Origin of the sequence: Francisella adeliensis (genome assembly GCF_003290445.1) — a bacterium.
GTDB lineage: Bacteria > Pseudomonadota > Gammaproteobacteria > Francisellales > Francisellaceae > Francisella > Francisella adeliensis.
Window position 1 is genome coordinate 1,153,427 of sequence record NZ_CP021781.1, and the last position, 230,686, is coordinate 1,384,112.

The following is a 230,686-nucleotide window of genomic DNA, read 5'->3' on the forward strand; positions in this document are numbered from 1 at the left end:
CATCCTTATCTTTATATCGCTTAGCGAACTCATAATAACAACAAGGAATAGTCTCCTTACCATCTACAAAATCAACTTCAACGGATCCTGACATAGTACTTGATTGCTCAAGCAAATCAGTTGGAGAACCTTTAATCTCTCCACCTGAAACATTTAAACTTACATTATTCTCTTTGAGAAAGTCATTAACGGCTACAACACTATCAAAATTCTTTAGCTCATTAATAAATACAGTAAAGTGATTAGCTCTAAACCCAAAAGCATAAAACCAAGCAGCGTACTCTGACTCTTCGAGTAATTTTTTATAAGTTGCGTAGCTTATATTTGACCAACTAGTACCTGATGTTAGAAGCTTTTCTTTATTTTCTAAAAGTGCTTTAGGTATTGAATCAACGCAGGATTTCATAGTTTCTTGGAGGAATAGACTAAACTCTTCTATTAGTAACTGACTTATAAAAATTTTGGGTTTTGATTTATCATTATGCTCTAAATGTATAGCTTTTAACTTCTTAACATCAAAATCATAATCATTACAAACTACATAACCAAACCCAATAAAAGCCTCAGCAAGCTTATAAATATCTACTTTTGCGTTATTAACCGTTCGTAGTGCTATATGATCATTAACTGGTGTTTCACCTAATGATTCAAATAATTTATTTATCTTACCAACATGAGAGTTTGTATCAACATATTGTTGCCATAATTTATCTAAAAGATTATCACTCATACTAACCCTCCAAATTAAACTTAATTCCCTGTGCTAATGGTAAATCATCACCATAATTGATTGTACTAGTTTGTCTACGCATATAAGCTTTCCAAGCATCTGAACCAGCTTCTCGTCCTCCACCAGTACTTTTCTCACCACCAAATGCTCCACCAATTTCAGCACCTGATGTACCAATATTTACATTAGCAATACCGCAATCACTTCCTAAGCTTGAAAGGAATTTCTCAGCATTTTGTAAGTTATCTGTAAATATAGAGCTTGATAAACCATATTCAACAGAGTTATTAATATCAATTGCTTCATCAAGAGTATCAAACGGTAAAATATACAAAATTGGACAGAAATTTTCTTCCTGCATAATTTTCATATCTTTAGTAGCTTCTATAATTGCTGGTTCAACAAAGTACCCTTCTTTTTCAATCCTTTTACCGCCTGTTAAAACTTTACCACCCTGCTCCTTAGCTTGTGCGATTGTTTTTAGATAGTTATTTACAGAACCCTCATCAATAAGTGGTCCCATTAGATTCTCTTGATTTAATGGATCTCCAACAGTTACTTGCTTATAAGCATTTACCATTTTTTCTTTAACAAGAGCATAAATAGAGCTATGTATAAGTAGTCTTCTTAAAGATGTACAGCGTTGTCCAGCTGTACCAACAGCTCCAAACACTGCACCTGGAATTGCAAGTTTAAGATTTGCTGATTCATCTAATATAGTTGCATTATTACCACCCAATTCTAAAATAGATTTCCCAAATCTTTTAGCTACTTGCTGCCCAACTTCTCGACCGACTTTTGTGGAACCTGTAAAAGAAACTAAGTTAACTTTTTCACTATTTACAAGCTCTTTTGATACATCTATATCTTTTGAAATGACTGTATAAAAAACTTCAGGGAAATTATTTTCTTTCACAACTTTATTGCATATATTTTGTACAGCTATAGCGCATAAAGGTGTTTTCTCAGAAGGTTTCCAAACCACTGTATTTCCACATATTACGGCAATAAAAGCATTCCATGACCACACAGCTACTGGGAAATTAAAAGCAGAAACAACTCCAACAACACCTAAAGGATGCCACTGATCGTACATTCTATGACCTTCTCTTTCCGAGTGCATTGTAGCACCATAAAGCATACGCGATTGTCCAACAGCAAAATCTGCCATATCTATCATTTCTTGGACTTCACCATCACCTTCTTGTTTAGATTTCCCCATTTCTAAAGAAACTAAAGTACCTAGTGCATCTTTATTTTTACGTAACTCTTCGCTTATTAAGCGAACTAGTTCTCCTCTTTTAGGTGCTGGAACTGCTTTCCAAGTTTTAGAAACCTCAACAGCTTTTGATATTGCACTCTGCATTTGAGCAACACCTTCGTTCTCTACTTTAGCTAAAATTTGAGCATTTGCCGGGCTTACACTCTCTATAAAATTATCACAATCATTTACAATGGATTTTTCTAAACCTAAGTTTAAATCTTTTAAATTAATCATTTTTAACTTCCCTTAATCTGCTTGAACCAATAAACCTGAATTTTTATAATAATCTCCAAAAGTATTTTCATAAAAACCTTTTAGACTAATAGTTTCTTGATTAATAAAACCTTTTAGATTTCCTTTATTTAAGAACTCATCTATACTTACACATAAACTAGTTGCAGTAGTTAGCTGTAGCGCTGAGAAATGTTTACCATACATTATTTTTGACGGGAACTTTTGTGCGTAATGTCTCTCAGACTTTAGCCCCTTCCTTACGCCACTAACAGATACATAAATTAAAACAATATCTTGGTTTATACGCTCAATAGCATTATCTAAGATTTTTGCAGTTAACTCTAGATCTTCACCAAGTTTCATATCTTGCATTAAGAATTTCATTTTTTCACAGTGACCTGGGTGGCGAATACTTTTATAATTAATATTCTTTACTTTACCTTCATAGGTTTCTATCATCGAACCAATACCACCAGAAGTGTTAAAAGCTTCATAAGTTAGACCGTCTATCTTTATTTCCTCAACATCTGCAAGTGGTGCTATAATTCTTTTTTCACCATCGACAACGCCTTCACAAGGTTTAGCATATTCATTTACTAACCCTTCCGTTGACCATGTTAGACCATATTGTAAAGTATTTGATACGTTTAAAGGTAGTGCACCGACTCTCATTCTTACTGTATCTATCTCTTCAAATTCGCCCATAAGACTATTTGTAACAATACTTATAAACCCTGGAGCTAAACCACACTGTGGCGCAAAAAAACAATCGGCTTTTTTAGCAATACTTTTAATATATTTTGTGGCTTCTATGTCTTCTGTTAAGTCAAAATAATTAAGATTATGTTCTGATGCAATCTCAGCTATCGATTTATTTAAAAAATACGGCAAACAAGAAACTACAGCATCAAACTGGTTCTTTGTTATATATTCTTTAAACTCATTTGAATTAGTAACATCAAGCGAGATGTACTTCAAGTTTGATTCATTTTTATCAAGCTTAGGCTTGTCATTAGGTATAACTTTATCTGATAAATGAACTGTATATTTACCACTATCAACTAGCAATGATGATACTAAAGAGCCTACTCTACCAGCTCCTAATACTAAAATATTCTTCATAACATTTCTTAACATATATAACTGATGTACTATCATTTATAGCACTAAGTTATCTGCTAGTAAATAAAAATCAGAGCCTATTTGTGATAATTCATGAAAACTTCTGAAGATAATTGATTCTTTTAATGCCTATTTAAACAATAAAATAAAAGACCTTTTTAAACTTACCAACCTCTACAACCCAGAGTAAAGTTGTTTTACCCTGTTTAATATCAACTTTTTGTCGAATGTTATTTACCTGTATTGTATATTTGCCACTATCAAGCTGTTGTTCAAACAAATCAACATTTGCAGGCAACAAAAGCCAACTTCTTAAGTCAGCTCGTTTAGGATCTTTATTAGATAAACTAAAATTAAGATGATTCCCAGCTAATCCCCCTAAAGCAAGCTTCTCTACTTGATCATTTTTATACGCTTCTATCATAATATTTTTCGCAATAATTCTTGGGTACTCATCAATTAATGATTTAATTGCAAAAAGAGTGTTATCCATAAGAGTTTCTGTATAAGTATCCACTATGGTTTTTTTACTATCTGTAGTTATAGTGACTTTTTTAGGTTCATAGAAGCTATAGTTTGTAGCGTATACTGGTAAATCAAACTTAGTATCTCCTATATTTCCTAAATCTAGTTTTGCTATAGCTTCTTGACGAGGATTAACTAAGCCTTGCTCATAAAATACAACCACTCTACCCATACCCATTGAGAAAGAAGAATTACCACTATTTATAGCTGAGTTGAACTCATAGATAGTCTGATTTAAGTACTTATTGCCAACAGCATATTGCTCAGCAGTATTTAAATCATTCAGAGAGCTTTTATAATCTTTAGATATAGAAGATTCCAGAATTGCTTTTAGATATAAACCTAAAGGATTTCCATACGCATTAGGTATTCTTTTTGAATAACCAAACATTCTTTTTAAATCTTCAAAATTATTAAGCCCTAGGATATTATCCGTAATATCATTTTTCTCTAAGCTTTTTTTAGATAATTGCTTTATACCTGCAGCAATTAAATCTTGTTGAGTCGTCCAAAGTTGTGCACTTGGAAGCTTATCAAGCTCTGATAAAGCACTTTTTACTTGATTAGTTTTTAAATAATTTAAAGCTTGATAAGTATATAGGTTTGAAATTGCATAATCTGGAATGTTATATGCTGTTTTTATATCATAATAGTTATAGCTTTTTCTATCAAGCACTATTGATTTAGCTTTTTTGATAGATTCTTCTTCTGATTGAGGTACTGTTTTTATGGCATTATCATAAGAAACTATAGACCCTTTAAAGTCTCCATTTAACTGCAGCAACCTTCCTTTTTCTAGTTCATTAAGGTTTTTTAACTGTGCAATGTTAGCAATATTATTATTTTGCCCAATCGCTGTCTTAACTGATGCCTTAGCAACATCAACACGAACTGGAATAAACATATTCGGATAATTATGAGCAGCAAATTCCACTTTTGTTTTATCATTTTTCACAGTACTACAGCTTGCTAAAACTATAGTACTAGATAGGATTATAAACTTATTTATATTCATTTTTTAAAGCACCAATGCCAAGGTTCATAAATAAAACCATATATGTTATCTCTTGGAAAACTCATTACAAAACCAAACTTATAAGCATTTCCAGTGAGCCATTTAAATGCTTGTGTATTTTCAAAATTTTCTGTTAAAACCTCTTGTTCATCACCTGTGGTAAAATCTATAGCACAACCAGTGTGATGCTCACTCTCACCAACTAGAGCATTTACTTTAAAAATCTGTTCTATAGATTGTCCATTTGCTAATTTACGATTGATTATATTTTGCTGATAATCATAGCTCCTAAAACCAGATACAATATGCAAATTAACTTCATCTTTCGAAGCTTGTTCTTTTAGTTTTAACCAAGCTTGATGAGTTTGTTTTTCCAAATATAGATCTCTATCAAAGAAGTCTTTACCAGCATTAACAAGCTCTTGTGCTGATGCTTCTCTATATATAGGTCGTTTTACCATTTTGCATCTATTATGTTTAGTACATTCTTAAGATAATCATCATGAACTTGAGTATCTTTAACTTCAGCCACACGTAGATTTAGCTTACTAACATTGATATCTATTTTATCTTTACTAGCTGTTCTATCAGAGTGTAATAATAAATTAGTTTGTCCACCAGTCATAGCTAGATACACATCCGCTAAAAGCTCACTATCAAGTAGTGCTCCATGAAACTCACGATGATCATTTTTTATAAAATATCTTTTACATAGAGCATCAAGATTATTTTTTTGCATTGGATGTTTTTTTCTAGCAACTGCAAGACTGTCTATAATATTCTCAACATTATCTTCTATAGTTCCGTACTTATTGTTTTTAAGTAGACCAAGTTCCCAGTTTAAAAACGGCACATCGAATGGCGCATTATGAATTATAATTTCAGCATCTTTAAGATACTCTATCATTCTTTCAGCATTTTCTTCAAATATAGGCTTATCTGCCAAAAACTCATTTGTCAGACCATGTACGCGTAAAGCCCCAGGTTCAACCTCATAATTAGGGTTACAATAGAAATGTAGATTATTTCCAGTAAGCTTTCTATCTATAACTTCAACAGCACCAAACTCTATAATTCTATTTCCAATTTTGTAGTCAAAACCAGTAGTCTCTGTATCTAAAAATATTTGTCGTGACATTTAGTAAAACATTTAGATTCTTATAAGGAGATTATAGCAATTACTAACTATAAATATATAGTGTAGTTTAAAGAAAGATAATTTTGTCGCTCATTAAAATGCGTACTTTTTGAAGTGATATTTGTATAATCTAAACCAAGCCAAGAGCCATAAAAAGCATTCCACCTTGCTCCAGCACCATACTGAAACGAGTAGTTTTCAGAATCTTGCCTAATATGAGAGTAATCAACATAAGGTATTAGCCTTTTACCATAAACTGTAGCTGTATAGCTAGTTTGCAGTGACCATGTGGCAATATTTCTACCAGAACCTAAAAAACCGTCATAAATTAAGTTAGCACTTGGCTTTACTGACCCAAAAAATGGCACTCCTGCAATATTGTTAGGGCTAACAGATGATGAATTATTTACACCTCCAACCCCTTTATCTGTAAGCAAAGCTTCCGCCTCAAAGTTTATATCAGATATCGACAAACCATAGTTAACATCAATAGCACCAACATTATTACCATTCTTTGTTTCAAACCCTGACACATTTGAGTACGCTAGGCCAAAAAATTGATAATCCCCAGCATTTTCCATCTCATAAATATATTTACTATTTAATGAAAAACCAAGACCATTACTACTTTGGGCATTTGTTATACCGAAATAACTATCAGGATTAGCATTAAGTAAAACAGCATTAAGATGTAAATCTGCTGTATGGTATGAAATGTTAGCATTACCTCCAGATTGCATGAAATACAGTCTTGTTAGTGTTGGCACATAGTTAGAAACAATATCAAAATTACCATACATTACCGTAGAATTTGCTACATAACCAAAGACTGGAGCTTCCGCTAAATCACCAACGATAAGATATAAAGTACTTGGGAAAAAGTTTAAGCCGTGTTGATGTTCTTGATAAAGAGAAAAACCAACTAAGGCACTCACCCACTTAGACATCGTTGAAGCTACATACCCATCAACATTATAAGAGAAATTTTTATTTTCACCACCCTGAGGGACATGATTAAGCCTTTGATAATCAATAAGACTTGCCCTAGCACCCATATAGATATAATCATCCTCAAGTATCCCTTGCTGACGTGCTTGTAGCATAAACAAAGGATCGCCTGTATCTTCTTGGGTGTTTAGCATTGCATGAGTGAAAGTTTCACTAACTCTAAAACCATTAAAAAATGAGGTTTTAATTGCATTTATATTCAGAGCTTCATTTACTTTATTATCAAATGTTTTTTTAGATAAAGCTCTCTTCTCCGCACCAGTTAAAGCTTCACCCTCTTTTACTGCTAAGTCTTGTATAGCTTGTTTAGAATTACTACCATCTTTTTTATCTTGTATTTCAACCTCATATGAGATTTTAGACGTTATGAAATCTCTATTTGGAAAAACCCTTCTAAATGCATTTGATTCTAGCCTTCTTATGGTTTCTGGAGTATATATAGGTTTTTTTGGTGCTTCTTGACTAGTAGCTTTTTTCACTTGAGGTGTAGTTGCAGTATTTTCATCAGCATATAAACTATTAGTTAATAGTAATGATAATAAAAATGTTTTAAAAACTGCTTTTTTCATCCTCTTAGATCCCATTTACAAATCTTGAGAAATAGAGCCGCTTGAACTAGCTATACTCTTTATTTGAGAATTTGTTAAAGCCTCACCCTCTTTCATTTCTAGATCATCAATTTCTGTGACAATTGACTTTGATACAGGTACTTGCTTTCCATCCTCATTGATAAAGTATGCCACCGCAAAATCAGCATATATAAAAGCAAAAAATATACATACTACACGAAATATCATATTCTTTTTCATAGCGAGGCTTTATCTAAACTTATACTTTTTTAACAAACTGCGACTTTAACTTCATGGCTCCAATGCCATCTACTTTACAGTCAATATCATGATCACCCTCTACGAGTCTTATGCTTTTAACTTTTGTACCAACCTTTATAACAGTTGATGACCCTTTTAGTTTTAAATCTTTTATAACAGTTACACTATCACCATCCTTGAGTAAATTACCATTCGAATCCTTTATAACAAGAGCATCCTCATCAACTTCATTAGGTTGCCACTCATACGCACATTCAGGGCATATAAATAGCTCACCGTCTTGGTAAACAAATTCCGAGTTACATTTAGGGCAGGCAGGTATATTTTGCATAACATTTCTTTATGTAGATTTTGTTACATATTCTAACATAAATATTTTTCTAATATGATTTATATAAAAATACGCAAATAAAGCGCTAGTATATTGTCCTGCTGCTCAAATAAGTCAGCCTTATCTCTTATATGACTATAACTAAAACCAGCCCAAGCGTCTGCAAAAGGATTATACCTAAATCCAGTATCAATTAAAGCCCTGTAATTAGAGCTAGATTGTTGAATCTGTGAATAACTAACATAAGGGATGAATTCATGGTTATACAGATTTGCAGAATAAGAAAATTGTGATGACCACGAATAAACACTTGAACCATTTTGCAAAAAAACATTATTATTAAAATCAGGAAGAATTGATGTGAAAAAACCTTCCCTCAAGTTAAATGAACCTGAAGCATCTGTAGTCTTATCAACACCTTTATCTGTAAATACAAACTCATTTATAAACTGAATTTTTCTTATATTAAGACCAAAGTTAAAGTCTATCACTCCTATATTATCATTATTATTATTCGTAAATCCCGATACATTAGAGTAACCAGTCCCAGCATACCAATAATCACCATCTTGCTCTAACTCATATGTATATTTTAGATTTGTAGACACTCCTAACTTTGTATTACCATTATAAGCATTTGCTACTTTTAAAAATTTATTTTCTGATGATGATAAAAATGCCACATCTGCATGAATGCCACCTCTATTGTATGAAACATTTACATTTCCACCTGACTGCATAAAATAAAATCTAGTGAGTGTAGGGAAGAAGTTAGTTGTCTCGTCAAAACTCCCAAAATTTACAGTAGACAGCGCAGCGTATGTAAATACTGGAAATTGTCTTAAATCGCCTAGTATAAGGTATACAGCACCGGGGTTCACATTCCAATTATCACCATTAGTATAAGCGTTTAGAGATGCATAGACAGTGGTCCAATTACCTAGTGTACTTAAAAAGTAATACTCCATACTGTAATTGTTTATAGAATTTTGCTTACCCCAAATAGGCAAAGATACACCTGTAGCCCCAAAATATAAGTAATCATCTTTTAATGTACCATCTTGACGAGCTAGCAATTCAAAAAGTGGGTCACCTGTTTGTTTTTGTGTATTTAAAACAGCTTCTGAGAGCAACACAGAATTATCAATACCTTTAAATAATGGCGGCTTTGCATTCTTTAAACCACTATATTTAAGTATAGCTTGACCGATATCATATCTATCTTGCGAAGTTGGCGTTTCATTAATCTGTTCCTCAAGAACATCTTCAGCTGACAATTCTGTTTTATCTACTGGTTTTTTGTCACGGTTTGTAACTTCTAAACTTATATCATCATTAGGTTCAGCAAATCCAATACTACAAAAAACAATTGTAGCTAAAAATAATATATTTATATTTCTCATAGGAGATATTTACCCTGATTGATAAACTTTTAACTTTAGATCTTTATGATGGTTTTATGAGCACATTAAGATATATAAATTTTGTATCATATTTTAGCATAAATATTTTTCTAATATGGTTTATATAAAAATACGCAAATAAAGCGCTAGTATATTGTCCTGCTCACTAAACTCATCTGCCTCACCTTTTACATAAGTATAACTAGCACCAGCCCATGCATCAGCAAAGGCATTATACCTAAGTCCACTTTCTAAGATTGTTGCATAGTTTGTACCTGATTGTTGGACTTGAGAATAACTTACATAAGGTATTAGCTCTCTATTATATAATTGCCCAGAATAAGAGAGCTGAGATGACCAAGAGTAAATTTTAGCATCATTAGTCAAAAAACTAGTATTCTCCAAACTAGGAAGTAACGAAACGAAAAAACTCTCTCTTAGATTAAATGTTGCAGACAAATCTGTTTTTTGTGTGACATTCTTATCAGTAAATACAAATTCATTTATAAACCTGAAATTATTTAAACTAATGCCAAAGTTAAAATCTACAACTCCTATATTATCATTATTTTCATTTGTAAAGCCTGATACATTTGAATAACCAGTACCAGCATACCAATAATCTCCATCTTGCTCTAACTCATAGGTGTACATTAAATTCGCTGATACACCTAACTTGTTATTACCTTTATAAGCGTTTGCTACTTGTAAATACTCATTTCCTGATGATGATAAAAAAGCTATACTTGAATGAAAACCACCTTCATTATACGCAATACTTGCATTACCTCCAGACTGCATAAAAAATGTGCGAGTTAGTGTAGGAATAAAGTTTGTTACTTCATCAAAATTACCAAAATCAACAGTTGTTAAACCTACATAGCTAAATACAGGGAATTTTTTTAAATTACCTATCATTACATATGCATCACTAGGATTCACATTCCATTCACCATCTATTGTAAATGTATTTAAAGCAGCATAAACTGTTGTCCAATCACCTAAAGTACTTAAGAAATAATATTCAAGATTATAGTTATTTATTGAATTAGTCTGTTCTGATGAACTAGGAGTCCAAATTGGCAGAAATGCTGCTGTACCTCCCAAATATAAATAGTTATCCTTTAGCAAGCCATTTTGTCTTGATTGCAACTCAAATATTGGACCTTGAGCAGCACCATCTTGGGTGTTTAAAATAGCTTCTGATAATAATACGCTATTATCAACACCATCAAACAAAGGAGGTTTTGCATTTTTTAAGCCACTAAGCCTTAGCATCGCTTGACCGACATCATACTTATCTTGTGAAATCGGGCTTTCTATTATTTGCTCTTCAAATATATCTTCCGCAGGAAGCTCTGTTCTATCTATAGGATTTTTATCAAGTTTTTCTAAAGTTTGTTGTATATTTATATCATCACTAGATTTAGCAAGCCCAAAACTACAAAAAGCAATTATAGTTAATGATAATACAATTATATTTCTCATTGGAGTTTAACTCTAGCCTCAACTATATTTAAGTTTTTAAAATATTTCACTAAAACCTAGTATTGTCCTAGTAATTAAAGCTTATGTCAACATCATTAATCATATATAATTATTCTAAACTTAAAATAAATCCCACTATCCGTGCTATTACCTATTCATAAAGACACAAAACTTCTTATTTTCGATTGCGATGGTACCATCATAAATAACATGTCTGCTCACATAGAGGCATGGGGGAAAGTATTAACAAAACACAGCCTTGACTTACCACTAAGTGATTTATCTCGTTTTAATGGATTACCAAGTGAATATATTTTAGCTCATCTGTATCCTCATAAGAAAGAAAGTTTTGAAACTATCGCTTATGAACTAAAGGAAACCACATATGGCTTACTTCACAAGAGTGAGCCTATACAGCCAGTAGTTGATTTGATAGAGAAATATAAAGGTAAAATCCCTATGGTTGTAATATCAGGGGGCAAAAGAAAAAATGTTTTGCGTAGTTTGGATATATTAAAAATTACAGATTATTTTGCAGAAATAATAACAGCAGATGATAATCACCCAACAAAAAATACCACAGATGCTTTTACACTTTTAGCAAAAAAATATAAAGTAGAACCAAAGCAATGTCATGTATTCGAAGATGGGGTTACTGGACTTATCAATGCTCTTGAGGCCGGTATGACAGTTACAGATGTTAGAAATATAGAGCTTTAATCTTTTAACCTATTTATTCATCAACTTTTTCTTTAAAGGTGAAAGCACGAAAGATATAGCAGCCACCGCTATGATAGCAATACCTATAGTCAAAAACACTCCTGTATAATCATTCAATGATGATACCAAATTTACAGATCCATCCTGGTTTTTACCTACGGCTATAGCTTGAGCAACTAAACCACCAAGTATAGATGCAAATGCTAAAAACACCCACCATACTCCAACCATAAAACCATTAACACGGCCCGGTGCTAATTTAGAGAACATTGATAGTCCAATAGCTGATATAAATAACTCACCAAGAGATTGAAGAGCATAGCTACCAAATAACCAATATGCTGATATAACCCCATTATGAGCTGTAAACTTAGAAACATATAGCACTATAAATGAAAGACCTATAACTAATAACCCCATTGAAAACTTACTATAAACGCTCATGTCAAACTTAGTATTTGTTGAACGAACATAGTACACCGCTAAAAGTGGACTTAAAACAAATATCCAAAATGGGTTTAATGCCTGAAAAGTTTCTGGGGCTATAGCAAACCCAAATATTGAATGATCTGTATTTTTGATAGTAAAAAGGTTTATTGAAGAAGCCATCTGTATATATGAAATCTTGTAAACCATAGCTTCACACATAAGGATAAGTGCTAACATCATTTTATAAAAATATCCATTTTTCTTATATAAGAAAGCGAGATATATGTATATAAATACACAAGAAATAAAGGTTAAAATAACAATCAGCTTAGCTATAAACAAATATGCTAATAATGTTTTAACTAGATAGATCATTGCGATCACACCGATTAGAACCCAAGCCAGATAAGAATAATTCAACTTCTTATTGCCAGCATGAGTTGAAATATGCTTCATAGTAAATGCAAAGCCAACAAATGTTGCTAATGCAAACATCAATGCTACGGCAATTATTATAAAACTTGATGAATAACCATATGCTCTAGCCACTGAAGGTATAATTAAAGTTCCTAGTAAAGAACCTATATTTATAGCCATATAAAACATTGTAAAAGCATTACTTATTTTACCAGAGTCTTCCGGATCGTAGCATTTTGATAGCAAGCTTGTCGGGTTAGATTTAAAAAGCCCTGTTCCCACACATATAAATGATAAGCCCCATAGTGTTGATTCCCTACCCTCAAAAACTAAAAGTAAATAACCACATAAAAGCACTAGCAATCCTAAGACTATAGTTCTTTTAGCCCCTAATATAGAGTCACCAATATATCCACCAATTACGATAAACGCATACACAAGAGCCGCAAAGGCTGCATAAGTTGCAATTGCTTGGCTTTCAGATAACTGAATACTTCCAAGTTGCAAATATACAACTAAGATAGCGATTAAAGATTGATAACCAAAGCGTTCCCATATTTCAAGCATAAATATAGTGTAAAAAGCTTTTGGTTGATTAAAAAGTTTAATCATTGTTTCTCCAAATGGAATATAAAATAATTTAACAAACTATTAATTTAATTTATAACTGATTAAAAAGCAAGCTGCTTCACTATTAACACTAATAAAACTTATTTATTTTAACTATGAAAACTCATCTAATGTCTTTTTTAAACCATGTAGTAACTGAAACATCTAACTCTCAATCAATATAAGTCCTTCATTTGCTATAATATAATCAAAGCCATTCAAGTCATTATTAATCATGAACAAAAAACTTATAGCCACCCTACTATGTGGCCTTTCATTAGCACAATTTGCCCAAGCGGACATTGTAGATACTACAACTTGGAAAGCAAAAGACATCAAAGAAAATTACAAAAACAAATATTTTTGTAATCCTGCAGTAGCTTCTAGCACTTGTAAAATAAACATACAAAATATGAAAAAACTCTCAGGTGTAGATATCGACAACTTCGGTGATAATAGTATAAAAACTGTAACACTAGATAAAGTTGCTTATAAAACCACAAATTCATTCCCCGCTACAGGTGAAGTTATATCTAAAGTTTCTGGACTTGTAATGCTCCCTGATACTGATAAACCTAAAGGTGTGATTTTATATTACCACCCCACTGCTTTTAGTAACTCAAGCGTACCATCAAGTTTCAAAGATAAAAATATAATGACTATGCTCTTTGATACAGTATATGCTAGAGTTTACGCTTTAAATGGTTATATCGTTGTAGCACCTGATTATATTGGTCATGCTGATGACTATAAAAATTCTCACCCATATGTCTTCTACCCTAAACAAACTGTAAATACTGCCGTTGATTTACTAAATGACTCCTCTGATGTTATTAAGAAAAGGTATTCTCTTGATGATAATCAAAAACTAAGCGTATATTCAGTAGGTTATTCCGAGGGAGGAGCATACTCTATATGGATGGCAAAATGCCTAGAGAATAAATCTAACTGCCCACAAGTTAGTAATCTAGACAATCTATATTCTTACAAAGCAGCATCAGGATTATCAGGTGCCTATGATGTATCTGATACTACGCTAAATTTCATCAAAGATAATAACGATGCAAAAGAGTATAAACTTCATAGCAAACTAGTTACATCAATGCTCAAACCTGCTCTACTTGCAAATGCCTTTATGAGCTACTTACATTATAGCAATACTGATAACGCTCTAAGCTCAAAAGATATTGATAATAGCTTCTACAGTATGGATTGTCCATTAGGTACTCAATTTCTATGTAATGTTAATAATAAAAACTTTAACCTCAAAGATTTATTCAATCAAAAAAAAGTATCTGATGCTAAATTAGTTTCTGCCATCTACTATAGTGCTTTATATAGAAAATATCCAAATCAAAAATCTGCAGCCCACTATATGATTCCTAGTGGCAACAACTCAATGTTCGACTTGTTTAATGAAAAAGTATTCTCAAATTCAGAATTACTACAAACAATGAAAGATGCTGATATTGTAAACTTTGGTAAAGATACCAAGACTCCATTGTTTTTATTTAGTCTAAAAGAAGATTCTGTGGTCACAGCTCTAAACTTCGATAAGTTTATGAGTCAAGCAAATAAAAATGTAAGTAGCTATCAACTAGAAAATTCACAAATAACTACTAGTAGTATCAACTGGGTTCCACTTGTAAAATTTGATATGTCTGATGTAGACCATATAAGTGGTGAGATTTATGCTAATATATTCGCTTATAAATATTTTGATGATTTAAATAAAGAGGCTTCGAAAAAATAATGATACAAGCAATCACTGAAAGAACAGGCATTTTAGTAAACGACAATGGTTTAAAGACCCTAGAAAATACAAATGTATTTATCGCCGGGGCTGGTGGTGTTGGCTCTTTTGTAATAGAAGCCTTAGCTAGATCAGGTATTGGCAAACTAACCATAGTAGATATGGATACTGTAGATTCATCAAACATCAACCGTCAATTAGTAGCACTGCATAGTACTGTCGGTAAGCCAAAAGTTGAAGTAATGAAAGCTAGAATACTTGACATAAATCCCGAGTGCCAAGTAAATGCTCTACAAACATTCATAAACCCTGAAAATACTCACGAATTACTAACTGCTGAGAAATATGACTTTATAGTAGATGCGATAGATACTCTAAATGCAAAAGTTAATCTTGTGAAAGTATCGCATGAGTTAGATTTACCTACTATATCAAGTATGGGAGCTGGAGGCAAAACAGATCCAACTCAAATCAAAGTTACAGACCTTTATAAAACCGATGTTTGCCCTCTCGCAAGAGCTATGCGTACACGACTAAAAAAACAAAGAGTCAAAAAAGGTATACAAGTAGTATACTCAACTGAAAAAGGTATTGCTCCTCTTCCACCAGCTGAACCTATCGAAAATCAACAAGGAAGACCAAGAGCAACAAATGGTACCCTTAGCTATATGCCATCATTATTTGGCTTAACTATTGCAGGTATTGTCATAAAATCTTTGGTAAGTAATAACTTTAATAGATAAAAAAATTCTCATATTATTAAGTGTCAATATTTGGGATAACTATTTACTAAAAAAACTCTTAAAAGAATCTCTAGTTTTACTTAGAGAGTCTTTAGTTTGATTTATATTATCACTTGCACCCTTCGTTTTTGATAATTTGTTACTTGTATATTCATCAACTTTATTATTAACATATTGTTTTGCTTCTGTATCATCTTCATAATTACCGGACAGATTTTTAAATTTGTCTATCCTTACTTTAGTTTGGTTTGACATATCGTTAGTTTGCTTTGCTGAGTTCGATACTTTATCCAAGCCATCGCTTACACTATCAAAAAATGCGAATGAAACAGACGGTATTATAATTGTTACTATCAATAAACTTTTAATAAGTTTATTTTTCATAATATATTCCTTTTTTGTTTACTACACAAATTAACATACCAAATTTTTTAATCATTTTACATTATTTCCCATTACTATTCGGGTACTTATATAAAATAAAATCAAAAAATATAATTCTAGATTCCAATCTCATTCTATAGACATCTTATAGCAACTCAATTACTCTATTTATTATATAAAACTATATATTTAGCAAATTTAGCCATATGAATAGTCGCAAAAAAATAATTTATTTAACATCTATAATACTTACTAGTTTAGCTATAACCAGCTGTTCAGAAGAAACTAAAGTAGACAATAAACTCACTGCTTGTGAAATACTGAACGACCATCCAGGCTGGGCAAAATCACTTAAAAAAGCTGAAGATACTTATAAACTTCCTCCAGCTTTTGCTATGGGCGTTATGTATCAAGAGTCTAGATTCAAAAGTAATGCAAAAGCAGTCGGCTCATCGGCTTATGGCTACGCACAAGCTATCAATAGTACTTGGAAGCATTTTCAAGAAGATGTAAAAGCAAATGCAAGACGCGATAATTTTGATGATAGTGTCCAATTTATGGGGTGGTATATGGCTCAACTAGCAAAAAGTGCAAAACTTAAAATGTCTGAAAGTGAGAACTTATATATGGCATACATGCTAGGTGCTACTGGGTTTAAGCGTTATAAAGCAGGAACTTTCAAAAATAAAGCTAAGATTGTAGAAGATAAAAAGTTAGCAAAAAAAGTTAAAAACTTTACTTCGCTTTATAAATCGCAACTTAAAAAATGTAAAATTTAGAAACTAAGGTAAGAGTATGAAACTTAAAAAAATAATTACTATAGCTTTTGGAATTGCAATGATTATTCCTTCTATAGGATTTAGTGAAGACTATAAACAAATGTTAAAGCAAGCCCAAAACCAATATTCTGATCAACAGCCAAGCTCTTCTGAGAACTCACTTATGAGCGAGTATGAACAACAAGATCAACCTCAAAAACAATCAGATCAACAGGCTAACAATGTTTTCAAAAAAGATCAACACCAACAGTATTAATATTACAAATCAAAATCTATAAGCTAAAGTAGTCATTACTTTTGACTGTAATTTCATTACAAGCTTAACAGGTGCAGGAAGCTTTTTTCCGCCAGCTTTTTCGGCTTCTATAGCATGTTCCTCTTCATCGCTGCGCATTTGGGTTAATATAGCTCTTGAGCGATTATCATGCGTAGGTAACTCATCTAAATGGCTATCAAGATGCTTCATTACTTGTTTTTCTGTTTCAACCACAAAACCATAGCTTAAACTATCACTTATTGAACCAGCAGTTGCACCAATACCATATGATGCCCAATACCAAAACGGATTAAGTAAGCTAGGGGCTGCATCTAGCTCTCTTAATCTTTCACCACACCATGACAAATGATCATACTCCTCATCTGCAGCATGATATAAATGTGCTTTTGTTTGAGCTGACTTTGCTACACTTGCTTGCCCTCGATATAAACCTTGAGCACATATTTCGCCAGTATAATCCACACGCATCAAACCTACCACATGTTTTTTCTCGCTACTTGAAAGCTGAGTATCTTTAATCCCTTCGCTTGGGGATTTTCTGTTAGGTATGTGTGTTGCTTTTGTAAATTTTGAATAAGTATTTAATTCTTCTACAACTCGATCTAAAAAAGATAATCTTCTCATTTAATCACCTCTAATTTTAATAAAATGCATATAATGAATTTATTGCTACTACCGCAAATACTAAGTTTAAAACCAAAAACACCCAACCAATTGAGTATCCATCTTTGATAGAAAAACAAGCATATATAGCAAGAAACAAACCACAAATAACCATAGGTTCATTCATACCTAAAGCAATTCCTAAGCATAAGGCAATTAACCCAACAAATGCACACGCATTTGAAAAAAGCAGCTTATTTTTAAAAAAATAGCCTAATGCAAATATTGTTACCAATAATATAAAAGCTATTATAATATAGTTTTGATCAATCTCAAAAAATGTCATCACGGCAGTTATCCAAGCAATACTCTGTGAACCGATAAAAAACACCTCACCCTGAATAACTGCTGAAATAAGCAATATAAATGTTGCCAATAAAATAAAAAGGTTTTTATTATCAATATTGGTTTCTACTAAACCAAACATAAATACTATTAAACCAACTACTCCTAAGCAAAAACCAATATTATTTATATATTTTTTTAGCATAAAATTACTATCTCATATAAAGTTATTACATATTTATTATACTACACTGCCATAAAATATTAATTTAGTAATTTAGTATTTTGATATGTTATAATCAACTCGAATTTATTCATTTCCCGTAGCATATAAAAGGAGTTTTAAAATGGCTAGAAAAAAAATAGTGCTTATTGGTGCTGGTAATATTGGTGGTACTTTAGCTCACTTAGCTTTAATTAAGCAATTAGGTGATGTACTTCTTTTTGATGTCGCAGAAGGCATGCCTCAAGGTAAAGCTTTAGACCTATCTCAAACTTGCCCTATTGAAGGTGTTGATTTTAAAGTTAGAGGTTCAAATGATTATAAAGATCTAGAAAACTCTGATGTAGTTATAGTAACAGCTGGTGTTGCCAGAAAACCAGGTATGTCTCGTGATGATCTTTTAGGAATCAATATCAAAGTAATGCAAGCTGTGGGTGAAGGTATCAAGCATAACTGCCCTAATGCTTTTGTGATTTGTATTACCAACCCTCTAGATATTATGGTTAATATGCTTCAAAAATTCTCTGACATCCCTGACAATAAAATTGTAGGTATGGCTGGAGTTCTTGATTCTGCTAGATTTAGAACTTTCTTAGCTGATGAACTAAACGTATCTGTTCAACAAGTACAAGCTTATGTAATGGGTGGTCATGGCGACACTATGGTACCTCTTACAAAAATGTCAAATATTGCTGGCGTTTCTCTTGAACAACTAGTTAAAGAAGGCCGCATTACTCAAGAAAGATTGGATTCTATAGTAGCTAGAACTAGAAGTGGTGGTGGTGAAATCGTAGCACTACTTAAAACAGGTTCAGCATACTACGCCCCTGCTGCTGCTGGTATTCAAATGGCAGAAAGTTTCTTAAAAGATAAAAAAATGGTTTTACCATGTGCTGCTAAAGTAAAAGCTGGGTCTTATGGCTTAGATGAAGACCTTTTTGTTGGTGTTCCAACTGAAATTTCAGCGAATGGCGTCAGACCTTTAGAAGTTGAAATTTCTGATCTTGAAAGAAAACAACTTCAAGTTTCTATTGATGCTGTAAAAGAGCTAAACATAGCAGCTGCAGAAATTTTATCAAACTAATTTTTCATTAAATTTCTCAATCCACAATTCTTAAATCCTTATATAATCTATATCTTAAAACACAACTTATAAAGTCAAGAAATATATTTGTTTTTTTAGTATTCTATATTCGAAAAAAGTTGATAAAATTCTAATATAGAAAACTGACTATACTAATTTAGTATAGTTTGAATTAAAAACACTCTAATAGGGTTTTATCATGAGTAAAGAAAATTATCTGGGTATCAATATAAATACTTCAAAAGATAGCGAGCTATCACAGCAAGCCCAACAACTACTAACTAACTATTACTGTTTAGAAAATGAGCCAACTCCGCAACATGCTTTTGCTCGGGCTGCTGTTGCTTATAGCTTTGGCGACATGAACCTAGCTCAGCGTATTTATGATGCTGCATCAAACGGCTGGTTTATGTTTGCCTCTCCAGTACTTTCAAATGCTCCTTTACCAGGTGCTAAGGTTAAATCACTACCTATTAGTTGTTTTTTATCTTTTGTTCCAGATTCTTTAGATGGTTTGATTGAGCACTCATCAGAACTTAGATGGTTATCGGTAAAAGGTGGAGGTGTTGGTGGTCATTGGTCAACAGTAAGAGCCGTTTCAGATAAAGCTCCTGGCCCTATTCCATTTATACATACTGTAGATGCAGATATGGTAGCCTACAGACAAGGAAAAACTCGTAAAGGCTCTTATGCCGCTTATATGGATGTATCTCACCCAGATATAATTGAATTCTTAAATATGCGTGTTCCAACTGGCGATGTAAATAGAAAATGTTTAAACCTGCATCATGCTGTGAACCTTACAGATGATTTTATGCAAGCTGTTGCTAATAATGAAGATTGGAAACTTATTGACCCTAATGATAAATCTGCAAGAGACTCTATTAATGCCCGTAAACTATGGGAAATAATCCTGGAAACACGCTACCGTACAGGTGAACCATATTTAAACTTTATTGATACTGCAAATAGAGCTCTTCCTAAATCTCAAAAAGATTTAGGCTTATCAATTAAAGGATCTAACCTGTGTAATGAAATTCATTTAGCTACAGATGAAAATAGAACAGCAGTTTGCTGCCTTTCATCTGTAAATATTGAAAAATATGATGAGTGGAAAGATACTACACTTATCAAAGACTTAATTAGATTTTTGGATAATGTTCTTCAATTCTTTATTGATCATGCTGGTGATGAAATATCTAAAGCAAGATATAGTGCATCGAGAGAAAGAAGTTTAGGGCTTGGAGCTATGGGCTTCCATTCATATCTACAACTTCACAGAGTAGCTATGGAATCTCAAAAAGCTAAAGAAATTAATGAAGAAATTTTTAAACGCATTAAAGATCAAGCGGTAGAAGAAACTTTAGCCTTGGGCAAAGAAAAAGGTGAAGCTCCTGATATGGCTGGAACTGGTCGCAGAAATGCTCATTTACTTGCTATTGCACCAAATGCCAATAGCTCACTTATACTCAACACTTCTCCAAGTATTGAACCTTGGAAAGCAAATGCCTTTACATCTCGTACTAGAGTAGGCTCGCATCTTAACAAAAATAAATACCTTGAACAAGAGTTAGATAAAGTAGAAAGAAATACAGAGGAAGTATGGTCCGAGATCATCACTAATGGTGGCTCTGTGCAAGGATTTGATTTTTTAAGTGATGAAATAAAGTCAGTATTCAAAACAGCAATAGAAATGGATCAAGACTGGTTGGTATATCTTGGTGGCGAGCGTCAAAAATATCTTTGCCAGGGACAATCTTTAAACATATTTTTCCCAGCGGGTGCATCACGTGAGTATTTACACAAAGCTCACTTTAATGCATGGAAATATGGCTGTAAAGGTTTATACTATCTAAGAACAGAAACTTCAAATAGAGCTGAAAATATTTCCAAAAAAGTTGAGAAAGAAAGGCTTGTTGAGTTTTCAGAATTAAAACAATCAGATAATGAGTGTATAGCTTGCGAGGGTTAATATGAAAATTGAAATTTTTACACGAGATGGCTGCCCTTTTTGTGATATGGCAGTTGATATGTTTAAGCAGAATGGTATCGAATTTAAAGAGACTGTCCTAAATGATCCTATCAAAAGGCAAGAGTTTTATGATCAGATGAACCAAGATAAAAGAATTCAATCCAATGTTAGAACTGTACCTCAAATATTTATTGATGATGAGCATATCGGTGGGTTCTCTGATCTAAGTAAAAGATCAAATGAATTTTTTAAATAATTTATAGGCTTAAAAATGGAAGTAAAAATATACACAAAATCAAACTGCCCTTTCTGTGATCTTGCAAAAAGCTGGTTTGGCGCTAATGACATTCCTTTTACTCAGATTTCTTTAGATGATGATGTAAAAAGATTTAAATTTTACGAGCAAGTAAATAGCAATATATTGCTAAGTGAAGAACATGTAAAAACTGTTCCTCAAATATTTGTGGGAGAGGTTCATATTGGTGGTTATGATAATCTCATGGCTCGAGCTGGTGAGGTTATTAATCGAGTTAAAGGCTCATCATTAACTACTGCTTCAAAAACTTATAAACCTTTTTGTTATCCATGGGCTGTTGACCTAACGGTTAAGCATGAAAAAGCTCACTGGATAGAAGATGAAATTGATCTTTCTGAAGATGTTACTGACTGGAAAAATGGCAAAATAACAAAGGTTGAAAAAGAGTATATTACAAATATTTTGCGCCTTTTCACCCAGTCTGATGTAGCTGTTGGGCAAAACTATTATGAACAATTTATTCCTGCTTTTAAAAATAATGAAGTACGCAATATGCTTGGTTCATTTGCTGCTCGTGAAGGTATTCATCAAAGAGCTTACGCCCTTTTGAATGACACTCTTGGACTCCCTGATTCAGAGTATCACGCTTTCTTAGAGTATAAAGCTATGACTGATAAGATCGAATTTATGATGGATGCTGATCCTTCGACTCGTCGAGGCTTAGGGCTATGCTTAGCTAAAACTGTATTTAATGAAGGTGTTGCATTATTTGCATCATTTGCCATGCTTCTTAACTTCCAACGTTTCGGCAAAATGAAAGGTATGGGTAAAGTTGTTGAATGGTCTATTCGTGATGAATCGATGCATGTTGAAGGTAATGCTGCTCTGTTTAGAATTTACTGTCAGGAAAATCCTTATGTAGTTGATAATGAATTTAAGAAAGAAATCTACATGATGGCTACAAAAGCTGTCGAACTTGAAGATATTTTCATTGACTTAGCTTATGAAATGGGGACTATCGAAGGCTTAAAGTCTGAAGAAGTAAAAGAATATATTCGCCATATTACAGATAGAAGACTAAATCAGCTTGGCCTAAATGAAATATATAATATCGAGAAAAACCCTCTAATCTGGTTAGAATGGGTATTAAACGGTGCAGACCATACTAATTTCTTTGAAAATCGTGTTACAGAATACGAAGTTGCTGGCCTCACTGGTAACTGGGATAACGCTTATAACTAAATCTTTAATGTTACATAAGAGTTTTTAACTTTTTTGTAGAAAAATAGTTTGATTTAACAAATCTAAGTTGTAAACTGAAATAGTTAAACTATATAAAATTATTTCCATAACAATCGCAAGGAGAAGCACACAAATGGATGCTCAAAAATATATTGATAAAGTAATTGCTGAAGTTGAAAAGAGAGATGGTCATGAAGTTGAATTCATCCAAGCAGTTAAAGAAGTATTTTCTACTTTAAAACCTGCATTAGAGCAAAATCCAAAATATATTGAAGAAAACATTTTAGCTAGAATGGTTGAGCCTGAAAGAGGTATTTCTTTTAGAGTGCCATGGTTAGATAGAAATGGTGATGTTCAAGTTAATAGAGGTTTTAGATATCAATTTAATGGAGCTATTGGCCCTTTCAAAGGTGGTATTAGATTCCACCCTAGCGTTTACTCTGGAATTATCAAATTTCTAGGTTTTGAACAGGTATTCAAAAATAGCCTAACTACTCTACCTATGGGTGGTGGTAAAGGTGGTGCTGACTTTGATCCTAAGGGCAAAACTGATGCAGAAGTTATGAATTTCTGCCAAAGTTTCATGATGGAACTTCAAAGACATATCGGCCCAGACATTGATGTACCTGCTGGTGATATTGGTGTTGGTGGTAGAGAAATCGGCTACATGTATGGTCAATATCGTCGTGTAAGAGCTTCATTTGAAAATGGTGTATTAACTGGTAAATCTTTAGAATCTGGCGGAAGCTTGATTCGTCCTGAAGCTACTGGTTACGGTGCTGTATTTTTCTTAGATAGTATGCTTAAGCATGATGGTGAATCTATGAAAGGTAAAAGTCTAATAGTTTCAGGTTATGGTAATGTAGCTTGGGGTGTATGTAAAAAAGTTACAGAGCTTGGTGGTAAAGTTGTTACCATCTCTGGTTCTAAAGGTTTTGTACACGATCCAACTGGTATTAATACTGAAGAAAAGATTGATTACCTACTTAAGATTCGTGCTGGTGAAAAAACTATGCAAGATTATGCAAATGAGTTTGGTGCTAGTTGGCATCCAGGTGAAAAACCATGGAATGTAAAAGCTGATATCGCTATGCCATCTGCAACACAAAATGAAATTTGTGAAAAAGAAGCAGAGCAATTAATAGCAAACGGTGTTAAATATGTTGTTGAAGCATCTAACATGCCTGTGACTAATGAAGCTATTACTTTACTACAAGGTAGTGGTATTACACTTGCACCAGGTAAAGCATCTAACGCTGGCGGTGTAGCTTGTTCTGGTTTAGAAATGTCTCAGAACTCTACTAGATTATCTTGGACTGCTGAAGAGGTAGAGTCTAGATTAAGACAAATTATGGAAGATATATTCCAAGCTTGTAATGCTGCTTGTGCTAAATATAACTTAGGTTATAACCTAGTTGCTGGTGCAAACTTAGCCGGCTTTGAAAAGGTTGCTGAAGCAATGATTCAGCAAGGTAAATATTAATATTTAGCATCTAATACAAATAGATCTTTTCAAATAAATTCTATCTATGGTTTTATTTCTGATAAAATCTCTATTCTAAATACTTCTTTATAATTATTATGCAATACATGAATAAAACTTTATCTTACCAACATAGAGTAAGAATGTTTATATTACTTTCTTTTCTCCCTTTAATGGGTATGACGATAGATTTATTTGCTCCATCCTTACCAGGAATAAGCTCATCTTTAAACATATCTCCATCAATAGCCAAGATGGTTATATCACTTTACTTAATTGGATGTGCTTTAGGTAACTTTATAACTGGAATATTAACAGATGCACTTGGACGTAGAAGACTATTGCGTTCTGCGTGTATACTTTTTATTATTGTTAGTCTTGCTCCTACTATATTTCCAAATGAGACAGTTGCATTAGTTTCTCGGTTCACCCAAGGATTTCTTATGGGTTCTATAGCAGTCGTAAATCGTGGAATATTTACAGATATCTTACCAACTGAAAAACTTATGAAACTTGGCCCTACAATGGGTTTCTTATGGGGTATTGGGCCAATACTTGGACCAATTATGGGTGGTTTTTTGCAAGAATTATTTGGTTGGAAATCTGGGTTTTACTTTTTTGCTATTATAGTAGGTTTATTAACTATCCTTGTATTTAAATACGTACCAGAAACAATTGCAAAAAAGTCGAAATTGAGCTCAAAAAAAATTAAAAAAGATATTTTTGAGGTCATAACAAATAAAGAGTTTATAACTTTAAGCGTAGTAATGGGATTAACCTACTCTCTGATTATTAGTTTCAATACTTTAGGTCCTTTTCTTATACAAGATATTATGGGGTACTCTGCATCATATTTTGGTAAACTAGCTATCTTTTTAGGTTTAGCATTTTTACCAGCTCCAATAATTGGGCGTAAATTATTAAACCATTTTTCTTTAGGTAAAATATTTTTCATAGTAATTCACGCATTCTTAATAGTAATATTTTTCTTTTTCACTCTTAGTTTTATGGCTAAAAGTAGTATTACTCTACTTATATTAACAACAATGGTTGTTTATTTTGCTTGTGGCTCAATATACCCAATATCAATGGGGAAAGGTATGTCAATGTTTAAAAATATTTCTGGAACAGCTGCGGCAATTATGTCATTAATAAATATGTCTATAACAAGTTTAACCTCTTTCATTCAAAGCTATTTACATGCACATAATATAATAAATATGATAGCTATTTATCTAATTCTAATGTTAGCTATAATGACACTTTACTGGTATAAACTAAAAGAACTCTAATTACAAAGCTTAAGGTCAAATATGAGTAATATAAATCAAGATGTAATTATAATCGGTGCAGGAGCTGCTGGTCTAATATGTGCTATAGAAGCTGCTAAAAGAAACCGCAAGGTACTTGTACTTGATCACGCAAATAAAGTTGGCAAGAAAATCTTAATGTCTGGTGGTGGACGCTGTAACTTCACCAACTACAATATCGAAAATGAAAAATATCTAACAGATAATCCGCACTTTATAAAATCAGCTATGTCTCGTTATACTCAATGGGATTTTATTGGTATGGTTAGTGACTATGCTATCCCCTATCATGAAAAAACTCTTGGACAACTCTTCTGCGATAACAAGGCAAAAGATATCGTAAATATGCTTCTAGATGAATGCTCTAAATATAGTGCAAAAATCAAATTACATACAACCGTTGATAAACTTTATAAAAAAAATAATTCATTCTTTATTCATTCTCTTAATGATATTTATCAGTGTCAATCTCTAGTAATTGCTACTGGAGGATTATCTATACCTACGATGGGAGCTACAGGATTTGGTTATAAGATAGCAAAGCAATTTGGATTAAAAGTAAATCCTCAAACAGCTGGATTAGTACCTTTTATATTTAATGATAGAGATAATAAAAAATTCTCTAGTTTAAAAGGAATATCTATTTTCTGTAATGTTTCAAATCAGAGAACTAGTTTTAATGAAAATATATTATTCACCCATAAAGGTCTTAGTGGCCCAGCAATATTACAAATTTCATCATATTGGAAGATTGGTGAGTCAATAAACATAAACCTTCTTCCAATGGAAGATATAGAAAAAATCCTTATCTTTAAAAAAAATACAGGGCTAAAAAATACTTTAAAGAACACTCTTTCAGAGTATTTCCCAAAAAACTTTATAATAACTTTTTTTGAAGAAAATTTATGCAATAAACGAATATGTGACCTAAACCAAGAAGATATTTCTGATGTAGGTTTAAAAATACATAACTGGAAGATATACCCTCAAACTACTGAAGGCTATAAAACAGCTGAAGTAACTTTAGGTGGCGTAAGCTGTAATGAGCTTTCATCAAAGACTATGGAAGCAAATAATGAAAAGAATTTATACTTTATTGGTGAGGTAGTTGATGTAACAGGTTGGCTTGGAGGGTATAACTTTCAATGGGCATGGTCATCAGGTTGGGCTGCGGGACAAGTTGTATAAAAATGAAAGCTAAGTTATAATAAGTTAAATAAATTTGCACTTTTATATTTACTCAATGAAAATACCACATCAAAAAGAATTTGCCATTAAAAAAGCTATTATGATAGCTATAGAAAAAGGTGAAAATGTTTCAAAATTAGCATCATATTTTGGAGTTTCAAAAAGCACAATATATAAATACCGTAGATCATTAAGAGATCAAGGTTTCATTATTAAAAATGAAAATGAAGTTTATGTAGTTACTGAAAATAAATTTTCTAAAAAGCCACAAACTCCTAAAACAGCAGAGTTTAACTTTAATAATAATGCTACTCAGACAAAAGTGGTAGAACATTGCGATTCTCCTGCACCAAATGATGATATTTTAGTTAAAAACACTAACTTAGAAGATATAAATAATGAATCTTTGGAAGAAATCCCTACAAGCGATGCTATGGAGCAACGCCTTCAGTCAAAAGTTGAAAAAATGCGTGACACCTATGAAGAAAGCTATGATAAAAAAGGATTGTTTAAAAAACTATTCTCTCGATTTGTTAAAAACTAACTATATTGCTTAAGCTTAGCTTCTAGCTGTGGTTGAGTCATTACACCATTGAGCGTTTCCTTATTTTCGCTATCTTTAAAAATTATCATGGTAGGAATACTTCTTATACCAAATTTAGCAGCTAGATTTTGATTAGAATCAACATCAATTTTTACCACTAAGACATCTTTATAATCTCGTGATAATTGCTCAAGTATAGGCCCAAGCATTTTACAAGGTCCGCACCAGTCTGCATAAAAGTCAACTAATACAGGTTTAGAAGTACTAGCTAACAATTTATCAAAACTTGCTTCATTTGCATTTATTACGTTACTAATTGCCATTTTTACCTCTCTATTAAAGTTACATTTGCATTCATTTTGATATCTTGAGAAATATCCGTTGTTCCCGTACTAGCATTAGCAGTATCATAACTAGCTGTTCTCATTAGCATAACTTTATTATTTTGAGCACTATACGAACTAGTATCGTTATATCTCATTTTCTGAATGATATATTTACTACCTGTTTTCTTGTTAAAATCATTCAAATAGTTTTTTGTATTATTGAAAATATGAATCATTAAGTCTTGTTTTGCTTTTTCAATATCACTAGCTGGAGCATTATAATCTAAAACTTTCACTTCTAATTTTTGACTATATGATTTTTGTTTTTGTAAGGCTGATTGAAGAGTAGTTAATTCAGCCTTAGAAATTCTTGCTTCAAGCTGTACAGTAATATTTAGAGTACCGCTATTATTTGTATTTTGATCAAGGTTTTTAACCTTCCAATCAGCTTTAACTATATCATTAGCTTTTTTTGCGATATCTTTTTCTACAGAATTTTGATCTTTAAGTGTAGTTGTTGCATAACCCGTAACTTGGACTAGTATACTATCACTTTTAATAGTTGTTTGAGCTTGCGTACTATAGCTTATAGTATTAAAGTTTTCTGCACAATCTTGGCTAGCATATGATGCTGAAACAGTAACTACTCCTAATAGTAATGCTGGTAATAATTTTTTCATAAAAAAGTGTTCCTTATCTGTTATCAATATACGCTGACTTACTCTAGCTTAAGCGTAAGGCATTTTAAGCCGCCTCCAGCTTTGCCAAACTCTGATATATCTATGATAATAGGTTCTATATCTAATTTAAATAGTTTTTTTCTTAGTTGATCATTGCAACTATTCATTATTAATTTACCATCAACATAAACACTATTACATAAATGCTTCTTTACTTCGTAAGGTGATAAAATAATATTGTTTGGCAAAACACCAATAATGTCTTGGCTTTCCTGAGCAAACCCATTTAGATAAGATAAACAGCCTCTATTACCTAAAGGGCAAAATAATAAATCAAGATCATAAAAATAAGGATCAACTATTTTTAATGGGACTATTTCTGTATCAATAATTTCAGAAATTTCATCATATGCTTTTAAGTCACTGCGATAACCATACCCACAATACATTTTATCATTATAATATAAAGCATCTCCCTCACCGCTTTGATGATTTTTAAGAGTTTTAACATTATAATTATTTTCAAAAAACCACTTCTGAAACAGATCTTCTTCAGGTTTTCTTTCTGGCGGTGCAAAATTACTACATATAAAGGTATTATTTTCAACTATACCAGCATTAGCTGTAAAAACCATATCTGGAAGGTTTTTATCTTGTTCAATTGTATATACTTCAATACCTAGATTTATGTATGTGTCATATAGCCTTTGCCATTGTTCATAAGCAAGTTTCTTATTAGGCTTATTAGATATATCCATCCATGGATTAATTGCATAAGTTACGTCAAACGCTGTAGGTGGGCACATTAGTACTTTTTTCATATTCAAATATCATCAAACGTTGTTATTAGGAAGTAAATTTACCATATAGCGAAGAGCTAACGAAACATTATTTTGCAGTATTTTATATAAAAAAATAAAATCATTGATAAGCTCAATTCTCCTAAGAAAAATCAAAAGCTTTGTATAGGTAGATTCTATATAGTTTTATTATTAGATGATTACGAATATTTAAAAATATACAAAAAGATTATTTTAAGACTATGCTGCGACTTTTGAATTAGCATCTATGATATTTTGAACTGCATTTTTAGCATTAACAATGTTAGGGCTATAAATATCTTTAGAATTTTCTAAAGCTTTCTCGATCTGACTTTTTATCTCAAAAGCTGGCTGTTTATCATCAAGCTCTTGATATAGGAGAGCGATGATTCCAGCAACATGAGGAGAAGCCATTGAAGTTCCTTGCATGTATCCATATCCATAATTACCAAGCGTAGAGTATATTTTAGCAGTTGACCCATAACGGCTATCACCCCCAGGAGCTCTTACAACTAAGCTATTTACATCCCATTTGAGTATACCATCAGGAGCGTAATATGTAGAATATGGCGCCAAAAGTCCTTCTGGCCCTGTAGATTCAACAACAATTGCATCTATGTTCTTACACCCTGAAGGGATATCATTAAATAAATTTTGGCCATCATTTCCAGCTGCTATAACTACAGCTATACCATTTTTATGTGCTTCTGATATTGCATCATTCCATGCTGGACACAATGTCCCCATATAGTTTTCTTTCCATTCTGACTTACTAACTATGGGGTACCCTGTCCTTGGGTCAATTCTAGACATCCCTAAGCTTAGATTAATTACTTTAACAGGTGCTGTATTATTCGATATATACCTACCATTTCTATCTCTAGCCTTGACATCCGCTCCTGCGACCCATTTAAGTGATTCTAAAATTGCATAGGTATCCCCAGAACCATCATCACCTAACGCTCTTATAGGTAGGATTTTAACCCCATCAACAGGCCCACCGACTCCTTTAACTTTTGGACCGTTTGCAGCGATTGTACCTGCTACATGTGTACCATGAAAACTACCATTATCATAAATATTTTCTGATACTCTAAGTTGCCCATTCTGCATAAAGAAATAGTACTTTTGATGATTACTATCAATCTTATCAGCGATATCGTTAGCTGGCTGATAAGCTAATCCAGAGTCTATAACAGCCACATCTATTTGTTTAGTTTTATTGGAGATTAGATCCCATGCCCCATAAGCATTAATTCCCCCAGTTATATCTTTCGGATCTTCCATGTCCCATTGCTCTCCCCAACGGATAAATTGAGCTTTTGGCTTTTTTATACTAGTTGGTCCATTCGTTATAGCTGAATTATAAGCATGCATTTTTGAATTTTTAGGGATAGCGTACTTTATACTTGAATCTGTATCCATTAATTTTTTAGCTGCCGCATATTCATCATTTTCTTTATTATGTACAATAGTTGATTGAATTTTTGATGATTTTCCTAAACTAGAAGTAGATACACTCGGCTTATAATTATTTACTTTAATTAACTTTGTTCTAGAATCAATGTTATCAATCACCTCATAGTCATAATGATTATTAGTACCTCTAACATTATTAGTAGCTAGTTGCTCTAAAGCTTTATTTTTATTATCTTTATACTTAACTATTAACTCTATATCACTTGCATATACCATAGTAGATAAAGGGATTCCTATCAATAATACTGTTTTCCTTAACATTGCTACCTCCTTTTATTAACTAATGTAAACCATATATTAATTATATGGTTTACATTCATGTAAACACAAGAAAGTATACTTTTATATGTTTTACAGCAAATAAACTTATTAAAAGTGTAAATTAGCTACTGATTAATAGTAAGACTTGTAAGTAAATTAAACTAAAGTTAATTAAAACAATGTTAGATACCTATAATCAAACAAACCCATTTTTTAAGTTTCATTAATGAATGATAGCTATGTAGCACTAATAATATTGCATATTAAACATGAGCTAACATAGCTACTATCATACAAATACTACTTTATTTTCATGAAATAGTAAGATAATACTACTTGATAAAATCACAATGAATTAATCTTTATATTTTCTAGAAAATGAGAATCATGAGAGACAACGATTATAGTCCCTTTGTAGTAATTTAAAGTTTGCTCTAACAATTTAACACTCTCAAGATCTAAGTGATTAGTTGGCTCATCAAGTATCAAGTGTTGAGGTGTAGCTTGAGCGTTTAGATAAATAGCTAAAGCAGTCTGATTTTTTTAACCTCCACTTAAATCTTTGATCTTTCTATTAGCTACTATATTCCTAAATTTATATCTAGCAAAAATAGTATATGCATCTTTAGCACTTAGATTAGAATTTACATTAATTAGATTATCTAGCAGAGAGGTATCTTGATTTAATGTAGTAACTTTTTGATCAATATAAGCAAGTTCTACATGAAGCTTTATCTGTCCTTTAATAACTTTCAAACTTTTATTTATTAGTTTTAATAAAGTACTTTTTCCATGAAATTTTTAAAGAATATGTTATACAGATAATTTATACAATAAATTTGAATAGCATATCAAAAGTAATAAATATAAGGTTAATATATAGTTTTCATCTAGTCTGAGTTCATAAACTAATTAACCGACTAATAAACATAGCACACAAATAAGATAATAAAAATCTAAAAATCACCTTTGAAAACAATATTTTTTTCTTGACTTTGATAATGATACGCATTACCATCATCAATCGATAATGGTAATGCGTATCATTATCGATTGTAATCAACCGTATGGCAATAATACTTATTATTGCTAAATAATTAATAGGAAATATAAATAATTATGAAAAAAATAATGTCAATACTCGCATGTATCTTACTATTATCAGCATGCTCAGATTTAAATTCAAATGAAAAAAATAAACAAGAAATTGCTTGTAGTAATAGTTACTCAGAATGTGTTTCTGCTTGCTCAGCAACAATTACCCATGCTCAAGGAACTTGTAAATGCGTTGATTGGCCAAATGATCCGGGGGTGCTTTATGGAGAATGTAGACAGGGTGCTTACTGTGTACATCAGAAAGGTCCAGATGGTCCTTATACACAGAATGCAATGTTTATACCAGGACCATCTACAATGACACAAGACAGTGAATGTTTACAAAAATGCACACAATCTCTTCATCAATGTAATCCAAAATAGCAATATTTATCTCAATCCTCACTCTAAACAATTTTTAAACTCAGATAAAGGGTAGTTAACATACTATAAAGTTAGTGCCTATGTTTTAGCAGATTAAGTAAAATATAGATATTTATATATAAAATACAACAATCACAGACAAGCTAACCTTCCCTTCCCATTATTTCTCAACTTCTTTTATAGGTTCTATTTCTACCTCTATCAACTAATTATAATAACCTCAATCAAATATTAAATTATTAATAATCTAATGTAGGGGGATTAATATTTTATGCGTCAAAATACCACTAAAAGATACTTTGTTACAATGAAATGGATATTTAATCTTGCCAAAGTAGTTATTACTTTTCAACAATCAATATATCTCTATGCTACTATACACACAGAACACAAAATAGAAGAATCACTATTAAAATTTATTATTTAAGAGCCTATGAAAGAACTATAGAGTAATCCAGTAGTTCTTATAATTTGTTATAAAAATAATACTTTAAACAATAATTTCATCTAAAACCTCGTCTAAAGACTCAATCATACCTTCTATAACTTCATTTTCAAAAGGAAAATTATTAGATGTTAATTGTGCTTTTACAAAACCTTCTAATAACAAATGCTGTGCATCTTGTAATGTTAAGCCTCGAGATTGTAGGTAGAATAAAGCATCTTTATCTAATTCACCAATAGTTGCTCCATGCGTACAGACTACATCATCAGAGTATATTTCAAGTTCTGGTTTTGTATTTATTTCGGCTTTCTTGCTAAGCTGAATATTTTTATTACTTTGATAGGCTTGTATTTGCTCAATACCTTCATTTACAACAGCTTTAGCATTAAACCATGCTTTTGAACTACCATTAGCAACACCTTTAAAATTTACATTACTATATGTATTTGAAGCATTATGATTAACTAAGAAACAAGTATTTGCAGTAGCAGTATTATTTAAAAGGTAAAGTCCACGCACATCAAACCTAGAGTGCTCTTTATTTAGGTTTACAGTAAAATCACTTCTTAAAAGGTTATCTTTATTAAGTAAATTAAAACCATTAAACTCAGCAGATTTATCTAAATTTACAAGATAATTCGCAGTAGTAATTAAGCCAGAGTTATTATCGTTATCAGCACAATTTGTGAAATTAACTTTAGCTGATTCTGCTACATCAACATCTAAGAAAAGATTAATTGCTGACTCTTCTGCTAGATTTACAAAATCAACATCTAAATCTAAACTTGCAAACATTTGCACATTTAACTTTAAAGCTATGTTTGTAAGTTTATTTTTAGCATTTTCAGTATTAATAAATATAAGGCTTAAATGATCTTTAGTATCTTTAGCTATATTTATCTCAAAATTCTTTGATTTTTCAACAGCAAGTTTTGACATTGCTCTATTATCTTCATTAAACTCAAGCTCACTGATATGAGTTAGTTTTTTATTATAGTCGATAGCTAAAACACCATCTAAAATAATAATTACATTCTCCTCAGTATCAAACTTAAAGCCCTGAAGGTAGTCTTTAGCTTGCTCTGATTCTGTTAGAATCTCACTAATACCATTTTTAGAATATATAGTGCTTAAATTAGTATATTTCCAACTTTCTTGTTTAATGCTAGGTAACGCATTTTTATCTATTTGCATGATTAAAACCTTTTAGCCGTTGACCCAAGAATAACCTTTTTCTTCTAGCTCTAAAGCTAGCTCTTTACCACCAGTTTTGACAATCTTACCATCAGCAAGTACATGGACAAAATCAGGTTTGATGTAATCTAAAAGTCTTTGGTAATGTGTAATCACCAAGAAACTTCTTTCCTCTGAACGCATGCTATTTGCACCATGAGATACAACTTGCAAAGCATCGATATCAAGACCAGAATCAGTTTCATCTAGTATCGCTAATTTAGGCTCTAACATCATAAGTTGAAGCATTTCATTACGCTTTTTCTCACCACCTGAGAAGCCTTCGTTTACACCACGAGACATATATTTTTGATCAATTTCAAGAGTTTGCATATTTTTTCTAAGAGTTTTCATAAACGAAATTGCATCAATCTCATCTTCGCCCTTTTGCTTTTTGATACTATTAACAGCAGTTTTCAAAAACTGAACATTACTAACACCTGGTATTTCTATAGGATATTGTAAACTTAAAAATATACCAGCGGCAGCTCTTTCTGAGATACTTAAATCATCTATATGCCTGCCATCAAACAAAATTTCACCTTTAATAACCTCATAACCAGCCTTACCTGCAAGCACATTACTTAGTGTACTTTTACCAGCGCCATTTGGACCCATGATTGCGTGAATTTCACCTTTGTTCATTTTAAGATTTAAGCCTTTAAGAATAGCTTTATCACCAACATTTACATGTAAATCTTTTATTTCTAATAACATTTTTTATACCTTTAAATTTATATACCTAGTTCCTAGTTTTACTCAACAAGATTCCCATTCATATGGGAATGACCAACAAATAAATGATCATCCTCGTGCTTGACACGAAGATCCCCAGCGTATTTCTTAACCTACTGCACCTTCTAAACTTACTTCCATAAGTTTTTGAGCTTCAACTGCAAATTCTAACGGTAACTTTTTAAATACCTCTTTACAAAAACCATTCACAATCATTGCAATCGCATCTTCTTCTGAGATGCCCCTTTGCTTACAGTAAAATAATTGGTCATCTGATATTTTAGATGTAGTAGCTTCATGCTCAATTTGAGAGCTATTGCTTTTATTTTCAATATATGGGTAAGTATGAGCTCCACACTTATGCCCTATCAATAATGAATCACATTGAGAGAAATTACGAGAATTATCAGCATTTGGAGAAATTCTAACTAAACCTCTATAAGCCTGTTGAGCCTTACCTGCAGATATACCTTTTGAAATGATTGTACTTTTAGTGTTTTTACCAAGATGAATCATTTTAGTACCAGTATCTGCTTTCTGAGCATGGCGGGTTAATGCTACAGAGTAAAATTCTCCAACAGAATTATCACCACGCAAAACTACAGATGGATATTTCCAAGTAATTGCAGAACCAGTCTCAACTTGTGTCCATGAAATTTTAGAATTATTGCCTTTGCAGACTCCTCGCTTAGTTACAAAATTATATATACCCCCCTTGCCATCCTTATCACCAGGATACCAGTTTTGCACTGTTGAATACTTAATTTCAGCACCCTTTAAAGCTACCAATTCAACAACTGCTGCATGAAGTTGATTTTCATCACGCATTGGAGCAGTACAACCTTCTAAATAACTTACATAACTATCTTCATCAGCGACTATAAGAGTTCTTTCAAACTGTCCTGTGTTTAAAGCATTTATTCTAAAATAAGTAGAAAGCTCCATTGGACAAGTTACACCTTTTGGTATATACACAAAAGATCCATCTGAAAATACAGCTGAGTTTAATGCTGCAAAAAAGTTATCGCCTTGAGGCACTACAGAACCCAAATATTTCTGCACTAAATCTGGATATTTTTGGATAGCTTCTGAAATCGGACAAAATATAACGCCTGCTTCTGCAAGTTTTTCTTTAAAAGTTGTAACAACTGAAACAGAGTCAAATACAGCATCTACAGCTATGTTTTTCACACCAGCTAAAAATTCCTGCTCATGCAAAGGTATACCAAGCTTATTATATGTATCTAAAATTTCTGGATCAACTTCATCTAAACTCTTAGGATGATCTTTCATCGATTTTGGTGAAGAATAATAACTAATAGCTTGATAATCTACTTTTTGATAGTCTAAATGTGCCCATTCAGGTTCAGTCATTTCAAGCCATTTTTGATAACCCTTTAAACGCCATTCTAACATGAACTCTGGCTCATCTTTCTTGGCAGATATAAACTTAATTACATCTTCACTAAGACCCACATCTATCGTATCTGTTTCGATATCTGTAGAGAAACCATGTTCATAGTCTTGTTCTATAATTCTGTCTAAGTTTTCACTCATTAGTCACTCTCTATTATATTTAGTATCTTTATAAAAATTATATTTGATTATTATTTACAACATCATCGATAGATGTTTCAGACAATATTTCTAAGACCTTTTTATTCATAGCCTTCCAGTAATTATCAACTGTACAAACTTTTACTGCTGCACATTTCTTCTTTCTCAAATCACAACATTCTGTAACTCGTACATTTTCTTCAACAGCTTTAACTATATCTAACACTTTTATAGTCTCAGCATTTTTAACTAGTATATAACCGCCATCAACTCCCCTTTTGGATGTTACTATATTGCGATTTGACAAAAGATTAAGTAGTTTACGAACTGTTGGTAAATTTAACCCAGTTACATCGGAAATCTTCATAGCACTATAAGGCGCTTCTTTATTTTTAGCTATAGTCACCACTACTAGCAATCCATAGTCTAATAATTTACTTATCTTGAGCATATTTTACTCAACTATACCAATTTAGTATCATTTGTAGAATATGATAATATCAAACACTTAGAATGTAAATTAAAATTTGATTATTCATACCACTTCGACTAGTATCACTAAATATAAATACTAAAAGTTTTCGATTATGCGAATAGCTATATTAGGTGCTGGCCAACTCGGCATATATCTTACTCAGCGACTAAGTTTAGAACATCAGGTTACCGTTATTGATTTGGATGAGGAAAAATTAGGGTTTATCTCTTCTGCTTTTGACGTACAAACAATTATTGGTGATGTTACAAAACCGAATATCATGAATGAAGCAAACTTCAAAGATACTGATATGATTATTGCTGTAACATCTAATGATACCACCAATATTGCTGTTTGTGATATGGCATATAAACTTTATAAAACACCTTACAAAGTCGCTAGAATTAGAGAAACTGAATATAATAGGTTCCCTAAATTACTAAACAATATCGACTTAGTTATAAAATCTTTCTTTGAAACAACCAAACAGATAGAACAACTAATATTTCTAGCAGGAGCATACTTTATATCTAGCTTTTTTGATAAAAGAGTTCAAATTGTTGGAGTTGAAGTAGCAAATAGCTCCCCTCTTGTAGGATTTGCAATAAAAGATATCTATCTAGGGCTTGGTGATATTAAAGTTGATATTATATCTGTCTATAGAGGTGATGATCGACTAGATATAGAAAATACAAAAGTTTTAGTTGAGCCCGGAGATAGGGTTATGTATCTTTCTGAAAAGGCTTACTCTTCTCAGATATTATCAATTTTCCAACCAACAAAATCAAATATTAGGAAGATATTTATTGCTGGAATTAACCATGCTAGTATCACACTTGCAAAATCTCTTGAAACAAAAGGCTATATCATAAAAATGATTGATCCAAGTGCAAAAAAATGTGATTTAGCTTTGCAAGAACTTTCAAAATCAACAATTCTTCATTATAACCCTGTAAACAATAATCTTCTAGTTGCCGAAGGCATTGATGAGGCTGATATGTTTTTTGCACTTACAAATGCCGATGAAATAAATATAATGTCATCTATATTAGCAAAAAAGCTAGGTGCAAAAAAAACTATCGCTACCGTCAATAGTTCTGAATACTACTCTATCACAAGAGATATGAACCTAATCGACATCTCATTATCTCCACATAGTTTATCTTATGCGACTATCAAAGCCTTTTTGACTCAAGTTGATATGATTACAATGTATGAAATTGAAGGTTCTGAAGAACACTTAGTAGAATTACGAGTCCACGGTGAAGAAAACATGTCGACGATAATTGGTAAAAAACTCTCAGATGTTAAATTACCGGATGGCATAAAAATCCTTTCTATCATGAAAAATAATGTTCCTATATTTTTTGATGATAATATAACTGTTGAAGATGGTGATCGGTTAATAATCAAGACTGATGATAAAAATGCTCTCAACATTCTTGAAAAACTTTTTCAAGTAATGCCACTTTATATAGCTTAAAATAATTGCCTATTATACTTAGCTTAAGTATCATTGATTATTCAAACAAATAATATTTTTTTAGTAAAATGAATAATTCTTCAAAAAAAGATAAGATAGGTATAGTTCTTTTAGTTCTACTAATGACTGGAGCTATTGATAATATTCGAAACTTACCATCTACAGCAACATCAGGAACATATATATTTTTCTTTTTTGCAGTTGCTATATTATTATTTTTAGCGCCTGTTGCTTTAGTATCTGCAGAGATGACAGCTACATATACCAATAAAGGTGAAGAAGGTGTATATGGCTGGGTTAAAAAAGCTTTTGGCCCTAATGTAGCAATGCTTGCTATATGGTTTCAATGGGTAAATACTTTAATCTGGTTTCCAAGTATCCTAACCTTTTTAGCTGGTACAGTTGCTTATATTTTTAATCCTGACCTTGGGCAAAACATAAAGTTCACGATTATTTTTATAACAGTAACTTTTTGGCTACTAACTATTCTTAATCTTAAAGGTTTAAAAGTATCAGCCGTATTTGCAAGTATTTGTACTTTTTTAGGCATGGTTATACCAATGATCTTAATGGTTATATTTGCAATAATATGGTTAAGTTGTGATCAATGCCATAACCATCTAAACTTCCAAGCAGATAATTTAATTCCTAACTTTCACTCAACAGAATCTTGGATGGGCCTAACAGCAATTATTGCATCATTCCTCGGCTTAGAACTTGCTACTGTTCATATTACAAATGTAAAAAAACCAAAGAAAACTTTCCCTTTAGCTTTATTTATTTCCGTAGTTTTTATAATATTTACAATGGTTTTAGGAGCATTAGCTGTAAGCCTTATATTCCCTCAATCAGAAATTGATGTTGTGCACGGAACAATTAAAACGTTTAAGATATACCTTGAAGATTTAGGTATCCCTATGTTTTTCTACTATGCTTTAGGAATGATGATTATTGTCGGTTCGGTTGGTTCAATGATTAACTGGATGATTTCTCCTGCTAGAGGCTTACTACAAGCGGCAGATGACCATTTTTTACCAAAAATACTTGATAAGAAAAATAGCCATGATGTTCCGAGTGGCATCCTAATCCTTCAAGCTATTATTATGACTATTATTTGCTTACTTTTAGAGTTAGTCCCCTCTGTGCAAGCATACTACTGGCTGCTTACTGCCCTAAGTACTCAAATCTACTCATTAATGTATTTAATGATGTTTATAGCCGCACTAAAGCTTAAATTTACTGATAAGAGAACTCAAGATTCTGATGCATTTAGAATACCTGGTGGTAAAATTGGAATGACTACAATTTCAATTGCAGGTATCTTAGGTACTTGTATCTGTGTGATAGTAGGCTTTATACCACCCGACAATATGTATGATAACCCGTTTGAATTTATTAAAATGCTAGCAATTTGTCTAATCTCTTCTATAATTCCTGTAGTCTTATTTATGATTTATCGTAACGAAAAAGTAAACCATTAAAATGCTCGAATCTGTTTTATTATTTATAAGTCTACTTATTGGATATTTTTTTTGTAAAATTAACGGTTCTTCAAAAAATCTAAAAATCATTAATTCAAGCCTAGAAGCTATAGTTGTATCTATTGTTATATTTATGGGTTATAACTTTAGTATTTTTACTCATACAAACGCTATTATACTAAAGGTTATAGGAGTAGCTACAGCTTACTCTATAGTATTATTTGCTACGAATGTACTAGCGATATGGCTATTATGTAAACATATTGATATCAAAGCCAAATTTATAATTCAAAAAGATCCTAAGCATAAAAATAAAATTCTGACATTAATTATTCAGGCCTCTAAATACATAATGTTTCTAATTTTAGGTTACATAATAGGAGAAATAATAGATATCAATGCTACGCAACAAATTAACAGCATGGTTTATATTTTATTACTTGCCCTACTTTTTATTATTGGAGCACTTTTAAGGCTTGAGAACATAAATATCATCGAAATTTTTAAAAACAAATATGCAATGATGATTGTAATCTTAATTGTGTTAGCATCTAATTTTATCTGGGATAATAATGAATTTTATTACCGGCATTCCCTCTAAACAAAGCATTATGATTAGCTCAGGTTTAGGATGGTACTCACTATCGATGGTACTTAATACTAGTTATTTAGGAGAGTATTATGGCATAGTGACTTTCCTAATAGATTTTATACGAGAACTTGTAGTTCTTATTACAATTCCTTTGCTAAGAAAATATCTATCTGTTGAGCTTGTTGGTTATTCTGCAAATACTGCCATGGATTTCTGCTTACCAGTTATTAGAAATAATTATGGAAATAAAGTCGTACCTTTAGCAATATCGATAGGTTTAATCTTTACGATTATCACGCCGATACTACTAATAATTGAAAATTTTATTTTATAGAAAAATATTTGATAGATTATTTACTACGGAATTTGATACGGCCTTTAGTCAAATCGTAAGGCGTGATCTCTACTACAACTTTATCACCTGTTAATATACGAATGTAGTTTTTTCTCATTTTACCAGAAATATGTGCTGTTACAGTATGCCCATTTTCAAGTTCAACTCTAAACATTGTGTTTGGTAGTGCTTCTAAAACAACACCTTCCATTTCGATACAGTCTTCTTTTGCCATTGTGGCTTATTCTCCGATTTTAATGATTAATTAAATATAGTTAAAACAGATATATTCTAAAGCATTTATCCAAAAACTCAAATTTTTTGAAAAATAACTTTATATAACTAAAAGTCCCGCCCTAATTGTTTGCTATAATTAGCTTTAATATTTATTACATTACTTACATTTTTCGTGGAAAATATCCTTTTTTTAGAAATTTTTGTGTTTGTGGTATCCGTTATCGGTGGCACAATAGGCTCAATGATTGGTCTTGGTGGTGCTATAATAATTACACCAGCTTTAGTTACTTTCACAAATATTCCTATACATTATGCTATCGGTGCATCTTTAGTTGCTACTATTTGTACATCAACAGCAACATCAATAGTTTCATTAAAATCTCACGGTCTTACTAAAGAGAAGTTAGGATTATTTTTAGCTATTGGTACAGCTATTGGTGCTATATTTGGTGCAAACTTAGCTTTGAGAATGTCTGCAAAACCGTTATATATAGTTTTTGGCTCAATTTTACTTGTCGTTTTAATTCTAAGCTTTAGAAAACGCTCAAATGAAGTTAGTACTAAAGTTCATCCGATGGCTGAAAAACTACAATTAAATGATAGTTACACTATAAAAAACAAGTCTTACAATTATAATATCGAACATCCTATTTGGGGCTTTATAAGCATGTTAGGTGCTGGGTTTATTGGTGGTCTATTAGGTATTGGAGCTGGCTTATTTAAAGTTATCGCTATGGATAAAATAATGAAAGTACCTTTTAAAGTCAGTGCTTCAACGAGCAATTTTATAATGGGGATCACAGGTTTTGCAGCTGCAATTATATATTACACATCAAATAGCATAGATCCGACTATCACCGCCTCTGTTGCACTTGGTGCACTTTTAGGAGCGACTATTGGTTCTAAAGTCATGCCTTTACTGAGTCCAAGCGTACTTAGAACGATGTTTTTTATTGTGGTTTTATTAGCAACTATACAAATGATATCTAAGGGCTTCTGATGACTAAAAGCAAACTTTTCTCAATATTGCTAAAATTGAATTTAACAACAGCAGTTATTTTGCTAATAATTGGCCTTATTTGCCACCTTATGTACAGACAAAGCATATTAGCCTCTCAAATACTTAATATTGGTATTTTGTATATTATATTAATGCCAGTTATAAGAGTTTTTATGGAACTTGGTTATTTCACAAAAAAAAGAAATTACATATATATATCAGTATGCATATCTTTAATTATAGTAATTGCAATAAGTATCGTTTGTTAAGATAGTATATCTTTCTCAAAAATGTTAATATCTTGATAATTAAAATTAATAGACTCTAAGAGCTAAAGACTTATAGAATTATGTTTACTAGTTTATCAGACAAATTAAAACTGTCATTTGACAAATTAAAAGGCCAAACTTCTTTAACAGAAGAAAATGTCCAGTCAGCATTAAGAGACATCAGAGTTTCTCTCTTAGAGGCTGATGTTGCTTTACCGGTTGTAAAGAGCTTTATTGCTAACATCAAGGAAAAAGCATTAGGTGAAGAAGTTAAAAAGAGTTTAACTCCTGATCAAACTTTCGTTTCTTTCGTTAAAAAAGAGCTTGAAAAAGCATTAGGTGAAGAAGCTGTACCAATTAATCTAAAGGCTCAGCCACCAGCAGTTATATTGATGGCTGGTCTACAAGGTGCTGGTAAAACAACTTCTACAGCTAAACTTGCAAAGTATCTTAAAGAACAGCATAAGAAAAAAGTAATGGTTGTTTCTGCTGATATTTATCGCCCTGCTGCGATTGATCAGCTTGAAACTCTAGCTAAAAGTGTTGATGTTGAGTTTTACCCTTCAGATATCTCACAGAAACCTGATTATATAGTTACTCAAGCAATCCAAGCTGCTAAGACTAAATTAATGGATGTTGTGATTGTCGATACAGCTGGTCGTTTACACATAGATGAGTCTATGATGGATGAAATTAAACTTATCCATAAAATTGCTAAACCTGTTGAAACATTCTTTACAGTAGACAGTATGACAGGTCAAGATGCCGCGGTTACAGCAAAAGCATTTAATGATGCTCTAGCTCTAACAGGTATAATTTTGACCAAAACTGACGGTGATGCAAGAGGTGGTGCTGCCCTGTCTATTCGTGAAATTACAGGTAAGCCAATTAAGTTCTTAGGTGTTGGCGAAAAAACCGATGCACTTGAACCATTCCACCCAGATAGGGTTGCCTCTAAGATTATTGGTATGGGAGATGTTCTTAGTCTTATAGAAAGCATAGAGCAAAAAACAGAAAAAGAGTCTGCTCAGAAACTTACCAAAAAGTTAAAGAGTGGTAAGAATTTTGACTTAAATGACTTTAAAGCTCAAATTTCACAAATGAAGAATATCGGTGGTGTTGAGTCAATAATGTCTAAATTACCAAATATGCCAGCAAATATGCCAGGTAATATTGGTGATGATATGTTTAAGAAAATTGAAGCATTGATAGATTCAATGACTCCACTAGAAAGAAAAAAACCAGAATTAATAAAACATAGCCGAAAGCAAAGAATTATAAAAGGTTCAGGTACTACTATTCAAGATTTGAATAAATTACTCCAACAACACACTCAAATGAAAAAAATGATGAAATCAGTTGTTGGCAAAAAAGGTGGTATGGCCAATATGATGAAAAGAATGGCTGGCATGCAAGGCATGGGAAATATGGCAAACCTACTAGGTAAAAGATAATTAGACTATAAAGGAATAAACATTAATGATTGGCGATAAAAATTTTGATAAAGTTTCAAATATAAATATAAAAAAGGAAAAAGTATTGATTCCTGCAGAAGTACTAATTCAAGAGACTCCTCTTTTAAAGGGTTCTTTTCAAACTGTTAAAAAATCTCGTACAGAGATAGCTGAAGTTATCCATGGTAAAGATGACAGAGTTGTAGTTGTAGTTGGACCGTGCTCTATTCATGACACTGATGCGGCAATTGAGTATGCTAAAAAACTTAAAGCTCAAGTTAAGAAGTTTGAAAAAGAAATCATTATCGTAATGAGAGTATATTTTGAAAAACCTCGTACTACTGTTGGATGGAAAGGTCTAATTAATGACCCTGATCTTGATGATTCTTTTAATATTAATAAAGGTCTAAGACTAGCTCGTAACTTATTATCAGATCTTACAGATATGGGATTACCATGTGCAACTGAATTTTTAGATGTAATCACCCCTCAATATTTTGCTGAGCTAATTTCATGGGGAGCAATTGGTGCTAGAACTGTTGAAAGCCAAGTTCATAGAGAATTAGCTTCTGGTCTATCAGCATCTATCGGTTTCAAAAATGCTACTAATGGTGATGTTCAAGTTGCTGTAGATGCTATCAAGTCAGCGACATATTCACACCACTTTTTAAGTACAACCAAATCTGGTTCTACGGCTATATTTGAAACTAAAGGAAATCCTAACGGTCATGTGATACTTCGTGGCGGTGCTTCTGGACCTAACTTCAGTAAGGAGCATGTTGATGAATGTATAGCTAAACTTAAAAAATCAGGGATTGACTCAAAGGTTATGATTGACTGTAGCCATGGTAATAGTCAAAAAGATCATACTAAACAAAACTCTGTTTTAGAGAATATTTGTGAACAAATTAAAGTTAGTGATGATATCTTTGGTGTAATGATTGAAAGTAACCTAGTTGCTGGTAATCAAGATATAAATACTAAACCTCTAACATATGGTCAAAGTGTTACAGATAAATGTGTTGATTTTGATGAAACTGTTAAAATGCTAGAAATGCTAGCAAATGCAGTAAAAGCAAAACGTAATTCTCAAGAGAAAAAAATCACTAAAGAAGAATCTCAATTTTCTTTACTATAGATCTTTAATTAAAAAAACCTTCTTTAAAAGCTATTCATATTCTTTAGTAATATATCTTCCTACATTTTTATCTTTGGTAACATTATTACAAACAAATGTAGGCAGTGAGCCCATAACTAAAAACTCATGAATTAAATCATTCATGTATTGATTTAAAGCCCCTTTGAACAACCAATCTCTTTTATACCGTGAATAAGTAATATTTTTTTGTAATGAATTTCAATTATTATGTTAGTGCTAAATTCATTAATTGACTTCCTTGACATACAGCTCCTGTATTATGAATACTAATAACAGTACCACTATAAGGTATTTTCAATTCTTTTCTGATCATAGTCGATGTTTGAATATATTGCCCGATTACTTCACCAGCTTTAAATGAATCACCGGCCTTTATAAACCATTCATATAAACCACCCTCTATAGCTTTGATGTGTTTATAGTTAGATATATTCGTATGTATAATTTTTTCATGCAAAAGGTTAGTTTCAAATGGCGAGTCAATAATGTTTTTGTGGTGGAGATAGTTCAGTACCCCTTGAGTTTGCATTTTAGCATCTGCAAAATTGATATATTCTTCTGAGCCTAGCTCTAAAGTGTACCCTTCTTTTAGAACCTCTTCATCTCTACCTAGTTCTTTAAATGCATGAGATAAATGCCACCACGGACAAAATATAGCTTCATCTAAAGCACCTTCCGCTTTATTATTATCAATTACAAGAGTATGCTTGTAACCAAATTTTTCTGCCATTTTTTTAGCAAATTCTGCAGTATAAACATAGGTTGTTGCATCAGTATCTGTATGTAAATCTAAAACAAAATCAGCTTTTTGAGCTTCTTGTTGTGCTATTAAGTTTAATCTTCTAGCTCTTGATAGCTCCCACTCATTTGATAGCTCTTCAGATATTTTTTCCTGTAATAACTTCTCAAATGCTTTTTTATAGTCTGTTGTGCTTGAGTTTATATGCTTTTCTGCAAAACTTTTATAGTCAATTTTAGGGTAATGATAGTATCTATTAAAGTTATCTCCTGTTGCAGAGTCAAACCTACCTTGATGACCTGCTCCTATAAATAAATCTTTACCAATAGGATTACACTGAGGTATCAGATAAATATCTCCTTTAGGCTGATACTTATTAAAATACTCTAAAAGTTCAATCATTACTGTATTACCTTGCAATTCAGAGGCATGCATACTTGCTTGCATATACACTGTTGGAGAGTTTTTATCGCTTCCTTTAATTGTAATTTTTTCGATAGAAATATCTTCTCCTGTAGAGGATTGACTAACGTTGATCTTTTCTTTTGAAATATAACTTTGCATAACTAGCTACTTGTTTAAGACGTTTTAATTTTATAATAATTTATCACATTTAATTGATTTTACATAATTCTACTATAGACAATTACATAGCAATTCTAAAATGATAAAATAACTATAAGATTTCACTAAACTTTAACTAAAATGATCAAAGTTACTTCATTTAACGCAAATGGTATCCGTGCAGCTACTCGTAAGGGTTTTTGGGATTGGTTCAAAACTCAAGATATCGACTTTTTATGTATCCAAGAAACAAAGGCTCAATTTCATCAACTTGAGGGAGATAGTCAGTACTTCCCCGAAGGTTATCATTATGACTTTAAAGATGCTGTTAAAAAAGGCTATAGTGGTACTGCTATTTATGCAAAGAAAAAACCTCTAAAAGTTATCAAAGAGCTTGGGTTTGACTGGGCTGATAATGAAGGTCGTTATATTCAATTTGATTATGAGAATTTTAGTGTTGCTAGTCTATACCTCCCAAGTGGCTCTAGTGGTGATGTCCGTCAAGAATACAAAATGCAATTTCTTGAGAAATACAAAGAAATCCTAAAAGAGCAAATAGCTTCTGGTCGTGATTTTATCGTTTGTGGCGATTTTAATATCGTCCATAAAGAGATAGATATCAAAAACTGGAAACCTAACTATGGCAAGACTTCTGGAGTATTACCCGAAGAGCAAGAATGGTTGGATCATATATTTGATGATTTGGGTTGGGTAGATAGTTTCAGAGTAGTTAATCATGAACCATTACAATATACTTGGTGGTCAAATCGTGGACAAGCTCGTGCAAATAATGTCGGCTGGCGTATTGACTATCAAATAGCTACGCAAAACCTAAAAGATAAAGTAGTTACCGGCTCAGAGTATGTCTATAAAGAAAACTGGTTTTCTGATCATGCTCCGCTGACAATTAGTTATGATTATGAAGTGTAATCTATAACGGGAGTTTATAAAATGGATAATAAAATAGTTTTAATCACAGGTGCAACAAAAGGAATTGGACAAGCCACAAGCGTATATTTAAACAATCAGGGTTGGCAAGTCATTGGAATAGCAAGGTCTTATATTGATAATTTTCCCGGAGAACTTTTCCTATGTGATTTAGCTGATGAAAATCAAACAGCATCAACAATTGCTCAAATAAATAACCTTCATGGATGTCCCAACGCTATTATTAATAATGTTGGAATAGCTATTCCAGAACCATTGGGAAAAATTTCTATTTCAGCACTTAATGATGTCTATAATTTAAATGTTAGGAGTGCTGTACAAGTATCACAGTTTTTTATTGAAAAAATGAAACTAAAAGAACAATGCCAAATTATTAATATTGCAAGTAGAGCTATCTTTGGAGTTAAAAATCGTACCAGTTATTCCGCTGCAAAATCTGCTTTGGTTGGATGTACTAAAACTTGGGCTCTAGAGCTTGCTAAGTATGGGATATGTGTAAATGCTATAGCTCCGGGTCCAGTAGATACTGAATTATTTAGAAAAACTAGACCTATTGGTAGCAAAGAAGAAAAGGAAGTTTTAGATTCTATCCCTATGATGCGTATAGGCAAGCCTGAAGAAATAGCTGCAACAATAGCTTTTCTCCTGTCAAAAGAAGCATCTTTTATAACTGGACAAGTTATTTGTGTCGATGGTGGTGGAAGCCTATAACTTTAATAAAACATAAAATATGCCAAACGCTTATATATTCTCAGGTCTACCAGGAGTAGGCAAAACAACTTTAGCAAAGCAACTAGCTCAAGCTATACCTAATACTATCTACTATAGAGTAGACACGGTCGAATATTATCTAAAAAAAGCGTATTCACAAGAACTGACAAAACAAGGCTATGAGCTAGTCTATTATCAAGCGAGAGAAAATTTAGAGCTTGGTAAAAATGTAATTATAGATTGTTGTAATCCTGTTATAGAATCTCGAAAACTTTGGGCTCAATTAGCAAACATTAACTCTACTGAAATAATTAATATTGAAGTTGTGTGTAAAAACAAACAAACTCATCAAAATAGAGTAGAAACAAGATATAATATTAATGAAAATAAATATCCTTCTTGGGAGGATGTATTAGATAAAGAGTATCAGGCTTGGAATCAAAGTATAATAACAATTGATACCTCTACTAATACTCCACAAGAATTACTTACGACCTTAAATAAAATATCTAAAGGGATATAACAATGCTAAATAAAATAATCTCTAAAACATTAATCGCTTTTTTATTACTTATTCCTATTAGTGCTTTTACAAATGGGCATACACAGTATAGTATATTTTTGATACCCGATAAAAATGCTGAGACATACATAAAAAACTTTAATATAACCCCGTTTATCCAACAATACCCTGTTAGCTTAAATTTATATACAACTAGTTTTAAAAGGTTTTACTTAGAAAGTATTGTTCAACTAGTAAAAAGAATTGCTAATACAACTGAAGAATTTGATATATCTGCAGATCAAATAACAATTAGTGAAGATGGTTTTGTAACATTAAATATTGGTAATGATCATGACTTACAAGGATTATCAAATATTATAATTAGGAACCTAGCAAAAGATCGCTATAAAGACTCTAATATGCCTAGTTGGATAAAATTCCATCCAGCAAAACAAAAATTATTTAATGAATATGGAACTTCAAATGCTTTTGATCAGTTTGAGCCAAATATTAATATCTCAACGATAAATATAAATGACCAAAGTATAAAACAAATGATCGAAGATGATTTTGATAAAACTATTCAATCCTTTAATCAAAAATCTCTAAGCTTTAAAATTATTGGGATTGGATTTGGTTATGCCGATGATAATGGACAAGTTGCAGAAGTCATCAAAAAGTATAATTTTAAAGACACAAAAAATTATTCTTTTGAAAAATCTTAGATGTATATTTTTCTGTAAAAACTTAGAGGAATTGCTTTAGCTTTAAGAATTATTTTAGTCACTAAAACACCTCAAGTAAACAGTGTCAAACCTGAAATCGAAATATAATGAATAAACAAAAATCCTTAGTCATTTATTTAAAGGAATAAAAATAATGAAATTTAAATACAAAAAAATTTTCATAGCTTCATCCTTAGCCGTTCTTGCTGGGTGTGCAAGTAATGTTGATAGCACAAAACATGCAGAATGGGGATATGTTGGTGCAGAAGGTCCAGAGCACTGGGGGGAGCTATCATCAAGCTATAAGCAATGTGATAACGGTAAACAACAATCACCTATAAACATACTGACAACAACTATAGCAAAAACACAAAACAAAGATGAAAAAATAAAATTAGATTATCACCTACATATAGATTCTATCTTAAATAATGGTCATACAATTCAAATACAATTTAAACCAGGTAGTTATCTTGATATAGGCAACGAAAAGTATGAGTTAAAGCAAATGCACTTTCATGCACCAAGTGAAAACTTCTTAGATGGAAAAGAATTTCCGTTTGAAGCCCACTTTGTAAACATTTCTAAAGATGGTAAAATTGCAGTATTAGCATTGTTTTACGAATACAATAAAGAAAAAGATAGCTCTTTTATAAAAGAAATATGGCAGCATATTCCCAAAAAAGTCAACACTACAAACGAGTTTGATTTTACAGTTCATCATGATGATAACCCAATTCCAAATGGTCATCATTCATTTTATGAGTTTACAGGGTCTTTAACAACTCCTCCATGTACTGAGGGTGTAAAATGGGTTGTGTTAAAACAAAAAAATTACATTACTAAAGAACAAGTTAAAATATTTAAAGATACACTTCACTTTGATAATAATAGACCTCTTCAAAAAATAGATAATAGAAAAATCTTATTAGAAGAAGAGTAAAATAAATAAGGAAAAATAATGAAAAATACACATTTTGATGTAATAAGCCTAGGTGGTGGATCTGGCGGAGTTGCTTCTGCTGTACAGGCTGCTAAATTTGGTAAAAAAGTAGCAATTATCGAAAAACTACAACTAGGCGGAACTTGTGTAAACCGTGGTTGCGTACCTAAAAAAGCGATGTTTTATGGTGCTATGATTGCTGAGCAATTAAAGCATGATGTCGCAGGCTATGGTTTTGATGTTGAAGTTAAAGGTTTTAACTGGGCAAAATTAAAAGAAAAAAGAGCTACTTATATTGGTAATATTCACGGTTTTTATGATAGATTGTTAGAAAAATGGAATATCTCTCACTTCAATAACTGGGGCAAATTTGTAGATAATAAAACTATAGAGCTAGATGATGGTACTGTGCTTACCGCTGACAATATATTTATCGCACCAGGTGCTTACCCAATAGTACCAGAAGGTATAGAAGGCTCAGAGCTAGGCATTACTTCTGATGAGTTTTTTGAGCTAGAAAACACGCCCAAGAAAGCTGTGATCGTTGGCGGTGGCTATATTGCTGTAGAAATTGCTGGGGTACTAAATGCTCACGATACTGATACAACCATTATGGTGCGCAGAGACAAGCCTCTTATGGAATTTGATGATGATGTCAGCGATGTATTAGTTGAATGTATGAAGATGACAAATATGAATGTTACGAATCATACAAATATCATAAAAATTGAAAAAACTGGCAATACCCTAAAAATCACTACAGATACAGGCACAGTACTAGAAGATGTAGATACACTAATCTGGGCAACAGGTAGAGCTCCAAACACTCATAATTTAGGAATTGAAAACACTGATATAGAAATAACTAAAAAAGGTATAATCCCTGCTAACGATATGAGTGAAACAAATGTCGATGGAATATACTCTATAGGTGATGCTTCTGGTGTTGCTCAACTTACTCCTGTAGCGATTAAGACAGGTAGATATCTTGCTCGTAGACTTTTTAATGGTGAAACGAATCTAAAAGCTAATCTTAAAAACATACCTACTGTTATATTTTCTCACCCTGCTATTGGTACGGTTGGTTTATCTGAAAAAGAAGCTAGAGCTGAGTATGGTGATGATAATGTGAAAGTCTACAAGTCTCGCTTTACAAACCTATACTGCGCAATATCAGGTCATAGAATGCCTACATTTATGAAGCTAGTTGTAACTGGTGATAATGAAAAAGTCGTAGGTTGTCACATGATTGGCTTAAATGTCGATGAGATGCTACAAGGCTTTGCTGTAGCTATCAATATGGGTGCTACTAAGCAAGATTTTGATGACACAATAGCTATACACCCTACTGCCTCTGAAGAGCTTGTTACTATGGTTTAAAACATAATGAAAGCAGCTAAAAAACAATCTATTATTCATGTATCTATTCTTGTGAAAGAGTATGATGAAGCGATTGATTTTTATACGAATAAACTTGGATTTGAGCTGATAGAAGATACATATCAGCCTGAACAAGATAAAAGGTGGGTATTAGTGTCTCCTAAAAACTCAAATGGTTTTTCTCTATTATTAGCTAAAGCATCCAAGGAGGAGCAAAATAGTTTTATTGGTGATCAAACGGGTGGTCGTGTATTTTTATTTCTCCATACTACTGATTTTTGGGAAGACTATAATAGAATGAGATCTCTAGGCATTGAATTCATACGACCTCCCTCTGAAGAAAAATATGGATTAGTTGCCGTATTTAAAGATTTATATGGAAATTTATGGGACTTATTGCAGTTTAATAATGATAAGTCATAATGTTATTAATTTAAATTACGATGAATCATTGCTACATAGATTGTAATGTTTGACCTCTCAAAACCTTCTTTAAGAGCTAATGATTGTGTTATATTGTAAGTTAGACTTATAGTAACTATTACATCTTAGGGATTACTTATGAAAAAAATCAATGCTACAACAAGGTTCAATACGGTTAGCGAGTCAAAGAATACTGCAGAATACGTGGTTTCAAGATTAGTTGATTTAGGCATAGAACATTCTTTTTCTGTACCAGGAGACTTTGCATTTTCATTCGATCGTGCACTTATTAGTAACTCTAAACTTACAAGTATCATCAATACAAATGAACTAAATGCAAGTTATGCTGCTGATGGCTATGCTAGAGTAAAAGGGGCTGCTATACTCTGTACTACTTATGCCGTTGGTGAGCTAAGTGCTTTAAATGGTGTGATGGGCTCAAAAGCTGAGAATGTGACAGTATTTCATCTTGTTGGCTCACCTAACGATATGGCTGTTGCTAAGCGAAGAGCTGTCCATCATACTTTAGGTGATGGTGAGTTTGGTAACTTTTTCAACATTTCTGCATCGACAGCTTGTGTATCAGCAATTATTACACCAGATAATGCACGCAGAGAAATGAATAGAGTTATTACAGAAGCTTTTAAATATCGTAAGCCTGCCTATATAAGTTTGTCTCTAGATGACGGCTCTAAACCTGTAACAGATATTACACCTGATAATATTGATTGTAGTTACCTAAAAAGCGATCCTAATCAACTAGATAAAGCTTTAGAACTTATTTTACAAAAGTTAACTAATGCTAAAAAAGTTGTAGCTATTCCATCAGTTAAGTTAGATAGATTTGGTATAACAGAAAAAGCAATAAGACTTATTGAAAAACTTAACATCCCTTTTGCTATTATGCCACATGATAAAAGTGTAATATCTGAGCATCATAGTAACTACGCAGGATTTTATGCTGGACTCCTATCAGATAAAGGTACTTCCGAGATAGTTGAAAGTGCAGATTTAGTGTTAAATATCGGTGATGCGTTATGGTCAGACTTTAATACCTCTGGATTTACAAACAATCTTGATATGACAAAGGTTTTAAATCTCGCACCTCTATTTGTAGAAAATGAGAGTAATTATTTCAAGAATATATACCTCGGTGAGCTATTAGATAAATTATTTGATAAAGTTACAGCTATAAATTACATATCATCCTATTCTAAAACACTAGAAAAATCAAAATCAGCTGACGATAGCAAAATCTCCTTAGATGTATTTTATGACAAAATAACTTCATTTTTAGATGATAATAATATTCTTGTTGCAGAAACAGGCTCAACCTCACTTAATATATCTAAATACCCGCTACCATCAAAGGCTAAATACCATAACCAAACACTATGGGGCTCTATAGGTTGGGCAACCCCAGCCACATTGGGTATAGCTTTAGCAAATCCTAATGCTAAAACAGTACTTGTTACAGGTGAAGGTTCTCATCAACTTACACTAAATGACTTAGCTGTAATGGGTCGTTATGACATCAATCCAATAATTTTTTGTATAAATAACGATGGCTATATGGTTGAAAGAGCCTTAGAGTTAGATCCTAATCCTAGCTATGACGATTTAGCTCAAATAAACTATTCAGCCCTACCAACGGTCTTAGGATGCAAAGAATGGCTTAGTATTAAGGTCTCGACCATAACAGAACTTGAAGATGCTTTGTTAAAAGCTAAGACTCATCAAAAAGGTGTGTATATAGAGGTTATAACAGGTAAGTATGATTACGGTGATAATCTTAATTTTTTCAATAGCCATCTTGAAAACATGTATAGTTAGATATATAAGAATGAAGAAGGAAAAACTATGATTTTAACTACAGCTGATACTATAAGCAATCGCGAAGTACTGGAAACTAAAGGGATGGTTACTGGGATCATCGTACGTACCCCTACTATCACACAAGGCATATTGGGCGGCTTAAAAAGCATAATTGGTGGTAGAAACAGCTCTTATACAGACGTCTGTAAAGATGCTAGACTTCATGCCGAACAAGAGATGATAAGTCAAGCAAAAGAGTTAGGTGCAAATGCTATAGTATCAGTTCGTTATGATTCTAGCAGTTTAGGTGGCAGCACCAGTGGTACTGAAGTTTTTTGCTATGGCACTGCCATTATTCTTCGCTAAATAAAATATAAATTAACAACATATTTATCAATATATTTTGTTCTTCATTTTTCTTGTTTTCAATAGATAAATATCTTATGATGAATCTATAGCTTTATCGCTATATATTCAATTAAAGGAGATTCAATAATGATTATTAATGATATTAATAGCTCACCGAGTGCAGGTAGTAGGACGCCATTCTGGGTCTTATGGACCCTTGAGCTATGGGAAAGATTTGGTTACTATGGGCTTCAAGCCATTTTAGCAATTTATTTTGCTAAAAAACTTGGCTTTAGTGATGCAGATGCAATGCTTATATTTGGTTCATTCTCAGCATTACTATATGGTGGCCCACTTATCGGTGGATGGATTGGTGATAGCTATCTAGGTGCTAAAAGAACTATATTTATAGGTGCAGGATTTTTATTTTTATCCTACCTAACACTTAGCTTTGGTGAGACCATAGCAACAGCTATTGGAAGCACCGAAAAAACTGTAGTTATGTATTCTTTAGCTGGTATAGCTATTGGCGGAGGTTTATTTAAGCCAAATCCCACATCTCTAATTTCAAAGATGTTTGAAAAAGGTGATCCAGCTCAAGATGGTGCTATGACACTATATTATATGGCTGTAAATATTGGTTCTTTTGTATCAATGATTATTACACCGATTGTAGCTGCCAAATATGGATATTTACACGCTTTTTTATGTTCTGCAATAGGTATGGCTTTAGGTCTAATCAGTTATACTGTTTTTTACCCTAAAATTTCTAAACTTTCTACAGAAGCCGGCTCACAAAAAATGTCTTGGCTGAAAGTTTTTTCAGTAATAATTGGTTCATTAGTAGCTATTGTTATTGCTGGAAATATTTTAGAAAATACAACTCTATGTACAGCTATCGTTGTTGTGATAGCTCTGCTTGCCGTACTATATTTTTTCATTCAAATGCTTAAGCAATCTGAAAATGAAAGAAAAAGAATGATAGTAGCATTAATACTTATCGTTCAAGGAATTATATTCTTTGTTTTATATCAGCAAATGCCAACCTCTTTAAACTTTTTTGCTGTTAATAATGTTGATCCTTACTTTTTAGGTATGCATGTTCACGGCGAACAATGGCAGGTTTTAAACCCTCTAGTGATATTATTGGTTTCTCCTATATTATCTGTACTTTATAAGAAAGTACCTGGAACACATGTAACTAAATTCTGCTTTGGGATGACACTTTGCGCATTTGCTTTCTTAGTTTTATATTTCCCACAATTTACAGCTACAGATGGTATCGTTTCAGGCTGGTGGTTAGTTATTAGTTACTTCTTCCAGTCTACAGGTGAGCTTCTTATTTCTGCTTTGGGATTATCTATGGTAGCTGAACTATTTCCTCGTAAAATGAGTGGTTTTGCTCTAGGAATGTGGGCTTTGACAACAATGGTTGCAGGCCCTATTGGTGGCTGGGTTGGAGCTCTTACAGCTCCTGCTGAAGGTGCTGTTTTCACTAAAGTTGAAAGTGTTGCAGTTTACGGTCATGTCTTCTTGATGTTAGGAATATTTGTAGCTGTAATTGCTATAATCATGTGGGTAGCTCGTGGTTGGTTAAATGCTATTATAGAAAGCACTCAAGCTCATGTTAAGGCTGAAAATCTTCATAGCATGCATGAAGAACCAGCTAGCTTATACGAATAAGAATCATAAAAAAAACATATACTTACTACATATTCTGTTTATTAACCTCTATTAGAAATTGTTTTATTCCATAAAACTCGCCTGTAGAGGTTTTAACTTTCTCACTAACCTTATATTCTCTCTCAGATTATGGCAAATAGGTAGTCTAGTAACAGCAAAATCTACTAAGGCTTGAGACATAAACTCCTTAGAGATGAATATAGTGATTTGTGTTAGAACTGATGTAAGAAATGTTTTGAGATTTAGCTACTAAAGAATAGTTAGCTTATTTTAACCTAAAACAGATTTAAAACTGTTATTTTATATTACTCATAACGCCAAACTAAAATTTATTAGGTAGGACTCTAAACTGTCGGCTTTTTAACTCTTGTAGATTTATTATCATTTATTTTTTTCTTAATTTTCTTAGAAAAATCTTTATTATGAACTGATGGTTTTCTACCTTTATTTGCTCGTTTTGCAGCAATTATTTTAACCTCATCTATTTTCTTAACTTTTGTCTTTTTTGACATACTTGTTACAGGCACACTATGAGTAGCCTCAAAACCTTCAAGCTCTTCTCTTGGTAAAAGATGACCGATTAAATGCTCAATATTTGAAAGTGATTCGACTTCATCGGCACTAACCAAAGATATAGCCAAACCATCTTCACCAGCTCGACCTGTACGCCCTATTCTATGCACATAGTCCTCTGCAACATTAGGCAGATCTAAATTTATCACACAAGGAAGCTGAGCTATATCTATGCCTCTAGCAGCTATATCTGTTGCAACAAGTACTGTTATTTCTTTAGATTTGAAATCAGCTAACGCTTTAGTTCTAGCCCCTTGGCTTTTGTTACCATGAATAGCACTACTAGAAATATCTGCTTTATTTAATTTTTCAGCAATTTTGTTAGCACCATGTTTAGTACGAGAAAACACCAAAACTTGATGTAAATTTTGCTCTTGTATTAAACTAATTAAAGCATTTGTTTTTTTTGCCTTATCTACAGTATATATTTTTTGTGTAATTTTCTTTACTGTAGTATTTACAACATCTGCTGATACTGATTTTGGGTGAAATAAAAACTCACTAGCTAACTTTTTAATTTCTGGAGAAAAAGTTGCTGAAAACATTAATGTTTGAATTTTTTTAGGTAGTAGCTTATGGATTCTTTTCAAATCATGGATAAACCCCATATCAAGCATTCTATCAGCTTCATCTAACACTAAAGTAGTCAGCTTATCAAATCTTACAGCATTTTGACCATATAAATCTAAAAGTCGACCTGGTGTTGCTATCAAAACTTCAACACCTTTTCTTAGTTTCATCATTTGAGGATTTATACTCACTCCACCAAATACAACTGCTGAACGAATATGAGTATTTGCAGCATATAAGCTAACTTGATCTTGAATCTGAGCTGCTAATTCACGCGTCGGTGTAAGCACAAGTACTTTTATAGTATTTGTAGTCGCTTTTGGTTGATCTAGTAATTTTTGTATTATTGGTAGTGTAAAACCTGCAGTCTTACCCGTACCTGTTTGAGCTGATGCCATTAAATCGTTGTTTTTTAACACTAATGGAATCGCTTTTGCTTGAATCGGTGTTGGTTTTGTATAACCTTTGTTCTCTAATGCTTCACAGATTGAAGAGGATAGACCTAAGTCAGAAAATTTCATTTTTTATTTTAACCTATATTGTTTTTAACATTGCTATATTAACACTAATAAGTATTTTTTACTCTATAAACATTATCTATTAGTATAATTAGTTTGAGATATTTATTTAGATAAAAAGATTGGAAAACTGGAGAGATATTTATTTATTTAAGCCTAACTTATAAGATTTATACTCTTCTTGGACACTATCTGCAGGCTTACCTGTAACCAAGCTAAAAACAATAATAGATATACAACTTAAAGTAAATGCTGGAACCATTGAATAAACCTTAAACCATCCACCAAAGTCCTCAAAGAATGGCCATATTACAACTATTACAGAACCCACTATTATTCCAACAATAGCTCCATATTTGTTCATTCTTGACCAGAAAAGTGAAAATATAATAACTGCACCAAATGAACTACCTAATCCTGCCCAAGCATAACTAACTAGATTTAAAATACTACTATCTGGGTTGTAAGATATTATTATTGCTACAATAGTTACAATAAATACTATAAGCCTACTTACATTTAGCTGCTCACGATGCGATGCATTTTTTCTAATAAACTTAGCATATACATCTACAGAAAATGCACTTGATAATGACAATAGTTGTGCTGATGATGTACTCATAACAGCAGATAATACAGCCGCTAGTAAAACACCTTCTATCCATGGGTTAAAAAATACTGCTGATAATTTCAAGAATATAGCTTCTGGATTTGATATACCATCTGTATAATAAGCAGCTCCTAAAATACCTACACAAGCTGCACCTATAAGAGCTAATATCATCCAGATCATGCAAATCCACATTGCTTTAGGAGTTTTATTTGGATCTTTTATAGCCATAAATCTTACTATAATGTGAGGTTGACCAAAATAGCCTAATCCCCAAGCTAATAATGAGACGATAGTTATGAGAGGGATTCCGGAAGTTATATCATAAAAACCTTCTATTTTTATATTTGATATAGCTCCTACAACATCAACATTACCAAACTCAAAGTACACACATAATGGCACCATAATTAAAGCCAAAAGCATTAAAGTACCTTGAAAGAAATCTATCCATGCAATAGCTAAAAAACCACCTACACATGTATAAGTGAATATTATAATTGCTGTAAAGATAAGAGCTTCATGGTATGAAATATGGAACATAGAGCTAAATAAAACACCTCCTGAGACAAAACCCGCACCAATATATATTGTAAAAAATACAACAGTAACAAGAGCTGTCAGTGATCTAAGGATATTAGTTTTATCATGAAATCTGTTTTCAAAGTACTCAGGAATAGTAATAGAGTCTTTAGCTATTTCTGTATAGACTCTAAGTCTTTTAGCTACTACTCCCCAATTTACAAAGGCTCCTATAGTTAAGCCTAGTGGCAACCATACTTGATTTAATCCTGAAACCATAAAAGCTCCTGGTAATGCAAGAAGTAGCCAAGACCCCATGTCAGAAGCACCTGCTCCTAATGCAGCTATTGGAGCACTAAGAGATCTCCCGCCAAGCATATAGTCAGAAACTTTTTTTGTTTGAAAGTAAGAATATATTCCTATAGCAAAAATAATTGCTATATAAATAATAAATGTAAGCCAGAGAATATTAGTTTCACTCATGTAATAATAATGATTTAGTTAAACACCAAGGTATAAGCTAACACTTCTAAAAAGATTTTTAAAGCATATAAACGCTTTTTAATTTGATTTTAACTCAAAATAAACATGTCTATTTCATAAAGAAAATTTAACAATTTACTAGAAAAATATTTGCTACAATTATCATATTGAATAAACTTCACGATAATACTATGAAAGAATATGGTAAAAAATTTAGAAAAAAGGCTATTCTATTAGTAAACCTAGGAACGCCAGAATCATGTGATGCTAGGTCCATAAAAAAATATCTTAAAGAATTCCTATCTGATCCGCGTGTAATAGAGGCAAATCTTATTCTTTGGAAAATAGTTTTAAATCTTATTATATTGCCAATTCGTTCAAAGAAAAATGTCCATACCTATGGTGCCGTTTGGAATAAAGAATATGATAAATCACCTCTTCTACTTTATACAGAAAATCTAGCTAAAAGTTTAGATAACGAATTAGATGATTATATAGTTGATTGTGCAATGAGATATGGACAACCAAGCATAGAGAGCAAAATTAAAAGCTTACAAGAGCAAGGTGCTACCGAGATAGCAATATTTCCACTATACCCTCAGTACTCAGCTACTACAACAGCAACTGTTTATGATGAAGTTTATCGTGTTCTTTCTAAAATAAGATGGCAACCTACTATCAAAAGTATAAACCCTTATTACGATAACAAGTATCATATCGAAACAATATCTAACCAGATTAAAGGATACATATCTCAATTAGACTTTACACCGGATACTGTTTTATTTTCATTCCATGGTTTACCAAAAGAATACTTTGCTAAAGGCGACCCATACTATTGTCACTGTCATAAAACATATAGATTAGTAAAAGAGACTCTTGAGAATGAGTATAAGAACACTAAATTTGAACTATCTTTTCAATCTCGTTTTGGGCCTAAGAAATGGCTTGAGCCTTATACATCGGTAAAGTTAGAAGAGTTTGCTAAAGAAAATCAAAAAGTAGTAGTCATAGCTCCAGGGTTTAGTGTCGATTGCCTAGAAACTTTAGAAGAACTAGCACTTGCAGAAAAGCAAGATTTCTTAGCTAAAGGCGGTAAAAAATTTAGTCTTATACCTTGCCTTAATGACTCTCAAGAACATATTCAAATGCTAAAAAACATCTTACAACAAGAATTATGAAAAAAATCGCACTACATTGGTTTAGACAAGACCTTAGATTAATTGACAACCCTAGCCTTACTTATGCTAGTGAAGCTGATGAAACTATAGCTATATATATTCATGATGATAAAGTAGAAATTGGTGGTGCTAGCAAACTTTGGTTACATCATTCACTAATATCTTTAGATAAATCACTCGATAATAATCTAAATATGTATAGTGGTAAGCCTATCGAGATTATAAAAAACCTCATAAAAGACTACAATATTACCGATGTTTATTGGAACAGGTGCTACGATAAACATAGCATTGCTCGTGACACTGAAATCAAAAAGTTTCTCGAAGAAAGTGATATCAATGTAAAAAGCTTTAACGGTAGTCTTTTAATGGAGCCTTGGCAATGTACTAAGGATGATGGTACACACTATAAAATTTATACCCCTTTCTATAAAGCTTTAATGAGAACTAGAGCGCATAAGCCCACATTACCTAAACCAACATTTCAAAGGCTTACCAAAACATCAGATGATATAAATATTGCAGATTTAAAACTCCTTGAGCCAATTCTAGATTGGCAGGATATAATCAAGCAATGGCAAGTTGGTGAAGATGCAGCTATCTCAAAATTAGAATCATTTTTAGATGATAAAGTAAGTGTATATAAAAAATCTCGTGATTTCATGTCAGATAATGCGACAAGTACCCTTTCACCTCATTTACATTTCGGTGAAATTTCTCCTAACCAAATTTTTAATGCTGTTTATAGTCTTGAACATATTGGAGATAATGAAGAACATTTTATCAAAGAAGTTGTTTGGCGAGACTTTAGTTACTACCAAATATTTTACTATCCTGAATTAGCTGATGAAAATATCAATAAAAAATTTGATAGCTTTGCTTGGGAGAATGATGACTCTAAGCTTAAAGCGTGGCAACAGGGTCAAACAGGTATACCTATAGTTGATGCTGGAATGCGTGAACTTTGGCAAACAGGCTATATGCACAATCGTGTAAGAATGATAGTTGCTAGCTTTTTAATTAAAAACTGTCTTATACACTGGAAGAAAGGTGAACAATGGTTCTTCGACACTCTCTTTGATGCTGACTTTGCTAGTAATAATGCAAACTGGCAATGGGTCGCAGGCTGTGGACTTGATGCTGCCCCTTACTTTAGAATATTTAATCCAGTACTACAGTCTGAAAAGTTTAATGCTTTTGAATATATTCGTAAATATGTCCCAGAGCTAAAACTTTTACCAAATAAACTAATTACAAAACCTTGGGAGGCAAGCGAGTTAATGTTAAAAGAAGCTGGTATTATTTTAGGTGATAACTATCCTCACCCTATAGCTGACTTGAAGGCTAGTCGTGAGAAAGCATTAGTTTTACATAAAAGACTCAGTTAAAACTCCAACTTTATAAAATGACTATACTTTTCACCTTTATTTAGTCTCATTGGATGATTAGTATAGTCACCATCAAAAGCACCTACAAACTGTGGTTCAAAACAGATAGCATCATATTGCTTAAGTACTTTACCGTTAGATAGTGTATGTCCTCGACTAAAATTACAAGTATATATCTGCATCGCAGGATACGAGCTAGAAACTTTCAACCTCCTTCCACTACTTTGATCTTCAAGCACAACTTCGCCATCAACTATATAACAATGATCAATACCTCCTCGACTAAAATAATTAGAATCTTGATACTTTAACTTACCTCCTATTCTAGATTTAACATTAAAATCCATTTCACTAGGAAGACCGATTATTTCTTTAGGTATCATCATTTCATCAATGTTAACAAACTCAGTAGCTTCAACTCTCAAGTCATGATTTTCTATTGTAGTTTTATAATTACCTGAAAGGTTATAGTGGCTGTGGTTTGTTATATTTAGTACAGTATCTTCATCTGATATTGCATCAAAACTAATTATCAAAGATTTCTCAAGTAACTCATAAGTTACTGCTAGAGATATATTACCAGGGAAACTATCCTTCTTAGATAATTGTACAGTCTCAAACCTGACTTTATTATCTGCTAGAAATCTATAGTTAAAATGTTGCAAATTCAAGCCATTACTCCCACCGTGAAGAGTATGTTTGTCTTGAAAATTTTTATCTAAATTAGATATTTTTTTATCAAGGTGAATTTGAGCATCTTTAATTCTACCAGCAACTCTACCAACTGTTGCACCAAAATATGATGGATTTGTTGCATACTCTTGAATATCTTGATACTGCAAAACTATATCTTCTAACTGGCCTTTTTTACCCTTAGTTTTTAATGAATAAACTAAAGCTCCTAAATCCAAAAGTATTAATTCTACATTCTCATTTTTAAGCGTTATAAGATTACATGTCTTATCTGCTATCTTAACTTGTTTTTCTTCCATTTCATCTCCTTTGCAAAATCTAAAATCTCTGTAGCGACTTGTTGCTTAGATACATTCACACACTCTTTAGTAATACTATTTGAAATAATTGTAACAGTTGAATTATCGTTACCAAACACTGCTGTAGAGTTTGCAACTATCATATTTAGATTTTTCTTTACTAATTTACCTTTCGCATACTCTATAAGATTCTCTGATTCAGCAGCAAAACCTATAGCAAATATATTGGGGTATTCTTTCTTACAGTTTGCTAATACATCGGGGTTTTTAACGAACTCAAGCACTAAATTATCATCTTTAGTTTTTTTAATTTTATTTGTGAACTTATCTTTGATTTTATAGTCTGCAACAGCAGCACAACCTATAAATATATCTGCGTTTTCACAAGACTCTAACATTGCTTGATTCATACTATCAGCACTTGGAGTATCTAACACAGTCAATCCTGGATGAGTAATATTCAAATCAACTGTCACTTTTGCTTTAAGTACAGTAACACTCGCACCTCTAGCTAAAAGTTCTTCCACTAAGGCAAGGCCCATCTTACCGGAACTATAGTTTGATAAGTATCTTACTCCATCAATATCCTCAACTGTAGCTCCAACAGTTATCACTGCTTTTTTATCTGCAAAATCTTGATTAGCCGACTTCATTTGAAAACATTTAAAAAGTTCTTCAGGCTCAACTAAACGCCCTCCACCAACATCTCCACAAGCCTGTACACCAGCACCCGGATTAATGATATTAAAACCCAAACTATTAAGCTTTGAAATATTTTGTTGGGTTAACTGGTTATTCCACATGTTCATATTCATTGCTGGAGCTATATAAACTTTAGAGTTATCATCATTTGCGAGTAAGCTTTGACTTAGTAAATCATCAGCTAGACCATAAGCAAATTTTGTTATAGAATTTGCAGATGCTGGAACTATAAGAATTTTATCAGCCCACCTAGGTAGATTTATATGTGACATCGCTTGCTCATAAGAAAGCATATCTAAGCTTTCATCAGTATATACGTCACAACCTAAAGCAACTAAAAGCTCTGGCTTAATAAACTGGCAAGCACCTTTTGTAATTATAGCTTTACACTCTATGCCATCTTTTATAAAAAGCCTAATTAATAATACAGTTTTATATGCTGAAACACTTCCAGTTATACCAAATAATATTTTTTTCATGACTTTAATTCTTTATTAGAATTTTTTTACGCTTGTAACTAAATATTATCACTAATACCATGATAGCGATAGCGATAGCCATGATATTTATATTAGTCCTAAATATTTGCTCATTAGAAATCCAACTTGCAAATATTAATCCAAAAAATATACTACTAGTTCTACCTAACGCAAATATCATATTAGTAGCTAATGAACGCACTTCTGTTGGAAATTCTGTAGCTGCATATTGAGCCCACATAATATTATATCCACCACCAATAAATCCAATAGTAATCCCATAGATAAAAATAGTATCTGCAGAAACATATTTATACATAAATATACTTACTAAAAACACCATAATATTTATGATGAAAAATAAACTTGGAGATTTAAAATATTGATTATAAAAACCACTAGCTATACAACTTATTATATTTCCAGCAAAGAAACCAAATAAAAACATCTTTACTAATGTTGCAAAATTCATATCATTTGCGATGAACTTGACCAAAGCAAACATCACAGTTATTGTAAAAAAATACGGAATTGTAATCAAAAAATTAAGTAACAACGGTTTGCAATAATTTTTAAACAAGTAAAAAACATTACCTGCTTTTTTAATGTCATCAGTTTTATACAACTCTATAAATGCTGGAGACTCCTCTAGTATTTTTCTAAAACAGAATATTATAAGTCCAGAAGTTCCACCAAAGATAAACATTATCTTATATGAGAAAACTCCTAGTAATGTTGCTGTTATTCCACCAAACACACCTAATATATATAATAAACTCATACCCCAAGCAGCTACTTTACGAGGGAAAAATTCTACAATCAATACTGTAGAAACAGCAAACTCACTAGCTAAGCCAAGATAAGACAAAAATCTTAACCCCATAAACATATAAATATTAGTAACAAATATAGCAACTATAGTTGTTACTGAGTAAAGCAAGATACTATACTTAATAACGGTAATACGACCAAACCTATCAGCTAAAGCACCAAATAATAATGCTCCAACTAGAATCCCAGCCATTTGTATATTATTTATTGTAAAGTACATCTTTTGGATACTTATCGAATCTAATATCCCAAATTGATTTTTGAACAAATCAACATAAGACACACTCATTACTGTGAGATCATAAAAATCAATAAAATATCCTAAACATAAGACAAGTAAAATCCATTTAGAGCTTTTATTCATAATTGAATTTTTTAAAAAAGAAATTAGACTGTATTATATTGATTAAGTTAATATATAACTAGAAAAACTTATAGGTTTACACTAAATCTAAACAAAAATTTGATATTAGTCAACAATGATATTTTTATCATTTGCTGTTTTTTTACAGAATGCAATATACCTTTTATCAGTAACAAACCAATAAAATATTGCTCCTACAAATCCTTCAAAAACATAGTGGTCAATTGGTGATACAATCGCAATAAATATAATAAACGGTAGAACCAATGGCAATAGACTCCTTAAACCTATTCTTCTATACTCAAGGCTACCATAAATAGTCATTAAGATTATTAATATAGCACTCATATGAACATTAGTTTCAATTTCTACTGTATTAAGTAGCAGTGTTAATATTACAAAAACTACTAAACCGAATATTCTAGTACGAGGAGCTAGTGCGCCCATACTAATTGGAGCTGCCATATAACCAATAATATGGAAACCTGTGACAACAAGCATTAAAGCTGTCCAGTTATTAGAGAATAATAAGAAAAAGCCCGATAATAAAAAGTTTGCTACCAATGATCTTCTTGAAATATTAACCTTCGGAGTAATCTTGGCAAAAAATCTAGGAACTTGACCTTCAGCAGACATCGCATAAAGCATTCTTGAAGATGCTCCTAAGTAGATATAACCTGTTGCTGATGGGCTTACAATACTATCAACTATCAATAGTACAGATATATAACCAAGGCCAAGCATCATCGCTAATTGTAATAATGGAGACTCAAAATCTAATCCAGCCCAACCACCTTTTTGAACAAGGTAATCATGTGGTACTGCTTGCATGAATGCATATTGAAGTCCTAAATATAATGCTAAAACTAATAGTAATGCTATAAAGATAGCTAACGGTACATTTCTACCTGGATTTTTAACTTCACTAGCATAAGAAACTACTGTTTGGAAACCATTAAAAGTATAAATCAAACCACCGCCAACGATAGCTGTAAGAGCTGAGTGAAATCCAAACTGACTATTCCCAGGAATATCATCTGCAAACATACTTACATGGTCAGAACTATGTGTTATTGCATAAGCTACAAAAATTATAACTATAAGTACCGGTACAACCATCTTAAATACTGTAATACCATTATTAATCTTAGCAAGAAATTTAACCCCATAGAAGTTTATAAATAAATAAACTACTAATATAAATAAAGCAAATGCTGTACCTGCTAATGTCAAATCACCATCTGTCATTAACCAATCCATGCTTTTAACCCCGGCTAAATACTGTGTAGTCGCTAATGCTTCTGATGATATCACCACCACAACACCAAACCAGTTTGCAAAAGCAAAAGGCATTGCAAATACATTGTTATGTGAAATAGCACTTGAGCGTGTTGTTGCTCCACGTACAGGATACATAGATACCACTTTACCTAAACAAAGCGCTATCATTAAAATAAGTATTGCTGCTAGTATCCATGCCAAAAATGCCCAATTACCTGCATTTCTAGCAGTAAGCTGGGCGCTAAAAAGCCACCCCGAACCAACCATCGATGTCGCACCAACCAGTACCGCACTGAAAAGCGACATCTTTTTAGAATTATCATTCATAACTTTATCCTTTTAGATTATTTTAAATAATGAGTTATTATAAGTTCAAAGAGTTTTATTTGTTTTAGTTTTGATAAAAATAAAACATAATAAAAAACACCTATCATCATAAACTATCACTAAAATTTTAACATTTCAATGATTTATAACCTTAAATAACCAACCTTTTTAGCAAATACAGTCTTGAAAGAAAAATGAACGAATAAGATGAAAGATAGATTTAACTAATATACCCTCAAATTTGAAGATAGTAAAAAAATCCTTAAAGCTAATTGATAATATTTTACTTTTTTAACTCTTGAGAATACAGAATGTGAATTATTTGTAGTGTTTGAGGTCGTTAGTAATAACTCTTTACAGCTTAAGCTAGTACCTTAAACAACCTCTTTTTTAGGCTAAGACTGTTTATAAAATTATTCTTCTAAGCTCATCAGGGATGCGTTACCGCCTGATGCAGTTGTATCAACACTCACAGTTTTCTCAACTACAAAGCGACGAAGATAAAGTGGTGACGCAGTTTCAATTGCTAACTCAGTACTATGTCTTCCAACTTTTTCAACACTTTCAGCTACAAAAGGTATAATCGCTCCCCTTCTTAAAGCTAATGCTTGATGCACTTGCTTAACGGCATTTGTGTTGCCAGAAAATGCAACTAAAGCAACTTTTGAATTAAATAGCATTGTTGATGTAATTTCTTCAGCATCACCAGTAATTAGATGGATCACTTTAGGGCTAACTCCTACTTTAATCATAAGTCTTACAAGCCTATAAGCAGTTAGGTTACCTGTATAAGCTGCTTTTGCAACTACTGTATTACCAGCTAAAAGTGCTGCTATAGTTTGACCTATAAACCTAATAACAGAATCATCACTTGAGCAAATACTAACAGCAACTCCACGACCTTTTAAACTTAGCTCATCAATCTCACCTGTTGGACCTGGAAGCAATTTAGGGTGTGCAAACTCTTCTTTAGCCTGTTGAGCATAATATGTTATCAGCTCAATTGATTTATCTATTTGCAGATGAGCATCTTCGATACTAATTTCAGATTCAGCTACAATATCTGCTACAACCTCATTTCTATTTTTATCTAAAGCTTTAATGAACTTTTCCACTATTAGAGCTCTTTCTTCAGCATTTACATTATTCCAGTTATCAGCTTCTTTATAAGCTATCTCTATTGCATTATCAACAGTTGCTGATGTTGCGATAAACATATCACCTATATTTTTACCTGATTTACTCTTTAAAATAGCTGATTTAGAAGCTTTAGATCTATTACCATCAATTATATTTGTAATGCTATATTTTGATTTTTGTAGTGTCTTTACTTGTTTTTCTAACTCAGCTAATTTTTCAGAGGCTATTTTTTCTTTTTGAGCCTTATTAACATTAGATAACACTTCATTAGCTAATCTATGCATATAGAAAGGTCCACCAGCTTTTGGTCCTGTACCTGATTTACCTTGACCACCAAATGGTTGAACACCAACAACAGCACCAACGATGTTTCTATTTACATACACATTACCTGCTTTAATATGATTTTTAACATAGTTCATCACTTCATTAATACGACTATGCACACCAGCTGTTAAACCATAACCTGTAGCATTAATATCTCTTATAAGCTCTTTGAGTTTATTTCCTTTAAATCTTAATATATGCAACACCGGCCCAAACTGCTCTCTTCCAAGGTCAGATAAATTTTCAATCTCAAATGCTACTGGCAATACAAATGTACCTTTTTTAGAGTCTTCATTAGCTTCAAGCTGACATATAGTTTTAAACTTATTTTTCTTTTCTTCAATATAAGCATTTAAATTGTCAGCAGCTTTTTTATCTATCACTGGGCCAACATCAGTATTAAGAAATTTAGAGTCACCAACTTTTAACTCTTTCATCGCTCCAACTATCATTTTGATATAACTATCTGCGATATCTTCTTGCAAACATAAAACTCTTAGTGCCGAACATCTCTGTCCTGCACTATCAAAAGCTGAACGCATTACATCAGCAGTAACCTGCTCTGGCAATGATGATGAATCAACTATAAGAGCATTTTGTCCACCAGTTTCTGCTATAAATGGCATTATTTCACCATCTTTATTTGCAAGAGTTTGGTTTATAGTCGCCGCTACTTCTGTAGAACCTGTAAAGATTACACCTTTACAATGTTTACTTTTCACTATAGCTCCACCTACTTCAATACCTGTACCTGGTACAAATTGAAGTACTTTTTTAGGTAATCCTGCTTTAAATAAAAGCTTTACTGCTTTATAAGCAATAATTGATGTTTGTTCTGCTGGTTTTGCCACCACCGTATTACCTGCAGCAAGCACTGCTGTAATTTGCCCTAAGAATATAGCCAGTGGGAAGTTCCACGGACTAATACAAACCATTGCTCCACGACCAGTAAACTCTATCTGTTTCAATTTATTAGATAGTTCAGGCAACTCAAAAGGCCCATTAAATTCCGATCTAGCTTGTGCTGAGTAGTATCTACAAAAATCAACAGCTTCTCTTACTTCATCAATAGCATTTGATAAAGTTTTACCAGCCTCAATCATAGCAATTGCTATAAATTCACTAGTATTTTCCTCAAGTAAATCAGCAAACTTTTCAATAATCTCAGCTCTTTGAGTAGCAGAAGTATTATTCCAGCTTTCAAATGCTTCATTAGCATTTTTCATAGCCTTTTTAGCTACTTTAGCATCCGCATTTATAACTATACCAACCTTTTCTAGATTATTGGGATTAATAACATCTTCAGCATGTTCAATACTAGCCTTAAAGCCTGATACTATAGGCTTAGCTTTATAGTCATTTTTAACTGTGTACTTACTTATATTTTCATACATAGTCATAAGCTCAGCAAAGTCATCTGTGTTATAACCTTGCGAATTAAGTCTTGGTGCCACTATATTTTTAGGATAAGGAATATTAGGATGCTGATCACAACCCATTTCAACCGCTTTTTTAACAGGATCTTCAATCAGCTCTTCAATCGGTAAATTCTCATCAACAATTCTATTTACAAATGAGCTATTTGCACCGTTTTCAAGTAGCCTTCTCACAAGATATGCTAATAAGTGTTTATGCCCTCCAACTGGAGCATATATACGACAAGGAATATCTTTAAAGCCTTCATGCCCTACGATATTATCATATAATGGATCACCCATACCATGTAAACATTGGAACTCAAAGTCAGTATTATCGCCAGCAATTTGAGTTACAGCTGCTACTGTCTGCGCATTATGAGTTGCAAATTGTGGGTAAATATACTGATGAAGATCAAATAATTGCTTAACACAAGCTTGGTATGACACATCCGTATGATACTTCCTCGTAAATACAGGATAGCCGTTTAGACCATGTTCTTGAGCATGTTTAACTTCTGCATCCCAGTATGCCCCTTTCACAAGTCTAACCATAAATCTGCGATTAGTTTCTTTTGCAAGATTCGCTAAATACTCTAATACATAAGGAGCTCTTTTTTGATAAGCTTGAACAACGATACCAATACCATTAAACTCTTTCAATGACTCTTCGTTAGCTAATCTTTCGACTAACTCTAGAGATATTTGTAACCTTTCAGTTTCTTCAGCATCAATATTCATACCAACATTATATTGTTTTGCTAACTGAGTCAATTTCAATAGTTTAGGGTATAACTCAGTATGTACTCTTTCATGTTGAGCTACTTCATAGCGCGGATGTAACGCTGAAAGTTTAACAGATATACCAGGGTTCTTTTTAATCTCTTTATTGGGAGCATACTTTGATAATTCTTCTATAGCATTTAGATACTGCTCATAATAATAATCAGCATCCACCATCGTCATAGCAGCTTCACCTAACATATCATAAGAATAACTATATCCTTTTGCTACTTTTGTTTGTGAAACCTTCAAAGCTTCTTCGATAGTTTCACCAAGTACATACTGCTTACCAACAATTTTCATTGCTTTTTTCATCGCTTGACGAATCACAGGTTCACTAGACTTTTTAACCATTTTTTGGAAGATACTTCTATATGATTTTTTATTTTCTTTTAGGATATTTCCAGTAAGCATCAAGCTCCAGGTAGCCGCATTCACAAATAAATGTTTTTCTGTGCCAACATGCTCTTTCCATGCTGCACTTGTTAACTTATCTTTGATAAGTAAGTCAACTGTATAGCTATCTGGAACTCTAAGCAAAGCTTCTGCTAAACACATAAGTACAATGCCTTCTTCAGAAGATAGGTCATACTCAATCATAAAAGCATCAATACCAGATTTTTTAAGCCTATTTTTTCTAACCTTAGCTACTAATTGATGCGCTTGCTCTTGAATTTTTTCCTGCTGAATGTCTGAAACCCTTGCTTTTTCAACAAGCTTATTCATAACTTGCTTTTCATCTAAAAGCCAATATTTTGAAATACCCATTATTGCTTGAGATATAGGGAAATTATCAGAATGATTAAGTAAATTGTTCATATTTTCTCTCTTATACTAATTTAGTTCTATTATACTTATGCTTTTCAGCAACTATTTTTTTGACAAGTTCTTTATACTTAACAGGAGGAATTACTCCTTTAAAAAGCCAATCAAACATATCATTGTCTTCACTCGTAAGAAACTCAACAAATAGCTTTTTATCTTCTTTTGATTCATTTAGGTAACAATTATCTAGATATGGTGCTAATAATATATCCAACTCTAACATACCTCTTCTTGCAGAGTATTTAATTTTACCTAACGAGCTAAAAATTGGGTCATTTTCTTTTATAATCATACGAATCTTTTTATAGAGGAATTCTAATAATGCTAGTTTATACTATAGCATTATAGCTACCAAGCAACTTAATCAAAATATTTAAAAAAATATACTTTAAATTACACCCGCAATTAGGTATTATTTACATCAGTTTATATGATGTTTCAAACAATCAGTTCCAAACATATTTCATAATTAATTTTTTTAAGGAATAAAACCTAATGGCTATCAGTCAAAATGCAATTAAAATACTATCAGAAATAGATGAATTAGAATTATTTAGTAATATTTCCGAAGAATGGTCAACTGTCTTAAACGAGTCAGACGAAGAAATAAAGGTAAAAAAACTATACTCGGCTCTTGTTAAAGAAAGTATTCGTAGAGAAACAGCTGAAAGATTAGCTAAAGATGCTAAGTCTTACTGCGATTTAGTTCAAGAGCAAACAAAACAAAGAATTACAGATCTTAAAGAAAGTTTAGAAAACCAAATTACTTTTCTAACTCAGCAGATTAAAGACTTAAAAGAAGAGTCTGCAAAAAACCTTGATCATTATAGGGGTGAATTAAAGAAAGCTACTAGAAACCTTATAGATAGCAAATCTTAAATTTTAAAGCTCTAACAATCAATTATGGTAGTATTGTAAGACTATTGTATTTTAAGAAACTTTTTAACTGTTGTTATTACCTATTTTTATTAGATTAAGCTGAATAAACTTATTTAGTAAAATAAATTTGTGCTCCCCCTACTGGTTTTTACCTAAAAGTAATACATCATAAAAATCGTTTTCATTGATATTGTTTGGAAAAATTATTCTCTTTGTTTAATAAATAGACTCATTAAAAAAAATAATAACTGTTTTTACCTGATTTTTTGGCTTGATACATCGCTTTATCTGCTTGATCCATAAGCTCATTTGCTGTTACATCATTTTGATTATTATATATAGAAACACCTATACTTACTGTTTGCGATATAAACTTACCTTGAAGAACTTCTATTTGAGCTTCAAATAATTTTATAATTCTATCTAGTACTTTTATTAGATCCTCTTTATTAATATTAGCAAATGCTACTGCAAACTCATCTCCTCCTAAACGAGAAATTGTATCTTTATTTTTCAGATATCGTTGCAGTCTAGAAACAACTTCAACTATAACAGCATCTCCTCCTGAATGACCGTATGTATCATTTACATTTTTAAAATTATCAATATCAATATATAGTACAGTTAAAGTACTGTTCTCTTTTTTAGCATTTTTTAATAATAACCCTAATAACTCAAACATTGCTCCTCTATTTAATGTTTTTGTCAACACATCTGTAGAGCTAAGTATTTCAAGTTCTTTTTCTCGCTCTCTAAGTGCTTTCGCCTTATTTGCAAACTTATCAGCAAAGTAAAAAAGCAACAACACTATAAAACTTATAATAAACCCAAGCATAAAATAAAGATCTGGAAAAACTGGTAAAAGATTTTCATATTCACTTTCATCAAAAAATACTGTTACACTCCATGGCTGACCCAAAATAGAGAAGTCGTAATTAAATTCATGAATATAATTATTACTAGATAAATTATAGTTACTATATACGACCTTTACTGGAGTTTTAACAATAATGTTGTAATGCTCTGTATTAGTAGTATCAACAAGATTCTTAAATAAACTTTCATCAAATACTGCTACAAAAGAGTTATTATTTCCTTTTATACAATAATCTTTTGATCTATCTGAATCACATAATTTTATTATATTAGCAGCTTGTTGAGGGGATATATTTATATTAGAAAAATAATACTTTTTTCCATTTTTATTAAAATATATAAATTTTAGGTATGAAAAATTATCTAAGTAGCTATCAATATCATTTTTCAAAAAATAATAATTCACCCCCGCAGACCAATTAACCCTGCTATCAAGCCTTAACATTGTATTTGTTCTTGATTTAATATTGTTTTTAATAGTTAAATTAATAGTCGCAGCATTCTTATTGATTATATCGTTTGAAACACTATACTCATATTTGATAAAAAATAACCATGATATAAAAAACATCACAAAAATAAATGTAGCTATAATCTCACCTATTTTCAATAATTTAGTAGTATCTATAGCACGGCTATAATTTATACTTCCAAGTATAAAAAAGCAAATAGCAGTATGTATTGCCATACCTGTAATCTGCCCCCAATTATGCAATGTGCTCGAACCAATAAAATAAGCAAACATTGCTAATAAAGAAACACAGCATACAGCTAAGCTAGATGATGAATACAAAAGATCTAAAAAACTATTACTTTGCTTGCTTTTAATAGTATTAACAACTGCCAAAAAAAGAAAACATATCGCAGTATTGGGAGACATCCTTCCAGGATATATCTCATCAGAGATGACACTAGATTTATAAAAAAAAGTATCAATATATAAGTTAGTATTCAGACTATATTCTATCAAGGTTAGAGCTGCTACAACTACTACAAATAATGATAATAATCTTCCAAAGGAAAATAGTCGTATATATATTAGTAAGCTAGAAAATGCTAAAAAAGCAAAACAAAGAGCCGTATTAAACTGCATATTTGGCCAACCTTGCTTAACTCTAGTAAGTTCATAATTATTAGAAAACCAACCATATATCACAAGCACTGAAAAAAATAATACAAATAATTCTCCAAAAACCAGTATCTTTTTATTTTTAATAATCATACTTCGCCCACCTGCTTTTTAGCAGTTATTTCATTAAGCTCCTTTAAGTTACTTAATAACAATAAGGCTTGCTTATATACATCTGTCGGAGTCTTATAGTTTTCATGTTGGGTAGATGAATATTTTTTCTTCTCTGATGAGTTTAAATATATACTTTCAGAGAAAATAAATTTTGCTAAATTAAGAACATCACTAGGCTGGATATTATCTAACAAGATATTTTTTACTGATAGATCCATTGTAGCTACATTATAGTGCTTTGTATTTGCATAGATGCTTAGCTGAGCATAACACTTAAGTAAAAGCTTATATACATCAGAAGGTGACTTATAGTCGACCTTTCCGACATGCTCAATTATTTTACCTTTAGGTAATATCGAAATGATATTTCTATTTGAATATTAGCATAAATAACTTTATTAAAGCTCTTATCAATATCAAATCGACTTACCGAATGACCTACATCAAAAGGCTGATTATTTATTTTTAAGTTCTCCTTTGATTGATCTATCATCTCAATAATTCTACCTAAGAGTAGATTAATGTCTTTATATTTTACTTCATTAATATTTTTAGGTGGAGCAATATAAACACCAGTAACTTCAAAATTAAAACGATTAACCTTATCATATAAGGCTAATAGTGCATAATACAGCTCTCTTTTTGATGTGTTTTTTAGACCAAACTTACTACCTCTTGGCTCATTTTTACCAATAGCTATCGTAATATAATTTAGTTGATTATTGATATAATTAATTTTAGGTAATATAAGCGAACTATCACTTACAGAAGCGTTTGAATAACCTGTAAATGGTAAAAATAGAAAAACTATGAAAAACTTCCTAACTTTTTTAATCAAAACAAATTAAAACAGAAACCTTAATACTTATATCGTATATAGCACCATATAACTTTGCAAGGTTTGATACAGCTAGTTTTTATATAAAAAATTTCATAGTTTGAGTTCTTTGGCTGTATTATTATATTTTAAGAAATTTTTTAACGGTATCACTACCTACTTTTATTACATTAAGCTTTTTAAGCTTACTTGATAAAATAAATTTAAGCTCTCCCGCTGAATTTTTTTTATCAACAAGCATAGCATCAAAGAATTCCTTTTTATCGATATTTACTGGGAAATTTATAGAAATATCAAAGCTCTGAATAAAGCTCTTATACTCATCAGCTTGAGTTTGATTAATAGTCCCAAGATAAGATGAAAAGTCTATAGCTTGAGCCATACCGACGCCTACAGCTTCACCATGCTTTAAGCCTTTATACTTTTGGCATTTTTCAATTGCATGACCAAAGGTATGACCAAAATTTAAAATTGCTCTAGCGCCACTAATTTCTTTCTCATCTTCAGCAACAACCTGAGCTTTTATTTCACAGCTAAGCTTGATCATTTGCAAGAGTGTTTTAGTATCTTTTGCTAAAATCAAATCATGGTTATCTTCTAGCCAACTATAAAAATCACTAGAGATAAAACCATATTTGACTACTTCAGCGATACCTGAAACATACTCTCTTTGAGGAAGTGTTTTATAAAACTTAACAGATGTATAGACTAGCTTAGGCTGATAAAAAGCACCTATCATATTCTTACCTAAAGAGTGATTAATTGCTGTTTTACCACCAACCGATGAATCAACTTGAGATAGTAGCGTAGTAGGAATCTGTATAAAATCAACACCTCGTTGATATATCGAGGCTGCAAACCCTGTTATATCACCTATTACTCCACCACCTAAGGCAATAAGAACGGTAGATGATCGTGTAAACTTATTCTCAAGTAAGGTAGTCAATATTTTATCTAAGCTTTCTTGAGATTTATACTGTTCACCATCTTCTAATATACAAGATGTAACTTTGCAATTTAGCTTTAAAAAGTCTATTAAGCTTTGTAAATATAGCTTTTCAACAGTCGTATTAGTTACGACAAGAACCTGCTTATCTGCTATAAAACTTAATAAGTAAGAATAATCTAGTCCTGAATCAAGAATAATCTCATAACTAGGACTAGTTGTAGGATTGACTTTTAATTTCTGTATCACAACATAGATTCTTCTACTAAGAAAGTAGATATTTTATTGACTATATTTTTAACTGTAGCACCATTTGTTTCAACAACAACATCAGCTATACTTTTATATAGAGGCTCTCTTTCTGTCATTAGTTCTCTAAGTACTGCTTCTTTATCATCAACCCTTAAAAGAGGTCTTTTAGTATCTTTTGCAGTTCTTTGAAGCTGTTGTTCAATAGTTGCCTCAAGATATACAACTTTACCACGAGACGATAAAAGTGAACGAGTATCAGGGTCATTGATTGCTCCACCACCTGTAGCAAGTACGATATTTTGCTTTTCAGCTAAAATCTCAGCAATCACTTCTCTTTCACGCTCACGAAAACCTGCTTCACCCTCAAGGTCAAAGATCCAGTTTATATCGACACCACATTTTTTTTCAATAGTGTCGTCAGAGTCTATAAACTCTAGTTTAAGTTCTTTAGCTAATTGCTTACCTATTGTAGATTTTCCAGCACCTACTGGACCAATTAAGAAGATATTTTTAGTTCTTATCATTTTTGACTCGAAATTATAAGTTAATTACACACTGTGATAGTTGACTACTAATCACCCTTATTATGAAATTTATAGGGATATAAGATACCTAATTTATGGTGATTTTGCAACTATTATCTATCACCTTCTATATTAGACTCTATTATTTTAGGTGTTATGAAAATAAGAAGCTCTTTATCATCATCTGTAATCTCTGTAAAACTAAATAAATAACCTATATAAGGTATATCTCCTAAAAGTGGAATTTTTGTTCTAGATTCTTTTTCAGTTTTCTCATATATACCACCTATAACAACTGTTGAACCATCTTTCGTCATAACTTTTGTTGTAATTTCACGAGTATTAATAGTTGGTGGTAAATCTGCACCCTCTTCAGTTTGACCAACAGATGCACCAATTGAGTTTTTAGTAACTAATAGATCTAAAATAACATTACCATCTGGAGCTATTTGTGGTGTCACCTGAAGTTCTAACACAGCTTCCTGGAATGCAATGGATGCCGCACCCGAAGCAGTAGATTGATTGAACGGAATCTGTGAACCTTGCTTGATAAATGCCGTTTCATTATTTGCAACTATAAGGTGAGGTGAAGCTACACTGTTTGCTAAAGATTCATTTTCCAATGCTGTTATTTCAACCTCTAACTTCATCCCTCCAAACACATTCCATGCAAGTGCAGCAGTCGCTCCTAGAAGATCTGGGGATGCAGCGCCTACACCTGTTGGAGTAGGTGCTGGTGTATCACCCCCAGGCTTAAAGGTATTTAGTCCTATAGCAGTACTTCCAGTCGGATCAAATAACTTATAGTTAAATCCTATCTGAATACTATTAGACCTTTCAACCTCGACTATTCTTGACTCTATCAAGACCTGATCGTTAGGTATATCAATTTCATTTATAACCTCTTTTATTCGAGGCATTTTTTCTTCTGTATCTGTTATGATAAGAGTATTTGTACGAGCATCAGATGTAATACTTCCTCGCGGAGACATAATACCACCATTTTGCTTAGCCATAGATGTAATAACTGTTTGTGCTGCTTGAGCTGTAGTATAGTTAAGAGGTACAAATTCTGTAATTAATGTCGCATTATTTTCTAATGATCTTTTAGTTTGAAGCTCTAATTGCTCTTGAGCAGCAATTTCTGCAGCAGTTGCTACATACAATATACTGTTCATTTTTTTAGTAGCAAGACCTTTACTAACTAAAACTATGTTCATTACCTCATTCCAAGGTACATTTTTCAAATCTATTGAAATATTACCTCTTACACTACTACTAACAACTAAGTTAAGCCCTGCAAATTCTGACAAAACCTGCAATACTGTTTGTACAGGAGCTTCTTTAAATGATATTGAAATTGGCTCATTAACATTAAAACCCTCTACTCTACTCTTGCGCCTATCAATAGTAAACTTAAAAGTATCACCTTCTTTATAGTCTGTAAGTGCTATCCTATCTAAAGAATGAATAACAAAAATAACTTTATTGTTTTCTTTGCGGATTTTAATGGAGTCTACAATAGTGTTAAAAACCTTAGTATCAATATTGCTAACCCATTTATCAGATATATTCGTATCGTTAAATGTAATTGTTAGAGTATAACCATCTTGAGAGATTTTAGTTTTGTAGTTAGAAAAACCTGAAATATTCTCTTCAAAAACAGGCTGAAAAACAGCACTACCATTTAAGCTACGATGAAATTCTAAATCTTTAATATGCTGCTCAAAATCACTCTTTTTCTGCTCACTTCTTCCTACAATTTTAGGTTGTGCTTTTTGAGTCGGTTGGCTCATAGTATTTTGGGGGGTTGCTTCTTCTGTTGTAGGCTCAGCAATTAAGATGTCAAAGCTTAGAACTCCCCCAATTAATGTAAGTAACGCTGACCATTTCTTTTTTCTAAAAAACATTTTATATTTTATAACCTTATCGTATAACTGCCTGAGTTTTTTTCCAAACTCTTTGCTTTTCATCTTTCATCCATTCGTTTACAAGTATACCTTCTTTTGTAACTCCTGAAATTTGACCGTAATTTTGACCTATAAGCTCTCCTTCTTTCAAGTATATAGGTTTTGGTTCACGAGAGTTTTCAACTACTCCCCAATTATTACTACTTTGCTTAACTAATCCTTTGAATGTAAATGAATCAAGCGGATATTCTTGTAACCTTGTTTTTTTCTTATCCATAACTTTTTCAAGGTCTTTGGGCACTATTATTGGCTTTAGTTTCACTGTCTCTTTAGCTTTTTTCTTAACTGTTCTTACTCTTCTTTTTTCAAAAGGTAGTAAATGATCAATATTAAATACATTTCGAATTTTCGACAACCTTTGGAATGTAAGTGTATCACCTTTATATTCAGGGATGTCGAGCTTTTCTGAACTTTTAATAGTTTTCATATTTTTTTCAACAAGCTGATCTACCTGCTTGATTTGACTATCATAGTTTGCAAATGCAGTATCAAATAAGAGGATCAAAACTATTAAAGAAAATGTCATTTTAGTGTAGCTACGCTTTATCATTTAACTAAGCCCCCACACCTTGTCTTGAATAAGTCTGAAGATTTAGTTCAACTATAAGTTTAGAATCATTCTCTTTTTTAATTGTTATATTTGTAATGACTGCAATATCTTTCATATCAATCAGAGCGACAAAGAGTTTCACTAATTGAGAAAAATCACCACTAAGTTTAGCTTTAAAATCAAGTGCATATAGATCGAGATACTTATTTTTTTGTACGCCTGCTGGTGATAAGTCTATAATCGTCACTCCAGCACCACTAATAGCTTCATTTAATGCAGATAAGAAAATTGGAACTGAATGTCTTTCTGGAATACTAAAACGCTCTTCAGCATTATGTTTTTCAAGCTCTTTAACTTGATCTTTGAGAGCTACCATATCTTTCTGTTTTTTAACTAGTTTAGGAATCTGTTGCTTCATGGATTTAATATGCTGAGCTACTGCTGCATTCTTACTTAAAACAGGGTTTACAAATAAACCATAGAAGAAAACTGAGAAAATCATAAATACTAAAATAAAAACTGGTATCTTAAATTTTATCGGAGCATCAATAACCTTGTTGACCTTTTTATTGTTTAGAAGATTCTGTATCTTATCTATCATCTGACACTATCTCCTTTAAAGGCATTATCCTCACCAAACTTATACTCTAGAGTAAAACTTCTTTTACCATTTTTCTCTGAACCTAAGTTTTTAAGCTCAACTTTCTTAACTCTGAATTCAATTTCAAGGTTTTTCATAAATACAGATAATAACTTTAAATCTTGAACCTCACCACTGACTATGACATTATCCGTACTTACAACATAATTGATATTAGTGATATAAAGTTCATCAGTAATAGCTCGAGAGATTTTCTCAATACCAAGTAAAATATAATACTGGCTAGCCCTAATATTAGCTAGATCTGATGCCATATCGAGAAGCTTGTCTCTTTGTGTTTTAACATCTTTATATTCAGCTGCAGCTTTATTTAGTTTTGTGATTTGAGTTTGTATATATTGTTCTACCTTAATCTGATCACTACTAGACCATGACATTATAATAGAAAGCATAAACATAGTTATAAATGCTACCAAGGTCATAAAACCAAAATCTATTGCAAGAAGCTTTAACTTATGTTTTTTCTCTCGACCTCTTACAAAATTTAAGTCTTTTATCATAAGGATTCCCTCATAGCTATTCCCATAGCAATAACATACCTATAAGGTTTTTTAATCTCTTCGCCAAAATCTTCACAATCAATATTTACAAATGGGTTCAATAAGTGACAATCTTTCATTGAAAGCTCTTTCACCAACTCAAATAAGACATCTAAATTTTGCTTTAGTCCATATATATAAACAGTATTATCTTGTTCTGCAAAACTATCAAAATCAGCTTCTTCTGAAAAATCAAGAGACATAAAATCCATAAATCTTAACAATAACTGAGTAGCTTCATCGACATAGCTAGCATCTGTAATTTTCTCATCAAAAATTTTTATCGACTCATAGTTTTTAAGTTCACCTTTGCTTGAAAAACTATAAATAGACAGCTTGTCTGAGTACAAACCTAAAAAAACACTATCTCGTTTGTTTTTCTCAAGCTCTGCCAGAAATAGCTTTTGTGCAAAACTGGTAATACAATCCTTATCTAAGGCACATACTGATAATGCTTTTTTAGATTTAGCTGCTATGTTATTTAAGGTTTCCATAGTTTTTGGTTCAGCAATATAGTAAACCTTTAAAATACCTTCCTCTTCAATATCATCAAAATAGTCAAAAGCAATATCTGCAAACTTGTCCGGATATTTTTTCTTAAAAAAAGATTCTCTAAGATAAAACTCTACACCTTCTTTATCTATCATTTCTAAAGCTTTTTTATCACAAATGATTTCTTCTTGGGATACATCTATATCTTTATACGTTACAAAACCTAGTTTTGTAGAACGAGGAAGTTTATTTTCTGAAATTACATTTGAAATAATATTACCAACATAATCTGAAGTTAATTCTCCTTCAAAATATGCTTCTTCTGAAAATTCTTCGCTTTCACAACTTACTAGAGAAAATTTTTCAGCATCTTTATTCAGCTGAACCGCCACTAAAGACACAGCATCAAACTCTACCCCTAATAACGTATTTTGAGCTTCTTTGCGCTTTTTCTCTAAGAACAGCGAAATCATATTACAAATCCTATCAACAAATTTAAACTCTTAAATTATAGCTATAAATACTGTTTTATTTTATAATTAAAACAACTCTATGTAAACAAAGATTTGAAGGATAACACACATGCGCATAATTCTTTTAGGTGCTCCTGGAGCTGGCAAAGGCACTCAAGCAAAAGTAATTCAAGATAAATTTAATATCACACACATCTCAACAGGAGATATGATTCGTGAAACTATCAAATCAGGTAGTGAACTTGGTAATGAACTGAAAAAGGTTTTAGATGCGGGACAACTTGTCTCTGATGAGTTTATAATTAAGATCGTGAAAGATAGAATATCTAAAGCAGATTGTAAAAATGGTTTTATGCTTGACGGAGTTCCTAGAACTATTGTTCAAGCAGAAAAGTTAGATGAGTTAGGTGTCAATATAGACTACATAGTTGAAGTTGATATTGCAGATGAGCTTTTGATTGAAAGAATCACAGGTAGAAGAGTTCATCCCGCTTCAGGGAGAACATACCATATAAGGTTCAGCCCTCCAAAAATACAAAATAAAGATGATATAACAGGCGATGATTTAATCACTCGTACAGATGATAATGAAGCTACTGTCAAAGAAAGGCTTTCTGTATATCACCAACAAACATCACCTCTGATAAACTTCTATAAAAACTTTAATGGTTTAAATACAAAAGCGCCTAAGTACATTAAAGTTAACGGTGATCAGGCTGTGGAAAAGGTATCTCAGGATATTTTCAATAAAATTAGTTAACCAACCCTTGTTATTCAACTAAAGGATTTTCTAACTTCTTGAATAAGTTTCTGTTTTTGATCCATAGTATATTCTTTAGACTCTATATTACCCCAAACAGGTGCAGGCCAAACAGAATCATCTTCAAAACGCCCTACTACATGTATATGCATCTGCTTTACTACGTTCCCTATAGTCGCAACATTTATCTTATCGACACTATGCTGATCTTTTAATAGTTTAGACAGTTTATTAATTATTTTGTTAATATTATACTGCACAGAATCATCAAGCTCATACCATTCAACTCTTTCAGTAAAAGGCACAACTATAAACCAAGGTAAGTTAGCATTATTCATAACTAATATTTTACAATCTAAGTACTCGCATACTTCTATTGTGTCATTAGCTAAACGCTCATCAAGCTCAAACATCAAAAATACTTCCTTATTTTATCTAAATCTTCTTGTGTATCTACACCTGCAGGAGTACTTACTTTAGCACCCGCTACAGCTATTTTATAACCATTCCATAAAACTCTTAATTGCTCTAGAGATTCATAGCCTTCAATTGGTGATCGAGCCAGTGCAGTATACTGCTTTAGAAAACCAACTCTGTAAGCATACATCCCTATATGTCTATAAAAATTAGCATCCCCTACTTTTAAATTTTCTGAAAATCCCCTATCAAAAGGAATAGACGCTCTACTAAAGTAAAGTGCATAATTGTTTTTATCGAACACAACTTTGACATTGTTTGAGTTATAAACATCTTCAGCTAAGGTGATTTTTTCACAAAGAGTAGAAACGACCGCTTCTGGTGAATCTTCTAAAAGTTCCGCAACTTGATGAATATTTTCAATAGGAATTAGAGGTTCATCACCTTGAACATTTATAACTATATCATCATCAGCTAAACCAAGTTTTAACACAGTTTCTGCTAAACGATCTGTTCCAGACTCATGCTCTTCTTTCGTACTAACCACTTTCGCACCAAATTGCTCTGCAACCTGCTTAATTTCATCAGCATCTGTAGCAATAATTATATTTGCTATACTAGATTTACTAGCCTGATCATATACTCTCTGAATCATAGGCTTTCCACCAATATCAGCAAGCATTTTACCAGGCAACCGTGTTGACTTTAAACGAGCTGGTATTATTATGTGAGTTTTAGCCATACTGTTTAATCTCCTCTATACTCAGTTTTTGTGCTTCTTCTACAAGCATTACTGGTATACCTTCAACTATAGGATATGCAAGTTTATCAGCCTTACAAATAAGTAATTGTCTTTCTTTGTCTAGATATAATTCTGACTTGCACTCAGGACAAACTAAAGCATTTATTATTGATTGATCCATTATTTCACCTCTATTATAAATTCAAATTTTTGTTGCTCTTCTTGAGCTTTTATAAGCCTATAGTCATTAACTCTACACCATGCAGGTATATCAAACATCGTTCCTGGATCTGTACAAACCACTTTTAACTTCTCACCACTATCCATGGTTTTTAGCATATTTTGAGTTTTAATGACAGGCATAGGACAAAGTAATCTTTCTAAATTCAGCTCTTTCATTTATACATACCACTCTTTTTTTACTTCATCAATAGCCAGTGGTTTTACTTCTAGCTCTTTACAAGTGCCGTCTAAGTATTCAAATTTCATTACAACACTTTCTTCTTTTTTACCTTTACCAAATCTTGCTAAAATTCTAGCTATAAATTCCTCATCTTGCTTTTCGAAGTTTCCATCGATTAAACTAAGAGGACCCAAATGCGATTCACTATGCACTGATACAAACTGATTCTTATAACCATGAAGATAATTATTCTCTCCTTCTTCACGAGCTACAATAAGCTTAAACTTGGAATTATAGCGGATATGCCTACCAACTTTTAGTAGCATTATATCATCTAATTCATACTCTCTAGTGTTTCGTGCTTGCCATAAATCAACCAATTTATCAGAGTACTTCTTATCAGTAAGAAAACAGCAACCTCCTGCAGGTGTAGCATAGTCATCATAACCATAATCCTTTGCCATTTGCATTTGTTGTTTGCGTGACCTACCTGTTATCGATAAAAGTTTACTTCTATCAACCCAACCTTCTTTCTCAGCCTTTGTTTCTGGTAAGTTTTTTGCACTAAGCGGTCTAAGAAGTATAGATTCAACATCTGCCTGCTCGTTAACAATTTTCATCTTAGCCTTAAGCTGTGACATTGGTCTTTGTCCAATCACCTCACCTGTGACAATAAAATCAAAACCATTTTCTATAGCCCACACTTTAGCCTTTTTAATCATAAAAATTTTACAGTCAAGGCATGGATTCATATTTACTCCATAACCATACTTAGGGTTAATTAGAACATCTTTGTACTCTTCTATTACATCTACAATATGCATTTTTATACCAAGTTGCTCAGCAACCCATAAAGCATTATTTCTTTTTTGCTTTTCTTTATCTTGTTTTCTTATAGCATGAGTATGCCCTTCAACACAAAATCCTGTATAGAAGTTTATAGCCTCAACATGTATTCCTTGATCTACTATCATTTTAGTAGCAATCATCGAGTCTAAACCACCTGATATAAGTGCTACTGCTTTGATTTTCTTTTGTGACATTCTGATTTTGAAATTTTTAAATATACCTATGGATTTAATTTTATCATATTGAAGCAATTTAACTATCTAATTGTCAAAAATCACTCCTTATATACCAGCTTTACCATATAACTTAGTATACAAGGTCAGTTATAGCTATACTTTGATAAACCTATATTTTATAATCTTCTGTAGCTTTTACTACTTTATAAGTAACTTGTATGATTAATCTAATAAATAACAAGTACTCTAAATATGCTCCTATACTGGTTTCTCTATCTATTGCTATAAATGGTATTGTAACAATCCTTGCTACTGCGATACCTGTTATTAATAGAATTTTTTCAGTTGATCTTCACTCTCACCTAACATCTGATCTTTATGATCTTGGCATGGAGTTTAATGTTGGTATTGGTGTAGCTATGCCTATAATTCTTGGCTACCTAATGATACTTATTGCAAAAGGAGTATTCCAACGCAAAAGAGCATATTGGCGTTTAGCTGTTATATTCATAGCTCTTTCGATGTTAGGTGATTATATCCAAGACACTCACTTCTCTTACGATATAACTTTCTCTTTACATGCTGTTGAAATAATTCTTTTATTAGTGTTTAAAAAACAATTTAATGAAACAACCACACGAAAATTCACATTCCAACAATTCATAATATCTCTGACATTTTTTTTAGCAATTGCGTATAGTGTCCTTGGTGTTTATGGGTTAAAAGATCAATTTGAAGGTATCGATAACTTTACTGATGCTGTTTATTTCACATTAGTAACATTTAGTACTGTTGGTTATGGCGATATTCATCCTATTACAAATGAAGCTAAAATATTTACTGTATCAGTTATGGTAATTGGGATTGGTGTTTTTGCCAGCGTAGTAACTTTATTAGCTGGTAGCATAATCAATAAAATTACCGATAAATTTAAATTTCAACAAGGAGCTTCTCTTATGAATAATCATCTAATCATTTGTGGATATACTGAAATCACAAAATGTCTAATTAAAGATTATTTTGATTCACAAGTAAATGATCTAGTAATAATTGAAAAAAATTACCAGCAGCGATTTATAAATATGGACGAAGAACAAGAAAAGCATTTTATTGATGCTGAATCTCACGACTATGATGCTCTAAAAAAATCAAATATCACAAAGGCTAAAGCTATATTTATTCTTAATGAGAAAGACTCGGATAATATCTTGACTTTATTGGCTATAAAGGAAGTACTTAAAGGCTCTGATAAAACACCTAGAATATCCATAAAACTAGATAAAGATGAAAGTATTAATATAGCCAACAACCTTGGCGTTGATCAGATTGTTTCACCGACTAAAAAAATTGCTGAACTGCTTATAGAATCTTAGTATTTTAAACAAAAATTATTAATATATACATTGAGTATGTTATCATCTTTTGCTATAAAGATTTTTAAAATTTTAGAACATGGAGAAACTTGTGAAATACAACTATGATTTAATTATTATTGGTAGTGGTCCTGGTGGGGAAGGTGCTGCAATGAAAGCTACTAGAAATGGCTTAAATGTTGCTATTATTGAAGACGATGCTCTTGGTGGTGCTTGTAACTATTGGGGTACGATTCCTAGTAAAACTCTAAGACAGCTTTCTCGTGAAATCAAATATAACAGTAAAACCTACGATTTTCCGGAAATGCTAGATACTGCCTATGAGATTGTCTTAAAGCAAACTGAGATTAAGAAAAATAGATTTGCCGACAATGAAATTGATGTGTTTTATGGTTTTGCAAGCTTCATGGATAATCACAAAATAAAGATATCTCGTAAAAATGGTTCAAGTGAAATCATTACAGGTGACAAATTTATTTTATGTACTGGTTCTGGTCCTTTCCAACCGAAAGATATAGACTTCACACACCCAAGAATTTTAGATAGTGACAAGTTACTTTGCTTAAAAGATAAACAAATAAAATCTATAACTATATATGGTGCTGGTGTTATTGGAAGTGAATATGCTTCAATACTAGGAACACTAGATATTCAAGTAAATCTGATTAATACTCGTGATAAATTGATGTCTTTCCTGGATAATGAAATCATTGAAACTTTGACACATCACTTTACAGTTAACCAAAAAATAAACCTAATGCACAATGAAACTTATACCAGCATAAAAGCAGTTGGTGACAAGGTTATTACATCTCTTGAATCCGGTAGAGTTATTGAGTCAGATTATGTATTATTTGCACTAGGTAGAGCTGGTAAAACAGAAGGATTAAACCTAGATGAAATTGGCATCGATTATAATAAAACTAGAGGGTTAATAAACGTAAATGAAAACTATCAAACTACACAAGATAATATCTATGCTGTAGGTGATGTGATTGGCTTTCCTTCTTTAGCTTCATCTGCTTTTAACCAAGGTCGATTTGCTGCAACTCATATTATTGATGGTTCTTGTAATGATAAACTAGTTGAAGATATTCCAACAGGTATTTATACAAGACCTGAAATTAGCTGTATTGGTAAAACAGAAGAAGAGTTAACAGCCGAGAATATCCCTTATGAATCAGGCAGAGCATATTTCAAAGATCTAGCTCGTGCACAGATTTCTTATAGTGAAACTGGTATGCTAAAAATTCTTTTTCATAAAAAAACCTTTGAAATATTAGGTATTCACTGTTTTGGTCATCGTGTTTCTGAGATTATTCACATTGGACAGGCTATTAAGTCTATGCCAGGTAAACATAATACTATTAGATACTTTTTAAATACTACGTTTAACTACCCTACTATGGCTGAGGCTTATCGTATCGCTGCTATTGATGGTTTAAACAAACTTAAAGCTTCTGCCAACCCTATCATTAGCTCATCTAAGTAATATAGCTCTATGATCCATTATGACTTTTTTATAGTATGTGCATATATATTCATATTTGGTGCTGCAATAGGTAGCTTCCTTAATGTTCTGATATATAGAATCCCTAAAAATATTTTCAATGAAGAAAAAAATTTAGCTAGAGAAATTTTAGATCTACCGATTGATGAAAAAACTGCAAACTCAAATGAAGTTTATAGTATTTTAAAACCATCGAAATGTCCTAAGTGTAATAATAAGCTTAAGTATCGTCATAATATCCCTATTTTTGGATGGTTTATGCTAAGAGGCAAGTGTTATTTTTGCAAATGTAAAATATCACCTCAATATCCTATAATTGAGTTTATAACTGCTGTTATCTTTGTAGCTGTTTTTATTAAATACGGCGCTACCGTACAGTGCCTAGCCATGCTTATTTTAGCTACGGTTTTCATTCCTCTATTTTTCATAGACTTAGAATACCAAATATTACCTGATAATCTTACTTTACCTTTAGTTTGGCTTGGTATTGTTATCAATTACTATGGTGTATTTATAACATTAGATAGTTCCATCTGGGGTGCAATTCTAGGCTACCTATCTCTTTGGAGTATATTTTGGATATATAAAGTTCTTACAGGCAAAGAAGGCTTTGGTTATGGCGACTTTAAACTATTAGCAGCAATAGGTGCTTGGTTTGGCTATCAAATGTTATTATACACAATCCTTGCTAGCTGTATCATAGGTATTTTTATGGCTATAATTATAAATCTATGTTCTAAACGTACAAATACTATTGCTTTTGGCCCATCAATCATACTAGCTACTATTTTCTACTTACTAACTCAAGATAGTCTATATATATGGTATAATCATATAATGTTGATTAATTAAATATTTCTATTCAAATGCAAAAGAAAAACTTCACTATTTTAATTTTATTTATGGCTGTGCTGTTATTGCTTACTTATATATTTACCACCTCGAAGCTAAGTAACCCACAATCATACTCTCAAGGATTAAAGCTTGTTGAGCAAGCATTTCCTCAATATAAAGTAATAAAAAGTTTTGATACAGGGATAAGCCTAGAAGGCTATGTTCTAGAAGATAAAGGCGATATTAAAAAAAGAACTGTAACTTTCACAAGCAAAGATGGAAGTGTATTAGTAAATGGTGAACTTCTTGCCTGGGACAGAAACCAAAATAAGCTTACAAGTCTAAACCAGATCTACACCAACTACTTCACATCTGATGAGGAAGCAAATGAGCTGTATTTAGATATCCAAAAGTTTGGCTCTTATATTCAACAAGGTTCAAATGATGCTCCTCATAAGTTTTATGCAATCATAGACCCAAGCTGTAGCTACTGCTCATATCTATTTACTGCGAGTCAACCAGCTATTAAAGAAGGTCTTCTTGCTGTTCGCTGGTTACCTGTTGGAGCATTACATAACAGTCCTAAAATTGTAAATAGCTTTTTCAATTCAAAAGACCCTCTTAAAGCTTTCATCAGTTACCATGATACTAATAAATATGATGAGAATAATACCGAAGAAAATGATAAAGCTTTAAACAACATGAATCTTTCTAAAAATATCCAAGGTTTTCCGACTATTGTTTATAAAACTCCTCAAGATGCTTTAAAAATTTCTGGTGGAGATAAACTACCTTTAATTGATGCCGCAAGTGCTGAAAAATCAAATGTCAAAAAAATCAATGAATTCTTATTATTAACATCAGACAAATTTTAATCTATGAAAACCTTTTTCTCTCTACTTTTATGTATAGTCACAACATCAACATTTGCATTATCAACAGATGACATAAAACTAGCTAAAGACATAAAGAAAATCGAAGTTAAACATGGCGGTAAAATTGGGGTTTATACAATTAACCGTAATAACTGGAAGAACTTCTCCTTTCAATCTAGTTTCTACTTCCCTGTTTGTAGTACTTATAAGATTTTAGTAGTTGGTGCAATTTTAAAGCAAAATATGACCGATAAAAATTTGCTTAATGAGAAGATTAAAATATCTCCTAATTCAATAGCGGGATACTCTCCCATCACTAATAAGCATCTTAATAAAAAAATGACTGTTGCAGAACTTTGTCACGCCAGCATTCTAAGCGATAATACTGCTACAAATCTTTTGGTTGAAAAATTGGGGGGGTTAGAAAAACTTAGTGAATTTAATTTATCCTTAGGCGATCATGCTACTAAAATTGCAGATAAAGAGCCTGAAATAAACGATGTCAACTTACGGACGAATATTAATAAAACTACGCCTAAAATAATGACTAGGGATATAAATAAATTAGCTTTTTCTAATGATATTTTAGATAAGAAACATCGTTTATTATTTAAAAAGTGGCTAAAAGATAATGATACTGGTAAAAACCGTATTACTGCTGGTGCTCCTAGTAATTGGCTAGTTGGTGATAAAACTGGAACTTGTGAATATGGTACAACAAATGATGTTGCCATAATATGGCCGAATAATAGTCGAGCAATAGCTATGTCAGTTTTCTACACTCAAACAGAAAAAAATGCTAAACCTAATGAGAAAATAATAAAAGAAGTATCTCAACTAGTTTTGAAAAAACTTAAAACAGAAAATTCTAAAAAATGAACAAGATAAAAATGATAATCGGCTTAGGCAATATTGGTAAAGAGTATGAAAATACTCGTCATAATGTCGGTGAATGGCTGATAGCTAAAATAGCTAAAGAACAAGGTGAATCTTTTAGCACAAACTCAAAACTCAATTGTCATATTGCTAGGGTTAATATAGCTTATAGAAATGTGATTTTAGTATTTCCAACTACTTTTATGAACAATAGTGGCTTAGCTGTAAGCAAGGTTGCAAACTTCTACAAAATAAATCCTAGTGAGATACTTGTAGTTCATGATGAGCTTGATATAGGTAACGGGCAAGTAAGACTAAAACAAGGTGGTGGACACGGTGGACATAATGGTCTTAGAAGTATACACCAGCACCTTGGTACAAATGATTATTTACGCCTTAGAATAGGTATAGACCATCCAGGGCATAAATCAAAAGTTGCCAGCTATGTATTATCAAACCCATCTATTGCTCAAAAAAAACTAATTGATGACTCTATAGATAATGCTATAAGTTCAATAGATGATATAATAAATGGCAAATTAGAGCCTGCAATGCAAAGGCTACATACAAAATAATACACACTGTCATACTGCTACTTGGTAGTGGTATCCATTTTTAAAATAAATAAGAATAACAAAGGAATTATAATCATGGGATTTAAATGCGGTATCGTAGGCTTACCAAATGTAGGTAAATCAACTCTTTTTAATGCTCTTACTGAAGCAGGTATTCAGGCTGAAAACTACCCTTTTTGTACTATTGAACCAAATGTTGGTATAGTAAATGTACCAGATCAAAGACTTGATGCTCTAGCTGAAATTGTCAACCCACAAAAGATCCTTACTACAACTATGGAGTTTGTAGATATTGCAGGATTAGTAGCTGGAGCAAGCAAAGGTGAAGGCTTAGGTAACAAATTTCTAGCAAATATCCGTGAAACTGACGCTATTGCTCATGTAGTGCGTTGCTTTGAGGATGATAATGTAATTCATGTGAACAACAAGGTTGATCCTATTGATGATATCAATACTATCAATATGGAGCTGATACTTGCAGATATAGAGTCTTGTGATAAAGCTATTCAAAGATTTGCTAAAATGAAAAAATCTGGAGATAAAGAAGCCTTAGCTAAAGGTGATTTTTACGCTAAGTTGAAAGAACATTTAGAATCAGAAAAACCAGCTAGAACCTTTGAAATGACTGATGACCAAACTATATGGTTAAAACAAACTCCTCTACTAACTAGCAAACCTGTACTTTATATTGCAAATGTAAATGATGATGGTTTTGAAGATAATCCTTTATTAGATTTAGTAAATGATTATGCTAAAAATGATGGTGCTAATGTAGTTCCTGTTTGTGCATCTATGGAACAGGAAATCTCTGAGCTTGATAAAGAAGAAAAGCTAGAGTTTTTAGCAGATATGGGTCTTACTGAAACAGGTCTTGATAGAGTTATCAAGGCAGGTTACTCTCTACTTAATCTACAGACATACCTAACAGCTGGTGTAAAAGAAGTTCGTGCTTGGACTATACCTGTAGGTGCTACTGCCCCTCAGGCTGCTGGTGTAATTCATACTGATTTTGAGCGAGGCTTTATCCGTGCTGAGATTATAGCTTTTAATGACTATATCCAGTACAAAGGTGAAAAAGGTGCTAAAGAAGCTGGTAAAGCTCGCCTAGAAGGTAAAGAGTACATCATGAAAGATGGTGATGTTGTAAACTTTAGGTTTAATGTGTAAAAAATGAGAAAGCTTACAGTTATTATCTTTTGTAGCTTAGCTTTCATTTTTCAAATTTCTCTTAATCCTAAGGGGTATAATTATTTCATTGGCTTTCTTATAGTATCAATAGCAATACTACTCATATATAATTTTGATACTATTACTGATATTACCCTTGGTAAACTTACAATAAAAAAGAAAGTTAAAGAGATTAAAGCGATATCAAAGCATATAGATAATAGTGTAATAGCTTTCTATAAATCATCTCTTATTACAGTTTGTAATATGGATACTTGCAACTCTATTGGCATTGGATTTGAAGGTGTCAATGTTTTATGGTCATATTTCAATGCATTGAAACCTCTATTAGATGAAGTGGATCAACTTCCCCTAAATATTAAAGAAAAAATAAATGATGAATATTTATATTCTGTTGATTTTGCACTTAAAGCACAGAAGCGTCTACTAGGAAAGATTAATGATAATGGAAAACATAACTCTTACATTCAAAAAACAGATGATTATAACGATGCTATAAAAGCATTAGACTATTTACAGAATAAAAAAGATAAATTAGCTTAATTTTTTCTCAGAATATCTCTTAGCATATAAAACTATCACTATAATCACTATACACAATACTGGACCCATATATATAGCTGCTACTTTTGGTAAGAGTGAACCAATAGTTGCTGAAGATAGTAGAGATATAGCCCCACCAACAGAGCCAGAGCAAACTAAAAATGCCATAGTAATTGGTGAAACTATAGTATTTTGTTTCATACCAAACCCTAATAAAACCGGGAATATACTAGCACAAGCTAAACCAAGTAATGCTACCGTTACAAATATAACCGATTGACTTGTTAGGAAGATAAACATTAGCAATAACACCCCGATACTTAAAGATGCAGCGATTATAAATATATAATCTTTTGTTTTAGGTATCACAAATTCACCAAAGAAAAATCTACCTAAAGCTACAAATAACCAGAATGTTCCGATTATATAACCCACTGTTTCAACATCAAAATTAAGGTCTGTTTGTAGATACGGCGAAAACCAGTATGTAATAATATACTCAATATATACATACGCAATCAAAGCTAAACCAACAAGCACTACTCCTAAATTGATTGATTTAACTGGTTTTACATCAGTTTTTTCTTTTTTAGTTTCTGCGACCCCAACCACTTCTTTTAGACTAATCAATTTAACGGCAATCGCAAGAATCATAAGAGCAAAAAACACCGCAAAGAAAGACCATCTCCAGCCATAATTTTTAGCTATAATACCTGCTAAACTTGGACCTATAAAACCACCTAAACCAAAGAAAAAATTTAGTACACTTAGTTTGGCTTCACTTTTATTACTTGGAGTAAATGCCGCTACAATTAGATAGCTCACAGATGGCACAAAAAGCCCCATCGCTAAACCTGTAGTTAAAACAAACCCTGCGTATAAAAAGATATTATCTTGAAACGCTATAGCAAATTGAGATAAGCTAAAAATAAATGCGCCTAATAAAAGAGTATTTTTACCACCAGTTTTGGCAATAACCTTACCACTTAAACTATTACCAATTATCAAACCAAGTAGTGAAAGAGTATCAATATATACAATATGTGATGTCATAACACCAAAATTCTCTGCTAATTGTGGCGATAACAAAGCACATATAGGATACGCTGCTCCACCAAACATAGCTGCCATATAGCAAAGAAATGCTGTTAATTTAACTTTATTTTTGCTGATTATATCTGTTGTCATGATTATGATTCCTTAGGAGCTGATACCCAACAATTTTGCATACTATAAACCTTAACGACACTAGTCATACCTTTTTCGGCATAAACGAAAGTTTCTTCTTGTGACTTTTTATCCAGTGTTTTTAGCTCGGCACTATAAGTAGCAAAGCCAACCATAGCTTGATTATTGATATTCTTACTTATGAAAATCTCAAGTGATGAACCATCTAAATATACATCTAGGCAAAGTTTATCGGTAGTTTCATCAATATCTAATTTGCAAGAATAACGATTATCTACACTCAAATATCCATCTTTGATACTTATATTCATATCATAATTATCTGTAGCAGTTACTCTAATTCCAAACTCTTTTTTGTAGAGATTTTCTGATTCAAAAGAAACTTTTGCGTTATATTGTCTATTTGTTATATTTTCAATAGCATATTCTTGATTTTGTTGATAAGTATGCGTTTCTGTACTTATTTGCTTATCTTTCAACCCATCAATAAGCGATGCTTCTTGCCCTAAAAGCCAATTATTGCCATTATTTTTATATACAAACAAGAATCGAGGTATTGCTAATGCGCCAGTCCAATTAGCTCCCTCAACACTAGCTGATTCAACATTTAACCACGCCATCAATATATTTCTTTTTTCTGAATCTATCGGCATTATATTCGCAGCGTAATAAATAAAATCTGGTGACAAATCTAAAAGCTTATATATCGGCTTGCCATTATTATCTTTAAAAGTATCTAATGGCTCAAATTGTATGCTTGATTGTGTTTTAACAATATCACCCAGTACATAATACAAACTTCTACCATAGTTATCTTCAGCACTTCCATCTTGTGCAAAGATTAGTATATAAGGAGTACCATTCATCGCACCAACATGATCTGTTAAGCGATACATAATCACACACTCAAAATTACCGCCTCTACTGACATCATCCTTTACACAAACATCGCCCTCAAAGAAGAAGTTATCTCCTGTATTAGCTCTTACCCAATTTTTTGTTATATCATCACCACTATTTTTAAAACATAATGCTACACCTTTAGGGTTATTATCTTTATCTATTCTCCCTGCAGACATAAGCATATAAAAATTATCATCATCTGGTAAATTGAAAATAAATGGATCTCTAAAAGATACTAGATTTAGCTCTTCTGGTTGTTTTAAAATAACTTCTGGAAGATCTTCATTTTCATCTTGAGAATACTTTGTCCAATTTGTAAGGTATGGATCTACTATTTTGCCATCTTCACTTACTCTGTTTGCATCTAAAGCTCTTGCTATACACACTGTTTCTTGAGTAGCTTCACCACTACCCCATACAGCAGAATAAAAAGCTGTAGGATAGTAGCTTATAGAATTATCTTCTTTATAAGGCATATTTTTGATACACCCTGTAAATATCCCATTTCTGTCAGCAGCTCTATCATCTAAAGATGGAACTATAGCTGTAGTTTTGAAGTTACTATCCTCATCAACAGGATAAAACCATTTAAAGCTATCTTTATTGTTTGGATCACTTACAATATGTGACCATGACATATCACCCCACTTCTTACTCCAAGGATTAGACTGCATAAATACATGAAATGATGAATTAAAATAAAAAAGACCACATGGGTCATTAACCCATCCAGAAGGTGCTCGAAGATGGTAGTGGGGGTATGTCTCATCTTTTAATGATATTTTATGCTCTTTTGTTTGATAAACATCTGCAGCTTTTTTTGAGCTTTTTTGATTCATGAAAATTTAAGAAAATAAATACCAGTAAATAAATACTAGCATAATTATTATACTATTCATAAGTAGAATGTTATTAGGTTTTATAATTTATTGGTTATAAGCTAATTACAACCTTTTTATGACCTGTTGTGTAAAGTCTTCAGTTGAAACTAAAGTAGTGCCTGATGAATAAATATCTTGTGTTCTATATCCATCATTTAAAGTTTGCTCAACTGCATTAGAAATATTTTCCGCCTCTTTAACAAGGCCAAAGGAGTACGAAAGCATCAATGCTGCTGAAAGAATCTGAGCGATAGGGTTTGCCTTACCTTGATCCTTAATATCATAAGCAGAACCACCAGATGGTTCATAAAGACCAAACCCTTCGTTATTCAAGCTTATTGAAGGCACTAAACCAATTGATCCTGGTAATACAGATGCTAAATCCGAAATAATATCCCCGAACAAATTAGCTGTAACAATCACATCAAATTGCGCTGGGTTTAATACCATTTGCATTGCACAATTATCAACATACATATGTTTAACATTTATATCTGGATAATCTTTTGCAACTTCTTCTACAACCTTGCGCCATAACCTTGAAGTATCTAGTACATTGGCTTTATCTACAGAAGTTAAGTTTTTTGATCTTTGTCTAGCTCGTTCAAATGCCTTTACTACAATATTTCTTATAGTTATCTCATCGTATTCAGCAATATCTGTAGCATGTCTAACACCATTTTCATCAGTAAAAGTTTTATGTTCACCAAAATATATATCTTTTGATAGCTCTCGAAATATCTCTATATCAGCACCATTAGCTATACGCTCTTTTTTCAAAGGACATGATTCTTGTAAAGATGAAAAAATCTGACTTGGGCGAATATTGACATTAAAATTAAAATGTTTACGCAAAGCTAAAATACTGTTTGCCTCACAGCCTTGCCATTTTTGTTGACTTTGTGCTTCAACAGGACCACCAACCGAACCAAATAATATTGCATCTGAATTTTTGCATATTTCTATCGTCTCTTCAGGACAGTGATTTTGATGCTTATCATACGCAGCTCCACCAACTAAAGCTTCTACATAATTAAAATCATGCTGATATTTAGTAGCTATTACATCTAAAACTTGTAAAGCTGACTGCATTACCTCGGGACCAATTCCATCACCAGCTAATATCGCTATATTTTTATTCATATTAACCTCTTGCTTGCTCAAATTCTTTAATCACATCTAAATGCTCAATCAAATAAGTCATATCATCAAGACCATTTAATAAGCAGTTTTTACGAAAAGGGTCATAATCAAAGCTATAGCTTTTATCATCAATAGTCACTATTTGCTTATCTAAATTCACACTAATTTCTTGTTTTGGATTCTCCGCTTTATCGCACATTTTTTTAGCAACATCTTTACCTAATGCAATTAAAAGCAAACCATTTTTCGCAGCATTATTAAAAAATATATCAGAGAATGAAGGTGCTATAACAACTTTTATACCTGCTTGAAGAATCGCCCATACGGCATGTTCTCTTGATGATCCACAACCGAAATTATCACCAGCAATAAGAATCTGTGCATTATTATAATCTGAATTATTGAAAATAAAATCCTTATCATTTTCTTTTAAACGAAAAAATAAACTTTCGCCATAACCATTTTTAGTTATTTGAGTCAAAAACTCTGCTGGGATAATCATATCTGTATCAATATCGCTTAACCATAATGGAATCGCATTACTTTTTATTGTTTTAAAAGCTTCCATATTATAGCTCCTTATTTAATTTATCGACACTACATATTTTACCCATAATAGCACTTGCCGCTACTGTTTGTGGTGATGCTAAATGAGTTATACTGCCCTTACCTTGTCTACCGATGAAGTTTCTATTTGAAGTACTTATACATCTTTCACCAGCTGGAACTTTATCTTCATTCATTGCCAAACACATTGAACAACCAGGCATTCTAAATTGTGCACCTGCAGAATCAAAGATTTTATCTAAGCCTTCTGAAATTGCTATATTTCTTACCTGCTCCGAACCTGGAACAATATACATAGTAACATTATCCGCAACTTTTTCACCTTCTAAAACCTTTGCAACAGCTCGCATATCTTCAATGCGTCCATTAGTACAGCTCCCAACAAAAGCCCACTGAATATCTTTGCCAAAAATATCTTCATCTGCACTAAACTTTGTATAACTATATGCCTGCTGAGCTAATTTCTGTTGATGTGTTGGAATACTCTCAAGTGTAGGTATTTTTTCAGATATTTTTATTGCATGTTGAGGGTTTATACCCCATGTAACCATTGGTTCAAGATTTTCAACATCTACTTTTATAGTCTTATCATAATGAGCATTTTCATCACTTCTAAAACTTTTCCATTTTTCAACTGCTATAGCGAAATCTTCATCTTTAGGTGCGTATTTTTTACCTTTAAGATAATCAAAAGTTTTTTGATCTGGTGCAACTAGCCCTGCTCTAGCACCACATTCTATAGACATATTACATAATGTCATGCGTTCTTCCATCGACATGTCACTGATAACATCACCAGTATATTCAATTACATAACCACCAGCTCCACCAATACCAATATTTGCTATTAATTTCATAACAATATCTTTAGCTGTAGCAAATTTCGAAGGTTTACCAACAAATTCTACTTTCATAGTTTTAGGTCTATACTGTAAAATACAATTTGTCGCAAGTACATGTCCTACTTCAGATGTACCAACTCCAAAAGCTAAAGTTCCAAAAGCTCCATGAGTCGATGTATGCGAATCTCCACATACAAGTGTATTTCCTGGTAGCGTAAAACCTAATTCAGGTCCTATAACATGAACAATCCCTTGATGTTGACTTTCAAAATCATAAAAATCTATGCCAAACTCTTTTACATTACTACGCAATTTTTCTACTTGAGCTTTAGCTTTAGCATCTTTCATCTCTACTCGATTAATTGGCGATGTAGATATACTATGATCTACAGTAGCAATTATAGAGCGAGGATTATTTATACTAATTCCTAGTTCTTTAATCTTATCAAAAGCTTGCGCTGATGTTACCTCATGCATTAGCATCCTATCAATATACAAAATATCTGGAAAATCTTTTACTTTCTTTACAACATGAGTATCCCAAATTTTATCTATTATATTTTTTGACATATTATTTCCTAAAATTCATTTCTACATATAACTTATTTGTCGCTACTATTAATGCTTTTAACGAAGACATTTCAATATCTTGGTCTATAGCTATGCCTTTAATAACAGGGCCATCACTTCCAGCTTTTATCATAATTGTTGCTTCAGATTTTGAATTTATTCCAGCATCATTTAATGAACGAGAATAATAATCCGCAATATTAATATCAGGAATATTTTCTTGAATACCATTTAATAATGCTGAAAGTGCTGAGTTTTGACCTTTATCTGTAATTTTATAGTCAATATTACCAAAAAAATCACCTTCAAGTTTAATATATGTTTCACCATTAGCTTTACCATAATCAATGCTTGAAACAGAAATTGGCGATCTTATTTGCTTATAAGCTTCAATTAACTCATCATCAGTAATACCTTTTCTTCTTTCATAATAAATATCTTTAATTTGTTGAGCAAACTTTGCCTTTTCATACTCTTCGCAAATATACCCATTTTCTTGAATGATTTTCTTAGCATGATTTCCTCCAGATAATGGACCAAAGACAAAACTTAATTCATTACCAACTGATTCTGGATGGAATGGCTGATATGCTAGAGGATTATTTAAAATAGCATTAGTATGCCCACCAGAAGTATGTCTAGCAGAATTTAATCCTGTTATTGGGTAATGTGGTTGTCTTGAAAGCATTCTTGTATCAATGAAATCAGAAATTTCTTTAAACCCTGCTATATTAATATCATTATAAAAATGAGCTTCATCTTGCTTACCAAATAAGTTCAAAAACATTACACATTGCTCTAAAGATGCATTTCCCGCACGCTCTCCAACTCCATTAATACAGCCTTCTATTTGTGTCGCAGGTCCATCAAAGACAGCATTCATAGAATTTTCTAATGCTAAACCTAAATCATTATGACAATGTGCTGACCAAATAATTTCTTTATCAGGAAACTCTTCTTTAATAATTTTGGCATGCTTTGTCATATTAGTAACAAAATAATCATTACCTTCTCTCTCACATGCTCCACCAATGGTATCAGGGCAGTTAATCACCTTAACTCCAGCACGAACAGCTGCTCTAAAAATATCTGTAACATAATCAAAGTCATCACCTAATTTAGAATACCCTTCAGCACTAAACTCAACTTCAAAACCTTCATCAAAAGCTAATTTTATTAACTCATAAACATTTTTAATATTTTGTTCATTATCATTTTTACTGCCTAAACTTGCTTGAGCTAAATTAGGGTCTACTGGTAAATACATATGAACTCTAGCTTTACCAACTTCTAATGATGGTCGTAAAGCATCCATGGTTATTTCAACTTGATTTTTTCTTAACTGACACAATCCAGCAACAATCATATCTGATTTTTTTTCTGTCATTCGTTTAGATATAGTATTTACTATTTCATAATCAGTCTTGCTAGCCGATGGAAACCCAGCTTCCAAAACATCAATCTTTAAATTATCTGCTAAATCAGCATAGATAATATTATCTTCAAAAGACATTCCTGCGCCTGGAGATTGCTGACCATCTCTCAAAGTAGTATCAAAAATATAAACTTTTTTTCCAGCCATAATAATTACTCCTATATGTAAGTTAAGGCATCTTTATAAAGTTCGCCTTTTTTAAGTTTTTCATAAGCTATTTTGATTTTATTTGTGATTTCATAATCAGATATCTTCAGTTTGATACCATCTATGCTTGCTATTGGAGTAACCTCAGCAGCTGTTCCACAAAAAAACGCCTCATCCGCTTGCATTAATTCATCAACTTTAAAGTATCTCTCTGCTACTTTAAAACCTAAATCTTTTGCTATAACCATAATAAGCCTTCTCGTTATACCATCTAAGATAGTACCTAGTGGTGTTGTAACAACCTCTTTATCTTTAACAAAAAATGCATTCATAGCAGCTCCCTCAGCAATATTACCATCTATATCTAATAATAAGGCTGCATGATAGTCTGTATCTACAGTTTCTCTTAAAGCTAAAATACTATTAACATAATGCCCACCTATTTTTGCATCACAAACAGTAGATTTTGGATGTATCCTTATATACTCACTAATTTTAATGTCTACTTTATCAGCAGCCAAATATTTGCCCATTTCTAGACAATAAATAGTAATAACTACAGGATGATTTTCTTTTGGTAAAACACTTACACTTCCTTCTGCATAATAAGCTAAAGGTCGTATATAACATGATCCTAATCCACTGGCTTTTACAGTGTCAATAACTGCTTGGCATAATTCTTCTAAAGAGTAATCGCAAATCATCCCTAAAGATTCCATTGAGTATATGAATCTTTGCATATGCTCTTTTAACTTAAGGATTCCTATACCATCATTTGTCTTATAAGCTCGAATACCTTCAAAAACTGATGAACCATAATGCAAGGCATGTGTATTTATACCAATCTTTGCTTGATCAAAAGATACGATCTCCCCATTTTTCCATATTTTATCTATCATTATTTACCTTATTTAAAAAGATTTAGATTAAAGTATTTATATGTATTTTTAGCAGACACTCAAATTAGAGGTTGAGCAAGCTTTTTTTGAGTAAAGAGAGAGATAATTGAGTTTTTGAAAAAGTAATTTGTGAAATAGCATTGTTTTGAATTATATTATCATTAACTGCAATAGTACTGATATTTATTGCTGATATCTGCATGATAACTCCATTATTAAATTACTGATGATTTTCATTATAAAGATTCTTTGCTTATAATGGAACAAAATATACCAAATAACTCAATAACTAATAGTTATTAGCTAATCAATACCAATAACCAAGACAGCTCATCATTTAAGCGAACGATCTTAATCGGTATATTTTAAGGCAAAAAAAAGCCCCACTAGAGGTTATCTAATGGGGCTTTTAATATGTGCTCATTGTTGTTGAGTCTTTTATTATAGAATAAAATGGCGACTACCTACTTTCACTTAGCGAATGCTAAACTATCATCGGCGTGTTATAGTTTCACTTCTGAGTTCGGAATGGGATCAGGTGGTACCTACAAGCTATCATCGCCAAAACTTTAATCTCTAATGTTTTGGTTTTGTATTTTACTGTTTAATTGCATATCAATAAAGATATTTAACAATTCAGCATAGAAATAGACTTAAGTCTCTCGGATCATTAGTACTGGTAAGCTTCATACATTGCTGTACTTCCACACCCAGCCTATCAACGTCGTAGTCTCCAACGTTCCTTACAGGTCTAAGACCTGGGATATCTAATCTTGAAGGAGGCTTCCCGCTTAGATGCTTTCAGCGGTTATCCCTTCCGAACGTAGCTACCCGGCAATGCTTCTGGCGAAACAACCGGAACACCAGTGGTTCGTTCACTCCGGTCCTCTCGTACTAGGAGCAACTCTTCTCAAATATCCAACGCCCACGGCAGATAGGGACCGAACTGTCTCACGACGTTCTGAACCCAGCTCGCGTACCACTTTAAATGGCGAACAGCCATACCCTTGGGACCTGCTTCAGCCCCAGGATGTGATGAGCCGACATCGAGGTGCCAAACTCCTCCGTCGATATGAACTCTTGGGAGGAATCAGCCTGTTATCCCCGGAGTACCTTTTATCCGTTGAGCGATGGCCTTTCCATACAGGACCACCGGATCACTAAGACCTACTTTCGTACCTGCTCGAGCCGTCACTCTCGCAGTCAAGCGCACTTTTGCCTTTATACTCTTGGCATGATTTCCGACCATGCCGAGTGCACCTTCGTACTCCTCCGTTACTCTTTGGGAGGAGACCGCCCCAGTCAAACTACCCACCATACACTGTCCTCGAATTTCTCCTGAGTTAGAACTTCAAATAGTCAAGGGTGGTATTTCAAGGTCGACTCCAACAAATCTAGCGACTTGTCTTCATAGTCTCCCACCTATCCTACACATAAATATTCAAAGTCCAGTGCAAAGCTGTAGTAAAGGTTCACGGGGTCTTTCCGTCTAACCGCGGGTACACAGCATCTTCACTGCGATTTCAATTTCACTGAGTCTCTGGTGGAGACAGTGTGGCCATCGTTACGCCATTCGTGCAGGTCGGAACTTACCCGACAAGGAATTTCGCTACCTTAGGACCGTTATAGTTACGGCCGCCGTTTACTGGGGCTTCGATCCACAGCTTCGCTTGCGCTAACCACTTCAATTAACCTTCCAGCACCGGGCAGGCGTCACACCCTATACTTCATCTTACGATTTCGCAGAGTGCTGTGTTTTTGATAAACAGTCGCAGCCACCTGATAATTGCAACCCATCTCTGCTCCAGGAGCAAGTCCCTTCACATAACATGGGCACACCTTCTTCCAAAGTTACGGTGTTATTTTGCCTAGTTCCTTCACCAGAGTTGTCTCATAGCCTTAGTATTCTCTACCTACCCACCAGTGTCGGTTTACAGTACGGTTACCTATACAATATACTTAGAAGATTTTCCTGGAAGCATGGCATCAATAGCTTCGTCAAACAAGTTTGACTTCGTCTCGTATCTCAGATCAACAATACACCGGATTTACCTAGCATATCTACCTACTTACTTTCACCCGGACAACCATTCGCCGGGCCTACCTAGCCTTCTCCGTCCCTCCATCATTCATATAAGCAGCACAGGAATATTAACCTGTTTTCCATCGACTTCACTCTTCAGCTACGCCTTAGGTGCCGGCTTACCCTACGTTGATTAACATTGCGTAGGAATCCTTGGGTATTCGGCCAATAAGAATCTCACTTATTTTACGTTACTCATGTCAGCATTCGCACTTCTGATACCTCCAGCATGCTTCTCAACACACCTTCATCGGCTTACAGAACGCTCCCCTACCATATATTATCTATATCCGCAACTTCGGTGCATAGCTTAGCCCCGTTAAATCTTCCGTGCGGGCCGACTCGACCAGTGAGCTATTACGCTTTCTTTAAAGGATGGCTGCTTCTAAGCCAACCTCCTGGCTGTCTGGGCCTTCCCACTTCGTTTCCCACTTAGCTATGACTTGGGGACCTTAGTTGGCGGTCTGGGCTGTTTCCCTCTCCACTACGGACCTTAGCACCCGCAGTGTGTCTCCCGTGATTGAACTTGATCGTATTCTGAGTTTGCATCGAGTCGGTAAGGTCGTAAAACCCCCCTAGTCGAAACAGTGCTTTACCCCAATCAGTTATACACGAGGCACTACCTAAATAGTTTTCGGGGAGAACCAGCTATCTCCGTGCTTGATTAGCCTTTCACTCCGATCCACAACTCATCCCGTAATTTTGCAACATTAGTGGGTTCGGTCCTCCAGTTAGTATTACCTAACCTTCAACCTGGTCATGGATAGATCGCGCCGGTTTCGGGTCTACTCCTAGCAACTATACGCCCTATTAAGACTCGCTTTCGCTACGGATCCCTTATTCAGTTATCCTTGCTACTAAAAGTAACTCGCTGACCCATTATACAAAAGGTACGCAGTCACATAACTAAATTATGCTCCTACTGCTTGTATGCAAGTGGTTTCAGATTCTATTTCACTCCCTTTATAAGGGTTCTTTTCACCTTTCCCTCACGGTACTAGTTCACTATCGGTCATTCAGTAGTATTTAGCCTTGGAGGATGGTCCCCCCATATTCAGACAAGGTTTCTCGTGCCCCGTCCTACTTGTTCGTATGTCTAGTTCCACTAAGATTATTTCGTATACGGGACTATCACCCTCTATCGTCAAGCTTCCCAACTTGTTCTACTATAATTCTAGCTATATCATACCAGGCTCTTCCCACTTCGCTCGCCACTACTACGGGAATCTCAATTGATTTCTCTTCCTAAGGGTACTTAGATGTTTCAGTTCCCCTCGTTCGCTCCTAACTCTATGTCGAGTAGGTAACCAGACTGCTCTGGTTGGGTTCCCCCATTCGGAAATCTCCGGATCATAGGTCATTTACCACCTAACCGAAGCTTATCGCAGATTAACACGTCCTTCATCGCCTCTGAATGCCAAGGCATCCGCCACTTGCACTTATTTTCTTAAGTCTATCTCTATACTAAATTGTTAAATATCTCTATCTTCATGCAAATAAATATTGGTGGAGCCTAGCGGGATCGAACCGCTGACCCCCTGCGTGCAAAGCAGGTGCTCTCCCAGCTGAGCTAAGGCCCCAATATGTTTTATACTCCCAACATCTTACGATGTTCAGAAAATGGTGGGTCTGAGTAGACTTGAACTACCGACCTCACCCTTATCAGGGGTGCGCTCTAACCAGCTGAGCTACAGACCCGTATTTATTTACACTAAAATATATTATCTACAAACACTAAGTTAAATCACTTGAGAAACAACAGTTAAAGTTTATTTCTATTTTTCGTATTTCCTTTAAGGAGGTGATCCAGCCGCAGGTTCCCCTACGGCTACCTTGTTACGACTTCACCCCAGTCATGAATCACTCCGTGGTAAACGCCCATTCGTTAAGCTATCTACTTCTGGAGCAACCCACTCCCATGGTGTGACGGGCGGTGTGTACAAGACCCGGGAACGTATTCACCGCAGTATTCTGACCTGCGATTACTAGCGATTCCTGCTTCATGCAGTCGAGTTGCAGACTGCAATCCGGACTAAGAATACCTTTCTGAGTTTCGCTCCACCTCGCGGTATCGCAGCCCTCTGTAATATCCATTGTAGCACGTGTGTAGCCCTGGTCGTAAGGGCCATGATGACTTGACGTCGTCCCCACCTTCCTCCGCCTTGTCAGCGGCAGTCTCAATAGAGTACCCAACTTAATGATGGTAACTATCAATAGGGGTTGCGCTCGTTGCGGGACTTAACCCAACATTTCACAACACGAGCTGACGACAGCCGTGCAGCACCTGTCACTGAGTTCCCGAAGGCACCAATCTATCTCTAGAAAGTTCTCAGGATGTCAAGACCAGGTAAGGTTCTTCGCGTTGCATCGAATTAAACCACATGCTCCACCGCTTGTGCGGGTCCCCGTCAATTCCTTTGAGTTTTAGCCTTGCGGCCGTAGTCCCCAGGCGGAGTACTTAACGCGTTAGCTGCGCCACTAGATCCTTTACACCGAACCCAACAGCTAGTACTCATCGTTTACAGCGTGGACTACCAGGGTATCTAATCCTGTTTGATCCCCACGCTTTCGTCCCTCAGTGTCAGTATTAGTCCAGAATGTTGCCTTCGCCATTGGTGTTCCTTCTGATCTCTACGCATTTCACCGCTACACCAGAAATTCCCCATTCCTCTACTATACTCTAGTTTAGCAGTATCAAATGCAGTTCCAAGGTTGAGCCCTGGGCTTTCACATCTGACTTACTATACCACCTACAGACCCTTTACGCCCAGTAATTCCGATTAACGCTTGCACCCCCCGTATTACCGCGGCTGCTGGCACGGAGTTAGCCGGTGCTTATTCTTCAGGTAACGTCAATTTATTCAGCTATTAACCAAATAAACTTCCTCCCTGACTAAAGTGCTTTACAACCCTAGAGCCTTCTTCACACACATGGTATTGCTGGATCAGGCTTCCGCCCATTGTCCAATATTCCCCACTGCTGCCTCCCGTAGGAGTTTGGACCGTGTCTCAGTTCCAATGTGGCTGATCATCCTCTCAAATCAGCTATAGATCGCAGCCTTGGTAGGCCTTTACCCCACCAACAAGCTAATCTAACGCAGGCTCATCTATCCGCAGCAGCGCAAGCGCCACTTTTAATCCGAAGATATTATGCGGTATTAACGTTCGTTTCCAAACGGTATCCCCCACAGATAGGTAGATTCCTACGCGTTACTCACCCGTCCGCCACTCGTCAGCAAAGAGCAAGCTCTTTCTGTTACCGTTCGACTTGCATGTGTTAAGCATACCACCAGCGTTCAATCTGAGCCAGGATCAAACTCTTCAGTTTAATCTATTTCTGACTCTAACTACTGTTCACTCAAATTCATTAACAAAGTGTTTGTATATAATATATCTATTAAATATCTCGATGACCGCAAACCTAATCGCTGCCTCGCTTCCCGTTGCATCACTCCCAACCGGTGAAGACATATAATACACATCACATTTACAAAACGCAACTACTTTTTACATCTTTTTGAAGGTTTTTTGTGTTTATCTTAGAAAAGAAGATTTTCTACTTTCAATCACAACGAAAGATTAAGAGAATTAAAATCACATTAATCTTTAAGCGAACATTTCTCGTAATTTACTTTCTAAATCTTGCTTACTAAAAACACCAAACTTATTTTTTAAATTATCGATGTACTGTTCTACTGTTCTATAAGATAATCCTAATGATAAAGCTATTTGTTTTGATGTCTTATTACTTGCGAGCTGCAAAGAAATATCTTTTTCACGATTAGTTATATTAATATCATAAAGATCTATAAAAGACTGTTGAGTTAATCTAAGATTTTTCACATTTTTCTTAAAGTTGAAAATTTTTAGGGAAATTTGACCGTAACTCTCCTATTTTGTGCTCTATATTAGCCATTTTGGCTAATATAGATACATTTATTCTAGTTAAGCCATCAAATTGACAGCTTTTAATGCATTAAAGCACATAGCTTTTAGCAAAGCTTGAGCATTTACTTTTATAGTAGAAAAGTAGCTAACTCTATCAAACTTGAATTTTCTTTTCATAGTACCAAAGCATCTTTCAACTTTATATCTAGTTTTAGATATAAGAATATTTCGTCTTTTTTGCCTTTTTGTTAGAGGTTTATTTCTAACTGCTTTTTGTAAGATGCGATTTTTAACCTTTTTAGTTTTTAACAACACTCTATTAGCAACTGTATCATACGCCTTATCCGCCAATAAGTACTCACAATTAAGATCATTCAACATAGTTTCTAATCTATGAGCTTCATAAACTTCAGCTGATTCTGTATGGACTGTTTGTATAAAACCATGCTCATCATCAACACTTGCAAATACTTTATACCCATAATGGCTTTTCTTACCTTTCTTTATCCACTTAGCATCAATATCTTTACCATATGAAATATCTGGTTTTGAAGTTTCATCTTCTTTTCTATCCTCTACCGGATTATCCATATATTTATCTGGTCTGCCAGCAGACTCAACTAAAGTAGCATCGATAATTGCTCCTTTAGCACTGTTTATAGATAAACTCAATGATTCAAGTTGCTTATTAAGCTCTTTAAATAGCTTTTTATACTTATGCTTTTCTATTAATAAGTTGCGAAACTTATTAATAGTACTATAGTCAGGTAAATTAGATGTTGGTGTAAAACCTGTAAAGTACATAAAGTCGATTCGAAGCCTTAAGCTAGATGCTAGCTCTCTATCACTTAGGCTGTACCATTGACCTAATAATAAAAGTTTGAACATCATTATACAATCAAAGGCAGGTCTGCCTTGTCTAGTTATATCTTGTGTATAAATGCCTTTGAGCGTTTTTCTGAATTCCTCAAAATCAACCAATTTGTTTAACTTAACAAATTTATTATCATTACCTAACGAGTCTTCTAAACCTAAAAAGAAAAAATCCATAATCAATAAAATATAAATATCTTCGATATCTATATTTTATAAAAGCTATAAAAAAAATAGTAGTATTAAATCAACAGTCTTTATAATATAGTCTATCTTATTAAAATTCGACACAGACCCAAAGTTTGTTGAATTCAGCCTCATATCATTAGAAATAGTTTTACTTATAGAAACTGCTCGAATGATATCTTTTGCTTTAGTATTAAAATATGGAATAAATTTTAGTAACTGGTTAATATTCAAAACAAGATTTCTACACAAAAGCTGATTAGAGCTACTCATACCTAAAAAATAAAATTCACAGTCATCTCCGATTTTGTTGACGATCGTCACGCCTTGATAAACCCTAAATTTAGATGCCTCCTGGATGATGCGTTCATGACTAGCGATCGTTGACCAAAGAAAATAACTAGATTGATACTTATCAGCACTTAGTTCAAAAATACTTTCTAAATATAATCTATTTGATAAGTAATGTTTATACCACTTAGGATTATTACATAATCTTATTTGCCCACCATCGGCAAAAGTTTTATGGTAGGTAAACCAATCAAGTCCAAAATGGATTTGAAAGAGGTTCTATAATTTGATTAATCTCATACACATTATTTAAGAATGGCGTTGTTTCAAAATCTAATTCACTCCATGATTCAATAATATCCATACTCAAAATTCTTAATGCCGTAGTCAATACGGATATTATAGTCTCTAAAATTCCATCATACTATTACAAAACAACAATCATAAGAGATTCTCTATGAGTAAAATTAAAAAATACGAACAAATAAACACTACAAAATATATAAACCCTGTTGGAAATATTTCTGTAATAGGATTTGGTGCAATGGGAATATCTGAATTTTATGGCGATACGAATGCAGATGAAGCTATCAATGCTATGAAAGAAGCTCTAGACAATGGTATCAATCATTTTGATACGGCAGATGGTTACGCTTATGGTGCTAATGAAGTTTTTTTAGGTAAACACCTTAATTTAAAGAACACTTCAATTAGAAAAAATCTGATTATAGCCTCTAAAGCAGGAATTTTAAGAGACAAAAATGATCCGAATGTTAGAGGAATATGTATAGAACCCAAATATTTGAGGGAGCAACTAAATCATTCCTTAAAAAATTTACAAACAAACTACTTGGATATTTTCTATGTCCATCGTCTTCCTCCTAATGCCAACGAACAAGAACTAGAGGTTTTAGGAAGGTTTCTTAAAGATATAAGAGAAGAAGGTTTGGTTAAATCTGTTGGATTAAGTGAGCCAAACCTTGAACAGTTAAAAATCTTACATCAAATCACTAGCATAGATTTTGTACAGTCCGAGTATTCACTGCTTGAGCGTATTGTTGAAAATAATGGCATTCTTGATATGTGTAAAAGTAATTTTATCAATTTTGTAGCATATAGCCCTCTATGTAGAGGTATGCTTACAGATACTTTTTCAACATCATTGTTACAAGGCAATGACTTCAGGCAGACTTTACCCAAGTTCACAGGAAACAACTATACTGAAAATATGAAACTTATTGAAAAGCTGAAAGTTATTGCTGATAGTTTAAACATTTCCTTATCAATATTATCACTTTCATGGCTCATTTCTCAAAATGTACTTGTAATACCAGGTATGCGAAAAACCTCAAGAGTTAAAGATTCTTTAACCGCTTACGAAATAAACTTGAATAAAGAAGTTCTAGAAAAAATTGATTCTATTGCTCATCATGGAGCAACTCATGGTACAAGATATTCTCAAAGTGCTATGGATGCTTACGGATTTGAATAAACATATGTTGCTATAAATAAAAATCATTACACAACAACCTTTTTTAATTAAAAATTGTATTTTATAAGAGTATGTATCTTAAATAAAGAAGCTTAATTTAATTTCCTATAGATTTAACAAACCCACTCAAAAAACCTTATGCCGTCTATTTAAATAAGTTTTATAAAATGTCTAATGTAAGCTCTTACAACACACAAATATTTACTTAACAAAAAATTAAACAGTAATCAAGCTTCAACCTTTTAAGATAGGATTACTTGAATATTCATTAGATTAGGCTGATAATGAGAATGTAAGCATTTTTTATTTGCTTATAAATTTTAGCAACTATAAGAGGATTATATTATGAAATCAAAATATAAATTAATATCAGCAATAACTCTAGCCTTTATGGGATCAATTGCATATGCAGATTGTAATCTTGAAGAAGCAAAAGATGGATGGACAGGATCTATAAGATTTAAATGTGATGCAGACACGAACTTACTAGATAAACCTATTAGCTTTGAGCTATCAAATGGAGTACAAGTAGGTAGCGTATGGGGATTACCTGGGAAAACTAATGTAATTAAAAATGGCAACAAAGTAACTGTAACTGTAGAAAAATGGTGGCCACAAGATCAAGGATATGTTTTACCAGCAGGAAAATCCACTGTAGTATCTTTCTCACCTTTAAATGTAGCAACATATGATGCAAACTATGCTCCTGATTTTGAGATTAGAAACTTTGATGTAGGTAATGGATCTCAAGAGCAGCAAATTGGTGAGTTTACAATCAGTACTGGAGAAAACCCTCAGGGAGTAGATTCAAACTCTACTCCTCATATCATAATATATAATGACAATGGTGCTAAAGTTGAAGACTTTAATCTAGACTGGAACTCATCTATAACCAAACAGCTAACAGTTGGCAAATATACTGTTTTTGCTGAAGATATAGGTAGTAGTAAAGCCTACGTATCACCAGCTAATTTTACAGTAGCTCAAAATGATAGTGTCAACTTAGATGTTAACTATTCTGCTCCAGCTCCTGCTGAAGTTGGATCTATAAGCCTTACCGCTGATATAGCAATCAATTCAACTCAAAAACCTGCTTACACGATTAAAAGCGAATCTGATGCTAACTTTATAAGACAGGGAACAATCAGTCTAAATAATGCTACAGTCATAAATGACCTCCCTGAAGGCAAATATATTATCTCTGTTGCAGATATGTCTGCTGATGGTGCTATATTTAAAGCTAATCCGATTAGTACTAATGTAACTAAATTCAACACTACAGATGTTAATCTAGAGTTTATAAAACAAGAAGTTGCTACGCAAACTGTTACTATAAATGTTAAAGGCTTACCAAATGAGCAAACAGCTATATTAACTTTAATGAATGATAACAATGATAGCCAAGAGATTACACTTGATAGTAATAATACCTTTGAGATTGATATTCCTAAAGATAATTCTACATGGACTGCTACGGTTACAAAGCCAAATGGTTACAAAGCTACCTTAAGCACAAGTTCATTCTCAGCAGATAATGATTCTCAAAATATTGAAATTCAATTTGAGCAAAGAGCTCCGATAGAATCAGGTAAAAAAGTAGTTGGATACTGGGCAAACTGGAAAGGTGCTATGCAAAGTTCTAGTACAAATATGGCTGAATCTCAATACTATACAAATGATGTAGCTCCTTATACTCATGTCTTATACTCTTTCTTAACTTTAGCTAAAAACCCTAATCCAGATAATCCATCAAACACTGAGTGGGATGGTACCGCTATATACGAATCTATGACAGCAAAAGATGTTTTAGGATTGATGAAAGTTTATCCAGAAGGTACTGCTGGTTGGGAACGTGAAGATAACTGGATGAGATCTAGAGTTGATGGTCTAATAGAAGCAACTCATAAAACCGATGGTAAGTTTATTTGGGCTTTAGGTGGCTGGTCTGATTTACAGCAAACAATTAGTCCAGCCCAAGTGGATAAACTTGTAGATATGATGGTTCAATTGCTAAAACAAAGTGGGGATGGTATTGATTTTGACTGGGAGCATATTAATCAATTAGCTAATGGTCAACCGAACCCTAACGCAAAAGAAGAGCAAGCAGTCTTAGCAGAAACGATGCTGAAACTACGCCAAAAACTTGATGCCGCAGGAATGCAAGATAAAGAAATAGGTTATACAACTCGATTTAATGCATTTATGACAGATAGTAAAAAGTATGGTTTTGCTGGATTTAAATCTGATGGTGAAGGTATTGCTATAGATAATTGGTTAAAAGCTAATGGCAGTTCTCTAAACAAAGTGGTAAATTGGGTAAATATCATGGCTTACGATGTTGGTCCTAGCTATATGCCAAATGGTAAAACCTGGAATATGGACGTATATAAAGATGTATTAGATACATTTAAAGCCCGAGTAAACCCAGAGCTTATTGTACTTGGTTTTGAACCAGGATTCCAAGCAGCTGGTGGTGTATGGGAAGGAATGGATGTTAGTAAACAAGCAGTTAACTATGTTGCTGAAAATAATTATGGTGGTAGCATGTTCTGGGCCATTAACTTACCAAACCCAGCAGTTGATGGAAGTAAACTAGGACTTAATTCAGATATTCTTGCGGATTATTCTAAAGAAAAATTTGAAATAGAATAATACCCAAATAAATCTTCAAAGCTTTATAGCTTTTTCTGCTATCAATACCTTTATTCTTAGTCTTTATATATATATATTGTTACTATTGTTTAGAAACTATTTATCTAGGTAGTAATATAATCCAACAAACTAACTTAGATACTTATAACTGTGTTTCAAAATATAATCTAAATCTTAGAATTTATAAAATAATCTATAAAATAATAAATTTCATAAGATTTAAGCTGTACTAATTTTATAAAAAAGGAGTTTAAAATGAACAAATTATTCTATTCACATATACAAAATAAAATCCAAGAACTAAAAGATGGTGGCACATACAAAACTGAAAGAGTAATCTCGTCTGCTCAAGACCCTGTTATAACGCTTGAAAATGGCGATACTCTAATAAACTTTTGTGCAAATAATTATCTAGGCTTTGCGAATAATCCTGAGATTGTAGAGTATGCTAAAAACAATATCGAAGAATGTGGTTATGGTATGGCATCTGTTAGATTTATCTGCGGAACAAATAGCGTTCATAAAGAACTAGAAAAAGAACTAAGCGATTTCTTTGAATTTGAAGATACTATACTTTACCCTTCTTGTTTTGATGCCAACGCTGGACTTTTTGAAACTCTACTTACAAAAGAAGATGCTATCATCAGTGATTCACTAAATCATGCAAGTATTATTGACGGTGTGCGTTTATGTAAAGCTATGCGTTTTAGATATGCAAATAACGATATGAAAGATCTTGAAGAAAAGCTAATCGAGGCCGATAAAGCTGGAGCAAGATTCAAAATGATTGCTACTGATGGCGTATTTTCTATGGATGGTATCATTGCTGACTTAAAAGCTGTCTGTGATTTAGCAGATAAATACAACGCTATAGTAATGGTTGATGACTCTCATGCTTCTGGTTTTGTCGGTAAAAATGGTAAAGGCTCGATTGAGCATTGTGGCGTAATGGGTCGAGTAGATATACTTACAGGTACTCTTGGTAAAGGCCTTGGGGGTGCTTCTGGTGGATATATTTGTGCAAAAAAAGAAATTGTTGATGTACTTAAAAATCTATCTCGCCCTTACCTTTTCTCAAACTCAGTAGCTCCTATTATCGCTAAGACTTCATTAAAAGCTTTAGAAATAACAAAAAGCTCAAATAGACTTCGCGATCAATTACAAGCTAACCAACAAAGATTTAGATCTAAAATGACGGCTGCTGGTTTTGATTTAATTCCTGGTGAGCACCCTATTATTCCTGTGATGATTTACGATGAGAAAAAAGCTGCTGTGTTTGCTGAGAAGCTTTTAGATTATGGTATATATGTGATTGCTTTTTCATTCCCTGTAGTACCACGAGGCAAAGCTCGTATTCGTACACAAATGTCAGCAGCTCATACTTTTGAGCAAATAGATAAAGCTGTTGAAGGCTTTACAAAAGCTGCAAAAGAACTAGGGATTATTTAGTATGAAACAAAAAACTATGAGAGCTTTATCTAAACTAAAAGCCGAACCAGGCATTTGGATGGTTGACGATGCTCCTATTCCAGAGTATGGGCATAATGATATTCTTATAAAAATCAGAAAAACTGCAATTTGTGGTACTGATTTACACATTTATAACTGGGATAAATGGTCACAAGAGACTATACCTGTACCAATGATTATTGGACATGAATTTATTGGTGAGGTGGTAGCATTAGGTGATGGAGTGCAAGGGTTTGATATCGGTGACAGAGTTTCAGGAGAAGGTCATATTGTATGTGGACACTGCAGAAATTGTAATGCAGGTAAGCGCCATCTTTGTCGTAAAACTATCGGCATAGGCGTAAATGTACAGGGAGCTTTTGCTGAGTACCTAACTATGCCAGCTAGTAATGTTTTTAAAGTCCCAGACACAATCTCTGATGAAGTTGCTAGCATATTTGACCCCTTAGGTAATGCTGTCCATACTGCTCTATCTTTTAACCTAACAGGTGAAGATGTACTTATAACAGGAGCTGGACCAATTGGTCTTATGGCTGTTAAAATTGCTAGGTTTTGCGGTGCAAGAAGAATTGTAGTAACAGATATAAATGAATACCGCCTTAAAAAGGCTAAAGATTTTGGAGCGACTTTTGTATTAAACGTAGCACCATATAAAAATCAGGAAGATTTAAATACTGAAATGCGAAAAATAATATCTGGCATAGGTATGACTGAAGGATTTGATGTTGGCTTAGAAATGTCTGGAATTAATTCAGCTATCTCAATGATGCTTGAAGTTATGAATCATGGAGGTAAACTCTCTCTTTTAGGAATCTCTGCTAGTGATATTTCAGTTAATTGGGGAGCTATTCTTTTCAAAGGATTAATATTGAAAGGAATTTATGGCAGAGAAATGTTTGAAACATGGTATTTGATGTCAAGTATGTTGCAAGCAGGCATGGATATGAGTCCTGTTATCACTCATAGAATGAGCATTAATGACTATAAGGAAGGATTTGAAATCATGAAAAGTGGTAAGTGTGGAAAAGTAATTCTTGACTGGAGTAATTAATGGAAAAGTCAATCTACCATACTAAAAAAATAGATGTCCAATGGGTTTTTACACTCTTTGGGACAGCTGTTGGTGCTGGTTTACTTTATCTACCTGTTCAAGCTGGGGACAGTGGTTTTTGGGCACTATTAACTGTAATGATATTTGCACTACCTTTAACATACTATTCACATAAAAGTATGGCAAATATAGTAATAAATGCTCAAGACAAGGCTATTACAGAAGTTTTTACTCATAATCTTGGAAAGTTTTTTGGTTTAATTTGTGTAATGCTATATTTCTTAGCAATATTTTTAAATATGCCAATGTATTCAATTGGTTTAAACAATGAGTTGGGTAATTTTCTATATAAATATCATTTTTCAACTATAGACTTTTCTGATCAAATCTGGTTTAGCTTTCTCATATTAACTGTTCTAATGACTATTGTTTCCTTAGGTATAAATATAATACTTAAATTTATGCAGTTTATAGTAGTTTCACTAATAATTATGGTTGTTGTTTTAAGTGTCTATGTCATACCTTATTGGAATGGTGAATTCATTAGTAAAAGTCATTTTGAAATAATGAATTATATAAAAGGTGTATTGATGGTATTGCCTATTTTAATCCTGTCAATGAACCACTCTCCTGTTGTGTCTAGTCTTGTTGTTTTCTATAAAGAAAATATGGAAATGATTAATACAGATGCAAAAATAAAGGTTTATAAAATATTAAAAATTAATGGTTATGTACTTTTCATCTTTGTACTTTTGTTTGTAACATCCTGCTTACTGAGTACAACTATTGAAGACCTAAATACAGCTAGTGCAAATAATCTTTCAATAGTAACTTTAATTGAACAACAACATCCAATTGCATTATTAAAAATACTTGGGCCGTTGATAGTATTTACAGCTATTATAAGCTCTTTTGTAGGCTGTTATATTGGCTCTAGAGAAGCATTAAGATATTTATTTAAAAACCTTCTGAACTCTTACTACAATTTAAATATTAAAGATAAACATATCAATCTACTATGTATTTTAATAATTTTTTCTGTACTTTGGGTATGCACGGTCTGTAACTTCAAAATCCTAAATATAATAGGAATATTGGTTGCTCCAACAGTCGCTTTTTTACTATATATTCTTCCTGTTATTATTATTTACCAAAATATAAGATACCAAGAATATAGAAAGGCTAGTCTAAATGCTATGCTTGTCATTATAGGATTAACTATAATTTTTGGCTATATGATAGGGCTTATGATTAACTGAGTTTTTTTAGATAAAAAAATTGATAAATTCAAGATCTTCTTTTGTAGTTATTTTAATATTTTTCCTAGATCCTTCAACAATAATTGGAGATAACCCAAAAAGCTCTAAAGCTGATGACTCGTCTGTAATTTTTTCCATAAGATTATTATCAACACAAAACTTAAAAGCACGTTTAAGAGTATTATATCTAGATAATTGAGGAGTTTGAGCTAACCATATATGGCTACGATCTAAAGTTTCTTTAATAACCTTCTGAGATACTTTTTTAACTGTTTCAAAGGCTTTAACAGCAAGGATACCACTTTCATCTCTTCCCAATAAAACCTGATCATACAGTAGTTTAATTTCATCAAAGCTAATAGCTGGCCTAGCTGCATCATGAACGAATATCCAGGCATCATTGTGAACAGCTGCTAAAGAATGTAAAGCATTAAAAACACTTTCAAATCTTGTCTCACCTCCTTTACACACTTTAACCTTTGGATGGTTAAAGTACTGAGAAAGCTTCCAATATTCATCATTTTCTTTTAAAGAAACTATAATTAAATCAAAAAAATCTTCCTCTACAAATTTAGATAAAGTGGTATCTAAAACTGTATGATTATTGACTAGCTTTAAATATTGTTTAGGAATGTCACTACTCATTCGACTTCCAATACCAGCAGCAGGAATTATGACATATCTAGGAAGGCTAGTTGACACTATAAAAAATCTCACCTTTCTTTATTAAGCCCATATTTTGACGGGCTAAACTCTCAAGAACTTCACCATTTTTTCTTAATGAAATAACTTCAGAATAAAGCTTTGTATTTGCCTGAGTCTTATCTTTAACCTCTTTAGTCTCTGATATAACATCTGCAGATAATGTCTTATAACTTAGTAGTCCAGTATTACTAAGCCATAACTCATATTGCAGTATTGCTATCAAGAAAATAACTATAGTAATAAAAATATAGAAAAACGAATTAGATCGGCTACTCATGAAATTTTATTAATCTTCTACTTGAACAACAACTTTTTCAGTCTCAGACTCTTCAATAACAATTTCTTTAGCTTCTGAAGCTTCTTCATCTGGGCTAAATACAAAAGCTTTAACACCAGGGTAAATAGCATTTTCACCAAGCTCTTCCTCTATTCTAAGAAGTTGATTGTATTTTGCTATACGATCAGATCTAGATAAAGAACCTGTCTTAATTTGACCAGAACAAGTAGCTACAGCCAAATCGGCAATAATAGTGTCAGAAGTCTCTCCAGAACGATGAGATACAACGCAAGTATAGCCTGCTTGGCCAGCCATTGCCATTGCTTCAAAAGTTTCAGTAAGTGAACCAATTTGATTTACTTTAATCAAAATTGAGTTTGCTACGCCTCTTTCAATACCTTTAGCTAAGATACTTGGGTTTGTAACAAATAAATCATCACCAACTAGCTGAACTCTCTTACCAAGCTTATCTGTTAGAAGCTTCCAACCATCCCAATCTTCCTCTGCGAGACCATCTTCAATAGAAACTATAGGATACTTTTCAACCCAGTCAGCATAGTAGTCAACCATCTCTTGACTAGTAAGAGATTTATTTTCTGATGCTAGCTCATACTTTCCATTTTTATAGAATTCACTGCTAGCAGGATCAAGTGCGATAAATACATGTTTACCAGCTTCATAACCCGCTTCTTTAATAGCTTTCAAAATAGCCTCAATTGCAGCTTCATTTGATGGAAGGTCTGGGGCATAACCACCCTCATCACCAACACCAGCAACACTATAACCATCGTTAACTAACACTTTTTTAAGTGTATGGAATATTTCTGTACCACATCTTAAACTTTCAGAAAAAGTATCAAAACCAGCTGGTACAATCATAAATTCTTGCATATCTACATTATTGTCTGCGTGAGAACCACCATTGATCACATTCATCATTGGTACAGGCATTAAGTACTCTTTTACATCCATTAAGTAACGATAAAATGGCTTTCTTAAATGAGATGCTGCTGCTCTAGCTGTTGCTAAAGAAACACCTAAAATAGCATTAGCACCAAGATTTTTTTTGTTCTCTGTACCATCTAAATCAATCATAGTTTTATCAACTAATCTTTGATCTAAAGCATCTATACCTTTAATAGCTTGAGCAATTTTTGTATTTACATTTTCAATCGCTTTATAAACGCTCTTACCTAAGAATATTTTCTTGTTACCATCTCTAAGTTCTAATGCTTCTCTTATACCAGTAGATGCACCAGAAGGTACTGCAGCACGGCCAAACGCACCACTTTCTAAAACAACGTCTACTTCTACAGTAGGGTTTCCACGTGAATCTAATATTTGTCTAGCAAATACTTGGGAAATTAATGATGACATGTTAAATTAACTCCTTTAGTTAAATTAGTCTCTTTTGAGCTTGAAAAACTAGTTGTAATTATAAGCTAGCTATCTTAACTTTGCAATTTAATATAATTGTTTAGATTGATTATTCTGAGAGCTTATCAGATATTACTTCTTGAGCTTCAGCAAAACCCACAGTCTCTGGTGTGGCGATAGTAAACGGTGCAGTACCGGTAGCCTCTTCTCTAGATTTCAACCTATAGTAAACATATACACTTAATACTATTGAGGCTGCAAGTATTATAATGAAGAAACCTAATGGCCCAACTATCGCCATAAAATTAGTAATTATGATGGGTCCAATCACTGAACCAACACCATAAGCAATTGTTATTACCCCTATAGCACCAACAATCTCATGATCCTCAAGAAAGTCGCTCGCATGAGAAATTGATAGTGGATAAATTACAAAAGCACAACCACCAAACAAAAATATAACTATTGCAAATATAAAGGGTAAACCATATAGTAATAATGCGAGTAATGAAGTTACAACTATACCAACTACAGCTAAAAGTATGACTTTTCTACGATCAATAATATCTGATAATTTACCCATTGGAACCTGGAGCAACATGCCACCTAATATAGTAGTCATCATTAATACAGATATTAAATTATGAGTGCTGTCCATTCTAACTAAAAATATAGGTAAAATTGTATATATCGAACCAATAATAGCCCCACCAATACCTCCTGCAACTATAGCTAGAGGTACTTTTTTAAATATTTTTTTAGGAGAACATACCTCGTCCGAATGAGGTGCTGGAGCAACTGTTTTTGTAAATGCCATTAGTACAATGGCTATACTACATAAAGAAGATATAAAACAATATGCTAATAATGACTGACTAAAATGCACATTTATCATCAACTGAGATACTGCTTGTGTGCCATAGTATACAAACAAATAAATAGAAAATATAAGTCCTCTATTTTTCTTATCTGACGATAAAATACACCAACTTTCAATAATTATAAAAAGTGCTGCTAATGAGTAGCCTGAGGTAAACCTAAATATTATCCAAACAGAAGTCTCTTTAAATATCCCCAAAGTCATTGTACTTATCGCCATAAGTGATGCAAATAATACAAAAGCTCTTATAAAACCAACCCTTACAACAGTAAACTGGGAGAAATATGACCCTGTAGTCATACCTAGAAAATAAGCAGCAGAAATTATCCCTATCATAAAATTTGAACGGCCTAAGCTGTTTAATTCTATTGATGAAAATGTAGTAAAATAACCATTACCAAATGACAATACACACATTGCCACAATAGGCGTAATTATCAATAAAAGAGTTTGTCTAACAGTCATGATGATCTACTTTTAATTGGGCTTTCTTATAGTGCTGATTATAGCCTATGAAACATAACAAGTTAAGTAATTAAAGCGATAATTTTGAAATTGATTGATTAATTAATTTTATTAAAATCATTAAATTTAAGAGGCCTGACTATTGTTAGATAAAACCTAGTAAAAATGATAAAAAAGGAGGTTATAATAATTTTTTAAAGATTTATTGGGCTAAATTTATAGACACTCTAGTGAAATTCATTAGCAACTAGTTCCATAGCTCCATAAATCCCTGCATCATCACCAAGTTTTGCCAATTTAAAATCACATTCAGCATATATATCAGCGAAAGTATATCTTGCTATAGTTCTTTTTACTTTAGCTAAATACTCCTCACCAATTGCCTCCATTACTCCACCACCTAAAATGACCATTGATGGGTTAAGCATATTCAAGCTTGTCGCAAGCCCCACACCAAGATATTCCATTGCCTCATCGAGTATATCTAATGCAATTTGATCTTTCTCAGCCAATGCTTTTTTAATATGACTACTTTTTAATTTACCATTATTCTCTACAACAAGATCTATAAGTGTGCTTTTTATATTTTTCTTAGCTAAACTTTCAATCTTATTCTCAATACCAACTTTACCTGCATATGCTTCTAGGCAACCTTGTGAACCACAACCACGGCAGTAAACTCCACCACTTTTAACAATAGTATGTCCCAATTCTCCTGCTAGACCTCCATTACCAGTATAAAGAGAGCCGTTTAAAACTAGACCTCCACCAATCCCTGTTCCAACAAAGGCACCGACAATATCATCATAACCAACGCCTGCTCCATACTTCGCTTCACCTAAGATACCAACATTCACATCATTTTCTATCTTAGCTAAAACACTATATTTTTCTTCTAAAACCTCTTTTAGATTTACATCATTAATATTTATATTGACACTTTTTTTCATAACTGAAGTTTTTTTATCAACGAGTCCTGCTACACCTATGCCTATGCCTTGAAGTTTTTTATCAGCAGAAATTTCTACTTTCAATTTATCAACAACTTTAAAAAGCTGACCAATAACGACATCTGTAGCTTCTTTTGCTTTTGACTTAACTTTTGCTGTTGTTATCAATTTTCTATTTTCATCAAATAATCCAGCAGCCATATTTGAACCACCGATATCTACACCAATAAACATAACTCTATCCTTTATATATTTACTTTTTATTTTTCACAAAAACTGCGATTGATTCTACATGCATAGTATGGGGAAACATATCCATCACTCCTGTACTTACTAGAGTATAGCCTTTTTGATTTACCAAGATTCCAGCATCACGAGCTAGGGTTGCTGTACTACAAGATACATATACAATTCTTTCTACTCCAAATTTCTCGATGTTTTGACATACCTCTTGTGCTCCCGCTCTCGGCGGATCTAAAAGCATTTTGTTATATTCGAAATCGTTAAACCACTCTTTATCCTCAAAGCTTTCAAATAAGTTAGCCATGTAAAACTTTGCATTTTTTACATTGTTATTTTTTGCAGTTTCAATAGCTCTATTAACCATTGTTTGCTCACCTTCAACACCGATTACAGTCTTTGCAAATTGTGATAGCGGCAAAGTAAAATTACCAAGCCCACAAAATAAATCAATAATAGAATCATCTTTTTGAATATCTAAAAGTTCTATGGCTTTTTGGATCATTTTTTTGTTAATGTCGTTATTTACCTGTGTAAAATCACCAGGCTCAAAACCTATCTTAATATCTTTCACAGGATTATAACTTAGCTTAACAGGCTCTACATTTTGCTCAGGGTACAACCTAAAGACTGTATCAGGTCCTTTTGACTGTAAATAAATCCAATAATTATGCTCTTGGGAAAATTGCTTAATTAACTCTATATCTGAATCTGTAAATGGCTCAAGATGTCGTATGATAATAGCTGGGCGATAATCATCAATAGCTACTTCTAATTGAGCTATTTGCTTATAGTTTGAAAGATTTTCTATAAATGCAGATATCTCTGGTAACTTTTGTCCGATGAGTGGGTTTAATATCACACATTTTTCTATATCTGCTAAAAACCTGCCATTTCTTTCTCTAAAACCAACTAAAATTCTACCTTTTTTTGTAACAAACCTTACGCCTAATCTAGCTTTGTTACGATAGCCTTCAGTATTTTGTGATAATAGCGGTTCTAGAATTGATTGTGGTTCAACACCTTCACCAATATATTTTAGCTGATTTAATAAAGTTTCTTGCTTAAGCTTAATTTGCGCTTGTGATGACATATGCTGTAAGCTACATCCCCCACAGATTTCAAAATGCTCACAAATAGGCTCAACCCTTTCTGCTGACTTAGAAATATATTCTACAACCTTACCTTCATCAAATTTGGCTTTTGAAAAAGTGTATTCAAATTTAACTTCTTCACCTGGAAGAGTAAAAGGTATGAATGTTGTTTTCCCATCAACCTTTGCAATACCTCTTCCATCGTGACTTAAAGAAATTATTTGTGCTTCAAAGATACCCTCTTTGAGTTTATTACGGCGTGATCTGCCCATTTGATTTATTGAGAAAGTTATATTACTTAGAATTTTATGGGATATAAGCTCTAAAGACAAATATTTTTTTATCAAATACTACAAAACCATATTATAGTTATCGATCTAATTAAAGATCTAAACTTTTTCCATCATACGCTGATGTATGACCTGGTGCAAATTCAGTCATACCCGGTTTAGAATGTGAAAAAATCATATTAATTTTCTTATCATCATTTGATAAACCATCAATTTTAGCAGGATAAATTGCAAAATTGACCTTGCCTAATGATGAAGATAGGATTTGGATTTGCCCATCTATAGGTTTAGTATCTAAACTTTTAGTAGGACCATAAGCACCACCAACATTTGCAAATACATTATACTTTGTATTTTTCACATCTGAATTTTCAGGCACAAATATAAACATATTTGAGCCTTTCATTGTCTTAGCTCCAAATCCAGCTGCAAACCATCCACTACCATCTTTTGACCAACTTTTATTTTTAGATAAATCAACGGCAAGAGTTCCACAAATATGATCTTCATATTTGAAATATGAAAAAGACATATCTTTCATAGTTATGGTTTTCGCCTCTTGCGATTGCGGGCAAGCATCATTTGTAGATATTTGAACTTGTTGGGTTGTAGGCTCAGCAGAATCATTTTTATCAGCACTAAAAGCTGAACTATAGCTAGTTAACCCAGTTAACATCAATAAAGACAAAGGTAATATTTTTTTGTTCATACATATCCTTTTATAAGTTAAATTCTAATGTATATTTATACATTCATATTAAGACTAGTGTAAATAATAAGGTCTACTACAAAGATTATCAGATGAAACCTAAAACTACCACAATATTCAGACATAAAAAAAGGCAGTATAAACTGCCTTTTAGTATCGTGGTGGGTGCAGAGGGGCTCGAACCCCCGACCCTCGCCTTGTAAGGGCGATGCTCTCCCAGCTGAGCTATGCACCCGATAGAGAAGTATTATATAGCCATATTAAAATATGTCAATATATTTTATTACTATCCTTCAATCTCATTTCTAAGAATTTGCTCAGGAGTTATTTTAGACTCAGCAACTTCACGCAAAGCTAAAACTGTAGCTTTCTCTTTTTTCTCTTCTTCTGACTCAGAATAGCCATTTTTTAAGATATTATTAGCTCTCATAGAAGCCAATACTACTAAGTCAAACCTTGTTTCTACCTTATCTAAACAATCTTCTACTGTTACTCTAGCCATTTCTTACTCCATTTTTCTTTAATAGTTGCTTCACTTTATTATAAATCACATTTATAACTGTTTTGTTTTGTGCACCATCTGGTATTATAATATCAGCTTTTCGCTTAGATGGTTCAATAAACTTAATATGCATTGGGCGAACAGTATTTAGATATTGACTAACAATACTATCAACAGTTCTACCCCTTTCTTTTTGGTCTCTTAGCATTCTTCTTATAAAGCAAAGATCCGAAGGTGTATCCATATAAACTTTAAAATCCATCATTTTAAGAAGTTTTGGATCATTGAAAAGCATAATCCCCTCTAAGATAATTACACTTACTCCTGCACTAATTGTTTCAGCTTTTTCCTCTATTCTTGAGTGCGTAGAATAGTCATAAAAAGGCACTTCAATATCTTGCCCAGAAATAAGTTTTGCTAAATCCTTTTTTAAAAGCTTATGATCAAAAGCATCAGGATGATCGTAGTTTATATTGCAAGCTTCTTCATAACCTACAAGAGCGCCCCAATTTTTATAGTATCTATCTTCCGATATAACAGCTATTCTTTTAAGGTGTCTTGAGTGAAGTTTTTTGATAATAGCATTTGAAAAAAGCGTTTTACCTGAGCCTGAGCCACCAACAATACCTATTATAAATACATCTCTTGCCACAGTATATTCCTATAATTCTATTTTTGGTTGGCTTTTAGCAATATGATCAAATTCTTTTAACACCTGTAAAAAAGCTTTTATTTTGTACATAGGGAATGAATTTGGACCATCACTCAAAGCCTTTGAAGGATCTGGATGAGTTTCCATAAATAATCCATCAATACCTACAGCAATAGCAGCTTTTGATAATACCGGTACAAATTCGCGTTGACCACCAGAAGTACCACCCTGACCACCTGGAAGTTGCACAGAATGAGTAGCATCAAACACTACAGGACAATTAGTTGATTTCATAATCTCAAGTGAACGCATATCAGAAACAAGATTATTGTAACCAAAGCTTACACCTCGTTCACAGACCATGATCTTTTCATTACCTGTAGATTTGGCTTTTGCTACTACATGCTCCATATCCCAAGGTGCTAAAAACTGACCTTTTTTGATATTTACAGGAATATTTTGCTTACAAACTTCTGTTATAAAGTTTGTTTGGCGACATAAAAATGCAGGAGTTTGTAGTACATCTACAACTTCTGCAACTTCTGCAAAAGGGGTATCTTCATGTACATCTGTAACAACTGGTACACCAAATTCTTTTTTCACTTTTGCAAGAATCTCAAGACCTTTATCTACACCCAAGCCTCTAAAGCTGTTTATAGATGATCTATTTGCTTTATCAAAAGAAGACTTGTATACAAAGTTAATTCCTAACTCTTTAGTTACTTCAGCAAGAAATCCAGCGGTATCCATCGCCATTTGTTCAGACTCAATTACACATGGTCCAGACATTAAAAAAAATGGTTTACCATTACCTACTTCAAAATTTGCAATTTTCATAGTACTCTCTAATTAAAATGTTCTTTGAAAAAAATATGTAAGATTATTATACAGAAAAAGATGAGCCACAACCACAAGTAGTTTTGGCATTTGGATTTCTTATTATAAAATAAGCACCCTCAATATCATCTTTATAATCAACATCGGCACCTACTAAATATTGAAAACTCATAGAGTCAACTAAAAGTCTTACTCCATTTTTAGTAATTACCATATCATCTTCTTTTTGGTCATTATCAAATGCAAAAGCATATTGAAAGCCCGAGCAACCACCACCAGTTATATAAACTCGTAAACTAAGCGTGGCATCACCCTCTTCTTCAATAAGCTCTTTCACTTTCAAAGAAGCTGACTCTGTAAAATTAATAGGATCAACTTGTTGTACTTCTACACTCATAAGACTACCTCTTTACTATACCAACCTTGACTCTACCCATTCTATCAACTGCTTGAACAACAACCTCCAAAGGTTGTCCTTCAGATAGGGAGTTTGTTTTGATACCTGCTTGCTCAACATCAGCAAATGGTAAATAGCCATCTTGCTTACCAAACAAATTCACAAAAGCACCTGAGTCAAGTATCTTAACTATTTTACCTTTATAAACTTGTCCTTCTTCAGCTTCAGCTACAACTTCTTCAACCATCATAACAGCCATATCTAAAGAAGCCTTATCTCTTGCAAAGATTTTAACTTCACCAGTGTCGCTTGTATCTATTTGCGCACCAGTTTTTTCTGCAATACCTTTTACAGTAGAACCACCACGACCAACAACATCTTTAATCTTAGCTGGTTTGATGTTCATAACATGAATTTGAGGAGCAACATTAGAAACAGTTTCTTTATGTTCTTTAATTACTTCATTCATAATACCAAGTATATGTAATCTACCACTACGAGCCTGCTCTAAAGCTTGCTCAAGAATATCACGAGAAATACCTTTGATTTTGATATCCATTTGAAGTGCTGTAACACCATATCTAGTACCAGCAACTTTAAAGTCCATATCTCCAAGATGATCTTCATCACCTAAGATGTCAGAAAGCACCGCATATTTAGAGCCATCTTTGATAAGACCCATAGCAATACCTGCTACTGGCTCAGCGATAGGTACACCTGCATCCATCATAGATAAAGATGAACCACAAACTGTAGCCATTGAGCTTGAACCATTTGATTCTAAAATCTCAGAAACTATTCTCACTACATAAGGGTATGCATCTTGATTTGGAAATACTGCTTGAGTTGCTCGTTTTGCAAGATTAGCATGACCAATCTCACGGCGCTTAGGTGCCATACCAACCATACCGCACTCACCTACAGAATAGGGAGGGAAGTTATAGTGAAGCATGTAACGAGATCTTTCCATACCATCTAGGCTCTCAACCATCTGTGCATCACGATCACTACCTAGTGTCGTTACAACTAATGCTTGAGTTTCACCACGTGTAAATAATGCCGAACCATGAACACCCGGTAATACGCCAGTTTTAACATTGATTGGACGAATTACATCTGTAGCTCTACCATCGATTCTTGGACTACCTTCAAGTATATTTGATCTTACAAGGTCTTTTTCTATATCATGGAAAGCATCAACTATTTCTTTTTCTGAATAGTCGTGATTGTCAGTATCATTTGTATAAACATACTCTAATACTTTCTTTCTTAATTCAGAAAGCTTCACATTTCTTTCTTGTTTAGATGCAAATGAATAAGCATGTTTTATTTCACCAAAGAAATTTGACTTAATTTGAGCCTTAAGAATCTTATTAATCTCATAAACAGTATACTCCATAGCTGGTTTTGCAGCTACTTTTGCAAGTTTAGTTATAGACGAAATAATAGTCTTTAAATGCTTATGTGCATATAAGATACCACCAAGCATAACTGACTCAGGTAAGCTTTTAGCTTCTGACTCTACCATCAATATAGCATCATCAGTACCAGAAACCACTAAATCTAAAGCTGATTCTTTTAAATCTTCTTTATTTGGATTAAGCGTGTATTTTCCATTCACAAAACCTACTCTTACACCAGCAATTATATCCTCATAAGGAGCACCAGTAAGCGCTAGAGAAGCTGACGCACCTATTAGAGCTAACATATCTGGTGAAAAACTACCATCATAAGAAATTACAGTCGCTACTATTTGGATTTCATTAAAAAAACCATCCGGGAAAGATGGTCTAATAGATCTATCTATAAGGCGAGATATAAGAATCTGCTCTTCTGAAGGTCTACCTTCTCTTCTTAAAAACCCACCAGGAATTTTACCTGCAGCATATGTTTTTTCTAAATAATGTACTGAAAGAGGAAAAAAATCTTGTCCAGGTGCTACTGATTTCTTAACAACTGTAGTTACTAAAACCACATTGCTACCACAGCTTACTGTAACAGAACCATCAGCTTGACGAGCCATGCCGCCAGTTTCGATAGTTATCTCTTTATCCCCTAATTCAAAAACTTCTTTGTATATTTTCACGATTAAACCTTATTTTTTGATTTTGTGATGTAAGAATGATTTTTAGATGGATTATTTTAATATTATCTACGTAGATTTAACTTTTTGATTAGGCTACGGTATCTTTCTACATCTTTACCATGAAGATAATCTAGTAATTTACGGCGTTGACTCACCATTTTTAAAAGACCTCTTCTTGAATGATTATCTTTTTTATGAGAAGCAAAGTGACCTTGAAGATCATTAATTCTTGCAGTTAAAAGAGCAACTTGCACTTCTGGTGAACCAGTATCACCCTCTGATTGTTGGTGTTCTTTTACGATATTTTGTTTATCTTGAGTTGTTAACATAATATTACTCCGTTTGTTTTTAAATTAAATCAACATTGAATAAACCGCACAAAGGGACAGTCTATCGAAAAAATATTATATACTATATAGGAGGGTAAAACAAAGAATATATACTGTTAAGTTACTTAATTCTATTAATGATAAATATGAACTACTGCATTTAAGCGTAACTGATATATTGATTAAAGCTTATCAGGTTTAACTCCTAATATTTGCAAGCTATTTAACGCCACTTTAGCAAAAACAGGCGCTGCAACTGAACCGCCACCATAACTATCACCTTTGGGATTATCAATGGTCACAGCAACAGCTATCTCAGGATCACTAGCTGGACTTATACCAATAAAACTTGCCAGATAATTTGCCCCATAAGTACCACCAGAAAGCTTACGTGCTGTACCTGTTTTACCAGCCACATGATATAGTGGGATAATTCCCTTAGAACCTGTTCCACCAGAACCTTCTACAACTGACTGCATCATACTAAGCATCTCTTTTGATACTTTTTTTGTAACTATAGGCCGAGAATCAACCTCCTCCCCAACTCTTCTTTTCAAAATTGTTGGTTTTATATAGTTACCATCATTTGCAATAGCAGATGCTCCTGCAACTAGTTGCATATCAGTAGCATTCATACCATAACCAAAAGATAATGTAGCAAGTTGGAAATCACCCCACTTATCTTTAACAGGCACAAATCCTTCTCGTTCTCCTGGAAGCTGTATACCTGTTTTATCACCAAAACCAAATTTACGTAAAGATGACTCTAAAATAGTCGGGTCCGTTAAGCCTAATATCATTCTTGAAATACCAACGTTACTAGATTTCATCAGAATATGTCGAAGATCTAACTCACCATAATCTCTAAAATCTCGAACTGTGTTTTTGCCAATACGATAATGACCTGGATGAGTATTTATAATAGGTTCTTCAGGCGTGTAGTCATCCCCATAAGTAAGGGCTGTAGCTGCTGAAAATGTTTTCATCACAGAACCTAACTCAAAAACATCTGTTACCGCTCTATTACGACGATTTTCAGGAAATGCATCAGCCATACTATTAGGGTTATATGAAGGATAGTTAGCCATCGCAAGTATCTCGCCTGTACGAATATTTTCAACTATAACTGATCCAGCATCAGAGTTACTACTAATCACACCTTCTTTAAGGTATTTGTAAGCTACATACTGCAATCTTGAATCAATACTCAGCTGCAAGTTTTGACCATTTTTAGGAGCAATAAATTTATCTTGCGCTTTTGATGCCACACCGCCATGTAGATCCTTTTTATACTCAAAATAACCATCTGTTCCTGTAAGAAACTTATTAAACTCTAACTCCAGACCTTCTTGACCTTTACCGTCCACATTAGTAAAACCAACTATATGTGATGCTACTTGAGCTAACGGATAATAACGTTTGAATTCACGCTCAATATGAATTCCTGGAATATGCATTAAGTATATTTCTTGAGCCACATAGGGTTGAACTTTTCTTTTAAGATATACAAATCCACTCCTACCTTCTCGCTTCTTTACTTGTCGCTTGATTTTTTCCTGCGTTGACTTTGCCAGGTCTAATGTTTGCATAATCTTTGCAAGCTTTGGGCTAGATGCTTTAATATAAAAAGGGTCAACCCATATAGTGTCAACCGGTGTACTAATAGCTAGAGGATCGCCATTTCTATCTAATATAATCCCTCTATACGACTTAATAACAACACTTCTATCACTACGATTATCACCTTCTTGCTTAAGCTTCTGATGCTGACCTGTTTCCATATAAACAAGCTTTGAAAAAAGTACGGCAAAACTTATTACAAGCATTATTATGACTATTAAATGCCTAAATTTAGGACTGTAGCTACTCATCAGTCGCATCCTTTTTGATATTTAAAAATTCCATTTCATTTTTAGTCGGTAAAGACATATTTTCTTTATCAGCAAACTCTTCAACAGAGGTTGGTGTAGCTAGCGAACTATATTCAAGTACGATCTGACTCCACTGCTCATCAAGATGTGCCTGCTCAATTATTAAATCTTTTTGCTTACTTAGCTCTAGCTTATAGTGAAATCTCGTAACAATAAGACTAAAAGCTGTAATAAGTAATATGAAAAGCAGTAAAAAAGCTAAAGCAACGGTTTTTTTAAAAAAACTATTTTTTAAAGATTCAAAAAGTCTAATTCTTATTTGACGATTTGTAAGGATCATAATTTTTCAACCACTCTTAAAATTGCACTTCTAGAACGCACATTTTGTCCCAATTCTTCTTGGCTTGCTTTAGCTTTTTTAGTCACCCATTTTAACTCAGCACTTAAACATTGTTGTGGCAACATCCTAGTAATCCTATTTACTTCTTGTTTGGGAAATATAATATTTGTAAATTTTTGTTTTACGATTCTATCTTCTAAAGAATGAAATGATATAGCTGCAATTCTGCCACCAACTCTTACTACTTCTAAGATACTTTCTAAAAGATCTTCTAAGTCTCCCAGTTCATTATTCACATAAATTCGTAATGCTTGAAAACATCTAGTTGCTGGATTTTTCTTCTCTCTCTGTCCTATTATTGCTCGGATTAATTCAGCGAGCTCAGCTGTAGTTTTTATACTTCCATTTTCCTGTATATGCGCTTTTATTCTACCAGCTATCTTCTTAGCAAACCTTTCTTCACCATACACCTTAAATATATAAGCAAGCTCTTCCTCTGATAGCTCCTCTAGAACTTGACTAGCTGTAAGACCTGTTGTCACATTCATACGCATATCTAACGGACCGTTACGCATAAAACTAAACCCTCGTTCAGCGTCATCTAACTGTGGTGAAGAAACGCCAAGATCCATAATTATGCCGTCAATTCTACCTATTAAACCATTTTCTCTACAATAGTTATTTATCTGAGTAAAACTAGTATGAACTATTTCAAAATTGTTATATTGTGAGAAATTCTCATTAGCATATTTGATAGCCTCTAAATCCTTATCAAAAGCAATTAGTCTGCCTTTCCCAGAAAGTTGAGAAAGGATCGCTTTAGAGTGACCACCTCTACCAAAAGTCGCATCAATATAAATCCCTTCAGGTTTTATACTTAACCCTTTTATCGATTCTTTTAAAAGTACTGAAAAATGCATCTTATTTAAGCCTTAACTAAATCTAAAGCAAGCTTTTTAGCTTTTGAAAAATCGGTTTTACCTGAGCCAAGCTTTGGTATAGCTATCACTTTAAAGTAATTTGATGGGCGATATAAGTTTTCAATATTTGAGTGTCTTACAATATCCTTTAACTCATCTTGAGCTAACTCTTCCAAAGTATAGAGCAAATTAATAATCTCACCTCGTTTTGCATCTGGTGTAGCTACAGCTAAAATCTCAAAATCAATTTTATGCGAATCATAACCCTTTTCACGCAAAGCATCATAAACCTGTTGTTCAAGCAAACCTAAACTAACCATCTCACCAGCAATCTTTGCAAACCTAGAGTACCTATCTACAACAGTAAGATATCCATCACTATCAAGCTTACCTTTATCACCAGTTATATACCAAGAATGTCCATACATATCGAGCATGACTTTTTTAGTTTTAGCAGGATCATTTAAATAGTAGTCCATTTTATTTACACCACGATAAACGACCATACCTTCAGTGCCTAAAGGTAACTCCTCATGTGATTCTGGATGAACAATCTTAAATTGTCCTCCAGGCACAGTAAGTCCAACAGTGCCTATCTTGTTCGGTGCTTTAGTTGGTCTGTTTACTGCAGCAACTGGTGAGAGCTCTGTCGTTCCATACCCTTCACTTATAACTTTATCAAATTTAGCTTCAAACATTGTGCGCACTTCTTTAGAAAGTTTTTCAGCACCTGTCACTATATATCTTAGCGTTGCTAAATCCTCTTTTTTAACTGTTCTGTTTTTTGTATATATACGTAAGAATGTAGGTGTTGCACATAAAACTGTAACCTTGTATTTACTAATAAGGTTTGCAACACCCTTAGCATCCGTAGGATCTGTATGACAAGCAATGAAACCACCTTGAAAAAATGAAACCAAAGATATAGTAAGTCCAAAAGCATGGAATATCGGCAAAATACCAGCAACCGAATCATTCTCACTACATTCAATAACCTTAGTACTTTGATACACATTTGCTAGGAGATTTTTATGACTAACGGCTATACCTTTAGGCACCCCTTCACTACCACTACTATATATTATAAAGGCTAAATCTTCTAACTTAGTCTTTGCAACGTATTTGTTTACGAGCATATTTTCTGGCAAATATTTAACCTGTAAATATGTAAGAAGTGAGTCAAACTTAGTAATACTAGCTTTAATATCCTCAAGATATACAACCTGACACATACTAAAAACTTTCTCAACCATAAAACCTTTTCCAGCTAGCTTTTCAACGAATGCTTTAGAGGTAATAATTGTCTTAATCCCTGCATTTGTAATAGCATGATGAAGAGCTTCTTCTGAAGCTGTGTAGTTTAGATTTACAATTGATTTAGCAGATATCATCAACGCCATAATCGCTAAATAACCTCCAGCGCTTGTAGGTAGACAAACACCCACACTACCCTGACTTTCTGTAAGCTTACTGAGCTTTTTAGCCATCAAAATTGATGCTGTTGCAAACTTGTGACCATCCAAATCTACACCTGTAGTATCACTTATCACTCTATGAGTACCTGCATTTAACATTTGCCTAAACCATATCTCAGCCGGTTGGTTTAACTGTAAAAGATACTCTTCCCAAGTCTTGACTGATAAGTTCTCAAACTCTTCATTGAAAGTTCTCAGACTCTGAAGTTTTGCAACATCAAAAAACACTTGTCTATCTAAGTTTTTTCGTTCTGAAAAATGAGGTAACTCAACGCCACAAATACAAAGAATAAACCTATCATCGCTTTGTTCAACCTGAGAAATAAAACCAGTATTAACAATAAGCACAGAATCACGATCCCAGAAACTAATATGTTCAATATAACTGATCCCTGTGTTTGTAAGATATTTCTCTAACCCTTTAGCGCGATTATCGAAGCTATCTAAAACAGTTAAATTCGCACCTGTAAGATATGTTTTAAATGCTAATATAGAAACTATTGAAGTGTCATTAGCTATCACGATAGAGCCTTTCTTAAATAACGAAAAGTCTATATCTTCATTACACTCATATAAGTAAACTTGATTAAATCTTTTATGTACAGCCGACTTTAACTGGTTTAAAGGCATATTTCTCCTAAATCTAGCATAAATGTATTAACGCTAATATGTTATCATATAGTCACTATAATGTTTATAGCTTAATATAAATTATGCCTGAGTTACCTGAAGTTGAAACAGTCAAAAATGGTCTTGGAAAGACTGTTCTCGGAAAAACAATTTTCAACATTCAAATCAATACAAATAAACTTCGCTATCCGTTGTGCGAAAAAGAATTTAAACTTCTAGAGAATAAAACTATAAAAAGCATCGATCGTAGAGGTAAACATTTAGTTCTTTCTTTTGAAAATGAACTCCAGCTAATTGTTCATCTAGGCATGTCCGGTGTTATTAAAGTAAAAAACACTTCTAAATATGAGCAAATCAAACATGACCATATAGTCATAACTCTAAATGATGATCTAAGCATAATTTATAATGACCCGCGTAAATTTGGCTACTGGCTCATTAATCAAAACTCTTCTCCTTTAGAGCATAAGGTTTTGGCTACTCATGGGGTCGAACCTCTAACTGATGATTTTAATTCAGCATATCTCTTATCTAAGCTAAAAAAAACTACTAGAAAAATAAAGCAAACAATTATGGATAATCCAATAGTTGTTGGTGTTGGTAACATCTATGCAAGTGAAGCATTATTTGATAGCAATATATTACCTACTAGACCATCAAATACTATTACCAAAAAAGAAGCTGAGAAACTTGTCAATTCAATCAAAGTAATTTTGAAAAAAGCTATCGCAGAAGGTGGAACAACCCTCAAAGACTATAAAAATACCGAAGGCAAACCAGGATACTTCACACAGCAATTAAATGTATATGGTAGAACTGGAGAACCATGCTATATATGTGACTCAAAAATAGACAGCTTAGTAATAGCTCAAAGGAATACTTTTTTTTGTAAGAAATGTCAGAAATGAAACATATATATTTTAAATTTTTGGTATTAAACAGGTTTCAAACAACCATTCACATGAGGTTATACAGATGCTGGTTTGTTAGCATTTTTACTACCTAAATTCATAACAAACTCATAACCATAAACGATAAAGAATGACATTAGTAACCACACTAACCATTTAAAAGCATTTTGGACTAAAACAACATTTAACGGATTCCCAATTATATAATCCATAAACAGCTGCCTAATAAACATCCCATGTATAGCTATTAGAAGAATAGAGAATATTAAAGCTGACTTAAACTTCCCAAGTGACAAAAGCTTATTGCGAGCAAGATGATAAATAATAATTGCTGAGAAACCGTATTCTAACGAAGTGATTGCAGCAACATATCGAACATCCCACGAACTAGCCACTTTCATTGCATTTGAGATCTAACCCATTCTGGAAGCCACTCTACTGTAATTACATGAACAACAAATCCATTTGCTGATGCAATGGTCACAACCATAAAAATAAGTATAATTTTCATATGTTATTTTTTTATTGGATAAAACTATCCGTTATAGCTATCATCCTGAAAATTTCAAAACGATAACTATAGCGTAATATAGATGGCTATAATTTCATAAAACCCCATCATTATAACAAAAAATTATCACCATCATAAAATATATCTATTTCACTTATAAACAAATAACCGTAATAATAAACACATAAATACAAATATTAGAGGTAAAACATGAAAAAAATAATTATTACAAATATCATAACAGTAGGTTTAATGTCTAGCGGATTTAGTTTAAGTTTAGGTATGAAAGATTGTGGATCTTTAGCTATAGAACAATCATCTTATTGTCATATGTTATAAACCCATATTCTATAGAGAGTTTTGTGTAAGAGCTTAAATAACTAAGCCAAAAACTTACCTATATTTAGAAAACACGCCACATAAGCAAGTGTCTCATTATCATGGTGTATTTCTTGATGATTTTTGTACAAAACTATTCTATCACAGCTGCTTATCGCAAAAACAGAATCCACCTCCACTAAGCCATCTTGCTCTTTACCTAAGCAAAATCGAGCTAGTAAATTAAGTTTTGAGTTTCTATTACCTGCGATTAAACCAACAGGAAATTTAGAAGCTACCTCATTACAAATCTTTAGGTATTTATCTGTAACTTTTAAATCTTTATTCGGCTTTAAAACTCTAGAGTAAAATGGAATTCTATCACCAAAATCAGCAACTTTTGAGCCTGCAAATGGTGAAGCTATAAATACGCATTTATCGACATTTTTAAGTTGTAGCTCATATATGGCTTTACAGGTTATAAGACCACCCATACTATGAGCTATAAATGTGATTGATTTTGATTGAGGAATATTTTTTATAACCTCACACAAAGCTTTTATAGATGTATCCATATTTACAAATGTAGTGGGCAAATCTACAGCTATGATTTTTTCATAATCTTTACTAAAAAAATTTTTCAAAGTACGCATATCTTTACTATTTTTAATAAACCCATGCACCAACACCAAAACTTTATCTTTTTTCATTCATACTCACCAAAACTATAAGCTTTTATTTTATTTTTTTTAAGCATCAAATCCAAAGCCATAGGTATCTTTTAGGCTAATATTTGGCGCACTAAAATCAAGATAATCAGCGTAAACATCTTTACTGACCCAATCAACAGGATCAAGATCAGCTATAGTTATATTTTCAGCTAGTGCAAAACTAGTTGCAGCAACAATGCCAACAGGAGACTCCATCATACAACCTACCATACACGGTATATTTGCACTATCTGCAAGATGCTTGATTTTTTGAGCTTCAAGAATACCACCAGTTTTAGCTAACTTGATGTTTATCATATTACAAGCATTTTCATTAATAACTCTTTCAGCTTGATCAAAACTAAAAACACTCTCATCTGCTACTAAAGGCAAATCACTAAACGCTGTAAGTTCACTCATTGCTGAAATATCGTAATGTTTTACTGGCTGTTCTATGATCTCTGTATTTATAGAGTACCTACATAGTTCTTCAATAAACTGTTTTGTCTGCTTAACACTCCATCCTTGATTTGCATCAAATCTAAACCTTATATCATTAGTAAACTCAGAATCAATATATTTCAAAAGTTCGATATCTCGATTAAAATCAGCGCCTGTTTTCACTTTTACAGCATTAAACCCTGCATCCACACCATTTTGAATATTTATAAGAGTATCTTTAACACTACCACAACTAATAGATATATCTGTTTCTATAGTTCTATCACTAGCCCCAAGAAGACTAACTACAGATGTTTTCTGCTGTTTTGCTAGTAAGTCATGCAAAGCCAAATCTAAAGCCATTTTTGAGCCTGAATTAAACATAACCCTTGCAAATGCAGTTTCAATTATTTGCTTATAATCCTTAGTATCAGAACCAATAATAACAGGTGTAAAAAGTTCTTCAGCAATATACTTCATCCCTGCAAGGGTATCACCAGTAATCGCCGTAGTAGCTGGAGCAACTCCAAAACCAACTAAACCATCATCAGTAGTTATCTTTAAGACTAGAGAGTCTATATGGTTAGTACTTCTTACCGCTGTTGTAAAGGTTCTTTTTAAAGGTGTTTTAATTATGCTTGTTTCTACATCTATTATCTTACTCATACTGCAAATCCTGATATTATTTTAGCAACGATTAGACCACCTTGTGTTCCAATTAAAAAACCTAGTAATGACATTACAACCGCTATTGACACCAAACTTCTGGTGTAAGCACTAGCTAAGATAGGAGCACCAGCTATGCCACCAATATTAGCCAAAGAAGCTATAGAGCATATAGCTAAATTAAGTTTAAAGATTTTAGCTATAATCACCATAATAATACTATGAATAACAAGCACCATAAGCCCACACGTTATATATAGTGGAGCATTTGCTATACCTGTAAAGCTAGATCCAGAAGCTATTAAAGCAACTAAAAAATATAAAAAAATACTAGCCATAATACTGTCACTTCTTATTTTAGCTATAGGTGTCATTGCCACTATAAATCCAAAAACTGTAACCAAAAGTATTGTCCATGTTTTGGCAGAAATAAGCATTGTAACAGGTAAATATACCGATAATGTTTTAGCTAAATCAGTTGCTAAGAATGCCATAGCAAGTAACACAAATATTCCAGCAAAATTTATTTCACCTTTTAGCTTATATGGATCTTCTATATTAACTTTTTGAATATGTTCTTCTAATGATGAAGCCTTAACCCATTTATCAAAAACATTTGCCCTTGAGATTAAAGCAAATAAAAACGCAAACCAAATAGTATAGTTTACCGAGTCAGTTAAAAGGATATATCCCATTTGAGTATCAGGAGTGTGTAGTGATTGTTTAACAGCTAGCATATTTCCTGTGCCACCCATCCAGCTAGCAGATAGAGCCGAGAAACCTTTCCAAGCATCTGGTGATATATATTTGCCCAACACAAAATACATAATACTAAAAGCCACTATAATACTAAAACTAGCTCCAAAAAATGCTATAAGAAGTTTTCTACCTAGCTTAAATACCATACGAATATCACAACGAATGAGCATCAAAAACAACATCACAGGTAAAATTAAATCCTCAAGAGAAGACTTTGTTTGTTGTATATCTGTAGAAGTGTTATCCCACAATCCACATATAGATAGTAAGACTATACTAAAATATATAATCACTATTGCTGGTAAATATTCAAAAATCTTGTTTTTTGAATGTGTAGTTACATAAACAGCAACACTACATATAAGCAGTAAAGACGTAATATATGTTAAAGATGTTGTAATCATGGACTTAATGTAAAACTTTTTTTAATTTAAAAAAAACATTATACATTTAATCACGAAAGTATTGAACTATGATTTCAAAATATAAATGAGCTAATTTCTTACGTACTCGAAGCTTTTTATTTTTCACTTTTACTACCAATCTCATAGACAATAATGCCAGGTCAAAACAATAATTTCTTTACCTATTTTATAGTAATTTAACTTCAGCTTTAAAGACTTCTAAAACAACTTATCTATATATTTATAATACTCAAAATGCTATTATAATCACCTAAGAAAATATCAAAAAAATCATGGTTTTTAGAATTTTGAATAAAAAAATTAAACAGATACTTATATTTTTTGTAATTTTAAGTACATTCACTAGTGGTTTTTCTGCAACCTCTCGTAGCGAAATACAATACCTTGTAAAAAAATACGGATTATCTAGTGCTAAAATAAGTATAGCAACTCAAAGAACTCAATCTGGTGCAAACTTATATTCTTATGCTAAAAATAGACCAATGACACCAGCAAGCAACAATAAGGTTTTCACTATAGTTGCCGCACTTCTTACATTACCCAGTAACTTTACATTTTCAACAACTGTTAATTATAACTCTAACAAAGTAAAAAACCATGTTCTATATGGCAACCTATATATACAGTTCAGTGGTAATCCTTCTTTAACGGGTAGTCAGCTTGCTTCTTTAATTAAAAAAATCAAAACCTCTAAAGGTATAAAACAAATAACAGGCAATGTATACATTGTTGGTGTATTTTCTGGTGACTATATCCCTCAAGGCTGGTCTAAAGAAGATTCTGCATTATGCTATGGTGCTCCAGCTTCAAGCTTTACTTTAAATCGCAACTGTACAGTAATTAAACTTGCTAAAAACCCTAATAGCCTCTCAACAAGAGTAATAAAAATTAGTAATGCTAGTAATATCGACTTTATAAACTCTACCACCTATACTAGCTCATCTAAAGCTACTCAAATATCAATGAATGATGATAACCAAGTTTATATTAATGGTTATTTGTCACGTACTGCTGAGAGAATGTTTAGTCTTGCCATTAAAAACCCAGCTCTAAAAACATTAGATACTGTTAATGACTTCTTATCATCTAACGGTATAAAACATAACAGTGTAAAAATAACTAGCTCTATCCCTGCAGGGAATACAGTACAATTAAGTACAAACTCCGCTCGAATTGGTACTATCATAGATAGAACATTAAAGCATTCAGACAACTTATATGCAGAAACTATACTTAATACTGTAGGTCTTAAGCAAAAAGGCATTGGCTCAACTATCGCTGGCACCGAAGCTGTACAAGAAATTTTCTACAATAAACTTCACCTTAACACTACTAACCTTACTATGTATGATGGATCAGGCTTATCAAAGCTTGACAAAGTTACGCCTCAATTTATGGTTAGCTTTCTTTCTAAATCATTCAATAGCAAAATCGGAAGGAAATTTTATAACTACCTACCTGCTTCGGGTATGAATGGAACTATAGCTTATAGAATGGGTGGCAAACTCCTAGGAAAAGTACATGCTAAAACAGGTACTTTAAGTGGCGTATCTACACTTTCAGGTTATGTATTAACGGCAAAAAATCACCGTATAAGCTTTTCTATAATGCTTAATGATTTAAAATACTCTCAGCGTAATAGCGCTCGTAGATTCCAAGATAAAGTAGTTAATGTATTTTATAGGTACTTATAGTATGAAAAATTTAGTAAAACTTTTAACTTTAATAATTTGTTTAACAGTCCTAGCTTCTTGTGCTACTAAACAACCCAAAAATATCAACAATGCTTGTAGCATAATACATCAACACCCAGATTGGTATTATGATATGGTTGACTCTTATAATCGCTGGGGTATACCTATGAATGTTCAAATGGCTTTTGTTCGTCAGGAATCTTCTTTCAGAAGTGACGCTAAGCCCTCAATGAAATACTACTTAGGATTTATACCTGCTGGAAGAGCTTCATCTGCTTATGGATACTCGCAAGCACTTGACGGAACTTGGGATCATTATAAAAAGCAAACTAAACAGTCTTTTGTATCTAGAACTAGTTACGCTGATGCTGTAGATTTTATTGGTTGGTATTTAAACAATGTCCATAACAAAACGGGTATTAGTAAATCAAATACTTATGACCTTTATCTGGCATACCATGAAGGTATTGGCGGATATAAAAGAGGTAGTCATAAAAATAACTCTTTCCTGAAAAACTATGCAAGAAAAACAGCTGATGTGGCTAGAAAATACTCTAGTCAACTTCAACATTGTGAAGTTCCTAGCAAACCATTACTATCGTATATTTTCTAAAGGATAATCTATGCAAGTTACATCTCTATACAAATACAAGACTACCGTCCGCTTTTCAGATACAGATAAAAACGGCCATGTAAACAATGGTAAATATTTTGATTACTTTGAAGAGGCTCGTACCACTTGGGCTTATGAAGAGTCAGACCTTATGAAATGGGCAGAGGATAATGGTGTTCAATTTGTAATTGTTGAGCAATCTTGCAAATACATTCGCCCTCTACTTCACCCTGCAAATATTGAAGTTTCTCATCATATAGTTAAGTATGGTGCTGCAAGTATTGAATTTGAAGCTTATATAAAATTATGCAATAGTGAAGAGTTAATGGCTACAGCTAAAATCAAAATAGCCTGCTATAATCCTCGTACAAATAGACCAGAGAAAATTCCAGCTCATATAAAACAAACAATCTTAAAGAAAAATGACTGATACAAACAAACAAATTTTAAAAAAACTAGAAAAACAGATAGTCCGTAAAACTGCTCAAGCAATCAACCAATACAATATGGTTGAAGATGGCGATAAGATAATGGTGTGCTTATCTGGAGGTAAAGACTCTTACTGCCTACTAGAAACACTCATGATTTTACAAAAAAAAGCACCTATTAAATTTGATATAATCGCTGTAAACTTAGACCAAAAACAACCTGGCTTTCCAGAAGAGATTCTACCGAACTATCTACAGTCAAAAGGCGTAGATTTTCACATTATTGAGAGAGATACTTATAGCGTAGTCAAAGAAGTAATTCCTGAAGGTAAAACAACTTGTGGACTTTGTTCAAGAATGCGTCGCGGTATACTTTATGATTATGCAGTAGAAAATGGTATAACTAAGATTGCTCTAGGACATCATCGCGATGATATGATTGAAACTTTCTTTTTAAATATGTTTTACAATGGCTCAATAAAATCGATGCCCCCTAAGTTACTAAGTGATGATAAAAGAAACATTGTTATACGCCCTCTTGCATTTGTTAGCGAGAAAGAAACGGCACAGTATTCGGAGCTTAAAAAATTTCCAATTATCCCATGTAATCTCTGTGGCTCTCAAGATAATTTGCAAAGAGTATTTATCAAAGGTATGCTTAACAAGTGGGAAGAAAACAATCCCGATAGAAAAAATGTAATTTTTAAAGCACTATCTAACATCTCGCCCTCGCAAATGTTAGATAAAGAGCTTTTTAACTTTTTAAATATTACAAAAAATGATTTAAAACGATAAGGAGAACTTATGAAACTAAAAAAAATCGTAACTTTAATATCTTGCACGGCTATTACAGTTGCTATTAGCTCTTGTTCTACAAGCAAGCCAGAAACAGAAACTAAGACTACAGTTAAAGACTATGATATAAAACAAGCAACCACTGCTAAAGTCGAACCTAAGCCTGAAGCTAAACCACAAACTAAAGCTAAAGCTGAAAAAACAGTATTAAAAATGAATGCTGATGCTAGTTACACTGTTGGCTACCAAGTAGGTAGTGGGATTGCAGGTCAAGGTTTTGGGTTAAACGACTCAAAAGCTACTGCTGGATTTGAAGATGCTATGAATGGTGTTGAGTCAAAAATTTCTGAAACTGATATAAGAAGGAACATGGATTCTTTAAAAGATAAAATGATCAAAAAGCAGCTAGAAGTTTCTAGAGAAAATAAAACAAACTCTGAAGACTTTATGGATAAGGTTTCTAAAATTGATAACATCGTTAAAGTAAACGATAAAGTTTACTACCAGATGATTAAACAAGGTGATGGTCAAAAGCCGAATGAAAATAGTACAGTAACTATTGCTTATAAAGGAACTACCCCAGTGCCTGCTTACAAAAAAGACAACGCTGAATTTAGTGATGTCGAGAAAGGTACCTTAATCGGTAAATCGTTTGATTCAAATGATAGTGCGACATTCCCTTTACCAAACTTAATCCAATGCTGGAAAGATGCTATCCCTGAAATCACAACAGGCTCAACTATAGTACTTTACTGTGCTTCTGATGTTGCTTACGGTTCTCGTGCACCTGCTACAATAGGTCCTAACCAAGCATTATCTTTTAAAATTACTTTAAAAGATTTTAAATAACACAAATTAATCCCTTTATCTCTATAAAGAAAATCATTGAAACTAACTATAATAGATTTTTAAGAAATTTTTCTAAACTTATACCTTTATAAAAATCATGATTTGAGGATTTTTCAATATATAGGTAATCATATAAACTCTTATCAAAGTGATACTTAAAATGTTCCTCATCTGAAAGTGCTATGTGTGATTCTGTCATTATTTTACCACTTTCAAACCTTAACCTTGATGGTGAGAAACATAATATTTTAGGAACATTAAAACCTTGTTTAATAGATTTCCATAATATCGTACCACCTATACTAAATCCTATAGCTATGTCATATTTACTACTATTTTTTGATAGCTTATAAACTCCTATATCAATTCCTCTTTCAGTAAATTCAGTATGAATATCTTTTTCTTTATAGTAATTATTTATACCACAGTACTCAGGTGTGGATAACATGTCGCAAGAAAAACCTAACTTATCAAAAAAATAAAGAGTCTTCTTTAAGTACTCTGACTTATCATTTACTCCAAACATGTCACTTAGAATTAAGACAGAATTAGACATTTACGCATCCTTGCATCATGAGACTAATTTTTATAAAAGATATACTTCTAAGAATACTTTCTAACTCTTTCTCTTCACAGCTATATCACATAGCAACTCAAGAGCTTTTTTATAGTCACTATCAGCTAAAAAGCTAATTGACTGTTTTGCCAAATCTGCATATTCACAAGCTTTTTTGTAAGAGTACTCTATAGCTCCACTATTTTTTATAATACCAACTATCTGGGAAATATCATATTCACCCTTCTCGATAGCATTTACTATAATCGCTTGATCTTCTGCCGAAGAATTTGCTAGAGCATAAATCGTTGGTAGCGTCATCTTACCTTCATCAAGATCATCTCCGACATTTTTACCCAAACTTTCAGCATCAGATACATAATCAAGTACATCATCTGCTATTTGAAAAGCATTACCAAGATAAACACCGAAGTCTTTAATACTTTTAGAATTTGTTTTATAAGTTTCTTTATCTAAACTAATAACCCCAGCTAACTCGCAAGCAGCTTCAAAAAGTTTAGCAGTTTTGCAATATATAACATTTACATAGTCTTTTTCTGATAGTTCTGAATTTCTTGCGTTTAGAAGCTGTAGCACTTCTCCCTCAGAGATCTTATTTGTAGCGTCAGCAAGTATCTGCATTATCTGCATATTATTTAAGCCAACCATCATTTGAAAAGCTCTTGAATAAAGAAAATCTCCAGTCAAAACACTAGCAGCATTACCAAATACATTGTTAGCAGTTTCTTTACCCCTACGCAAATGAGAGTCATCAACGACATCATCATGAAGTAAGGTGGCTGTGTGAATAAACTCAATAATTGCAGCAGATGATAAATGCTCATCTCCCTTATAGTCTAATGCTCTAGCAAATAGCATCACAAGCAATGGACGTAACCTTTTGCCGCCACTATTAATTATATAATGGCTAATTTGATTTATAAGAACTACATCTGATGATAATGAGTCAATAATGTACTTATTATTTCCATCAATATCTGCTTTGATTAAATGCTGAATATCTTTAATTTCTTGCATGAGTATATATCTAGGTAAATTAGTTAATGTAAAGGATAATAAAGCTAAATACTTTTATCAATGTTTAATTGCTTTGATAAACCTTATTCGTATGAAGTTTTTATTAGTTGAAATATCTCTTTGAAAGATTTATTTGGTTTATTTTTTTCAACTTCTTTATTATGATTTCTAATAAGTTGTCTTAATTTCTGCACATCTATATTTGGACAGTCCACTATTAGCTTCTCTAAAGCATCCTTTGATTTCTCAGGATCTACCAAGTTATCTCGCATATTTTCTATACGATGAAACAAAAGATTTGCCTCTTTATCTTGATTAGTCGCAACATCATAAGCTTTATGCAACTCTTCTATATTATCAACTTTTCTTAAAAGTTTACCAATAAACTGAACCTGTCTTTTGAGGGCAATTTTTTGCATAGATTTTGCATCTTTTATATTTTCTCTAACAGTTTCTGTAAGAGGAATTTTTGCTAACTGAGCATTATTGAGCTCAATCAAAGATCTACCAAAATCGGTAATCTCATCCATATCTTTTTTAACACTACTTTTACTTCTACTTAGTCTATAGTGCGAAGCTTCTTCTTCATGCTTGATTCTATCGATCTCATCAAGATCTATTACTTTTCCCATAACTTAACTTAGATATTTTTATATACGATAATATAGGATATAATCTTACACTATCGAAGAGGTTTAATCACGCAAAGTATCAGGAGAAAGACTAAATGTTTAATCATGACTTAGATAATCTAAAGAATTCCGACAAAGAAATATTTGAAGCTGTAGAGCTAGAAGTAAGAAGACAACACGAACATGTTGAACTAATAGCATCTGAAAACTATGCAAGTCCAGCTGTAATGGAAGCACAAGGTTCACAACTTACAAATAAATATGCTGAAGGCTACCATGGTAAAAGATACTATGGTGGTTGTGAGTTTGTTGATATTGCTGAAAGATTAGCTATAGAAAGAGCATGCGAACTTTTTAAAGTTGATTATGCTAATGTACAGCCTCACTCAGGCTCTCAAGCAAATGCTGCTGTTTACAATGCCGTATTAAAACCAGGCGATACAGTACTAGGCATGGATCTAAGTGCTGGTGGACACCTTACTCACGGAAGTAAAGTAAACTTCTCAGGTAAAATTTATAACTCTATTCAATATGGTTTAAATAGTGAAGGCGATATAGATTATACTCAAGTTGCTGAACTTGCTAAAGAGCATAAACCTAAAATGATTATTGCTGGTTTTTCTGCTTTTTCTGGTGTTATAAACTGGGAAAAATTTAGAGAAATCGCTGACTCTGTAGATGCTGTACTTATGGCAGATATAGCTCATGTAGCTGGTCTTGTGGCTGCTGGTGTTTATCCAAGCCCATTCCCTTTTGTAGATGTGGCTACTACGACTACTCATAAAACATTGCGTGGCCCTCGTGGTGGCTTAATCCTATGTAATAACAACCCTGACTTAGCTAAGAAATTTAATTCTGCTATATTCCCAGGTATTCAAGGAGGCCCTTTAATGCATGTGATAGCTGCTAAAGCTGTAGCATTTAAAGAAGCATTAAAACCTAGTTTCGTTGACTATCAAAAGCAAGTACTTAAAAATGCTAAAGCCCTTGAAAAAGCTCTTAAAGAAAGAAATATCAACATAATCTCAGGCGGTACAGATAATCATCTTTTGCTACTAGATATTACTAGTACTGAATTTTCTGGCAAAGAAGCTGAAGCGGCTTTAGGTAGAGCAAATATCACAGTAAATAAAAACTCTATTCCTAATGATCCTCGTTCACCATTTGTAACTTCTGGTCTAAGAATTGGTAGCCCAGCTATTACCACTCGTGGCTTCAAAGAAGCTGAGTGTGAGTTAGTAGGTAATTTATTAGCTGATGTTGTATTTAACTGCGGTAATGAAGAAATTGAAAAAGAAGTTGCAGCAAAAATCTTAAATCTTTGTAATAAGTTCCCTGTTTATAAATAAACTTATTACTCTGCATAAATTCTTAACAATCATATAAATTAATATTCCAAATCATTAGCATCTATGTTTTTATAATGTGGTGCTAAATATTCTTTGAACTGTATCGCTAAAATAGTCTTATGGCCCAACAAATGTGCCTTACATACTCTATGCATACCATCAAATATTTTACCATCATTACATAAAATTATAGGGTAGCTTAGATCTGCTTGATTGATAAGCTTAATGTGCTCTACTACATTTTTACAAGTTGGTTTAGCTCCACCTAGCTCATACCAGTATTGCGTATCAAACTCTTTAATTGTATCTAACTTTATTTCTCTAGGTTCAAGGTTTTTAGAAAGGGTAATTATTTTGTTAACATCCCAAATCAAGACATCTTCTTCATATTTTCTAAAATGATATTGCTGTCTAAGCATGAAAAATTCCTTATATAAAAACTAACTCAACAAAGCTTGTAGCTTATCAAAACAATAACTTTTTTCTCGATAATTATATAGGTCTTCAGCTTTAGCTATAGCGACTATATTAAAGATCTCTTCAATAGCTTCTATTCTTTTACTTCGATAAGTTGTTAGCTCATCAACTAATGAAATCAGTTTTTTATTATAAGCCCACTGCTGATCTGCCAAACAATGGTAATACTTCTCAGGCAGATTTGCTTGCTTAACCCTAGTATAATGATCTTGACTTGTTTCAAGCTTATTAACTAGTTCAACAACACTCTCATCAAGCCAAGCTTTAGATAGAAATATCGCCTGTGATTCTGCTAATACAAACGGTAAAGTTTTCCAAGGAAGACCTACAAAAGCTAACGAATAATATTTCTCATGAATTAACTCACCATATAGTGGTTTAACCATATTATTTTTTGTAGAAATAATCTCATCATTCAAAAATGGAAAGCTATATTTATATCCAGTACAAAAAATTACATTATCAAATTTTATGGTTGAGCCAAACTGTGTTTCTGCAATACATTCATCCCCAACTTTTTTTATTGACTTAATTTGAGATACAAATCTTATACCTTCTACATTAGCTAAGTTCTGTTTTTCTGAAGTTTTATCAATAATTTTCTGAGATACAAAAACTTCTCGACCTGACTCTAACAAGTCTCTAGCAATATCATTACCCGAAGAAGAGTAACCAATACATAAAATTCTAGCTCCAAAGCTTGTTGGAACTCTATAGCTTTTGCTATGACTCACATGCTCTTTGGCATTTGCTTCAATAAATACATCATCCGGGAAATTTGGGGTTTCATAGTGGCCATTACATATAGCTATATAATCAAACTCTTCTGATTTCTCACTGATACCATCTTTATAGAAAAGTTGCCATTTAGTGAGGTGATTATCTTTTTCAATTGGAACAGTATCTATAACTTCACACTCAAATTTTATAACCTTATCAACACACCAAGCATTACAGTTATTAGCTAAATAATCTCTCACTTCAGCATAACCAGGAAAAGACTCTTCATTCCCGTATGAAACTAACTGATCTTCAAAAGCCATAATCTCTTTAGGCAAGTTAGTTCTTAAGTTATCATATACCACCCCAGCTCCACTGTAATTCCAAACTCCAGCTGTACTCATATTCTTCTCAAAAACAGTTACTATAAAGCCAGCATCTAAAAATTTCTTAGCACAAATTATACCACTAGCGCCTGCACCAATTACTGCAACTCGCTTACTCATAGTTTTAACTCTCTATACTACATTTATATCCACTGAACTTACGGATATTTATAACACCTGTATCAAATATCAGATACTGTCCTTTTATGCCCACAAGCTTGGCATTGATAATAGGGTCTTTATCAAAATTGAATGATTTTATCTTTAATGGGTATTGCTCTACTGGGAAATTTATATATTGAACTTTTGATTCAACAGGCTCAACACTATTTTCACCATACTTGGCTCTTATCTCAGCTATTTTGTCTTTTGACTTCTCTAATAACTCATCTCTCATAGCTAGTAAATCTAAATTCTCAGGTTCTCCCTGTAGCATCTTACGCCAGTTTGTTTTATCAGCTATATTTTCTTTTATAGCAACCTCTACAAGGCCGGATAATAGTCTATTTTCTACTGCAAATATTGGTAGCGCGTAAGCTGCTCCTTGATCTATCCATCTTGATGGTACATTTTTTATCTTAGTAATACCTACCTTCATATTACCTGTGTTAGATAAGTAAACAATATGAGTTTTCATACAGTTTGCTTCACCCCAACTAGAATCTCGACAAGTCCCTTCGGCATAATGACAAAGCTCTGGTTTTACAATACATATATCACACTCAGGTAATCTGCGCATACACATAAAACAATGCCCTTGCGAATAACTTTTCTTTGTTTTAGTACCACAAGATACACAATTGATTTCACCAAGAAATTCGATCTTAATATTTTTACCAATAAAATCATTAAACTTAATATCATCAATCTGATAAATAGCATTGTTTTGATCGTCTAATGTAGTAGTCATTTTACGAAGATTTATAGTTGAGGGCTGAGTCATAGTTTTTTAGTTAAAAAATAAATATCTTACTAGAATACCAAATATTATAAATGAGTTAAAATGCTTATCGTATTTAGTTATAATTTATATACTAAAATTAATAGATATTTTCTTATGAGTGTAAGACTAGATAAATGGCTTTGGGCAGCAAGATTTTATAAAACTCGTGCATTAGCTAAAAAAGCTATCGAGGGTGGTAAAGTGCATTTTCAAGGTCATAAAACTAAAGTCAGTAAAACTGTAAGTGTTGGGGACGAGTATCAAATCCAACAATCACATATTAAGAAAACAATAATTGTACTAGCCCTTGATGATATTAGAAAACAAGCAACCGAAGCTCAAAAATTATACTCAGAAACTGCTGAAAGTATAGTTCAACGAGAAAAGGAAACTGAATTAAGAAAGTCTGCTAGTTTTTTAAGTGCTGATAAACCCACTAAAAAGCAACGCCGTGAGATTATAAATTTTAAGAGAAAGGAGGATAGGCAGTAGATGCTATTTAGATTTGATAGTACTTTGAAGCGCTTTCTTAATAGCTTGAGAAGCATTTTTAGAATCCCCAATAGTAGTTCTAATCATTTTTTCAGCATCTTTTTGTTTATAGCCAAGAGCCATAAGAGCATCTACAGATTCGTTAAATACTGAGCCTCCTTGAGGTGCTTCATTAACACTTGCATGTGATGTAGTTATATCACTACCCATAGCATCTTCTTGACCATGAATCTCATTAGCAAGTTTTAAAAGCTTATCATAGATTTCTACAACTAATCTTTCCGCTGTTTTTTTACCAATACCTGGCACTGTTGCTAATAAACCATAGTCTTTATTTTCGATACAGTGAAGTAGTGTCTTACAATCCATTCCTGAAAGTATCGCAATAGCAGTTCTTGCTCCTATTCCACTTACTTTGATTAATTCTTGAAATACTTTTTTATCAACTTTAGTCTTAAAACCATAAAGTTGTTGAGCATCTTCTCTGACAACAAAATGTGTAAATAATGATACTTCAGTATTAGCATCTCCTAGCGAGTAGAAAGTAGTCATTGGTACAGATACTTCATAACCTAAACCACCCACATCTATAAGTAATGCCGCTGGATCTTTCTCTAGTAAATTACCTTTTATAAAACTTATCATAAGTTATCTTTTTATTTATGAACATGTATAAAAGATAGAATAAAGCTTATTGATTAACAATCAAGTTAATCCTTTTAATAAACAACGATTTATATAAATGTTTTATAATTTTTTCTAACCCATCTTTTCGTTTTTTCTGGAACTTTAGAATGTTTATATAAGTTTTCAAAAAATCTCAGCTTTAAATCATCTTCACAACCATACATCTCATCTAATAACTGTCCAAACTGTTCTGCTATAAGGGTATCTTCTTTTTCTCCTAAATTCATAAATATCTTTCTACATCTATTTGAAAAGTACGCTTGCATCGCTTGCTCAATCCAAGCAATAACTTCTTTAGAGATTGGATTATTCTCTTTAGCACTTATAAAACCTTTATACCAAATAGCATGCTTTAATCTAGCGTATTTTCTTCCATATAAATTATAAACTGCAGCATGAATTTTCTCTCCCATCTTTATGCCATAGTCACTACTTGGGTCTGTTTTAATATTTAAGCTAATTTCATCACAAATATTCTTCCATTTTACTGTAAACATTTTTGCAGATATTTTTTTCTTTGACTGTAAATCTTTTTGTAGCTGTTCATATTGCTGTATTTCAAGATCATCCAATATTTCTTTAATACTATCATCCTGATGGATTTCTCTCATATTATGTTCCTTAATTAGCTTAAATATTTCATTAAAATCAAACTTTTCATTTTTACTTTTAGTTATTGCAACTTCTAGTATCTCTACCATTGATTGTAAATGTATTTGTTGCTTTTGAAGAAGCTTTAATTGAAGATTCAAACTTTTACTTATATCAAGGTTATTGCTTAAAATCTCTTTTACTTGCTTTAAGTTAAAACCAAAAACTTTTAATGCAATAATATTTTGGAGTTTTATTAAATCTTTCTCTGAATATATTCTATAACCATTTGAGGTTCTTATTGGTACTAATAAGCCAATTTTATCATAATGATATAAAGCCTTAATAGAGACTCCTGTTAGACTACTAATTTCTTTTGTATACCACTGCATAAATCTAGAGTTTCAAATAGTTGATAATAGAATTATAAAGTATTACCTAAGGTTACGGTCAAACACTTTTTTGAATGTTATTTACTCTTAAATAGTTTCATTAAGGTAGCAATCTACAACAAATAATAGATTTTTGAAAAAGCATTAGTTTTAAATGTATTATTTTAGTCTGCCATGTACAATCTTTTTAGCTCCAGTCATACGAGCTAATGATTTACTGCTATGATAATGGCATATTGCTATAGCTAGAGCATCTGCAGCATCTTCTGGTGGCTTTTTACTTAAACCAAGTAATGATTGCACCATGTGTTGGATTTGTGACTTAGCTGCTCCACCATTACCAACTACGGCCTGCTTTACTTGTTTAGCAGAATATTCGCTTACTTCTAAATTATTTATCGCAAGTGTACACATTGCTACACCACGAGCTTGCCCTAGTTTTAAAGCTCCACCTGGGTTTTGAAACATAAATATCTGCTCTATCGCTGATTCAGTAGGAGCATAAGTATTTATGACTTGTGTGATCCCATCAGCGATTTGCTTTAGGCGGTTAGCTGTAGCTTCTTCTGTGATTCTGATACAACCACTAGCTACATAGTAGATTTTATTATCTTGGATTTTGATAACCCCAAAGCCTGTAACTCTTGAGCCAGGGTCTATTCCTAAGATTACCATTTTAGATTAGCAGGTTTTTGATTAAGTTTAGTAAGCATGAAATCTTCTATCTTTTGCCAAGTATTTTGAGTAATACTAAACATTTCAGTATCACGGACTCGCCCACCTTTCACAACCTTATGGGAAAGTAATTTGCCTTCATAATTCAAACCAATACCTTTCATCGCAGCAACAGATCTTTTATTTTCAGCATCAGCTTTTAATTGAACTCGGTTTAATTGAAATTTTTCTATAAGTGTCTTGAATAGATAATATTTAAATATTAGATTATATCCAGTGCCCTGATAATTTTTTGCTAACCAAGTTTTACCTACTTCAACACTTTTATTGTAATCATCAATATCATAAATAGATGTCACACCAAAAATCTTATTAGTAGAATTATCAATCAAACTCAAAAAAATCAACTTTCTATCATTTATTAACTTTAATTGTTCTATTTCAAACTCTTTAAAACTTTTATAATCATTCAAAAACCATTCAAAAAAATCAAAATCAAAACAATCATCTAACGCAACAAAGTCATCCTTATCATAAGGTTTAATAGACACATAGCAATTAGAGATATTAATTTTTGAAAGTTTATCAAATAGCATGAGGCGACTAACCTAACTGTTCCATCAGCTCTTGAGTGAAGTTAGCATTTGAATATACACTTTGCACATCATCAAGGTCTTCTAGTTTGTCGATAAGATTCATAACTTTTTCAGCAGTATCAACATCTAGCTCAGCTTTTACATCAGCATCAAAAGTCACTTCGGCACTTATTGCAGCAAATCCTTTCTCAACTAAAGACTCTTGGACATCAGAGAAATCTTGTGGCGCTGTAATCACATCAATACTGCCATCTTCATGAGTTACTACATCTTCTGCACCAGACTCAAGTGCCACTTCCATAATAGTATCTTCATCAACACTATCATCAAAAGATATAATTCCTTTCTTCTCAAACATATAACCAACAGAACCATCAGTACCAAGATTACCACCACTTTTTGAAAAAGCATGGCGAACCTCTGCTACAGTACGGTTACGATTATCTGTCATACAATCAACCATTATAGCAACACCTGCTGGGCCATAGCCTTCATAACGCACTTCTTCTACATTAGCACCATCATCACCACCAGCACCTTTTGCAACTGCTCTTTCTACAGTGTCTTTACTCATATTGTTTGCAAATGCTGTAGCAACTGCTGCTCTTAAACGAGGATTAGCATCTTTATCGCCACCACCTAATCTTGCAGCAACTGTTATTTCACGGATAAGTTTAGTGAAAACCTTACCTCTTTTAGCATCTTCTTTAGCTTTTTTATGCTTAATGTTTGCCCATTTACTATGACCTGCCATTATTCTCTTCCTTATTTTTTATAGCTATAATACTACTATTTGAGTATTACAGTCTTCCTATGGTTTGACCATAAGCTCCATTTGAAATTTAAATTTTTGCGCTAAATATAGCTAACAACTTTTTCAACTAATTTAGCAATCCCTTCAGATGCTTCCAATATATTTTTTGCACACATATATGCAGGTGTTGATACAAGTTTTACACCATCATCAACACATATATTCGTTGCATCCATAATTTCCACTTCCGCACCTTTTTTTGCCAATATAGCTGATGTGTTCTCATCCGTACCAACTGTAGCTCTAGTACCTTCAGGATAGACTAGAGGTATCATTAATGGTGCTATACAAATATATCCAGCAGGCTTGTCTGCAAGATAAAAAGCTCGTGCAAATTTTTGTACTTCTTGATTCATTGTATAAGATTCATCACCAACAAAGGCAAAGTTCATAATGTTTTTTGCCGCACCAAACCCACCGGGGAAAATCACAGCATCATAATCATCGCTATCAGCATCTTCAAGGTCGATAACATTACCTCGTGTGATACGAGCAGACTCTTCTAATACATTTCTAGCTGATGCTTTTGAATCAATAGATTGCTGTAGATGATTAATTACATGGTTTTGATCTTCATTTAATGCAACGCCTTGCCATTCTACACCTTGTTTTTCTAACTCAAGAATAGTTAATACAGCTTCTTGTATTTCAGTACCATCTAAGTATCCAGATCCAGAAAGCACAACTGCCACTTTTGCCATTTTCACACCTATAGTCTTTATATTTCACAAACCTAAATTATCTTTTTTAAAGATTCTATCAGCTCTATAGCTTGATCGAACCATTGGCCCTGAGGCTACTTCTAAAAAGCCCTTTTCTAAGCCTATTTTACGATACTCTTCAAACTTTGCAGGGGTAACAAATCTCTCTACACTCAAGTGATGTTTTGTTGGTTGCATATATTGCCCTAAAGTTAAAACATCCACACCAACATTCCTTATATCATCCATAGCTTGATAAACTTCTTCATCTGTTTCACCTAAACCAACCATAATACTTGTTTTAGTTATTACATTAGGAGATTTCTCTTTAGCATATTTCAAAAAGTTTAAAGTTTGCCAGTAACCTGCTCTAGGATCACGAACAGGATGAGTAAGTCTTTCAACTGTCTCAATATTTTGAGCTACAACATCAACAGGTGTTGCAAGAATTTTATCTATATTTGATATTTCACCCGCAAAGTCAGGTGTTAAAGCTTCTACTTTTATACTACTGTCCACATCTTTTATAGCCGATATAGTTTTTGCATAATGCTCTGCCCCACCATCTTCAAGATCATCTCTATCAACAGATGTCAAAACAACATATTCAAGATTCATAAGTTTGACACTTTTAGCTGTATTTGCTGGTTCATCTTTATCAAGCCAACCTTTTGGATTACCCGTATCTACTGAGCAAAATTTACAAGCTCTAGTACAAACTGCACCCATAAGCATAATAGTTGCCGTACCATGCGACCAACACTCATTAATGTTTGGACATTTTGCCTCTTCACAAACAGTTGCTAGTTTATGCTCTTTAGTTATAGACTTAACCTTTAGATATTCTGCTGAATTTTGCTTTTTAACTTTTAACCAGTCAGGTTTACGAATATGTACAGAATTTTCTTTTTTATCTCTTATACCGTCTTTTACGGCATGAAAACCCTGCTCTGTAGTATATTTACCGCCACTTTGGACTTTTACTTTTATGTTAGATATTTCTTTCATACTTATTAGATAAATAGTATTTATATAAAGTTGAGCTACATTATAAAAGATATAGACCTGTTTATAAACAGTTTGATTAGATATATTTCTTAAAAGAATTTAGTGCGTGTATTTATTGACAAACTTTCTAAGCAACAATATTGCTAAAGAAGCTAATACTGCGATTAGTACGAATGCATCTAATGCATCTGCCATATTTGTTTTAGCTAATACCACATCCGTTTCTGGGATATAAAAATAAGAAGATAAAACGCCCCCAAGTTTACCACCTATACCTAGTGTAATTAGCCATATTCCCATATATAGAGCTACAAAACCTTTTGGAGCTATCTTAGTAACTAAAGAAAGTCCTATCGCTGAAATACAAAGCTCAGATATACCTATAATGAAATAGCCTATTATAAATGCAAAAGGTGAGACTTTAATGCTTCCAGGAGTCGCATAAATAAACACTTCTATAACAATAAACGCTAAAGCCATCACTACAAAAGCAAGGTTAAACTTGTCAATATCATTAGTCATTCTATCTTTTTTAGCAAGATATATCCAAAGTCTGCCCATAATCACTGCAAAAGCTAAGATAGTTAATGACACCACACTCAATATTTGGCCAGAATTCAAAAGATATTGCTTAACCGAATACTCTACAAATAAAAGCAAGCAAATAAACATCTGAAAATATAAAGCCCAATATACTATAGATAACAAAAAGAATACCGATGCTGCTATAACTTTACGGACACTACTTTTCTTGATAGAAATAAGCAATATAAAAATTGACACAATTGCTGAAGCTAAAACTGAATAATTTGCTACTTCAGGGTACTTAAACACATAAAATAATAAAGATATATAAACTACTAAAATCAAGCAAACTCTGAGAATAACTAATAGGCTAAATCTAATATCTAGCAAATGCTTATCTATAAGTTTATAACCACTACACAACATTATAAACATTAATAGGTTCACAACTAAGCTACTATAAAATGCAATATCATAACCAAAATGGTCTTTTAATGATGTTGCCAGCACTAAGCCAAGAAATCCACCAAGATTTATACCCATATAAAAAACATTAAAACCAAAATCTCTTCTTGAGTCATCAAAAGAAGAACGGTCATAGAACCTGCCTATAAAAGCCGCCATATTTGACTTGATAAGTCCACTACTGATACATATCAGACCTAGCCCTAAACACAAGCTGTTTTGACTTGATGCTGAAGCTAGCAAAAAATAACCTATCAACATTAAAGCAGAACCTAAAAGCCCTGCTCGATAGTACCCCAATAGGCGTTCCGCTATATATCCTCCAACAATTGCAGATATATAGATCATAGCTAATGCTGTACCAACTAGAGATGCCGATAACTCTTGAGATATATTAAACTTTTCTATTAGAAAAAATATAAGTAATGATTGAACTACATAATACCCATATCTTTCAGCAAACTCTGCCAAAGCTGTTATAGACAGAACCTTTCTTTCTTCTATAATATCGTGTCTTTCTCTTTTATATGTTTTCATAATTTTGTTATTTTTAAATACCTAACTTTATAATAATAGCATAATGTAAATGAGTTAAAAAAATATAAATTTACTACTCAAGCTCTAAAAGCTCTTCCCATAGAATATATTTCTGCTCTAAATCTTGGTTTAATTCACCAAGTTTATTTTCAACTTTACTAATTTCTGTTGGTGATTTTTGATAAAAAGTTACATCTGCCATTTCTGCCTCTATATTCGAAACACTCTTTTCTAGTTTTTCAATTTGAACTGGTAAATTTCTTAAAACTTTTCTTTGGTCGTGCGTTAGCTTACTAGCTTGCTTAACCTCTATTTTTGATGATGAATTACTGGTTAGATTTTGATTTGAGTTTGACTGATCTTTCTGAAAGATCCAATCATCATAGCCACCAACATATTCACTTAACTCACTATTTTCAAAAACTATAGTGCTTGTAGCGACATTGTTTATAAATTCTCTATCATGACTCACTAAAAGCAATGTTCCTTGATAATTTATAAGCATTTCTTCTAGTATTTCTAGTGTTTCAATATCAAGATCATTTGTCGGCTCATCTAAAACTATAATATTACTTGGCTTAGAAAGAATCTTAGCTAATAATAAACGGTTTTTCTCTCCACCTGATAAATGCGTGATTGGTGCATGAAGTCTATCTGGTGTAAAAAGGAATTTTTGTAAATATGTAATTACATGAACTTCTTTGCCTGCAATATTTATAAAGTCAGAACCCTCTTTAACATTATCAATAATACTCAAAGACATATCTAACTGATCTCTTAACTGGTCAAAATAAGCTACCTTGATATTATCAGCATGTTCAATTTCACCAGCATTAGGTTTAGCTGTACCTAACAAGCAATTAAGTAAGCTACTTTTACCACAACCATTTTTCCCAATAATTGCTATCTTGTCACCCTTATGTATCTCAACACTAAAGTCTTTAAAGAGCTTTTTATTTTCAAATTCACAAGAAATATTTTTAGCTTGAATAAGTTTTTTAGATGATTTCTCTGTCGCTGCGACTATATCAACACCACCAACTTTAACTCTACGTTGCTTACGATCTTTACGCATTTGTTCTAATGCTCTTACTCTACCTTCATTACGAGTACGACGAGCTTTCACTCCTTGACGAATCCATACTTCTTCTTGAGCAAGTTTCTTGTCAAACTCACTATTAGCTTTTTCTTCAGCATTTAATATTTGCTCTTTTTTTTCTAAGAATGTCTTATAGTTACCATCGAACTTATAAAGTTTGCCTCTATCTAACTCAACTATACTCTTAGCAACATTATTCAAGAATTCTCTATCATGCGTTATAAAAAGTATTGCACCTTTAAAATCTTTTAAAAACTCTTCCAACCATTTTATTGAGTCAATATCTAGATGGTTAGTAGGTTCATCAAGAAGCAACAGATCAGGATCATTAACCAATGCTCTTGCCAATATTACACGCCTTTTCATACCACCTGAAAGCTCTTTGAAGCTACCATCTAAATCAAGTTTAAGCTTTGACCCAAGTATATCAACCTCATTTAAAAATCCCCATGCATGGTTATGATCAATATCTTTCTGTAACCCTTCAAGCTCTTCTGACATAGGATTTGTTTCTAAGAGTTCGTTATATCTCTTTAATTTTTCACCTATTTCGCCTAATCCAGATAATACGACATCTCGAATAGTTCCATCAAGTCCTGCTGGCACATCTTGCACCATGCTAGATACTACGGCATTGTTATGCACTATAACCTCGCCGGTTTCAGCTTGCATTTTATTTTCAATAATTTTAAGAAGTGTAGATTTACCTGTACCATTACGACCAATAAGACATATTTTCTGGCCTTTACTTATTTCTAAGTTTGCATTATCAAGAATAATTTGTGTGCCAAAGTTTAGAGAAATATTTTTTAGAGAGATTAATTGCATTAATTTTTATAGTGTATTTAAGCTAGCTTATTATTCTACCTTTTCCTTCATGATTTTAACAGCAAATACAAATAATATTACTGCAACAAAAAACATTCCTCCACCAAATGTAATTGGTGCTGATGGCGATGTTGAAGATAAATGACCCATCATTAAATCATTTAAAAACCATGCTAACCCAAATCCAGCACCAGCAGCTCCCATAGCTTTTCCTTGCTCTCTACTTGAAACAGCTGATGAAATCATTGTTAATAAAGCTGTATAACACAAAAGCTGAGATACTGATAAAATCACAGCTAAAATCCACTGACCTTCTTGAGGGCCTATAACTCCAACAAGAATACTTCCCACACCTAAAACAATAGCAGCCGGAACAAAAACATTAGAGTTACTAAATTTCGTAAAAAGTTTAGGTTGTAAAACCAAGCAAGCTACTGCCGTTGACAGTCCCATTAACGCATAAAAAGCACCTATATCCGCGACACTATAGTCATAAACATGGTCTAAAAACAATGCTACACCTTGGCCATAAAAGCCCCAGCCGCACTGCAGTAACAAATAAACCACACCTATCACTCTAACTCGCTTATCAGACACTAAAAAAGATATAGTTTTATAAATACTACCAATTTGAATAATTAAACCAGGATTTTTTGGTAAATCTTTTTTCATCACTATTGCAACAAAAATCACATTGATAAAAGCCATCACTGCAGCAAATGCAAATGGTAAAGTATGATGAACATTTACAGATGCAACTAAACTTGTGATCACCGGACCAATAACAAATCCTAGAGACGCTGCCATAGTTACAAATCCAATATTCTTAGATTTACTTTCCTCATCTGACATATCTATTATAGCTGCTTGGGCAATCTCAAATGCACCACCAGCTAAACCACTGATAAACCTACTAGCAACAAACATTATGAAATTATGTGAGTAAATCGCATAAATAGATAGTAAATACGAAAGAAACGTACTTATTAACGCTATTATCAATATTGATTTACGACCATACTTATCAGATAATTCTCCAATAATTGGGCAGCCTATCAATAAACCTAGTGGCCAACAAGATAAAGCTATAGAGTAATACCAGTTCTGAAAATTACCGCCTGGATCACCAAATGTTACACAGATATTGTCAAAAAATAGAGATGGCATAATCGGAAAAACCAATCCTGCAGCCATAACATCTATAATAATAGTTGTAATAAGTATCATTATTACAAGATTTTTTGGATATAATTTCATGATTCCCTCTAACTTCTAAACAAGAAAAATAAACATTTTTCAAGCTCAAATAGTATATTAAAAACTCTTATTTAGCAAGGTTTTCAATGCTTTGATATTTGCAGGATGTAATTGTATTCTTTTGAGAATTTTTCTAATGCATCTAAAAACATTCTTATGCAAAATAAAAATATTTCATCATGCTGTTCATTTTCTAACAAAGGTAAAATATGTTTATCATACTTAACAATTTCATGATAACTTATCCTTTTTCTACTCTTAATATCTTTAGCAATATCTTCTAATGATTCAATAATATGTTGCTTGAATCTTTTAAAAACCTCATCATCTAGGTTTTCAAGAGTTTTATCACTAAATCTAGACTCTAAATACTCATAAGAAATAATCATATATCTATAAAGTCTACGAGAGTACAAGCTCATTTTCTCAAACTCTTTTACACTCTTATCAGATTTTTCATATTTTAATTCCTTAATAAGGTTTAAATGCTTTGCAAATTCCCCAAATAAACTTTCTCTCAATTTACGATGATCATCATTTCTTTCAATAAATAAGATTTCAAAGAAATCCCTGATTTGTAAAATAGTTTTAGCATAGCTCTCTTTAAGTCTAGTCTCCGCTCGTATTGGAAATACAAGCCTATTTACTAATAAAGATATACCTATCCCTAAAGATATTTCAACAGCTCTATACATTGCTACTTGCACACCAGGGTTCTGGTTTAATAAAATTATGATTAATGTAATCCCAGACAAAGTACCAGCATAGCTAAATTTTGATGATGAACCAGCTGTATATACCGCAAATATAATAAATGGTATTGCAAAGTAATAATGCAACCACCTAGGAACTAGCAATAAAATTGTGATAGCAACTATTGCTCCTATTACAGTTCCCAAGAACCTCATCAATGCTTTATCTAAAGCACCTCCTAAATTAGGTTGTGTTGACATTACAACTAACACTGTGATAACTATCCACAAATATGATTGAGACATATGAAAATGACTTTCTAAAAACATACCTAATGCATAAGCTATAGATGCTGCTAGTGCTGCTTTTAGCGCGTTTATTGTTGCATATTTTTTACTATTTAAAAATGCTAGCTCCATCTACTCTCCTAAGATACTCTTTGTCTAACCCCTTCGTACATAGCAATACCTGCTGCCACAGATACATTTAGGCTTGAAACCTCGCCAAGCATTGGTAGTTTAGCTAGAAAATCACAAGTTGACTTTGTTCTTGCTCGCATACCCGAGCCTTCGGCTCCTGCTACTATAGCTACAGAATCTTTCAAATTCATAGAATAAAGACTTTCATCAGCTTCACCTGCTAAACCAATTATCCACACCCCAGCTTTTTTTAGCTTCTCAATAGCACGAGCAAGGTTTGTTGCTACTACTATTTTAGTATGCTCTGCTGCCCCACATGCAACTTTCTTAACCGTAGCGTTTATAGGTGAGCTGTTGTCTTTTGATACAACTATAAAATCAACACCTGCTGAGTGTGCCGAACGAATACAAGCTCCAAAATTATGCGGATCTTGTACATTATCTAACACTAGAATGAATGCTTCCTTATGGGTTGGTAAAAGTTCTTCAATATCATTTTCAGAGTAAGTTTGAAAATCAATCTTCTCAATGGCAAACACTCCCTGATGAGTTACACCCTTCTTTACCCTAAAAGGCAATTCTTTAATATTCTCAACAAAGCTAACTTCTATATTACTTGTTTGAGCATTTGCTACAAGTTTATCAATTTTTGGGTTACTATTTTGCTTTTTTAATATAAAAAGCTCTTTAGCTTGATTAGTGTTTACCAAGCCATCTACGGCGTGTATTCCGTATACTAAACTACTCATTTATTCTCCAATATTTCTACTAATTTTTCGCGTAAACCATCAAATGAGCCATTACTCATCATTACTAGTTCTACTTTATTATTTTCTACCAAAAGTAACTCTACTTGTGAGATAAAACCATTTATATTAGGTATAAACTCAACTCTAGAGTCGTGACCTAAAAGCTCTTTTGCATCCCATTTCAAAAGCTCATGATTATAAAGCAATATTTTATCTGCTGAGTCTATCGCTTGAGGTAAGTTTTGTTTATTGTCACCCTGTCGCATTGTGTTTGAACGAGGATCAATAAGACCAACAACAAAAGCATCTGGTGACTTATTTGTCACTGCTTCAAGAGTTAGTTTAATAGATGTTGGGTGATGTGCAAAATCATCATACAATGTAATATTTTGTGATTTATACAAAACTTCCAACCTGCGTTTAACACCTTTAAAACTAGCAAAGCCTTTAGCAATAGTCTCATCACTTATACCAACCTGCTTAGCAACACTATACGCACAAAGAGCATTTGCAGCATTATGTTCACCAATCAAACCCCATGAAATTTTTAGGCTTTTGTCACCCTCACATAGTTTAAATTCAGAAAAATCTGCTTTACAGCTATCAAGGTAAACACCTAATTTAGAATTCAAAGGTATTTGCTTTGACCAACACCCCATGTCTATTATATTTAGTACATTTTTATCATTTGCATTGTAAAGCACGCTCGCCTTAGCTGGCATTTTTCTAAGTAACTGGTGAAATTGCCAATATATCGCATCAATATCTTTAAAGATATCAGCATGATCAAATTCGATATTATTTATCACAAATATATCAGGAGCATAATGGATTAGTTTCGAGCGTTTATCAAAAAATGCAGTGTCATACTCATCAGCCTCTATAACAAAATATTCAGAATCAGTATACCTTGAAGATACTCCTAAATCAGCACTTATTCCACCAACTAAAAAACTAGGGTTTAAACCTGCTTCTTCAAGCAACTTAATAGTCATAGTAGTAGTTGTAGTTTTACCATGCGTTCCAGCAATAGCTATTACTTTTTTCTCTTTAAGAATATTTTGATACAGCCACTCTGGCCCACTAAAATACGCCAACTCTTGATCTAAAACATACTCAATAATCTCCATACCGCGTTTCATAACATTACCGATAATTATCTCATCAGGTTTTGCATCTAATTGCGATAATTCAAATCCTTGTATGATTTCAACACCTTGAGACTCAAGATAAGTACTCATCGGTGGGTATACATTTAAATCTGAACCTGTAACTTTATAGCCTTTTTGCTTAGCAAGGATAGCCAGTGAGCCCATAAATGTGCCACAAACTCCAAGTATATGAATATGTTTTGACATTTTCTTAAATAAAAAACAGTATTAGCATACAGTATAACAAGTAATTAACTCTGCTTGTATTGGTATTTTTAATAGTTTTCTTTATAATTCATAATACATAGCTTCAATAAAGAACACTCTAATATGTTTATAGATTTCGCACTAGAAAGCCAAGTACTTAAATTTGGTGAATTTACATTAAAATCAGGAAGAATTAGTCCGTATTTTTTTAATGCTGGATTATTTAATACAGGCAAACAACTTGCTACGCTAGCTGATTTTTATGCACAGAAAATATCTCAAAGTAACATTAAGTATGATGTGCTTTTTGGCCCTGCATATAAAGGTATACCACTCGTTGCAGCTATATCTACAGTATTAGCAATCAAATACAATATAGATATACCTTATGCTTTTGATCGTAAAGAAGCTAAAAACCATGGTGAAGGTGGTATTTTTGTTGGTGCTGATATGACTAATAAAAAAGTACTACTTGTTGATGATGTAATGACTGCTGGAACAGCCTTTTTTGAATCTAAAGAAAAACTGCAAACGATTAATGCAACTATTGCAGGTGTTATCCTTTCTATTGATCGCCAAGAAAAAGCAAAGGATAGTGATATATCTGCTACTAAAAAAATATCTCAAGACTTTAATACCCCAGTATTAGCTGTTACAAACTTTTCTGCTATTTATGATTATGTAAAAGAAAACCTTGATGATGCTACTGTAGCTAAATTTAAACAATACCGTGAGAAATATGGATCATAATAAAGATATTTATATTGTTGCGGATCTTCATTTAAATGAGGGTCATGCTGAAATGGCTGATGTTTTTAAGCAGTTTTTAAAAAGTATAACAAGCTCAGAAAATATACTTTTTATAATGGGAGACTTTTTTGATTATTGGATTGGTGATAATCATAAAGATGAGTTTTATCACGAAATAACAAGCTGGTTAAAAAAAGCTCGTGATGATGGTTTAGAAATACTTTTCATACATGGTAATCGTGACTTTTTAATTGGCAAAAAATTTGCTAAACAAAGTGGCGTAAAAATACTTAAAGACCCATACTATGCAACAATAGCAGGTAAGAAAATATTATTCTCGCATGGCGATTTATTTTGTACAGATGATAAAAGCTACCAAATATATCGTAAGTGGATTGCTTATAACTACCCTCTTAGATTTATATTTAGAAGACTTCCATTATTTTTAAGAGAAAAAACAGCTCAAAATGTTAGAAATCATAGCTATGCAAAAAACCGTAAAGATCCAACTGTAGATGTAACAGCTGAAGGTATTGCAAAATATCGTAAGGATTGTGATGTAGTAATTCATGGTCATACACACAGAATGAACATTCATCATGAGAAAGATCATACTCGCTATGTGGTTGGTGATTGGTATAAAACAGGTAATTATCTAAAAATCTCAAAAAATGGCGAGATAAATTTGATTCGAGAAATTAAGCTTTGAGCTTACAAGGCTTAAAAACATAGGTTACTCAATTATCAAAAAGAAAGTCATTTGAATCCAAATAGTACACTATAACAATAAACTACAAAATTCTCTTCCTATGCAGCCATATCCACACTAGTGGGATAGCCACAATTATCACATCTGCAACAACCAAAATCATAGTATATTGAAATACATTTTTCACATGAGAAAATGCTGGTGGGAAAAGCCCTAAGATAAAACCTAATACACACATAAATATTGCAATACATGACATACTTACTAAAAGCCAGTTTGTACCACGCTTACCTACATAAAACGCTCTATGCTCACTAGCTTTTTTAAAGCGTAAACGAATAGCTGCAGCAAACACCATAATCCACATGACAACTGTAAATTGTGATGTAATCGCTACAAGTAATGCAAATGCTGAATAAATAGAAGGCATAACCAAAAATGCTAAAGACAAAAACACAACTATAGCTACTTGAATCATAAGCATATTCGTTGGCATACCGTATTTGTTTTCACCTGCCATAACTTTAGGAAAAAATTCTTGCTCAGCTGCTGTCTGCATTCCTCTAGCAGGACCAAGCACCCAAGTACTAAGAGCTGCTAACATCCCTATAGAAACCATAATAGCAATTACTGGCTTCATACTTCCTAAGCCAACGATAGTAAGTACAGCTGATATACCCTGGATAAGACCATTAAGTACATTCACATCTTTAACAGGTACTACTATCATCAATGAAACTGTTGTAAGAATTGTTAATGAAACTATAATTACAGTTGCTAAAAGTATAGACCTTGGGATATTTTTTTCAGGGTTTTCGATATTAGTCATATGAAAAGCTACTGACTGAATACCAGAATATGATGATAAAGTCTTTACGAGTAACGCATAAGTTCCTAACGATAATGCTGGTAAAAAATCAGTCACTCCATGGTACTCAAGATGACTTTGACCTGTAATTAAAAAATACATAGCTCCCGCAACTAAAAGCACTCCAGGGATTATCATCCCAAAGACCACACCTACTATATTTAATATGATAACTCGGCGCATTGGCCAACAGTTAAATAAACTTACAGCAATAAATGTAGCAACCATAACAAGCCAAAAAGCAAAACTAGTATGTGTATTTTCAACAAAACCTCGAAAACCAACATAAGCAAAAGTTGCAATCAATGCCGTAACAGTACTTGGAAAGCCTACAACATTATTAAACCATTCTAGCCACATTGCAAGCACTCCAGCCTTTTCACCAAGCCCTGCTTTAACCCAACTAAATACACCACCATTATTATTAGTAAGCATACTACTTAACTCAGCACATATAAGTGATGTTGGTACCAAAAATGTAACTGCAGCAATTAAGTAAAAGAAAACACTTTGTAGCCCTATCGTTGCCATAAAAGCAATCGAACTTAAACTTACTATAGCTGTGATATTAAGTGCTGTGAGTGATAAAACTGATATTTTTTTATTAGAATATTGCATCGTATTTCCTTTTAAATAAAGTATTCTTTTACTGTAGGGCGAAGATTGTATTCACTCGCTAAAACCTTACCATAAGCTCCTGCTGAATATATCGCAACTATGTAACCCCTTTTTAACTTAGGCAGTCGATAGTGCTTTGCAAAAATATCACTTGATTCACAAATTGGTCCAACCACATGATAAGCTTTCTCATCATTACTTCCACTATCTGTCAATGCTACTATTTTATGTTGTGCTTGATAAAGTGCAGGTCTTAGAAGCTCAGTCATCCCTGCATCTATAATTGCAAAATCTGTATTACCCGTAGTTTTTGTATATAAAACTTTACTTAAAAGTATCCCAGATTGAGCAACTAGAGACCTACCTAATTCAAAGTGAACTTGCATAGTATTTTTAAACTTAAAGCCTATAGCAATATTTCTAAAAAACTCATCAAAATCAACAACAGAGTTTGCTTCAGGGTTTTCATAATCTATACCAAGACCACCACCAAAATTTATATGCTTAATTTCTATACCCTTGTCAAGTAAGTTCTCAAGGTGGTTATTTACAGTGGCAACCAAATCATTAAATACATTTAAATTTAAAATTTGTGACCCCACATGATAATGCAATCCAATAATATCTATATTTTTGAGTGTGGAAGCTTCTTTAAATATAAACTCTTCAACCATATCAAAAGATATGCCGAACTTATCATCAAACTGTCCTGTACTAATATAATGATGCGTTTGGGCATCTATATCGGGGTTAATGCGTATACAAATATTAGCTGTTACACCCTTAGACTTTGCAAATTCATTTATAACCTGAATTTCTTCTATAGATTCACAATTAAATGCAAATATACCAGCATCTAATGCTAACTCTATCTCCCAGTCAGCTTTACCAACGCCAGCAAACACTATATGACTAGGGTCAACACCCGCATCTAAAGCTCGTTGAACTTCTCCGCCACTTACACAGTCTATACCCATATTGTATTTTTTAGCATAGTCAATAATACCAGCGTTATGGTTTGCTTTTATAGCATAGTGAATTACAGCATTATCAAAATGCTTATCTAAAGCTTTTTTTGCAGCTGAGAAAGTCGCATCTAAAAGGTTTTTATCATAGATATAGCATGGCGTAGTTATCCCTGAATCAGCAAATTTTAGTAAGTCAGTATCGTTAAATATTTTAAAAGCATTCATTATTATTTCCTTTCATTAAGATAAGTTTGGTAGACGGTATTGAACTCTTATTTGCTCATAGCTATGTATTGGTAGCTGTACTATCACTGGTTTTTTAGATGGATCTATCCAACTCTGAAGATTTTCAATACTCTCTTCTGCCATTGCAGTACAGCCTTCTGTACCAGTAGTTGGTGATTTCCATATATGCATAAATATACATGAACCCTTCTTTGCTTGAGCAGGATTATGATTATAAAGCAGTTCTATACCATACTTATATTGAGGTACTTTTGACATATGTTCCGATGACTGCCAGTCTTTGGTATATTTAGAAGTGTTTACTATGTCGTTATAGTATTTTGAATTACTATCATCGATACATTCTATCCCAGTTTTTACATGTATATAATTTGATAAATCAGACTCTTTAAAACCAAAAGTTTTCCCTACTTTAAAAACTCCTGCTGGTGTTTTACTATCACCTTCTTTTTTATTCGCTAATTTCTTATCTTCAAAACTTGATGCTGGTGCTAGACCTTTCTTACCAACAACTACATCAATATTTTTCTTAACAACTACCCACTTATGATTTTTATCTTTATCAAAATACCACATCTTAGCAGACATACTATCCCAACTATCTGATGTAACAACTATTAGTTGCCCTGCTTGCTCCACTAGTTGTGTATTTATTTCTTGATACATTATTTAACAAGTCTCCTAAATTACTTATTAGTTTGATTGCTAAGCTTTTATGTTTTAAGTGGAATATTTTTTGAATTGAGGTAGATAAAGAAAAATAGAGATACAGAAAGAACCAAAATGGTTAAACATTCCAAATGACACTCATAAACCTAAAACCTAAACTCATACTCATACTCATTTTTATACCTTTTAAACTTCTAAAACATTAACAAAATCTTTATCTAAACAAATAATAAAGAATAGTCACAGAATTGCAAAACCTTTCTTACTTATAATTGTAAAATGCCAAATCTTTTATTTCAAAAAAAACTATTGCAAAGTATAATAACTCTCATATTTAATTTATAAATACTACAAAATGAATTACTTAAATTTTAGTCTATTAACTTTTGCTTACCTCTTAGGTTCGATTAACAGTGCAATTATAGTTTGTTACATATTTAGACTACCATCCCCAAGAAGTATAGGCTCAGGTAACCCAGGCACAACCAATGTGCTACGAATAGGTGGCAAAGTACCTGCAGCAATTACATTAGTCTTTGATATTTTAAAGGGTCTAGTACCTGTTCTTATAGCAAAAATGCTCACAGCAAGTGAGTTCATTATAGCTTGTACTGCTCTTTACGCGATATTAGGTCATGTATTCCCTATATTTTTTGGATTTAAAGGTGGTAAAGGTGTAGCTACTTTAATAGGAACTTTATTTGGTTTTGGCTGGGTTTTAGGGTTAATATTTGTTATCACTTGGCTTTGTGTAGCTTTAATTACAAAATACTCCTCGTTAGCTGCATTAGTTGCAACAGTTGTAGCAAGTATATCTGTTATATTTATGGCTAACTTGCAGATTGCCGCACCATTTTTAATTATTGCAATTATGATACTAATTAAACATAAAGGAAATATCCAAAGACTAATTAGTGGTCAGGAAAGTAAAATCGGCGACAAAGCTAAGGCGAAATAAATGATACAAATCAAAAATTTAAAAAAAGAGTACCGTACAGATAATGTTAGTAATTTAGTACTCGACAATATTAACCTTGAAATTAATCAAGGTGAAATATTTGGTATAATCGGACATAGTGGAGCTGGTAAAAGTTCACTTCTAAGATGTCTAAATCTGCTTGAAGAACCAACAGATGGTTCTATATTTATTGCTGATGAAAATATCACTAAAAAATCACCAAAGCAGCTTAGAGCATTTCGCAAAAAAGTCTCGATGATCTTTCAACATTTCAATCTACTTTCATCACGAACTGTATTTGAAAATGTTTCTTTACCTCTAGAAATACAAGGTATTTCAAAAGCTGAAATAAAAAAGCGCGTCCATGAATTGCTTGATTTAGTTGAGCTTCCAAATAAGGCAAACGCATACCCGCAAGAGCTAAGTGGAGGACAAAAACAAAAAGTAGCTATTGCAAGATCTCTAGCTCTAAACCCTTTGGTTCTACTATCAGATGAAGCAACTTCTGCTTTAGACCCTACTTCTACAAAACAAATATTAGCTTTACTAAAAAGGCTAAATAAAGAGCTTGGCTTGACTATAGTCCTTATAACCCATGAAATGGATGTTGTGAGAAATATCTGCGATAGAGTAGCAATTATTGACAACGGTCAAATTAGTGAAATGGGGAAAACTCTTGATGTGTTTTTGGATCCTAAGGCTGATGTTACTAAGTCTTTTGTAGAAACAAGTATCCACACTAAAGTGCCTGATTATATAGCAAAAATAATGATTGATAACCCTTATAGCCATGATAATATCTACCCCTTGGTGCAACTGACATTTTATGGTGATAAAGGTAAAATGCCAATTATAGCTGAAATTTCGCGTCAATTTAATGCATCAGCTAGTATTATTCAGGCAAATATTGAAACAATTCAAGGGCAAATTGTTGGTATAGCAATTTGTCATATAACAGGTGAAAGACAAGATTGGGAAAACGCTCTTAGTTTTCTTTCTAAACAAGATGTAAATTTAAAGGTGTTAGGCTATGCAAACAATATTTAATCTTCATGAGCTTGGCTTGATTGCACAATCAACATGGGAAACCATATATATGGTTTTCATAGCTACTGTAGTAGCAGTAATTGGTGGGATTATTTTAGGAATATTACTATATGTGACCCAAGATAGTAAAAACCTACTTATTAAAGGGTTTAATAAGTCATTTAGTATTGTAATAAATATCACAAGAAGTATTCCTTATATTATATTACTGATATTGTTATACCCTCTTACAAGGCTTATAGTTGGCACTACAATTGGAACTACTGCTTCAATTGTGCCTCTAGCAATCGCTGCCTTACCGTTTTATGCGCGTCTTACAGAATCAGCATTACGCGAAGTTGATAGTGGACTTATTGAAGCTGCAAAATCTATGGGAGCTACTCGTTGTCAGATTATATTTAAAGTACTACTTCCTGAGTCAAAAGCTTTACTAATAGATGCTGCAACTTTGACTTGTATTTCCTTAATTGGTTTTTCTGCTATGGCTGGTATAGTTGGCGGTGGTGGTTTAGGAGACCTAACCTACTTCAAAGGATATAACTATGGTAATTACACCCTACTTTTAGGTGGTGTGGTTATGCTTGTTATACTTGTACAGATCACACAATCATTTGGTAACTATCTTATATCTACTAAAAAATTAACTTCATTATGGCTTGTAAGTGCCTTATTAGTATTTGCTTGTGGTATTCAGGTTTATTCAAATCACTCTACTGCTACAAATGTAAACCAAATTACAGTTGGTTATATAACAAGTCCTCCCCAAGATGCTATTATGAAACTTAGTAAAAAAATTGCTAAAGAAAAATACAATCTTGATGTAAAACTTGTAACGTTTGGTGATTACAATATCCCCAATAGAGCATTAAATGATAATGAGCTTCAAGCTAATGTATTTCAACATATCCCATTCTTAGAAGATCAAAACAAGCAGTTTGGTTACGACATAGTACCTATAGGTAAGACATTCTTATATCCAATGGGGGTGTTTTCTAAAAAATACAACAAAATTGATGAAATACCTAATGGTGCAACAATTGCTATCCCTAATGACCCTACTAACCAAGGGCGTGCTTTAATGATTATGCAAGATATGGGAATTATAAAACTTAAAGATGGTATCACATGGCAGGCAACTCCTGATAGTATAGCTAGCAATCCTAAAAAACTAAAAATTATTGCTCTTCAAGCAGATCAAATCCCGAATAACCTAGGCGATGTAGATGTTGGTATTGTTAATAATGACTACATAGAAAAAGCTGGACTTACACTTAAGGATGCCTTATTTGTTGAACCTAAAGATTCACCTTTTGCAAATGTAATCGCGGTAAATAAAGATCAAAAGAATAATCCTAAACTAAAAGAATATGTTAAAGCACTAAACAACCCTCAAATCAAAAAAGTAGCAGACAAATACTATCCAAACGATGCAGCTATTGCAGCTTGGTAAAACTTCAGACAAAATAAATCTTAAAATCATAAGGAGCAGTTATGCAACATAACAGTGAATTTCTAAATTTAGTCAACGATGCAAAAACTCGTATACAAGAGTGTACTGTAAACGATATTCAGGAAATGAATGAATCAAACACTCTTGATGGGCTACTTATAGATACTCGTGAAGAATCTGAATTTGCTAATGGATTTATTCCAAATGCAATCCATATTAGTAAAGGTATGATTGAGTGTAGAATCGAGCAAATGATTCCAAATAAAAATCAAAAAATGTACTTCTACTGCGGTGGCGGTTTTAGGTCTGCTTTAGTTGCTGACCTTTTACAGGAGATGGGCTATACAAATACTATTTCTGTAGATGGTGGATGGCGAGCTTGGAATACAAATAATTTTCCAATCTCAAAGCCTGAAGACTTTTACCCTACTGAGTATGCTAGACTTATCGCGGAAGCACATGAACAAGTTCCTGAAATCAGCCCTAGTGAAATCAAAACAATGTTTGATGAAGACAAACTTGATGGCGTACTAATTGATGTGCGTGAAGATTCAGAATTTGCTCAATCATATATTCCAGGAGCTACTCACCTTAGTAAAGGGCAGATTGAAGTTAAAATAGAAAGCCTAATTCCAAATAAAGAGCAAAAGATATATCTATACTGCGGTAGTGGCTATAGATCACTGCTTGCTGGTGTAAATTTACAAAAGATGGGCTATACAAATGTGTACTCTATGTCAGGCGGTATCAAAGAAGGTTGGCTAGCAAATGGCTACCCTATCGTACAAGGATAAAAGTCATGTTTAGAATCGGTCATGGTTATGATGTCCATAAATTTACTGCTAAGAAACAAGATATTACAATCGGTGGTATCGAGATACCTTACGAGTTTGGGCTTGAAGCTCATTCTGATGGCGATGTACTAATTCACGCAATGTGTGATGCTATACTAGGTGCTTTAGCTTTAGGTGATATTGGTAGACACTTCCCAGATACTGATGCACAATTTAAAAATACAGATAGTAAATTTTTCTTAGCTGAAATCAAAAAAATGCTTGATGATAAAGGATATACAATTGGTAATCTTGATTGCACAATAGTTGCTCAAGCTCCTAAAATGCTACCCCATATTGAAAGCATGAAAGCTTGTTTATCTAACATCTTAGCTATAGGTATAGATCAAATAAATATCAAGGCTACTACTACTGAAAAACTTGGCTTTGTCGGTAGAAAAGAAGGGATTGCCAGCCATGTAGTTTGTTTGATTTATAATATTTAATTCCTTTAAAAAGCTAAGGCTGTTAATAGTGTTTTGAACAGGTTTGTTTCCATTCAGATTTAAGTATCGCCATTATAACTGTACTCCACCATCTACCTTTGAAATACCGATTCTCTATAAATACAGCTTCTTCACGCATCTCTACTCTCTCACATAGCTTTATTGCTGGCTTATTTTCAGAAATTGTTTCAGCGTAAATGCGATGTAAATTATGCTTATTAAAGCCATATTCTAAAATCGCTCTAATTGCTTCTTCTGCGTAACCCTCTATTTGGTACTCTCGACCTACGCCACAACCAATTGATGCTTGTTTATTTAGCTCAATACGCAATCCTGCAGTACCTATAAATGTACCATTAAGCTCTATAACCATTTGATATTTACTTCTACATTTTTCTAGTGACTGTGCTAAAAAGATATTTACAAGCTTCCTCGCCTTTTCTTCAGAACAATCTTCTTCACTATAAAAACGCTGATATTTTTTATCGTTAACCATACTGCAATAGGCTTCGGTATCAGCAAGTCTGAAATCCCTTAATACTAGACGCTGGGTTTTTATAATCAATATTTAACTCCTTAGAATCTATTTAACCAGACCTTGAAAATAATTGGCTACGGGTCTTACTTAAGCTAGTTATATAGTACTATTTCTTCTTCGCTTTGACATGAACAACAGAGGTTGGATTATATAGTACTTTACCAGTTTTTATACCTTTAATTGTACCTATAGCTGCTATACTCCACGCAAAAATCAAGAATATAAATGAACTAATTGCAGCCCATTGGAAAAATGGTAAATGAGTGTGTAGCGCTAACTGTGTTGTACCTGTCACACATGTACCAACTGGAAATGTAAACGCCCACCAAGTAAGTGCAAATGGCATCTTTCTTTTTAATGCTCTTAAAGTAAGTAAAGAAGCAATAAAGAACCACAACATAGCAAATCCCCAAACGGGTACTCCATAAAGGATTGCCATCACATTCATACCTGTTGCTATAGGTTCACTAACTGTAAACAAAGCTGCGGTACCCAAAGCACCCGCTGCCGTAATTGACTGTCCTAGTGGACCTAAAACAATCCATAGAGTGGGAACTCGTGCACTACCTGATGTACCAGAGTGAGATAAGCGGCTCCAGATCAAAGTTATAATTATAAGTGAAGCTACTAAACTAAGACCAAAGCAAGCATACATGCCATAAAGCAGTGTCTGTTGAGCATCTCCATTTTCCATATATTTAAGAAACATTGATCCAATCGTTGCCGATACCATTGGTGGAACAACAGGCATTAACCAACCACCAAATGCTGCATCTTCATGGACTTCATTATAAGTGAACAAACGGTATGGAATAATAACTGCAGTAACAACTCCACTAATAGTACCAATCCAAAAAAGTGGCCATGCAATATCAAGTGCTAAATCTTGACCCAAAAGTGCAGGTCCTAATAATAATGTACCACCTGCAACTGTTAAAAATGCCATAGGAGGTGCACCAAAAAATTGAGACATTATTGAATCATTAAATTGGCGTTTGATAATGTGTGGCTTTGTTATTGTTTGATAGCTTTTTACTATAGTCATAAAAATAAGCATAGCAAATGCAATTAACCAAATAACAGTTGCAAAACCTGTCAAATCTTTTCCAATAAATGGTAAGCCAACAGCCGCATTTGCGATAATTCCAGTACCCATTACAGAAGCAAACCAGTTAGGTCCCATCTCTTTTTGTAGTTCAATTTCTTTGTTCATAAATACATCTTCCTAACTATATTAAACTTCTACTAACTTTATTTTGACAAGGGTAATTATTTATCTCAATTATGATGGTTGAAGACATATAATCTAAACCATCAAATACTTCATTTAGCTAAAAACTAAATCTTAGGTTAATTATAGCCTGCTGTTGACAGTCTTACAATTAGAGAAGTAGTTAATATAATACCCCTTTTAAGCTTAGGCTCAGATCTATGTCAGGGCAGATAGTAACTTAAAAGATTAGGGATAATACATTTGAAGAATTAAGATTAAATGAGGTTTACTCTTATTTTTTTAATAAAATTATTTGCATAGCTGCTCAAAATAATCAATCACAACCTCTACCTCTGCTTGACAGCAAAGTATAGCGACATCATTATCTTGTAGTCTCTCAACGATGTACTCTACACCTTCAAGCTCACCACATGATATGTATGTGTTAGCTAGATCAAAACCTTTCTTCTCAAGATCTTTTTTAGTTAAGAATGGCAACTCTAAAGGTTCTGCTCCACGCAGATAAGAAGCAGTCTCTTTTAGCACTATAAAGTCTACATCATGCTTCATGATTATGTCATTAATTGGTGATATTAGATACCTTCTATCACCAGTAGTACCTATCATCAAGTATGTTTTGCCACCTTTATCGTAGGCTTTCATCATCGATAACAATGATTCCATACCTGCTTCATTATGAGCATAATCAACTACAGCAACCTTATTATCCCATTCAAACACATTAGCTCTACCTCTATTCTCTTTAGGATCATTTTCATAACTCTTAAGAGCATTTGAAATACTTTCAAAACTAATACCTAATTTAAATGATAAAGCTATAGCAACTAATGCATTTTCAATATTATGCTTAGCAAAACCTTTAACAGTTAGAGGTGCATCAACCACTTTTAAAAGAGATTTTTTAACACCCTTTTCAATCCATATAAACTCTCCATTCTCAACAACACTCGCATAATCACTATTAGCCAAATAATAATCCATATCATGGTCTTGAGGATTTTGAGTAATAACTATTTTATTACAATCTAGCTCATTAAATTTTGCTTTCATATATGAATTATCGAGATTTATGATAGCATGAGAACCTTCACCAACAGTTCTAAAAACTATAGATTTTGCTTCAGCTAACTCTGCAACAGTCTCAATACCATCTTCACCTAAATGATCAGCAGATACATTAGTAACAGCAGCAGCATTAACATAACTCTCGATTAAACCACGCTTCAAAAGTCCACCACGAGCAGACTCTAAAAGAGCTATTTCAACATCTTTGTTAGTCAATACAAACTGATGACCTGTAGGTCCAGAATAATCACCTTCATCAACAAGCTTATTATTTACTTTAACCCAATCAGTTGAAGTATAGCCTGTTAGTTTACCTGCATATCTACAAATATAGTCTGTTAGCCTAACAGTTGTAGTTTTACCATTAGTTCCTGTAACTATTACAGCAGGTATATCATAAACTTTAGACCAGTCGATATTATCAATTTCATCATTAGTTAAATCAAACTCATAACAGCCCGTACCTGAACCAACAAAAGCAGTATCTTTATCTCTAAAAGCATTGAAACCTTTAGATTTAGCTAGCTCATGAAGTTTGCGATATTTTAGATTTTGATCTTCATTAATAAAATCCATTAACTCACTTTTAGCTTCTTCAATAGTTTTATAGCTACCTTCTTCGACAAACTGCCTTACAGATGCCCAGATAAAGTCTATTACATCACAAGCTGGCATAGTAATATCAACAGGTGCAGTCATAGCAAAACGAACACCATTGTTAAAAAACTTATGCTCGAGCTTAATTTCAGTCCAACCAAGTTCTGGTAATATTCTATAAGCTTCTTGATTAAAAAGCTTTGTAAGCTTTTCTCTATCATCAATAAGAGGAATATCCAAAACTGTACCCGTCTCTTTAAAGAAAAGGTTTGGTCCGACTAATCTTCGTGAATAACCTTCAGGAATCATATATTTATCTCCCAATGTTAATCATTTTCTTCATCATCATGATAAACAACTCTAACACCACTTTCATCAGAAAAAATACCACCTTTTATGACATCAGATATTTCTTGAGATAAACTAGGGTCTTGAGCTATCATTGTCGCTGAGAAAGGCTCTTGCTTTTTAGTTTTTTGTTTTTCTTCAACAGCATCTTTATCTTTATTCAAATAAATAATTTGCTTCCAAGTTCGTTTAAGCTTATCTGCAAATATTGCAACTAAATCGCCTTCTTTAGCAATTGATAAAGCATGATCTACAGCTTCTGCTTCAGATTGAATTGTTTCAATATTGTTTGAGTTTACTCCAGCCTCTATAAGAGCTTTTTTAAGCATTGCTGGAATTTCATCTGGGGCTCTACCTCTTAGAGTATCATCTCTTTTGCATATAAAGTGGTCAAAATAAGGAGCTGCTGCTTGAGCAACCTCGTATACATCTTGATCACGTCTATCACCAGGAGATGCTATTACACATATCTTCTTACCACTAAACTCCATATTGCCAACCATTTGGCTAACAAGACTGATTGCAGCTGGGTTATGGGCATAGTCCATAAGTACTTTAAATGGATGCTCTTCAAACCAATTCATACGCCCAGGAGCTTGGTAGAAAGATGTTACAAATGTTCTTAAACCATCGCGAATATCATCTAAACCCATACCAGTACTATATGCTATTGCTATCGCAAACATTGAGTTTTGTACATTATGAATCGCTTTACCTTCCATAGTTGCTGGAATCAAGTGAGTCCAAAGTACTGGAATATGTATTTTACTATCAAAAATAGTAATCATATCTCCATTAACACCTTTCTCAATAATACAAGCTTTACCGCCAGCACGAATATGCTCTTTCACTAATGCATGCTCTGGGTTCATTGTTACGTAAAAAATATTTTTAGCAGTTACTTTAGCAGACATCTTCAATACATGAGGATCATCCGCATTTAGTACAGCAACATCTTTAGCCGCCTCAACAACTACACTTTTAACTTTAGCTAAGTCATCAAGAGTATTTACTCCCTTTAAACCTAAGTGATCAGAAGAAATATTTAAACATGCACCAACATTACAGTAATCATAACCCATACCGCTTCTTAAAATACCACCGCGAGCTGTCTCTAAAACTGCCATTTCAACAGATGGGTCTTTTAAAACCATTTGAGCAGAAGCAGGACCTGTAGTATCACCTGCAACAGTAAGCTTACCATTGATATAAACACCATCTGTAGTAGTCAAACCAACCACTTTACCAGCATTTTTCCACATATGAGAAACCATACGAGAAGTTGTAGTTTTACCATTTGTACCTGTAATCGCCATAATCGGGATTCTAGCATTGCCAAGCTCTTGTGGGAAAAGCATATCAACAACAGCACCCGCTACATCACGAGACTTACCTTCACTAGGAGCCACATGCATTCTAAAACCAGGAGCGGCATTTACTTCACAGATTGCACCACCAATTTCATGGTAAGACTCTGTAATATCATCAATCAAGAAATCCACACCACCAACATCAAGACCAACCGCTTTTATTGCTCTTTCAGCCATATCTCTATTATCAGGATGGACTATATCTGTCACATCAACGGCTGTTCCGCCTGTTGAAAGATTTGCAGTTGAGCGAAGATAAAATATTTCATCATTATCTAAAACAGTGTCTTTATTGAAGCCAGCTGCATTAAGTAAGCTAGTAGCTTGATAATCAAGTTCTAATCTTGTTAAAACCTTTTCATGTCCCACACCACGGCGAGGATCTTCATTTACTATATCAATAAGTTGTTCGATAGTATGCTTACCATCACCAACTACATGACCAGGTACTCTTTTAGCAACTGCAACAAGCTTGCCATTAACTACAAGCATTCTATGGTCAAAACCAGTCGCATACTGCTCAACCAACACATATCTTGAAACCTTATTTGCTTCAACAAATGCTTCTTTAATCTCTTCCATAGAGTTTAGATTTATAGAGATACCACGACCATGATTACCATCTAAAGGCTTAACAACAAGTGGAAAGCCTAATATTTTAGCCGCACGCAAAGCACCCTCTTCAGTTCTGATCATTCTTTGTTTTGGTACTGGAAGACCTAAACCACCTAGAACTTTATTTGTTTGCTCTTTATCACAAGACATTTCAACTGCAATATGCGTAGTTTGACTTGTAATTGTTGCTTGTATTCTCTGCTGATGCTTACCATAGCCAAATTGCACTAAAGAATGATCATTTAAGCGTAAGTATGGGATATCTCTTTTCTTTGCAGCTTCTACTAATGACGCTGTACTTGGCCCAAACTCTTTGCTTTGTGCAAATTTTATAAACCTAACTTTCTCATGCTCAAAATCAAATTCATCATCAGTAAAACCAACTTCTTTTTTTAGTTCAGCAGGTAAAAGTGAAAGAAGTAGATCTCTTGCTAATTCCATAGCTCGTAAGCCAACATCTTTTTGCTTATATTCATAAACCATATTGTACTGACCAACTTCATCAGCTGAGCGAGTTCTACCAAATGTAACATCACTACCAGCTACACATTGAAGCTCTAAAATCACATGCTCCCAAATGTGTCCCATCCAAGTGCCTTCATCTTCTTTTAAACGACGAATAAAACCACCTTCGCTACGATATGAACAACCATGCTCTTGCAAACCAGGTAGACTATCAATTAAACCTTCAATAAAGTCAGTACCTATTTTAGCTGATGGCCACTTTTCAAGTACTCCAAGATCAATAACATTTCTTATTACAGGAAAACCTGCGTAGACATTTGGTCCAACATAAACATTAGTAGATAGTATTCTCATCGAGACTCCTTTGATTTAAACTTATTGAAATAGTAATATAATACTAACTATTCATAATACTAGAAAAAATAGTCAAAATCACGACTAGATTAAAAAGATTTTAATAAAAGGTAAATATATGAAATATGATTATGGATTTATCGCTATTGGTGATGAGATTACAGATGGTGATATAACAAATACTAACACTCCAGAATTTGCAAAGACTCTGATAGGAAAAGGCTTTGAGGTTGGGTTTCATCTATCTTGTAAAGATGACTTGGAAGATATTTCAGAGTCTATAAATTTTCTGGAGCAATCACATAAAAATATAGTTATAGTTGGTGGCCTTGGTCCAACAGAAGATGACTTAACATCTCAAGCAGTTGCTAAACACTATAAAACAGAACTAGTATTAGATGAAAAATCCTGGCTTATACTAGAAAAAAGAATGCTCGATAAATATGGAAAGATAACTCATGGCACTCGTAAACAAGCCTTATTCCCAAAAGGCTCTAAAATACTAAAAAACATAACTGGCACAGCAAACGGGTTTGAGTTTACAAGTAACAAGAATCGCAAAATCCTCGTATTCCCAGGTCCTCCCCGAGAATGCATCCCCATGTTTGAAAATGCGTTAGAATCCACACAAATTAAAAAACAAATAACTCGTAAAAGCTGGAATATTTATAATATTGGAGAGAGCTTTTTAGCCGAAATTCTTGAGGAAATAAAACTTGAGTACAGTTTTGTTACATTTAAGTATAGATTAGATAGTGGGTTTATAGAGCTAAAATACTTCTATCCTTACAATTGCCCACATAGTGATAGCATTATAGAAAAAACTGAAAAGCTATTGAAAAATTATATTAAAGAGTAATTTTTAACTGTTCTTTTTTATCAACAAACATAGCATCCACACCCCAATCTAGAAGTTTTTTCACCTCATAATCCGTGTAAACCGAAAAAACAAAAACTTTACCAAACTTGTTTTTAAGGTACTGCACCCTCTTTCTATTTAGACAGTCATAATTAATAATAATCGCAAGGTAATTATTTTCTTTATATCTTTTATAAAGTTCCGTATCAAGGTAATCAAAATCTTTTGGCCAACTTATCATTTCAAAAAGCTTGCCTTTTTTATATTTCTTATATCTTTTAAGCTCTTTCATTGCAGTTTTATTAAAGCTAGAAATGAAAATACTTTCATTAATACCCTCATATTCATTTAGAAGATTAATAACTGCCACAACTAAATTTTCTGCATATTTAATATTAGCTTTTTTTGAAATCTTCAATTCTATGTTTGTATAAACACCTTGCTGCTGTGCCCAATCCAAATATTCTTTTAATGTTGGGATTTTATCTGTTGTATCTGATGCCGTATGAAAAACATCTATTTCTTTCAACTGTGCTATTGTTAGATCAGTTGGTTTTAAATCTAAACCTGCAAGTCTTTTGAGATCATTATCATGAAATAAGAAAAGCTCTCCATCTAAACTCATTTGAACATCTATTTCAAACCACTTAAACCCAAAATCTTTTGCTATTTGGAAAGACTGTATTGTATTTTCAACATATTCTGTATTTGCGCCACGGTGAGAAATAAACCGATCGATATTCATGTAAAAAAACCTAAGGTTATCAAATTAAACCGATTATACATTAACAAACGCAAAAAAAAAGAATACATAAGCCAATATTTTAAATATTTTTTGTTTTTTAAAAACATATCCAAATATGCTATAATTTCTCGTAGTTTTACTTACGATATTATGCGCTAAATGGTCAATAATCCCCATATATGTAAAAAGCTTGCCTCTTTATTATTGCACCGTAAGTTAATTACAAAAGAGCAGTTAGAAGAAGTCAGCTTGGACAAAGCTATAGTTAAAGAAGGCTTTTTAAATTATATAGTAGATCACGAGATCATAGACAGCAAAAAGTTTATGATTGAGTCTGCAACTCTTCTGCGTTTACAATACATAGATCTTTCGACAATTGCCGTAAAACACCTGCCAATAGATTTATTTGAAGGTGATTTTTGTAGAAAAAAATATTGCTTACCACTTTTCATAAAAAAACAAGTTACATATATTGCTGTAGCAAATGCCATTGAAAGCCAAGAAATCATACGAGAGTTAAGGCAAAAATATAACCGACCTTTTACCGCAATTGTTGCTGAATTGAACACACTCAAAGAAAAAATAGAAGAGTTTGATGAATACTTAAAAGATGAAGGCAAAAGCAATGAAGAATCATCTCTTGACGATCAAATGGATAATGTTGATATCGACATGGAATTTGTTGATGAAGGTGATCGTGAAGGTGATGCTCTAATTGGTAGTGGCGATGACGATGAAGCACCAATTATCAGATTTATTAACAACACTATTGTTGATGCCATTCAAAAAGGAGCTTCGGATATACACTTTGAACCTTATGAGAAAAACTTTCGCATAAGATATCGTATAGATGGACTTTTAATAGAAACTTTTAATACTAAAAAAAACTTAGGACCAAAAGTAATCTCACGTTTAAAGATTATGTCTTCGTTAGATATCGCAGAAAAAAGAATTCCTCAAGATGGTAAATTCAAAATTTCACTCTCTAGAGAAAAAGCTATCGACTTTCGTGTAAGTACTTGCCCCATTAACTTCGGTGAAAAAGTTGTACTGCGTATCATTGATTCAAGCTCTACTCAGATACCTATTGAAGCTTTAGGTTTTTCTGAACACCAAAAAAAAATCTATCTTAAAGCAATCAATGAACCTCAAGGAATGGTATTAGTTACCGGGCCCACAGGTTCAGGTAAAACTGTTACACTATATACGGGGATAAACATTCTTAATAAGCCTGAAAGAAATATTTCCACAGCGGAAGATCCTGTCGAGCTAGCTGTTAGTGGTATAAATCAGGTGAGTGTAAACAACAAGCAAGGTTTGACTTTTGCTGCCGCATTAAAATCATTCTTAAGACAAGATCCAGATATAATCATGGTTGGTGAGATCAGGGATATCGAAACTGGATCTATTGGTATTAAAGCATCTCAAACAGGTCACTTAGTTATGTCAACGCTACATACAAACAGTGCTCCAGAAACACTAAATAGACTAGTGGATATGGGTTTGCCAAGATATAATATTGCTACTTCTGTGACCTTAATTATAGCGCAACGACTAACCCGTAAACTTTGCCAAAAATGTAAGCTAGAAGACACGGACACTCAATTTAGTATGCTAATTGATGATAGCGGTATGACTGAAGAAATATTATCCACTTTTGAAACTACAATGAGTAAAATCAAAAAAGCAAAAATTTATAAGCCCAATCCTAAGGGTTGTCCTCGTTGCTTTAAAGGCTATAAAGGCCGTGTGGGTTTATATGAAGTAATGCCCGTATCAAGAGAGATTGCTAAGATGATCTTAGAAGATAAAAATACAATGGAAATAGCCCAGCAAGCTCAAAAAGAAAATGTTGCTTCTGTAAGACAGTCAGCCCTAGTTAGAGTTGCTGAAGGTCTTACATCTATGGCGGAAGCTTACCGTATAAGTTAAAGGAAAAAATTATTATGTTATTTGGTAGTAAAGATAAAAGCACAATCACAATTATAGGTTGGAATTATAAAGCCAAACTAAAAAGCGGAAAAAAAACATCTGGTCAAATTGATGCTGATACAAAAGAAAAAGCAGATATTATACTTAGACAAAAAGGTTACTCAAGTATAAAACTAAAGAAGCAACCCAAAGATTTGATGCCCAAAAAAGTATCTTATCAAGATGTTACAGAGATGACTAGGCAGCTTGCCACAATGGTAAAAGCTGGTATCCCAATCATTAAGTCCTTTGAAGTATTTATCATGGGTATCCGTAAGCATCCTAAGTTAAAAATTACAGCTATCCAGATAAAACAAGCAATTGAAGGTGGAGAATCATTCTCTAAAGCGTTATTACGCTTCCCTAAGCTTTTTGACAAACTTTATGTTGGTTTGATTACAGCTGGTGAAGAATCAGGTAACCTAGATTTAATGCTTAACAAAATCGCAGACCAAAGAGAAGCTTTACAAAGCATTAAAAAGAAAGTTAAAAAAGCAATGTCATACCCCGTTGTTGTGTGTGTAATTGCCGCGGGTGTAACCGGTATATTACTTACATTTGCGGTCCCAGCTTTCTCAGCTATGTTTATAAATTCAGGAAAAGAGCTTCCAGCGATAACCCAGCTTACCGTGAATGCCTCTAATTTCATGCAAGAATCTTGGTGGAAAATAATACTAGTTATATTCATATCTATAACTGCATTTAAATCTTTGAAATTCAAGTATCCAAAAATCCAAGTATATCAAGATCATTTTATGCTTAAAGTTCCTATTATTGGTGAAGTAATGTTTAAGTCCGCCCTAGCGAGATTTTCAAGTACTTTGGAGATTACAGTTCAATCTGGCATGAGTCTAACCCGTGCCCTAGACATGGTCGCACTTGCTACAGGTAATGCAAAATATGATCAGTCAGCATTGGATATTAAAAAGAGTATTAGTGAAGGTGCATCATTTAAAGAAGCTATTGTTGAAACTGGGAATTTCCCATTCTTGGTAGAGCAAATGATTGCCGTTGGTGAAGAGTCAGGAGCTCTAGAAACAATGCTTGGCAATCTTAACCGTGTATACCAAGAAGAAGTAGATACTTTAGTAGAAGGTTTAAGTTCAATGCTAGAGCCTATCATTATGGTTGTATTAGGTGGTGTAGTAGGTTTCCTAGTAGTAAGTATGTATATGCCAATGTTCCAGATGGGTGATGCGATTTAATTTATCTCTCTGCATAAGCACTCAAAATCTATAACACCTCTAGTTTATACTCCATTTATAACTCAAATTATGTATAATACCTCCCAGCAAATATAAACACTTATTATCTACCTTGAGTAAGAATCAACTTTAATAGTTAGTATGATACTCAAGCTATCTTACAAGGATAAAACATGACAGTAATGAAATTTGACCTTCTTAAAACAGAAGGTAAAGCCCGTAGAGGTAAAATCAGTTTTCCAAGAGGTGACATACAAACACCTGCATTTATGCCAGTAGGTACTTACGGTGCTGTTAAATCACTTAGTCCCGCAGAGTTAAAAGAAATGGGGGCTGATATAATTTTAGGGAATACATTTCACTTATGGTTACGCCCAGGGACAGAAATTATAAAAAAACACGGAACTCTTCATAATTTTAATGGTTGGGATAAACCTATCCTTACTGACTCAGGAGGATTTCAAGTTTTTAGTCTAGGTAAAATGCGTAAACTCACAGAAGAAGGCGTAACATTTAAATCACCTATTAATGGCTCAAAAGTGTTTTTGTCCCCTGAAATATCTATGCAAGTCCAAAGAGATTTAGGTTCTGACATTGTAATGTGTTTTGATGAATGTACACCTTACCCTGCTACAGAAAAAGAAGCTAAAGATTCAATGGAACTATCTATGCGTTGGGCACAACGCTCAAAAGAAGCTCACGGTGATAATCCATCAGCTTTATTTGGTATCATTCAAGGTGGTATGTATGAACACCTTCGTGATGAGTCATTAGAAGCTCTTAAAAAGATAGACTTTGATGGTTTTGCAATTGGAGGTTTGTCAGTTGGAGAACCTAAAGATGAAATGATAAAAATACTTGATCATACAGCTCATCAAATGCCCGAAGATAAACCAAGATACTTAATGGGTGTTGGTACCCCTAAAGACTTAGTTGAAGCTGTATATAGAGGTGTTGATATGTTTGATTGTGTTATGCCATCGCGTAACGCTAGGAATGGTCATATCTTTACATCCGAAGGAACTATTCGTATCCGCAACTCTAAGTTCAAAGAAGATACCTCTGCTCTTGATCCAAATTGTGATTGCTATACTTGTAAAAACTTCAGTAGAAGTTATTTACATCATTTAGATAAGACTAAGGAGATATTAGGTTCAAGATTAAATACCATTCATAACCTAACTTATTATCAAAACCTTATGAAAAAAATTCGTAATTCTTTAGAAGAAGGAACTTTTGAAGAGTTTAGAGAAGAATTTTTAGAAAATTATAGCTAAGAGTTTTACTTATTTTTCTACAACCATTTTATTTGTAATATCTCCTGTTAAATTATCATTCATTATTGAAATAGTCTTAACAGGTTGTCCTTTGCTTAAATTTGCTTCATTTAAGTCCACATACACTCTATTACCAACGAGCACATCAGATAAATATAATCTTTTATTTTTCATTGAAATAACACTTTTCCATTGAGTTGGCCATTTATCTTGTAAGCTTCCAGAGTCAAAACTCTCTTTATCATAATCTTTCACAAAAGGTACAGATAATGAGTCAGCAGCAGAAAACATATAATTTACAGCTTCTTGCCTAGTAGATGCATCTGGTAGATTCTCACTAATGAAACTTGCTCTAACGAATCGATTCTCTGATTTTGCCCCGCCTGGAATTATATCTATATTAAATACACCATCTTTTTTAGCGTTACTTAGATTTGTTTCCTGGTCTTCAAAACTAGGTTCATTTGTCATGACTTTAGCTCCTTTATTTACAGTCAGCTTACCATTCGTATACTCTATAACCGCACTATTTCCTGCAGCATCTTCTATAGAAAAATGTATAGGTAAAGTTACTTTTTTATTATTAACTTCTACTTTTGGAGTATATATCTGATATTCTGATAACCCATCGATAACTTCTTGAACCGTTGCATAGTTGCCGAGTGCGTACCTAATCCAAGCCAAACCATTAATTCCTTTCTTGTCAATATCTCTTTGAGGTTGCTTCATTGAACCAGAGTATAGTAAGTGTGCAGTTAGCCCTTTTTCATTAATACCTTCCGCTGTTAACTTATATAAGTTTGTCTCATCTACAGAAACATATCCATATTTATCTGTCCAGTTAAGAGGATTTCTTATAAGGTGGCTACTCTCTTTAGTACCTCTTGGGTAGACAGTTAAACTTGGCTTGAGATTTATGAATGAATCCATAGTTCTAGCAGAATATACTCCTAATTTTTCACCAAAATCGTGATTTAATTCTGAGCATGCAAAAGATGGTGTAGCCACTGCTAATCCAATAGTACTGATTAAGATTTTTGATACTAATTTTTTCATTCTATATACCTCTAGTGTTTAATTTTCACTTTATCTAATGTTTAACTTACACTGTTAGTATACTTGTAGTAGTATTAACCTGTCTGTAGCAAAAAATACATAGCTCTTATGCATAAATAGGAAATAGCATGAATTATGACGATATCTTTCTTTTTATAAAACTTATAAATATTGGAACCTTTACAGAGCTTGCTAAACAAATTAATGTTTCGCAAAGTACGGTATCTCGTAGAATCCAAAATTTAGAAGAATCCACAAATACTAAACTTATAAAAAGAAATTCTCGAGGCTTGATTGAGATGACAGTCGACGGAAAAGCTGTATATGAAAGTTTTAATAATATAGAAGTACAAGCAAACGAGGCTCTTCAAAGACTCATCAATACCTCTAAGGAAGTTGAAGGAACTTTGAAAATAGGAGTACCAAAACTTTTTTTCGATAATATTATCGTAAATAAACTAAATAACTTCTACACTCGTTATCCAAATGTAAAACTGATATTCACTTATATTTCAAAGGTAAATGATTTAGTGAAAAATGACTTAGATTTAGCCATTACATCAAAACCACCTTTAGCTCAAAATTGCACAGTACAAACATTAGTTAAAGCAAAGAATAAACTTTATGCTTCTAAAAAATATATTAGTGAAAAAGGCATGCCAAAATCTATTAAGGATTTAAAAAATCATAAAATTGTGGGGATTGCTGATGATAATAAATGTCGAGAAGCTTTAATTGGTATTTCAGAATATAGTCAAACCAAGGAAGAAGTTTGTATAAAACCAACTTTATTTCTTAATAATGCGATGTATGATATTAGCCTAACAACGAAATGTGAATTCATCATTAACACTCTAAACATATTTATACGCGATAGCGAAGAAATAGAATCTATCTTAGAAGAATTTTACTTTGATGAAACAGTTTTTTATTTGATTAGAAACATAGGGATCCGTAACAATCTAGAGCAAGAATTTGTTAAGTTTATACATGTTTGTTTACAAAAAGAATTTTCTAATTAGGTATGTAACTTCTAATAAGTACTTACTAAAACATGAAGCCTTCAAATTTATTTACTGGTTTGATCAAATTAAATGATGTTTTCAACTCTTCTCTAGACTACTTTGCTTAACTACATAATAGTCTTTTCATTTAGAAAGCTTACTAATAATTTTTTTATTTTTTGAAATAAATGTGGCTGATCATTTTTAGAAAGTAGATAATATGACTTACCTGTTAAATAACTTTTTTGTTCTGGTATATATAAAAAACCATTTTTAATATGCTCCTCAATTAGTAACTTATCTGTCACAAAAAAACCTATACCTGAAAAACAAGCCTTGATAGCTTGAAGTGAACTCTTAAATACTATCTTTTTGTTTGACTTAACATTTATCCCATTATGCTGACACCAATAATTAAAATCATCGATCCTAATCCTATCATCAACATAAATAAGTTTTTGCTGAGAAATAATCTCCAAGCAAGATTTACCAATATTTTTATTATTACACACTAGTATTAGCTCACCTTCAGCAAGCTTGTACTTATTAAGTCCCTCAAACTCTTCTTTAAAGCCATATTCTATGCTTATATCCACATCATCATTATCAAAATCAACATGTTTACCTAGTGTTGTAAGCTGAATATCTGTATCTTCTAAAGCCTCCATAACACTATCAAGTTTAGGTATTAACCAATTTGCACATAAAGTTGTCATACAGTTAATAGTTATTTTTTTAGATTGGCACTCTTTTAATACATTTGTTGAATTATATATTTCGGTCATTAAAGGCTCTATTTTTGCATAATATTTTTCTGCAGCCTGGGTAGTCTCAAGCCTCTTCTTGCTTGTTAAAAATAGTTTTATATCAAGAAAACATTCAAGCTTTTTTATAGACTGGCTAACAGCTGAATGTGTCATAAAAAGTTTTTCTGCAGCCTTTGTATAGCTTTTAGTTCTCATTACAGCAATAAAAACTGGGAGGGAGTTTAGTGGTGGTAAATCATTTCTTTTAATCATAGTATGTAAGTATAGCTAACATACTATGTAAGAATAAAGCGTTTTACTAATTAACTCAAGAGCTATATTATCCATGTAAGTTTTAGTTACCTAGTTAAATAATGATCTCTATAAATAATATTGTAAGCATGTCTTTAATGATACTTTCTGCAACAATGATCACCTTTGGTTCGCTAGCAAGAAAATTTTTAATGAACATTGATGGTATTTATTTTACTATGTTCATTTGCTTTGTTGGTGGTTCAATTTTAATGTGGTGGATTGTGTGTATTTCATCATTCAAAAAAATTACTCCATTTAATTGGAGATCTGTATACATAAGAGTATGTTTAGGATTATTTGCTCAGATACTATTTTTTATAAGCCTCAGCAAAGGTTCTCTGCTAATAACGATACTTTTATTTAATACTAGCCCACTATTTATACCTGTAATTAACTTTATATTTTTCAAAAGAAAAATTAGTTATTATAGCTTTATTTGCATACTATTTAGCTTCTTTGGTATCTATCTAATTTTAGGCACAGGGTCTGGTATTAATTTATTTGCTTTATGCGCCCTTTTCTCAGGAATACTCAATGCTGCTTCCCAAGTTGTCTTACATGATGCCAGTAAAAAAGAAAATATATTTATTATAAATCTATGGATATATACATTTATAGGTATCTTGATGATTATTTTCTTACCACTAAACAAACCATCTTTAGCAAGCTTTGACAGCATACTAACTCAACCGGTTATTACATGGTCGTGTATAACAATCATAGTTTTAAGCATTAGCTCTCAAATATTTAGAGTTAAAGCTTTCAAATATACTAAAGACCCATCATTTATAGCTCCAGGGATGTATTTTTCTGTGATAGTAGCAGTTATCCTAGACTCATATATGTATCATATTAGTCTGAGCTATTCTGAGATATTAGGTGTTGTGATAGTATGCTTAGCAAGCATATTATCAATCGTTAAAAAATAAAAAAACATAGGAAGATAAAATGAATAAAATAGTAATAATCGCTGACTTCATAAATGAAATAGTTGATGACAAAGGTGCTTTTGGTGCACATAATGCTCAACGCATAAAGGATAATAAAACAATAGAGAAAGCTAACCAACTTATAGCTTGGGCAAGAAAAGAAAACATCAAAATTGCTCATGTTAAAGTTGGGTTTAGTAAAAACTATAATGAATGCTCTAAGATTTCACCAATGTTTAAGCAAGCTCCAGAATACAAAGTATTAGAGCTTCATACATGGGCTACAGATTTTCATAAAGACATGGATGTACAAGCCAATGACATAATTATCACAAAACATCGAGTTAGTGCTTTATATGGTACTAATTTAGAAGTTATTTTACGAAGTAATGATATTTCTGAAGTAATAATTTGCGGTGTCTCTACAAGCTTTGTTGTTGAATCTACTGTTAGAGAGTTACATGATCGTGATTATGAAGTTACTGTAATAGCAGATGCTTGTAATGCCGCAACTCAAGAAGCTCATAAAGCAAGCCTAGAAAATTTAGCGAGAATTGCTAGAGTAACAAGTTTAAAAGATTTCACTAACTAATTAAATCTGAAGCATCTTTAATATTTCTTGGGCTTTTCTATTTTCTGAGAAAGGTGTTTTAGATACTAAATATATGTCAAATTTTTTAGATGTATATTGTTCTAAAATTTCTACCAATAATCCCTCTTTTATATAATCATCAACTGTAAATGATGGTAGATAAACCACACCCAAAGAGTTAATAGCCATTTTTGTAAGTAAACTAGAAAATGAACATTTTTGCTTCAAATTTATATTGTATTCTTTTCTTAGCAAGCCCCAAGTAGATTTAAAATTTTCAGAATGGTCTAAGCAAGGATATTTCTCTAACTCTTCTGGTTTTTGTGGTATCCCATTCTCTTTTAGAAAAGCAGGCGATGCACATATAACTTTTCTCCATTCACCAATTTTCTTTGCATAAAAATCACCACTTGGAAGAGGGCCACAAAATACTACAGCATCAAAATTTTCTTCATAAAGACTACCCAAATGATTCCCAATTTTCCAATCAATATAGATATTGTCCCCACCATAAGTATAGCGTTTTATTTTATCTAATATAGACTCAAAATATGAGAATGGGACACCTATTTTTAAGTTACCTATAAACTGATAGCTTGTATCTAAATCGGATTTTATCTGATTTTCTAAAAGGATAAGTTCTTTAATTCTAGGTAATATATTTTGCCCTGCTTCTGTTAATGTAACTAGCCGAGTAGTTCTATGAAATAATTTTGATTGATAATGTAACTCTAATTCTTTTATTTTCTTTGAAACTATTGAAATGGATAAGTTTAACTCTTTAGCAGTCTGTCGGAAATTTAGAGTATTTGAGAGTTTATCAAAAATTTCATAATGTAGAATTTCCATTCTCATTGATTCAATATCCGTATCAGTGTTTTTATTTTATTGCTATTAAAATGATATACGAATCAAAGTAATATTACTACACAAACAGAGTTCATAAATAAACAAGGATATTACAATGATATTGATAGAAGTAAAATATAAAAAAAGCTTAGAGACTGTAGATAAATACAAGCAAGCGCATACAGAATACCTAACAAGCTTTTATGATAAAGGTTTGATTCTTGCTTCAGGTCCATATAATAATAGAGCTGGTGGCTTTATCATTTCAAAAATGAATCTAGAAGTTGCTAACGACTATATGCTTAACGACCCTTTCTATATAAGTGATATTGCAGATTTTAATATTAAAGATTTTTCTCCAAATAACCTATCTAATGATTTTGAAAAACTACTTAAGGAAGAAAACTTCAGTAAAAATGGCAGAGAGTTATTTGATCAACTTCATGGCAAGCACTCTGGTGAACAATTGATTAATGCGTTATCTAAAGTAGCTCCTGATTTTTCAAAATTTACTTTTGACTTTGCTTATGAAAATATTTTTGCTAGAGATGCTGATATATCAATGCTAACAAAAGAATTAATTATTATAGCTGTATGCTGTACACTTGGTGACTGTCAGGATCAAGTACAATGTCATTTAGAGGCTGCTATTAATTTAGGTGCATCTAAAAAAATGATTATTGAAACTTTACTGCTAGTAATCCCTTTGGCAGGATTTCCTAGAGTAGCAAATAGTCTACTAGCTATCAACTTAGAAGGCATTAAATAAAAATGATAACTAATGACAAAAAAGACTTTATCAAATATATGATAATCTTAGCGATGATGAGTAGTATGGGATTATTAGCATCTGATATATATTTACCTGCTATGCCGAGCTTATCTGAAGCACTATCAACAACAGACTCTTCTCTTCAATTAACTTTAGGTGTTTATTTGTTTGGGTTAGCAATATCGCAAATATTTATAGGATTTTTATCCGATATTTATGGTCGTCGCAAAGTACTTTTACTAGGTTTTAGCATATATATAATAGCATCTATCTGTTGTAGTTTATCTGGTTCAATACAAACATTACTTATCTATAGGTTTTTACAGGCTATAGGTGCATCAGCTGGTTTGGTAGTTGGTAGAGCTACAATTAGTGATCAATTTAATCTTAAAGAAGCTACAAATATATACAATATTATCTATCCTATTGTTGCAATTTCTCCTGCCATAGCTCCTCTAATAGGAGGATATATTTCAACATTTCTCGGTTGGCAAGCAACTTTTGAATTTGTTGCAATTTATGGCATTATTTTGTTAATTATGAGCTTTTTCTTTCTTAAAGAAACAAACTTAAATAGAGAACCTAAAAAACTATTCCATATTTTCCATAGCTATCCGTTACTGATATCAAATACAGCTTTTCTAAGCTATGTTATTCCTGTTTGCTTAGTCTATGGTGCATGGTTCACATACTTATCTCAATCTACATTTTTATTTGATGAAATGGGTTATTCTCAACATACTATTGGATATTTTTATATCCCATTAGCAATAATGATTTATATTGGGAATCTAATCGGTAAGAAGTTAATGAATACTTTGGGCAATGAAAAAGTTTTTTATATTGGACTATTTTCATTTCTATCTGGTGGATTATTATTTTTTATATTCAACTTATCATCTAACATGAATCATGCTTTTGAAATAATAATACCTATGTCTATAGTTTCGATATCAAATGGTATAGTACTACCATTAGGGATCGCATCAGCCATAAATATATTTAAAGAAAAATCTGGTGTGGCATCTGGATTGGTTGGTTTTACTCAGATAGGCTTTTCTGGATTATGTGCTTCGTTTATAGGCAAACTATTTGGGATTAGCACATCAGTGTTAGTGATAACGGTACTAATTATGTCTATATTAGCAATATTTAGTCATTATTTTTTAAAAAGACAAACTAATTAAATCCCTCTGTACTTTTTAACTATCGCAAAAAACCTTGTGCCCTTCTTCAAATCTCTTATAGTAAATGTAGCTTCTGTTATAAATGGACTTTCTTGTTCAGAAGAAATAGATTCTAAACTACTTGCTTTAAGATACTGTTCCACCAAGGTTTCATATGTATAATCTCCAAGTCTTAGCTTCATCGATCTGTTTTGAGTATTAGAAATCAGCTCTATTTCAATATCAAACTCATCAAGATACAACACTGGAGAACCATCTACTTCAATAATTTGATGACTATCTAAATCTTTATTTGCCAGCTCTCGTTGTAATAGATCTACCCAAAAAGATCTAAAAAGGTTTTCCGCAACATGATATTTAATATCTAATTCCATAGAATTTCCTAAACTTTTATTAATTGTTATATATGACCTATAAGTATATATCAATTAAGGAGTGTGGATGAATAAATTTAAAATAGTAACGAGAAAATTTAGACATAAAAAAAGCTCTTATTTCTAAGAGCTTTCAATGTGGCGGAGAAAGAGGGATTCGAACCCCCGGACCTGTTACAGTCAACGGTTTTCAAGACCGCCGCATTCGACCACTCTGCCATTTCTCCAGTCGTTGAGAAGTATTATACTCATCTTTAGATATTTTGCAACGGTTTTTTTAGCATAAAAAAGAGTATTAAGCATTCAAACATATTAAATCAACAGTTCTCAGCTTTAACTGTTTTAAAACCATAATATTTAGCAAAAGCATCATTATTTGGATCTTTTACATTACAAGTTATACCTCCATATGTAATACCAAAGTTTTTAGTGTTTGGTTGCTCAAATATAGGTAATGTAATATTTTTCATATTTTTTGCATGGTATTGATACATCAAATTCTTTTCTTGTAAATGGAACCTGTATAGCGAAAAATATGTATTCGCTAACAATGCTAAGACAATAACTAAACCTATTAATGGCAAAATATATAACTTCCTAATAAAAAAATGTGCTCTTTCTATTAGTTCATTATCACTATCATAAAATTGATATAAAACAGCAAAAAAGAATACAACATAATAAATCAACATAAGTCTTATTAAAAGACCATAACTTTGAATCACAGGAAACATTACTATCAGGCTCAAAGCCAAAGCCAAAGCATATATGAATACACTTTTTTTGAGGTTTTTTTCGTTAGTTAGTGCTAGAGCCATAAATGCAACAAATAGCCATGTAACATCACTTGTGTTAGGCCATAGACTATTTTTATACGCTGAATAAAAATTCTTTAACTGTTCAAATAATGACCGAGCATGTTCTGGCTCCATTTGATCCATACGTACATAATTCCCTGGGGCTGCTACTAAAATCATCCCCCCAATAAAGCAACCTATCGCAAAAAAAACTACACCTATGTTAATTCTACTTTTAACTAAGTATCTTTCGAAAAAATATGCTAAGCATAATATCATTAATACACCAACAAACTGCTCATTATATATGCCTATGAACAAGCCAACTAACAAACTAATAACCTTGTAATCTTCTTCTTTTACCAACAAATAATAAAATAGTACTGTAAGCAGAGTAAATCCCCAAAAATACTGTATTGCAACTGTTTTCCAAATTGCTTCACCGATAAATCCAGTATGTCCAAACATCAACATAAACAAAAATGCATAAAAAACAAAATCTTTAGACTTAATACTGTATCTATTTCGCGTAACGAGCTTAAAACTAAAAATCATAAAAACGCTTAATGCTATCGAGTTTAATATATTTATCACAAGTATTGATGCCGTCGCATAAGTTTTAGAAAACAATATATAGACAAGTGCTTGAGCTGATATTCTGCCTGTCCAACTAGTGTAGTCTACATATAACCATGAAAAAAAACTGTGGTTAACTAATGTATCTACCGTAGCTCTTGAAAAATCATCCATCGTTAGTGGCTGACAATAATTCAGGAAAAAGAAATAGCAAAATAAGAACACTATTATACAGAAACTAAACTTATTACTTTTTTTATACATATACTTCCTATTAATCGATAAGGTGCTGGTTTAAAGCGTTAATAAACCAACCCATATTTTTTTTTGTTTTTATCATTATTATCAAATTTATTACAATTTTTATTATCCTGGCAATTCTCATCTATATAGACCTTATCGTCACAGTCATTTTCAATAGCACATTTTAATCCATTTTTATAAAAATAGACTTTACCGTCTAAATTCTGATAGATTTGTATATTTCTTTTTTGAGGCTTTCGTTGTTTATATGAATTTTTAACTACCCCTCCCCATAATACCTTATATTTAGGGTTACTATCTCCAGAAAATATAAGCTTCAAATTAATAGTATTATTTTTATCTACAATATAATCACTATCAACAAATACTCCTTCTGTAACTAAGTTTACAGATATTTTATTTAATCCTTTAGTTATTTCATCTTCCTTATATTTAACCTTAACTCCATAAAGTCTTATATTATCAAGCTTTGCATCACCTACTATATAAAATACTACTTTATTTTCGGATAAAGAAACCTCATTATCACATTTAAAACTTAATTTTCCATCATAACCATTGGTATACTCAGAAATATGACATTGAACAAAATCTTCAGCATAGGCAAAGTTAAATAACAAAGTTAAAACCATACAAAAGTAACAAAATAATTTTAACACTTCAACCTCCGGGCCTATATTTCAAACTTACTCAACCGCTTATTCATAGAATTATCAATATACAGATTATCTTTTGTAAAAATAAACTTGAGCCCATAAACTACTTTGATAGTATAAATTTTTTCATCTTCAAAAACTTTTGGTTTCACTTTACTTAGAATATCCGTATCTTTTGTATAAGTATACTGATAGTAACTATCTGCTCCATAAGTAATAACATAATAATGATACTTATCCTTTTTTATAATTATAGGCTCACCTATGCTAACATCCTCAAGCTTTATATAGTATTTAGAAATATCTGCACTACCTTTAAAAGCTTCATAAATAATTAATCTTTTACCCGCACTTATCACTAGAGAGCTTTTTGCTAATATAAAATCAGGGTCTAATGCCTTAATATGAACAGTATTGTAATCATATTTACCAATACCATTTAAAGTATCTTTTAAGTTAGAAACATATTCTCTCTTCTCTTGATTGTAGTCAACACTATATACTTTAACAGATAAATTACCTTCACTGTCATGAGATGGTGAAACTATAGCTAAACTTGGCGAGCCATTATTTTTAGGATAATACCAAGTCAGATCTTTAATATCATTAATTTGATTAATTTCTGCTATAGGCGTTGATAGGTCTAAAAGACTATTATCAATATTATCAATGATTTTTTCTAAAGATGTTTTAAATATATAGATATTCTTATCATCATATATACTCATCAGCATTTGCCAATGACCTTTAACTAAATCCCAACCGATTTTAACCTTATAGCTACCTCTTTCTATATCAAGATTACTTAGGTTTATAAGTTTTGTATGGTTGTTTACAGATAATAAAAGCCAATCATAATCCTTTTCTATAAAACCCAGGTAGCCAGAGTTTTTGTCTAAAATATCCCCATTTTTTAATCGGTGTAACCGTTCACTATCACTCATTCTTCCTATAGCGACAAATGGTACATTTATAGGTACATATTTGGAGCCATAATTAAGCATTGAATGCTTTGGTGGTTTATTAAATAGAAGATTACTCTTTGAGATTAACTTATCCTTTAAATACACACTATGAAGAATTTTTTCATTTACAGCAGTTGATTTGGCATGATACAAACTTATATCTACCATTTTATTTGAAAAAATATCTTCTCGAGATATCAGCTCATTATCAAATTTATAATCACCAATTTTTTTAGAACCTATAGATATTTTTTTAGAAGATTTTATCTCATTAATATATTGCTCTTGTACTTTAGTTGTACTGTCGTTATCTAACAAACTTTCAATACTTAAAAGATTAAATCTAAATATATAGACTAAACTTGACACAGTAACTAATAGTACAAAAGCAAATATCATTGTTGATACCAAAGATAAACCAGACATTTTAATAGTTTTGCTATTTAAGTAATATAACTTTTTCAAACTTTTTACCCTTTATTTTAAAAGTTATCCGTAAAGCTGATGAATCAACATCTTCAAGATCAGTAGTATTATATATTTGCTTCCACCTCAACTTCTTACGATAAGTATTTGCAAAGCTGACCTTTAAATTAGAAACTCCTGATATCAAAAGCTGACTATTAGCCAAACCTGAACCATTCTTAGTGTATAAAAAAAGCCCTTCTATAGTATGCCCAAGCTTATCTTTTTCTCCAGTATCTGCTATATAGAATATATTTACTGCAAACTTTCCTACATAATCACCTCTATGATAATCTCCCAATGGTGCTGCCGCTAACTTTATCTGATTATTATTCGAAGCAGTTGCCTTGACAATATCTATCTCATCATCATTGCATATGGCTAAGAAATCATTTGCAACAGGCTCTAATGGATTGTCAACATTAAGCGTATAACTAGTAGGTTTAGATTCCAAACTTGCAGATAATGACTCATTTTTAACCATAATATAATCACTATCCTCTTGATAAAGTAGTCCTTGAGATTTTACTGGTAGTGTATATTTTAAATAGCTCCCAATACTAGCAATATCACCAAATCTAACAGCTGATTTATTTACTGCAAAATTTAAATCATTAAGGTTTTCTGTAGTTCTATTTATATATCTTTGTGTTTGCGTACCATACTTACAAGACAGTCCTGCATTTGTTATAGCGCTATATAATAATTCTTGGGTATTTAAGACTTTAACATCATTCTGTGCTACGGTTTTAGTATATTGATAATTCTTCTTTGAAGATAAAAAAATGCTTACAGCCATAGTCATAACTATAGCAGATACAGCCATAGCGACAAGAATCTCTATAAGAGTTATACCCTTTTGTAACCTATTAATTTTAAACATTTTTTATAAAGTATAAAAGTTTTTTCAAATTCACACCTTCAAAACTTCTCTCGATATTTTGACATTAAAGTCTTTATCTTTTGCTTCGAATTTAGCAATTTTAGGGTTTGAGGATTTAACTTGCTCAAACTCATCTGACTCAACTGGTACTGCATTAAACCTTCCAGTAACTAAATACCTATCAACTTTGGCATCTAGACGTTGAGATAACTCTACTTTTCTCTCTACAACAGATGACGTACTAACAGTTGTATTAATTACCAGAAAAGATGAAGACAATATAAACAATAAAATACCTGAAGAAATAGTAGTTTCAATCAGTGACATCCCAGATTGATTGCTAAGTTTAAGTCTTTTAGCTCTTAACCTACTCATTTCTAAAGTGAAAATTATTATAATAATTAATCTGATTATTCTAACATAGAATAAAAATCATTATTTTATTTTATTTACTATACAAGTAAAAATCACATAAATGGCTTTCCTCGAACACTTTTAAATCCATAAAAAAGCGCAAAAGCTCTATTATTATAGCTATTTTCATCTGGTGTAATATCATCTAAAAATATAGTTGCAGATACTGATTCAGGAAGTATTGGAAAAGTAGGATTTTCAACATTGTTTTGCAAACACATTGTAACTTGCTGATTACGCTCTATTTCAAATTTATAAATAGTAAAATAAACACTTGTCATAATGTATAGCTGAATTAATAATAATACTAAAAAAACAAACCTAATACTCTTAAAAGCATTATTTAATTTTTCTACAAAAATACTGCTATGGTTATAAAACTGTTGAAAAGTTGCAATGAAGAAAAAAGCATAATAAATTAGAAATACTCGTTGATTTAATTCATAAGTCTTTGCAATAGGAGTTAAAACAAAAAAAGTTGCTATACAAGCTAATGCATAGATCCAAACTCTAGATTTTTTTAACACCTTTATTAGTAAAAATCAAACTAATAAAAATAACTACTAATACTAGCAATACTGCTGTATTAACAGGAGTCATCAGTATTTGAGAGATTAAGTTTATAAAATTCATAAATATAGACAAATTATGATCACTAGACATTGAATCAAATCGAGCATAATTCCCTGGAGCAATGACTAAGATAACCCCTCCAATCACACAAGAAACAAAATAATATATAATATTTTTACTAATGCTCTCTTTTATTAGTAATTTATCTAAAAAATAAGCAAAACATATAACAATTGAAAACCCAACAAAAACCTCATTATACAATCCTATAAAAAATCCCGTAAAGATAGCGAACAAAATACTTTGCTGTTTTTTTATTATTGAGAAATAATAGAATATTGTAAGCAGTGTAATACCCCAAAAATACTGTATTGCTGCTGTTTTCCACATTACATTAGCAATAAAACCAGTTTGATAAAACACAAATACAAAAAAGAATATATATATTAAAAAATCTTTAGAAATAATTTTGATCCTATCGAAAGTTACTGACTTAAATGAAAATATTATAAAGACATAAAAACATATCGCATTTATAAAATTAATAGCAAATACTGACTCAGTAATATACTTTTTACTTAATAACAAATAAACTAATGCTTGTGCTGATATACGGCCAGTCCAGTGTATATAATTTGAAACTATAGCTCTAAAATAAATATCAAGACCTTTCACAAGCACATCACTATATGCTCGACCAAAATCATCTGCTCTTAACGGCTGAAGATAGTTTAAAAGCAGAAAAAACCCTACTATCAAAACACTCAGGAATATAAAGCTTAGCTTCTTCATTTAAACATACATCCTATAAACTGATGAAACATTATCATTTAAAGCTAAAGATTTTTTTAAGCCAAACTGCCTTAAATAGCACAAAAAGACAAACTAGCAAAATTGGAATTGATAGTAACCATAAAAAAGAGAGTATTGGAGATAATTGAGGAATCCCGATAACATCTAAAAACTTAAAAAATACCGTACTATTTTGTATTCTAGCAAAAACATATGTGTATATTGCCACTATCACAAAAAAACACGCTACAAAAACTGATAATGCTAAGACTTTTATTACAAAATGAACTTCATCTGAACCATCTATATTTCTCATATCTACATTTTTACTATTTTGTTTCACAACAAACAATTCCCTAAAATTTTTAAAATCATACATTAAATGACTAATGCTCACCCGTTACACTATCAAAACCATAAAACTCAGCATATGCTTTATTATTATATATTTGCTTATCTGAAGTAATATCATCTAAAAACACATTAGCTCCCATATACGTGGCTAAGTTAGGTAATACTGGATTTTTCTCACCTTGTTTATGATATTGTTCAACCATCTGGTTTCGACTTTGCTCAAACTTATAAAAATAAATATAAGTACTTGATATTAAAAACAATTGTACAAGTAATAAAATAGCAAATAACCAGCTAAGTTTCTTTAAGCATGAATATAGCATATTAACAAAACAACTATCATGCTTATAAAACTGTTTAAATGCAGCAATAAAAAACAATGCGTAATAGATAAGTAAAACTCTCTGATTTAGATCATATGATTTTGCTACAGGAACTAATACAAATATTGAGATAATAAAAGTTAACGAGTAAATCAAAGCCCTGATTTTTTTAATTTCTTTATTAGAAAAAATTAGTACTAAAAACAATCCCACCAGCAATAATAAAATAGCTGTATATTGTGGTTGCATCACAATTTGTCCTAGAAGGTTAGTGATACTCGAAAATAAAGATATATGCTTAGCTCCTGCAGATAAATAATCTAATCTCGCATAATTACCTGGAGCAGCTATTAAAATGCACCCACCTATCGCACAAGAAACAAAATAGGCAATAATCGTATCTGATATACACTCTCTATAAACCCATCTTTCAAGAAAATACGCTAAACAGAGTAAAATAGTGACACACACAAAAATTTCATTATATAAACCAATCAATGATCCAACTAACAAGCCAAGAATTAAATTTTCTCTCTTTTTTTCAATCGCTACATAATACAAAACAACAAGTAGAGTAATACCCCAGAAATACTGAATAGCTCCTGTCTTCCAAATTACATTTGCAATAAATCCTGTTTGGTAAAAAATAAACATAAAGAAAAATGAAAATAATAAAAAATCTTTAGAAATTAATTTCGCTCTATCTGAGGTCACTATTTTAAATGAAAGTAGCATAAACACATAAAATGAAATAGCATTAACTATATTCACAATAAATGTTGATACTAGAATATATTTTTTACTTAGTAACAAATATATCAATCCTTGAGCTGAAACTCTGCCTGTCCAACCACCATAATCTGCCTGTATTGAATGTACCATCATGATAAGGCCTTTAGCCAAAGTATCAGTACAAGCACGACCAAAATCATCTGCTCTTAAAGGTTGTAAGAAATTAAGGAAGAAAAAATACCCAATAATAACTAAAGCTATAACTATTGAGGGAAAATATTTTTTTATCATTTTTTTATATAAAATAATTACGATAACTAATTTTATAATATTAGAAAGATAGATACTAGCTTAATTAACAAACTGGAACATTTACAGCTAGTCCACCTAGAGATGTTTCTTTATATTTACTATTCATATCCCGGCCTGTTTGAAGCATTACTTTAATCACATAGTCTAAACCGACAAAGCGTTTTTCGCCACTATCAAGATATGCTAATTTAGCTGCATTTATAGCTTGTACTGCACCCATTGCATTTCGTTCAATACAAGGAATTTGAACAAGCCCGCCTATAGGGTCGCAAGTAAGTCCTAGATTATGTTCCATACCTATTTCAGCTGCAGCTTCTATAGCATCAATATCTCCTCCTAAAAGAGCACAATATCCAGCTGCTGCCATAGAACAAGCTACACCCACTTCTCCTTGACAACCAACTTCTGCAGCAGATATTGAGGCTCCAGATTTATATAAAACACCAATTGCTGCGGTTATTAGTAGATATTTATTAATTGCTTTAGTTTGCTCTGCTTGATTGCAAAACTTATTATTCTCAAGATAGTACTTAAGTACTGCTGGGATAACGCCAGCTGCACCATTAGTAGGAGCAGTTACAACTCTTTCACCACAAGCATTTTGCTCATTTACTGCTATCGCATAAGCATTTAAATAGTTGAAATCACTTTTATCTATACCTTTACTTTCAAGTTTTCTAAGCATACTAGGAGCTCTTTTACGCACTTTCAAACCACCTGGCAATATAGCTTCTGGACAAGTTAAACCTCTTTCTATAGATGTTTCCATTACTTGCCATATTTGTGCTAATTTCTCCAACGATTGTTTTTCTCCATAAGCAACCTTTTCATTTTCAAACATTATCTGGTCAATACTTTGGTCAGCTTGGATACATAAGTGGCGTAAATCTTCCATACTCGCAAACTTAAATGGCTTATTACAAACTATCTCTGTCGGAACCTCATCCTTTTTAATATGACTTTTATCAACTATAAAGCCTCCACCAATTGAGAAATACTCTTTACTAGCGAGTAATTTATCATTATTAAATATAGAAAATCTCATGCCATTAGCATGTTCAGGCAAAAACTCATCATAATGAAAAATTAAATCATGACTGTAATTAAAATCAATTTCATACTCTTGGTTTAATTCTAATTTTTCATTTGTTAAGCAGTTTCCATAAAGTTTTTTAGCCAACTCAATATCAACTGACTCAGGTAAAAATCCCATAACTCCCAAAACAACTGCATAATCAGTTTTATGTCCTTTACCAGTTAGTGCCAATGAACCATATAAGTCAATCTGTATTCTAGTAGTTTTAGATAAGTGCTCTTTATTTAAGTTAACGAAATCACAACCAGCTCGCATAGGACCAATTGTATGTGATGAGGACGGACCAACACCTATAGAAAAAAGTTCAAAAGTACTTTCCATGATTTCTCCAAAATTATATTAAAAGTTAAATGGGTAAAAGATATAAATCTTATATTTTCATTTTAGCCTTTTTTCTCGAGATTTCCAATCAGGCATATAGCTCTCAACATAATTATAAAATTCTTTTGAATGATTTGGGTGTGTTAGATGAGCTATTTCATGAAGAATGACATATTCAATAGCCCCTATATCACGAAGAACTAAGTCAAAATTTAAATTAATAGTCTTCTTAACATAATTACACGAACCCCAACGAGTTTTAGTCTTTTTTATAGTTACCCTTTCTATCTCTTGGTTTGTGATTTTAAGATATTTAGCCATCAGGTTGTTTAATATGATATCAGCTCTATCTCGATAAAACTCTTCTAAAAGCTGAAGCTTAAACTGTTGATTGCCTATCACACTTGGATTTGCATAGAATAAAATAGTATCTTCTGATTCAGTTACTATATTTTGCTTTGATTCAATTAACCTAACCTTATATTCACGCCCTAAAAAATAAACGATACTACCCTCTTCTAATGTGTATTTTGAATAGTCATATCTAGAGTTTTTAGAAATTCTTTGTTGATGCTTTTCAATCCAATTCTTTTTAGATTCAATCAAATCATATATCTGTGATTCTTTAACTCCTATGGGCGAAGTTATATTTATAGCTCCATCATTTGCTATAGATATTTTAAGATTTTTAACTTTTCGGTATGTAATATTTATATTATCCAAAACATTTAACCTTCAAAAGCTACATTCTGCCAACCTTTTGCTATATGAGCTGTTTTACCTTGCCAATAGCTAACAATAACCTCTCTAACCGGGATGCTTGTATCTTTATAGTTTTTAAAGCCTTTGAAAATAAAACCATCACCACCACTAACAAGAAAATCAATAGTAGCTAATTTATAGTACTTATTTTTATCTAAAGGTTTGTTGTTTATCGTAGTGCTTTTAATTGAGCTATCTTTATTAAGAGCTATCTTAACTCCAGCAAAAATACCACTCTGCTCGTCACCAATAAATTGTAGGCTATGTTTAACTAAATCCAGTAGGTTTGAACCTTTAATATCCATTGTAACAACCATATTATCAAAAGGCATTACTTCATAAATCATGCTATAAGATATATTACCACTAGGCAAAGATCTGCGCACACCGTGAGTATTTAGTAATGCGACATCACTATGAGTATCAACTTTCATGATATTAGCTAGAGTGTATGTTAGAGGCACATTATAATGCCCATCTTGTGTTTTATCAGAAAGTGGCTTAGGAGCTGTTGTAATAACTTTCTCAAGCTCATCCTTAACACTAGAATTATATTTTTCAATAATAGCATTCACTTCTTTATCATCAGCGAGATCTTTAGTTACCTTAGCAAGATTTATAACTTCTGGTGTTACTTTACAGACATCTGTTGTATGACAATCATAGTGAAGCACGCTTATATCTTTACCTTGGCTTTCACCTTGCTCTACGGCGATGTTATTTTTGAAACCATTAACAAACTCATGGCTATGCCCAGTCAAAACAGCTGTAATACCCTTAACCCCATTTACAACAGCATATATCTCAGACTGATTGCCTAACGCACTATTTTTCTTGTAAAGGATATTGTTATCAACCTGCTCTGTAGGAATATGCGTTAAAAGAACTATAGTATCTGGTTTTGGTAAATTATGTTCTCTATAGTTATGAATATATCTAATCCACTTATTTGCAGCATAAACAGGATTAGTAAAATGAAGATTTGAAATATGCTTCTCTGCTGTAGTTTTAGGAGTTTCTAATGTTGATAGTCCAACAAAATATATAGTTTTTCCATTTTCAAAAGTCTCATAGCCAAATGGCTTTATATAATCTAACGAATTATCGCCAGAGAAAAGTCTTTTAACATACCCTGTTAAAGAATCATTTACATAACTAATATTAGCAGCTAAAAACCTTACATCACTAGCCTTGTACCAATGCTTAAACCATTTTTGTCCATAGTCAAAGTCATGGTTACCAACAGCTGAGTACTTCACACCTATATAGTCAAAGAAGTCGTTAACTACATCACCATGAGAAATATTTGAAATTGCTGTACCTTGATAATTATCACCAGCCGCTACAACTACTAAATTTGGGTGTGTTTTTCGATAATCTTTTACAAAAGTTGCTATCTTAGCTGCTCCAACCATATCTTTATGTGGTTCAACCTGCCCATGAAAATCATTCAAAGATAAAACTGTAATATCATCTTCAGCAAACCCAAGTAAGGAAGTAGTACATAATACAAAAGCTATAAAATATTTTTTCATTTTAACCTACTCATATTGATATGTTTCATAAGATCCTAAAACTCTCAAAAATGTACTCTTTTTAAGAATTTTCAATAATGCTAACTGGATTTTATCATCATCTTCAGAGCCTTCAAAATCTATAAAAAACAGATAATCCCAAGCTCTATCTCGCGATGGTCTTGATTCTATTTTTGTCAGATTTATATCATATTCACCAAATATACTTAAAATTTCAACTAAGGCATTAGCTTTATCTTCTACAGAAAATATAATTGTTGTTTTTTTATTATCTTTTTTAACATCAATAATATCTTCTCTGCCCATTACTAAGAAACGCGTATAATTAAAATGCTCATCTTCAAACTCACTTTGAATAATTTCTAAGTCATAAGTCTCTGCAGCAAGTTTTCCTGCTATAGCGAGATGATTTTTGCTTTTTTTCTCAAAAATATACTTAGCTGCTCCAGCAGTATCAGCAAAAGCCTCTGGTTCAAGTTTTAATTTCTTTAGACTATTTGAGCATTGAGATAACGCTTGTGGATGTGAAATTACACTTTCTATCTTACTTAAATCCGCATTAGGTAGTCCCATTAAACAGTGCTGTATTTTTAAAATAATCTCTGCTTTTACCTTCAGGTTGCTTTTTATTAGCTCATCATAAGCTGGTACAACAGATCCTGCTAATGAATTTTCAACTGGGATAATTACAAAATCTGTTTGTTTTTTTATAGTAGCTTCTATAGCATTATAAAAACTCAAACAAGGTACTGTTTGAGAATCTGTTATAGAATTAGAATTAAGAAAGCTAGTAATTGCCTGTTCAGAATAAGCCCCATGCTCACCTTGAAACGATATTTTTATCATATAGTAAAATTAACGGTAATAAATTTTAATACAATAATACAGTTTTTTATATTTTATTAAAATCAAACCTCTACAAAACAAGCATATCTTTAATAAAAAAAGATAACTCTATAGCTTAAAAAAAATAAAACTTACTCTTTTCACTTTTCACTTTTCACTTTTCACTTTTCACTTTTCACTTTTCACTTTTCAACATACTTTCTGACAAATACCAAAAAGCATTTACTTTCAGCATCTTTATAAATAATATTGACAGAATATTTAAATAAAAATAATTTATTATGCTTAATTATCTTAAAAAACATCCTAAAGGTTTATGGATTTTATGCGGTATTGAAATATGGGAGCGATTTAGCTACTACGGAATGAGAGCTATACTTATTCTCTATCTCACAAGCGAATTTTATGGCATGAGTGATACTAAAGCCTACCTTACTTATGGTAGTTATGTAGCATTTGTATATATGGCTCCGCTTATAGGTGGTTATGTGTCCGATGTATATCTTGGTCATACTCGTAGTGTAAAGTATGGCTGCATCACTATACTTATTGGTCATTTGCTATTATCTCTTGATGTGTCATTTTTTTTAGGTCTTGGGTTTGTTGTAGTTGGTACAGGCTTCTTTAAATCAGCAATGAACGTAAATATTGGTGAATTATATCAGGGCAAAGAAGAGCTTAAAGACAGTGGATACACCCTTTTTTACATGTGTGTAAATTTAGGTGGAGCATTAGCAACTCTTTCTGTGCCTTTAATCGCACTATATTTAGGTTGGCATGCAGGTTTTATAACTGCAGCTGGAGGGATGGCTCTAGGCTTACTAATATTAACTATTGGCCAACATAAAAACCTAGTACCACAAGATCATATAGACCCAACAAGCAAAACAAAACTTATAACACTAGTCTTAACTATTTGTGCAGGTGTAGTTTTTGCTTATCTAATTAACAATGCTAGCAACACTGCCTATATACTATACAGCTTAAGCATTCTAGCATTAGGCTATCTTGCTTATAGAGGCTATAAAGGTGGTCAAGTTTATATAAAATCAATATCTGCTGTTGTTATAATATCTATTGTAATAATGTTTTTTTGGGTCTTATTTGAACAAACAGCGACAAGCCTAGTTTTATTTAATAAGCGTTTTGTTGATTTGCATTTGTTTGGGATGAAAATCTCTGCAGCAAATATAAATGTTATCAACAATATATCTATTGTGTGTTTATCACCATTATTTGCGTTTATTTGGAATAAGTGGAATATATCTGTATTTACAAAAATGGGACTAGGAATAATCATAACAGGTTCTGCTATGGGAGTGTTTGGGTTTGCTGCTTTTACTGCTATGCATGGAAGTTTAGCACCTTTACTCTTCATAGTACTTGGTATTGTACTTGTAACAGTCGGAGAGCTATGCTGTAGCCCAACAGGACTTGCTGCTATTAGTAAGATAGCTCCTACAGATATAGCAGCATTACTATTTGGAGTTTGGGGTATTAAATCTGGAATTAGTAACTTTTTAGCAGGATATGTTGCAACATTTACAGATAAGAAAAGTGTTACAAGCGATTTAGTTATTCAAGCAAAAGCCTTCTTTGATGTTTACCTCTACCTTGCTGTTAGCGCTATTATAATAGGTTTAATAGTAATATCATTATCAAAAGCTTTTAATAAAGCATTTAATATTTAAAGGTTATAAGAACTTATTTATCACTCTTAGTGAAATTTACTTTTTTATTGAAATGACAAGATGCTAAAGCATCGTCAATACCTTTTTGCATTTGCTCAGCTGGAAGGCAATAATTTCTAGCTAATAATGCTGTAATCACACTGATAATAAACAAGACTCCTGCTGCCTGATAAAAATCAAAAGTAGCAATTCCACCAAAATCACTTAAATATGATACTATTGATACAGCAATTATATAAAACCAAAACCAGATAGACTCTTTTACATTCCATGATATATGTTCGTCCTTATCTGCTCCAAACTTTCTATAAAGTCCTAATAACGCTATAGCAATAAATATAGCAATACCTGATTTGGAAACTATGCCCCAACCACTCCATAAAAAAACAAGTGTAGAAGCAAATATCCCAATAACTGAAACTAAACCAACAAATTTCAGCCTAAATGGTCGGTGAATGTCTGGCAAACGATATCTCATCGCCATAGTTGATGTAGCACCAGTAATATATGTTATAGAAATCAAAGAAGTCAAAAAGGCTGTCATTGTCTTCCAACCAGGAAATGGGGCAAACATTATCAATGCTATAAGGAAGTTTAGAACTACTGCATTAATAGGTTTATTAACTAATGGATTAACCTTATTTAAAACCTTTGGCATGTAACCATTTTTCACCATAGCGTTTAATGAATTTAATGCTACACAAAAGTATAAAAGTCCCGCCATTAATGGAAATAAAATTGCACCGAAATACAAAAAGTACATCATCCAAGTTTGACCAAAGTACTGAGCCATAACAGCAAAAGCACCAAAACTTGAACTCTCACCTTCAGTAATAGTATTTAAATCCCATACATTATTATGAACATACTTTGATATAACTAGTAAATATGCTACTTGTAATATCAGAAACACAAATAAACAAATAACAATAGTACTTATAGTTGCAATAGGTATAGCTTTTGCTGGATTTTTAGTATTTCCTGCAAGTTCTACAATAGTTTTAAAGCCCACAAATGCATAACCAATCCCCCCAAGTGAAACAGCTGCCAATACGCCATTCAAACCAAATGGTGCAAATTGTAAATCACTATCAATCCCTCTGCTTACAAGCTCTGGTAGCACAAAACACATAGCAATCAAAGATACAGCAATTATTATAGGCACTAAAACCTTAAGTACAGTAACAATGTTATTTATCTTTACTAGCCATTTAAGTGAATAAAAATTCAATGCACAAAATATAAATAATAACGCCATCGCAACAGGTATACCTTGAGTTGTAAGAGCACCACTATTATTTTGGTCAATTAAACTAGGGTAAAAAACAGCTACATATTGTATTACAGCTTGAACTTCAATAGGAGCTAAAACAAGGTATGAGATCCAAGTAATCCATGCGAATATATAACTTACTAGCGTACCATGTGTAATATGTGGAATACGAGAAGTTGAGCCTTGAACAGGAACTATAGAGGCACTCTCTGCAAAAGTTAATGCAATAAAAATCATTAATCCTGCACCAATTATCCATGAAAGAATTGAGGCTGGGCCAGCATATTCAGAGGTATATTGAGCTGAAAACATCCAGCCTGAACCCATTATACTTCCTATACCTATAGCAATAAGACTAGTAATACTTAATCTCGTATTTATCATAAAAATTTTAGTAATGTATTTTTTTTAGTACAATGATTCTAGTAATAAAAATTTGAAATGTAAAGATTTTAAGCCTTTTTATAAGCCTATACGAACTATCCTTTCATTAAGAGTTGCAGCGACATCATATTCTATAGTATTTAGTAATTTTGCTATATTTTTTGCGCTATTTGGTAAGCTAGGGTTATTTGAAATAATCTCAACTTGATTACCAACTCTCAAGCTTTTATGGTTAGTGCCCAATGAAATAGCCATAGCATCCATACTCATTTTACCGACTATAGGGTATGTATCTTCATCAATAGTAACAAAACCTCTACCTCCTAACGCTCTAAAAAAACCATCGCCATAACCTATAGGAATAGTTGCGATATACTCTCCTTCGAATCCCTTATGTAATAAAGAATAACCAACACTGTCACCGTCATTAAGACTAATAATTTTTATTATTTCAGAAGTTAATCTAGCTATTGGTTGAATTTCTTTAACTATATCATCAACCTCAAACTCTGGCAAAAAACCATAACTTAAAATACCAGGCCTTACCATATCGTAGCAAACATCTGCCTGACCAACCAATCCATAAGAGTTAGCCAGATGGCAAATGACATTTTCCTTTATACTTTTTGTGTATGCTACAACCTCTTTAAATTTCTGATTTTGCTGAAGATTAAAAGGATGATTTTTATCATCTGCACAGGCAAAATGACTATAAACACCTAAAAGCTCAATATGCTGAGAATTATATGCTTTATCTATTACCTCTTTGTAACTATCGAAACCAACTCCCATCCTATTCATACCAGTATTTATATTTATATGAACTTTGATCTTGATTGATGACTCTTTTGCGATTTTTGATAGAGATCGTATATCTTCTATACTGTGTATGCTATATATAAAGTCACAATCCAATACTTTTGATATATCATCATACTCCACCCTTCCAAACACTAGGATCGGCTTTTCATGACAAGCACTATAAACTTGTGTAGCTTCTGATAAACAGGCAACAGCAAAATAATCTACTAAATCATAAGAATTTTTCACAATAATATCTAGACCATGCCCATAAGCATTTGCTTTAACAGGAAAGCAAAATTTAGTTTGGGTATATGCTTTTATAATAGATATATTTTTTCTTAAAGTTTTTGTGTTTATTTCTAATATATTTGCATTCATAAATCATTTCTCAAATCTTGAAAACTCTCTCATATTATCTATAAAACTGCTAAAATTCAACCCTTCTAAAATTGACTGAATTTTCTTACTACAACTATCATCTAACAATTGCACGATAAAGCTATAAACCGTTATATCAAGCAGCGAGATATTATCATTAAAGAAATGCTTCCTGCCATCTAAAAAATCAGCTAAAGCCTTTAAATCTTGCTCAGCCTTAGCATATATTTCTCGTTGTGAAAGTACTAGTATTCCTGATGCTTTTAACTGCCTTGTAATATTTCTCTTAGCAGCATTGTAAACAATACCTGACATCATCTTTGGTAATTTTGCCGATGCCATAAACTCTTTTTTCCAAGATTTATTATCAACATCTACCCAGCGACTATAAACAGCTACCCAATACAAACTATCTTCACACAGTCTCATAAAAGCTAAACTTACTGCACTCTGCTGACAGCTTAAATGACTATCTAATGATTGGTCATTTACTTGTTCTAAATATTTTATAATGATATTACTATCAGCGATTTTTTTGCCTTGTGTTTCAATAAAAGGCATTTTACCTGTTGGCGATTTATTTAACTCTAAACTAAAATTGTTATTATAGGGGATATCTATAGCTTTTAAGTACAATTCAAGCTTGACGCAAAAAGGACTGCAACTATAGTTTTTCCCAGACAGGTTAGGTAGTTGGTGAAGGTGTATCATTTATTTAGTCCTCAAAACTTATAATATTATTAGCAGCACGCCTTTGTGGCTTTTCATTCTCTTGTTCCGTCTGTTCAGCAACTACATTCTCTCTCTCTAAATCTGCTTTTTCAAACTCTGACATAATCAGCTCATCAAATTTACCATTTTTAAGCACTATATAGGCACGATATCTATCATCACTAATTGCTGTATTATAATCGAATGAATACACCCTATAAAAAACTAGCTTTTTAAACTCAACTTTTACACTTATCTTACGTAGGCAAACAGTATCATCTAGCATTTCAATATTATGTTTTTTAGCATATCTTTCAGCTATACCTATCGTATACTCTTTATTTTTCATAAAATTGCGCCATGTAAAAAAACAAATTCCTAAAAATATAAGTGTATATAATGCTACTGACATTAGTCTCTTTCTCAAAAATCTAAAACTGTAGCTATTATATGTTAAAATCTAAGCGTTATAAAACATATCTATAATTAAACAATGAAAACTTTGAAATACTTCTACGGATCTTTTATTGTCACGATATTAGGAGTTCTTATTGGAGCATTTTTATACCCTAATGATATTGTCGCGACTGTTTATTCGTTATTAATACTAGCCTTACTAGAGATATCTCTTAGTTTTGATAATGCTATCATCAATGCCAAAATTCTTGGGCAAATGCCTAAATTTTGGCAAAAAATATTTATCTTTATTGGACTGCCTATAGCTGTATTTGGTATGAGATTTGTTTTTCCTATATTCTTAGTAAGTGTATCAGGTAATATAGGTTTCAACGATGTTATAAACTTAGCTCTTCATCATCCTAATCAATACGAGGCTATACTTGAAAATGCTATGCCTTATATCTGTAGTTTTGGTGGAAGCTTCTTATTATTAGTTTTCTTAAACTTCTTTTTAAGTGAAAACACTGAACATCATTGGATCCCTATTATTGAAAACAACTTCATAATAAGAAAAATACGTAACTATGATGGTGGTTATATCTACCTTGCTATTTTAATTGGCATAATAATTATTAGTAATGTCCATAATGAAACTCAAGGATCAATTGCTTTAGCTTTCTTACTAGGAATAATAACTCATGAAAGCATTGGAATATTAAATTCTTTCTTTGGCAACTCTAACATTGATTCTGGAACTATTGTTAGAAATGGGCTTATGGGTTTTGTTTACCTTGAAATAATTGATGCTTCTTTTAGTTTTGATGGTGTGGTTGGGGCTTTTGCAATTACAACGAATATAATTATTATAATGATTGGTCTTGGTATTGGTGCGATGTTTATAAGATCTTTAACTATAATGTTTGTAGAAAAGAAAACCCTAGGTAAATACATCTATCTTGAGCATGGTGCTCACTATGCAATAGGTTTTTTAGCTTGTATATTATTGTTAAAAATATTTATACCTATCCCAGAATGGTTTAGTGGTTCTATTGGGATTTTGATTTTAGCTATCTCATATATCCATTCTGTGGTTCTTAATAGAAAAAGTTAATGTCGCTGAAGTGATATCAAACATAATGCAAATCGCCACATTTGCCTCAAAGAGAGTTTATACTTAACTGTAGTATACTGATAATAGCTATTGGTAAATACCTACCATAAATCTCACGCACTTTTAGTTTCAATAAAGGTCATCATTCCAGAATGCATATGATAAAGCATATGGCAATGGATAAACCATTTGCCTTTAGCATTTGCTTTCATTGCTATAGTTATGCTTGATTTAGGCTCTACATAGACTGTGTCTCTTATTACACCGTCATCTATTGGCTTACCATTGACTTTGACTACCTTAAATACATGCCCATGGATATGTATGGGGTGAGACATACCTGTTTCATTCTGAATTTTAAACTCATAAGTTTTACCAAACTTTAATTCAATAGGTGAAACATCCGGCCAAGTTTGACCATTTATTTGCCATACATAATCCTTCATATTTCCAGTCAATTTTAAATCTATAGTTTTTTCTATACTTCCCAATGCTAGACTATCTTTTGCTGAGTGAAGCTTTTTTAACTGAGCATAATTAAAAGGTTTTGATTCAACCTTCGCTTCTGCTGGGATAGTTAAGTTTTTATCATTAGTTGTCGTTAAGACTATTCCTGTTTGATACTTTTCACCCTCAACTTGACCTACTATAGGAAAAACTCCATTTTTAGGTATCTGTACTTGTATATCCATTCTTTGAGCTATTGCTAACTGGAACTTATTACCTTCAAAAGGTTTGATATTTTGACCATCTACAGCTATGGCAATTCCTTTTAATTCACCTAGGTTTATCCAAAAATTAGTCGATGATGAGCCATTAAGAAATCTCAAACGATAAGTTTGACCTGCTACAACATGCTTGATTTCAGGGCTCTTTGCAGTTCGATAGTTTGTTAAAAAAGCATCATATGAAACATCATTTAAATCAGGCTTCGCATCTTTATCCATCTCCATAGCCATTTTATGGATGCCATGCATATGCATATTACTATCATCACTATGTTTTAAATCTTTCATTATAGCTTCTGGCTGTTTAAAGCTAAAATCTTGGAACATAACAACTACATCATTGGTAGCATCATACCCTCTTGGATAAACTATAAATGGCGCCTCTACAAAATTCTGCTCTTGAAAACCATAATGTGAATGCATCCAAAATGTTCCGCTATGGATTAGTTTAAAATCATAGCTATAAGAAGAATTTGGTTTAATATATGGTTGGTTAAGCTCAGTACCATCATACTTATTTGGCAATAATAAACCATGCCAATGTAGCACGGTAGGCTCTTTTAAACCATTTTTAACTTTTACATTAAAATCGTCACCTACAGTACCATAATATCCCCATGTGCCATCTGGTTGAATAACTGTATTTACAGTAATTTCTTTGCCATTAATATCTATGATTTTATTTGTAACAAGCAACTCTACTACAGTATTTTCGCTATAGTATATATATACTGATATAAAAACCATCAATAGCAACAATATACTCGATATTGTTTTTTTATTTTTCATTGTATATAAAACCCATCAGTTAACCAAAATAATTCCAAAACATCCAAACACCCATAATTATCATCATTATGTTTTCAGTTAGGGATAAAAATCCTAGTGGTACACTACTGCCTCCACCAACACAAGCACATTTAAGCTCACGCTTTTCAAGATATACAGCTTTAAATACAGATATTGCCCCAATTAAACCTATAATTATTGCTATCGTAGCTGCTACTAGAGTGAAAATGCTAGCTATTATCCCTAACCCTACAAAAGCCTCTGCAAAAGCGTAAATATAAGCATAACGCACCCATCGCATAGCAACTAAATCATAAGTAATAAACTGCATTGAAAAGCTATTTAAATCCTGAAGCTTTAGCATTGCTAAGATAGATATACTAAATCCCATAAACAGCTTTATTACAGAACCTATTGTCACTGTATCAGTAAATGTATAATTAGTAGAAATAGCCATCAATAAAGCAATTACAAAAACTGCTATGACAGGCGTATATATTGTTTCTTTTTTAGGTTTATCTTCTCCTAAAAATGCTAAAAGGTCATCATATCCACCCACCATTTTATTATCAATAAAAGTCTGAGGTGTAGTTTTAACACCATACTTTTCTTTAAAAGCATCAGTTTCTTCTCTATTTTTTAAATGGTTATCTATAACTTCATAGCCATTACGCTTTAATAAATCTTTCGCCTTTATGCCATAAGGGCAAATATTTTTATCAGTAACCATTCGGTAAATAGTTGCTTTTTTTGATATGGCTTTATTATTCTTACCCATAGCTAGCTCTCCTTTATTCATATTTTTTTAGAAGGTTTATAATTTCTGTAATCTTAACTTGATGTAACTCTTGATTATTTTGACACTCTTCAAGGCAAGATTTCATATGCGTTTCTAAAATAGATAGCTCTATAGCTTTTAAGGCACTTCTAGCCGCCTTTATTTGTGTCATGATATCAACACAGTATTTATTTTCGTTAACCATTCGTTTAACAGCCTCTACCTGACCAGAGACTCTATTTAGCTTTCCTAAATGTTTTGTATGACATGGGTGCATCTTAAATGATCCTTTTGACTTAAATCTAAAAACGATTATATACCCTGATGGGGTATATAACAAATATTTAAGTAAAATATGCCATTAGAAAAATGAGGAGATTATTTTAGGTTAAATAGTAATTGTTCTAGCTTCGATTTAAAATATACCTCAAAACGCCTACATCCATAGCGATACTCTCAGCTTTTTCAACCACATTAGTACGCTCAACATGCTCTGTATAGGCTATAAACTTATCTGCAAAACCTGCTTCAAATAGTTGATAATCTGTAAACCCATCTCCTACAGCTATAACCTCACCTTGTAATAATTCTTTAGCCTTTTCAAATGCTACTAATTTTGAATCACAAGCACCATTAGAATTATCAAGAGACTTAAAGCTACCATCTTCGTTCCAATTAACCTCTACCGCATAAACATTTTTGCGTGGAATTTTTAAAGCTTTTGCAAACGGGGCTATGCTCTCAGTTAAACCTCCACTAAATATCCAAATTTTACAGCCTTTACTATAAAGTTCTTTGACAAAGTCTTCCATACCTCTAGTTAGTAAGCTAGGACAGTATTCTTTACCGAAAGCTTCTATACTAGCTTTAGTTGGACTTGCTATAGCTAACCTTTGCTCTAAAGATTCTCTAAAATCAAACTCCCCTTGCATACCAAGATTTGTAATTTTTTCTATTTCTTGAATTTTTTCCGGGCTATTTTTAAGTAGCGGTTCAAGTATCAACTCTAGAGACTCTCCCTTTATAAGAGTTGAATCAAAATCAAAAATTATGTTTTTCATATTAAAAATGTTGTTAGTATTGTGTGCTTTGTTTATATTATACAAACTATAAAAATATTTTTAGCATAAATACCTATGATAAATTACAAAGAAATGCCAAAAGGTGTTCTTCAAATAAATATAATCCAAATATTCTCAACTGTCGGATATGCTGTTTTAATGGGGTTACTTAACTTCTATCTAACAGACCATGGTGGTTTCACAAAGACAGAAGCCAACACTCTTACGGCGAGTTTTTTTGCTCTTAACTTCCTACTTCATTTTTTAGGTGGTGCCTTAGGTGGTAAATTTTTTAGTTTCAGAGGGTTATTTTTAATTAGTGTAGCGTTACAGGTTGTAAGTATGTTTATGATTGCTGAGCATCATCAAACAATTATAATCTATGGTATGGCTTTGTTTATAACAGGTGCTGGTTTAAATGTTAGTTGCCTAAACATGATGCTTACCCAACTGTTTAAATCAAAGGATCGCAATAGGCGAGTTGCTTTTTCGATAAACTATAGTTGTATGAATATAGGCTTTGCAGGAAGCTTTTTGCTTTCAGGAATTATCCAAAGTTATGGTGCATATACTATCGCATTCTATACTGCTGCAGGATGTTTAGCTTTCAGCATATTTCTTCATCTATTTAATTTTAAAAATGTTGAAGACAAAGACACTTATTTCCATAATAAGTTTTCAAAATCTATAGCTAGATATTTCTCAGCTCCTGCTGTTATTTTGGCTTGTTTTATTTTTTCAATATTTTTAATTAAAAATCCAGAGTACGGTAGTTTCTTAGTTATCGGTGTATTTGTGATGATTATAATATACCTTGTTTATACTGCCTTAAAACAAACTCCAGAATATCGCGAGAGAATATTTGCATTTATGATACTAAGCTCTGCTTGTATGGTTTTTGCTTTTGTACAAGGAATGCAAAGCTCAGCTTTAGAAAATTTTGTTGAATTTAACACTAACAAATCGCTATTTGGTATCACAATGCAACCCGCTACTGTAAATATTTTTGAAACCTTAGGCGTAATCGTTTTTGGTTTTCTACTAGCAATATTTGCAAAAAGAAGACTTGAGAATGGCACTACTTTAGCTCCAGGAAGCCTTATAACTCGAGGAATAGGACTATATATCGTAGCATTTTTAATGATCCCTTTAGGCATAATACTTGCTAATAAAGATACTGGTACTGTAAATGTGATATTCCCTATTCTATTACTTGTAATAGTTGCAGCTGGTGAGATTCATGTAAACGCAACAAGCTACGCTTTAGTTGGTGACTTAATCAAACCTATTCATCAGGGGATGTTTACTGGATATTTATTCGTGAATGTGGCTGTCGGCATTATTATTTCAGGGCCTGTTTCAAACTATGCTATTGGTAATGAAATTAGTGCCAAACACATCACAGCACTTGGTACTAATCCAATGTATTCAAATATTTTTATATCTTTGGCAGTAATTGCTATTGTACTAACTATTATATTCTTCTTGATATCAAAAAAAATAAATAGTGTGTTTAAAAGACTACACTCAACATAGTCAAAATAACTCTAACTTTTCCCTAAATACTATGTAATCAGAGCATTTTAGCTTATAATGCTCTTTTCATATAAAAAATATTCAACTTATTAATGACAAACTATATAAAAACTATGCCTAAAGGCGTAGTTCAAATGCATGTTATTCAAGTTTTATCACTAGCTGGTTATGCTATCTTAATCGGAATGTTAAACTTTTATCTTAGCAATGAAGCAGGTTTCACTAAAGTAGAAGCAAATACTCTAACTGCTAGCTTCTTTGCCTTAAACTTTCTATTACACTTTTTAGGTGGTGCTCTAGGTGGGCGTTATTTTAGTTTTAGAGGATTGTTTTTAACAAGCTTAATATTACAAGCTGTCAGTATGGTACTAATAGCTATGCCTCATGATTATGACGCTATCGTTATTGGTCTTGCGATATTTATCACAGGAGCTGGTCTAAATACAAGCTGTTTAAATATGATGCTTACCCAACTTTTTGATGCAAATGACTCTAGAAGAGAAATGGCTTTTTCTGTTAACTATACGGCTATGAACTTCGGCTTTCTTTGCTGCTTTGTGCTTTCTGGAATGCTACAAAGTTATTCAGCATATAATATTGCCTTCTACATAGCATCATTTTTACTTGTAATTGCCTCTGTTTTACAGCTTATAAACTTTAAAAATGTCAAAGATCACGATACTTATTTTTCTAAAGTTTTTTCTAAGAAAAAAGTTCGCTTTGCTATAATGCCGTCAATTATTATCCTTTGTCTTGGTTTTTCGTTAACACTAATCAAGAACCCTGAATACGGAGTTGACCTGATTGTTTCTGTATTTTTTATAGTTTTAATCTACCTAATTCGTTTAGCATTAAAGCAAGAAGGAATTTATCGCTCAAGAATTTTAGTCTTTTTAGCATTAGCATCAGCAGGCATGATAACTGCTTTTGTACTAGGTATGCAAACTTCCGCGATAGAAAACTTTGTAGAGTATAACACTACAAAAACGATACTAGGCATCCATCTTTCTCCGGCCTTTGTAAATTCTTTTGAAACTGTTGGCGTTATCGTGTTTGGTATAATACTTGCTCAGATAATTGCTAAAAAGAATGATTTAAATAAAGCCGTATATCCAACCACAAGTATAATTAGAGGCTTAGTATTTTATGTACTTGCTTTTTTAATAATTCCTTTTGGAATTTTAGTTTCAGGCAATGATGGTATGGTAAGTCTGATCATACCTATAGTAATGTTACTTATAGTCGGTGGTGGTGAGGTTCAAATCAATGCTACAAATTACGCTTTAGTAGGTAAACTTATCGAACCTAAACACCAGGGTTTATTTACAGGTTACTTCTTTGTAAGTGTGGCTGTAGGTGTGATTGCTTCAGGATATATGGCAAACTATACTATAGGTAATCAACTGAATTCTCATGAAATCACTGCCTTAGGTACAAACCAACTATATACAAACCTATTTGTAGGGCTATCAGTTTTAACTGCTGTTATTGCCGCAATATACTTCTTTGCCTCTAGAAAAATGAACAGAGTATTTGATAGTTCTTTATAACTAAAATTATAGTCTAATCATCTCAACTTTTACTTTTTTTCTAGTTAAAAATTGCTTATTATTAAGAATCTTTTTTATATAAAAATATCGGCTCTTAAATTATGAGTAATATATCTAAAAAACCTATTGTCTCCATTAAGAATTTATCTAAGCAATTTGAAGATGGTCATGTAGCTGTAGATACTGTAAACCTTGATGTTTATTCTAAAGAATTCTTTTCACTTTTAGGTGGTTCTGGTAGTGGTAAAAGTACTCTACTTAGAATGCTCGCAGGATTTGAAAAACCCACTGATGGTAAAATTATCATTGATGGTGTCGATATGTCAAATATTCCTCCATACAAAAGACCTGTAAATATGATGTTTCAATCGTATGCCCTATTTCCTCACATGAATATAAAGCAAAACATCATGTTTGGACTTAAACAAGAGAAATCCCTAAGAAAGGAAGATATTGAAAAAGCTACGAATTCTGCTCTTAAAATCATCAAAATGGATCATCTTGAAAAGAGAAAACCTCACCAGCTATCTGGTGGACAACGTCAAAGAGTAGCTTTAGCAAGATGTCTTGCAAAAAGGCCCAAACTTATACTACTAGATGAACCACTTTCAGCATTAGATAAAAACTTACGCGATCAAATGCAGTTTGAGCTTGTAGATATTCAAGAGCAAACAGGTAGTACTTTTATAATGGTAACTCATGATCAAGAAGAAGCTATGACTATGTCTACTCGTATTGGGATTATGTCTGATGGTTGGCTTGAGCAGGTGAGTCCTCCAAGTGAGATTTATGAATTCCCAAAAAGTCGTTTTGTTGCAAACTTCATTGGTAAAAGTGCTATATTTGAAGGTAAAGTTGAACAAATATCTAACAACAAAAGTATAATAACCTCAAACCAAGCCAACACTTCTTTTATATTAGAAAGAAATATTGAGGCTATAGAGAGTCAAGAGATATGGGTTGGGATAAGACCTGAAAAGATAACTATCAGTAAAGAAATGCCCAAAGATTATAACCCTCAGAATCCTATCAACTGCGTAAAAGGTATTGTAAAAGACATAGCGTATCTTGGTGGACTTTCAACATATCATGTTAAAACTTTAAACGGCATGATTGTAAAAGCTACCGATTTTAATATCGAAAGAAATGCTGACAATCCAACTTGGGAAGATGAAGTATATCTAAGTTGGGAATCTCAAAATATTATGGTGTTATATTCATAATGCAAAATTTACAAAAAAGTTTTCGACATACGCTAATCTATTTGGTGCCTATGGTATGGTTTTTAGTATTTTTACTAATACCTTTTATCTTTGTAATAGGTATAAGTTTTACATTACCTGCTGATGGTACACCACCTGTCACACATATTTTTGATTATAGTGATAGTACTATTCACTTCACTCTGTATCTTAGAAACTATCTTGAGCTTATTCACTATAATATTATATTTATAGCTCTTTTTAACTCTCTCAAAATAGCTATTGTCACAACGATATTATGTATATTAATTGGCTACCCAATGGCACTTGCTTTATCACGAGCAGAGAAAAAAACTCAGCTATTTTTTTTAATTTTAATTGTGATTCCGTACTGGACTTCTTTCTTACTTAGGACTTATGCTTGGGTAACTTTATTAGGTAATCATACATTTAATGAGTTTCTAATGAGTTTAGGACTACCGAGCATGGCTTTACTTTATAATGATTTTTCAATGTATCTTGGTATGGTTTATTGTTACCTACCTTTTTTAGTTTTGCCACTTTACAGCACTCTTATTAAGATAGATCCTACGCTATACGAAGCTGCTGAAGATTTAGGCTCAAAACCTATAAATTCATTTTTCAAAATCACTCTACCACTTTCTATGCCAGGACTTATAGCTGGTAGTTTATTGATATTTATCCCTGCTGTTGGTGAAGTGGTTGTGCCTCAAATTATGGGTGGTATGAACTCACTAATGATTGGTAATATTATTTGGGAAGAGTTTTTTACCTCAAACAACTGGGGTATGGCTGCAGCAATTTCTGTAGCCTTAATTGCAATATTGGCGTTACCGATATTGTGGATGCAACGAATACAAGTCAAAAAGACTTTTATATAAGGAGCTAGTATGAAAAAATTCTCATTTAGTAATATTATGCTTATGCTTGGCTTAGTATTTTTATATATCCCATTAGTAATACTTGTATTATTTTCATTTAGTGATTCAGAGATTATCAATCTATGGGGTGGGTTTACTTTTAACTGGTATCATGAAGCAATTCACGATACAGACATCATTAATGCAACTATTACAAGCCTCAAAATAGCAACTATTACTGCGGTTATTTCCACTTTTTTAGGAACTATTGTTGCTTATGCTATTACTAGGTTTCATTTTTTTAGAAGTCGAAGTTTTTTATATGGGCTAGTTGCTACCCCATTGGTATTACCAGATATTATACTAGGTGTTGCATTCTTGCTGATGTTTTCTGCTTTAGGGCAGTTTATCGGTTGGCCAACAGAGCGAGGAACTACAACAGTAGTTATAGCCCATGTAACAATGTGTACAGCTTATGTAACTATCGTAATGCAATCACGCATCGCTAGTGTAGATATATCTCTTGAAGAGGCAGCATTAGATCTAGGTGCTGGGCCTATCAAGACATTTTTCAGTGTCATGATTCCACAACTTTTGCCCGCCTTAATTACATCTGCTTTACTTACATTTACATTGTCTATAGATGATTTAGTTGTTACAGAATTTGTTGCTGGTAGTGATAACCCTACCCTGCCGATGTATATTTATTCAACAGTTAAAAATGGTCCTACACCAGAGATAAATGCTTTAGCTACTATTATGATAGCTATTATAGTGATTGGTGTATTAGCCGCTATGCTTATTTCTTCAAGATTTAAAAGAAAATAGCTCAAATAGATACAAGCAAAGCAAATACAATGAAAAGACTGTTGTTTTAATCATAGAGTAATCCCATGAAAATAGGAATCTTCTCAGCTTTTTTTGCACACTTAAAAAGATACTCGCCTACATCGTATAAGCTTTCTTTACTAACCCTATAAGCATAATATTCTCAGTTTTCCTTTTCATTATTATCTACCCTATGTAGAATGAATTTAGACACTTGAATTTAACTACTTAAGCTAAGGAGCTAATCATGTCTAAAAAAACAACTATGACTACTTCTGCAGGATGTCCAATAGCAGATAACCAAAATTCTCTAACTGCTGGTGAGAGAGGTCCTGTACTACTCCAAGACTACCAACTTATAGAAAAACTAGCACATCAAAATCGTGAAAGAATACCAGAGCGAGTTGTTCACGCTAAAGGTTGGGGTGCTTATGGTACTTTTAAAGTTACAAACCCAGATATTAGCAAATACTCTAAAGCTAAGTTTTTACAATCAAATAAAGAAACTGAAGTTTTATTAAGATTTTCAACTGTTGCAGGTGAACTAGGTGCTGCAGATAACGAGCGAGATGTAAGGGGCTTTGCGCTTAAGTTCTATACAGAAGAAGGTAACTGGGACTTGGTTGGTAACAATACTCCTGTATTTTTTGTGCGTGACCCTAAAAAATTTCCTGATTTTATTCACACTCAAAAACGCCATCCGAAAACAAACCTAAGAAGCTCTACAGCTGCTTGGGATTTTTGGTCATTAAGTCCTGAGTCATTACATCAACTTACAATCCTTTTCTCTGATCGTGGTTGCCCTAAGACACCTATGCACATGAATGGCTATGGTTCTCATACTCTTAGTTTAATTAGTGATGATAATAAACGCTACTGGGTGAAATGGCATTTTAAAACTCAACAAGGTCATGAGCATTATACAAACCAAGAAGCTGAAAAAGTTATTGGTAAAACTCGTGAAGGTTATCAAGAATCATTGTTTTACACTATTGAATCAGGTAAGTATCCTAAATGGGATGTTCAGGTGCAAATAATGCCTGAAGAAGATGCTGATAAAACTAGTTACAACCCTTTTGATCTAACTAAGGTTTGGCCACATAGTGAATACCCGATGATTGATGTTGGTGAACTTGAGTTAAATCGTAATCCTGATAACTATTTCGCCGAGATTGAGCAAGCTGCTTTTAGCCCTTCAAACATCGTACCAGGTATTGGTTTTTCACCAGATAAAATGCTTCAAGCTAGAATCTTCTCTTATGCTGATGCACATAGATATAGATTAGGTACACACTATGAGGCTCTACCTGTAAATGCTCCTAAATGTCCTGTACATCATTATCACAAAGATGGTTCGATGAGATTTTTTGATAATTTTGCAAAAAATTGTGATGCTTATTATGAGCCAAATAGTTTTAATGGTGCTACTGAAGACGATAAGTACAAAGAACCTCCACTAAAAATAAGGGGCGATGCAGACTACTATAACCATAGAATAGGTAATGATGATTATAGCCAGCCTAGAGCATTATATGAGCTTTTTAATAATGACCAAAAATCGCGTTTATTTATGAATATAGCTGAATCTATGCAAGGTGTACCTAAGCATATAATAGAAAGGCAATTAGCTCATTTTGAGAAAATCTGTACAACTTATGCTGATGGTGTGAAACAAGCTCTAAGTAGCTTAAGCTAATCAACTCTAAGGATAGATTATGAAAAAACTTCTTATTTTAACAACCCTTTTACCAGTTTTTGCATATTGTAATACTGAACCTTGGCAAAATTTCAACAAAGAGGAAAAACTTAAAAAGCTGTCTAAACTTCAGTATTCTGTAACACAAGAAGATGGTACTGAAAGAGCATTTCATAACAAATATTGGGATAACCATAAGCAAGGAATTTATGTAGATATAGTCTCAGGCGAGCCTTTATTTAGCTCAACAGATAAATATGAGTCTGGTACAGGTTGGCCAAGTTTTTCTAAGCCAATAAACTCTAAGTTCATAAAACTTAACAAGGATAGCAGCTGGTTTATGACTAGAACAGAAGTTAATTCAAAATATGGCGACTCGCATCTTGGTCATGTATTTAATGATGGACCAAAGCCCACTGGCAAACGCTACTGTATGAATTCTGCCTCTTTAAAATTCATTCCAAAAGAAGATATGGAAAAAGATGGTTACGGCGAGTACTTATATTTGTTTGATAAAAAAGCTTCAAATAAATAAATTCTAGAAGTTATTGCTAAGCTATCTTTTTTAATCTAATATTCTCATATATTTATTCAAAATTATAAAGATTCTTCTCAATCCAATGCAACAGTACGGCGAAACTTTACTCCAAGTATCATTATTCATATATGCGATACAATTTTTACCTCAAATAATACACAACCTCATAAATAAGAATAGCCTAGTAAATATAAGTATTCTCACACAATTTGGTATGTTATTTATAGTTCTATGTGACTTAGTCCAAGAGTTTCACAATGATGCACATTGGTCATTTATACTAATCCCTCTTATCTACTGCACTTGCTTAACTATACAACAACTTCAAATCTCGCTAAACAACCGTAATTTAAACCCAGTTATAAACCTTATGTATGCGATGCTACTATCTATTGCATTTCTAGCTATTAGATCTAATAATACTCTAGTACCTCAAACATCTATAGTTATAGAGTTAGCATTTAACTTTGCAATATGGGTTCCTCAGATACATAAAAACATCAAGCAAAAAAGATGTGATGGTTATAGTTTGCTATTTGTAGTTCTATCTCTTGTAGCGATACTCTGCGAACTTGCTAGTAGTTTAATTATTACGGATAATATTGTAATACATATAAATCTTATAGTTTGTTCATTCACAATCTGCTTTGTCCTATACCAAAAATTTTATTATAGGAATACTACTTTACAAACTCGATGAATAGATTTCTACTACTCTTGACCTTAATCTGCTTATTAGCTTTAAGTGCTCAGATAAAAATAAATATAATTCCAACAATACCTCTTACTTTACAAACTTATGCTATCTGTATGATTCTTATATTTGCACCTCTAGAGTTAGCAAGTATCAGTGTCTGTTTATATGTAGTACTTGGCACTTTAAATATCCCTGTATTTGCAGGTGGAGCTAGCGGTATAAATGTTTTGTTTGGATATACAGGCGGATATATATTAGGGTTTATTCTAGCTTCAACCCTCATTTATTTGATAAGAAATGTGAAGACCTTGCAATTAACCAAATCAAATATTTTCATTTATGCAATAATTATTCACATAATTATAGTCGCTTGTGGATTTCTTCAATTAGGACTTTTAAAAAACTTCACATTTAGCTTATATAATGGGTTACTACCTTTACTATTACCAGCTTTGATAAAATCAACAATAGTATTAATAACCTATCAACTATATAAGAAATTGAGGAATTATATAGACTAAACTTATAATACTAACTATCCCACTACCAAAGAGCTAAATGGTTATGATATTATAGTTAAATAAAACACAGACACACAAAATTATGTCAGGAAACACTTTCGGTAAACTTTTTACAGTAACTACTTGTGGCGAAAGCCATGGAGACTCTCTTGCAGCAATTATTGATGGTTGTCCAGCGAACATTGAAATCACAGAAGCTGATATTCAGCTTGAGCTAGATAGACGCAAACCTGGTCAATCAAAATTTACAACTCAACGCAAAGAGCCTGATGAGGTAAAGATTATATCAGGAGTATTTGAGGGGAAAACTACTGGTACGCCAATTGGCTTAATCATAAAAAATCAAGACCAAAAATCTAAAGATTATGGTGATATAAAAGACAAATTCCGCCCAGGCCATGCTGACTACACATACTTTAAGAAATATGGAGTTCGTGACTATCGAGGTGGTGGTAGATCTTCAGCTCGTGAAACTGCTATGCGTGTAGCTGCTGGGGCAATTGCAAAAAAAGTATTAGCTCATTTTGGAATTGAAATTTATGGTTACTGCTCTCAAATAGGTGAAATTAAAATTCCTTTTGCTGATAAAAACAATATCAATCAAAACTCTTTTTTTATCGCAAATAATGACTATATTGAAAAGTGTGAAAGTCTAATTCACAAAATTCGGAAAGAAGGTGACTCGATAGGTGCTGAGGTAACAGTAGTTGTTGATGGTCTCGAAGCTGGGTTAGGAAGACCAGTATTTGACAGACTTGATGCAAATATTGCTCATGCTTTGATGTCTATAAATGCAGTAAAAGCTGTATCTATAGGAGATGGTTTTGACTGTGTCGCTCAAAAAGGTAGTGAGCATCGTGATGAAATCACAAAAGAAGATGGTTTTTTAACTAACCATGCAGGCGGTATCTTAGGTGGTATCTCAAGTGGGCAAGAGATTTTAGCTAAAGTAGCCTTTAAGCCAACATCTAGTATTTTAAAGACTGGTAAAACGATTGATACTAACGGTGAAAACACCAATATAATCACTAAAGGTCGCCATGACCCATGTGTTGGTATCCGTGGTGTTCCTATTGCTGAGGCTATGCTTGCTTTAGTAATTATTGATGAATTTTTAATATCAAAAGCATACATATAGAAACTTATGAGTCAGCACGATTTTTATCAATTTCTTTTACACTGGGGCTACTTAGCTGTAGCTTTAGCAGTAATAATTGAAGGAGAGATATTTTTAATTATTGTAGGCATTACGACAGCTACAACTCTTTTTAATTATCCTTTAGTTATACTAGCTGCAACTGCTGGAGCTATATTTCACGATAATAGTGTTTTTATATTTTCAAAACTCACAGGTAGAAAATTTATAGAAAAAAGACCTCATTGGCAAAAAAAGGTGGATAGATCTCTAAGAATTATTGATAAATACGACTCTTGGGCAATTTTAAGTGTTAGATTTTTGTATGGGCTAAGAACAATAACTATTTTAATTATTGGTCTAGGTAATGTAAAAAAACTAAAATTTGTAGTCTTAGATGCTATAAGTAGTCTTATTTGGTCAACCATCTATATTACATTAGGGTACTTTTTTGGTCATGCTATACTAAAATTAGTTGACCATGATGATATTATTCACTGGGTCCGTGATAACAAAGGGTTAACTATATTTATAGTTTTACTACTTTCAAGTATTATATATATCAGCTACAGAATATTTAAAAATTATCTCAAAAGGCATAAATAATGAGTAGATTAGATCTTTTAAAAAAAAGCACCGGTTCAAAAACAAATACTCCTACTAAAAAGCCATCTAGTCGAGGTGGCCTGCTCGGAGGAGAAACTAAACATCATAACAAAAGAAAAGATGAGCTTGATGATGAAGACTTAAACTTAAATGATGATGACTTCCAGAATGAACTAAATGACTCTACTTCACCTGATTTCGATATTGATGATAATGATGATGAAAGTAATGAAGATGTAAATATTATTGAACTTGATATCGATCTTGATAACAATGAAGGACTAAATATAGAATCTGATTTACTCAGTGATGATGAAGACGATGAAACCTCAGAAGGTTCAAGTGAAGAACTAGAGCAGACTGATAATGATATAGAAAGTGATATATCAGAACGAGTTGAAGGGAAGGTTTTTGTAGACTATAGTGAAGATGATATTAAAGTAGAGGTTGAATATAACTTTGAGCATCGTGAAGAGGCTTATGATAAGCATGTAAAAGTGATACAAGATGGTGGACTTGAAATATCTGTAGCAAAAGTTCTTAACTTAGGCGATATTACTAGAGTATCGATTACTTTAAGTGAACTAAAAGAACAGGTTGGCTGTGAAGGTAGAGTGGTTTCTGTTTTTCCTCGTAACATTCGTGCTAGTGGTGATAAAAACCAATATAAATACATAGTTCAATTTATTGGTCCAAACGCTTCTGAGACTGAAAGAGTTCTTTCTAAATACCTTCTTGGTTTTAAAGGAAAATAACTCAAATGGCTAAATCTAAAACTATTTTCATCTGCCAAGAATGTGGTGCTAGCTCTCCAAGATGGCAAGGTCAATGTCATAGTTGTAATCAATGGAACACTCTAATAGAAGAAGTAAAAACTGAAACTTCAAAAAAGCCTATTGCTAGGTCAGGCTTTGCTGGTAGTGTAACTAAAGCAACTCCATTAAGTAGCATACAAGGCAAAGAGCATAGTCGCACCCAAACAAATATTGCAGAATTTGATCGCGTTTTAGGTGGTGGTATCGTTAGGGGCTCAGTAACTTTAGTAGGTGGAGATCCTGGAATTGGTAAGTCATCAATATTGCTACAAATCATGGCATACCTTTCTCAAGAGAAAAAAGTACTATATGTAAGTGGTGAAGAATCTCTTGAACAAATTGCACTTCGAGCAGAAAGACTTGATCTACGTAAAGATAAGCTACTAGTAATGTGTGAGACTAATATAGAGCTCATAGCAAACTACATAGTTACTCAAAAACCTGAGATAGTAGTTATTGACTCTATCCAAACAATTTACAATCCTGAACTTTCATCGATGGTTGGTGGTGTCTCTCAAGTTAGAGAATCATCTGCGTACATCACTCAAGTTGCTAAACAGCATCAAGTATCTGTATTTTTAGTTGGTCACGTCACCAAATCCGGTGAAGTTGCCGGACCTCGTGTCCTTGAACATATTGTTGATGCTGTGATATTTATTGAATCACAAGATAACGGTCGCTACAGAATGATGCGAGCTTTAAAAAATCGTTTTGGTGCTGTAAATGAAATTGGCGTATTTGCAATGACTGATCAAGGTATGAAAGAGGTCAAAAATCCATCTGCTATATTTCTAAACAATGGTCGTACAAACCTAATTGGTAGCGTAATAGTCTCTGTATGGGAAGGTACTCGCCCTCTTTTAGTTGAACTACAATCTTTAGTTGTTGAAAAAAATCAAAATCAACCACCTAAAAGGCTTTGTGTCGGTATAGATAGTAATCGCCTAGCCATGATTTTAGCTGTAATTCAACGCTATATGCATCTAGACCTATATGACAAAGATGTTTTTCTCAATGTGGTTGGAGGTATTAAAATCACAGAAACAAGTATAGATTTAGCTGTAATTGCTATTATATACTCTAGCTTAGAAGAAATTCAAATACCTCATAATATGCTGATAATGGGTGAAGTTGGTCTTTCTGGTGAAATTCGTCCTATCCCCTATGGCTTAGAAAGAATCAATGAGGCAACAAAACATGGCTTCAAGAAAATAATTGTACCAAAAGCAAATATTTCAAAGCTAACTAAAAAAACAAATGCTGATGTTATCGGTATTAGTAATTTAAAAGAACTTAAACAGTTAATAATGGATTTATAAAACTATGGAATTCCTACAAAGTCTAAACATTCTAGATATTTTCATCATTCTTAGTACTTTTATCATAAGCTTATTTGCTGCTGTTAAAGGTTTGATGAAAAACATCATTCAATTAATACTTATGATATTTGCTGTAGCACTAGCAGGTATTCTTGCTCAGAAAATTCAGTCTGCATATATTAATAACTTTATAGAAGACCCAAATACAGCTTACATAGTTTCTTTTATATTAGTTCTACTAGGAGCTTATTTAATTATATTTGGGGTTATGAAAGTTTTCTTCAAGAAAAATGAGGAAAAAGAGGGTTTATCTAACACTTTTTTTGCTTTTTTTATTGCTCTGATCAGGTATTTATTCGTCTGGGCTTTAATATGCTCAACGCTTAATTCTATCGATGCAGTGAAAGAACACAGTGTTTGGGAAAACTCACAGCTTAGACCTATACTTGTAAAAACCGGTAACTTTGCATATAACTCAAAAGTTAAAATCCAAGAAACAAACCTAAAAGACTATGTACCTAAAGATGTTACTGGTGGCTAACATGTGAAAGAGTAAACACATAGATCAGTCCCTGCATATATCTCACAAACATTTGAATTATCATACCCACATTTCAAGTTAGGTCGAAATAACTTGTTTACTACACAAGCTTGTCATTTCCACTCAAGTGGAAATCTCCCCCCAAGCTATCCACTTATAACCGCTTATTCTGTAATAAACATAAGGTATACCAAACTAGTATAATCAGAAATTTATATTAAAAAAAAATCATTTTTTTATCCAATTAAACTTGCACACTATGAAAAACTATTTATAATGGTGATTACTTAGGGTTATAAGTTCCGGCTTACTAAGGCTCATAAGTAAGTAAAAAACAAAATATAAAGATAAGGAAAATTATCATGAAAAAACAAACGCAAAAAGGTTTCTCACTTGTTGAGTTAATGGTTGTAATCGCAATTATCGCAATCCTAGCGGCAGTTGCAATTCCAATGTACTCTAACTATACTACTCGTGCTAATCTAGGTACTGACTTAGCTAAACTTGGCGGTGTTAAAGCAGAAGTTGCTGAAGGTATAGCAAATAACAATGGTTCTGCTACTGGTGTAACTGTAGATGCTTCAAACCTTCCTTCAGGTACTACTGTAGCTAATGGTATTATCACTTCCGACACAGGATCGATTGTATCTGGCACAAGTCTAATCTTGACTCCAACTGCTGGTAGTGGTGCAATAACATTTGCTTGTACCCATGGTGGTACTCTTTCTAGCTCGCAATTACCTGGTAACTGTGTTTAATAAATAAACTAATAGATTAAATCATACAACCGCTTTATGCGGTTTTTTTATGTTTATATTTTCCTACAAAAACTTCAAAACCCGTAGTCATTCCCTCGCAGGAGGGAATCTTTAAGATTTTATCAATATACTTGAGATACCGGCCTTCGCGGGTATGACCATATTTATATCCTATAATTACAAATAAATTGCACAATACACTTTTTACATATAAACTTTTAAAATAATATTTTATAAATATATATTGCCATGCAAACTCATTCACACAAACTAAAAGGCTTTTCATTAGTTGAGCTAATGGTTGTAATCGCTATCATCGCGATACTAGCTTCTATAGCTATGCCTATGTATTCTAACTATAAAGAAAGAGCTGCTATCACAGAGTCGTTTAATATAACGGGTGCTGTGAAAGCTCAAATTCAAGATGATATAAATAACGCTATGGACTTATCTAGACAATCTTATGATACACCTGAAGGGGTATCAGTAATTGATGCATCTCAAACAGGAGCTACAATTCAGATAAACCTTAGCGAAACATCTCCTGAGCATTTCTCGAATGCAAACGATCTTATCCGACTTACTGGAGCTGAAAGTGGTAGTGTTTTCTTATGGAGTTGTGCTTTTAATACGAATGCTTCAAGCCTAACTCTTCATAATGTTCCAAACACATGTGAAAACACCTTTAGTGCTTAATACTTCAAACACATTAAATATTTAAAAGTAATTTTTTAACTTCACCACTCAATAGTATAAAATACTAGCATAAACTTATACATACAAACTTTTATGCAAGCCTCATATTTTCTAAACAAAAACTACGATAATTTAGAGCTAAACATTCTTAAAAATGAAATTCAGAAATTAGCAGATTTCCTTAATAAACAAAGCTACCTTTAC

General features: G+C 32.7%; 222 protein-coding genes, 4 tRNA genes, 3 rRNA genes and 2 pseudogenes (2 of these 231 cut by a window edge). 93 read left to right on the plus strand and 138 right to left on the minus strand.

Annotated elements, in window-relative coordinates; translation table 11 throughout:
- The 11 genes from CDH04_RS05575 to CDH04_RS05630 form a co-directional block, all read right to left on the minus strand.
- Positions 1-730, minus strand: partial view of a DUF1338 domain-containing protein gene (locus CDH04_RS05575; RefSeq protein ID WP_112870092.1) — the 5' portion only. The gene continues 71 nt to the left of window position 1, outside the view; the window shows 730 of its 801 coding nt (coding positions 1-730); it begins with the start codon at positions 728-730; its stop codon lies beyond the left edge, outside the window.
- A gap of 1 nt (position 731) precedes the next feature.
- Positions 732-2,228 (minus strand): L-piperidine-6-carboxylate dehydrogenase, encoded by a 1,497-nt coding sequence (gene amaB / locus CDH04_RS05580; RefSeq protein ID WP_112870093.1) that lies wholly within the window; start codon positions 2,226-2,228, stop codon positions 732-734.
- 12 nt (positions 2,229-2,240) lie between these two features.
- Entirely contained in the window at positions 2,241-3,350 is a 1,110-nt protein-coding gene (locus tag CDH04_RS05585) for a saccharopine dehydrogenase family protein (RefSeq protein ID WP_112870094.1), read from the minus strand.
- Between the two features lie 133 nt (positions 3,351-3,483).
- Positions 3,484-4,890: a COG3014 family protein gene (locus tag CDH04_RS05590; protein WP_112870095.1), complete on the minus strand. Its 1,407-nt coding sequence runs from the start codon at positions 4,888-4,890 to the stop codon at positions 3,484-3,486.
- Positions 4,887-5,351, minus strand: coding sequence for a M15 family metallopeptidase (locus tag CDH04_RS05595; protein ID WP_112870096.1), 465 nt, complete (start codon positions 5,349-5,351; stop codon positions 4,887-4,889). Before CDH04_RS05595 ends, CDH04_RS05590 begins: the two co-directional genes overlap by 4 nt.
- The gene (gene dnaQ / locus CDH04_RS05600; protein ID WP_112870097.1) at positions 5,345-6,028 is read right to left on the minus strand and encodes a DNA polymerase III subunit epsilon; all 684 of its coding nucleotides are present in this window, start codon (positions 6,026-6,028) and stop codon (positions 5,345-5,347) included. The genes CDH04_RS05595 and dnaQ overlap by 7 nt, the downstream gene beginning before the upstream one ends.
- 47 nt (positions 6,029-6,075) lie before the next feature.
- A complete protein-coding gene (locus CDH04_RS09955; RefSeq protein WP_234393419.1) occupies positions 6,076-7,605 on the minus strand; it encodes a hypothetical protein in 1,530 nt (509 codons plus the stop codon).
- Positions 7,606-7,620: 15 nt separating this feature from the next.
- A complete protein-coding gene (locus CDH04_RS05615; RefSeq protein ID WP_234393420.1) occupies positions 7,621-7,845 on the minus strand; it encodes a hypothetical protein in 225 nt (74 codons plus the stop codon).
- Between the two features lie 19 nt (positions 7,846-7,864).
- Positions 7,865-8,197 carry a zinc ribbon domain-containing protein YjdM gene (locus CDH04_RS05620; RefSeq protein WP_112870098.1) on the minus strand — a complete coding sequence of 111 codons (333 nt, stop codon included), beginning with the start codon at positions 8,195-8,197 and terminating at the stop codon, positions 7,865-7,867.
- Positions 8,198-8,256: 59 nt separating this feature from the next.
- Complete coding sequence (locus tag CDH04_RS05625) at positions 8,257-9,600, minus strand: hypothetical protein (protein WP_112870099.1); 1,344 nt, start codon at positions 9,598-9,600, stop codon at positions 8,257-8,259.
- Positions 9,601-9,720: 120 nt separating this feature from the next.
- Positions 9,721-11,088, minus strand: a complete 1,368-nt coding sequence (locus CDH04_RS05630; protein ID WP_112870100.1) for a hypothetical protein — start codon at positions 11,086-11,088, stop codon at positions 9,721-9,723.
- A 141-nt stretch (positions 11,089-11,229) separates the two neighbouring features.
- Here CDH04_RS05630 and CDH04_RS05635 point away from each other — a divergent pair, with 141 nt between their 5' ends.
- A complete protein-coding gene (locus CDH04_RS05635; RefSeq protein WP_112870101.1) occupies positions 11,230-11,808 on the plus strand; it encodes an HAD family hydrolase in 579 nt (192 codons plus the stop codon).
- A 9-nt stretch (positions 11,809-11,817) separates the two neighbouring features.
- Here the strand turns inward: CDH04_RS05635 and CDH04_RS05640 are convergent, their stop codons facing one another.
- Positions 11,818-13,266: a peptide MFS transporter gene (locus tag CDH04_RS05640; protein ID WP_112870102.1), complete on the minus strand. Its 1,449-nt coding sequence runs from the start codon at positions 13,264-13,266 to the stop codon at positions 11,818-11,820.
- A 232-nt stretch (positions 13,267-13,498) separates the two neighbouring features.
- Here CDH04_RS05640 and CDH04_RS05645 point away from each other — a divergent pair, with 232 nt between their 5' ends.
- Both CDH04_RS05645 and CDH04_RS05650 read left to right on the plus strand, forming a co-directional pair.
- A complete protein-coding gene (locus CDH04_RS05645) occupies positions 13,499-15,016 on the plus strand; it encodes an alpha/beta hydrolase family protein (RefSeq protein ID WP_112870103.1) in 1,518 nt (505 codons plus the stop codon).
- Complete coding sequence (locus tag CDH04_RS05650; protein ID WP_112870104.1) at positions 15,016-15,759, plus strand: tRNA threonylcarbamoyladenosine dehydratase; 744 nt, start codon at positions 15,016-15,018, stop codon at positions 15,757-15,759. Before CDH04_RS05645 ends, CDH04_RS05650 begins: the two co-directional genes overlap by 1 nt.
- Before the next feature lie 39 nt (positions 15,760-15,798).
- On the opposite strand, the gene CDH04_RS05655 is transcribed toward CDH04_RS05650, so the two are convergent.
- Positions 15,799-16,143, minus strand: a complete 345-nt coding sequence (locus CDH04_RS05655; RefSeq protein WP_112870105.1) for a hypothetical protein — start codon at positions 16,141-16,143, stop codon at positions 15,799-15,801.
- 206 nt (positions 16,144-16,349) lie between these two features.
- Here CDH04_RS05655 and CDH04_RS05660 point away from each other — a divergent pair, with 206 nt between their 5' ends.
- Together CDH04_RS05660 and CDH04_RS05665 are read left to right on the plus strand one after the other, a co-directional pair.
- Positions 16,350-16,922 (plus strand): transglycosylase SLT domain-containing protein, encoded by a 573-nt coding sequence (locus CDH04_RS05660; protein ID WP_112870106.1) that lies wholly within the window; start codon positions 16,350-16,352, stop codon positions 16,920-16,922.
- A gap of 16 nt (positions 16,923-16,938) precedes the next feature.
- Positions 16,939-17,178 carry a hypothetical protein gene (locus CDH04_RS05665; RefSeq protein WP_112870107.1) on the plus strand — a complete coding sequence of 80 codons (240 nt, stop codon included), beginning with the start codon at positions 16,939-16,941 and terminating at the stop codon, positions 17,176-17,178.
- A gap of 9 nt (positions 17,179-17,187) precedes the next feature.
- On the opposite strand, the gene coq7 is transcribed toward CDH04_RS05665, so the two are convergent.
- Together coq7 and CDH04_RS05675 are read right to left on the minus strand one after the other, a co-directional pair.
- Positions 17,188-17,823 carry a 2-polyprenyl-3-methyl-6-methoxy-1,4-benzoquinone monooxygenase gene (coq7, locus tag CDH04_RS05670; RefSeq protein ID WP_112870108.1) on the minus strand — a complete coding sequence of 212 codons (636 nt, stop codon included), beginning with the start codon at positions 17,821-17,823 and terminating at the stop codon, positions 17,188-17,190.
- Positions 17,824-17,839: 16 nt separating this feature from the next.
- Complete coding sequence (locus CDH04_RS05675) at positions 17,840-18,352, minus strand: MFS transporter (protein WP_112870109.1); 513 nt, start codon at positions 18,350-18,352, stop codon at positions 17,840-17,842.
- A 142-nt stretch (positions 18,353-18,494) separates the two neighbouring features.
- Between CDH04_RS05675 and mdh the strand changes: the two genes are divergently transcribed.
- The 8 genes from mdh to CDH04_RS05715 all read left to right on the plus strand — a co-directional run bounded on the left by mdh (position 18,495) and on the right by CDH04_RS05715 (position 27,449).
- Entirely contained in the window at positions 18,495-19,454 is a 960-nt protein-coding gene (mdh, locus tag CDH04_RS05680) for a malate dehydrogenase (protein ID WP_112870110.1), read from the plus strand.
- A 199-nt stretch (positions 19,455-19,653) separates the two neighbouring features.
- Positions 19,654-21,426 carry a ribonucleoside-diphosphate reductase subunit alpha gene (locus tag CDH04_RS05685; protein ID WP_112870111.1) on the plus strand — a complete coding sequence of 591 codons (1,773 nt, stop codon included), beginning with the start codon at positions 19,654-19,656 and terminating at the stop codon, positions 21,424-21,426.
- A gap of 1 nt (position 21,427) precedes the next feature.
- A complete protein-coding gene (locus CDH04_RS05690) occupies positions 21,428-21,682 on the plus strand; it encodes a glutaredoxin domain-containing protein (protein WP_112870112.1) in 255 nt (84 codons plus the stop codon).
- A gap of 15 nt (positions 21,683-21,697) precedes the next feature.
- The gene (locus CDH04_RS05695; RefSeq protein ID WP_112870113.1) at positions 21,698-22,924 is read left to right on the plus strand and encodes a ribonucleotide-diphosphate reductase subunit beta; all 1,227 of its coding nucleotides are present in this window, start codon (positions 21,698-21,700) and stop codon (positions 22,922-22,924) included.
- 133 nt (positions 22,925-23,057) lie between these two features.
- A complete protein-coding gene (gene gdhA / locus CDH04_RS05700; protein WP_112870114.1) occupies positions 23,058-24,407 on the plus strand; it encodes an NADP-specific glutamate dehydrogenase in 1,350 nt (449 codons plus the stop codon).
- 143 nt (positions 24,408-24,550) lie between these two features.
- A complete protein-coding gene (locus CDH04_RS05705; RefSeq protein ID WP_112870115.1) occupies positions 24,551-25,699 on the plus strand; it encodes an MFS transporter in 1,149 nt (382 codons plus the stop codon).
- A gap of 21 nt (positions 25,700-25,720) precedes the next feature.
- Positions 25,721-26,905: a BaiN/RdsA family NAD(P)/FAD-dependent oxidoreductase gene (locus CDH04_RS05710; protein WP_112870116.1), complete on the plus strand. Its 1,185-nt coding sequence runs from the start codon at positions 25,721-25,723 to the stop codon at positions 26,903-26,905.
- Between the two features lie 55 nt (positions 26,906-26,960).
- Positions 26,961-27,449, plus strand: coding sequence for an FTL_1293 family small RNA FtrC-regulated protein (locus CDH04_RS05715; RefSeq protein ID WP_112870117.1), 489 nt, complete (start codon positions 26,961-26,963; stop codon positions 27,447-27,449).
- Here CDH04_RS05715 and trxA read toward each other — a convergent pair.
- The 5 genes and pseudogenes from trxA to CDH04_RS05740 form a co-directional block, all read right to left on the minus strand.
- A complete protein-coding gene (gene trxA / locus CDH04_RS05720; protein WP_112870118.1) occupies positions 27,446-27,772 on the minus strand; it encodes a thioredoxin in 327 nt (108 codons plus the stop codon). The two genes, CDH04_RS05715 and trxA, sit on opposite strands and share 4 nt — an antisense overlap.
- A gap of 2 nt (positions 27,773-27,774) precedes the next feature.
- Positions 27,775-28,455 (minus strand): hypothetical protein, encoded by a 681-nt coding sequence (locus tag CDH04_RS05725; RefSeq protein ID WP_112870119.1) that lies wholly within the window; start codon positions 28,453-28,455, stop codon positions 27,775-27,777.
- Positions 28,456-28,493: 38 nt separating this feature from the next.
- On the minus strand, positions 28,494-29,276 hold the full coding sequence (locus tag CDH04_RS05730; RefSeq protein WP_112870120.1) for a dimethylarginine dimethylaminohydrolase family protein: 783 nt from the start codon (positions 29,274-29,276) through the stop codon (positions 28,494-28,496).
- 219 nt (positions 29,277-29,495) lie between these two features.
- On the minus strand, positions 29,496-31,016 hold the full coding sequence (locus CDH04_RS05735) for a S8 family serine peptidase (protein ID WP_234393422.1): 1,521 nt from the start codon (positions 31,014-31,016) through the stop codon (positions 29,496-29,498).
- 543 nt (positions 31,017-31,559) lie between these two features.
- Positions 31,560-31,796 (minus strand): annotated as a pseudogene (locus tag CDH04_RS05740) (hypothetical protein); the annotation flags it as partial.
- Between the two features lie 339 nt (positions 31,797-32,135).
- Between CDH04_RS05740 and CDH04_RS05745 the strand changes: the two are divergent.
- Complete coding sequence (locus CDH04_RS05745; RefSeq protein ID WP_112870122.1) at positions 32,136-32,495, plus strand: hypothetical protein; 360 nt, start codon at positions 32,136-32,138, stop codon at positions 32,493-32,495.
- A gap of 490 nt (positions 32,496-32,985) precedes the next feature.
- On the opposite strand, the gene sufD is transcribed toward CDH04_RS05745, so the two are convergent.
- The 4 genes from sufD to CDH04_RS05765 form a co-directional block, all read right to left on the minus strand.
- Complete coding sequence (gene sufD / locus CDH04_RS05750) at positions 32,986-34,134, minus strand: Fe-S cluster assembly protein SufD (protein WP_112870123.1); 1,149 nt, start codon at positions 34,132-34,134, stop codon at positions 32,986-32,988.
- Positions 34,135-34,146: 12 nt separating this feature from the next.
- A complete protein-coding gene (gene sufC, locus CDH04_RS05755; protein WP_112870124.1) occupies positions 34,147-34,890 on the minus strand; it encodes a Fe-S cluster assembly ATPase SufC in 744 nt (247 codons plus the stop codon).
- 126 nt (positions 34,891-35,016) lie between these two features.
- Entirely contained in the window at positions 35,017-36,465 is a 1,449-nt protein-coding gene (gene sufB, locus CDH04_RS05760) for a Fe-S cluster assembly protein SufB (RefSeq protein ID WP_112870125.1), read from the minus strand.
- Positions 36,466-36,502: 37 nt separating this feature from the next.
- Positions 36,503-36,916 carry an SUF system Fe-S cluster assembly regulator gene (locus CDH04_RS05765; protein WP_112870126.1) on the minus strand — a complete coding sequence of 138 codons (414 nt, stop codon included), beginning with the start codon at positions 36,914-36,916 and terminating at the stop codon, positions 36,503-36,505.
- A gap of 136 nt (positions 36,917-37,052) precedes the next feature.
- Between CDH04_RS05765 and trkA the strand changes: the two genes are divergently transcribed.
- The 4 genes from trkA to CDH04_RS09965 all read left to right on the plus strand — a co-directional run bounded on the left by trkA (position 37,053) and on the right by CDH04_RS09965 (position 40,830).
- Complete coding sequence (gene trkA, locus CDH04_RS05770) at positions 37,053-38,423, plus strand: Trk system potassium transporter TrkA (protein ID WP_112870127.1); 1,371 nt, start codon at positions 37,053-37,055, stop codon at positions 38,421-38,423.
- 68 nt (positions 38,424-38,491) lie between these two features.
- On the plus strand, positions 38,492-39,904 hold the full coding sequence (locus CDH04_RS05775) for an APC family permease (protein ID WP_112870128.1): 1,413 nt from the start codon (positions 38,492-38,494) through the stop codon (positions 39,902-39,904).
- 1 nt (position 39,905) lies between these two features.
- Positions 39,906-40,505, plus strand: a complete 600-nt coding sequence (locus CDH04_RS09960) for a hypothetical protein (protein ID WP_234393423.1) — start codon at positions 39,906-39,908, stop codon at positions 40,503-40,505.
- Entirely contained in the window at positions 40,477-40,830 is a 354-nt protein-coding gene (locus CDH04_RS09965; protein ID WP_234393424.1) for a LysO family transporter, read from the plus strand. The genes CDH04_RS09960 and CDH04_RS09965 overlap by 29 nt, the downstream gene beginning before the upstream one ends.
- 16 nt (positions 40,831-40,846) lie before the next feature.
- Here the strand turns inward: CDH04_RS09965 and infA are convergent, their stop codons facing one another.
- Complete coding sequence (gene infA / locus CDH04_RS05785) at positions 40,847-41,065, minus strand: translation initiation factor IF-1 (RefSeq protein ID WP_112870129.1); 219 nt, start codon at positions 41,063-41,065, stop codon at positions 40,847-40,849.
- Between the two features lie 174 nt (positions 41,066-41,239).
- Between infA and CDH04_RS05790 the strand changes: the two genes are divergently transcribed.
- From CDH04_RS05790 to CDH04_RS05805, 4 genes are all read left to right on the plus strand, one after another.
- The gene (locus CDH04_RS05790; RefSeq protein WP_112870130.1) at positions 41,240-42,067 is read left to right on the plus strand and encodes a sulfite exporter TauE/SafE family protein; all 828 of its coding nucleotides are present in this window, start codon (positions 41,240-41,242) and stop codon (positions 42,065-42,067) included.
- 89 nt (positions 42,068-42,156) lie between these two features.
- Positions 42,157-42,336 (plus strand): DUF1634 domain-containing protein, encoded by a 180-nt coding sequence (locus CDH04_RS10130; protein ID WP_409254765.1) that lies wholly within the window; start codon positions 42,157-42,159, stop codon positions 42,334-42,336.
- 80 nt (positions 42,337-42,416) lie between these two features.
- Entirely contained in the window at positions 42,417-43,790 is a 1,374-nt protein-coding gene (ffh, locus tag CDH04_RS05800; protein WP_112870132.1) for a signal recognition particle protein, read from the plus strand.
- Positions 43,791-43,815: 25 nt separating this feature from the next.
- Positions 43,816-44,928 (plus strand): 3-deoxy-7-phosphoheptulonate synthase, encoded by a 1,113-nt coding sequence (locus tag CDH04_RS05805; protein WP_112870133.1) that lies wholly within the window; start codon positions 43,816-43,818, stop codon positions 44,926-44,928.
- 226 nt (positions 44,929-45,154) lie between these two features.
- Here CDH04_RS05805 and CDH04_RS05810 read toward each other — a convergent pair whose 3' ends face one another.
- Complete coding sequence (locus tag CDH04_RS05810) at positions 45,155-46,252, minus strand: M14 family zinc carboxypeptidase (RefSeq protein WP_112870134.1); 1,098 nt, start codon at positions 46,250-46,252, stop codon at positions 45,155-45,157.
- A 141-nt stretch (positions 46,253-46,393) separates the two neighbouring features.
- On the opposite strand from CDH04_RS05810, the gene CDH04_RS05815 reads away from it, so the two are divergent.
- From CDH04_RS05815 to CDH04_RS05860, 10 genes are all read left to right on the plus strand, one after another.
- Positions 46,394-47,182, plus strand: a complete 789-nt coding sequence (locus CDH04_RS05815; RefSeq protein ID WP_112870135.1) for an exodeoxyribonuclease III — start codon at positions 46,394-46,396, stop codon at positions 47,180-47,182.
- Positions 47,183-47,203: 21 nt separating this feature from the next.
- The gene (locus tag CDH04_RS05820; RefSeq protein WP_112870136.1) at positions 47,204-47,911 is read left to right on the plus strand and encodes an SDR family oxidoreductase; all 708 of its coding nucleotides are present in this window, start codon (positions 47,204-47,206) and stop codon (positions 47,909-47,911) included.
- Positions 47,912-47,930: 19 nt separating this feature from the next.
- Positions 47,931-48,434 carry a P-loop nucleotide/nucleoside kinase family protein gene (locus CDH04_RS05825; RefSeq protein WP_112870137.1) on the plus strand — a complete coding sequence of 168 codons (504 nt, stop codon included), beginning with the start codon at positions 47,931-47,933 and terminating at the stop codon, positions 48,432-48,434.
- Between the two features lie 2 nt (positions 48,435-48,436).
- Complete coding sequence (locus tag CDH04_RS05830) at positions 48,437-49,141, plus strand: hypothetical protein (protein WP_112870138.1); 705 nt, start codon at positions 48,437-48,439, stop codon at positions 49,139-49,141.
- A 154-nt stretch (positions 49,142-49,295) separates the two neighbouring features.
- On the plus strand, positions 49,296-50,084 hold the full coding sequence (locus CDH04_RS05835) for a carbonic anhydrase (protein WP_112870139.1): 789 nt from the start codon (positions 49,296-49,298) through the stop codon (positions 50,082-50,084).
- Between the two features lie 18 nt (positions 50,085-50,102).
- Positions 50,103-51,464: a glutathione-disulfide reductase gene (gene gorA / locus CDH04_RS05840; RefSeq protein WP_112870140.1), complete on the plus strand. Its 1,362-nt coding sequence runs from the start codon at positions 50,103-50,105 to the stop codon at positions 51,462-51,464.
- Between the two features lie 6 nt (positions 51,465-51,470).
- A complete protein-coding gene (locus tag CDH04_RS05845) occupies positions 51,471-51,887 on the plus strand; it encodes a VOC family protein (RefSeq protein ID WP_112870141.1) in 417 nt (138 codons plus the stop codon).
- Between the two features lie 138 nt (positions 51,888-52,025).
- On the plus strand, positions 52,026-53,720 hold the full coding sequence (locus CDH04_RS05850; protein ID WP_112870142.1) for an alpha-keto acid decarboxylase family protein: 1,695 nt from the start codon (positions 52,026-52,028) through the stop codon (positions 53,718-53,720).
- Positions 53,721-53,747: 27 nt separating this feature from the next.
- Positions 53,748-54,068, plus strand: a complete 321-nt coding sequence (locus CDH04_RS05855) for a YbjQ family protein (RefSeq protein ID WP_112870143.1) — start codon at positions 53,748-53,750, stop codon at positions 54,066-54,068.
- Positions 54,069-54,197: 129 nt separating this feature from the next.
- Positions 54,198-55,733 carry an oligopeptide:H+ symporter gene (locus tag CDH04_RS05860; protein WP_112870144.1) on the plus strand — a complete coding sequence of 512 codons (1,536 nt, stop codon included), beginning with the start codon at positions 54,198-54,200 and terminating at the stop codon, positions 55,731-55,733.
- A gap of 344 nt (positions 55,734-56,077) precedes the next feature.
- Here the strand turns inward: CDH04_RS05860 and CDH04_RS05865 are convergent, their stop codons facing one another.
- Both CDH04_RS05865 and putP read right to left on the minus strand, forming a co-directional pair.
- Entirely contained in the window at positions 56,078-57,397 is a 1,320-nt protein-coding gene (locus tag CDH04_RS05865; protein WP_112870145.1) for a DEAD/DEAH box helicase, read from the minus strand.
- 139 nt (positions 57,398-57,536) lie between these two features.
- Entirely contained in the window at positions 57,537-59,009 is a 1,473-nt protein-coding gene (putP, locus tag CDH04_RS05870) for a sodium/proline symporter PutP (protein ID WP_112870146.1), read from the minus strand.
- 191 nt (positions 59,010-59,200) lie between these two features.
- On the opposite strand from putP, the gene hemH reads away from it, so the two are divergent.
- Complete coding sequence (gene hemH, locus CDH04_RS05875; RefSeq protein ID WP_112870147.1) at positions 59,201-60,190, plus strand: ferrochelatase; 990 nt, start codon at positions 59,201-59,203, stop codon at positions 60,188-60,190.
- Positions 60,184-61,578 carry a cryptochrome/photolyase family protein gene (locus CDH04_RS05880; protein WP_112870148.1) on the plus strand — a complete coding sequence of 465 codons (1,395 nt, stop codon included), beginning with the start codon at positions 60,184-60,186 and terminating at the stop codon, positions 61,576-61,578. The genes hemH and CDH04_RS05880 overlap by 7 nt, the downstream gene beginning before the upstream one ends.
- Here CDH04_RS05880 and CDH04_RS05885 read toward each other — a convergent pair.
- The 6 genes from CDH04_RS05885 to CDH04_RS05910 form a co-directional block, all read right to left on the minus strand.
- On the minus strand, positions 61,575-62,570 hold the full coding sequence (locus CDH04_RS05885) for an aldose epimerase family protein (RefSeq protein ID WP_112870149.1): 996 nt from the start codon (positions 62,568-62,570) through the stop codon (positions 61,575-61,577). The genes CDH04_RS05880 and CDH04_RS05885 overlap by 4 nt on opposite strands.
- A complete protein-coding gene (gene coaBC, locus CDH04_RS05890) occupies positions 62,546-63,751 on the minus strand; it encodes a bifunctional phosphopantothenoylcysteine decarboxylase/phosphopantothenate--cysteine ligase CoaBC (RefSeq protein ID WP_112870150.1) in 1,206 nt (401 codons plus the stop codon). The genes CDH04_RS05885 and coaBC overlap by 25 nt, the downstream gene beginning before the upstream one ends.
- Positions 63,752-63,755: 4 nt before the next feature.
- Positions 63,756-64,946: an MFS transporter gene (locus tag CDH04_RS05895; protein ID WP_112870151.1), complete on the minus strand. Its 1,191-nt coding sequence runs from the start codon at positions 64,944-64,946 to the stop codon at positions 63,756-63,758.
- A gap of 105 nt (positions 64,947-65,051) precedes the next feature.
- The gene (locus CDH04_RS05900; RefSeq protein WP_112870152.1) at positions 65,052-66,554 is read right to left on the minus strand and encodes an APC family permease; all 1,503 of its coding nucleotides are present in this window, start codon (positions 66,552-66,554) and stop codon (positions 65,052-65,054) included.
- A gap of 413 nt (positions 66,555-66,967) precedes the next feature.
- Positions 66,968-71,038, minus strand: coding sequence for a bifunctional proline dehydrogenase/L-glutamate gamma-semialdehyde dehydrogenase PutA (putA, locus tag CDH04_RS05905; protein WP_112870153.1), 4,071 nt, complete (start codon positions 71,036-71,038; stop codon positions 66,968-66,970).
- Positions 71,039-71,048: 10 nt separating this feature from the next.
- Complete coding sequence (locus tag CDH04_RS05910; protein ID WP_112870154.1) at positions 71,049-71,336, minus strand: FAD assembly factor SdhE; 288 nt, start codon at positions 71,334-71,336, stop codon at positions 71,049-71,051.
- Between the two features lie 203 nt (positions 71,337-71,539).
- On the opposite strand from CDH04_RS05910, the gene CDH04_RS05915 reads away from it, so the two are divergent.
- The gene (locus tag CDH04_RS05915; RefSeq protein ID WP_112870155.1) at positions 71,540-71,923 is read left to right on the plus strand and encodes a kinesin; all 384 of its coding nucleotides are present in this window, start codon (positions 71,540-71,542) and stop codon (positions 71,921-71,923) included.
- A 232-nt stretch (positions 71,924-72,155) separates the two neighbouring features.
- On the opposite strand, the gene CDH04_RS05920 is transcribed toward CDH04_RS05915, so the two are convergent.
- The 10 genes from CDH04_RS05920 to CDH04_RS05965 all read right to left on the minus strand — a co-directional run bounded on the left by CDH04_RS05920 (position 72,156) and on the right by CDH04_RS05965 (position 81,287).
- Positions 72,156-74,021 (minus strand): GGDEF domain-containing protein, encoded by a 1,866-nt coding sequence (locus CDH04_RS05920; protein WP_112870156.1) that lies wholly within the window; start codon positions 74,019-74,021, stop codon positions 72,156-72,158.
- Positions 74,018-74,260, minus strand: a complete 243-nt coding sequence (locus CDH04_RS05925; RefSeq protein ID WP_112870157.1) for a hypothetical protein — start codon at positions 74,258-74,260, stop codon at positions 74,018-74,020. Before CDH04_RS05925 ends, CDH04_RS05920 begins: the two co-directional genes overlap by 4 nt.
- A gap of 116 nt (positions 74,261-74,376) precedes the next feature.
- Positions 74,377-74,880 carry a hypothetical protein gene (locus CDH04_RS05930; RefSeq protein ID WP_112870158.1) on the minus strand — a complete coding sequence of 168 codons (504 nt, stop codon included), beginning with the start codon at positions 74,878-74,880 and terminating at the stop codon, positions 74,377-74,379.
- Between the two features lie 121 nt (positions 74,881-75,001).
- A complete protein-coding gene (gene aroB / locus CDH04_RS05935) occupies positions 75,002-76,075 on the minus strand; it encodes a 3-dehydroquinate synthase (protein ID WP_112870159.1) in 1,074 nt (357 codons plus the stop codon).
- On the minus strand, positions 76,072-76,602 hold the full coding sequence (gene aroK / locus CDH04_RS05940) for a shikimate kinase AroK (RefSeq protein WP_112870160.1): 531 nt from the start codon (positions 76,600-76,602) through the stop codon (positions 76,072-76,074). Before aroK ends, aroB begins: the two co-directional genes overlap by 4 nt.
- A gap of 113 nt (positions 76,603-76,715) precedes the next feature.
- Positions 76,716-78,512 carry a type IV pilus secretin PilQ gene (locus CDH04_RS05945; protein ID WP_112870909.1) on the minus strand — a complete coding sequence of 599 codons (1,797 nt, stop codon included), beginning with the start codon at positions 78,510-78,512 and terminating at the stop codon, positions 76,716-76,718.
- A gap of 16 nt (positions 78,513-78,528) precedes the next feature.
- Positions 78,529-79,122: a pilus assembly protein PilP gene (locus CDH04_RS05950; protein WP_234393426.1), complete on the minus strand. Its 594-nt coding sequence runs from the start codon at positions 79,120-79,122 to the stop codon at positions 78,529-78,531.
- A 4-nt stretch (positions 79,123-79,126) separates the two neighbouring features.
- Positions 79,127-79,723, minus strand: coding sequence for a type IV pilus inner membrane component PilO (locus tag CDH04_RS05955; RefSeq protein ID WP_112870161.1), 597 nt, complete (start codon positions 79,721-79,723; stop codon positions 79,127-79,129).
- Positions 79,720-80,280, minus strand: a complete 561-nt coding sequence (locus tag CDH04_RS05960; protein WP_112870911.1) for a PilN domain-containing protein — start codon at positions 80,278-80,280, stop codon at positions 79,720-79,722. The genes CDH04_RS05955 and CDH04_RS05960 overlap by 4 nt, the downstream gene beginning before the upstream one ends.
- Positions 80,280-81,287, minus strand: coding sequence for a type IV pili (locus CDH04_RS05965; RefSeq protein WP_112870162.1), 1,008 nt, complete (start codon positions 81,285-81,287; stop codon positions 80,280-80,282). Before CDH04_RS05965 ends, CDH04_RS05960 begins: the two co-directional genes overlap by 1 nt.
- 109 nt (positions 81,288-81,396) lie before the next feature.
- Between CDH04_RS05965 and adk the strand changes: the two genes are divergently transcribed.
- Complete coding sequence (gene adk, locus CDH04_RS05970; RefSeq protein WP_112870163.1) at positions 81,397-82,047, plus strand: adenylate kinase; 651 nt, start codon at positions 81,397-81,399, stop codon at positions 82,045-82,047.
- 14 nt (positions 82,048-82,061) lie between these two features.
- On the opposite strand, the gene CDH04_RS05975 is transcribed toward adk, so the two are convergent.
- From CDH04_RS05975 to CDH04_RS05995, 5 genes are read right to left on the minus strand one after another with little or no spacing between them, the layout of a single operon-like run.
- The gene (locus tag CDH04_RS05975) at positions 82,062-82,460 is read right to left on the minus strand and encodes an HIT family protein (protein WP_112870164.1); all 399 of its coding nucleotides are present in this window, start codon (positions 82,458-82,460) and stop codon (positions 82,062-82,064) included.
- Positions 82,460-83,206 (minus strand): 3-deoxy-manno-octulosonate cytidylyltransferase, encoded by a 747-nt coding sequence (kdsB, locus tag CDH04_RS05980; protein WP_112870165.1) that lies wholly within the window; start codon positions 83,204-83,206, stop codon positions 82,460-82,462. The genes CDH04_RS05975 and kdsB overlap by 1 nt, the downstream gene beginning before the upstream one ends.
- Positions 83,199-83,387, minus strand: coding sequence for a Trm112 family protein (locus tag CDH04_RS05985; protein WP_112870166.1), 189 nt, complete (start codon positions 83,385-83,387; stop codon positions 83,199-83,201). The genes kdsB and CDH04_RS05985 overlap by 8 nt, the downstream gene beginning before the upstream one ends.
- Positions 83,387-83,605 carry a sulfurtransferase TusA family protein gene (locus CDH04_RS05990; RefSeq protein ID WP_112870167.1) on the minus strand — a complete coding sequence of 73 codons (219 nt, stop codon included), beginning with the start codon at positions 83,603-83,605 and terminating at the stop codon, positions 83,387-83,389. Before CDH04_RS05990 ends, CDH04_RS05985 begins: the two co-directional genes overlap by 1 nt.
- Positions 83,606-84,652 carry a tRNA (5-methylaminomethyl-2-thiouridylate)-methyltransferase gene (locus CDH04_RS05995; RefSeq protein ID WP_112870168.1) on the minus strand — a complete coding sequence of 349 codons (1,047 nt, stop codon included), beginning with the start codon at positions 84,650-84,652 and terminating at the stop codon, positions 83,606-83,608.
- Positions 84,653-84,852: 200 nt separating this feature from the next.
- Here CDH04_RS05995 and CDH04_RS06000 point away from each other — a divergent pair, with 200 nt between their 5' ends.
- The 8 genes from CDH04_RS06000 (at position 84,853) to CDH04_RS06035 (ending at position 92,408) form a co-directional block, all read left to right on the plus strand.
- Positions 84,853-86,007, plus strand: a complete 1,155-nt coding sequence (locus tag CDH04_RS06000) for an ion channel (protein ID WP_112870169.1) — start codon at positions 84,853-84,855, stop codon at positions 86,005-86,007.
- 91 nt (positions 86,008-86,098) lie between these two features.
- On the plus strand, positions 86,099-87,499 hold the full coding sequence (gene sthA, locus CDH04_RS06005) for a Si-specific NAD(P)(+) transhydrogenase (RefSeq protein ID WP_162699207.1): 1,401 nt from the start codon (positions 86,099-86,101) through the stop codon (positions 87,497-87,499).
- Between the two features lie 12 nt (positions 87,500-87,511).
- Entirely contained in the window at positions 87,512-88,369 is an 858-nt protein-coding gene (locus CDH04_RS06010; protein ID WP_112870912.1) for a prepilin peptidase, read from the plus strand.
- Between the two features lie 14 nt (positions 88,370-88,383).
- On the plus strand, positions 88,384-89,226 hold the full coding sequence (locus CDH04_RS06015; protein ID WP_112870171.1) for a thioredoxin domain-containing protein: 843 nt from the start codon (positions 88,384-88,386) through the stop codon (positions 89,224-89,226).
- A 3-nt stretch (positions 89,227-89,229) separates the two neighbouring features.
- The gene (gene bla / locus CDH04_RS06020; RefSeq protein ID WP_112870172.1) at positions 89,230-90,105 is read left to right on the plus strand and encodes a class A beta-lactamase; all 876 of its coding nucleotides are present in this window, start codon (positions 89,230-89,232) and stop codon (positions 90,103-90,105) included.
- Positions 90,102-90,677: an aminoacyl-tRNA hydrolase gene (gene pth / locus CDH04_RS06025; protein ID WP_112870173.1), complete on the plus strand. Its 576-nt coding sequence runs from the start codon at positions 90,102-90,104 to the stop codon at positions 90,675-90,677. The genes bla and pth overlap by 4 nt, the downstream gene beginning before the upstream one ends.
- A 75-nt stretch (positions 90,678-90,752) precedes the next feature.
- Entirely contained in the window at positions 90,753-91,844 is a 1,092-nt protein-coding gene (gene ychF / locus CDH04_RS06030; RefSeq protein WP_112870174.1) for a redox-regulated ATPase YchF, read from the plus strand.
- A 3-nt stretch (positions 91,845-91,847) separates the two neighbouring features.
- A complete protein-coding gene (locus CDH04_RS06035) occupies positions 91,848-92,408 on the plus strand; it encodes a hypothetical protein (protein WP_112870175.1) in 561 nt (186 codons plus the stop codon).
- Here CDH04_RS06035 and CDH04_RS06040 read toward each other — a convergent pair.
- From CDH04_RS06040 to CDH04_RS06105, 14 genes are all read right to left on the minus strand, one after another.
- Positions 92,400-93,596, minus strand: coding sequence for an MFS transporter (locus CDH04_RS06040; RefSeq protein ID WP_112870176.1), 1,197 nt, complete (start codon positions 93,594-93,596; stop codon positions 92,400-92,402). The genes CDH04_RS06035 and CDH04_RS06040 overlap by 9 nt on opposite strands.
- A 2-nt stretch (positions 93,597-93,598) precedes the next feature.
- The gene (locus CDH04_RS06045) at positions 93,599-95,338 is read right to left on the minus strand and encodes a GH32 C-terminal domain-containing protein (protein ID WP_112870177.1); all 1,740 of its coding nucleotides are present in this window, start codon (positions 95,336-95,338) and stop codon (positions 93,599-93,601) included.
- 105 nt (positions 95,339-95,443) lie between these two features.
- A complete protein-coding gene (gene leuB, locus CDH04_RS06050) occupies positions 95,444-96,523 on the minus strand; it encodes a 3-isopropylmalate dehydrogenase (protein WP_112870178.1) in 1,080 nt (359 codons plus the stop codon).
- A gap of 1 nt (position 96,524) precedes the next feature.
- Positions 96,525-97,091, minus strand: coding sequence for a 3-isopropylmalate dehydratase small subunit (leuD, locus tag CDH04_RS06055; RefSeq protein ID WP_112870179.1), 567 nt, complete (start codon positions 97,089-97,091; stop codon positions 96,525-96,527).
- A gap of 1 nt (position 97,092) precedes the next feature.
- Complete coding sequence (leuC, locus tag CDH04_RS06060; protein ID WP_112870180.1) at positions 97,093-98,502, minus strand: 3-isopropylmalate dehydratase large subunit; 1,410 nt, start codon at positions 98,500-98,502, stop codon at positions 97,093-97,095.
- Between the two features lies 1 nt (position 98,503).
- Positions 98,504-100,084: a homocitrate synthase/isopropylmalate synthase family protein gene (locus CDH04_RS06065; protein ID WP_112870181.1), complete on the minus strand. Its 1,581-nt coding sequence runs from the start codon at positions 100,082-100,084 to the stop codon at positions 98,504-98,506.
- A gap of 11 nt (positions 100,085-100,095) precedes the next feature.
- The gene (locus CDH04_RS06070; protein WP_112870182.1) at positions 100,096-100,983 is read right to left on the minus strand and encodes a branched-chain amino acid transaminase; all 888 of its coding nucleotides are present in this window, start codon (positions 100,981-100,983) and stop codon (positions 100,096-100,098) included.
- A 451-nt stretch (positions 100,984-101,434) separates the two neighbouring features.
- Positions 101,435-101,549, minus strand: a 5S ribosomal RNA gene (rrf, locus tag CDH04_RS06075).
- A gap of 83 nt (positions 101,550-101,632) precedes the next feature.
- Positions 101,633-104,519, minus strand: a 23S ribosomal RNA gene (locus CDH04_RS06080).
- 51 nt (positions 104,520-104,570) lie between these two features.
- Positions 104,571-104,646: transfer RNA gene (locus CDH04_RS06085), tRNA-Ala, on the minus strand.
- Positions 104,647-104,687: 41 nt separating this feature from the next.
- Positions 104,688-104,764, minus strand: a tRNA-Ile gene (locus CDH04_RS06090).
- Positions 104,765-104,860: 96 nt separating this feature from the next.
- Positions 104,861-106,394, minus strand: a 16S ribosomal RNA gene (locus tag CDH04_RS06095).
- Together the 16S, 23S and 5S rRNA genes with 2 tRNA genes alongside form the textbook arrangement of a ribosomal RNA operon.
- A gap of 278 nt (positions 106,395-106,672) precedes the next feature.
- Positions 106,673-106,909, minus strand: a complete 237-nt coding sequence (locus CDH04_RS06100; protein ID WP_162699208.1) for a helix-turn-helix transcriptional regulator — start codon at positions 106,907-106,909, stop codon at positions 106,673-106,675.
- 102 nt (positions 106,910-107,011) lie between these two features.
- Positions 107,012-108,004, minus strand: coding sequence for an IS5 family transposase (locus CDH04_RS06105; RefSeq protein ID WP_112870184.1), 993 nt, complete (start codon positions 108,002-108,004; stop codon positions 107,012-107,014).
- Between the two features lie 757 nt (positions 108,005-108,761).
- On the opposite strand from CDH04_RS06105, the gene CDH04_RS06115 reads away from it, so the two are divergent.
- The 5 genes from CDH04_RS06115 to CDH04_RS06135 all read left to right on the plus strand — a co-directional run bounded on the left by CDH04_RS06115 (position 108,762) and on the right by CDH04_RS06135 (position 116,228).
- Positions 108,762-109,796: an aldo/keto reductase gene (locus CDH04_RS06115; protein WP_112870186.1), complete on the plus strand. Its 1,035-nt coding sequence runs from the start codon at positions 108,762-108,764 to the stop codon at positions 109,794-109,796.
- Between the two features lie 345 nt (positions 109,797-110,141).
- Positions 110,142-112,448, plus strand: coding sequence for a glycosyl hydrolase family 18 protein (locus CDH04_RS06120; protein WP_112870187.1), 2,307 nt, complete (start codon positions 110,142-110,144; stop codon positions 112,446-112,448).
- A gap of 255 nt (positions 112,449-112,703) precedes the next feature.
- Complete coding sequence (locus tag CDH04_RS06125) at positions 112,704-113,897, plus strand: glycine C-acetyltransferase (RefSeq protein WP_112870188.1); 1,194 nt, start codon at positions 112,704-112,706, stop codon at positions 113,895-113,897.
- Positions 113,898-113,913: 16 nt separating this feature from the next.
- A complete protein-coding gene (gene tdh, locus CDH04_RS06130; RefSeq protein WP_112870913.1) occupies positions 113,914-114,969 on the plus strand; it encodes an L-threonine 3-dehydrogenase in 1,056 nt (351 codons plus the stop codon).
- Positions 114,969-116,228 (plus strand): amino acid permease, encoded by a 1,260-nt coding sequence (locus CDH04_RS06135; RefSeq protein WP_112870189.1) that lies wholly within the window; start codon positions 114,969-114,971, stop codon positions 116,226-116,228. Before tdh ends, CDH04_RS06135 begins: the two co-directional genes overlap by 1 nt.
- 6 nt (positions 116,229-116,234) lie before the next feature.
- Here CDH04_RS06135 and ispD read toward each other — a convergent pair whose 3' ends face one another.
- The 18 genes from ispD to migR all read right to left on the minus strand — a co-directional run bounded on the left by ispD (position 116,235) and on the right by migR (position 133,254).
- Positions 116,235-116,930 (minus strand): 2-C-methyl-D-erythritol 4-phosphate cytidylyltransferase, encoded by a 696-nt coding sequence (gene ispD / locus CDH04_RS06140; protein ID WP_244909957.1) that lies wholly within the window; start codon positions 116,928-116,930, stop codon positions 116,235-116,237.
- The gene (locus CDH04_RS06145; RefSeq protein ID WP_112870190.1) at positions 116,920-117,210 is read right to left on the minus strand and encodes an FtsB family cell division protein; all 291 of its coding nucleotides are present in this window, start codon (positions 117,208-117,210) and stop codon (positions 116,920-116,922) included. The genes ispD and CDH04_RS06145 overlap by 11 nt, the downstream gene beginning before the upstream one ends.
- Before the next feature lie 9 nt (positions 117,211-117,219).
- Positions 117,220-118,587, minus strand: coding sequence for a phosphopyruvate hydratase (gene eno, locus CDH04_RS06150; RefSeq protein ID WP_112870191.1), 1,368 nt, complete (start codon positions 118,585-118,587; stop codon positions 117,220-117,222).
- A 109-nt stretch (positions 118,588-118,696) separates the two neighbouring features.
- Positions 118,697-119,932, minus strand: a complete 1,236-nt coding sequence (locus CDH04_RS06155; RefSeq protein ID WP_112870192.1) for an MFS transporter — start codon at positions 119,930-119,932, stop codon at positions 118,697-118,699.
- Between the two features lie 227 nt (positions 119,933-120,159).
- A complete protein-coding gene (locus CDH04_RS06160) occupies positions 120,160-121,116 on the minus strand; it encodes an ROK family protein (RefSeq protein WP_112870193.1) in 957 nt (318 codons plus the stop codon).
- A 19-nt stretch (positions 121,117-121,135) separates the two neighbouring features.
- On the minus strand, positions 121,136-122,488 hold the full coding sequence (gene rlmD / locus CDH04_RS06165; protein WP_112870194.1) for a 23S rRNA (uracil(1939)-C(5))-methyltransferase RlmD: 1,353 nt from the start codon (positions 122,486-122,488) through the stop codon (positions 121,136-121,138).
- 109 nt (positions 122,489-122,597) lie between these two features.
- Complete coding sequence (locus CDH04_RS06170; RefSeq protein ID WP_112870195.1) at positions 122,598-123,215, minus strand: hypothetical protein; 618 nt, start codon at positions 123,213-123,215, stop codon at positions 122,598-122,600.
- A gap of 159 nt (positions 123,216-123,374) precedes the next feature.
- A tRNA-Val gene (locus CDH04_RS06175) sits at positions 123,375-123,450 on the minus strand.
- Positions 123,451-123,501: 51 nt separating this feature from the next.
- On the minus strand, positions 123,502-123,717 hold the full coding sequence (gene rpoZ / locus CDH04_RS06180; RefSeq protein ID WP_112870196.1) for a DNA-directed RNA polymerase subunit omega: 216 nt from the start codon (positions 123,715-123,717) through the stop codon (positions 123,502-123,504).
- Positions 123,710-124,369 (minus strand): uridine kinase, encoded by a 660-nt coding sequence (gene udk, locus CDH04_RS06185; RefSeq protein ID WP_112870197.1) that lies wholly within the window; start codon positions 124,367-124,369, stop codon positions 123,710-123,712. Before udk ends, rpoZ begins: the two co-directional genes overlap by 8 nt.
- Before the next feature lie 9 nt (positions 124,370-124,378).
- Positions 124,379-125,206 carry a 3-deoxy-8-phosphooctulonate synthase gene (gene kdsA, locus CDH04_RS06190; protein WP_112870198.1) on the minus strand — a complete coding sequence of 276 codons (828 nt, stop codon included), beginning with the start codon at positions 125,204-125,206 and terminating at the stop codon, positions 124,379-124,381.
- 46 nt (positions 125,207-125,252) lie between these two features.
- Positions 125,253-125,603, minus strand: coding sequence for an iron-sulfur cluster insertion protein ErpA (gene erpA / locus CDH04_RS06195; RefSeq protein WP_112870199.1), 351 nt, complete (start codon positions 125,601-125,603; stop codon positions 125,253-125,255).
- Between the two features lie 4 nt (positions 125,604-125,607).
- Entirely contained in the window at positions 125,608-127,689 is a 2,082-nt protein-coding gene (gene pnp / locus CDH04_RS06200; RefSeq protein WP_112870200.1) for a polyribonucleotide nucleotidyltransferase, read from the minus strand.
- Between the two features lie 62 nt (positions 127,690-127,751).
- Entirely contained in the window at positions 127,752-128,018 is a 267-nt protein-coding gene (gene rpsO, locus CDH04_RS06205; RefSeq protein WP_112870201.1) for a 30S ribosomal protein S15, read from the minus strand.
- A gap of 182 nt (positions 128,019-128,200) precedes the next feature.
- Positions 128,201-129,889 (minus strand): peptidoglycan D,D-transpeptidase FtsI family protein, encoded by a 1,689-nt coding sequence (locus CDH04_RS06210; RefSeq protein ID WP_112870202.1) that lies wholly within the window; start codon positions 129,887-129,889, stop codon positions 128,201-128,203.
- Positions 129,882-130,229 carry a cell division protein FtsL gene (gene ftsL, locus CDH04_RS06215; protein WP_112870203.1) on the minus strand — a complete coding sequence of 116 codons (348 nt, stop codon included), beginning with the start codon at positions 130,227-130,229 and terminating at the stop codon, positions 129,882-129,884. Before ftsL ends, CDH04_RS06210 begins: the two co-directional genes overlap by 8 nt.
- Positions 130,226-131,149, minus strand: coding sequence for a 16S rRNA (cytosine(1402)-N(4))-methyltransferase RsmH (gene rsmH, locus CDH04_RS06220; RefSeq protein ID WP_112870204.1), 924 nt, complete (start codon positions 131,147-131,149; stop codon positions 130,226-130,228). Before rsmH ends, ftsL begins: the two co-directional genes overlap by 4 nt.
- A 5-nt stretch (positions 131,150-131,154) precedes the next feature.
- A complete protein-coding gene (gene migR / locus CDH04_RS06225) occupies positions 131,155-133,254 on the minus strand; it encodes an iglABCD operon regulator MigR (RefSeq protein WP_112870205.1) in 2,100 nt (699 codons plus the stop codon).
- An 83-nt stretch (positions 133,255-133,337) separates the two neighbouring features.
- Here migR and mutM point away from each other — a divergent pair, with 83 nt between their 5' ends.
- Entirely contained in the window at positions 133,338-134,162 is an 825-nt protein-coding gene (mutM, locus tag CDH04_RS06230) for a bifunctional DNA-formamidopyrimidine glycosylase/DNA-(apurinic or apyrimidinic site) lyase (protein ID WP_112870206.1), read from the plus strand.
- Between the two features lie 59 nt (positions 134,163-134,221).
- On the opposite strand, the gene CDH04_RS06235 is transcribed toward mutM, so the two are convergent.
- The gene (locus CDH04_RS06235) at positions 134,222-134,566 is read right to left on the minus strand and encodes a hypothetical protein (protein WP_200164482.1); all 345 of its coding nucleotides are present in this window, start codon (positions 134,564-134,566) and stop codon (positions 134,222-134,224) included.
- 320 nt (positions 134,567-134,886) lie between these two features.
- Here CDH04_RS06235 and CDH04_RS10045 point away from each other — a divergent pair, with 320 nt between their 5' ends.
- Entirely contained in the window at positions 134,887-135,015 is a 129-nt protein-coding gene (locus CDH04_RS10045; protein WP_265575270.1) for a hypothetical protein, read from the plus strand.
- Positions 135,016-135,056: 41 nt separating this feature from the next.
- Here CDH04_RS10045 and CDH04_RS06240 read toward each other — a convergent pair whose 3' ends face one another.
- From CDH04_RS06240 to CDH04_RS06250, 3 genes are read right to left on the minus strand one after another with little or no spacing between them, the layout of a single operon-like run.
- A complete protein-coding gene (locus tag CDH04_RS06240; RefSeq protein ID WP_112870207.1) occupies positions 135,057-135,704 on the minus strand; it encodes an alpha/beta hydrolase in 648 nt (215 codons plus the stop codon).
- Between the two features lie 39 nt (positions 135,705-135,743).
- Positions 135,744-136,811 carry a dipeptide epimerase gene (locus CDH04_RS06245; protein ID WP_112870208.1) on the minus strand — a complete coding sequence of 356 codons (1,068 nt, stop codon included), beginning with the start codon at positions 136,809-136,811 and terminating at the stop codon, positions 135,744-135,746.
- Complete coding sequence (locus CDH04_RS06250) at positions 136,808-137,974, minus strand: DUF819 family protein (protein ID WP_112870209.1); 1,167 nt, start codon at positions 137,972-137,974, stop codon at positions 136,808-136,810. The genes CDH04_RS06245 and CDH04_RS06250 overlap by 4 nt, the downstream gene beginning before the upstream one ends.
- 308 nt (positions 137,975-138,282) lie before the next feature.
- Between CDH04_RS06250 and dacB the strand changes: the two genes are divergently transcribed.
- From dacB to CDH04_RS06275, 5 genes are read left to right on the plus strand one after another with little or no spacing between them, the layout of a single operon-like run.
- Entirely contained in the window at positions 138,283-139,689 is a 1,407-nt protein-coding gene (gene dacB, locus CDH04_RS06255) for a D-alanyl-D-alanine carboxypeptidase/D-alanyl-D-alanine endopeptidase (protein WP_409254753.1), read from the plus strand.
- A gap of 1 nt (position 139,690) precedes the next feature.
- Complete coding sequence (locus CDH04_RS06260; RefSeq protein WP_112870915.1) at positions 139,691-140,302, plus strand: transglycosylase SLT domain-containing protein; 612 nt, start codon at positions 139,691-139,693, stop codon at positions 140,300-140,302.
- Positions 140,303-140,312: 10 nt separating this feature from the next.
- Positions 140,313-140,732 carry an acyl-CoA thioesterase gene (locus tag CDH04_RS06265; RefSeq protein WP_112870211.1) on the plus strand — a complete coding sequence of 140 codons (420 nt, stop codon included), beginning with the start codon at positions 140,313-140,315 and terminating at the stop codon, positions 140,730-140,732.
- Complete coding sequence (gene ttcA, locus CDH04_RS06270; RefSeq protein ID WP_112870212.1) at positions 140,725-141,525, plus strand: tRNA 2-thiocytidine(32) synthetase TtcA; 801 nt, start codon at positions 140,725-140,727, stop codon at positions 141,523-141,525. The genes CDH04_RS06265 and ttcA overlap by 8 nt, the downstream gene beginning before the upstream one ends.
- Positions 141,526-141,534: 9 nt before the next feature.
- Positions 141,535-142,374 (plus strand): FKBP-type peptidyl-prolyl cis-trans isomerase N-terminal domain-containing protein, encoded by an 840-nt coding sequence (locus CDH04_RS06275; protein WP_112870213.1) that lies wholly within the window; start codon positions 141,535-141,537, stop codon positions 142,372-142,374.
- A 46-nt stretch (positions 142,375-142,420) separates the two neighbouring features.
- Here CDH04_RS06275 and CDH04_RS06280 read toward each other — a convergent pair whose 3' ends face one another.
- The 3 genes from CDH04_RS06280 to yjgA form a co-directional block, all read right to left on the minus strand.
- Complete coding sequence (locus CDH04_RS06280; RefSeq protein WP_112870214.1) at positions 142,421-142,930, minus strand: hypothetical protein; 510 nt, start codon at positions 142,928-142,930, stop codon at positions 142,421-142,423.
- A 60-nt stretch (positions 142,931-142,990) separates the two neighbouring features.
- Complete coding sequence (locus CDH04_RS06285; RefSeq protein WP_112870215.1) at positions 142,991-143,968, minus strand: polyprenyl synthetase family protein; 978 nt, start codon at positions 143,966-143,968, stop codon at positions 142,991-142,993.
- An 83-nt stretch (positions 143,969-144,051) separates the two neighbouring features.
- Positions 144,052-144,600, minus strand: coding sequence for a ribosome biogenesis factor YjgA (gene yjgA / locus CDH04_RS06290; protein WP_112870216.1), 549 nt, complete (start codon positions 144,598-144,600; stop codon positions 144,052-144,054).
- 95 nt (positions 144,601-144,695) lie between these two features.
- Between yjgA and glyA the strand changes: the two genes are divergently transcribed.
- Positions 144,696-145,949, plus strand: a complete 1,254-nt coding sequence (gene glyA / locus CDH04_RS06295; protein ID WP_112870217.1) for a serine hydroxymethyltransferase — start codon at positions 144,696-144,698, stop codon at positions 145,947-145,949.
- A gap of 38 nt (positions 145,950-145,987) precedes the next feature.
- Here the strand turns inward: glyA and CDH04_RS06300 are convergent, their stop codons facing one another.
- Genes CDH04_RS06300 through CDH04_RS06310 form a run of 3 tightly spaced genes read right to left on the minus strand, consistent with a single transcriptional unit; the run spans position 145,988 to position 148,475 of the window.
- The gene (locus CDH04_RS06300) at positions 145,988-146,368 is read right to left on the minus strand and encodes a hypothetical protein (RefSeq protein WP_112870218.1); all 381 of its coding nucleotides are present in this window, start codon (positions 146,366-146,368) and stop codon (positions 145,988-145,990) included.
- A gap of 21 nt (positions 146,369-146,389) precedes the next feature.
- Positions 146,390-147,652 (minus strand): NAD(P)-binding domain-containing protein, encoded by a 1,263-nt coding sequence (locus CDH04_RS06305; RefSeq protein WP_112870219.1) that lies wholly within the window; start codon positions 147,650-147,652, stop codon positions 146,390-146,392.
- A 4-nt stretch (positions 147,653-147,656) separates the two neighbouring features.
- Entirely contained in the window at positions 147,657-148,475 is an 819-nt protein-coding gene (locus CDH04_RS06310) for a DUF2797 domain-containing protein (RefSeq protein WP_234393390.1), read from the minus strand.
- Positions 148,476-148,589: 114 nt separating this feature from the next.
- Between CDH04_RS06310 and CDH04_RS06315 the strand changes: the two genes are divergently transcribed.
- Entirely contained in the window at positions 148,590-148,967 is a 378-nt protein-coding gene (locus CDH04_RS06315; RefSeq protein WP_112870917.1) for an RNA-binding S4 domain-containing protein, read from the plus strand.
- Between the two features lie 3 nt (positions 148,968-148,970).
- On the opposite strand, the gene ruvA is transcribed toward CDH04_RS06315, so the two are convergent.
- The 13 genes from ruvA to mpl form a co-directional block, all read right to left on the minus strand.
- Complete coding sequence (ruvA, locus tag CDH04_RS06320; RefSeq protein WP_112870220.1) at positions 148,971-149,612, minus strand: Holliday junction branch migration protein RuvA; 642 nt, start codon at positions 149,610-149,612, stop codon at positions 148,971-148,973.
- 89 nt (positions 149,613-149,701) lie between these two features.
- Entirely contained in the window at positions 149,702-150,637 is a 936-nt protein-coding gene (locus tag CDH04_RS06325; protein WP_112870221.1) for a MerR family transcriptional regulator, read from the minus strand.
- Positions 150,638-150,796: 159 nt separating this feature from the next.
- A complete protein-coding gene (ruvC, locus tag CDH04_RS06330; protein ID WP_112870222.1) occupies positions 150,797-151,312 on the minus strand; it encodes a crossover junction endodeoxyribonuclease RuvC in 516 nt (171 codons plus the stop codon).
- Positions 151,306-151,908, minus strand: coding sequence for a GNAT family N-acetyltransferase (locus CDH04_RS06335; protein ID WP_112870223.1), 603 nt, complete (start codon positions 151,906-151,908; stop codon positions 151,306-151,308). The genes ruvC and CDH04_RS06335 overlap by 7 nt, the downstream gene beginning before the upstream one ends.
- Positions 151,909-151,915: 7 nt before the next feature.
- Positions 151,916-152,662, minus strand: coding sequence for a YebC/PmpR family DNA-binding transcriptional regulator (locus tag CDH04_RS06340; protein ID WP_112870224.1), 747 nt, complete (start codon positions 152,660-152,662; stop codon positions 151,916-151,918).
- Between the two features lie 101 nt (positions 152,663-152,763).
- A complete protein-coding gene (gene elbB / locus CDH04_RS06345; protein WP_112870225.1) occupies positions 152,764-153,423 on the minus strand; it encodes an isoprenoid biosynthesis glyoxalase ElbB in 660 nt (219 codons plus the stop codon).
- Positions 153,424-153,447: 24 nt separating this feature from the next.
- Entirely contained in the window at positions 153,448-154,431 is a 984-nt protein-coding gene (gene lipA / locus CDH04_RS06350) for a lipoyl synthase (protein ID WP_112870226.1), read from the minus strand.
- A gap of 99 nt (positions 154,432-154,530) precedes the next feature.
- On the minus strand, positions 154,531-155,958 hold the full coding sequence (locus tag CDH04_RS06355) for a peptide MFS transporter (protein WP_112870227.1): 1,428 nt from the start codon (positions 155,956-155,958) through the stop codon (positions 154,531-154,533).
- Between the two features lie 73 nt (positions 155,959-156,031).
- On the minus strand, positions 156,032-157,885 hold the full coding sequence (locus CDH04_RS06360; RefSeq protein ID WP_112870228.1) for an ATP-binding cassette domain-containing protein: 1,854 nt from the start codon (positions 157,883-157,885) through the stop codon (positions 156,032-156,034).
- Between the two features lie 30 nt (positions 157,886-157,915).
- On the minus strand, positions 157,916-159,142 hold the full coding sequence (locus CDH04_RS06365; RefSeq protein WP_112870229.1) for an MFS transporter: 1,227 nt from the start codon (positions 159,140-159,142) through the stop codon (positions 157,916-157,918).
- 83 nt (positions 159,143-159,225) lie between these two features.
- A complete protein-coding gene (locus CDH04_RS06370) occupies positions 159,226-160,254 on the minus strand; it encodes an FUSC family protein (protein WP_112870230.1) in 1,029 nt (342 codons plus the stop codon).
- A gap of 8 nt (positions 160,255-160,262) precedes the next feature.
- Positions 160,263-161,003, minus strand: coding sequence for a 23S rRNA (guanosine(2251)-2'-O)-methyltransferase RlmB (rlmB, locus tag CDH04_RS06375; RefSeq protein ID WP_112870231.1), 741 nt, complete (start codon positions 161,001-161,003; stop codon positions 160,263-160,265).
- Positions 161,000-162,361: a UDP-N-acetylmuramate:L-alanyl-gamma-D-glutamyl-meso-diaminopimelate ligase gene (gene mpl / locus CDH04_RS06380; RefSeq protein WP_112870232.1), complete on the minus strand. Its 1,362-nt coding sequence runs from the start codon at positions 162,359-162,361 to the stop codon at positions 161,000-161,002. Before mpl ends, rlmB begins: the two co-directional genes overlap by 4 nt.
- 123 nt (positions 162,362-162,484) lie before the next feature.
- Here mpl and pyrE point away from each other — a divergent pair, with 123 nt between their 5' ends.
- Together pyrE and CDH04_RS06390 are read left to right on the plus strand one after the other, a co-directional pair.
- On the plus strand, positions 162,485-163,111 hold the full coding sequence (gene pyrE, locus CDH04_RS06385) for an orotate phosphoribosyltransferase (RefSeq protein ID WP_112870233.1): 627 nt from the start codon (positions 162,485-162,487) through the stop codon (positions 163,109-163,111).
- Entirely contained in the window at positions 163,101-163,820 is a 720-nt protein-coding gene (locus CDH04_RS06390; protein ID WP_112870234.1) for a UDP-2,3-diacylglucosamine diphosphatase, read from the plus strand. The genes pyrE and CDH04_RS06390 overlap by 11 nt, the downstream gene beginning before the upstream one ends.
- 82 nt (positions 163,821-163,902) lie before the next feature.
- Here CDH04_RS06390 and CDH04_RS06395 read toward each other — a convergent pair whose 3' ends face one another.
- Genes CDH04_RS06395 through CDH04_RS06405 form a run of 3 tightly spaced genes read right to left on the minus strand, consistent with a single transcriptional unit; the run spans position 163,903 to position 167,096 of the window.
- Positions 163,903-165,306, minus strand: a complete 1,404-nt coding sequence (locus tag CDH04_RS06395; RefSeq protein WP_112870235.1) for an APC family permease — start codon at positions 165,304-165,306, stop codon at positions 163,903-163,905.
- A gap of 11 nt (positions 165,307-165,317) precedes the next feature.
- Positions 165,318-166,499: a diaminopimelate decarboxylase gene (gene lysA, locus CDH04_RS06400; RefSeq protein WP_112870236.1), complete on the minus strand. Its 1,182-nt coding sequence runs from the start codon at positions 166,497-166,499 to the stop codon at positions 165,318-165,320.
- 15 nt (positions 166,500-166,514) lie between these two features.
- Positions 166,515-167,096, minus strand: a complete 582-nt coding sequence (locus CDH04_RS06405; protein WP_112870918.1) for a L,D-transpeptidase family protein — start codon at positions 167,094-167,096, stop codon at positions 166,515-166,517.
- 448 nt (positions 167,097-167,544) lie between these two features.
- On the opposite strand from CDH04_RS06405, the pseudogene plsY reads away from it, so the two are divergent.
- The 5 genes and pseudogenes from plsY (at position 167,545) to ispF (ending at position 171,923) form a co-directional block, all read left to right on the plus strand.
- Positions 167,545-168,191, plus strand: a pseudogene (gene plsY, locus CDH04_RS06410) (glycerol-3-phosphate 1-O-acyltransferase PlsY).
- A complete protein-coding gene (locus CDH04_RS06415) occupies positions 168,148-169,194 on the plus strand; it encodes a methionine ABC transporter ATP-binding protein (RefSeq protein WP_112870238.1) in 1,047 nt (348 codons plus the stop codon). Before plsY ends, CDH04_RS06415 begins: the two are co-directional and overlap by 44 nt.
- Positions 169,178-170,644 carry a MetQ/NlpA family ABC transporter substrate-binding protein gene (locus CDH04_RS06420; protein ID WP_112870239.1) on the plus strand — a complete coding sequence of 489 codons (1,467 nt, stop codon included), beginning with the start codon at positions 169,178-169,180 and terminating at the stop codon, positions 170,642-170,644. The genes CDH04_RS06415 and CDH04_RS06420 overlap by 17 nt, the downstream gene beginning before the upstream one ends.
- Positions 170,645-170,685: 41 nt before the next feature.
- Complete coding sequence (locus CDH04_RS06425) at positions 170,686-171,438, plus strand: rhodanese-like domain-containing protein (RefSeq protein WP_112870240.1); 753 nt, start codon at positions 170,686-170,688, stop codon at positions 171,436-171,438.
- 5 nt (positions 171,439-171,443) lie between these two features.
- The gene (gene ispF / locus CDH04_RS06430) at positions 171,444-171,923 is read left to right on the plus strand and encodes a 2-C-methyl-D-erythritol 2,4-cyclodiphosphate synthase (RefSeq protein ID WP_112870241.1); all 480 of its coding nucleotides are present in this window, start codon (positions 171,444-171,446) and stop codon (positions 171,921-171,923) included.
- A 22-nt stretch (positions 171,924-171,945) separates the two neighbouring features.
- Here the strand turns inward: ispF and CDH04_RS06435 are convergent, their stop codons facing one another.
- The 4 genes from CDH04_RS06435 to cphA all read right to left on the minus strand — a co-directional run bounded on the left by CDH04_RS06435 (position 171,946) and on the right by cphA (position 178,509).
- Positions 171,946-172,488 (minus strand): GNAT family N-acetyltransferase, encoded by a 543-nt coding sequence (locus CDH04_RS06435; protein ID WP_200164480.1) that lies wholly within the window; start codon positions 172,486-172,488, stop codon positions 171,946-171,948.
- 79 nt (positions 172,489-172,567) lie between these two features.
- Positions 172,568-173,674, minus strand: a complete 1,107-nt coding sequence (locus CDH04_RS06440) for a TDT family transporter (protein ID WP_112870243.1) — start codon at positions 173,672-173,674, stop codon at positions 172,568-172,570.
- A gap of 309 nt (positions 173,675-173,983) precedes the next feature.
- Positions 173,984-175,666, minus strand: coding sequence for a Mur ligase family protein (locus CDH04_RS06445; RefSeq protein ID WP_112870919.1), 1,683 nt, complete (start codon positions 175,664-175,666; stop codon positions 173,984-173,986).
- Between the two features lie 17 nt (positions 175,667-175,683).
- Positions 175,684-178,509 (minus strand): cyanophycin synthetase, encoded by a 2,826-nt coding sequence (gene cphA / locus CDH04_RS06450; RefSeq protein WP_112870244.1) that lies wholly within the window; start codon positions 178,507-178,509, stop codon positions 175,684-175,686.
- 118 nt (positions 178,510-178,627) lie between these two features.
- Between cphA and CDH04_RS06455 the strand changes: the two genes are divergently transcribed.
- Complete coding sequence (locus tag CDH04_RS06455) at positions 178,628-179,368, plus strand: competence/damage-inducible protein A (RefSeq protein WP_112870245.1); 741 nt, start codon at positions 178,628-178,630, stop codon at positions 179,366-179,368.
- Here CDH04_RS06455 and CDH04_RS06460 read toward each other — a convergent pair.
- Complete coding sequence (locus CDH04_RS06460) at positions 179,358-180,113, minus strand: glycerophosphodiester phosphodiesterase family protein (RefSeq protein WP_112870246.1); 756 nt, start codon at positions 180,111-180,113, stop codon at positions 179,358-179,360. The genes CDH04_RS06455 and CDH04_RS06460 overlap by 11 nt on opposite strands.
- Before the next feature lie 159 nt (positions 180,114-180,272).
- Between CDH04_RS06460 and pilB the strand changes: the two genes are divergently transcribed.
- From pilB to tgt, 3 genes are all read left to right on the plus strand, one after another.
- Complete coding sequence (gene pilB, locus CDH04_RS06465) at positions 180,273-182,045, plus strand: type IV-A pilus assembly ATPase PilB (RefSeq protein WP_112870247.1); 1,773 nt, start codon at positions 180,273-180,275, stop codon at positions 182,043-182,045.
- Positions 182,046-182,059: 14 nt separating this feature from the next.
- On the plus strand, positions 182,060-183,289 hold the full coding sequence (locus CDH04_RS06470) for a type II secretion system F family protein (protein WP_112870248.1): 1,230 nt from the start codon (positions 182,060-182,062) through the stop codon (positions 183,287-183,289).
- Positions 183,290-183,462: 173 nt separating this feature from the next.
- Entirely contained in the window at positions 183,463-184,566 is a 1,104-nt protein-coding gene (tgt, locus tag CDH04_RS06475) for a tRNA guanosine(34) transglycosylase Tgt (RefSeq protein ID WP_112870249.1), read from the plus strand.
- 9 nt (positions 184,567-184,575) lie between these two features.
- Here the strand turns inward: tgt and CDH04_RS06480 are convergent, their stop codons facing one another.
- Positions 184,576-185,622: a linear amide C-N hydrolase gene (locus CDH04_RS06480; protein ID WP_112870250.1), complete on the minus strand. Its 1,047-nt coding sequence runs from the start codon at positions 185,620-185,622 to the stop codon at positions 184,576-184,578.
- A 128-nt stretch (positions 185,623-185,750) separates the two neighbouring features.
- Between CDH04_RS06480 and CDH04_RS06485 the strand changes: the two genes are divergently transcribed.
- Positions 185,751-186,644, plus strand: a complete 894-nt coding sequence (locus tag CDH04_RS06485; protein WP_112870251.1) for a LysR family transcriptional regulator — start codon at positions 185,751-185,753, stop codon at positions 186,642-186,644.
- A 110-nt stretch (positions 186,645-186,754) separates the two neighbouring features.
- Here the strand turns inward: CDH04_RS06485 and CDH04_RS06490 are convergent, their stop codons facing one another.
- On the minus strand, positions 186,755-187,645 hold the full coding sequence (locus CDH04_RS06490; RefSeq protein WP_112870252.1) for a LysR family transcriptional regulator: 891 nt from the start codon (positions 187,643-187,645) through the stop codon (positions 186,755-186,757).
- 101 nt (positions 187,646-187,746) lie between these two features.
- Between CDH04_RS06490 and CDH04_RS06495 the strand changes: the two genes are divergently transcribed.
- Both CDH04_RS06495 and CDH04_RS06500 read left to right on the plus strand, forming a co-directional pair.
- Entirely contained in the window at positions 187,747-188,616 is an 870-nt protein-coding gene (locus CDH04_RS06495; RefSeq protein ID WP_112870253.1) for a DMT family transporter, read from the plus strand.
- Positions 188,617-188,635: 19 nt separating this feature from the next.
- On the plus strand, positions 188,636-189,208 hold the full coding sequence (locus CDH04_RS06500) for a cysteine hydrolase family protein (RefSeq protein ID WP_112870254.1): 573 nt from the start codon (positions 188,636-188,638) through the stop codon (positions 189,206-189,208).
- Here CDH04_RS06500 and CDH04_RS06505 read toward each other — a convergent pair whose 3' ends face one another.
- A complete protein-coding gene (locus CDH04_RS06505; RefSeq protein ID WP_112870255.1) occupies positions 189,209-190,063 on the minus strand; it encodes a LysR family transcriptional regulator in 855 nt (284 codons plus the stop codon).
- A 109-nt stretch (positions 190,064-190,172) separates the two neighbouring features.
- Between CDH04_RS06505 and CDH04_RS06510 the strand changes: the two genes are divergently transcribed.
- Together CDH04_RS06510 and CDH04_RS06515 are read left to right on the plus strand one after the other, a co-directional pair.
- Complete coding sequence (locus tag CDH04_RS06510) at positions 190,173-190,826, plus strand: carboxymuconolactone decarboxylase family protein (protein WP_112870256.1); 654 nt, start codon at positions 190,173-190,175, stop codon at positions 190,824-190,826.
- 2 nt (positions 190,827-190,828) lie between these two features.
- Positions 190,829-192,016 carry a multidrug effflux MFS transporter gene (locus CDH04_RS06515; protein ID WP_112870257.1) on the plus strand — a complete coding sequence of 396 codons (1,188 nt, stop codon included), beginning with the start codon at positions 190,829-190,831 and terminating at the stop codon, positions 192,014-192,016.
- Here the strand turns inward: CDH04_RS06515 and CDH04_RS06520 are convergent.
- From CDH04_RS06520 to pheA, 15 genes are all read right to left on the minus strand, one after another.
- Positions 192,013-192,390: a hypothetical protein gene (locus CDH04_RS06520; protein ID WP_112870258.1), complete on the minus strand. Its 378-nt coding sequence runs from the start codon at positions 192,388-192,390 to the stop codon at positions 192,013-192,015. The two genes, CDH04_RS06515 and CDH04_RS06520, sit on opposite strands and share 4 nt — an antisense overlap.
- A 139-nt stretch (positions 192,391-192,529) precedes the next feature.
- Positions 192,530-192,617: transfer RNA gene (locus CDH04_RS06525), tRNA-Ser, on the minus strand.
- A 90-nt stretch (positions 192,618-192,707) separates the two neighbouring features.
- Positions 192,708-194,027, minus strand: coding sequence for a DUF6056 family protein (locus tag CDH04_RS06530; protein ID WP_112870259.1), 1,320 nt, complete (start codon positions 194,025-194,027; stop codon positions 192,708-192,710).
- A gap of 38 nt (positions 194,028-194,065) precedes the next feature.
- Entirely contained in the window at positions 194,066-194,686 is a 621-nt protein-coding gene (locus tag CDH04_RS06535) for a hypothetical protein (protein WP_162699209.1), read from the minus strand.
- A gap of 14 nt (positions 194,687-194,700) precedes the next feature.
- On the minus strand, positions 194,701-196,074 hold the full coding sequence (locus CDH04_RS06540; protein ID WP_200164478.1) for a hypothetical protein: 1,374 nt from the start codon (positions 196,072-196,074) through the stop codon (positions 194,701-194,703).
- Positions 196,075-196,087: 13 nt separating this feature from the next.
- Entirely contained in the window at positions 196,088-196,996 is a 909-nt protein-coding gene (locus tag CDH04_RS06545) for a PilW family protein (protein ID WP_112870262.1), read from the minus strand.
- Positions 196,997-197,026: 30 nt separating this feature from the next.
- Positions 197,027-197,371 (minus strand): PulJ/GspJ family protein, encoded by a 345-nt coding sequence (locus CDH04_RS06550; RefSeq protein ID WP_112870263.1) that lies wholly within the window; start codon positions 197,369-197,371, stop codon positions 197,027-197,029.
- A 92-nt stretch (positions 197,372-197,463) separates the two neighbouring features.
- Positions 197,464-197,937, minus strand: coding sequence for a DUF6056 family protein (locus CDH04_RS10050; RefSeq protein ID WP_265575272.1), 474 nt, complete (start codon positions 197,935-197,937; stop codon positions 197,464-197,466).
- Positions 197,921-198,775, minus strand: a complete 855-nt coding sequence (locus tag CDH04_RS06555) for a DUF6056 family protein (protein ID WP_265575273.1) — start codon at positions 198,773-198,775, stop codon at positions 197,921-197,923. The genes CDH04_RS10050 and CDH04_RS06555 overlap by 17 nt, the downstream gene beginning before the upstream one ends.
- A 34-nt stretch (positions 198,776-198,809) precedes the next feature.
- Positions 198,810-199,118 (minus strand): hypothetical protein, encoded by a 309-nt coding sequence (locus CDH04_RS06560; RefSeq protein WP_244909958.1) that lies wholly within the window; start codon positions 199,116-199,118, stop codon positions 198,810-198,812.
- 43 nt (positions 199,119-199,161) lie between these two features.
- Positions 199,162-200,475 carry a DUF6056 family protein gene (locus CDH04_RS06565; protein WP_112870264.1) on the minus strand — a complete coding sequence of 438 codons (1,314 nt, stop codon included), beginning with the start codon at positions 200,473-200,475 and terminating at the stop codon, positions 199,162-199,164.
- Between the two features lie 64 nt (positions 200,476-200,539).
- Positions 200,540-201,913, minus strand: coding sequence for an L-serine ammonia-lyase (locus CDH04_RS06570; RefSeq protein ID WP_112870265.1), 1,374 nt, complete (start codon positions 201,911-201,913; stop codon positions 200,540-200,542).
- Between the two features lie 57 nt (positions 201,914-201,970).
- On the minus strand, positions 201,971-202,636 hold the full coding sequence (locus tag CDH04_RS06575; RefSeq protein ID WP_112870266.1) for a M48 family metallopeptidase: 666 nt from the start codon (positions 202,634-202,636) through the stop codon (positions 201,971-201,973).
- Positions 202,637-202,641: 5 nt separating this feature from the next.
- Positions 202,642-204,210, minus strand: coding sequence for a bifunctional metallophosphatase/5'-nucleotidase (locus CDH04_RS06580; RefSeq protein WP_112870267.1), 1,569 nt, complete (start codon positions 204,208-204,210; stop codon positions 202,642-202,644).
- A gap of 6 nt (positions 204,211-204,216) precedes the next feature.
- The gene (gene pheA / locus CDH04_RS06585; protein ID WP_112870268.1) at positions 204,217-205,056 is read right to left on the minus strand and encodes a prephenate dehydratase; all 840 of its coding nucleotides are present in this window, start codon (positions 205,054-205,056) and stop codon (positions 204,217-204,219) included.
- A 281-nt stretch (positions 205,057-205,337) separates the two neighbouring features.
- Between pheA and CDH04_RS06590 the strand changes: the two genes are divergently transcribed.
- Entirely contained in the window at positions 205,338-206,747 is a 1,410-nt protein-coding gene (locus tag CDH04_RS06590) for a peptide MFS transporter (RefSeq protein WP_112870269.1), read from the plus strand.
- A gap of 13 nt (positions 206,748-206,760) precedes the next feature.
- Here the strand turns inward: CDH04_RS06590 and CDH04_RS06595 are convergent, their stop codons facing one another.
- From CDH04_RS06595 to CDH04_RS06610, 4 genes are all read right to left on the minus strand, one after another.
- Positions 206,761-208,404 (minus strand): APC family permease, encoded by a 1,644-nt coding sequence (locus CDH04_RS06595; RefSeq protein ID WP_112870270.1) that lies wholly within the window; start codon positions 208,402-208,404, stop codon positions 206,761-206,763.
- A 78-nt stretch (positions 208,405-208,482) separates the two neighbouring features.
- Positions 208,483-209,586, minus strand: coding sequence for an alanine racemase (gene alr / locus CDH04_RS06600; protein ID WP_112870271.1), 1,104 nt, complete (start codon positions 209,584-209,586; stop codon positions 208,483-208,485).
- Positions 209,587-209,589: 3 nt separating this feature from the next.
- Positions 209,590-210,297 (minus strand): glutathione S-transferase family protein, encoded by a 708-nt coding sequence (locus CDH04_RS06605; protein WP_112870272.1) that lies wholly within the window; start codon positions 210,295-210,297, stop codon positions 209,590-209,592.
- A gap of 4 nt (positions 210,298-210,301) precedes the next feature.
- Positions 210,302-210,709, minus strand: coding sequence for a DUF3301 domain-containing protein (locus CDH04_RS06610; RefSeq protein ID WP_112870273.1), 408 nt, complete (start codon positions 210,707-210,709; stop codon positions 210,302-210,304).
- An 81-nt stretch (positions 210,710-210,790) separates the two neighbouring features.
- Between CDH04_RS06610 and CDH04_RS06615 the strand changes: the two genes are divergently transcribed.
- Positions 210,791-211,807, plus strand: a complete 1,017-nt coding sequence (locus CDH04_RS06615; RefSeq protein WP_112870274.1) for a DUF475 domain-containing protein — start codon at positions 210,791-210,793, stop codon at positions 211,805-211,807.
- A gap of 113 nt (positions 211,808-211,920) precedes the next feature.
- Here the strand turns inward: CDH04_RS06615 and CDH04_RS06620 are convergent, their stop codons facing one another.
- From CDH04_RS06620 to CDH04_RS06635, 4 genes are all read right to left on the minus strand, one after another.
- Positions 211,921-213,324, minus strand: a complete 1,404-nt coding sequence (locus CDH04_RS06620) for a multicopper oxidase family protein (RefSeq protein WP_112870275.1) — start codon at positions 213,322-213,324, stop codon at positions 211,921-211,923.
- A 19-nt stretch (positions 213,325-213,343) separates the two neighbouring features.
- On the minus strand, positions 213,344-214,102 hold the full coding sequence (locus CDH04_RS06625) for a MauE/DoxX family redox-associated membrane protein (RefSeq protein ID WP_112870921.1): 759 nt from the start codon (positions 214,100-214,102) through the stop codon (positions 213,344-213,346).
- 13 nt (positions 214,103-214,115) lie between these two features.
- Positions 214,116-214,379 carry a metal-sensitive transcriptional regulator gene (locus CDH04_RS06630; protein WP_112870276.1) on the minus strand — a complete coding sequence of 88 codons (264 nt, stop codon included), beginning with the start codon at positions 214,377-214,379 and terminating at the stop codon, positions 214,116-214,118.
- A 127-nt stretch (positions 214,380-214,506) separates the two neighbouring features.
- Positions 214,507-215,163, minus strand: coding sequence for an HAD-IB family phosphatase (locus tag CDH04_RS06635; protein ID WP_112870277.1), 657 nt, complete (start codon positions 215,161-215,163; stop codon positions 214,507-214,509).
- Positions 215,164-215,238: 75 nt separating this feature from the next.
- On the opposite strand from CDH04_RS06635, the gene CDH04_RS06640 reads away from it, so the two are divergent.
- The 17 genes from CDH04_RS06640 to ligA form a co-directional block, all read left to right on the plus strand.
- On the plus strand, positions 215,239-216,699 hold the full coding sequence (locus CDH04_RS06640; protein ID WP_112870278.1) for an MFS transporter: 1,461 nt from the start codon (positions 215,239-215,241) through the stop codon (positions 216,697-216,699).
- A gap of 134 nt (positions 216,700-216,833) precedes the next feature.
- The gene (locus CDH04_RS06645) at positions 216,834-218,249 is read left to right on the plus strand and encodes an MFS transporter (RefSeq protein WP_234393392.1); all 1,416 of its coding nucleotides are present in this window, start codon (positions 216,834-216,836) and stop codon (positions 218,247-218,249) included.
- A 101-nt stretch (positions 218,250-218,350) separates the two neighbouring features.
- Complete coding sequence (locus CDH04_RS06650; protein WP_112870280.1) at positions 218,351-219,472, plus strand: ABC transporter ATP-binding protein; 1,122 nt, start codon at positions 218,351-218,353, stop codon at positions 219,470-219,472.
- Complete coding sequence (locus CDH04_RS06655; protein WP_112870281.1) at positions 219,472-220,353, plus strand: ABC transporter permease; 882 nt, start codon at positions 219,472-219,474, stop codon at positions 220,351-220,353. The genes CDH04_RS06650 and CDH04_RS06655 overlap by 1 nt, the downstream gene beginning before the upstream one ends.
- A 9-nt stretch (positions 220,354-220,362) precedes the next feature.
- A complete protein-coding gene (locus CDH04_RS06660; RefSeq protein WP_112870282.1) occupies positions 220,363-221,160 on the plus strand; it encodes an ABC transporter permease in 798 nt (265 codons plus the stop codon).
- A 247-nt stretch (positions 221,161-221,407) separates the two neighbouring features.
- Positions 221,408-222,856: a catalase gene (locus CDH04_RS06665; RefSeq protein WP_112870283.1), complete on the plus strand. Its 1,449-nt coding sequence runs from the start codon at positions 221,408-221,410 to the stop codon at positions 222,854-222,856.
- 19 nt (positions 222,857-222,875) lie between these two features.
- On the plus strand, positions 222,876-223,391 hold the full coding sequence (gene msrB, locus CDH04_RS06670; protein ID WP_112870284.1) for a peptide-methionine (R)-S-oxide reductase MsrB: 516 nt from the start codon (positions 222,876-222,878) through the stop codon (positions 223,389-223,391).
- A gap of 85 nt (positions 223,392-223,476) precedes the next feature.
- Positions 223,477-224,094, plus strand: a complete 618-nt coding sequence (locus tag CDH04_RS06675) for a PQ-loop domain-containing transporter (protein ID WP_112870285.1) — start codon at positions 223,477-223,479, stop codon at positions 224,092-224,094.
- The gene (locus tag CDH04_RS06680) at positions 224,091-224,612 is read left to right on the plus strand and encodes a biotin transporter BioY (protein WP_112870286.1); all 522 of its coding nucleotides are present in this window, start codon (positions 224,091-224,093) and stop codon (positions 224,610-224,612) included. The genes CDH04_RS06675 and CDH04_RS06680 overlap by 4 nt, the downstream gene beginning before the upstream one ends.
- Before the next feature lie 82 nt (positions 224,613-224,694).
- Positions 224,695-225,750 (plus strand): chorismate synthase, encoded by a 1,056-nt coding sequence (gene aroC / locus CDH04_RS06685; protein WP_112870287.1) that lies wholly within the window; start codon positions 224,695-224,697, stop codon positions 225,748-225,750.
- A 6-nt stretch (positions 225,751-225,756) separates the two neighbouring features.
- A complete protein-coding gene (locus tag CDH04_RS06690; RefSeq protein WP_112870288.1) occupies positions 225,757-226,353 on the plus strand; it encodes a DedA family protein in 597 nt (198 codons plus the stop codon).
- Entirely contained in the window at positions 226,353-227,108 is a 756-nt protein-coding gene (locus tag CDH04_RS06695) for a PilZ domain-containing protein (protein ID WP_112870289.1), read from the plus strand. Before CDH04_RS06690 ends, CDH04_RS06695 begins: the two co-directional genes overlap by 1 nt.
- A 5-nt stretch (positions 227,109-227,113) precedes the next feature.
- Complete coding sequence (gene radA / locus CDH04_RS06700) at positions 227,114-228,487, plus strand: DNA repair protein RadA (RefSeq protein WP_112870290.1); 1,374 nt, start codon at positions 227,114-227,116, stop codon at positions 228,485-228,487.
- Between the two features lie 4 nt (positions 228,488-228,491).
- Complete coding sequence (locus tag CDH04_RS06705) at positions 228,492-229,028, plus strand: CvpA family protein (protein WP_112870291.1); 537 nt, start codon at positions 228,492-228,494, stop codon at positions 229,026-229,028.
- 362 nt (positions 229,029-229,390) lie between these two features.
- Positions 229,391-229,786, plus strand: a complete 396-nt coding sequence (locus tag CDH04_RS06710) for a pilin (protein ID WP_112870292.1) — start codon at positions 229,391-229,393, stop codon at positions 229,784-229,786.
- 249 nt (positions 229,787-230,035) lie between these two features.
- Positions 230,036-230,482, plus strand: a complete 447-nt coding sequence (locus CDH04_RS06715; protein ID WP_112870293.1) for a prepilin-type N-terminal cleavage/methylation domain-containing protein — start codon at positions 230,036-230,038, stop codon at positions 230,480-230,482.
- A 93-nt stretch (positions 230,483-230,575) separates the two neighbouring features.
- Positions 230,576-230,686, plus strand: partial view of an NAD-dependent DNA ligase LigA gene (ligA, locus tag CDH04_RS06720; protein WP_112870294.1) — the beginning only. Its footprint extends 1,929 nt past the window's final position; 111 of the gene's 2,040 nt are visible here — the first part of the coding sequence; the start codon lies at positions 230,576-230,578; the stop codon falls past the right edge of the window.

What these genes read in the sequence shown, in the direction of transcription:
- CDH04_RS06325 (WP_112870221.1), bottom strand. Translation starts at nt 150,637, where the DNA reads ATGCAGTGGTATACAAAAGAAATTAGTAGTCTAACAGGAGTCTCTATT.
- ruvA (WP_112870220.1), bottom strand. Translation starts at nt 149,612, where the DNA reads ATGATAAGTTTTATAAAAGGTAATTTACTAGAGAAAGATCCAGCGGCA.
- CDH04_RS06485 (WP_112870251.1), top strand. Translation starts at nt 185,751, where the DNA reads ATGAATTATGACGATATCTTTCTTTTTATAAAACTTATAAATATTGGA.
- CDH04_RS05645 (WP_112870103.1), top strand. Translation starts at nt 13,499, where the DNA reads ATGAACAAAAAACTTATAGCCACCCTACTATGTGGCCTTTCATTAGCA.
- CDH04_RS05595 (WP_112870096.1), bottom strand. Translation starts at nt 5,351, where the DNA reads ATGGTAAAACGACCTATATATAGAGAAGCATCAGCACAAGAGCTTGTT.
- CDH04_RS05900 (WP_112870152.1), bottom strand. Translation starts at nt 66,554, where the DNA reads ATGAATGATAATTCTAAAAAGATGTCGCTTTTCAGTGCGGTACTGGTT.
- CDH04_RS06390 (WP_112870234.1), top strand. Translation starts at nt 163,101, where the DNA reads ATGGATCATAATAAAGATATTTATATTGTTGCGGATCTTCATTTAAAT.
- CDH04_RS06440 (WP_112870243.1), bottom strand. Translation starts at nt 173,674, where the DNA reads ATGAACAAAGAAATTGAACTACAAAAAGAGATGGGACCTAACTGGTTT.
- CDH04_RS09965 (WP_234393424.1), top strand. Translation starts at nt 40,477, where the DNA reads ATGAATTTTATTACCGGCATTCCCTCTAAACAAAGCATTATGATTAGC.
- CDH04_RS06710 (WP_112870292.1), top strand. Translation starts at nt 229,391, where the DNA reads ATGAAAAAACAAACGCAAAAAGGTTTCTCACTTGTTGAGTTAATGGTT.
- CDH04_RS06590 (WP_112870269.1), top strand. Translation starts at nt 205,338, where the DNA reads ATGCTTAATTATCTTAAAAAACATCCTAAAGGTTTATGGATTTTATGC.
- ftsL (WP_112870203.1), bottom strand. Translation starts at nt 130,229, where the DNA reads ATGATCCTTACAAATCGTCAAATAAGAATTAGACTTTTTGAATCTTTA.
- CDH04_RS06495 (WP_112870253.1), top strand. Translation starts at nt 187,747, where the DNA reads ATGATCTCTATAAATAATATTGTAAGCATGTCTTTAATGATACTTTCT.
- CDH04_RS06555 (WP_265575273.1), bottom strand. Translation starts at nt 198,775, where the DNA reads ATGAAGAAGCTAAGCTTTATATTCCTGAGTGTTTTGATAGTAGGGTTT.
- pheA (WP_112870268.1), bottom strand. Translation starts at nt 205,056, where the DNA reads ATGATAAAAATATCGTTTCAAGGTGAGCATGGGGCTTATTCTGAACAG.
- CDH04_RS06070 (WP_112870182.1), bottom strand. Translation starts at nt 100,983, where the DNA reads ATGATAGATAAAATATGGAAAAATGGGGAGATCGTATCTTTTGATCAA.
- CDH04_RS05725 (WP_112870119.1), bottom strand. Translation starts at nt 28,455, where the DNA reads ATGAAAAAATTATTACCAGCATTACTATTAGGAGTAGTTACTGTTTCA.
- CDH04_RS10045 (WP_265575270.1), top strand. Translation starts at nt 134,887, where the DNA reads ATGAAAAAAATAATTATTACAAATATCATAACAGTAGGTTTAATGTCT.
- CDH04_RS06280 (WP_112870214.1), bottom strand. Translation starts at nt 142,930, where the DNA reads ATGTCTAATTCTGTCTTAATTCTAAGTGACATGTTTGGAGTAAATGAT.
- bla (WP_112870172.1), top strand. Translation starts at nt 89,230, where the DNA reads ATGAAAACCTTTTTCTCTCTACTTTTATGTATAGTCACAACATCAACA.
- CDH04_RS09955 (WP_234393419.1), bottom strand. Translation starts at nt 7,605, where the DNA reads ATGAAAAAAGCAGTTTTTAAAACATTTTTATTATCATTACTATTAACT.
- cphA (WP_112870244.1), bottom strand. Translation starts at nt 178,509, where the DNA reads ATGAGAATACTATCTACTAATGTTTATGTTGGACCAAATGTCTACGCA.
- CDH04_RS06160 (WP_112870193.1), bottom strand. Translation starts at nt 121,116, where the DNA reads ATGTTTATTGGTGTAGATATCGGTGGTTCAAATATGGCTGCTGGATTA.
- CDH04_RS06650 (WP_112870280.1), top strand. Translation starts at nt 218,351, where the DNA reads ATGAGTAATATATCTAAAAAACCTATTGTCTCCATTAAGAATTTATCT.
- CDH04_RS09960 (WP_234393423.1), top strand. Translation starts at nt 39,906, where the DNA reads ATGCTCGAATCTGTTTTATTATTTATAAGTCTACTTATTGGATATTTT.
- trkA (WP_112870127.1), top strand. Translation starts at nt 37,053, where the DNA reads ATGCGAATAGCTATATTAGGTGCTGGCCAACTCGGCATATATCTTACT.
- ruvC (WP_112870222.1), bottom strand. Translation starts at nt 151,312, where the DNA reads ATGGTAATCTTAGGAATAGACCCTGGCTCAAGAGTTACAGGCTTTGGG.
- CDH04_RS05825 (WP_112870137.1), top strand. Translation starts at nt 47,931, where the DNA reads ATGCCAAACGCTTATATATTCTCAGGTCTACCAGGAGTAGGCAAAACA.
- CDH04_RS06425 (WP_112870240.1), top strand. Translation starts at nt 170,686, where the DNA reads ATGCAACATAACAGTGAATTTCTAAATTTAGTCAACGATGCAAAAACT.
- CDH04_RS05685 (WP_112870111.1), top strand. Translation starts at nt 19,654, where the DNA reads ATGAGTAAAGAAAATTATCTGGGTATCAATATAAATACTTCAAAAGAT.
- CDH04_RS06260 (WP_112870915.1), top strand. Translation starts at nt 139,691, where the DNA reads ATGAAAAATTTAGTAAAACTTTTAACTTTAATAATTTGTTTAACAGTC.
- CDH04_RS05860 (WP_112870144.1), top strand. Translation starts at nt 54,198, where the DNA reads ATGATTATTAATGATATTAATAGCTCACCGAGTGCAGGTAGTAGGACG.
- CDH04_RS06065 (WP_112870181.1), bottom strand. Translation starts at nt 100,084, where the DNA reads ATGGCTGGAAAAAAAGTTTATATTTTTGATACTACTTTGAGAGATGGT.
- rlmD (WP_112870194.1), bottom strand. Translation starts at nt 122,488, where the DNA reads ATGGGCAGATCACGCCGTAATAAACTCAAAGAGGGTATCTTTGAAGCA.
- CDH04_RS06665 (WP_112870283.1), top strand. Translation starts at nt 221,408, where the DNA reads ATGTCTAAAAAAACAACTATGACTACTTCTGCAGGATGTCCAATAGCA.
- CDH04_RS06520 (WP_112870258.1), bottom strand. Translation starts at nt 192,390, where the DNA reads ATGGAATTAGATATTAAATATCATGTTGCGGAAAACCTTTTTAGATCT.
- CDH04_RS06480 (WP_112870250.1), bottom strand. Translation starts at nt 185,622, where the DNA reads ATGAAAAAATTAGTATCAAAAATCTTAATCAGTACTATTGGATTAGCA.
- CDH04_RS05865 (WP_112870145.1), bottom strand. Translation starts at nt 57,397, where the DNA reads ATGAAATTTTCTGACTTAGGTCTATCCTCTTCAATCTGTGAAGCATTA.
- aroC (WP_112870287.1), top strand. Translation starts at nt 224,695, where the DNA reads ATGTCAGGAAACACTTTCGGTAAACTTTTTACAGTAACTACTTGTGGC.
- CDH04_RS06635 (WP_112870277.1), bottom strand. Translation starts at nt 215,163, where the DNA reads ATGAAAAACATAATTTTTGATTTTGATTCAACTCTTATAAAGGGAGAG.
- sufD (WP_112870123.1), bottom strand. Translation starts at nt 34,134, where the DNA reads ATGCAAATAGATAAAAATGCGTTACCTAGCATTAAACAAGAAAGTTGG.
- CDH04_RS06675 (WP_112870285.1), top strand. Translation starts at nt 223,477, where the DNA reads ATGCAACAGTACGGCGAAACTTTACTCCAAGTATCATTATTCATATAT.
- CDH04_RS05735 (WP_234393422.1), bottom strand. Translation starts at nt 31,016, where the DNA reads ATGTTAAGGAAAACAGTATTATTGATAGGAATCCCTTTATCTACTATG.
- CDH04_RS06240 (WP_112870207.1), bottom strand. Translation starts at nt 135,704, where the DNA reads ATGAAAAAAGATAAAGTTTTGGTGTTGGTGCATGGGTTTATTAAAAAT.
- CDH04_RS06490 (WP_112870252.1), bottom strand. Translation starts at nt 187,645, where the DNA reads ATGATTAAAAGAAATGATTTACCACCACTAAACTCCCTCCCAGTTTTT.
- CDH04_RS05945 (WP_112870909.1), bottom strand. Translation starts at nt 78,512, where the DNA reads ATGTTTTTTAGAAAAAAGAAATGGTCAGCGTTACTTACATTAATTGGG.
- lysA (WP_112870236.1), bottom strand. Translation starts at nt 166,499, where the DNA reads ATGAATGCTTTTAAAATATTTAACGATACTGACTTACTAAAATTTGCT.
- ychF (WP_112870174.1), top strand. Translation starts at nt 90,753, where the DNA reads ATGGGATTTAAATGCGGTATCGTAGGCTTACCAAATGTAGGTAAATCA.
- pyrE (WP_112870233.1), top strand. Translation starts at nt 162,485, where the DNA reads ATGTTTATAGATTTCGCACTAGAAAGCCAAGTACTTAAATTTGGTGAA.
- leuC (WP_112870180.1), bottom strand. Translation starts at nt 98,502, where the DNA reads ATGTCAAAAAATATAATAGATAAAATTTGGGATACTCATGTTGTAAAG.
- CDH04_RS06305 (WP_112870219.1), bottom strand. Translation starts at nt 147,652, where the DNA reads ATGAGTAAGCGAGTTGCAGTAATTGGTGCAGGCGCTAGTGGTATAATT.
- CDH04_RS06660 (WP_112870282.1), top strand. Translation starts at nt 220,363, where the DNA reads ATGAAAAAATTCTCATTTAGTAATATTATGCTTATGCTTGGCTTAGTA.
- CDH04_RS05845 (WP_112870141.1), top strand. Translation starts at nt 51,471, where the DNA reads ATGAAAGCAGCTAAAAAACAATCTATTATTCATGTATCTATTCTTGTG.
- kdsA (WP_112870198.1), bottom strand. Translation starts at nt 125,206, where the DNA reads ATGAAAATTGCAAATTTTGAAGTAGGTAATGGTAAACCATTTTTTTTA.
- CDH04_RS06640 (WP_112870278.1), top strand. Translation starts at nt 215,239, where the DNA reads ATGATAAATTACAAAGAAATGCCAAAAGGTGTTCTTCAAATAAATATA.
- CDH04_RS06155 (WP_112870192.1), bottom strand. Translation starts at nt 119,932, where the DNA reads ATGACTGTTAGACAAACTCTTTTATTGATAATTACGCCTATTGTGGCA.
- CDH04_RS05775 (WP_112870128.1), top strand. Translation starts at nt 38,492, where the DNA reads ATGAATAATTCTTCAAAAAAAGATAAGATAGGTATAGTTCTTTTAGTT.
- rlmB (WP_112870231.1), bottom strand. Translation starts at nt 161,003, where the DNA reads ATGAGTAGTTTAGTATACGGAATACACGCCGTAGATGGCTTGGTAAAC.
- ispF (WP_112870241.1), top strand. Translation starts at nt 171,444, where the DNA reads ATGTTTAGAATCGGTCATGGTTATGATGTCCATAAATTTACTGCTAAG.
- rpoZ (WP_112870196.1), bottom strand. Translation starts at nt 123,717, where the DNA reads ATGGCTAGAGTAACAGTAGAAGATTGTTTAGATAAGGTAGAAACAAGG.
- CDH04_RS06545 (WP_112870262.1), bottom strand. Translation starts at nt 196,996, where the DNA reads ATGTTTAAAATTAATAGGTTACAAAAGGGTATAACTCTTATAGAGATT.
- CDH04_RS06620 (WP_112870275.1), bottom strand. Translation starts at nt 213,324, where the DNA reads ATGAAAAATAAAAAAACAATATCGAGTATATTGTTGCTATTGATGGTT.
- CDH04_RS06595 (WP_112870270.1), bottom strand. Translation starts at nt 208,404, where the DNA reads ATGATAAATACGAGATTAAGTATTACTAGTCTTATTGCTATAGGTATA.
- CDH04_RS05585 (WP_112870094.1), bottom strand. Translation starts at nt 3,350, where the DNA reads ATGAAGAATATTTTAGTATTAGGAGCTGGTAGAGTAGGCTCTTTAGTA.
- migR (WP_112870205.1), bottom strand. Translation starts at nt 133,254, where the DNA reads ATGCCTTTAAACCAGTTAAAGTCGGCTGTACATAAAAGATTTAATCAA.
- CDH04_RS05815 (WP_112870135.1), top strand. Translation starts at nt 46,394, where the DNA reads ATGATCAAAGTTACTTCATTTAACGCAAATGGTATCCGTGCAGCTACT.
- CDH04_RS05675 (WP_112870109.1), bottom strand. Translation starts at nt 18,352, where the DNA reads ATGCTAAAAAAATATATAAATAATATTGGTTTTTGCTTAGGAGTAGTT.
- leuB (WP_112870178.1), bottom strand. Translation starts at nt 96,523, where the DNA reads ATGAATAAAAATATAGCGATATTAGCTGGTGATGGAATTGGTCCCGAG.
- CDH04_RS06715 (WP_112870293.1), top strand. Translation starts at nt 230,036, where the DNA reads ATGCAAACTCATTCACACAAACTAAAAGGCTTTTCATTAGTTGAGCTA.
- CDH04_RS05590 (WP_112870095.1), bottom strand. Translation starts at nt 4,890, where the DNA reads ATGAATATAAATAAGTTTATAATCCTATCTAGTACTATAGTTTTAGCA.
- CDH04_RS06420 (WP_112870239.1), top strand. Translation starts at nt 169,178, where the DNA reads ATGCAAACAATATTTAATCTTCATGAGCTTGGCTTGATTGCACAATCA.
- CDH04_RS06625 (WP_112870921.1), bottom strand. Translation starts at nt 214,102, where the DNA reads ATGGGTAAGAATAATAAAGCCATATCAAAAAAAGCAACTATTTACCGA.
- CDH04_RS06370 (WP_112870230.1), bottom strand. Translation starts at nt 160,254, where the DNA reads ATGGAGCTAGCATTTTTAAATAGTAAAAAATATGCAACAATAAACGCG.
- CDH04_RS06695 (WP_112870289.1), top strand. Translation starts at nt 226,353, where the DNA reads ATGAGTAGATTAGATCTTTTAAAAAAAAGCACCGGTTCAAAAACAAAT.
- CDH04_RS05995 (WP_112870168.1), bottom strand. Translation starts at nt 84,652, where the DNA reads ATGTCACAAAAGAAAATCAAAGCAGTAGCACTTATATCAGGTGGTTTA.
- CDH04_RS06300 (WP_112870218.1), bottom strand. Translation starts at nt 146,368, where the DNA reads ATGCTTAGACAGCAATATCATTTTAGAAAATATGAAGAAGATGTCTTG.
- gdhA (WP_112870114.1), top strand. Translation starts at nt 23,058, where the DNA reads ATGGATGCTCAAAAATATATTGATAAAGTAATTGCTGAAGTTGAAAAG.
- CDH04_RS06170 (WP_112870195.1), bottom strand. Translation starts at nt 123,215, where the DNA reads ATGAACAAAAAAATATTACCTTTGTCTTTATTGATGTTAACTGGGTTA.
- CDH04_RS06445 (WP_112870919.1), bottom strand. Translation starts at nt 175,666, where the DNA reads ATGATTCCTGAAGGTTATTCACGAAGATTAGTCGGACCAAACCTTTTC.
- glyA (WP_112870217.1), top strand. Translation starts at nt 144,696, where the DNA reads ATGTTTAATCATGACTTAGATAATCTAAAGAATTCCGACAAAGAAATA.
- CDH04_RS05975 (WP_112870164.1), bottom strand. Translation starts at nt 82,460, where the DNA reads ATGTTTGAGCTTGATGAGCGTTTAGCTAATGACACAATAGAAGTATGC.
- CDH04_RS06245 (WP_112870208.1), bottom strand. Translation starts at nt 136,811, where the DNA reads ATGAGTAAGATAATAGATGTAGAAACAAGCATAATTAAAACACCTTTA.
- CDH04_RS05615 (WP_234393420.1), bottom strand. Translation starts at nt 7,845, where the DNA reads ATGAAAAAGAATATGATATTTCGTGTAGTATGTATATTTTTTGCTTTT.
- CDH04_RS05690 (WP_112870112.1), top strand. Translation starts at nt 21,428, where the DNA reads ATGAAAATTGAAATTTTTACACGAGATGGCTGCCCTTTTTGTGATATG.
- CDH04_RS06015 (WP_112870171.1), top strand. Translation starts at nt 88,384, where the DNA reads ATGCAAAAGAAAAACTTCACTATTTTAATTTTATTTATGGCTGTGCTG.
- CDH04_RS06455 (WP_112870245.1), top strand. Translation starts at nt 178,628, where the DNA reads ATGAAATATGATTATGGATTTATCGCTATTGGTGATGAGATTACAGAT.
- CDH04_RS06120 (WP_112870187.1), top strand. Translation starts at nt 110,142, where the DNA reads ATGAAATCAAAATATAAATTAATATCAGCAATAACTCTAGCCTTTATG.
- CDH04_RS06530 (WP_112870259.1), bottom strand. Translation starts at nt 194,027, where the DNA reads ATGTATAAAAAAAGTAATAAGTTTAGTTTCTGTATAATAGTGTTCTTA.
- CDH04_RS05920 (WP_112870156.1), bottom strand. Translation starts at nt 74,021, where the DNA reads ATGATTATTAAAAATAAAAAGATACTGGTTTTTGGAGAATTATTTGTA.
- CDH04_RS06655 (WP_112870281.1), top strand. Translation starts at nt 219,472, where the DNA reads ATGCAAAATTTACAAAAAAGTTTTCGACATACGCTAATCTATTTGGTG.
- CDH04_RS06115 (WP_112870186.1), top strand. Translation starts at nt 108,762, where the DNA reads ATGAGTAAAATTAAAAAATACGAACAAATAAACACTACAAAATATATA.
- CDH04_RS05835 (WP_112870139.1), top strand. Translation starts at nt 49,296, where the DNA reads ATGAAATTTAAATACAAAAAAATTTTCATAGCTTCATCCTTAGCCGTT.
- CDH04_RS06415 (WP_112870238.1), top strand. Translation starts at nt 168,148, where the DNA reads ATGATACAAATCAAAAATTTAAAAAAAGAGTACCGTACAGATAATGTT.
- dnaQ (WP_112870097.1), bottom strand. Translation starts at nt 6,028, where the DNA reads ATGTCACGACAAATATTTTTAGATACAGAGACTACTGGTTTTGACTAC.
- amaB (WP_112870093.1), bottom strand. Translation starts at nt 2,228, where the DNA reads ATGATTAATTTAAAAGATTTAAACTTAGGTTTAGAAAAATCCATTGTA.
- mdh (WP_112870110.1), top strand. Translation starts at nt 18,495, where the DNA reads ATGGCTAGAAAAAAAATAGTGCTTATTGGTGCTGGTAATATTGGTGGT.
- CDH04_RS06210 (WP_112870202.1), bottom strand. Translation starts at nt 129,889, where the DNA reads ATGAGTAGCTACAGTCCTAAATTTAGGCATTTAATAGTCATAATAATG.
- msrB (WP_112870284.1), top strand. Translation starts at nt 222,876, where the DNA reads ATGAAAAAACTTCTTATTTTAACAACCCTTTTACCAGTTTTTGCATAT.
- kdsB (WP_112870165.1), bottom strand. Translation starts at nt 83,206, where the DNA reads ATGGCTAAAACTCACATAATAATACCAGCTCGTTTAAAGTCAACACGG.
- CDH04_RS06000 (WP_112870169.1), top strand. Translation starts at nt 84,853, where the DNA reads ATGATTAATCTAATAAATAACAAGTACTCTAAATATGCTCCTATACTG.
- rsmH (WP_112870204.1), bottom strand. Translation starts at nt 131,149, where the DNA reads ATGCATTTTTCAGTACTTTTAAAAGAATCGATAAAAGGGTTAAGTATA.
- CDH04_RS06395 (WP_112870235.1), bottom strand. Translation starts at nt 165,306, where the DNA reads ATGCAATATTCTAATAAAAAAATATCAGTTTTATCACTCACAGCACTT.
- CDH04_RS06315 (WP_112870917.1), top strand. Translation starts at nt 148,590, where the DNA reads ATGAGTGTAAGACTAGATAAATGGCTTTGGGCAGCAAGATTTTATAAA.
- sufB (WP_112870125.1), bottom strand. Translation starts at nt 36,465, where the DNA reads ATGAGTGAAAACTTAGACAGAATTATAGAACAAGACTATGAACATGGT.
- alr (WP_112870271.1), bottom strand. Translation starts at nt 209,586, where the DNA reads ATGAATGCAAATATATTAGAAATAAACACAAAAACTTTAAGAAAAAAT.
- CDH04_RS06515 (WP_112870257.1), top strand. Translation starts at nt 190,829, where the DNA reads ATGATAACTAATGACAAAAAAGACTTTATCAAATATATGATAATCTTA.
- CDH04_RS06610 (WP_112870273.1), bottom strand. Translation starts at nt 210,709, where the DNA reads ATGTCAGTAGCATTATATACACTTATATTTTTAGGAATTTGTTTTTTT.
- CDH04_RS05620 (WP_112870098.1), bottom strand. Translation starts at nt 8,197, where the DNA reads ATGCAAAATATACCTGCCTGCCCTAAATGTAACTCGGAATTTGTTTAC.
- CDH04_RS06335 (WP_112870223.1), bottom strand. Translation starts at nt 151,908, where the DNA reads ATGCTATTTGATAAACTTTCAAAAATTAATATCTCTAATTGCTATGTG.
- coq7 (WP_112870108.1), bottom strand. Translation starts at nt 17,823, where the DNA reads ATGAGAAGATTATCTTTTTTAGATCGAGTTGTAGAAGAATTAAATACT.
- CDH04_RS05895 (WP_112870151.1), bottom strand. Translation starts at nt 64,946, where the DNA reads ATGAATAAAAGCTCTAAATGGATTTTACTTGTCTTATGTTTAGGATAT.
- CDH04_RS06605 (WP_112870272.1), bottom strand. Translation starts at nt 210,297, where the DNA reads ATGATACACCTTCACCAACTACCTAACCTGTCTGGGAAAAACTATAGT.
- CDH04_RS05915 (WP_112870155.1), top strand. Translation starts at nt 71,540, where the DNA reads ATGGCTATCAGTCAAAATGCAATTAAAATACTATCAGAAATAGATGAA.
- CDH04_RS06645 (WP_234393392.1), top strand. Translation starts at nt 216,834, where the DNA reads ATGCATGTTATTCAAGTTTTATCACTAGCTGGTTATGCTATCTTAATC.
- CDH04_RS06470 (WP_112870248.1), top strand. Translation starts at nt 182,060, where the DNA reads ATGTTATTTGGTAGTAAAGATAAAAGCACAATCACAATTATAGGTTGG.
- CDH04_RS05640 (WP_112870102.1), bottom strand. Translation starts at nt 13,266, where the DNA reads ATGATTAAACTTTTTAATCAACCAAAAGCTTTTTACACTATATTTATG.
- CDH04_RS05625 (WP_112870099.1), bottom strand. Translation starts at nt 9,600, where the DNA reads ATGAGAAATATAAATATATTATTTTTAGCTACAATTGTTTTTTGTAGT.
- CDH04_RS05955 (WP_112870161.1), bottom strand. Translation starts at nt 79,723, where the DNA reads ATGATAGATAAGATACAGAATCTTCTAAACAATAAAAAGGTCAACAAG.
- pth (WP_112870173.1), top strand. Translation starts at nt 90,102, where the DNA reads ATGAACAAGATAAAAATGATAATCGGCTTAGGCAATATTGGTAAAGAG.
- adk (WP_112870163.1), top strand. Translation starts at nt 81,397, where the DNA reads ATGCGCATAATTCTTTTAGGTGCTCCTGGAGCTGGCAAAGGCACTCAA.
- CDH04_RS05950 (WP_234393426.1), bottom strand. Translation starts at nt 79,122, where the DNA reads ATGATAAAGCGTAGCTACACTAAAATGACATTTTCTTTAATAGTTTTG.
- lipA (WP_112870226.1), bottom strand. Translation starts at nt 154,431, where the DNA reads ATGAAAGAAATATCTAACATAAAAGTAAAAGTCCAAAGTGGCGGTAAA.
- CDH04_RS06145 (WP_112870190.1), bottom strand. Translation starts at nt 117,210, where the DNA reads ATGAGTAGCCGATCTAATTCGTTTTTCTATATTTTTATTACTATAGTT.
- CDH04_RS05925 (WP_112870157.1), bottom strand. Translation starts at nt 74,260, where the DNA reads ATGGATCTATCAGTAAAAAATATCTTGTTAGATAATATCCAGCCTAGT.
- CDH04_RS05850 (WP_112870142.1), top strand. Translation starts at nt 52,026, where the DNA reads ATGAAAAAAATCAATGCTACAACAAGGTTCAATACGGTTAGCGAGTCA.
- CDH04_RS05650 (WP_112870104.1), top strand. Translation starts at nt 15,016, where the DNA reads ATGATACAAGCAATCACTGAAAGAACAGGCATTTTAGTAAACGACAAT.
- CDH04_RS05765 (WP_112870126.1), bottom strand. Translation starts at nt 36,916, where the DNA reads ATGCTCAAGATAAGTAAATTATTAGACTATGGATTGCTAGTAGTGGTG.
- CDH04_RS06565 (WP_112870264.1), bottom strand. Translation starts at nt 200,475, where the DNA reads ATGATAAAAAAATATTTTCCCTCAATAGTTATAGCTTTAGTTATTATT.
- CDH04_RS05715 (WP_112870117.1), top strand. Translation starts at nt 26,961, where the DNA reads ATGAAAATACCACATCAAAAAGAATTTGCCATTAAAAAAGCTATTATG.
- CDH04_RS06125 (WP_112870188.1), top strand. Translation starts at nt 112,704, where the DNA reads ATGAACAAATTATTCTATTCACATATACAAAATAAAATCCAAGAACTA.
- CDH04_RS06135 (WP_112870189.1), top strand. Translation starts at nt 114,969, where the DNA reads ATGGAAAAGTCAATCTACCATACTAAAAAAATAGATGTCCAATGGGTT.
- CDH04_RS05705 (WP_112870115.1), top strand. Translation starts at nt 24,551, where the DNA reads ATGTTTATATTACTTTCTTTTCTCCCTTTAATGGGTATGACGATAGAT.
- CDH04_RS06040 (WP_112870176.1), bottom strand. Translation starts at nt 93,596, where the DNA reads ATGACAACAGATATAATCAGCAAAAATAAAGTTAAATTAACAGCATTT.
- CDH04_RS06310 (WP_234393390.1), bottom strand. Translation starts at nt 148,475, where the DNA reads ATGACTCAGCCCTCAACTATAAATCTTCGTAAAATGACTACTACATTA.
- CDH04_RS05630 (WP_112870100.1), bottom strand. Translation starts at nt 11,088, where the DNA reads ATGAGAAATATAATTGTATTATCATTAACTATAATTGCTTTTTGTAGT.
- CDH04_RS05805 (WP_112870133.1), top strand. Translation starts at nt 43,816, where the DNA reads ATGATTGGCGATAAAAATTTTGATAAAGTTTCAAATATAAATATAAAA.
- CDH04_RS06580 (WP_112870267.1), bottom strand. Translation starts at nt 204,210, where the DNA reads ATGAAAAAATATTTTATAGCTTTTGTATTATGTACTACTTCCTTACTT.
- aroK (WP_112870160.1), bottom strand. Translation starts at nt 76,602, where the DNA reads ATGATAAGAACTAAAAATATCTTCTTAATTGGTCCAGTAGGTGCTGGA.
- CDH04_RS06500 (WP_112870254.1), top strand. Translation starts at nt 188,636, where the DNA reads ATGAATAAAATAGTAATAATCGCTGACTTCATAAATGAAATAGTTGAT.
- CDH04_RS05695 (WP_112870113.1), top strand. Translation starts at nt 21,698, where the DNA reads ATGGAAGTAAAAATATACACAAAATCAAACTGCCCTTTCTGTGATCTT.
- CDH04_RS06105 (WP_112870184.1), bottom strand. Translation starts at nt 108,004, where the DNA reads ATGGATTTTTTCTTTTTAGGTTTAGAAGACTCGTTAGGTAATGATAAT.
- CDH04_RS06550 (WP_112870263.1), bottom strand. Translation starts at nt 197,371, where the DNA reads ATGAGTAGGTTAAGAGCTAAAAGACTTAAACTTAGCAATCAATCTGGG.
- ttcA (WP_112870212.1), top strand. Translation starts at nt 140,725, where the DNA reads ATGACTGATACAAACAAACAAATTTTAAAAAAACTAGAAAAACAGATA.
- eno (WP_112870191.1), bottom strand. Translation starts at nt 118,587, where the DNA reads ATGTCATCATTAATTTCCCAAGTATTTGCTAGACAAATATTAGATTCA.
- CDH04_RS05745 (WP_112870122.1), top strand. Translation starts at nt 32,136, where the DNA reads ATGAAAAAAATAATGTCAATACTCGCATGTATCTTACTATTATCAGCA.
- putA (WP_112870153.1), bottom strand. Translation starts at nt 71,038, where the DNA reads ATGAACAATTTACTTAATCATTCTGATAATTTCCCTATATCTCAAGCA.
- CDH04_RS06540 (WP_200164478.1), bottom strand. Translation starts at nt 196,074, where the DNA reads ATGTCTGGTTTATCTTTGGTATCAACAATGATATTTGCTTTTGTACTA.
- CDH04_RS06570 (WP_112870265.1), bottom strand. Translation starts at nt 201,913, where the DNA reads ATGGAAAGTACTTTTGAACTTTTTTCTATAGGTGTTGGTCCGTCCTCA.
- leuD (WP_112870179.1), bottom strand. Translation starts at nt 97,091, where the DNA reads ATGGAAGCTTTTAAAACAATAAAAAGTAATGCGATTCCATTATGGTTA.
- CDH04_RS06275 (WP_112870213.1), top strand. Translation starts at nt 141,535, where the DNA reads ATGAAACTAAAAAAAATCGTAACTTTAATATCTTGCACGGCTATTACA.
- tdh (WP_112870913.1), top strand. Translation starts at nt 113,914, where the DNA reads ATGAGAGCTTTATCTAAACTAAAAGCCGAACCAGGCATTTGGATGGTT.
- yjgA (WP_112870216.1), bottom strand. Translation starts at nt 144,600, where the DNA reads ATGGGAAAAGTAATAGATCTTGATGAGATCGATAGAATCAAGCATGAA.
- mpl (WP_112870232.1), bottom strand. Translation starts at nt 162,361, where the DNA reads ATGTCAAAACATATTCATATACTTGGAGTTTGTGGCACATTTATGGGC.
- CDH04_RS06690 (WP_112870288.1), top strand. Translation starts at nt 225,757, where the DNA reads ATGAGTCAGCACGATTTTTATCAATTTCTTTTACACTGGGGCTACTTA.
- CDH04_RS05910 (WP_112870154.1), bottom strand. Translation starts at nt 71,336, where the DNA reads ATGATTATAAAAGAAAATGACCCAATTTTTAGCTCGTTAGGTAAAATT.
- coaBC (WP_112870150.1), bottom strand. Translation starts at nt 63,751, where the DNA reads ATGAAAAAAATATTATTTGGTATAACTGGAAGTGTTTCAGCATATAAA.
- radA (WP_112870290.1), top strand. Translation starts at nt 227,114, where the DNA reads ATGGCTAAATCTAAAACTATTTTCATCTGCCAAGAATGTGGTGCTAGC.
- CDH04_RS06680 (WP_112870286.1), top strand. Translation starts at nt 224,091, where the DNA reads ATGAATAGATTTCTACTACTCTTGACCTTAATCTGCTTATTAGCTTTA.
- CDH04_RS06235 (WP_200164482.1), bottom strand. Translation starts at nt 134,566, where the DNA reads ATGAAAGTGGCTAGTTCGTGGGATGTTCGATATGTTGCTGCAATCACT.
- CDH04_RS05655 (WP_112870105.1), bottom strand. Translation starts at nt 16,143, where the DNA reads ATGAAAAATAAACTTATTAAAAGTTTATTGATAGTAACAATTATAATA.
- infA (WP_112870129.1), bottom strand. Translation starts at nt 41,065, where the DNA reads ATGGCAAAAGAAGACTGTATCGAAATGGAAGGTGTTGTTTTAGAAGCA.
- gorA (WP_112870140.1), top strand. Translation starts at nt 50,103, where the DNA reads ATGAAAAATACACATTTTGATGTAATAAGCCTAGGTGGTGGATCTGGC.
- CDH04_RS05830 (WP_112870138.1), top strand. Translation starts at nt 48,437, where the DNA reads ATGCTAAATAAAATAATCTCTAAAACATTAATCGCTTTTTTATTACTT.
- CDH04_RS05990 (WP_112870167.1), bottom strand. Translation starts at nt 83,605, where the DNA reads ATGAAAGAGCTGAATTTAGAAAGATTACTTTGTCCTATGCCTGTCATT.
- ffh (WP_112870132.1), top strand. Translation starts at nt 42,417, where the DNA reads ATGTTTACTAGTTTATCAGACAAATTAAAACTGTCATTTGACAAATTA.
- CDH04_RS05820 (WP_112870136.1), top strand. Translation starts at nt 47,204, where the DNA reads ATGGATAATAAAATAGTTTTAATCACAGGTGCAACAAAAGGAATTGGA.
- tgt (WP_112870249.1), top strand. Translation starts at nt 183,463, where the DNA reads ATGACAGTAATGAAATTTGACCTTCTTAAAACAGAAGGTAAAGCCCGT.
- sufC (WP_112870124.1), bottom strand. Translation starts at nt 34,890, where the DNA reads ATGTTATTAGAAATAAAAGATTTACATGTAAATGTTGGTGATAAAGCT.
- CDH04_RS06510 (WP_112870256.1), top strand. Translation starts at nt 190,173, where the DNA reads ATGATATTGATAGAAGTAAAATATAAAAAAAGCTTAGAGACTGTAGAT.
- CDH04_RS10130 (WP_409254765.1), top strand. Translation starts at nt 42,157, where the DNA reads ATGTACAGACAAAGCATATTAGCCTCTCAAATACTTAATATTGGTATT.
- CDH04_RS06615 (WP_112870274.1), top strand. Translation starts at nt 210,791, where the DNA reads ATGAAAACTTTGAAATACTTCTACGGATCTTTTATTGTCACGATATTA.
- CDH04_RS06630 (WP_112870276.1), bottom strand. Translation starts at nt 214,379, where the DNA reads ATGCACCCATGTCATACAAAACATTTAGGAAAGCTAAATAGAGTCTCT.
- CDH04_RS05710 (WP_112870116.1), top strand. Translation starts at nt 25,721, where the DNA reads ATGAGTAATATAAATCAAGATGTAATTATAATCGGTGCAGGAGCTGCT.
- CDH04_RS05985 (WP_112870166.1), bottom strand. Translation starts at nt 83,387, where the DNA reads ATGGATCAATCAATAATAAATGCTTTAGTTTGTCCTGAGTGCAAGTCA.
- CDH04_RS05885 (WP_112870149.1), bottom strand. Translation starts at nt 62,570, where the DNA reads ATGGAAGAAAAACAAGTTAAGATAGCAGATAAGACATGTAATCTTATA.
- CDH04_RS06355 (WP_112870227.1), bottom strand. Translation starts at nt 155,958, where the DNA reads ATGAAAACATATAAAAGAGAAAGACACGATATTATAGAAGAAAGAAAG.
- CDH04_RS05730 (WP_112870120.1), bottom strand. Translation starts at nt 29,276, where the DNA reads ATGAAAAAAGTACTAATGTGCCCACCTACAGCGTTTGACGTAACTTAT.
- CDH04_RS06360 (WP_112870228.1), bottom strand. Translation starts at nt 157,885, where the DNA reads ATGCAATTAATCTCTCTAAAAAATATTTCTCTAAACTTTGGCACACAA.
- rpsO (WP_112870201.1), bottom strand. Translation starts at nt 128,018, where the DNA reads ATGTTAACAACTCAAGATAAACAAAATATCGTAAAAGAACACCAACAA.
- hemH (WP_112870147.1), top strand. Translation starts at nt 59,201, where the DNA reads ATGAAAGAATATGGTAAAAAATTTAGAAAAAAGGCTATTCTATTAGTA.
- CDH04_RS06365 (WP_112870229.1), bottom strand. Translation starts at nt 159,142, where the DNA reads ATGAAATTATATCCAAAAAATCTTGTAATAATGATACTTATTACAACT.
- CDH04_RS06460 (WP_112870246.1), bottom strand. Translation starts at nt 180,113, where the DNA reads ATGAATATCGATCGGTTTATTTCTCACCGTGGCGCAAATACAGAATAT.
- erpA (WP_112870199.1), bottom strand. Translation starts at nt 125,603, where the DNA reads ATGAGTGTAGAAGTACAACAAGTTGATCCTATTAATTTTACAGAGTCA.
- CDH04_RS06250 (WP_112870209.1), bottom strand. Translation starts at nt 137,974, where the DNA reads ATGATTACAACATCTTTAACATATATTACGTCTTTACTGCTTATATGT.
- CDH04_RS05855 (WP_112870143.1), top strand. Translation starts at nt 53,748, where the DNA reads ATGATTTTAACTACAGCTGATACTATAAGCAATCGCGAAGTACTGGAA.
- mutM (WP_112870206.1), top strand. Translation starts at nt 133,338, where the DNA reads ATGCCTGAGTTACCTGAAGTTGAAACAGTCAAAAATGGTCTTGGAAAG.
- CDH04_RS06045 (WP_112870177.1), bottom strand. Translation starts at nt 95,338, where the DNA reads ATGAATCAAAAAAGCTCAAAAAAAGCTGCAGATGTTTATCAAACAAAA.
- CDH04_RS06340 (WP_112870224.1), bottom strand. Translation starts at nt 152,662, where the DNA reads ATGGCAGGTCATAGTAAATGGGCAAACATTAAGCATAAAAAAGCTAAA.
- CDH04_RS06705 (WP_112870291.1), top strand. Translation starts at nt 228,492, where the DNA reads ATGGAATTCCTACAAAGTCTAAACATTCTAGATATTTTCATCATTCTT.
- putP (WP_112870146.1), bottom strand. Translation starts at nt 59,009, where the DNA reads ATGAGTGAAACTAATATTCTCTGGCTTACATTTATTATTTATATAGCA.
- CDH04_RS06265 (WP_112870211.1), top strand. Translation starts at nt 140,313, where the DNA reads ATGCAAGTTACATCTCTATACAAATACAAGACTACCGTCCGCTTTTCA.
- CDH04_RS06505 (WP_112870255.1), bottom strand. Translation starts at nt 190,063, where the DNA reads ATGAGAATGGAAATTCTACATTATGAAATTTTTGATAAACTCTCAAAT.
- CDH04_RS05810 (WP_112870134.1), bottom strand. Translation starts at nt 46,252, where the DNA reads ATGCAAAGTTATATTTCAAAAGAAAAGATCAACGTTAGTCAATCCTCT.
- CDH04_RS05665 (WP_112870107.1), top strand. Translation starts at nt 16,939, where the DNA reads ATGAAACTTAAAAAAATAATTACTATAGCTTTTGGAATTGCAATGATT.
- CDH04_RS06405 (WP_112870918.1), bottom strand. Translation starts at nt 167,096, where the DNA reads ATGTGGTATTTTGATAAAGATAAAAATCATAAGTGGGTAGTTGTTAAG.
- CDH04_RS05660 (WP_112870106.1), top strand. Translation starts at nt 16,350, where the DNA reads ATGAATAGTCGCAAAAAAATAATTTATTTAACATCTATAATACTTACT.
- CDH04_RS06285 (WP_112870215.1), bottom strand. Translation starts at nt 143,968, where the DNA reads ATGCAAGAAATTAAAGATATTCAGCATTTAATCAAAGCAGATATTGAT.
- CDH04_RS06035 (WP_112870175.1), top strand. Translation starts at nt 91,848, where the DNA reads ATGAGAAAGCTTACAGTTATTATCTTTTGTAGCTTAGCTTTCATTTTT.
- elbB (WP_112870225.1), bottom strand. Translation starts at nt 153,423, where the DNA reads ATGGCAAAAGTGGCAGTTGTGCTTTCTGGATCTGGATACTTAGATGGT.
- trxA (WP_112870118.1), bottom strand. Translation starts at nt 27,772, where the DNA reads ATGGCAATTAGTAACGTAATAAATGCAAATGAAGCAAGTTTTGATAAA.
- CDH04_RS05965 (WP_112870162.1), bottom strand. Translation starts at nt 81,287, where the DNA reads ATGATTTCGCTGTTCTTAGAGAAAAAGCGCAAAGAAGCTCAAAATACG.
- pilB (WP_112870247.1), top strand. Translation starts at nt 180,273, where the DNA reads ATGGTCAATAATCCCCATATATGTAAAAAGCTTGCCTCTTTATTATTG.